We start from the raw sequence: 230,686 nt of genomic DNA, 5'->3' as shown, positions 1-230,686 counted from the left end.
ATATTCCGGCCTTGATGAAGCACATCCATAGCAAAGCTCGACTACAGACTTTGCTGGTGAACCCGATTTCGTCTTTTCACCAACGGTCGTGTACGGAAGGGATGATGGCGTTATGGCTGGTAGAAGGGATCCGTAAAGGAAACAAGTTTGCATCTTTGAATCCGCTTTGTCTGCCTAAACAAGCAGGGGTGGCTGACCGGGAGATTGTCTCTGAAGAGCAGCACAAAAGTGTGACGGCGGCTTATGAAGCTTGGTGGAAGCGTGTTTCAGGCTTGCCGAAAGAGAAGGCTTGTCTAATCGATCCTCTGAAAGATTCCGGGCTGAGCTGGTATGGATCGAACATTCCCTCTTGACTATGGATATAGCACAGGAATGACAATTGATGAGCTGATTCATGACAAATTTCTGAATTGACCTAAATCGATGCCTTCGCTCACCACTGAGCGTCGGCACTTACCGTAATCTGGCGTTTATAGACCCTTTTGGGGGTTTTACGGACGGATTCAGAAACGATGTTAGCAACGCTGTTGTTTTCCCATGTCTTGTACGCGCCGGTGTCACACGCCGATGTTGCGCCTGCAAAACTTCGAGTCGAATATCTCGTCAATCCAATTGGTTTAGGTGAGCAGAAGCCTCGACTGAGCTGGATTGTTGAGTCTCCACAGCGGGGAGCTGTTCAAAGTGCTTACCGTGTATTGGTTGCCAGTTCTCCGCAGCTTCTGAAGCAAGGGGTTGGTGATCTTTGGGACTCTGGTCGTGTGACTAGCGATCAGACCGCGCACGTGGAGTATGGGGGCAAGCCGTTGGCCACGGGGCAACGGGTCTTTTGGAAGGTCGCAACTTGGGGCTCGGGCTCCGGTGCTCCTCACGAGAGTAAGCCAGCGTTTTGGCAGATGGGTCTTTTGAGCCCTACCGATTGGAAGGCCAAGTGGATCTCCATGGCCGAAGACGGCGTGCTCCGCCCCGATACGACGGGTGCGAAATGGATTTGGTATCCCGAAGGAAATCCTGCCGTTACGGCTCCTGAGCACACGACACGTCATTTCCGTGTGCAGTTTGACGTTCAAGCTGGTGACATAGAAAGCGCGGTCCTTGGATTTGCGATTGACGACAGTCTTACCGCCAAGCTTAACGGCAAGCAGATCGCGTCGGGAAGTGGTTGGCAGACTTTCACAAATGTCGACATCAAGAGTGCTCTGAAGGCCGGCACCAATGTTTTAGAGATCGATGCGGTGAACGACACATCGCGTGCAGGCTTGTTGATCGCGGGCACGATCAAGTTTGCCGGAGGAGCCTCGCAGAACATTCAGACGACTGGGAAGTGGGAAGCCAGTATTGACGGTTCTTCCTGGAAGGCTGCTATGGAACTTGCTCCTATAGACGGCGAGCCCTACGGGAAGACGAAGTGGCCTAATCCTCCTCGCAAGGCATCGTATTTCCGACGTGACTTTCTTGTCGCAAAGCCTATCAAGCGCGTCACGGCTTATGCGAGTGCCAAGGGTCTTTATCAGATGTTCGTGGATGGGAAGCGAGTTTCAAGCTCGTTCCTGACGCCTGGCTGGACCGACTTCAACAAGCGGATTCAGTATCAGGCTTATGACCTGACGGGTGCTATTAAACAGGGAAGACACACGGTTGGAATGGTGGTCGGCGAGGGTTGGTATCGCGGAAAGATCGCCTGGATGAGTGGTGAGTGCTATGGCACCAAGATCATGGCTTTGGCTCAGATTGAGGTGGAGTATCAGGACGGCACGAAAGACACGGTGGTGACCGACTCTTCTTGGAAGGCCAGCACGGGTCCAATTTTGAGCAACGACCTCCAGTTGGGCGAGACCTACGACGCACGTTTAGAGCTTGGCAACTGGACGGATCCCAACCGGATTGAGCGAGATATTCGAGGACGGAATGTTGAAACAGCGGACATGGGCGCCGCCGAGATGGTGGCTCAACAGAGTCCGACTGTAGCGAAGCTGCAGGAGATCAAGCCGAAGGCGATGACTCACCCTACCCCTGACAGCTATGTGCTGGACCTTGGTCAGAACATGGTGGGTTGGGCTCGCCTGCGGGTATCCGGTGAGGCTGGGAAGACGGTTCGGCTTCGATTTGCAGAGATGCTCAACCCAGACGGCACGATCTATACCACGAACTTGCGCGGTGCGAAGGCGACGGACTACTACACGTTGAAGGGGCAGGGGACCGAGGTTTACGAACCGACCTTCACCTTCCACGGGTTCCGCTATGTGGAGATTGTGGGTTACCCTGGCGTGCCGAATCTTAGCTCGATCACGGGCGTGGTTGTTGGCTCAGACAATCCGAAGACCGGAACCTTTGCCTGCTCCAGTCCTTTGGTGAACCAGCTTCAGAGCAACATCTTCTGGGGTCAGCGCGGCAACTATCTGGAGGTCCCGACGGACTGCCCTCAGCGTGATGAGCGTTTGGGTTGGATGGGTGATGCGCAGATCTTTGCTCGCACCGCAACTTATAACAACGATGTGGCTGCGTTCTTGACCAAGTGGACTCAGGACGTGGTGGATGCACAGTCGGCCGACGGTGGATTCTCCGATGTTTCACCACGCATGGGCGATCCAAACGACGGAGCTCCTGCATGGGGCGACGCGGGTGTGATTGTTCCTTACACTGTGTACCGAGCGTACGGTGATCAGCGATTGCTAGAGAAGCATTACCCTGCCATGCAGAAGTGGATCTCTTACATTCATGATGCGAATCCCGATCACATTTGGGTGAACCGGACGAACAACAACTTCGGCGACTGGCTGAATGCGAACGACGACACGCCTCGTGAAGTGTTGGCTACTGCGTTTTTTGCTCATAGCACTGATTTGGTGGCGAACATTGCGGCTGTTCTTGGTAAGACTGAGGATGTTGCGAAGTACCGAGATCTTCACAACAAGATTAAGGCTGCTTTCGTGGCGAAGTTCGTGGATGCAGACGGCAAGATTCTGGGTGACTCGCAGACGGCGTATGTCGTTGCGTTGCAGTTCCACCTAATTCCCGATTCGATGCGTGAGAATGCAACGAAGCGACTGGTGGATCATATCATGATTGACCGGAAGGGTCATCTTTCGACAGGGTTCCTCGGCGTTGGGTACCTCAATCCGACGCTTACTTCCATGGGGAGGTCGGACGTTGCTTACAAGCTACTTTTGAACGACACTTATCCATCATGGGGTTACTCGATCCGTCAGGGCGCGACCACTATTTGGGAGCGTTGGGATGGCTGGACTAAAGAGAAGGGATTCCAGGATCCTGGGATGAACTCGTTCAACCACTACTCCCTCGGTTCGGTCGGCGAGTGGATGTATGCATCGGTTGCAGGCATCGATCTCGATGAAAAGGTCCCTGGATATAAGAAGATCGTGGTGAAACCGATTCCTGGTGGAGAGTTTAAGTGGGCAAAAGCAACGCTTGACTCTATGCACGGAAAGATCGAGTCTGGTTGGAAGGTGAGCGGGAAGCGATTTGAGCTGAACGTGGTTGTTCCGGCCAATACGAAGGCTATCATCTACGTGCCTGCAGCGTCGGAATCCGACGTTACGGAAGGCGAGGTTCTGGCTTCCGCAGCTGAGGGTGTTCGATTCGTACGGATGGAGAACGGTCGTGCAGTCTATGAGGTAGGCGGCGGCAAGTACCACTTCAAATCGAAGATGGCTCAGTAGGAGTTAAGGGTGAGGGCAGTTAAGACTTGCCCTCACTTGATCTTGGGTCTAGCCAATGCAGCGCGACAGTGTTAGACTGCCGCTTGAATGGTTGAGAACAAAAGCTTTCAGGATGCGACTCTGACGCTCTTGCGAGAGGCCTTTGAAGGGAAGCCGCAGGGACAGAATTTCACTTGGTTTGTCCAAGGGCGGGAAGGCATTTTTGATGCGTTAGACAACATCGATGCGGATGTTGCCTCGGTGCAGCCGGACGAGGAGTGCGCGAGTATCGGCGCTCACGCCTACCATTTGTTGTACATCATGTGCGGAGCGAATATGTGCCACGGTGGCCCCGCGCCCAAGGGCACGTGGGAGTCCACTTGGGAGAAGAACGAGTTCTCTGATGCAGAGTGGGATGGTCTCCGGCGACGCCTACACGAGGAGTACGAGATGTACCTGGAGTGGTTTGCCAAAAACACGGACTGGACTGAGGAGAACGCTTACGTCGCGGCCCTCACGCCTCTCCCACATGTTGCTTACCACCTTGGCGCCATCCGGCAGATCCTACAACTGGTTTAGCACCAATACGGCGCGCCTTCGGTCTCGAACACTAGAAGGGCGGCACCATCATGAACGTGGATGTGAACTTCTCCAAGTCCTTGGTTAGAAATGGACGTTGGGCCGTAGGGCGTTAATTCCACGTGGTCCAGGGGCCAGCGGACGCCTGTCATGGTGACTTTGCAGGCAAGGAGTGGGAGAAGGGAGACCCGTTTTTCGCTGTGAAAAGTAGTGTGAGATGGCCCCATCATGGGCTTGCCAATACCGGTTCGGAGTGCGAAATGGACGTCTGCTTCGGCTTTGAGTGAGCTGTGGACAGTGGCGATGACGTGGTCGAGGCGGTCGCCTTCTAGCCCGCACAAAGTAATCGCAGAGTGGCCCATTTGTTTGCAGAGAGCCAGCAGTTTGTCGCAGTCGGAGGTCTCCTGATCGTCGTCGGCAACGAGCAGTTCTTGGTTCTCTCTTGCTTCTTGGGAAATCGAATCGAGGTCACCAATGGTTGCGTTGGGGGTGATTCCCAGGCGGTGTAAGGTGTCCGCTCCACCGTCTGCTGCGAGGATGACATCCGCGCTTTTTGCCCACGCTAAGACCTGTTCTGGGACGTAGTCATTGCCTGCCAGAACTCCTAAAACTCTGCTCGGAAGAGCCATACACGATCAGGGTACTTGGAGCGGACCGGTTTTCGTCTGCAAACTACCAACTTACGACAGGTCTCACGAAATTTGAAAAATTTTTGAGGCTTTTTGAGGCTTTGTTTCGTTTATTTCTAATTATCCGCAATGACTGTAAAAATGACCGGGCAGGGCTCTCCCGCTGTGTATAATCGACAGCCTTAGGAAGATTTATCGACCTATGCAACCCGTCATGAGAGAGCAATTAACATTTGAGGATGATTATGATTTTCTTAGTTTACAGCGATCTTGGGATGGCGTTCTTCGTAGGTTAGGGCCTGAAGTTCCTTCTGCTTGGTTCGAGCGATTTATCCGTGTCTTGGTGCCCACTAGCTTCAAAGATGGGGTCGTTACCTTGTCTGCGCCAGGCCGATTTGTGCACGAGTGGGTTAAGGAGAGATACCTTGGCACCATTCAAACTCTTCTAAGTGACGAACTCGGCTTTGGCGTGATTGTGGAGCTCAAGATGGAGCCTCGCGAGAAGCCCATTGCTGCAGAACAGAAGCAGCAGGTCACCGTGAGCCCTGTCGTTCCGAGACTTGAATCAGAGCCATTTCGGCCCATGGACAAGTTCAGCTTTGACAGCTATGTCACCGGCCAGAGCAACCGGCTGGCTGTTGCTGGCGCAAAGGCAGTGGCTTCAGAGCCTGGCACGAAGTACAACCCGCTGTTCATTTATGGGGCGAGTGGTTTGGGAAAGACCCACTTGCTGCATGCCATTGCCCGCGAGATTCAACGCCACAGCCCGCAGTACCCGCTGGTTTACATCAGCGCTCAGCAGTTCGCCGAAGAGTTTGTGGTGGCGCTTCAGACCAACCGGATTGACCAGTTCCGGCGCGCTCAGCGTGCGCCGGGCGTTTGGTTGGTGGACGACATTCAGTTCATCGCTGGTAAAGATAAGACCCAGGAAGAGATCTTCCATACGTTCAACCACTTGCACTCTATGGGTAAGCAGATCGTGCTTACTTCGGACCGTCCTCCAAGAGATTTGTATTTGATGGACGAGCGGTTGCGGTCTCGGTTTGAGGCCGGACTCGTGGCCGACGTTCAGATGCCGGATACCGAGACGCGTTGTGCGATTTTGCTGAGCAAGGCTGCTCAGGAGCGAGTGGATTTGAAGCACGATGTGGCGATGTTCTTGGCAGAAAACGTGCCGGGGAACATTCGTATTCTGGAAGGCGCACTGACGAAGCTGGTGGTGATGGCGAGTGTGGAGAATGCGCCGCTACGCCTGGACCTAGCGACGTTGATGGTCGAGCAGTATTACCGCTCTGGCATGTTGGCCAAGCCCGGATTTGACCAGATTGTGAACGCTGTCAGTCGTCATTTTAAGATCACGTCCGACGAGATCATGGGTGCTTCGAGAAAGGCTCCTATTGTCCATGCTCGGCACATTGCTGTGTACATCACACGAGAGATCACCGGTGATTCTTGGAAGCATATCGGTGGCTTATTTGGCGACCGCGACCACACATCGATGATGCACGGCTACCAGAAGGTGAGCGAGATGATGAATGGCGATAAGGATCTGCGCGCCACCGTGAAGATGCTCATCCGAAACCTGTATCCAGAAGCGTAGAATCGTCTGATTTCCTGCCAGAATCCGAGCATGAAGCTCCAAGAGATGACTTGGCAGGAAGTCGAGGCGACATCGCGTGAGGTGGTTGTGTTGATCCCCACCGGCTCTTTGGAGCAACACGGTCCTCATCTTCCGCTTTTTACGGATAGCCTGCTTGTGGGAGCGGTGGCTAATGCTGTCGAGGCACAGATGGCGCATCAGGTGCTTTTGACCCCCACTCTATGGCTTGGTGCCAGCGGTCACCACTTGGCTTTTCCCGGAACACTTAGCAACAGTTTTGAGGCGTATATCCAGTCGATTGAGAGTGTGGTGGAGTCTTTGGTGCCTCACGGATTTCGCAAGTTCTATGTGATCAACGGTCACGGGGGCAACAACGATCCGAACGGTGTGGCCATGCGTAAGCTGAAAGCCAAGTACCTTACGTGCACCTTCGGATATGCAGGTTACAGCGTGTTTGCAGATCAGGCGATGGAAGATTCGCTGAAGGGGCCAACTAAGACGATGCGGCATGCTTGTGAGGCAGAAGCGAGTTTGATGCTGCACCTTTATCCTGAACTGGTTCGGAAGGATCTTCTTAGGAACGACGGCTTGCGAACCGAGCCACCTGTGCGCGGCGTGGTGCATCACTTTGACGAGATGACCGAGCAAGGGTCGTTTGGTGAAGCGACGTTTGCGACAGCGGAGACCGGGAAAGTGATCTTCGAGGCAGCTGTTCAGGGAGTATGCGCGGAACTAAAGGCAATATGTGAAGGATATGTCCTAGTAGGAAACCGGGCCTTGGAGTAATATCGGTAATGATGTATAGGACTCTCGCACTTGCGCCCCTCGCTGTGATCAGCATCAGCTCGGCATCCGCACAAAGTAGTCAAGTTCAGATCGCTGGTAGCGTTGGAGCGTATTTTCCATCGAGCCGAGAGATTCGCGATACATTTGGCAACACTCTTGTTTCATGGGGACTTTCCCCGGCGGACATCAAGCCAGGTGAAGTAGGCAAGCTCACTCCAAACTTCGGGTTCATTACGGGCAACAAAAACGGGAACAAGTTCTTGTTGGTACCAGTGACCATGGGTTATGAGTATCACTTTGGCGAGAATGGGAGAGGTTACGGAAAGAGTCGCGATGCTGTTTACTATGCGCGACTTGAGGCTGGAGCGTCGTATTACGACTATAGCCTGAACCTCGCTGGTGCTCACTTGGCATCCAAGCGATTTGCTCCAACAGGTGCCGCTGAGCTAGGTGTGATCTTGAACCAGAGCACCAAGTTGAGTGCTAAATATCACTTTTTCCAAAAGGTAGATGGGTTGAACTTTAACGGCCTTCAGGTTCAGCTCACCTTCAAACTGTTTGGTCTGTAATACGACATGCGTCGGGGGTAATCCTTGCGTTGTGTTGCAGATATCCCTGACGCAATCATCGTATGTCTAAAACCGTTTCCGTAGAAAAAGAAATCGAAAAAGCAGTCCTCGTTTATGTGAACGAGGACGAATCTGAAGACAGAATTGTCGAAGAGGAGTTGGAGGGTCTTTGTGAGGCCGCCAACGTCATTCCTCTTGCGGGCATTCGCCAACGTCTTGATCGCCCTTACAAGACCAACTATGTTGGCAAGGGAAAGGTTGAAGAGATCTCAGCCTTGGTCCGAGAGACTCGGGCGGACGTTGTGCTGGTGGATGCCGAACTGAGTGGCATTCAACTTCGTAACCTTGGTGAGTCTTGTCAGGTCAAGATCATCGATCGCACTCAGCTCATTCTGGACATCTTCGCTCGCCGAGCGCGTACTCGTGAGGGAATGTTGCAGGTTGAACTTGCTCAGCTCACGTACATGCTGCCGAAGCTGATGAGCGTGTATACCAAGTTCGAGCGGCAGAAGGGTGGTATCGGTATGCGCGGTCCGGGTGAGACCAAGCTAGAGACCGACAAGCGTTTGGTGCGTGACCGGATTTCGCGGCTTCAGGAAGAGATTGAGGACGTCAAGCGTGTTCGCGAGCAGCAGCGTATTGGGCGTCGACGAAACCCGTTTCCGTTCGCTTCCATCGCGGGCTACACCTCCTCGGGCAAGAGTACGCTCATGAACCGTATGTCCGGCACCGAGTTGCTGGCGGATGCGATGCCGTTTGCTACTTTAGATCCCACGACTAGGAAGATTGATCTGCCAGACGGGTACGCGATGTTTCTGACCGATACGGTTGGATTCATCCGGAACCTGCCGACTCACTTGGTTGCTGCGTTCCGTTCGACTTTGGAAGAAGTGGTTCATGCCGACTTCGTACTGCACATTGTGGATGTAAGCAATCCAGATTGGGACATCCAGCGCGACGCCGTGCTTGAGACCATGAACAACCTGAAGGCGGGCGATAAGCCGATGATCACGGTGTTCAATAAGATTGACGCGCTGGAGGATTCGACTCTGGTTCGTCGATTGGTGGCTGAGTGGCCGAACAGTGTTGCGATCTCCGCGCTTACGGGCGAAGGCATGGAAGACATGATGCGGCTGATCGTGAAGCAGGTTCAAGAACTGCTGGGATTGGTCAAGGCGATCATTCCTTATAGCGATACCCAGCTGCTGCAATCGTGCTACGACTTTGGTCGCGTTCATACGGTGGACTACCGCGAGGACGGCATCTACATCGAAGCAGAGCTCGTGGAAGAGATGCGGCTGAAGCTGGCTAAGTTCATGATCCCCTCATGAACCTGGGAGAGTGGCTGCGACACGCAGAGGCGAGGTTGGTGTCGGCTGGGATCGAGACCCCTCGGATTGAGGTGCAGATGCTGGCCTGCCATATCTTGAGGGTGGATCGCACGTGGCTGCTGACCCACCCGGAGCACGAGTTTCCTGAATTGGCGGGTGAGGGTCTACTTCAGAGGCGAGAGCGGCGCGAGCCTCTGGCCTACATTCTTGGTTGGCGAGAGTTCTTTGGGCGTCGCTTTGCCGTGAGCCAGGCAGTGTTGATCCCCCGGCAAGACACAGAGATCTTGGTGGAGGCTGCCTTGGAGCTTGATGCCCGGACCGTGCTGGATATAGGGACAGGAAGTGGCTGTATTGCATCGACCTTGAAGCTGGAGCGGCCAGCTTGGAGTGTGACAGCCGTCGACATCAGTGAAAGCGCTTTGGAACTGGCTACTCAGAATGGCAAGGACCTCGGGGCGGAAGTCGAGTGGGTTTTGTCGGACGGGTTTGAGTCGTTAGGTCAGCGGCGGTTTGATGTGGTGGTAAGCAACCCACCATATATTGGCGAGCATGAACCGCTAGAGCCTGAGGTTCGGGTTCACGAGCCTTCGTTGGCGTTGTTCTCCGGTGAGGATGGGCTAGAGTTCTACAAAAGGCTAGCCAAGGAGACCCCAGCGCATTTGGAGCCGGATGGCCAGATTCTGTTGGAAGTGGGCTACCAGCAAGCTACGGCAGTGCGAGAGTTGTTTGAGGCCCAGGGCTGGATTTGGAAGCGGACGGTGAACGACCTGTCGGGAATTGCCAGGGTTGTGCACCTGTGTTGGCCCGCTTAGTGTAGGCGGGTACCCTTAAGAGTATGCAAATCGTTGTGCCGGATCAATATAAACACCTCTACGTTCAGAACGATGAACGTCCTGTTGTAAAGATCCCAGCAGACGTTCTTAGGGCAAAAGCCAGTGAGATCGCCAAGGTCACCAAGAAGACTCAGTTGATCGTGGACGAAATGATGCGCGTGATGCGTAAGGCAAACGGCATTGGGCTTGCGGCTCCTCAGCTGGGTATCTCACAGCGGATCATTGTGATTGCCCCCGATGGACACCGACCGACGGCGATCATCAATCCGGTGATTGTAAGTTCGGAGGGCGAGTGCGTGATGGAGGAAGGTTGTCTTAGCATTCCTGGGCTCTATGGCGATGTGAAGCGGCCGGAAAAGGTTGTTGTGGATGCTCTAGATCGCAAGGGCCGCGAGATCACTTTGGAGCTTGAAGACATGCCGGCTCGTGTGATCCAGCACGAGATTGACCACTTGGACGGGATCCTTTTTATTGACAAGGTAGACCCAGCGACCTTGCATTGGATTGATCCTGAGCGCAAAGACGCTGGACTTGATTAAACCGATATGCGGCTGATCTACTTTGGCACAGGTGCCTTTGCGCTTCCCGCGTTGCGAGCTTTGGCTCCTCACGTGTGTCTTGTGGTGACCCAGCCGGACCGTCCTGCTGGTCGTGGGTTCAAGACGCATCCCTCGCCAGCAAAGCTGCTCGCGCAAGAGTTGGGGATTCCCTGTGAGACTCCTGAGAAGGCGCGGGCTGCTGAGTTTGTGGAACTGCTGGAGGGGTTGGATGCCGATGCGCTGGTGGTGGCCAGTTACGGTCAAATCCTTTCGCAGCGGGTTTTAGATTCGGCCAAGCATGGTGGGATTAACCTGCACGGTTCGATTCTGCCTCAGTACCGTGGCGCGGCGCCTATTCAGCGGGGCATCTTGGCGGGCGATACCGTTAGCGGCGTGACCCTGATGCAGATGGATAAGGGCATGGATACGGGTGATGTGATCCACATCGAAGAGCTTCCGATCTTGCCCGACGAGACATACGGAGAACTACAGGATCGTCTTGCTTTGCTTGCGGCTGAGATGGCAGTGGAGTGGATGCCGAAGATCGTGGCGGGAGATTACACTCGGACACCTCAGGATCATGAGAAGGCTACTCACTCACCCAAGGTTGAGCGAAGCGAGGCTGAGTTGAGTTGTGCGCGACCTGCGGGAGTTGAGTACAACCGGTTTCGGGCTTTTACGCCGAACCCCGGCGCCTTTATCCAGACGGAGATGGGAAGGGTGAAGTTGGTTCGGATGGGGTTGGCTGCGGATGTTTCCGGTGAGCCTGGCACCATTCTTGCTGTTAACCCGGAACTGACGGTTGCTTTCGAAGGGGGCGCTTTGCAGTTCTTGGAAGTGCAGCCGGAAGGTAAAAAGAGAATGTCGGGAAGAGACTACGCAAACGGGGCACGATTAAAACCCGGAATGCGTTTTGCCATATAAGACCATGCCAGAAAAAAACTCATCGCAACCCAAAATCGCTCAGAGAATGGCGATCCGTACCTTGGTGCTTCTGCTCGTTTTGGGTGGCATGTATCAGGGCTTTCAATATTTTCAGAGCGTGCGAAGTGACCTCGGAGGCTTGAGGAAGGCAGATTCCGAGGGCATGATCGCGGCGATCGAGTATGCAAATGATGGCTCCAAAGCGGTGATCTTAGACCCGAAGGGCGAAATCTCAACGACCAAGAGCTGGAAAGAGGGCATCGTGGACCGAGACCAGGTGTGGTCGCCAGACGGTCACTTCCTGTATTTTTGCAGCGACCGCAAGGACCACTCGTTCCACATCTTTCGGTGGAGCCCTGGTTCACCAGATGCTGAGCAGCGGTCCATTGCCAAGAGCGGACGAAGCCATCCATTTTTCGCTGCGGATCTTCCGGCGAGTGAGAATGAGTCTATGCTGTTGATTGGCGGTGGAGTTGTCCGTGGCATGAATCCGAAGGACTCCACTGCCCCTCAATATCTGCCGCCAATGGGTGCCGAAGTCGTCCAGACTCAGGGTGGAGAAGAAGGTGCGGCTGGTACAGAAGGTGCTTTTGCGGCGGCCTACGGCCAGTTGGGCAACAGCTTCAGAATCGCGAAGTGGCTGAAGCATAAGAAGTACATCGCCACCGTTATGGGACGTGACTCGGGCGAGGCGCTGATCATTCAAGACATGACCCCCAAAGAAGGCAAGCTACCGAAGCCGATGGTGGTAGTAGCTGCAGAGCATATCGACATCACGGTGAGTCCGGCAACGGGTGCCTTGGTCTATGCAGTGCAAGGCTTGAAGCAATCGGCAGAAGAGCTGAAGAGCATGCCCAAGGGCACCAAGGTTTATCGGAACTTCGTAGGCATTGTGGATCCAGAGGATCCTGCGAGCAACGGTTTCTTGCTGAAGAGCACTGGTGACGAGTCGGCCTACGGCATGCCCGCAGTGAGTCCAGATGGGACACAGGTTGCGATCACGGAGGGTGCTTTGGATGCGAGTGCCGGCCTCAAACCAGGTCAGCTGATTCTGACAAGCACCAAGCCAAACTCCCTTGAAGAGAACAAGGTTCTGAGTAAGGGCGAGGTCTTTGAGCCTTCGTGGTCACCGAAGGGGGATCAGATTGTTTTCGCCAAGCGAATCAACGGCAAGCGAGATATCTGCGTGGTCTCCAAGACAGGTGGGGATGAAAAGAACTTGACGAACGGCAAAGGCAACTACGGCTGGCCGATGTTCTCGCCTCAGCTGAAATCCGCCAAGTGAGTCGCTATTCCTGAGGCTTTTGCCTCAGGAAACCTTGGATTTTAGAATTCGTTTAGTGGGGCGGGCTATCAATGCAATTCACCTTGTTTCAGGTGTTTTGTTATGAATAAATTTCATCGAGCCTTTACTCTCATTGAGTTGTTGGTCGTTATCGCAATTATCGCAATCCTAGCGGCGATCCTTTTCCCGGTATTCGCACAGGCTAAGGCGGCCGCGAAGGCCACGGCAAGTCTTTCTAATGTTAAGCAGATCGGTCTTGCGGCAGTGATGTATGCGGGTGACGCGGATGACACGCTCGTCCTATCCCAGTCATATGCCGCCAACGCCCCAGTGGTGAGTCCAGCAGTGAGTTTTCATGGTAAGGCCTTGACGACTTGGAGAGGACTTCTCTTACCTTACATCAAGAGCACGGACCTTATGTATGACCAGTTGGCGACTCCGGCCTACAAGCGTGCTGACTATACGGCTCAGCAGAATGCCAGCATTTTTGGGCACTTCGGAATTAACCACTATTACCTGAGCCCATTTCAGTATGTGACTGGCTGGCCCACTGCCGTGAGTGGGACTGTCGCTGCGAATCCGGCAGATACCGTGTACTTCACGGAGCAGACAAGCTTTGGAACAGAATCAACAACAGTGAACGACGACACCTCGAATGGCGTGTTGTACGTGTCTATGGTGGATGCACCCATGTGCTGGGATAACGCAATCGGTGGTGGTGCCGATCAAGTAGACCCTAATCTGTACTGCTGGTCGAACTGGGGCAAGGACTCGTTCTGGTTTACACAGTTTGGGATCACGCCTCAGCACGGTGGATACACGGGTTCTGTCGCTCCTCGGCATTCGGATGCCTCTTCCACCGCGTTTCTGGACGGACATGCGAAGAAGATGAAGATGGGAGCGCTCGCCGCTGGCACGAACTGGAGTTACAGCATCGCCTCGAACGACCTTCACTTTACTCCCGACTGGAAGTCTAAGTACATTTGGGATCTTCAGTAAAGATGAGAAACGTGATTCTTGCTCTCGGGGTTGCACTGCTGGTTGGATGTGCCAACGGCGACAATGGAAAGTTGGAGGATGCTAAGACGGCTGACGCCAACTATAAGCCAAAGGAGACTGGTGGCTCCAACAAGCCCAAGCTAGACGGCAAGGTTCCAGGAAAGCAGATCTCTCCGGACCAGATCAAATAAGTAATTGGCGGGACTGCTTACGCAATCCCGCCTTTCTGCGCCCTACCCGGCCTGCTGAAGTGCTACTCGGAACTGTTCTCGGTAAAGGCGGGCGTAGAGGCCGTTTAGTTGGAGGAGTTCCTCGTGGGTGCCCTTTTCGGTGACGACTCCCTTCTCCAGCACGATGATGACGTTGGCGTTTACGATGGTGGAGAGTCGGTGGGCTACGACGAAGCTGGTTCGTCCGCGCATGAGGTTGTCTAGGGCGGCTTGGAGGAGGGCTTCGGTGGCGGAGTCTAGGGAGGAGGTGGCTTCGTCTAGGATCAAGATCTTGGGGTCCGCTAGGAGGGCTCGGGCGATGGCCATGCGCTGCTTTTCGCCGACGGAGAGCTTGATACCGTCCTCGCCAATCTTGGTGTCGTAGCCTTCGGGGAGTGCTTCAACGGCTTCGTGGATGCAGGCTGCTTTGGCGGCTTCGATGACCTCTTCATCAGACGCTCCTTCCAAGCCATACCGGATGTTCTCCCGAATGGTTGTATTGAAGAGGATGCTCTCTTGAGCAACTACGCCTACCTGCCGTCGGTAGGATAGGAGTTGTGTGTCTCGGAGGTCGATGCCGTCTACCGTGATCCTGCCGAGTGTGGGATCGTAGTTGCGGAGGAGCAGGCTGGTGATGGTGGTTTTGCCGCTGCCTGAGAATCCGACAAGTGCGACGGTTTGGCCGGGTTGCACATCGAGATCGATGCCTTTCAGGACGGGTTGACCGGCTTCGTATTCGAACCAGACCTCTTCCAGCCGAACGTGTCCTTTGATGGAAGGCATGGGGAGCGCTCCTGGCTTGTCGTCGATGTGGTTTGGCATGTCCATGGTGCGCCAGATGCGGGCCATGGCTGCTTGGGCGCGGGCAATGGGGTCTAGGACCACCAGGAACCGCACGATTGGACCGTAGACGTAGCCGACGCTGAGGGAGAGAAAGGTGACGAGTGTTCCTGCACCCATTTCTCCCTTCAGACATAGGTTGCCGCCGTACCAGAGCACCAGACCCGTGGCGATTCCGCACATGCCGTCTGCGATGGTCCAGAGTCCGCCACCGAGAGCGCCTTGGCGGATGTTGAGGCCCATGAGTTCACGCGTGGTGCTCATGAAGCTTCTGGCTTCAAACCGCTCTTGGCCGAACCCTTTTACTGTTTGGATGCCAGCAAGCTTCTCCTGCATTTGGCCATACATGGCGTCGCGCTTGCCGCGGATCTCGTCGCTGGTCTCTTCTAAAGGGCGATAGAAGCGGCGGAAGTTCCAGATGTAGAGCGGTGCAATGCAGAGACTCATCATCGCCAGAGTTGGATTGACAGTGAGCAGGACGATCAAGACGAGGATGAGCTGAACAAAGTCGCCCATCATGGTCGTGAGGTTTGCGGTGATCAGCTGGTTGACGGTTCCGGCGTCGTTGATGACATTGCTGACGAGCTTTCCGGTCTGGTTCTTCTCGAAGTAAGCCAGGGGAAGCGACTGCATGTGGTGCAGCATCTGCTCGCGCGTGGAGAGGAGGTATCGCTGTCCCAGTGTGGACATGGCGACCGACAGAGCATAGCCCAGGAAACCTTGCGCGGTGGCGAATCCTACGATGTAGGCCAGGTAAAGCACCGTGTTGATGGCCTCGCCCCGTTGGAGTCGGTTTACGATGTCTCCCAGAATCATGGGAGGGAGCAGTCCGAAGGCGCTTTGGAAGACAGTGAGTACGCAGCAGAGGATTGCTAGACCCCGGAACGGTCGCAGTTCTCGGGCCAATCGGGGGATCCATGCTTGGCGTTTTTTCTTCTGGGCTTCAGGCTCCTGGGGGGCGTCAGTTCGAACCATCGGAATGAACGTAGTGTACGGTTTTTAAGGCCTTAAAATAACCTGGTGCCAAGAAATAGTCATAATGGTCTTAACAAATTCGCAGGGATGCGAAAAGGCTATGAGAGTTCACTTTACAGCGCGGTTAGAAGAGATACGATCTGAGGTTATCAGGATGGGGTCGGACGCCAACGAGATGGTCCGAAAGGCGGTCGATGCGACCCTAAATGGCGACGTAGAACTTGCCAAACAGGTGATGGAGATGGACGACAGTGTGGATGCTTACGAGAAGAGCACGATCTCCAAGACAGTCACCACTGTTTTGCAAGAGTCACCGGTTGCGAGAGACCTACGCTTCTTGGTGAGCACCCTTGGTGTTGTGGGCGAGATTGAGAAGATTGGCGATGATGCCGTGAAACTGTCGCGCCGAGCTACCAAATTGAGCGGCCATTTCCCGACTGAGATGAAAGTGGCATTGCTGGAACTGGGCGAGTTGGCTAGGAAGGCATTCTCCGCTTCGTTGAGGCTGTATAGCGAGTACGACGCAACGTTGGCTGATGAGATCGTGAAGGCCGATAAAGAGATTGACACCGCCTACAGCCGAGCAAGAAACCGAGTGTTTGCGCTGATCCAAGAGAATCCCGCTGCTACCGAGCACTTGGTTCGGACGATTGAGTGTTTCCACGCATTGGAGCACGTCGCGGACCATGCTGTGGCGATTGCTGTGAGAATGCGATTGCACTACAGCGAGATTGACGCGCCTCTCAGCTAGGTCTACTCCTCAGTTTCGTCTTCCAGAAGCTGAGGTCTAAGCTGAATGCTTACTCGAGTGATACGACGGCGCGCCATATTTTCGACGCGCATGGTGCCCAGAGTCGTCTCGACACTGTCACCTGGCCGGGCAACGCGGTCTAGGGCGTCGACCATCATCTGAGCCAAGGTGTCGGTGTTATCCTCGGGATCGATGGGCAGGTTGAGTTTTGATACGAGCTCGTCGAATCGGACGTCTGCACGCGCGGAGATTCTTCCGCGCTGAATCTCTTCTATCTGCGGGCGTTCGCTTTCTAGTCGGTCTTCGAGTTCACCGAAAACTTCTTCCACAACGTCTTCGAGGGTGATGAGACCGCTGGTGCCGCCGTACTCGTCCATGACGATGAGAATCTGAGTTTTCTGCTCACGCATGGTTTGAACAATGCGTTCCATGGTGAGGTTCTCAGGAATGGCGACGACTGGGCGAACGATATCTTCCAGCTTGAAATCCGGCTTGGTGAGGCTTTTTACGAAGTCGTGTAGGTAAATGACACCGGCCATGTCATCAATGTCGCCTCGGCACACGGGCAAGCGGGTGTAAGGGACTTTAGAGAGCTTGGCGATGACGCCGTCTTTATCAAGAGAGATGTCGAGCCACTTGATATCGAGCCGGTGCACCATGATGTCGCGGGCGGCCAAGACATCCAGCTTGAGTGCTCGCGTGACCATCTCGGCATGGGTTTTATCGAGAACACCTTCTGCTCCGCCACTCTGGATGAGCATCAGCAGTTCTTCCTTGGGGACTACCTCGCTGGCGTTCTTGCTGAGGTCTACGCCAAAAGGTTTGAGAAACAGGGAGCCAGATTTTTGCACGAGCCAAACGAGCGGGTTGAGCACGGCCACAAACAGCCCGAGCGGACGGAACGTCAGGAGCGCGATTCGGTCGGAGGCATGCAGCGCTAGGTATTTGGGGATGAGTTCTCCAAACACAACCACCAGGAACGTGACGATCACGATGGAGGCGACCGAGAGGAGTCCATCGAATCGATGGGGAATGTATCGACCGAACGCGACCTTCAGCTGCTCGGTGATGAATGGCTCGGTGAGGGAACCTGTACCGATGCCGATCATGGTGATGGCGATCTGGACGCCTGCAACGTAGCTGGACAGGTTCTGAAGCGCCTTTAGTAACGCCTTGGCGCGGCGATTTCCTTTACGTGAAAGCCCTTCAAGGCGGCTTCGTCTGGCGCTGACCATCGAATACTCAGCCGCTACGAAAAACGCGTTTCCTAATATTAGTGCTATGGATGCCAGCAGTAGGGCAGTCTCCGCAGACATGTGCCGCTTATTGTATCAGGCCTGGACCCTAAACTGCTGGTACTTCCGCCTGCATTAACTCATCCAGCATCTCAAATGCGTAGCGCAGATGGGGGATGACGATGCTGCCGCCGATAACGAGGGCGATGTGCATGGCCTCGTGGAGCTCTTGGCGGGTGCAGCCTTCGGTGACACAGCGGTCGAGATGATAGAAGATGCAGTCGTTGCACCTGAGGACCATGGAACCGACGAGTCCCATCAGTTCCTTATTTTTGACCTCGATAGCGCCTTCTTGGTAGGCGTTGGTGTCGAGGGCGAAGAACTTATTGAACTCCTTAAAGCCAGAGTTCAATATTTTGTCGTTCATCTCCGTCCGATAGAGACGGGTTTCTGAGGCTTTCTTCCTCATTGGCTGTTGGCTCGTGGCAAACCAGGATACATCTCTCGGCTGATGGCGACGACGTCAACCTTCCACTTGTCGTCCTGCTTGATCATCGGGAGGGCAAAATTCTCTTCGTACGAAGAGCCGCTTGCTGCGTTACGCATGATTTGGAGCTTCACCGCCGCGGTTTGGCTGTCAGCAGTTGGGGCGCCCGTGATGTTCCAAGTGAACGTGTAGTACTTGCCCGCAGTTTGGGTGCTGAACTCCCACTCTTTGCGGATCTGCTCTGGCGTCTTGTTGCTGATGTAGCTTAGGCTGGTCAGCGTATCGACATCTCCTTTGGAAAGAGCGTTCATGAAGCGAGCGCCTACCGAGGCAGGGCTCTCTTTTGCAAACATGAACAGAATGCCAAGCAATACAACGCCCACGGCGGCTAGTAGTGCAACAAGGCTGATGCGGCCAGATTGTCTCATCGAAGTTCTATTTAACCTCAAGTCCATCACAGGAGCTAAAGTTCCCAAATTACGTGCCATTTTCGCCCGTTATCACACGATTCTCCGCAATTCTGGTAGTGAACTGAATGGAGTCGAAATAATCCAACAAAGGCAGGACATATTTTCGTGTTGTTTCCAGAGCGTCTCGGAGATCTCCAGTTGAGAAAGACTTGTCTTTCATGAGTCCTCTGACCCGTTCTTTGAGTTGCTCTAGCTGCACGGGCGTGTAGTAGACGTTTTCCGCGAGTTGGACGATCTCCCTCGCCTCCACCCCTAACCTGAAGATCTCTTCCAGCGCCTGCGGAGGAGCGCCCAGAACTTTTGCCATGTCGTGAGGGCCGAGGGTGTTCACGGGTTCCAGGACGAGTTCAGCCAACACGCGATCTAAGAATGCGCGTTGCCGATTCGCGAGTTTGATTTTGAATTCGGGGTCGCGCACCGTGGTTCCGTTCACAGACAGCGTTCCGCGCTGTTGCAGCAGTGCAAGGATTCGGTCCAGGTGCTTACCGCTCCATGAGAGAGCCGCTTTATGAACGACTTTCTCTCGTGCGATGGAGGTGCTGCTCGGAGATGCCTGATGTAATTCGCGCAGGGCGGCCATGAACTTCTCCGTCCCTTCATGAAGGAGGGTTTTGCTGAGCCAGAGCCCTGCGAAGCCGTGGAGTTTCTCCTCTTGGAGGAGTCCTTCGAAGGCGTCCCCCAACTCTTGGGGAGTCTTACCGAGTTGATTGCAAATCTCCTCGGTTGTCACACCCGATTCGGATGAGTTAACGATCTCTAGAATCTGCTCTTCTAGTTCGCTGTTATTCATAGAGATCGTCTCGTTGTTCAATTAGCTCACGAGTCCGTGGAATTCCTGGACACCGATGTTCCCATCAATGCAGTTCCATAGGTGGAAAACACCTGTGTTCGTGGCAGCACCAAACTCACCGTCTTTTCGCATCGCGAACACCACACATTGCATATCGAGGGCGTGGGGCTGGCGTCGAATCATGTGGCGGATGGTTTCTTCGCAAGCTTCAGTCGGAGTAAGTCCGCGTTTCATGGCTTCCACGGTTCTGAAAGAAGCACAGGCCTTCCAGAGTTCCTCACCCAGACCGGTTGCACCCGCTGCTCCAATTTCATCATCTGCATAGATTCCTGCTCCGACGATGGGAGAGTCGCCTACTCGACCTGGCACCTTCCATGAGATACCGCTGGTGGCACTCGCTGCTACGAGGTGAGGTTGATCGGACAGTTCTTCCATTCCGATCATCGTCACAGTGTCGCCGTGCATGTCCAGATCGGCTGTGGAGTGGATGTAGTCCACGTGAGAGCCTTTCTCCAACCATTCTTCGTACAGTTCGATGCTACGGGCGGTCATGGTTTGACGGGGCTTCATGCCATGGGAGATGGCGAAGCGTCTTGCTTGTTCGCCCGCGAGCATCACATGAGGTGTGTGGTCCATGACCATCCTTGCGACGCGGATAGCGGGAACAATGCCTCGGAGTGCACAAACGGCACCAGCAGACATATCACGACCGTCCATGATGGCGGCATCCAATTCAAGGTCACCATCTGCATTGGGAAGAGAACCCAATCCAATGGCTAAAAATTCGGGATCGAGTTCGCAGGCTGAAAGGCCCTCCTCAAGACAGGCTCGGAGGTCTTTTCCTTGCTCACGCGCGATCCACGCTGATTCAACGGCTGTTTTTCCTGGCTTATCCCAGGTTGCGAGGAACTTCGTCACTGCCTTAGCGTACCGGGCCAAGCCCGTTCCAGGCTTGCCAATCACTCACGCTTCTTGGGTGGTTCTCCGCCAAACAACTTGAGGTTTTCGTCTACGGAGAGCTGCTCGGTGAAGTCGGAGAGCATTTTCTCTGCGTCACCCAGAAACTGGTAACTTCCACTGATTTCGCCTTGCCAGATCTGTTCGACGACCCACTTGGGGACTGGCAAATATACGATTCTTTGCGGCGAGGGGATGGCAACCTGAAGCACGGTTGCAATTGTCTTAGAATCGGGGAAGACGTACTCGAAAATGATTTTATCAGGTTGATATTCGGTCTTACCCATTTGAGGATTTCCTTTAGTCCGGGCTTCTTTGAACTGGATTTCGTCAAATTCACCTTCACTTGGCGCGATTCCTTTCTTCAGGTCTTCATAGATAGTCAGTCGTTTTTGAGCTGCGAACTGATTGAGATTCATGTTCTGCATCGTACCGCCCTGACCATATCCCGGTTTGATTACCAGGTATTTGGCGAAGGCCGTATGGAATCTAGCAGACATACGGAATTGTTACCAGCTAGCAAAAGGCTTAGCCGGTAGGAGTTGCGGGAGACAAGGATCGTGCGTGGACGAGGATTAGGATGATCCGTCCCGAAAGGGGTCCACTACGTGCCGCTTGCGGCAATATCACGGAGGATTAAATGTCATTTAGAGTAAACACGAACGTCAATGCTATGAACGCAATGCGGAACTTGGACGCCAACAGCTCCGAGTTCAGCAAGAGCATTACGCGGCTTTCGACTGGTCTGCGAATCAACTCCGCAGCAGATGATCCTGCAGGACTCATCATCAGCGAAAAGTTCCGAGCTCAGATCTCTGGTCTCGGCCAGGCGATCACAAATAGCCAAGACGCAATCAACTATGCAAAGACCGCTGAAGGCGCTTTCGGCGAAGTCAACCAGCTTCTTACTGATGCTCGAACTCTGGCTGTTGCGAGTGCAAACTCGGCAACACTTTCCAGCGATGGAATTGCTGCTAACCAGGCTCAGCTCACCAGTATTGTTGCTTCTATCAGTCGAATTGCTTCGACAACCCAGTACGGCACCAAGAAGCTTCTTGATGGTTCATCAGGAACGACTAGTGCTGTCACTGCCGGTACAAACGTGAGTGCACTAAACATCGGCGGAACATTTGCTGGTTCCGGTGTTACAGCTAACTCGACCGTTACCATTAACTCGCTCACAGCTGCCACTCAGGCTTCGGTAACGAGTGCGAGCTTCGCATCTTTGACAACGGCTGTCAGCAATGCAGGTTCGTTCACGCTTAACGGTGTCACATTCAACGCATCGACCTCAACGACTGCAGGCGATTTGATCAACTCGATCAACCAGGCAAGCTCTCAGACAGGTGTCACCGCTAGCTTCAACGGTTCATCGATCGACCTCAAATCAAACTCCTACGGTACCAAGGGTGTTATCAACCTTGTGGATGCGAACGGTGTTATCCGAAGCGGTGGTGCTGGTTCAACCTCCAACTCCGGAACGGATGCTGTGGCGACGGTTGCCATTAACGGTGCAACTGCACTGTTCACAGGTGGTATCTCTGGAAAGGATGGTTTGAACCTTACAGACGCATCGGGCAACACGATGACTCTGACGACCGCAGGTAACGCGACAACTTCCGCCGCTGCTGCTATCGGTCAGGTCGTTGCAGGTTCCGCAACCTTCCAGATCGGTGGAAACGCTGGACAGACTGCAACGTTGGCCCTGGGCAACTTTGCTGCTACTCAGCTGGGAACGGGTGTTGCTGCTGGTATCAACCTCAGCAACCTTGACCTTACGACTACCAGCGGTGCTTCTCAAGCAATCCAGGTTATCGATAAGGCGATTGACCAGGTCACAACTGCTCGTGGAAGTATTGGTAACTTCCAGCGCAACGTTCTCGAGAGCAACGTCCGATCACTCGGCACTGCAAAAGAGAACATGACCGCGACAGAAAGCTCGATTCGAGACACCGACGTCGCCCAAGAAATGACCAAGTACTCGAAGTTGCAGATTCTGCAGCAGGCAGGTATGTCGGTCTTGGCACAGGCGAACTCAGCTCCTCAGGGAGTTTTGTCTCTCCTTCGATAAAGCTAAATACATAGTCGTCATCCTCAAAATGGCGATTCTCCACAAGGATGGGCTAGCTCCACTTACCAGGAGCTAGCCCATCCTTGCGTTTAATTTCCGTACTGATGCTAGGTTTTTGTCGTGCCTAGTAATTTACGCAGCCAGTTCGATTAGGTTCATTTGGCATATACGTAGCGTGGATAAGGATTAGGATGATCCGTCCCGAAAGGGGTCCACTACGTGCCGTCTGCGGCCATATCACGGAGGATTAAATGTCATTTAGAGTAAACACGAACGTCAATGCTATGAACGCAATGCGAAACTTGGACGCTAATAGCGCTGAGTTTAGCAAGAGCATCACACGACTTTCGACTGGTCTGCGAATCAACTCCGCAGCAGATGATCCTGCAGGACTCATCATCAGCGAAAAGTTCCGAGCTCAGATCTCTGGTCTCGGCCAGGCGATCACAAATAGCCAAGACGCAATCAACTATGCAAAGACCGCTGAAGGCGCTTTCGGCGAAGTCAACCAGCTTCTGAACGATGCTCGAACTCTGGCTGTTGCGAGTGCAAACTCGGCAACTCTTTCCAGCGATGGAATTGCTGCTAACCAGGCTCAGCTCACCAGTATCGTTTCCTCCATCAGTCGAATTGCATCGACCACCCAGTACGGCACCAAGAACCTTCTTGATGGTTCATCAGGAACGACTAGTGCTGTTACTGCTGGTACCAAGGTGAGCGCGCTGAACATCGGTGGCACGTTTGCAGGCAGTTCCGTGACCTCAAACTCCACGGTGACTATCAACTCCCTGACTGCTGCAACTCAGGCTGCAGTCACGAGTGCAAGCTTCGCTTCGTTGACAACGGCAATTACGAACGCAGGTTCGTTCACCCTTAATGGTGTTACGTTCAACGCATCGACCTCGACGACTGCAGGCGATTTGATCAACTCGATCAACCAGGCAAGCTCTCAGACAGGTGTCACCGCTAGCTTCAACGGTTCATCGATCGACCTCAAATCAAACTCCTACGGTACCAAGGGTGTTATCAACCTTGTGGATGCGAACGGTGTTATCCGAAGCGGTGGTGCTGGTTCTTCAAGCGCTGCAGGAACGGATGCTGTCGCAACTCTCGCTGTGAATGGTGCTACTGCTCTGTTCACTGGCGGTATTGCAGGTAAGGATGGATTGAACCTTACAGATGCATCCGGCAACACGTTAACGCTTACCACAACAGGTAACGCGACAACTTCCGCCGCAGCTGCTATCGGTCAGGTCGTTGCAGGTTCCGCAACCTTCCAGATTGGCGGTAACGCTGGTCAGACTGCTAGCTTGTCACTCGGAAATTATACGGCGTCTCAGCTTGGGACAGGTATCGCCTCCGGTGTAAACCTCGGAAACCTCGACATCACCACTACCAGTGGTGCAGCACAAGCGATCCAGGTTATCGATAAGGCGATTGACCAGGTCACAACTGCTCGTGGAAGTATTGGTAACTTCCAGCGCAACGTTCTTGAGAGCAACGTCCGATCACTCGGCACCGCCAGAGAGAACATGACTGCAACGGAAAGCTCGATTCGAGACACCGACGTCGCACAAGAAATGACCAAGTACTCGAAGTTGCAGATTCTGCAGCAGGCAGGTATGTCGGTTCTATCTCAGGCTAACTCGGCTCCTCAGTCGGTTCTTTCGCTACTGCGATAAGATCGCCGTTCACCTTTCAACGAGCAAGTTTCCTATTAAGGAGACTTGCTCGTTGTGGTTTGTTGGCCAAGCTTTTGCATCCAATTGAGCAACTTTCTCTTGAGCTGTGGGCCGGCAAGGAGGTTCCCAAGCATGGTGGATCGCTCTCTCGGCTCGACAAGTAAACGGATAGGTGTCCCTCCTTGTGCTCCTTCAATACTGATCCACCTTCCAAGAAGTACAGCCGTGTGAGGGTTGGCTCTGAACCGGACGATTTGAAGTGAGTTCCAAGCCACGTCCAGTGTTCTCGTCTCGCTAACGAACAGTAGCCCGGAATCAGAGAAACACAGAAACCCTACATCTTCGTGGGCGTCCAGAAGGCCTGCATACTTCGGCGTGCTGAAACCAACAAACACACGGTCTATAGGGATCGATCTGGACTTGATGAGGTTTTCCAGTTCTCTGCGCATTTGGCCATTTTGGAAATAGCCAAATAAGTTGAGAAAGAGCCAACTCAGAACAGTTCCCGTCACCATGACGTAAAGACCTGTACCGAGTAGCTCTCGCTTGGTTACCATGACGAAGAGTCCCCACGCCATGAACGGGAACCATATAACCAAGGGGATCACGTTGCCCAGCAACTTTCGTTTTGTTGTCCAGATGGTTGGTTTCACTTGCCGGATGATACACTGATGGCTAGCATGGCAAAAGGTCGAATCCGCGTGGTCCGAGCGATCCCCGGTCCGACTGGTCTCGGGCCGCTCGTCTCAAAATTCTCTCGAGACGGTGAGGGCACCGTTACCGCGTTCAACGACTCTATCCTGCCAACCTTGCGCGAGTTATCTGGCGACTTTGATGTCGATGTTGTTCCATTTGGCCAGATGGTTTGTCGATTTCTTGAGTCTTCTGGAGAGAACTATCGCATGTTGGCGACCTCGGGACATCAGCTCGCGGCCGTTGCACATGCGATGAAGTCGTTGCCAGATGACTCACCACTGGCAAAGTCGGCTAGATTCCCCGGCAGTCACCGACTGGTGATGAAGGCGATCAAAGAGCTTCACTCCTGGGGCATAGATGCAGATGAGATGGAGGTGCTGTGCGATAAGGCTTCGCCCTTGTTGGCGCGGAAACTGAAGTCTCTTGCAACCATCGACCGAGAGGTCTTAGAAACGCTGAATGCTTTGGGGCGAGAAACGCATGATGTTCACATCCGACGGTGCCTTGAGGCCCTCTGGGAGAACGACGGTAACCAGCAGCGTCTGTTTGTGTTCATTGGTTCCGAACTGCACCCGATGCGGATTCAATGGCTTAAGTGGGCAGCCGATCAAGGCATCGACATTACGGCAGTCGTGGATCGCCACGCAACGGATGGGCAGGTGTTCCGCCAGGCGGATGCTGTCTGCGACTTACTTGGTGCTAAGACAGAGTCTCGCGGCGATGGAAATCGTCTGCTGCGGAACCTGTTCACACGTACAGGACATGACGGAGCGCCGATTGACGTCTCGGTTGTGTCTGCCGCAGACCCACTTGCAGAAGTCGAGTGGGCGATTCGGGGCTGTCTAGAAGCGCCCGAGGATCGCACCGTTGGCATCTACGTGCGCGGGCTAGAAACGTATGCGCCGCTTCTGGAGTCCGTTTCCGCCCGGCTGGGTGTGCCTTTGTCCATGAGGAGAAGAGCTCCACTCATGACGAACGCGTTTGCCCGACTCACGCTGACCGTCTTGCAGTTTTGTAGCGGGCAGGATGTCCGCAAATTGGCACCACTCTTAAGGTCCAGTTACCTTGGCCTCACTTCCACGCAGCAGTCTGTTCTGGCAAGTGGCTTAAAGGAAGCACACAACACGCGGCATGCTCAGTGGCAATCGCTGTACGAGTGGTCGCTCTTGCACCAGGATGATTTTGCTTGGCTCCCGAAAGTGCTGGAGTGGCGCACAAAGGTGATGGACTCCTTTGAGGACCTCGCAGGTTGGATCGGGCGCTTAGTAGATCTGGTTCACGAGCTGCCCTGGTATGCCGCGATGGAGACATCGGGCTACGACATCAACCGCGACACACGGGCGTTTACAGTCTTACAGGCATCTCTGGCGAACGATGCTTCCATTCAGCGAGTCACCGAGCCTCGAACGATCTCCCTCAACGAATTTGTTCAACGGTGTGCCTTTACTTGGGAAGCCGCCGATGTGAGCCTGCCACCTGGCGAGGGACGTGTGGCCGTGTCTGGAGACACGAGTTTGTTGCTGGGCGTGGATACACTGTTCGTGCTTGGGATGTTGGAAGGAGTGTTCCCGCGTCGACGATCTGAAGACCCGATCTTAACAGACCGCGAGCGGGATGAGATCAGCTCACTAAGACCCGGGCATCCGGCCCTGCTGACCTCACACGATGAAGCTACCACCGAGCGCGACGAGTTCTATCGCGTTTGCGCGGCTGCCGGTCGGCGGCTCGTGTTTAGCTATCCGTTAGCCGACGACCAGCGGGACAATATCCCAGCTTTTTACTTGGAAGAGGTAAAAGCGGCAGCGGGCGATTCTGAAGTCAAGAATTGGCCGCGTTCGCTGCTTGCCCCGCCGGAAGACGAGTGTTTAGCCGTTGCAGATATGCTCTTGCGTCGGGCGCTTACCGAGCCACGAGAGCCAATCATCGGGGTCGAGCTGACTTCGGAGTCCGCGAAGACGGCCGTGCGGACCGAGCTGACCGATGGATTTGAGCCGGTGGAGATTCGTGACGCTTTGCAGTGTGCGTTCCAATACACGCTTCGGCACCGCCTCAGCCTGCCGGTGAAGCGCCGGCGTGAGAGGTGGAACCGTCTGAAGCAGCTGCCACTCAAAGCTCAGTTGGTGAATCGAAAGAACGAGGCCGACGCCGAGAATGCGCTTCAAGTTGCGTTAGAAGGTGAATTGGATGCGATGTTCTCGGAAGTACCCGAGTGGGAGTTGCAACTCCTCCGGTCCGGCGGCAGTCGGCTCATCAAAGAGTGGGTGCGACGTGAGTTTGTGGCGCGCGACACATGGCCCCGAGTAGATGGGAGTACCCGCGTGATGGTCCGGTTTGGAAGCGAAGACCTAAAGGATCAGATGCCTGGCGGATTGAAGCTGGACGGCTATGTTCCGGCGATGTCGACCGTCCAGGACTCGACGGTGATTCACCTCTACGGCAGTGTGAAAGCGCCGAAAGAGATGTCAGACGTGGACCGACTGTTCTATGGCCTTTACTTCTTGGCGGCACACAAAGCGAACCGAGACGTGGCTCTTGAGATCGATAACGGCAACGGCAAGAGGTCTTTGTTGGCGATCAGCGGTTCTGACCTTGTAAACCTCGCCCAGAAGAACGAAGAAGGGCTTCTTAAATACAAATTGAGTGAGCAAGACGAGCCGGTCTATGCGAAGAAGGAGTTCTACGAAGGTGTCAAGAAGTCGCTCCGTGATGCCATCTTGCGAATAGAGAAGAGCGACATTCGCCCCACGAGTGGCGATCACTGCGACTGGTGTGACTATGGCGAACTCTGCCGACGCTCGCGTCAGTTTGGCGAAGACGAATCTCCCTTTGGTGCGGACTTGGGGGACGAGATTGACTAAGGAACTGAAACCTTCGCTGGAGCAGTTGGCGGTCATTGAGTCCAGTTCGAATTCGGTAATCGTCACGGCTGCGGCAGGGGCGGGGAAGACTCGCGTGTTGGTCGAGCGGTATCTGCGGCACGTTATGCACGAGGGGTTGCGGCCCGATCAGATCTTGACCATTACCTTTACGAAGAAGGCCGCTGCCGAGATGAAAAAGCGCATCGTGCAAGACCTGCGCAAGAGCGACCTGCTGGAGGCTGCCCAGATTGCAGAGACCGGACCGATCCAGACGATACACTCCTTCTGCGAGAGGATGCTTCGGGAGAACTCATTAGAGTCGGGGCTAGATCCAGAGTTCGAGATCCTATCGGAGTCTGAGTCCTCGCGCATGGTCTTGGAGTGTGTTCGCGACGCCTTGGCATCACCTTTAGACAGCGAACCTCATGCGGAGGCGCTTGTTTCGTTCTTGGCTGGGCAGCGGCGCTACGGTCAGACTTCGCCTTATGCGAAGCTAGAAAAAGCGATCACCGATGTCTTGGACGGCCTACGGTCGTCGCGCTTTAAGATTCACGAGATTCAAGACTGGCATCAAGACCCGGACACTTTACTGGAACGGTGGAATCAGGTCCTACTGGAGGCAGCTCCCGAGAAAGTCCGACTGGAGTTCCTCGCCACAGACGGGGAGAGTTTCCAGGCTCGTTTGAAAACGGCTTATAAGTCGGCCACGAACAAAGTGCCGTCTTGGTTAAACGCCAGATCCGCCGATCCTGAAGCGGACGCAGAGGCAGCCCGGCACACCTGCGGACTTGTGCAGTTAGCTTGTGCGGCCTGGTGGCGGCTGGTGCGCGAGATGGACACTCGGCAAGCTCTCGACTTCACGGAGTTGGAGGCACGAGCGGTGCGACTTTTGGCGGACAGCGAAGTGACACGCCTGCGGATTCGAGATCAGTACCGGGTTGCGATGATTGACGAGGCGCAAGACCTCAATCCTATCCAAAACGAACTCCTCAGCGCGATGAACATCGAGCGCGAGTTGGTAGTGGGCGACGCCCAGCAGTCGATCTATGGCTTTCGGCAGGCCGACGTAGAGCTGTTTGAAGCCCGCAAACAGTCGGGCGCGCTCACGCTGAGTAAGAACTACCGATCGAAGCCAACGATCCTAAACTTTGTAGACGATGTGTTTTCCACGCTATGGTCGGACCGCTATGTCCCGATGGCCGCAGCCCAGCCTTCCGAGGATCCAGAAGACTACTTTAGCGATCGCTCCTATGAAGGGGTGGAACTGTGGCGTCTGGCGGCAAAGGATACGCGTGGGTTGGCGGGATACATAGGCCAGCTTCTGGAAGAAGGCGTCCAAAAATCAGACATCGCACTACTGGTTCGCGACTCGAACTATGCCGTGCAGATTCAGACTGCGCTGGACGTCCTGGGAATCGAGTCCCAAATTGTCGGCGGGTCTCAGAAGTTCTACACGCGGCTGGAAGTGCGAGATCTGTCGAATGCGCTTCGTTCAGTGGCAGATCCGCTCGACGATTTTTCGTTGCTCGCATGTCTCCATAGCCCCATGGTTGGCTTGTCGATGGACTCCGTGATTTTGCTCGCGTCGATGAAGAACGTGGCAGAGCATATCGTAGAGTTCGTTCCACCCATTGAAGAGGACAAGCCGAAGTTAGAGCGGTTCTTGGGTTGGTACGTGCCGCTTCGCAAGTTTGCCGACCGCTTATCGGCTTGGGAAGTGTTGGCGGAGATCTTTGCGAAGTCCGACTATCTACAGGCTTTGGCTCGCCGAGAAGGAAGCCAACAGAGGCTAGCGAACGTTCGAAAGCTGCTGGGGCTCGCGGCTCAGCTTCCCGAGTTGGGGCCCTTGGAATACGCAGAGCGCGTGCGTGAAATCCAGAATTTGCAGCACAAAGAGGGCGACGCCCCAGCGGGAATGGATGATGCGAATGTGGTGACTATCATGACCATCCACAAGGCGAAGGGGCTGGAGTTCCCGGTGGTGATTATTCCTCAGACCAACGAAAAACTCACTCGGAAAGCCTCAGACCTAGTCATCGACCCTCGGTTGGGACTCGCCACTACCAAGTACGGGAAGTCTCCGGGGCTCTTCTACAAATTCCTGACTGACCGAAAGAAGGAGAGGGATAGGGAGGAGGAGCTACGTGTTTTGTATGTGGCGCTGACTCGGCCACAATCCAGACTCTGCGTATGCACCTATCCTCCGTCAAACGACGACACGATCTCTAAGAGGATTAACGCGATCTTCGGAGAGTCGGCGCGGGCGGGGTTGGTGGTACGCGATATATTTAAACCTGAGCCTGCCAACTCCGGTTGGGAGCCTTAGGGTCTATAATTTACAATGCCCTTCACCGTTGCTTGTGCCCAGTTTGCACCTATGAAAGCTAAGGTCGAAAAGAACCTCGACCGCATCGCAGAAATAGTAGAGCAGGCCCTCCAAGAGGGAGCAGAAGTAGTGCTTCTGCCAGAGGCCTCGACGAGCGGATATTTCTTGGAAGGCGGTGTGCTGGAATCTTCCCTGACCACTCAGCAACTGGTGGACAAGCTCTGGAGCCGCCTCGGTGGCAAGCTTAACCGAACCATCGACGTGGCACTCGGCTTCTACCAAAACGAAGACGGCAACCTCTACAACTCCTCTGCTTATATTGAGTTCTCGGCGAGCGGCGCACGTGTTGTGGGCGTTTATCGAAAGTTCTTTCTGCCCACCTACGGTGTTTTTGACGAAGAGCGGTTCGTCAGTCGCGGGCGCGATCTGGCCGTGTTCGACACCCGCTTTGGACGCATGGCGCTGCTGATTTGCGAAGACGTTTGGCACGGAGTGATGCCAACTCTCTGCGCCGTGAACGGAGCGCAAGTGATCCTCGTCCCCGCCGCGTCGCCCGCGAGAGGCTTCTCGGGCGAGACCATCGAAAATCACGATCGTTACAAGCGCCTATTCCGGGGCGTCAGCGAAGAGCACGGTGTGTACTGCGTGAACGCCCAGCTGTGTGGTTTTGAAGGTGGCAAAGGCTTTGTTGGAGGCTCTTTGGTCATTGACCCTATGGGCAAGGTCGTGGCCGAAGCCCCCGTTGCCGATGAGTACCTTCTCATCGGCGAGGTCGATCTAGAACTGGTCAGCATCGCCCGCGCCCAGTCCCCCCTGATCTCCGACCTCCAAAATGTCTGGGAAGAGGTAAGAAGGCTTGTCGCTAAAAGTGAATTCTGAGTTGAAGTCTGTAAGGTCCTCATTGAGACTGTCTGGTCGTATTGGGTGACGAGGTAAAGGCTTTGTCTCGACGGCACATGGAGCCATGGAAATTCAATATGTTGTTCACAAGAAACTAGATCGCAGCGTTCTCAGGGATGCTTTGCTCGCGATGCCCGTCAACAGCCACGGTAGCCGTGAGGTTCAGAATTTTGAGCATCTGGATGAGAATCGGAAGCTGAGACTCGATCCACTACTTGATCTTATTGAAGAGTGGATCGAGTTCTCGTCACTCTTGCTCTTGCCTTTGGTAAGACAACCTAGCCTCCACTGGAAGTGTATAGGCTTTCACATAGAGCTTCTTTCGGATGAAGGTGAGTTTATCATGTGTTCGCGGCTGGATAAGGAAGATAATTTAACCGATGCTGGTACCTTATTTGTTTACCGGCTGAAGAACCAGAAATTTAAAGTGCTCTATAGCTCGAAAAAGTATATTGAAGATTGGGTAAATGAGGAGCGCAGAATTGCATGTACTAGCGAAGAAGAGCTTCTCCTTGACGGGACGTTAGAGCCGTTTAATATAGATGATTATGACTACTTCTATTCGAAAGCTGAGGTCGAATGACGTGAAACGGTTTGCAACCACCGTGGAAGGCCAACAGAGATTAGGAAGAAGGCGTGTAATGTCGCGACTGTAAATATGTCGATCCTGAGGATAAAGAGAAATATAGATGAATCGCCTAGTGGCAGGATAATGAGTAGATTTCAGACTCTAATATTATCTGTTGCATCTGTGGTTGTTTTGTCAGGTTGCGGTAAACACATACCGATCAGTTCCCCTTAAACTGACGATCCTTGGAATAGACACTCCGTCTTTGTAAACTAAGGAGACGATATGGCAAAGGAAAGAGATATTCACAGAAGCAGATTCTAGCTGTTTTGAAGGAGATCGATTCTGGTGTGAGCATTGCGTCTGTAGCCAGAAGCAGTGGCATCAGCGACCAGACGATTTACTCTTGGCGTGAGAAGTACGCTGGCATGACAAAGAGCGACCTCGCGGAACTGAAGGCTTTGCAGGAAGAGAACCGTCGTTTGAAGTACCTGGGGGCCGAGCTGAGTGTGGACAACGCGGCCAACAAGGAGCTTCAAAAAGAAAAATGGTAAGCCCCATGAGCAGACGCCGCGCAGTGGGGTTCTTGCTCGTTCGGGGCTTTCCTAGAACCTGTGCTTGCGTGTGAGGCCTTTGCCTGAAGAATGGCGGGTTACGTGGATTCGGAATGAACCTGGTTTATACGTCGATGGAATTGATGAGTTAGATTCTATCAGTGCTAATATCTCGAATAATTCATGAAGGAGTCCCCAAGTCAAGCTCACATTCACCTGATGGGTGAGATTGAGCATAACGCAGTGGAAACCGCGTGCTGGGTCAGTGCTAGTTTCAGTCGATCTAGTAGTTCTATTGAGTTAGTCATTTTCGCGGGTGGCGATCTGCATATTGCGTTTGACTTGAACCAAGCAAGCGACCTTTCATCATGGTTTACTTGTGGTGCCTCTGGCGCGGGAAACGAAATCGTCTCTCATACATCAAGAGATTCGCTTCAGTTTCTAGAAGACTCAAACGGCTTACTTCTGAACTGTCTAAATGCGTGGGATGACGATGAAATCACAGTTAGGGTTTCCGAATTCGAGAGAAAATTGCTCAGTAAGACATTTGCTGCGATAAGCAGATCTGCAAGCAAAGAGCGATTCCCTGCAGCTCTTTTCATACTTGAATTTGATTGGAAGCGCTTTTTTGATAGTCTTGTAGATGTCTTCCAACGTTATCGGTATGATCAGACAAACGGCAACGAATTCGTGTCCAAACTCTCTAACGCCGAACTGTATGAAATTCTTTACATAAGCGATTGGCGCAGGTCTTGGTCAAATGATTTCGGTGACTTCGATCAATTGTGCGAATTCTTAATCGTTGCGACCAAAAGACTCAAGGAAGACAGAGACCTAAATGTGCTGGCCCAGCTTATGGAAGTAACAAGCGAAGTTTTGCATTGGGAGACATCGCAAACCTTTTTGAGACCTCCGAGTCCTTCAGATCGTGATTGTCTCGCGACGTTGCAGGCGTTTATCGCTCTATGCGAGTTCTGTACGATCCAGAAAAATGTAGACGAAAATCTACTTAAATGATATAATGGCTCTAGGTTAAGTCGTTATGAAACTAGACATGGTCGGATTGGTGGTCAACGATATGGATGAGTCGTTGCGGTTTTATCGGGCGCTGGGGATTGAGATTCCGGAGCCGGATGGTGGGCCTTATCACGATGTCACCCTGGAGAGTGGTGTACGAATCTCTTGGAACAAAGTCGAAATGGTCAAAGAGATCGATCCGCATTGGGTAGAGCCGGTGGGGCAGCGCGTGAGTATGGCGTTTCTCTGCGATTCCGTCGCGGATGTCGACTCGCGTTACGCAAACGTAGTCGCAGCCGGATTCAAAGGCGAGAGAGAGCCTTGGGATGCGTTTTGGGGGCAGCGGTATGCGCAGGTAGCCGACCCTGACGGCAACATTGTCGATCTGTTCTGCCCGCTCGGTTAGAAAGTGCAAAGCCCTGCTCTCGATGTGCATAGAGACCAGGGCTTTGTGGGTGTGAGGAGTTTGCTATTTGGTGATTGAGAAGTGGTCGATTTCACGTCCAGCAGTGTCGATCTGCCTTAGTACAAACCTGTTTCCACTCAACTCCACAATGCTGACCGAGTGTTTCACGAGGTATTTGTCTGTGAACGGCAACCAGGTACCCGGCGCCGCTTCCTGCTCAGGATTGTAGAGATGCGCTCCCCCCGCGCCGTCTACGATGTAAACCACGCCCTTCGGACGAGTGTTCTTCACGCCATCGAAGCTCTTGTCGATCGGCCAGTCGTTCATGTTGAGCTGATCTTGGGGCGCTCCTCGCTTGGATCCTACTTGGATTGGGAAGGTTCTCTGGTAGTTGTGCACGTGTCCCATGAACACCACATCAACCTTGCCATCTTCGAAGACGGAGGCCAGAGGCCGCATCTGCTTGTCGCCTGCGTGCTTCTTGCTGGAGTTGAACGGAGGGTGATGGAACGCCACAAATCGCCACTTGGACTTGGCCGCCTTCTTAAGGTCATCAGCAATCCAAGCCTGAAGCTTGGGGTCGCTCCAGTTCACGTAAGGGTTGCTGTCTAGCAAAAGCCAGTGAGCGTTGCCGTAGTCAAAAGAGAAGTTGGCAAGCCGCGGATAGTTGGGACCCGCAGCCTTCAAGAAAGCCTGCTGAGCCTCATCCGGACCGGAGATTTTCGGGGTGTTCTCGGCATTCACTTCCCCAATGGGGCCGTTAAGCGGCTGGGTGTAGTACATGAAGTATGCAAGACCGTCAGGAGTTGCGCCCAGTTCCTTGCCGTCAATGTCATGGTTCCCAGGGACACCGATCGTAAGCGTGCTTCTTAGCAACGGAGCGCCGGTGGTGATGCTGGGCGTATCGAGATTGTAGTAGGGGAAGAAGTTCTTGCGATACTCCGAGATGAGGCCCTTGGAGTAGACGATGTCGCCGGTAAGAAGGAGGAAGTCAGGCTTAGCGTTATAGGTCTGGAATGCGATTGCCGCTTCTTCTTTTGTTCCCGCGCCGCAGTCGCCGAAGATCGCGAATCTTACAGATTGCTTTGCAGATTTTGGCGCAGTGGTGCTTCCGCTGAAAATGGACTTGCCGTCCTTCAGCACTTGATACTGAATTGGCTGACCCGCTTTGAGGTCCTTCAGAACGGCTGAGTAAACACGGTGTGGCTCAATCTTGCCGACGGCTACGGTTCTAAAAGACAGCGCAGCCTGCTTTGCAGTGCCGCCCTGCTTATATTCAAGCTTGTACTCGGCATCTTTGTCGGGAGATTGCCAAACGATGGCGAGAGAGTTTCGACCGTAGGCCGATTGGTCTCCGAGTTGGACCCACGGAGCTTGAACGAACTCAGAACTTTGAGCTACCGAGAATGCTGCGGAGAAGAGTGCAGCGGTTAGCCCAAGGGCACGACATAGTCTCATCACCCAACAGCTTACTGTCCCAAACGGTTTCTTCAAATTTCCTTAACAAATCTGACGACAATTGTCGTATATTGTGAATACGACAATTGTCGTCAGAAGAGAAACCATGGCACAAGCAAGCATAGGCACTCAAGAACTCAGGGTATTGGAGTTCATCACAGACCACGGCCCATGTACCGTTCGGGAAGTGGCCGACACCTTAGGAAAGGAATCGGGGGTCGTACGCACCACCATCCTCCAGGTGATGGAACGGCTCCGCAAAAAGGGGCATCTGGTCCGTGTGAAAGAGGACGGAGCGTTCCGCTATAGCGCAACCCATGAGAAAGCAACCGTGGTGCAAGGCGTCGTAAGCCAGTTCGTGAAAAATGCACTGGGTGGCTCCCTCTCGCCCTTGTTGCACTTTCTCAACGACTCGACAGACTTGACCCCAGAGGATATTGAGGAGCTCCAGAAGATCGTGGACAAACTGAAGGAGCGCCCACAGCCATGATTGAGCGACTTCAGTTTGCCAGTCTGCACGCCCTCATCGCATTTGTAGTTGCCTTCCTCCTTTGCAGACTCCTCACGAAGGCAAGTGCAAATGTCCGCTGCTGGATCTGGCGGCTTGCGATGGTGAAACCACTCATAAGTTTATGTCTGGCGGTTCCGGTTGTTGTGTCAACTCTCAAAATTCCCCTTTCGTCTGAGATGGATTCCAACGTCCGTGTCGTTGTGCCCGATCCAGCATTTCCATGGGAGCGCTTGTTCTTTTGCCTGTGGGGTGTTGGTGCGTTCACGCTCGCTGTTTATCTGGCCTGGCAGTACCTGAATGTTCGCCAACTCCTTTCCAAATGCGTTTGGAAAGACGGCTATGGAGTAACAGAGCAAGTCGCGTCGCCTGTTCTGCTGGGCGTCATTCGCCCGCAAATAGTCCTTCCAGAAACTGGCCTAGATGAGGATGGCGCACGGATGGCGCTGCTTCACGAGCTAGGCCATCTAGAGCGCCGCGACCCTATATGGAGCCTGATCGGCTTCATCACCTGCTCGTTGTTCTGGTTCCTGCCCACCAGCTGGATGGCTTTCCGTGCCATGCGCCTCGAGTCGGAGGCAGCATGCGATGCCCGTGTCCTCCGCGAAGACGGAGTCAGTCCGGCTCTCTACGCCCAGTTTCTTATTGGTATCGCCCATCGTCATCACCCGCTTGCGGTGGTACTCGGAGCATCTGAGTCCGGCAAGCGCCTTTCTTGGAGAATCACTCAAATGTCCAAAAAACCTCATCGTCTCAATCGGGTGGCAATGGCCTCTCTCGTCATGATCGGAGCCGTTTGTGCCTTGCCACTTCAGGCTATCTCACAAGTTGTCGTGGTAACTCAGGAACCTAACGACGTGACTCAGCAAGAACAACCCAAGGTGCAGGCTATTCCTCGAATGAAGGTGGTTAATCTGACCAAGATCAACAGATCTCAGACTGTGAACCAGCAGAAACAAGCCAAGCGCATTGCTGAAAAAGCCGCTTTGGAGCGCCGTTATCGTGTCGATCTCTCGTCCGTTGCCAAGCGCCAGGCAGAGCAGGCTGCACGCTCAGCAACTTATGCTCAGCGTAAGTATCGCTTGGAGCAACAAAAGCGGCTGATCGAAAAGCAGCTCTTACAGCTGGAACAAGAGCGCCTCAGCAAACAAACAAAGAGTACATCGCTCCACTACGTGACCAGATCTAGTTCCAGCGCAAACCTAGAACTCCAGGTTTCTACGCCGCTTACCGTGACGGTCTCTCCCGAACTCGTGTTCCAGCGGTTTGGGAAGCCAGAAAGGTCCACTCCACTTCTACGTTTTGGCTCCACGAAGCTATTAGTGGAAACTCGTTCGACCCACCGCATCTCCGCGCCAGTGAAGGTTGTGTCGGCTACTCTGCCGGCCGTCGAAGCTGCGCCTAGCGAGAAGATTGAGCGCAAGCAGCAGATCTTGGAGAACGCTCCCTTCTAAAACAAAAATAGGCTCCAGAGACAGTTCCCTGGAGCCTATTCAGATTTCTTCTGGTTAGATCAGCTTGCTAGCTGCAGTGGTGTCGATGGGGATACCAGGGCCCATCGTAGCGCTGACAGTCATGGATCGAAGATACTTGCCCTTCGCGCTTGCTGGCTTGGCCTTGATCAAAGCATCCAGAGCGGCCTTGAAGTTCTCGTGTAGCTGCTCTTCGGTGAAGTTGACCTTACCAATGCCGAGGTGGACAATACCGGCCTTGTCTGCACGGTACTCAACACGGGTTGCACCCTTGATTTCTTTAACAGCAGTGGCGATGTTGTTGGTAACGGTTCCGTTTCTCTTGTTCGGAGTCTTGGGTCCGAGAAGTCGACCGATCTTACCGATCTGAGGAGCCATCTCTTCAGTAGCAAGAAGAACGTCGAAGCCTCGCTCGCCGTTCTGGATAGCGGTGATCAGGTCATCGGATCCGACGAGGTCGGCTCCAGCCTTCTCAGCTTCAGCAGCGAGATCGCCCTTGGCAAGAACAGCAACTTTCTTAACCTTACCGGTGCCGTGTGGAAGGTTGGTGATACCTCGAACGTTCTGGTCACCCTTTCGAGGGTCGATTCCAAGAACGACGGCGAGATCAACGCTCTCAACAAACTTAGCAGTGGCGGTCTCTTTAACCAGCTTGAGGGCTACTTCGATGTCAACTGGGACTTCTTTGTTGACCTTAGGAGCGATGGCCTCATAGCGGGGCGAGTGCAGATTCTTCTTAATATTCTTACGCAAAGTGTTCACCTCGTGGTGCAGGCGGCCTTGTGGACCTCCCACGCGAACATTCATGATACCCGTTTGAAATCCTAAGAATCACGGTCCCAAAGCTGGCACTTGTCGCAAGAAAATAGCGTAAAACGTTGGAAATGCCTCTAAGTCCACTTTTCCTAGCCGTCTTCGCCATGCACGGACAGAGCACCGACTACGCCGACACGTGGAAAAAAGTCGATTCGGCGATTCGGGGCCGATACTACGCCCGGGTTCAACGAGAAGCCGAGATGGATCGGCTCTTAAAGAAATACGAGCCGCTTGCGAAGGCCGCGAAGACAAAAGATGAGTTTCGCGATACGGTGAAGAAGATGATCGTGGAGTTCAAGGATTCCCACTTTGACCTTCTGACGGAAGCGGATCAAGGCTACTACATGATGGATTCTCTGCTGAAGCAGAAGAATGCAGCTCAGATGCCCAACATCGGAGCCTGGTTCAAGAAAGTTTCAGACGATGGCTACACAGTACAGATGGTGCTGGAAGGCTCAAGTGCCGAGAAGGCAGGACTTCGCAAGGGAGATCTCGTGATGACCATTAACGGGAAACCATTCAGCCCGGTGGCATCACTTGCGGAATCGGTGGGAAAGAAGGCAACTCTGCACGTAAGCCGGAAAGGGCAGTCCTTAGACATGGACGTTGAAGTGTCAAAGCAAATCGCGCTGGATATGTTCCTGGATGCGTCCAAAGCCAGTGCCAAGATCATCGAAAAAGACGGTAAGAAATACGGCTACTTCCACCTGTGGACGCAGGCTTCGGAAGACTTCAAGACCGCACTCTCGAATGCGGTTTATGGCAAGTTAAGCAAGACAGACGGCTTCATCTTGGACCTGCGAGACGGCTTTGGTGGGCGGCCAGAAGGCTACGCGGACCCGTTCTTCCGACCGGAATTGAACCTGACCTGGAACTCTTCGCCAACCGTAGGCTTCACTCAACTGTTCGGATATGGTCGTCCGTTGGTCACTCTCATCAATGAGGGATCTCGAAGTGCCAAGGAGATACTCAGCTACATTTTGAAGAAGAGCAAGCGTTCCACATTGGTCGGCTCCACCACGGCTGGGCATGTGCTCGGTACTTTCCCTCAGCGGCTCACCGACTGGTGCATCATCGAAATCCCAATCGTCGATGTTCTAGCCGACGGAGTGAGAATTGAGGGACATGGTGTCGCCCCTGATGTGGCACTACCAAACGAATTCGACGCGCAGAACAAAGATCTCGTTATCGAAGCAGGCCTCAAGCAGTTGGCAAAAATTCGGCACTAGGGCTTGATGGCCGCGTAGTGAAGGCGATCGCTCTTGTAGCGGGGTGGGTTGAGGGTGTAGCTGTGGTAAACACGGATCTGCTCAAAACCTGCCACCGCTAACATTTCTCGGATCTCTTCCTCATCGTAGGCCCGCTGTTGGTGAATCTCTTCAAACTCCTCGCCGCCTCGCCAGAACTTCATGGTGACGGTGATGACCTTGCTCTCCGCGTCCCAGTCACCTGTCCACTTGTATTTGAGTTTGGCGTTGGCCTTCAGGTTCTGCTGATCAAAGAGCTGAGCGTGGAAGGCATAGGCAGTATTGAGGTCAAAGATCCAGCTTCCACCCGAAGGAAGGTGCTGGAATACTCGGTGAAAAACGTTCTGAACACTCTCGGGGTCAAGGATGTTATTGAGGCTATCGAAGAAGCTTAGAGCAGCATCGTAGGTCTCGCCCATATCGAAACTGCTGGCATCGGCAACCGCATACCGAATATCCATCTTCTTCTTGGAGGCTTTACGCTCTGCCTCCTTGATCATCGCCCCCGAGAGGTCGAGGCCGGACATGGAGAAGCCTTCCTCGGTGAGCATCTCGCACATCGTGCCAGTGCCACAACACACGTCGAGGATGCGTCTGGGGTGCACATCTTGGTGAGCCAAGAGCAGAAGGTAATAGCTCACCCACATGTGATAGGGCACCGCCTTCATTAACTCATCGTAATAAGGCGCGACCGGGCCGAAACTGCTAACTGCTGGAGTCTCCGACATTACCTAGCTGTTACGGATCTTCTCTTCCAGTGCAGAGAGCTTTTGGTCAGTCTTGAGTTGATACAGAAACAGTCCGAACCACACGAGGAGTGGTGGAATCATTGCTATGAGCCAGTTGTTCATTTTTATTCTCCAAAAAGTCTTCTAGTTGCCGAACCCGAATGCGTGATTTGTAGATGGACGCCAGGAAGATTCCGACAAGCACGCACATCTGCATGAACGTCATGCGGTAGGTCGGGTCAAAACCGCCGTTGGGTGCAAGTAGGTTGGGATGAAGGGTCTGCACCAGGGGAAGTTTAGGATAGATGAAGAGCAGGAACAGCATTGGCATCGTCATCGACATAATGAACGCTGCGCTGTTGCCGGCCCTTTTCTCGCGATCCGTAAAGGCTGTGCGGATGCCAAAGTAGGCCCCTGCCATGAGCATGACGATAAAGAACGATGTCTGCCGAGGATCCCAAGTCCAGGGAGCACCCCACTGAACCTTTGCAAAAAGCATCCCAGTAAGCAGCGTAAGGATTCCCATTAGGATGGCAAGCTCCATGGTCACCTCAGCGCGGATGTCCCAATGCCGTTCCTTCGTGCGCAGGTATTGAAATGCAAAGAAGGGAGCAAGTCCAAGCAAGAGAATGGAGCAGATGATCGCGCACGGTAAATGATAGAAAATCATGCGTGCCAGTTCGGGTACTTGGAAGCCGGTTGCGTTTGGAACCCAGTAAGTGAGTGCCATTCCAAGAGGCATACAAACTGCCAGGAATATCTTAGTGATCAGTTTCAATTTTTCCAGACCGCCGCAAAGATGTAAGGGCCGATTGCAAAGCTCACGATCCCGTAACCAAAAAGCCCAACTGCTCCGTTGTAGCCTCCGTTCGATAGACCGTCTCCCAATGCGACTCGAATAGCTGTCACGCCTAGGGCGATGATGGGAAGTAGCAAGGGAAGCGCTACGGCCCCAGCAAGTGCTGCTCGGTTTGCGGCCTGTGCCACCAGGGCACTTGACAAGGTTACCCCCGCGGAAAGTGTTGCAGCACTGCCGATCAGAGATAGACCCAGCAGCAACGGGTCCGTCACCGGCATCCGTGCCAAAAGCACGAATAAGCCCGCGAGGAAGAAGCTCGTCACCATCATTAGGCCGAAATTGTAAAGCGCTTTCCCCCAAAAGACAGCATGAGGCCGAGCCGTGAGGCGTAGGAGATCGGCTGTTCCAAGCTCTTCCTCAACGAGAAACACTCTCGGCATGGCAACAATGCTCGCAAAGAGAAGGGCGACCCAGAACTGGCCGGCTGCTACCGTGCCACTCACGGTTTTGGAGAATGTAGAAAAAGCGATCGCTACGACCACCGTGAAACTGAAAAGTGTAACCGTGAGAATGCCGCTCTTGCTGCGAATCTCGGCGTTCCACTCCTTCTTCAAGATGGCCAGAATTTCAGGAGCCCAGGGCGAGTTCATGGGTCGCAAACCTCCGTTCAGATGGATCGTTGGTGGCCAGGATCACACAACCTCTCGTCAGTTGGTCTTTGACCACAGATTCAATCAAGGAACGCCCAGATTCGTCGAGACTCGCTCCAGGCTCATCGAGCATGAGAATGAGAGGTTTGGCTTGGATCGCCATCGCCAGCTTCACTCGCGCTTTCATGCCAGTCGATAATTGATAGGCTGGGAGCTTTCGCGCATCTTGCAGCGCAATGAAATTGATCAGCTCATCTGTACGTGCTGGACATCCGCGAAGGTCGCCTGTGAGCTGTAGATGCTCCTCCACGCTTAGCTGCGGGTAGAGAGACATCTCCAAAGCAGAGAGACCAAGTGAGAGACGAATGTCGCCTTCGGGATAGGTGATCTTGCCCTCGGTGGGTTGCTGGAGGCCAGACACAGTTTTCAGTAAAGTGGACTTACCTGACCCGTTGTTTCCCAAGACCAGCAAACAATCGCCCTGGCCGAGTTCAAAGCTGAGCTGCCGAAAGATCCAGCGCGAATCGTACCGCTTGCCCAACCCCTCAACTTTTAGCACTTAACAAGTATGACTCCCTCCCACACGCGATGTATGGGAGGGGCAATTCGACCTAGGGGTTTGGCGTGAGCAAGAACGAGCGAGTGACGCCGTTCAGCGTTCCAGTGCCAATAATTCGACCTGAGTCGTCGATACCCGATGCATCGGTAAGAACCCAACCACTGACCGCTGGTTTGATCTGGGTGTTCAAATCGTACATCTTGTTTTGGTAAAGCATGAATGCAGTGGAGGCGTTCGCTCGGCTACTTACTCCAACGACAGTGCCAAGGTTATTGATTCCCTTGGGTGTAACTCCGTCATCACCCGTGAGTGGGCTGAACGTGCTGGTTGTGCCTGCGCTATACAAGAACAGCTGGCTTGATGCACCATTAAGTGTTCCTGCAACCTGTGCGTTTGCATTCACCACGAGAGCAACACCTGGCGAAGTGCCTAGATTGGTGACAACACCGTTTTGCCAAAGCGCCGGAACTCGGACGCCTGCGGCGTCTGCACTTCCTACAATCTGGTCAGCATTATTGAGCGACTGAGCAAAGGTACCGGCGATGAAGCCGTTGGTGAATGTTGTGAAGGCACCGCCCTTGTATAGGCGTCCACTAATGATGATGTCGCCACTGTCATTGATGGAAGTTGCACTAGCCCGTGTGCCTCCCGAAGGAATGGGGAGCTGGGTAACAGTGCCGTTTTGGTAAATCACCGGGACGTACTGTTGGGTGTCAGAAGTGAAAACCGAGTAGGATGCTCCGACCGCAACGCCCGTTGCATTGACGCTATAAGCAATGCTCGAAACATGCCCTGGCAACTTTCCGAGGGAGGTCAAGGTGCCGTTGTCCCATAGGGTAGCAAGGCTGTCGGATCCGTCATTGCCAGAGACACCAACGAGCTGTCGGCTCTGGTTCATCGAAATGCCGTTGCTAGTTGCTTTCCCCGGGAGCGTCCCAAGATCGGTCAGGGCAAACGTAGGGCCAGTCTGACCCGCATTTGTGCCGCTAGAAGTTCCAGCAGATGAACCAGTTGAACTGCTTCCGCCGCCGCCACCACCACCGCATCCGGATAAAACAATGGTCGCGCCAAGCGACGAAGTGAATAGCAGTGCTGTTAGAGTCCGCATGTTGCGGCGAGTGAGCATTCTCATGATCTTCCTTCTCAATAAACGAGTTCAACGATGAACGAACCAATAGTATAGCTAAAAAGTAGCATCCCAAGGAGTCGGTTCTGTCGATATTCTAATAACTAGATTTCTCTTAGTGAGTCGATTGTTAAATAAAGAACTCTAGCCTAACGTTTTAATTCGCTAGACTAGAGTGATTACTTATCGGCGCTGATAAGCTGCGCGTGCAAACGCATATTTATACCAAGTGCAATGTAGATAGATGTGTCACAGAGAGAGACTGAATATCCTGCTGCAAAGTTCTGTGATCGCTTTAGCTTTTCGATGAAAAGTACTGAAGATATCAGCAATCCTGGCTCAAGGAAGTCCATCAGGCTGGGTATTTGAGTGAGGTGTAGTTCACTGTTTTTCAGAAAGGCTTGACTTAGAGCGCACTCTAAGATCGTAGACTTCATTCAATGGTACAGGAACTCACGATTCAGATGGCATCGGATGCGGTCGGAATCAGTGTTCACACCCTGCGTTACTACGAAAGAGCAGGACTGCTCGATGGAGTTGAAAGACTCCCAAGCGGACACCGAAGGTACACGGAGAACGATCTTAACCGCGTCCACTTTCTGATCAAGATGCGAACGACAGGGATGAGCATCCAACAGCTGAAAGAGTATGTCGATGCAGTAAGGAAAGGAGATGAGACCATCCCTCTCCGCCTGGACATGATGAAAGCGCATCGCCAAATCGTGCTCGACAGAATAGCGGACTTGGAGAACTGTTTGTCCGTGATTGATATGAAGATCTCCCGCTACAACGAATCGACTGGTGAATTCCTGGCCTGCCAAGAAGGAGAAAAGAGATGAAAACAAGAACAATCGGTGGTGTGCAGGTTGGCGCACTGGGCCTGGGCTGCATGGGGATGTCCTTTGCATACGGTGCAGGCGACGACGAACAATCCATCCAGGTGCTCAATCGGGCGTTGGATTTGGGAATCAACTTCTGGGACACAGCAGACATCTACGGCCCCGAAAAGAACGAGCGACTTCTCGCCAACGTCTTGAAGACGCGCCGCGATGAGGTTTTCCTAGCGACGAAGTTCGGAATCGTATACGACCCATCAATGACTTCACACCAACATAAGGTCACCCCACAGGGAGGCCGGATCATCGATGGAACGCCCACCTATATTGCTCAGGCCGTAGAAAAAAGCCTTCAGCGATTAAATGTCGATGTAATCGATCTCTACTACCTGCACCGAGTCGATGCCGATACACCTATAGAAGAAACGGTTGGCGCGATGGCAAGGCTGATCGAGCAAGGCAAAGTGAAACACATCGGACTCTCTGAAGCGAGCGCTGCAACTCTTCGACGCGCTCACAAGGTTCATCCAATCACTGCTCTGCAATCGGAATACTCAATCTGGAGCCGCGACATAGAGCCAGAAATCTTGCCAACGGCCCGCGAACTCGGGATCACTTTGGTGCCCTACAGCCCCGTCGGACGAGGATTCCTCACAGGCGAAATCAAAAGCCCCAATGATTTTGCTGCCGATGACTTCCGGAGAATCCTGCCAAGATTCCAAGGCGATGCGTTCCAAGAAAACCTTAAAATGGTGGACGTCATACAGGATTTGGCGAGCAAGAAAGGCTGCACCGCTGCACAACTGGCTCTTGCTTGGGTGCTCGCAAAAGGTGAAGACTTGATTCCCATCCCTGGAACCAAGCGGCTTAAATATCTGGAAGAGAACGCCGCATCAGCAGACATCAACCTTTCAAGCGAAGAGGAAAATGCTCTCTCAGCATTGGCTCCCACCGGAGATCGATACGCACCCGAGATGATGAAAATGGTGAGTATCTAAGCCTCACAAACAAGCCGTGCCAGCTGCAATAGCAACTGGCACGCTTGGGAGAGTTGGAGCGAACCGAGCTCTTACTGGATGTCCCAGAGATACTTGGTAGCGAAGTCTGCGTTAGGCGTAGCGTTTCCGCCAGTCACACCCTTGTCGTCAACCGTGACGTTTGTTCCAGCAGTCAGAGCGCTGAGCTTCATCTTCTTAACGTGTCCGTCAACGAATGCTACGATCGCAGAATTCGATGCGTGTGAGGAAACTCCGCCAGTGTTAGCGCCAGCTTCTGGCTTGGTAACACCAAGACCGAATGCCGTTCGCCAGTCAACTCGGCAAGCAGCGTTAACCGTGCCACAGATTGGAGCCTCAACTTCAGCCCAGTAAGGAGTGATCAAGCCAGATTTCTCAGCGGCATCCGAAGCAGCCTCGGTGATTCCGAACTTGCTTGTCAGTAGGATCGTGTCTGCAGGTGCAGCTGGAGCTGTCTGCGAAACAGGAGTCTGGATACCAGATGAGTTGACTGGCGAGAGAGCGCTGTAGTTGTAGCCGTACTGTGGGAAAAATGCCTGTGCATCAACACCAGCTGCCTGGATGTTGTCTGGAAGGACTGTGTAAGCGATCGCGTTAGGAGTCGAAGTTCCTGTTGGATCGTCGAGGATCTTGCCGTTCTTCATGTAAGGCTGAACACTGTAAGCCCATGTTGAAACAACTGCAGTTCCGAGCTTGATGCCCTTAGCTGCGCTGAAGTTTCCAGCGATTGGCATAGTGTCATCGGAGCTATCGCCGTACATGATGATTCCAAGTGCCAACTGCTTTGCGTTGCTGATACTTGCGGAAGCCTTAGCCGCTGACTTTGCCTGAGCAAAAACAGGGAAGAGGATAGCTGCCAAGATGGCGATGATCGCAATAACGACCAAGAGTTCGATGAGTGTAAACGCTTTTTTCATTCCTATAAGACCTTAGATGTTTGCTCCCTTAAGTGAGAGTCTTAACACTTCATATGACGTGTTTAAATTGAAAAATTGCAGAAATTCGCAAGACATTTTTCAATAATTGTCACAAATCGATCTTAGGATTTCAAGTTTTTGGAAAGACGTAGCGCTTGTAAATGTTAAGAGGGGTTTGAAGGCCTGAATAGTTCGCCTTTTTCGGAAAATACCGATTTCGATCATCAAAACACATAAAAATGCCCTGATTCTGCGATCCGCATGAATCAGGGCCCGGAAAGAAGATTAGCCTTTGATCTGGCGTCGTCGTCGAATGATGCCAAGTACACCAAGGCCAAGAGCAGCCATCGATGCAGGTTCTGGAACTGGATTCATCTGAACATTGTCTACAAGAGCTCCATAGCTGTCGGAGATGCCTTCGCCTTGGAAAGACAGCTTGTGGCTGCCAGCGGTTGGAACATGAACCATGAAGCTCGCTGTCTTCATACTTGTCATCGTCGGGGATAGCGACAACATTGTGTTGTTGTCCCACAGTACGTTCAGCTTCGCGCTGAGAGGGTCGACACCGTTTCGCTTGGCGTATTCGAAGGAGATCGTGTAGTTTCCGCCGGTCAGGTTGAGGGTTTGGCTCACCTTGGCGTTGTGATTAGCATCCAGCTCCAATACATCTTTCTGGTCGTAACCAGTGACCCCGTAAACACCACCATGACCTACTTCGATCAGATCCGTTTCCGCCGTCCAACCGGGAATGCTTGAGAAGAACTGCCAGCTTCCATTTCCGAAAGCACTGTGATCTTCGAAGCTACCGTTGCTGATGAGATTGGCTTGTGCCGCGAGAGGAGCCATTGCGATTGCCGAAAAGATAAGGGTTAGGTTCTTGATTTTCATTTTCTTGCTTCCAATTCGTTGTATGAAAAGGAAAGGTGCAAGAAATTCGCCAAATCGGGAGAGGATCAAAAACCTAGGATTTGAACCAGACCAGCTACTTTAGATGATGTGCAACGCGTCGCCTACAGGAAGAGCAAAAGCGATTCCATTGGTTATCAGCGGTCTTAATGGTCCCTTTTGCATCGTTCATCACGCACGGCACGTGTGGGCAGTGCGGTAACCCGAAGGTATGCCCAATCTCATGATTCACCGTGTTTTGAAGTCGAAATCGAAAGGTCGTCTCAGTGGCTCGCTTGGCATGCATGCGAAACGTAGACACCACACAAGCTTTCCCCCCAAGCTGCCCAAGCCCCAGAACACCCCAATCTTTGATCTTGCCATTGTTGGTTGAGATGTCTTGGGCAGTGAGCCCGATGATCTTGCTGCTACTCGAAGGGACAAGAGCATCAAGGTCCACCAGGAGCTTCTCCGCTCGATACCTGTTTCTAGGTGAGTAGTAGGCAGCTTTGGGCAAGGGTCTCGCCGGAAGGATCTCAACAGATGCTCGGAACATCCGTTCAATCCCTTTTCGGGCAGTGTTCAGGCTAGACCGAGAGATGTTTCCGTAAGGTTGGAGCGCAATTTTTGTCTCTCCAGAATCGTCTCGCGTTGGAGAAAACAGAACTGCGAAGACGAGGGACAACATCGTGAAGTAAGTCTAACCCCTTCACCCAAGCGAAGGGGTTAAGATAGGTCTTACTCCGCGACTTTCAGAACGCTGAGGAAGGCTTCCTGAGGCAGTTCGATGGAGCCAATCTGCTTCATTCGCTTCTTACCTTCTTTCTGCTTCTCCAGAAGTTTGCGCTTTCGGGAGATGTCTCCGCCGTAGCACTTGGCAATAACGTTCTTTCGGAACGGCTTGACGCTATCCGCAGAAATAACCTTGGCACCAATAGCAGCCTGAATTCGAACCTCGTACTGCTGACGAGGAACAACCTTCTTCAACTGCTCCACCATCGCGCGACCTCTGTTATAGGCAAAGTCTCGGTGGACAATGAACGAGAGAGCGTCAACAGGATCGCCGTTCAGCAGAATGTCTAACTTAACCAGATCCGCAGCTTGGTAGCCAGCAATATCATAGTCAAAGCTCGCGTACCCACGCGTCTGCGACTTCAGCTTGTCAAAGAAGTCGAGCAGGATTTCACCCAAAGGCAGCGTGTAGTGCAAGATGACTCGCTGAGGGGTTGGGTACTCCGTGCGGGTGTAAGTGCCACGGCGCTCCTGACAGAGGGTCATGACGGCACCAACATACTCGTTCGGCACCATGATCGTTGCCGTAACGATCGGCTCCTCAATCAAATCCAGTTCGTTTGGCTGAGGGAACTCCGTTGGGTTAGAAATATGCTCCTGAGTCCCGTTCTTCCAGGTGACCTTATAGTCAACCGAAGGAGCCGTAAGGATCAGATCAAGCCCAAACTCCCTCTCCAATCGCTCGCGAGCGATCTCCATGTGGAGCAGTCCCAAGAATCCGCACCGGAAACCAAAGCCCAAAGCAGCAGAGGTTTCAGGCTCAAAGTCCAGCGAAGCGTCGTTCAGGCGGAGCTTGTCGATCGCGTCTCGCAAGTCTTCGTACTGATCTCCATCGCTCGGATAGAGGCCGCAGAAAACCATGCTGAGAGCCTTTCGGTAACCAGGCAGAGCATCCGGTGCAGGGTTGGCAGCGCTGGTCACCGTGTCACCCACACGGGCGTCACCAATCGACTTCATCGCGGCCGTAATGAAACCTACTTCTCCAGTGGAAAGCCCCTCATCAACCGTCAATCCAGGGCTAAAGTGGCCCGTGGAGTCGATGACGTGCTTGCCGCCTGTTGCCATCATCTGGATGGTCTCGCCCTTCTTCACAGAGCCGTCTTTGATACGGACATAAGCAACTGCGCCCTGATACGCGTCAAAGTGCGAATCGTAGATCAGAGCTCGCAAAGGCGCATCAGGATTTCCGACAGGAGGCGGAATTCGCTCGACAACGGCTTCTAGAATCTCATCAATACCAATTCCAGCTTTCGCCGAACAGGGGATTGCGTCCGAAGCATCAATGGCCACTGCGCTCTCAATCTCTTCTCGTGCCCGCTCAATATCTGCGTGAGGCAGGTCAATCTTATTGATGACCGGCACGATCTCCAGATTCTGGTTCATCGCCATATTGGCGTTGGCAATGGTCTGAGCCTCCACACCCTGGCTGGCGTCGACAACCAGGAGCGCACCCTCACAAGCAAACAACGCACGAGAGACTTCATAAGTAAAGTCCACGTGCCCTGGCGTGTCGATGAGGTTGAGCTGATAGGTCTCACCGTTGCGAGCTGTATACAGCAGGCGCACGGCAGCCATCTTGATGGTGATGCCGCGTTCACGCTCAATGTCCATCGAGTCGAGCATTTGTTCTTGCGCGGTACCACGAATGGCGCCACAACGTTCGATGAGGCGGTCGGCAAGGGTGCTCTTCCCGTGGTCAATGTGCGCGATGATGCAGAAATTGCGAATGTGCGCCTGGTCCATGGGGGTTTAACTGACCTTAGATTCTACCGTTTACCCATGGCTCTTTGTATGGTTCGGCGTAATCCTGGGAGTTTCGCCGCGTCTTGTTGGTGGCAATAAATTTTGTTTGAACGCATTTTGCGAAATCAAACACTTACTGCCTGAAGGTCAAAGACAATGAACCGAGAGACAAAACCAGGTCGGATTGAACTCAAGATGGTACAGATCCCATCGCCGTGTTCGGCAGATTGGGACGCAATGGATGATCACGGAAAGGCGCGGCACTGTGCGCAATGCGACCACCTGGTGTACGACCTGTCTCAGTTCACAAAAGCAGAAGCTGAGGAACTCATCAACACTTCTGAAAAACTTCCTTGTTTGCACTGCGCGTTCGCCCCAGATGGCACCCCTATTACCAAAGATTACAAACCACCCTTCAGAACTCGAATCGTCTGGCTCGCAGCCTCGCTCGTCGCTCTCATTGCTGGAGGGGGCAGCGCCCAAGCACAAAACTCCCCAACACATGGGACAAAGAACGTGGCGAAATCCAAAAAGGCCCCTCAAAGAGGACAGCCCACTTGCTCAACACCCACTAAGAAGCCAACGGTGAAACAAACCGTGAAGCGCACACTCGGCAAAATCCGAATAGCTCCCAAACTGCCGCAGAAGCCCACTGCTTTCGTCGGAGAGATCGCTCCGACCAAGGTACCGATGGCAACCACTGGGATCTCTGCGATCAAACCAGCTCCCAAGCCTGCCCCAAAGAAAACCAAAACAAAGGTCGTACCCAAAAAGAAATAGGGCCGCCTCGTTGAGGCGACCCTAATCTTGGGGCTTACTTGCTGCGAATAACTACTTCCGCCGTCTTCACGCCCTTCGACTTTGCTCGAAGAACGATTCTGCCGCTGGTCTTCGTACTCTGAACAATGACCTGAGCGTATCCATTAAACAAGCTGCGTGACCACTTCGGTGTTGGTGCAGGAGTAGAGAGCGAAACGCCGCCTCCAACGCCACCGCCTCCACCTGTGTTCTGGACCACGATGGCAATCACGTTCTTTCCGGGCTTGATCTGCTTGCCAATATCACCAGCAAACGGCTCATTCCACACCTTGGTCTGCCCAATCAGCTTGCCGTTCAGATAGATCCAGCCTCGGTCGTCGCACTGACCGATGTTGAGCATCATCGGCTGTCCGATCTTAGAAGCGTCCACCTGGAACGTGCCTCGGTAAACACCAATCTGTCCTGGCTTCAGATCCTGCGCTGATCCATCCACATCTGCCGCACCCCACTTGGAGTCGTCGAACTCAGGACCGGTCTCGGCAAGATTCTCCGTGGAACTCACCACAAACTTCTTCCAAGCGGAGATAGGGGTTCGTGAAGGATATGTGATGAACTGATCGGGCTCGTGGCTGCTCGGGTCACCGTTGCCCACACCGATAATGCGTCCCTCACCCTCAATCTCAAACTCAACCGGAATGTTCGCAGTCGGAACGTGGTTGCCGTTCGAGTCCAGAGTAGAGATGGCTACCATCGAAACGTCGTTGTTATCTGCTTGAATCTCACTTCTATCGGGAGAGATAGCAAGAGTTGCAGCATCGCCGGTTGTCACGATTTTCTCCGTGAGAAGGAGATCATTGCCCTTGTAGGACTTAGCAACCAACTCACCCGGTGCGTAAACAACCTTCCATTCCGCGTGCCCGTTCTTCTTAACGGTCTTAACGCCTTGACTCTTTCCGTTCAAGAACAGCTCAACTTTCTCGGCGTTCGTATGTGCCCAAACGTCAATGGTCTTGCCTTCCTTGCCGGGCCAGTTCCAGTGAGGGAATAGGTGCAGCACAGGCTTCTCTGACCACCAAGCTTGGTAGTAGAAGGCCGTGTCTTTAGGGAATCCACACGTGTCGAGCACCCCAAAGTGAGAGTTGATGCAGGGCCATTGATAAGGAGTCGGCTCACCCCGGTAGTCAAACCCGGTCCAAACAAATGCTCCGCCAAGCCATTCTCGGTCATCAAAGAAGCTCCACCAGTCTTCAGCAAGCGCGCCCCAACCTGGACGGTTCACATCATAGGCAGAAACGTAACCTCTGGCAGGGTCGTTCTCATAGATCCCACGAGTTTCCAAAGAGCTGGCTTCCTCGGTTCCAAACAAGAACTGACCAGGATGCGCCTTCCGATACTGATCAATCGAGTTCGTACCGATGTTCTTGTAGTTAAACCCTCGGAGATCCACCACCGTATTCATGCCGGTAGCATTCGATCCGTGGTTGGAGGCGTAAGTCGTGGGCCGAGTCGGATCAAGCTCCAAAACCACACGCCGCATGGTGCGTCCAACTGAAGCAGCGCGATCACTCATGCCATCTGGTTCTTCATTGCCAAGAGACCACATGAAGATGCTCGGGTGGTTTCGGTCCCGCATCACCAGCCGTCGCAACTGCCCCAAAATCTCTTCAGACGTCCCCAGAATTCGGTTCTCGTCCATCACCAGCAAGCCCAACCGGTCACAAGCATCAAGGAGCTCAGGTGTGGGTGGGTTATGCGATGCGCGGTAAGCGTTGAATCCGTACTTCTTCAACTGCTCCAGGCGGTAGCTCTGAATTCGATCCGGCAACGCACTGCCCACTCCAGCATGGTCCTGGTGGTTGCAAGCGCCTCGGATCTTGATATGCTTCCCGTTCAGGAAGAAGCCTTTATCCTTGTCAAAAAGAAGTGTCCGAACACCGTGGTTCACACTCACCTGATCCACAACGGATTTTCCTTCGGTGACTTCTACGCCAACCTTGTACATGAACGGATCTTCCAAAGACCAGAGGTGAGCCTTGGGGATGGTGATGGTCTGTACGGTGTCCTTCTTCTGCCACGGCTCTAAGTGGAAAGGGATCGCTTTGGCAGAACCAACACCAGCAATGCTCGGCTTCACGGTTCCATCAACAGGCGCGTAGGAATCGTTGACCACAGTCGACCGGATTGTCACGACTGCACTGCCGCCCTTCACTTCACTCGTGGCAAAAACGCTATTCTCCACCAAATGCGTAGGCTCAGTCTTGTTGAGCCACACGTGTCGGTAAATGCCGCCACCTTCGTAGAACCAACCCTCGGCAGCAGTCGCATCGCAACGTACAGACAGCGTGTTCTTGCCATCGTAGTTCAGCAAGTCCGTTATGTCTGCGTTAAAACCGATGTAGCCACTCTGGTTATGAGCAAGTTGGTGACCATTGAGCCAAACAATCGAGTCACGAAAAACGCCATCGAACTGAAGGCTTAGTCTGCGACCACGGTCACTGGCGGGAATGGTGAACGTCTTTCGGTACCAGCCAATAGAGGTCTCAGGAAAATCTCGTCCCACTGGCTTGTAACCATGGCTATCCAGGTTTGGAGAGTCGCTCTTCACAAACGGAAGCTCCACCACCCAGTCATGTGGGAGCTTTACCGTTCGCCACTCGCCATCATTAAAGCCGTTGCCAGCCGGACCCTCAGATTGGCCCGCCTTCGCGTTGCCAAAGCCGAGACCGTACCAATAGTCTTTGATCTGGTCAGACGAATTACCAAGGGCAAATTTCCAGTTCTCGTCGAACGAGATGTGTTCTCTCGTCGTTGGTGAAACCCCCTGATGGTTCAGGAGCGGTACCAAAAGGGCAAGCATCGGAAGCATGCCCTGGAGCATACATGAGGAGCCTCACCAAATCGAATGGATGATCGTTGTGAACTTGTTCGATCAACCACCCGATTTGCCGTGGGATCAAGAAGAAACTTCAGTCGTCATCTTCATCGGTCGGCGCAGGGAGAAGCGGCTCCGACTTCATCTGGCTCAACAGATTCGTCGTCATCCCAACCATGATGGCCCCCATCGAACCCGGTTTTCTGTCACCCATCCAAGCCACCATCGCAGAAACACACAGCTCTTTGAGATACGCAAACGAGAACCCGTCAGTAGCTGCCGCAACGTCGCCGTATTCGTCCTCACTCAGCCTCAGATCCGCTTCCCAGCACGCCGTATAAGTCATCAGGAACCGAAGTCGCTCTTCCAACTTAGGCAACTCAAAGGTGAGCTTCCGATCAAACCGGCTTGGCCGCTCCAGCAGAGCAATATCCAGCTTCTCCGGGTGGTTTGTGGTGGCAACCGTGAGAATCCCGTTGTTTGAAGCAAACCCATCCAACTCGTTCAAAAAGAACGAGAGGTTGTCTCTATCAACCAGAGAGTCCAGATCCTCCATAACCAAGATGCACGGCGCACTAGCCCGAGCTCGCGAGAACACACGCTCAATGTTCTGATGGATCGTTCCCCGATAAGACTTGAACGAGCGCACGTACAGACATGGCACGTTCAGCCTGTTAACCAGAGCCTTGATCGCATGGGTTTTCCCGTTCCCAGGTGGACCAAACAACAGCACTCCGCGCTTCCAAGCGATCCCATACTTGTCATACAACTCCTTGGAGGCAAAGAAGTCCTCGAAGTTGCGCAGCAGCTCCGCTTCAAACTCCTTGGGCAACACCAGAGACTCGAGCTTTGCCGAGGCGATCTGCTTCTTCAACTCGTCGTCCCGACGCCACATTCCGCCTTGGAAGATCAGAATCGACCCCTGGACGTCCGTGTTCCAACGGCACACCTTCGCAAAGAACTGCTCCGCCACATGCGCAAGCGGCGCAAGGATGCAATAGCGCCGGCCGCAATCGATGGGATAGCGCACGAGATAAAGTTGATGCCCCTGCCAGTGCACTTCAAGCAGCGCGACAATGGGCGTCGATTGGACCTTAGACATCCACTCAAGATCAACTTGCGCGTGAGTCGAGTCCAAAGGAATCACGTTGCAAAGCCCCGCCTTGGCGTAAGCCAGTGGGTCAAAGTCGTAATCCTCGGTCTCAACGACCGCATATTCTGAATAGTAGTAGGCCAGCTGCTGGCTAATGTAATAGCTGCGCTTGGCGTCAAGCATGCCGAGAGAGTCAGTTAAGATTTGGGTTAAAGATTTCATCAAGCGATTTGCCACGCAGGCAAGGAAGTTTCATCAACGAACAGGCGTCTCGCGGAGAAAGTGCGCGAGAGGAGCGGAGCTATATGCCTGTGGGATGGAGTCGCATGACGGACATTCATTAAGCCTGAAACAGAGGGACATCGGCTAGGTCGCTCGCAAACAATGCGCCCTTTGGACTATCGGTTTTTGCAACCTCAAGACGCGATTCACTGTATCTATCCCCTGGACGCTGTCCTTTCACAATGCTCAACACATTTGTCCTGCAAAGCCGATCAAGTTCCCGCCGGGGTGACTTATTGAGACAAAGAACGCTACTATTGCCACAGAGTTCAAAAACGGCTATCAAGTTCACTTGCAACTCAAGTGTGTTGAGAGACTGGAAACAGAACGTTCGATTGGAGAATAACGAATGCGACTGAAATTGTCGGGCAAAATTGCCGTACTGATCATCGTCTTAGGCCTCGTCATTGGCGTTGCCCGAGTGACGGGCCTGCTGTCTAAGCTGATGCCTGAGGCAAAGACCGAAGCGTCGAGTGTTCCGGTAGGCGCAACGCTCCCGGATATGAAGTCGTCCGACGGCAGCAACGCGAGCTACACGATGCCGGGAACCGAAGCCGGATGCTCCGACAAACCTGAAGTTCGCATGCTCGGTTATGCATGGAACGGCCAGATCGGCCTCCACTTTGCAAACGGCGGCGCACAGGCCACGCAGGGAAGTCTGATGTGTAAGTACGGCGTCAACCTCAAGTGGGCACGTCAGGACAACAACGATAAGCTCCAGGAAGGGCTCGTCACGTTCGCTACTGCACTGAGCCGAGGCGAAGCAAACCCAACCGAAGGCGTCCACTTCGTCACCATCATGGGCGACGGTGGTGCAGTGTTCCTCAAAGGCTTAAACGACGCTCTTAAGCGACTCGGACCTGAATACCAAGCCAAGATCGTGGGCGCCATCGGATACTCACGTGGCGAAGACAAGTTTATGGGACCCGCTTCATGGAAGCAAAGCCCAATCGCCAGCCGAGGTGGAGTGGTCGCCGGTGTTATCCGAGACGGAGACTGGAACATCGCTATGAAGTGGCTGGGCGACAATGGTCTAAAGAACAACCCAGACGAAAAGACGTACGATCCCGATGCTTTGAACTGGATCAACGCAAGCGACTACCTAGACGCTTGCCAGAAGTACATCACGGGCTACACCGAAACCCGACCGGTGGTTCGCAACGGACACAAGACGGGCGAGACTAAGACTATCAAGGTAGATGCAGTTGTCACCTGGACCCCTGGCGACGTTCAAGTAGCCAAAGAGAAGGGCGGCATCATCTCGATTGTATCCACGAAGGAATACGCATCGCAGATGCCCTGCGTAGTGATCGGTATCGACAAGTGGATGAAGAATAACCGCGGGCTTGTTGAAGGAATGCTCCACGCAATTGCCGACGGCGGAGACGCCGTTAAGTCCAGCGCAACCGCACTCCGAAAGGCCTCTGAAGTAAGCGACAAGGTCTATCAAGAGAAGAACACAGGGCCAGAGTATTGGGAGAAGTACTACAAAGGCACCACTGAAAAGGACAAGACTGGCCTGCAGGTTGATCTAGGCGGCTCCTCAGTCAACAACCTCTCCGACTCCATGCTGGCATTCGGCTTGGTCAAGGGAAGCAGCAACCTGGTCGCTGCAACCTATAAAGTCTTTGGAGACATTGTCGTTTCGCAGTATCCAAGCCTTCTTCCTAACTACCCTTCGCCAGATCAGGTGATCGACACTTCCTATATCGCCGCAGTGGTAAGGGGCTCCGCTCCGACTCCAACCCAGATCAGTACAAGCGCAACGAACTCCGGCCCTAAGAAGGAAGGTGTTCCAGTCCCTGTCAGTAAGCGAAAGTGGAACATCCCATTCGAAACAGGTCGGGCTGTATTCACAAGCGCTGCCTACAGAGACCTAGAAAAACTCCGCCGAGACCTTCTGGTCGCAAGCGGAACTACAGTCGAGATCCACGGACACACCGACAATCAGGGCGACCCGAACAAGAACATGGAACTCTCCGAAGCACGTGCCTTCGCAGTTCAAAAGTGGCTTCAAAAGCAGTTCCCCGTCAACTTCCCTGAGGGTCGTGTCCAAGTCTTTGCTCACGGTCAGACTAATCCTGTGGCTCCCAATGCAACCGCTGCTGGAAGAGCTCAGAATCGACGCGTCGAAGTCTGGATTATCTCCAAGCAGTAACCTGATCTGAGATTCACGAGGGGAACCCAGGTTCCCCTCACAAATTTAACCCATGCCAGTGCTCGACTACTTCGTTCCAAACAAGAAGATCTCGGCCAACTCAAAACGCCTGCTCATCGTCGTGCAGATTGCAGTTGCCATTCTTATATGGCTCAATTCGCCCTTTAAGATTCTTCCAAAGCCACAAGAGGTTGCAGCAGCATTTGGGCAACTATGGATGAGTGAGGGATTAGGTCCGGAGCTTGTAAGGAGCTTTGAACTCAATTTGATGGCCTTGCTCTACAGCACGATTATCTCCATCGGGCTGGCTTATCTCACAGTGATGCCGTTCTTCCGACCCATTGCAGCAGCTATCTCTAAAGGGCGATTCCTTAGCTTAGCGGGCTTCAGCATCATCTTCACATTCGCATTCGGTGGCGGGCGGCCGCTTCAAACCTCCATGCTCGTGTTTGGTATCACGGTGTTCTATCTCACCTCAATGTCGTCCGTGGTCTCCTCCATACCCAAAGCGGATCTGGACCATGCCCGAACGCTGAGAATGAGTGAGTGGCGCGTAGTTTGGGAAGTGGTTGTCCTTGGCACGGTGGATAAGGCATTTGAAGTACTTCGGCAGAACGCAGCAATCGGCTGGATGATGCTCACAATGGTGGAAGGCATCGTCCGCTCGGGTGGGGGCGTGGGTGTGATGCTCCTCAATGAGATGAAGCACTTCAAGCTAGCAGAGGTTTATGCAATCCAGCTCGCCATCCTCTTGGTCGGTCTGTTCCAAGATGGCATCATCGTCGGTATTCGCAAGCTCGTCTGCCCATACGCAGACCTCACGGTGGAGAAGAAGTAATGGATAAGTTGCCTTTCGAATACCGTGAGACGCTTCTCAAGATCGACGGGGTCAACAAGTCTTACGATGGAGTTCCGATTCTTCGCGATCTCAATGCAGAGATTAAGAACATCGTGCGTCCAGGTTGCGAACAAGGACAAATCGTTGCAATGCTGGGTCCATCCGGCATGGGTAAGACCACGCTATTCCGCATTCTCGCCGGCATGGAAGCTCCCGACTCCGGAAAAGTCAGTCTAGAGAACGGGGAGCCCGTCAAACGCGGGGAAGTAGGCGTTGTCGCCCAACACTATCCACTTTTCGCGCACCGCACCGTCATGGGCAATCTGGTAGTCGCTGGCAAACAAATCCGGCTGAGTAGCGCCGAAGCGCAGAGCAAAGGGCAAGTGTTGCTCAATCGATTCAATATCGAGGAGCATGCGAACAAGTACCCTGCGCAGCTCTCAGGTGGTCAACGTCAACGTGTGGCCATCGCCCAGCAGTTCATGTGCAGCGAGAACCTTTTGCTGATGGACGAACCATTTTCCGGTTTGGATCTTCTCGCACAAGAGCAGGTCATTGAGTTCATCAACGAGATGGCGCTGAGCAGCGAAAAGAGCACCTTCGTGATCGTCACCCACGACATCAGTGCCGCCCTAGCCGTGGCTGATACCGTGTGGGTGCTGGGGCGAGATCGCGATGAAAGCGGAAAGGTCATCCCAGGAGCACGCATTCAACACACGTACGATTTAGCCGAGCGAGGACTTGCTTGGCAGAAAGGCATCACCGAAGAGCCAGAATATCTACAGTTGCGACGGGAAATACGCGCAGTGTTCCCCACGCTATGACTCGGGTTTGGTACAGTGATTGAGCCTAGATGCCAGCGAAGAACAAGTACGTAGAGGCCTTCAAGGAGAACTTCAACACCATTCCGTTTGCAACGGCGGTGGCGGTTTCAGTTGCCTTCGGAAACCCATTGCCCCTTCTCGGAGCATTGGTCGCAGAAGCGGCGTATCTGCTGTTCCTCCCCGACTCGAAGTGGTACGACCGCAGACTCTCCGAACGGTACGACCAAGAAGTGGTGGAACGAAGAGAGAAACTGAAAGCCGAAGTTTTCCCAAGTCTCTCCAACTCAGTCCAGCTCCGTTTCAATCGACTTGAAACTGTACGAAACCAAATCAGCGCGCAGACCTTCGACGGCAAGCGTTGGTTCCGCGAGGTTTTGCGAAAGCTCGACTATCTCATGGAGAAGTTCCTGCTGTTCGCCACAAAGCAGGTTCAATTCGAAAACTACCTTCGCTCCGTGCTAGACGAGGTCGAGCAAAATACCAACTCGACACTCGAATTTCGAGACGAGCGAGGAGTCAAGAAGCGCCTTCCGCCAATTCCTGTACTCAACGATGAGGGCACTAAAAAGATCGTTGAGCGCATTCAGGAGAGCTACGGCAAAGAGATAGAAGCCATCGATCAAAACATGATGTCCGATGGCAATTTGCACAACCAAGCCGTGCTCGATAAGCGTAAAGAGATATTGATGCGACGCCAGCAGTACGTGGGGCGCATCGGAGAGATCCTGACGAACCTATCCCATCAGCTAAGCTTGATGGAGGATACGTTTGGGCTCATCAACGACGAAATCCGAGCTCGCTCACCCGAACAAGTTTTGGCCGATATTGAGGACGTTGTGTTCCAAAGCGACAATCTCGCAGAGACCCTGCAAGAAGTCGCGCCGTTTGAGCAGATGGACCTTGCCAAGGGAGCCAGCAAGCTCTACGATGCCCGATAAGAGATAAAGAAATGAGAATTAGTGACTCGTTGAAAAAGGCAGCTGGTCTGTTTGTCGAGCTACCAGAAGAAGCACAGCCAGCCGCAGAGTGGAATGTGATGGATGCTCCTGCTCCCACCCCGGCCGTACCCGTCCGAAAGACTGTCGAGCAGATCGTCCGTGACACCCCAGGGCCAAACCTCGACGAAATTCACGTGCCTTCAAACCCAACCGGTCCAGTGATCGCTCCAGACGGCACTGTAGATTACAAGGTGATCTACCAACTTGCAGGTCTTACCGAACCAACCTTCGCAGCCGAGCAGATGCTGGAACTTTTGGGTTCTCTCCCAAAGGAACTGCCCATCGAAACACGGCGGACAACAGTCAAGGTCACGCTGGAAGCCATGGCCAAGACGACCGAAGTCAGCTCCGAGTCGATCGTCGCCGACGCCTCCCGCAAGCTCGCCGCCCTAGCCGCCTACGCCACTAGCTACGTGAAGCAAGCGGACGACTACGTGGCGAAGACCGAGCAAGACATCGCCGTCCTAGAGCAGCAGATCGCTCAGCTACGGCAGCGCATCGCCGACACCAAAGAGAAGCAAACCCAAATGGTGGGAGCCTGCCAGTCCCAGTGCGATCACCTAGACGACGTCCTGGAGTTCTTCAGTCTCGATGTTCCTCCTTCAAAATATTCCGGCTCCTAGAAGCTGGAAAGCAATTCACACGTCTAGAGATAGCGGCCAGATGGAACGATAACGAGTAGCACAATCGTCTTTAATGAAGGTTGACGGGCATCTGCCGATCATCAAGAGTAAGTCATGAAGTTTCGTTTAGGTTGGTTAGGAGTTGTGTCGGCGACACTATTAGTGGGATGTGGTGGCAACACCGTCCCCAACAGCGGCTACTCGCCCACATCACCCGGGAACAGCATGGATAACTCTATGCGATCCGTAACGAACGACCCAGGCAGAAAAACTCCCGATGTCGGCGTCAACAGCCTCCTCAACGGACTCAAACCCTTCACGGAAAAGAGCTCCTGGTACCACGCCATCGATAAGTCCGGCGTGAGCTCAACCAGCCCGAAACTCATCGAGAAACTTGGCAAAGACATGACCCTCGACCTGGCATTTGGATTTAGTGGCAAGAAAGAAGACAAACCCTACGGCACCTCCTACACAGTCGTTCCAGGCGACACAGTCAGAACCATCGTGTTCGTAGACGGAGCAAAGGAGACAAAGCCCGAGGAAGTCCCGCTTCCCACCGATGCCATTCTCGACGGCAAGCGTCAAATCGTCATCGACAAAGACTCAGTAAAGTTATTCGAGGTGCGCGGTGCCAAGAAAGTTGGCGACAAAGTCACGGCAGACTTCGTCGGCACCTGGGATCTCAAATCCGATAAAACTGGAAAAGTCGCAGAGCTCCCATGGCTCGTAGGTCTCGCCCGGTACGACGATATTTCGACCGCCAAGGAGTTCAAACACGCCTTTGCAGTCACGCTCTCAAGTGTAGGAAAAGAAGGTGCCCCCACTGTTGGAGCGCGCCTCAGACTCAAGAAGTCTTACTCAGAAGAAAAACTGTCCCCCTCGGCAAAGATCTTTGTAAAAGCTCTCAAGAAGTACGGCATGTACGTTGCAGGTCCTGGCCCAGATCTTCAACTAAACGGTATTCCCGACGCGCGATGGAAGGATTCCGAATTGGCCGATCTAAAGAAAATTAAGTTAAGTGATTTCGATTTCGTAAAGTAACCCTTCTAGCCCAGTAAGGGCTATGATGACGGATGAAATTGGTGAGCACCATGAAGTGCTCGATCTGTATTTCATTGAGGAGATTTATGAAACGATTATCATTGACTGCAATTGCCTTGATTGCCGTAGTTGGAGCTGCTAACGCACAAGTAAGTTCGGTTTGGCTCAGGGTGGTAGGCCAGAAACAAGGCCAATTCAAAGGCGACAGTACCCAGAAGGGGCATGAGAACCAGATGAGTGTAGATTCCTTCGATCACACCATCATCAGCCCACGTGATGCAGCTACGGGGCTGCCAACTGGGAAGCGACAGCATAGGCCTTTCATGATCACGAAGACGGTAGCAAGCGGAGCATGGGTTCAGTTCCACCAAGCCCTCACCACCAACGAGAACTTGCCAGTAGTCTTCTTGGATATCTTCAGCACCCGAAACGACGGGCTTGCCGTGCTCGATAGAACCATCAAACTGACGAGTGCAAGCGTCGCGTCAATGGAAGACTTCTGGGTTCCCACGAGTGCAGACCGATCGATTCCCGGTCACCATGAAATGACTGTAACCCTCACGTATCAAAAAATCGAGTGGGATTGGCATCCATCTGGTCAGATGGCCGAAGATTCCTGGGCACAAAATCTAAGCCGACGAATCGGTGCAAAAATCGGTCGTCTCGCAATGCGCTGAGAATTGTTGTTCTCCCCCAGAGTCATTTGGGGGAGAACAAGGAAACTTATCGAGTTTCGAGAGTAGCAGACTCGATGATGGCAGGATTCTCAGGAAGCGGATTGTCTCGTCTGTCTCGCTTCAGAGCAACAATCTTATCCACAACATCCATTCCTTCAATCACCTGACCGTACGCCGTGTACTGGCCGTCGAGGTGCGTAGAAGTGGCAACCATCAGGAAGAACTGAGAGCCAGCAGAATTCGGATCAGAGGATCGGGCAGCGCTCAAAATGCCTCGAACGTGCTTCACATCGTTGAATTCAGCCTGAAGCCGAAAACCAGGACCACCCGTACCGTGGATCGATCGATCATCGCTCTTGGAGTTAGGGTCGCCGCCCTGGATCATGAAGCCAGGAATCACGCGGTGGAACTTGGTCCCATCATAAAAGCCTTCTGAAACAAGCTTCTTGAAGCTCTCTACGTGCTTCGGAGCATGCTCTGGGAAGAAGCTGAGGACGATATCGCCGAGATTGGTATGAAGAACGGCTACTTCCTCTGCAGTTGGATTATCCATCGTTCGATGGTACCGGACAACAAAAAAAGAAAGGTTGCCTCTCAGTCGAGAAGCAACCTTTCCGTGTAGTTTTTGTAGGTTAATCCTGAACGCGTTCGATGCGCATATCGCCCTCAATCACGAGCACAGCGTCGCCTTTATCGTCCAGATAGATCTCACCTGGCTTCTCAGTGCTGCCCTTTTCGGTTCGAGAAACCATGTTCAACTCAACATCTTTGTCGTTCACCTTCACCGTCTTCTTGCCAACATAGGTCAGTGTCACATCGGTCCATGCCATCTCCTGCATGCTAAACGACTGGTAGGTGATGGACTTGCCTGCCTCGGGTTTAATGGACCGGAACCAGAAATTGGTCTCGTCCACACGCGATGTCTTACTGGCTAGAGGGACCTCGTGTTCCTGCTTCTTATCACCATCAAGCGCAGTGATCTTGGCTCCGTCATCACTCAGCAAAGCCTTGAGCGTGACTTCCTTCTCCTCAAACTCAAGAACCGTCGTCTTGGACTTAATGACTCCGTCCTTGCCGTACTTCGATGTCTCCTTAACCGTGAACTTCTTGCCATCTTGCTTCAGCTCCAGCTTGTTCTCGTCCACAAAGCCATCGGTTTCATTGCCCGTGGTCTCCATGGTGCATGTTCCAACCTTTTCGCCTTTCTGGAAAACGTTGTACTTGAGCTCGGCAGACATCGCCGACGAAGCGACGAGGAGCAGACCAGTTAAAAGAAGGGATCGGAGACGCATAACTTAATAACGGCGCGTCTCCGAAAAATGTTCAGGAAAATAGAATTTTGTCGAGTCCAATGACCAGACCACTGAGACTTCGTACCTGACGAGCACAAAGCCGAACGCCTGGCATGAAGCTAATGCGGTCCATCGAGTCGTGGCGGATGGTAAGAGTCTCACCAGGAGCACCAAACATCACCTGTTGATGAGCCAGCAGACCCGGCAGGCGAATGCTGTGCACTGGAATGCCATTCACTTTCCCACCACGGGCACCCTCAGCCTTGATGATCTGCTGAGGACGTCGGGTCTGGTCTTGCGTCCGAGCCTCGCTGATCATATGCGCGGTCAGCATGGCCGTGCCGCTGGGAGCGTCTTCCTTCTTCTCATGATGAAGCTCAATAATCTCCGTATCTGGCATCCACTTAGCGGCCATCTCAGAGAACTTCATCATCAGTACGGCCCCGATCGCAAAGTTAGGAACGATCATCGCAGGGATGTTCAGCTCCCGGACCTCGGATCGGATTTCGCTCACGGACGTCTCAGACATACCCGTGCAGCCAATAACAGGACTGATGCCCCGCTTCAAAGCACTTGTAGCATGAGAGGCAGCGGCCGAGGGGTGTGACATGTCGATCAACACATCCACTTTCGTGCGGTCGAGCGCAGCACCCAACTTGTCCTCAATCACGAGGTCTGGAGCCAAAGGACCAGCAATGTCTCGGCAGTTCTTACCGGCACTGTTTCGGGAGATAGCAACGACGATTTCGAAACCTTCACTAGGGGTGAGCGCTCGAAGCGTCTCCGTTCCCATTCTGCCCGCCGCACCTACCACCGCGACGCGAATTTTTTCACCTTCATGCATGATCGCTTTTTTACCTTTTCTGCTCTGAGTTCGTGCGCTCCAATCGCAAACCGTCGTTGCCTTCAATCGAAATCGGCATCCCTTTGTCGTCCAGCAATGTGGTGATCTCCCGAGCGGCAACATTCATCACCACTTCGTGCCCACCCTGCTTCTTACCGACATAGCTGGACTCGGTCAGCTCCCATTGAAGCTTCTCCATGTTAAAGGAGTAGGCACGGCACACTTTGCCAACCTCCGGCTTGTCCCGAATAAACCAAAACTCAGAAAACAACGCACGGGGCGCCCCATCAGCCAAAGGGACATCCACGGTATGCGCAACGCCCTTGTTCCTCACCACAACTTTCGCACCCGAGCTGTTGAAGGTGGCAATCACCTGCTTCTCAATACGTTTCCCCTCCGGCCCGGTTTCAAACAGTTTCCGAGTCGGCTGTCCCTTCTTGTCGTAGGTCGTCTGACTGCGCACAACCAGCGCAGCCCCAGGTGACTTAATAGTCATCACCAGCTCAATGAACTTGCCACCATCCGCCGTGATGCGTTGCGTGGTGCGAGCAACCCCAAGGTCCTTGCCCGCTACGGAGATCTTATAATGCGTCTGTCCAAAAGACAAACTCGCCAGGCACACAAGCCCAAGCGCCACTCCAGTTCTCATTGCCGTTCCATTCGAATCGTTCCAGCGGTGATCAAAATCGGCAAGCCCTTATTGTCAAAATACATCTTCTGCAAATTGGCCCCACGCGACTGCTCCACGTAATGAGCCGAGAGTGTTGCGCCGTGACTCTTGATCGTCTGCTTGCCCTTATAGACAGCCTTGATCAACTCCCACTTCGCGTTCTCTGCACTGAAGTGGTAGAAGGTGGCCACAGTGCCAGGCTTAGGCTGGTTCTGAATGAACCACAGTTCGGTAGGGTCCTTGATCGAAGCACCCTTAGGAGCAGGAAGTGTCTTTTCGCGGGTGTTACTCTGCGTCTTTGCGCGAATCTTTGCCGTGCCGTCCGAGGAGATATTGGCAACGAGCGTCGCGTTCACCGACTGCTTGCCAATCACCTGAGCAATCACCATCGTGACCTTTACTTGTCGCCCTTCTGAGTCCACTTCCTGGGTGGTGGTAAAGCGACCACTTTGCCCCTTAGCGCTCAGCTGGAGATCCATCACGCTCCGTTTCCCACCGCTGGAAAGCATGTGGGTCTTATAGCTGGTAACGCCGATTTTGGAGGCACCGTTAAAGACCTCGAGAAACACCTCATCATTCAACGCCGAAGTCGTGAGGAAAGGAAGAGCGCAGAGCAAAACCATATGTGTCTTATTGTGAGTGTAATGTCAGGTCTTGAACAGTCCTTTGGTTACTAAAATCGCGCTAAGATTGATTAACAAGTAGGTTGGCCACGCTTTTACCCACCTCAAAAGCATCCTCAATATGCCCACCGAGCAGCGCATCGCTAGCAATCAGCAACTTCGATCCAGGCCGGTTCACGTGGTCAAAAGAAGCGAGGCTCTCGGGCTGGCTATACTTCCATCGCATCACATCCCAAATGGTCGGAGCGCTAAACTCCTTGCCATACAGCCTCTCCAAATAGCCGCAAACCGTCTCCACCAGCCACTCATGAGGCTGCTCATAGTAGGCATGGCTAAATGCCGGGCTCATCTGAGCGACCATCGCAGTGCAACCCTCGGGAGCCCGCCCAGGCGATTTGAGCGATTCAATGCTTAACCAAGTCAGCGGATGCCTCTGCTCAGGCTCCAAAATGGCGTGATACGGTGTAGGCGGAAGTTCAGCCTTAAACCCAAGCATGATGCTGATACACGCCCGATACCGAGCGTTCGCAATAGGCTTGCTCTCGCCAAGCGACCAAAGAAGCGTGCTCGTCTGAGGGATCGGCGGCGTGAGGATGAGAGCGTCAAACTCCTCCTCCAACATCTTGTACCGATCGCCAATCTTCTCGATGGTTTCGACCTGCGTCTCCGTACGAATGTCGAGATCGTTCGCAAGCAGCTTCGCCAAAGTATTGATCCCGTTGCGGTAAACGTAGCGCGGTGTAACCCGACTGCCCGGATTCACTCGCAATCCAGAATGGATATAGATCGGCCTCTCCACAGTCACGAGGTCCGTCGTATCGAGCTCCTCCAGAATCACCTTCTGAATCGACTTCTCGCGAGGCGCGATGCTGGTAGCCCCCGAGTCCCAAACAAAACCTTCCGCCCGCCTTGTCGCCACGCGTCCACCTGGCCCACGACTCTTCTCAAACAACACGGCCTCATGACCGCTCAGCTTAAGCTGACGGGCAGCAGACAGCCCACAAATACCCGCGCCAACGATTCCTACGCGCATGGCAGAACCTTGCCCAGGACAGCGTCGGCGCATTCCAACCCAGACTGAATAGCACCGTCGATGCTGCTATTCGTAGTGAACTCGCCCACCAGGAAAAGCCCTGGCGTGTCTGTGACGTGACTTGAAAGTTGATTCATAAAACCGACCGGCTGTGCCATCTGTGCATAGCCAATTTCGTACATCTTGATAAACCGAAACGCGTCAGAAGGAAACTTAGGGAACCACGCGTGGAGCTCCTTTTGCACAGCAGGAATCAGTTGATCCTCACTCATCGGATGACTCCCCAGAACCGTCGCTGAAATGAGGTGCTTCCCCGGAGGAGCGTATGTTGCCGCCGCATTGGAAAGCGGTGCCACCTCATTGACCAACCCACCTTGCTCACCGTTCAAAACCAGATAAGGCCCTTCAACAACCGGCTCTGGAGTCTCAAAGTACAGACACGTGCTCGACTTAAACCCCTCAATAACGGAAACCCCAGTCAACCTCGCCGCTTCAGGTGCCTCGGTAGCCACAACCACACTCTGAGCCTCAATCCGTTCGCCAGACTCCAACTCCACCGCATCGCGGAGAATGGCCTTCACGTGAGAATCAACCCGAATACAATTCACTGGGATCCCCTCCGCGAGTTGCTTGGGAATACACTCTATTCCCTCACTCGGAACACAAGCCTGCCCTCGCGAAAGCTCATGAAACACAAAACAGAGCTGTCGAAGAGATACTTGAAGCGACCGATCCAAAAAGATCCCGCCAAAAAACGGTCGGGCAAATCGATCAATAAAGCGACTACTAAAACCGCGACCAAGCAGATACTGCTCAGCCGTCCCATCGGGCATCAAAGCAATCTGAGACCGACTCCATTTCGCCGCCTCAGAAGCCCAAAGTTTCAGGAGAACCTTGTCCTTCAGGCCAAACAGCTTGCTGGTCAGAGTCTCCCAAAGGCGGTCCTGATCAATCACGTGCAGCTTGCCGCCCTGAAAAACATACGACCCTGCCGCAAACTTACAAAGCTTCAAACCCTCAAGATCAAGCTCCTGGGCACCATGCGGGTACGTCTCAAAATACACCTGAAACCCGCGATCGAGATGGAAGCCATCCACCACATCGGTCTTCAGACGACCACCCACCCGGTCACTCCCTTCCAGTAACAAGATCGGGATACCCTGTCGATACAGTGCGCGCGCACATGCAAGTCCAGCTAACCCGGCTCCAATGATAACGACTGGCTTCGACATGGACTGCAGTTGTTGTACCCCTTCCGTTATCTACGCGTTCTAACTCAGGACTGCACTTTGTCCCCATAAGAGCCGCCATATGCGATACCATTCAATGGGATGGGAGAACAACGTTTTTACAGCGATGACGAAGCAGATCAGATCCTCAGAGTCGCTGCAAAGCAGGCACCAAGCGGCACGGGCTTCACCAGGGACCGCCTCGTCTCCATGGCTGCCGAGCTAGGTATCTCCGAAGAAGATGTCGAACGCGCTGAACTGCAAGTTGCCGAAGAGAACCAGCTCCAAGAAGACCGCAAACAGTACGCCGCAAAGCGCAAACGAGATCTCCTAAGCGAAGTCACCTCCTGGGGCTCAACATCCATCCTCTTACTGGGAATTAACATCCTCACAAGCCGATCCGGCGGCTGGTGGTGTCAATGGCCCATCGGCATCTGGGGCATCTTCGTCCTTAAAGACGTCTTCGAACGCGTCATGATCTCCCCCACAACGTACGAAGCAAACTTCCAACGCTGGCGAGAAAAGAAGCGCAAGAAAGAAGAGGAGAAGGCGCACGGAGGTCAATCAGCCCAAGAGCTGTTCGACAAGATCGAGGAAGAGAGCCAGGGCGACAAGAACGACGCGGTCAAGCTCTTCATGAAGTACACCGGAGCAGACCGAGCCGCCGCAAAAGAAGCGGTCGAGAACTACGAGCGCCGATGGCCAGGCACCTTCGACCACTAAATCCGGTTAGGAAACCAGCCATACAGCGCGTCCGGCAACTTCTCTTCATTCCCAGATCCATCCGTCTGTTCAATCAAGCTGAGTCCGCGCGATTCATAAAACCGTCGTGCTTCCAAATTCTGCTGAAAAACCCAAAGCCGAAAACCAGCAGGCCTATTCGTTTTGGCAACTTCTAAAAGAGCAGTCCCCACGCCCTTCCGATGGTGCTCAGGAGCAACATAAAGGTGATCCAGCTTGTCCCCTAGCAACCCAGCAAACCCAACGATTGCGTCGCCAACCTCCGCAACATAAACCTCAAGATCCGTCACAACGTGATTCTTAATCCACGCGATGGTCTCCTCATCCGTATGGAGAGCCGGAAGGTACGGCATCGACTTCTTCCGAGCATCGAGAAATATCGTAGCGATCCGATCTGCGTCCTCAGGCGTAGCTCTTCTGGTTTGGCAACTCTGCATGAAGAGGATATTTTAACCGCTTAAAGATGCCTAAATCGTACCAAAAGTAGCTAAAAGAGACTGGTAAATTTGCTGACTTCTCAGTGTCGGTAAACTATACGTATGTCTTCTAAAGAGCTATCCCTGCGCGTACCCGCATCGTGCCGTCCCGGCGACGAGCACAAAACCCAGCGGGCGTTTAGTGAAAGCGTCGAAGAATACGTAGAAGGCATCTTCCGACTCCAGAAGGAAGTAGACAAAGTCTCCACGGGCGAGATCGCAACCTACATGTGCGTCAGCGCCGGTTCGGCCACCACCATGGTGAAAAAACTCGCCGAAATGGGCCTTGTTCTCCATGAGCCGTACCAAGGAATCCGACTCACCGAGTTCGGCGAGAAAGTCGCAAAACAGCTCACCCGAGCTCACCGAATCCTAGAAAGGCTGCTTGTCGATGTCCTAGAACTCCCTTGGGACGATGTCCACGAACTCGCCTGCAAGCTAGAACACTACATCTCCGAAGATGTCATCGACAAGATCGATGTCAAACTCGGCCACCCCAAAACCTGCCCACACGGCAACCCCGTAGATGCAGACACTCCCGATCCAAGCATCCGTCTTCAAGACGCCGTCCCTGGCAAACTGGTAGTAGCCCGCATCAGCGATGAGCGCATCGAATTCTTACGACACCTAGAAGCCATCGGCCTCAAGCCAGGCGTGGAGTTCGAAGCAGTAGGAAGCACTCCCATCGACTCCCTCATCCACTTGCGAGTCAACGGTAATCCAGTCACTGTAGGCCGAGAAGTAGCCCGACATCTCTGGGTTCTGCCTGTATAGCAACCAAACAAGCGTGTAGGTGATAAGATGGCGGAGTGATCCATCTGATGCTCCTACCGCTTGCTCTCGCACTGACCACCGTCGGCACGCGTGCAGCCAAAGAGACCGACTTCTTCATCGGTACCTACACTTCAGCAAATGGAAGCCAGGGTATCTACCACGCCAAGCTGAATACCGAAACCGGCGCTCTATCTGAACCTCAACTTTCTGCGAAGGCGGACAACCCAAGCTTCGTGGCTCTCAGCCCCAACCGGAAGTTCCTGTACGCAGTGCAAGAGGGGCGCGAGGGAATGCTCAATGCATACTCAGTCGGCAAAGACTTGCAACTCACTTTCCTCAACGCACAACCCTCAAACGGTGCAGACCCATGTCACCTCGCCGTGGATCTAGAAGGGAAGAACCTCCTCGCCGCGAACTACTCAGGGGGAAGCGTAGTCTCTTGCCCAATCCAATCAGATGGCTCGCTCGGCATCTCCACATCGCTCTATCAAAACTCAGGCACCGGACCCAACAAAAGCCGTCAGGAAGGACCCCACCTCCACTCGATTTATCCCATCGTCGGCACCAAATTCGTGCTAGCCTGCGACCTCGGAACCGACGAGCTGCTCGCATTCGACTTAAACTCCGCCCAAGGCATCTTGACGATCGACAAAGTCAGAACTCACAAGCTCAAAGGAGGCGCCGGCCCAAGGCATATCGCTTTCCACCCAAATGGACGCTTCGCATACGTAAACAACGAAATGGGCAACGCAGTGACCGCCTTGAGCCTGGACAAAGCGACAGGAGCACTCACAGAGCTTCAAACCATCAGCACACTCCCCGACACATTCAAAGGAGAAAACACCACCGCCGAGATCATGTGTCACCCCTCCGGCAAGTGGCTCTACGTTTCGAATCGAGGGGACGAAAGCATCGCGGTCTACTCCATCCACTCCGACGGGAAACTTAGCCTCGTGGAGATCAAGAAACTGCCCGTCCATCAGCCACGAGGAATGGACCTCGATCCCAGCGGTCGCTGGATCGTCGTCGGAGGGCAAGCCAGCAACGATATTGTTTCTCTCGCTGTCGATGGAACATCCGGCGCACTGCGAGATACAAACTACAAAGTGAAGCTCGACAAACCAGTCTGCATCCTGTTTACCAAACCATGATCGGAATCAACATAACGACAGAAGTAGGTGTTAGAATTTCGCCTTATGGTTGAGTACCGAGGAATAAATGAAGGCGAGTGGCCCCAGTGCCTCGAACTGTGGACCACCGTGTTTGGTGTGGAAGCTTGGCTGTTCCAAAGTCTTCACGACTCAACCACAAACCGAAAACCCAAACACACGCGTGTCGCCGTCCAAGACGGTCGAGTGGTCGCAACTGTGGACATCTTCATGCGGCACCTGCGTGGACTCGATGGCAAGCCCCTCCTCGTCGGAGGAATAGGAAGCGTAGCCACCGCCGAAGACGCACGCAAGAAAGGACACTCGGGTCGCCTGCTGGAGCAAGCAATCGCAGTGATGGAGACCGAGGGATGCGACTGGTCATTCCTCTTCACCGGTGTCAATGCCCACTACGAAAACTACGGCTGGCACACAATCAACCTCCCCGAACGGATCGCCCATGTGGTTCCCGGTGAGGCCCGCCAGTTCCCCGCCTGGGAAGTCTCCCCCTACCAGCCTGGAAAAGACCACGGCCTATTTCCCGAGATGGCGAAGGTGTACGACGCCTTCAACCAAACTAGACCCCTAACACACGTCCGCACCGAGTCCTGCTGGAACATCGCCACTGCCGTTCGAATGGATCGCCCAGACAAAAAGAGCTGGGTGGTACGCCCTGCTAATGGTGGGCAAATCACCGCATACGCCGTCACACAAATCTTCCCAGATCGAATTGCCGTGAAAGAGGCATGCTGCCTACCAGGATCAGAAGAAGCGCTCGAAGCCGTACTAGAGCGCATCCGCATGGAAGCCATCAGCCGAGGAATTGTCGATCTCAACCTTCAACTCCCCAACGATCCGACCGTAAACAAAGCCCTCAAAGTCCTTGCCGAAGGCCTGGATTCCGTGAACACCTACTACGGTATGGCCCGCCCAATTGGCGAAAAAATGAGCTTAGAACAGGTGCAAGCACTGTTCGATGCACCGGGTTCTCAGCACTGGGAACTCGATGCCTTCTGAGTTTCGGGCACTTTCGGCGGTAGACTTCGGTTGATTTGTCCGTGCCGCACCTAAGCGTGGTCGTACCCGCATACAACGAAGAAGAGCGATTACCGCGAACGCTTGCTCGCCTGCATGAGTATTACTCGGCGCAGGACTACCCCTTTGATGTCACCGTCGTCAGCGACGGAAGCAAAGATCGAACGGGAGACATCGTCCGCGAATTCGCAAAAGAGCACCCTGCCTTCAAGCTCAAAGAGTATCAGCCCAACCGAGGCAAGGGATACGCCGTGCGCGTAGCCATGCTCGAAGCGCCAGGAGAGCTCGTACTCTTCTGCGATGCCGATCTAGCCACCCCTCAGGAAGAAACCGAGAAGCTCCTCAAACATGTCCTGGATGGAGCCGATGTGGCCATCGGAAGCCGCCCCCTCACCGATAGCAGGCTGGAAATCCGCCAGCCGCTCTACCGTGAGATGCTTGGCAGAGCCTTCAACAAAGCTGTCCAGATACTAGCCATCCGTGGAATCGACGACACCCAGTGCGGCTTCAAGATGTTCAAGCGAGACGCCTGCCAAGAAGTGTTCAAGCGGTGTACCCTCGACGGATTCTCCTTCGATTTCGAAGCGCTCATGATCGCACGCGATCTCGGCTACCGCATCGATGAAGTCCCCATCCGCTGGTCTCACCAAGAAGGATCCAAGGTCGTTTTGCTCCGAGATGGCCCCCGCATGTTGCGAGACCTTGTCAAGTTAAGGCTTCGAGGCAAGCGATCACGACTTCTCGTGCGTGAGCAGTGACCCGAGTTCGGTAGACTCCCTCCGCGTGAATCCCGACGAGTACACCAAAATGTTCTCGCTAGAAGACCGCTACTGGTGGTTCGTCGGTAGGCGGTTTGTAGCTCTGCGCCTGCTGCGTAAGTTCGTAGGCAAAGACCACCCCCGCATCCTCGATCTCGGATGTGGCACAGGCGTCATTGCACTGGAAATGCAGGAGTTCGGCGAGGTCGTCGGCCTAGACTTCAGCGAACTCGCCCTCAACTATTGCCAAAAACGCGGCATCCACTGGCTCCTACGCGGTGATGGCTCCAAACTCCCGCTCGCAGGTAACTCCGTAGACGCACTCATCGGCCTCGATATCTTTGAACACATCTCCGACGACGAAGCTGCCTTCCGAGAAGCACTCCGAGTAATCCGCCCCGGAGGCGTAGTCGTCCTCAGCGTCCCTGCATTCATGAGCCTGTGGGGACCCCACGACGTAGCCCTCCACCACTTCCGCCGCTATCGCCGCCAAGAAGTGATCGACAAACTAGAGAAGGCCGGATTTGAAATCGTCCGCTGTAGCTACTCCGTGTTCTTCCTCTTCCCATTCGTCGTCCTCTCAAGACTCCTAGAGAAAGGCAGAACCGGCCCAGCCAAGGCATCCCTTCCCACGTTCCCTGTCTGGATAAACAGTCTCCTGACAAGCCTCCAAAAGCTGGAAGGCAAGCTGATACAACAACTAGATCTCCCATGGGGAAGCAGCGTGGTTGCCGTTGCGCGCAAACCAGTAGGACCCAACAAGCCCGATGAGTCGTAGAAGGAATTGAAATGAGTTTTCGAGTCGGCTGCGTATCGTACGTAAACGCCATCCCCTTAGTGGCAATGTTCGAGGAGATGGGCAAAGCAAGCCCAGTCAGCGTGGTTTACGACGTCCCTTCCAGACTTCCAGCCCTACTCGATTCAGGCGACGTCCAAGCCATTCTCGTCTCCAGCGTAGACGCCCTAAGAGTCCCCAACAGAAAGATGGTCTCCGGTGTCTGCATCGGAACACGAAGCAGAGTCAAAAGCGTTCGCCTATTCTCCAGCGTCCCCTTCAATGAGATTCGATCACTCGCATTAGATCGAAGCTCCATGACTAGCAACCGACTCGCCCAAATCCTCCTCCGCGAGCGACACACAACCGACTTCGTGACCACCGAGATGGCCCCAGACCTAAAGACGATGCTGGAGAAGTGCGATGCATGCGTCCTCATCGGAGACATCGGCATGATGTCCGACGGCACTGGCCTCTACGTCATGGATCTCGGACAGGAGTGGCTAGAACTCACCGGCAAACCCTTTGTATGGGCAGCATGGATCGGAGGCGAGCACGTCAACCCAGAACTCGCCTGGTGGCTCAACCAAGCGGCCTCATGCGCGGGTCTCCAACAAGAAGGCGAGAAAGACTTTATCCGCCGCAACCGAGAAACCATGGTGGCAAGGGCCATGAAACAAGCTCACTGGCCCGAAGAGACAGTCCGAGATTACTTCGAAAACGTCATGGCCTACCACATGGACGAATCGATGCTGGAAGGTCTTCACGAGTACCAAACACGCCTCCTCAAAGACGGCTTCTCAGACGCCACCCACTTCCCCGAAATCGTACAACCATGCGAGTCATACGAACTCAGCGATCTGATCGAAATCAGGATCTAAAGTTGGCCGAGGCACCCTCCCCGGCCAATGAACTCTCAAGAGAGTAGGAATGGCGAGTTTGCCGCAGCTATCTCTGATTCAACCTTCTTGATCGCAGCAAGATAGCTGGCGACCTCATGGTTGCAAGCAGCCTTACAGAACCAGTCATCCAGCGTGTTCTGTGTCCACTTATTGCAAGTCGTCGACTCCAGCGTGATGAACCCGCCGTTGGAATTGGTCTGCTGATACACCGACTCGTAATACACCTCGGAAGCTGCAATCGACGCTGCATAGGTCGCCAATGCCTCCTGAAGAGTCACTCCTTCAAGCGTCGCGATCTCAGCGGCGTTAGGACCAGGCGAATACCAATACGACATGCCATACATCGATCCAAACACCGGACAGGTCGGCACAATGTCAACGTCCAAAACATATCGCCAAGATCGCCCTGCAAACAGTCGGTCATACTCCTTCGCAAAGTAGGTGTTCCCAGCAGCGGGCGCGGCAAAGGTGTACACACTCATCGCAGGGAGACTCTTCCCAGCCTGCTCCATCTCATAAACAAGCCACGGCGCAGCAACAGTCGCAAGGTTCCCACCCAAGCTATGCCCAACCACATGCAGCGTCTTATCAGATTCGGCAACTTGCGTCAAAACATACTGGAGCAGATCCATGGACCAACTCGGAGTGGTGCAAACCAACTGCTGCAAGTTGTTCAAGCCATCTGCCGCCCCCTGAGCAATCATCGCATTCGAATCGCTTCCATAGGTCCAGTCGACCTGCTCGAAAACGTTGAGGTCCTGCTGGAACCAGTTGTAAAAGGCGTCCCAACTGAAGTCAAACTCCGACCCACGGATAGCGAGCGCATAGACCGATTCATCCAGGATGTTCCGGGCCACATAGGCATAGTTTCCGTCATAGTCCTGATTCGCAATCCAGACCAAATTCCAACCCAATTTATGCAAGGTTGTCTGGATCTCTTTACTATCAGGAAGATAGGTGGCCTTACTTAAAAGCAGGGCCATAGTTCCGTTCATATGAGTCCTCCGGAGGTGGTTGCCACCTACCGAACTGTAACACAAATAGTATTTAAAGTTATATAAATATTTCGTAAAGTAATGACCCAAAGTGAAGGCAGTCAACCATGAAAGAGCTTAATAAGCCGTTAACATCAGGCAAGCACACTGGCCTCGTGTTACCCTGGCGAAAACTGGTTCTCGGTCTGTGTATCTTTCCTGTAGTAGGAGCGGCATGGTACGCCCGACCAATGCTGTGGCCCAACCAACCCTTGCCAGGTGGCGGACTGTTCCTCCCCAAAGGCGACCGCATCCATCCAGCCGGTGATGCCATCGATCTACCCGGAGATATGCCCGTCCAGATCCAGCCGAGCGCCGATCAAACCAAGCTCTACGTGGTCACAGGCGGATTCCACGACCACGGTCTCCAGATCATCGATCTGAACTCAAAGCATGTCACCACGGTCGGCATGCCCAAAGCCTCGCAAGGCCTAGTGATCGCCGGAAACCGCGCCTTCATATCGTCGGCAGATCAGGGCGTATCCGTGATCGACCTCACGACCGCCTCCAAGCCAACCCAATTCTCCGAGTTTCCCAAAGGCTCATGGGTAACAGGCATGGTTCAACTCCCATCAGGAGACCTACTCGTTGCCGATATCAACCGAAACGAGCTAGTCACCCTAGACAGCAACGGAAAACGCACCAAGACCCTGTCCCTCCCAGGACGTCCTTTCGCCCTCGCCCTAAGCCCAAACAAGAAAGAAGTGGCAGTTGGACTCTGGGGAGCAGGAACGGTTAGCTTCCTCGACTCAAGCTCTGGCAATGTTCTTCGCACCGTCAAGGTGGGAACGCACCCGAACTCCCTAAGCTACGCCCCCGATGGAACGCTGTTCGTCACCAACGGTTCAACCGACTCCCTATCTGCCATCCAAAACGGCAAAGTAGTGGGCACCGCATTCCTCCAAGTGAGCGGAAAACAACTCAGCGCCACACCCACCTCCTGCGCCATCACTGCAGACGGAAAGACTCTGTTCGTCGCCGATTCAGACGCCAACAACGTCGCCGTTCTCGACGTCAGCAAGCCCCAGCGCATGGTCATCAAAGGCTTCGTCCCAACCGGCTGGTACCCAACCACAGTAGCCTGCACCCCAAATGGCCGAACACTCTACATTGGCAACGGAAAGGGCCTCAAGTCAAGATCGAACAAAGGCGTCCACGCAACCGCAGCCCCCGTAGTGAGCGACGACGGCAAGTTCAAGTACGACTACATTTGCGATACGCTCGCCGGCAGCATTAGCGTCGTCGACCTATCAACGGACGCCCAACTGAAGAACTACACCGCCACAGTCCGCGAGAATGCAGGACGCCCCGGCCTGGAACACATCGATCCGGCACAGAAGAAAGAAGCAGAGCAAGCCTGGAAACAGATCAAGCACGTCGTCTACGTCATCCGCGAAAACCGAACCTACGACCAAGTGATGAGCGATCTGCCCGGAGCCAACGGAGACACCTCGCTCCTGATGTATGGCGAGCAGATCACACCCAACGGCCACGCAATCGCCAAGCACTGGGTCACACTAGATAACCTCTACTGCGATGGAGAAGTCAGCGAAGACGGACACCACTGGTGCGATGGCTCCTACGTCACCGATTTCACGCAAAGAAAATATCCCGTGAGCTACAGCGATCGCGGCGACATGAAAGACGACGACTTCAACATGTCAGTCAGCCCCGCAGGCTACCTATGGGACAACTGCGAGAAGCACGGCAAGAGCTATCTAAGCTACGGCGAAGGCGGCGAATTCAAGTCCACCCCCAACTCCCCACCCGTCTATCGCGGAGTCGAGAGCCTAAAAGGCCACTCAAGCATCGAATGGGGAATCCACAAAGGGCGAGATTACGAGAAGATCAATGTCTTCATCGATGACCTAAAGAAAGGCGAGAAAACAGGCAAGTGGCCAAACTTCATGGTGATGTCCCTAGGCGAAGACCACACCGCCGGACTCTCAGCAGGCAACTTCACTCCATACGCAGCAGTCGCCTCGAACGACCTAGCGCTCGGCAAAATGGTTGAGGCCATCTCCAAATCCAAGTTCTGGAAAGAAACAGCGATCTTCGTGATCGAAGACGACGCTCAAGACGGAGCAGATCACGTCGATAGCCACCGCACCGTCGGCCTACTCATCTCCCCCTACGTCCGCCAACAAGTCATCGACAGCACCATGTACTGCACCGGCTCCATGGTGGCAACCATGGAAAAGATCCTCAAACTGCCCCCAATGGTCGCCCACGACCGCGACGCCACACCCATGTGGAACTGCTTCACCTCCAAGCCAGACCTCACACCCTACATCGCAAGACCCGCCCAAGTCGACCTGCAAGGAAGGAACCCCAAAGGCACCGTTCTAGCCAAGCTCAGCGAGAAACTCGACCTCTCCAGCTACGACAAATCCCAACCCGGACTCCTCTTCAGCATCCTCTGGCAAGACGCCCACCCAGGTAAACCCGTGCCGAAGCTGGTCAATCGTCTAAAATAAGGAATGGCCAAACCAAGCAATCATGTAACACCCGAAAAAAGCTTGGTGCGATGGAAAAAACAGTGGGGCACCCCCATCCGATTGTCGGACGACGAGGCCGCACAGGCCTTCGAAGAGTTTCAAGACGCTTTTGTGCCCAGCCACATGCACAAGAAGTTCCTTCAGAACTTCGGCCTGCCCAAAGCATCGTTCGGGAACCGGTTTTTCGTGGACGAAGTCGTGTTCCGAGACTGGGACACTCGCATCGAAGGCCTTCTACCAGAACCCGTTGACGCCGTCGACGCCATCGTGATCTACGGCTCAGTCGATTCTATTGAAGCTCACCGTTTCCGCGGCCTCCCCCGACGATCCCTCAAAGACGTCATTATCGACGACTGGAACCCAGCCTGCGCCATCGTCCGGGCCGCCCACGCCGTCATCTACATCTTCGTCGAACTTCGAATGAAAGGCGTCGTCGTGCGCACCGTCGTGGACGAGGACGAACATTCTTGAAACCTCCAAGCCTCCATCCGCGTACCCAATAAGCACCCACATGAGGGAATACTAAAGCACATGCACTTTTTCTTGCCTGCCCTAGCTTTAGCCCTCTCTTCGGGCAGCGGTCACGGCGTTTCCCACAAACATCAAGCAAAGCCTCCGCTCATCAATACAGCCACAGAGCAGAAAAACGACCCCTATTGGCAGATGGCGCTCAAAGAGGTCTATAAATCACCAGCCGAACTCGCAGCCCAGGAAGAGCGCTACAAGCGTCGAGGCTTCACCCCAGACACGCTCCGCCACGGCGACCGAACCAAGAATCAAATCCTGCTGACCTTCGATGACGGCCCTCACCCCGACTACACGCCCAAGCTCCTCAAGATCCTAAAGGATCAACACGTGAAAGCCACCTTTTTCGTGGTCGGCAAGATGGCCGAGCAGTATCCAAACCTCATCAGAGCCATCCGCGATGGCGGGCACACCATCGGCAACCACACCTTCAGCCACGTCACCCTCACCAAGATCAGGCCACGCGACGCATGGATCGAATATCGTGCCAACAACGACCTAATCGAAAGCATCTCCGGAGTCCGAATGCGATACTGCCGCCCACCCGGAGGCGACTACAACAGGGAAGTCCTGAGAGCATCCAGCCAGGTTGGACTGACAACTGTTCTATGGACAGACGACCCAGGAGACTACGAAAATCCAGGCGATGCCATTCTCCTAAATAAAACTTTGCGTAAGATAGGACCTGGCGGAATCGTCCTGCTCCACGACGGATCCCAAAACACCTTAGACATCCTTCCGGCAATCATCAAAGCGGTTCGAAAGAAGAACTTTGAGTTTGTCACGCCAGACCAAATGCTGAATATCCGACCCTAGCCCACAGAGAGCAAAGAATATGGAAAACCGCACTCCTCCTCCACCGCCCGCCTATGGTCAGCAGTACCAGCCTGCACCCAAGAAGTCCAACGTCGGCCTCATCATTGGCATCGTGGTGGCAGTGGTTTCCCTCTGTTGTGTCCTTCCCGCGATCGTCCTAGTCGGCGGATCCTTCTGGGCTTGGAATCAGGTCTCTCCAATGGCCGGGTGCGCAATGGGACTCAGCGAAGCACAAACAGCCATGAAGCAGTACGAGAAGGAACATGGCAAGTTCCCACCAGCAGAGACATGGCAGGACGACATCAAAGAAACGTTCCGCAAAGTAACCCAGAGCGAAAATAGTAAAGAAGCCCGTTCCATTTTTGAAAGCTTCCCAGTAGACGGTGAATGGACCTGTAGCAAGAAACCTCCGACGGGAATCGCATACAACTCCGAACTAGCAGGCAAGAAACTAGCCGACCTCAAAGACCCCAACATGGTCATGTTCTTCGAAGTCGAGAAAACCGGACGAAACCTCCACGAGGTCTGGCACAAACGCTCAGACAAGTCGGCCCCCTCAATTTTCGGAGAAAAGCGCGGTTGGATAGAACTCAGAGTCAATGAAGACAGCGGGTTCGATATCGACAAAGCGCACAAAACTGGCGACGACGCAGACAAACCCACCAAAGACGCAAAGCCAGCCAAGAATCAGAGAAAGAACAGCGACGAAGACTGAAGGCACTTAGGACCCATCCCCAAGGGGAGCAGGAGAGGACCGTGATATGATCGGCACAGTACCGATATGGATCATCTGAAATTCCTGCTCTCCATCTGCGTCGCCTCACATCTGAGCATCGCCTCGGCGCAGTCGCAGAACCGCACGACCCTCGCGGAGTATCTCGCCTCAACGCACCTCCCCGGGCAGGTTCTGGCGTTGGATGCAGAAGACGTATCCATAAAGGGCAAGCCCAAAAGCCTAGCGGATTTCAAGCGGAAACTCGTCACCGTAGGCACCCTTTCAGCAGTAGTCCCAACCAACATGGTTGTCATAGACGACACCTTCAAACAACCCGCCAATATGTACGACGGGCTACCCATGAACGTGAAGGTGCTCTATCTCCTTTCAACCCTGTCAGGCTCCCAATGGAACAAAGTCACCGGAGCCGGAATCGGCCTCTCAGATCTGAATGTGGACCAAAAAGCCGTCTTCAACTCGATACTGCCGAATCCGTTCAAGTGGACCCAGCTAACTCTAAATGACCAAGGAGACACAGCAACCAACACCGAAAACACGACACTCTCCGACGAGGACCGCCAAGGCGTCAAACTCCGTGTCGAAAAAGAAATCCACTTTGATGTTTCCGATCAAAGTGGTCGCGGCAGATCCACCTTTCACCCCTGGCCGCATTCCGGCGGGCCATACGAGACACTTTACATGCGGAATGATGACGCGGATTACAACCGCTCCGACACCTTCGGAGTGCAGGTCAAACAGTCCGTCCCCAACAAGCTTAAGCCAAGCCAACTCACCTACAGCGAGGCAATATGGAACACAACCGTCCCCATAAAGAGCTCCCAAACTGTAAAGGAACTTCTTCAAAAGATCAGCACCGCAACTGGAGCAGAAATCCACGCCGATCTTCGCGTGGCCGACCTCAAAGTGAGTTGCTCCGGACAATCTGCCCGCGCCGGTGACCTCCTCCAATCACTCGCAATGGCCGTCACCGGCACCTATCGCAAGGTGGGCACCGCATACGTCCTCTGCTCAGACCTCATCGGATTAGGAACCAGAAAGCTCCTTCACGGCATCTGGGGAGAAGAAATCCAACAGGAAATCTGGAGAAAACGCTCGGAACTTCTAGCATCACTCGCTGCCACAGGCAAGATGTCCCAGGTCAAGTTCAGTGCAAACAACCCATTGGCACCGACAAGTGCTCTTCAATCCGTACTTAAAGCCAACGATTCAAACTCCAAAGACGTCAAGACACCGTTCACCCAACTCACCCCGGCCATGCAGACCTTCGTCAACAGCCAGCTCAAGATGTACCGACTGCAGAAATTCGATGGAAACAATGTTGTCTTAGGCTCCGACTATCGATTTGGCTTTACCCTCCCATCTGGCCAACGTCTCAATTGTGAGAGCCAGGGCATAAGTTCTCCCAGGGAGCTTCAAAGTCTTCCGAAGCCGCCAGTAGACTCTTCGGTTCCAAAAGGTACCCCCGTCGTCTTAACCGAGGTCTCAAAACAAAACTCCATCTTTATCGCAGCTTCGGAGGTATCGCAACTGACAACCCTCATCCCAGCGCTCACGAAGAAAGGAATTGCCAACATCGCGGTCCAAACTCGAAGCCTTAGCGTCCTTTCCAAGGCCGTAGAACTAGGACAACAGGCTGGGATCAACGTAAGTCTCGTCATCCATCCATGGGCTTCTCAAAACCCTTCAAGTTCTGACATAGACAGAACACTTTTAGGCGACCGGGCCGAGCAACTTCGAACCAGAATTGCCAAATCCACGACCTGGAAAACCTCGACCAAGCAAATACCAGGCGAAGCAGAGGACCTCATAGAGGAGTCAATCACCCCAAGCGATCCACATCTGCAAAGTCACATAAACGCCATCGCCGAGCTGGCCGCTGTCCCGGGCATTTCAAGCATCTACGTTCTGAATTGCGTCCCCAAAGGATACGAAGGAAGTCGCGATAGATCGGTCCCAAATTCCAGGAGCTTTGCCCAAGCGCAGCTTTTCGGCTATTCCGTCTCTCAGCGCCTCGCCTTCCTGCGGGAGAAGGGCATCGATCCGATCGACATTGCCTGGGAGATGGTGAATGGCTACGTAGACCTTCGCCAGCCATTTTTCTTGGACGACGCAATGCGAGGTGGCAGCTCCATCTACGATGGCACCGACCAGCCCAAACCAGCAATGAGAACCATCCTCCAAGATTGGGACACATTCCTCTCTAACAAAAACCGAGCAGAAGTAACATCTTTACTCAACCGGCTCTCTGCAAGAGTTTCAACCATCTATGTCGAGCCCGCATCAAAGACCGTGAACGCTGGTGCAATGCGCTCACTAGAACTCTTCCCATGGAAGCCCGGACAAAATATTCCAACCTCCGGCGAAGGCTTCTTTAGCGGACCAAACGGTCCGGCCAACGGATCTATAGCCCACTTAGCCATCGAATATAAGAACCGAACCCTCGACTTCAACACTCGAAACATGCTCAAGTATTTTCTGGCAAACAAACAGTTCCCCTTTGCCTTGGACCTCACCACCATTCCAACTGATGAGATCCAGAAGCTAATCGACGAACTGTTTACGACGAAGTAGCGGTTACAAACCTTCTTCAGAGATCAGCCACGCAAGCAAAGCCATCGAGATAGCCCCAAACTCAAGCTCCCGCGCATTCACATTGGCAATCACGTCGTTCCGAGAGTGGTGATAGTCAAAGTACCGCTGATTTTCAGGCTCCAGAGCAAACAACGTCGTACCAAGCGGTGCGAGCGGCGCAATGTCAGCATCCCCACCACCCTCGGTGAACCGCTCAATCCCAAACGGTCGGAACAACGGCTCCCAAGCCTTCACTGTCTCCAACTTGGCTTTCGAAACGCCAAACCCACGAGGCATAAACCCACCCGAGTCCGATTCAATCGCCGCATAGTGCTTCTGACTCGACTTAGCCGCCATCGCCCCATACGCCTTGGCCCCCCGAGTGCCGTTCTCCTCATTCATAAACGCCACCACTCGAATCGTCCGCTTAGGCCGCAATCCCAACTTCTTCAAAAGCCGAACCGCTTCCAACGACTGAGTAATCCCAGCCCCATCATCATGCGCGCCACGCCCCAGATCCCAACTATCCAGGTGGCCACCCATCACAATAATCTCGTTGGGCAACTCACTCCCAACAATCTCACCCGCCACGCTCGCAGAAGGAACATCCGGAAGGTTCTTGCAACTCAAGATCAATCGAAGTCTAACCCGACCCTTCCGCAAAGCCTGAGTAAGCCGATCCGCACTCTGAATCCCGAGCGCCGCTCCCGGGATCTTCTTGCCAGGCGAGTACACCAGCGCACCCGTATGAGGAGCGTCGTCCTTCGCCAATGTCATTGACCGAACCACCACGGCCACCGCTCCGTACTTAGCAGCCATCGATGGCCCCGCCACTCGCTGGTCTACCGCTCCACCATATGCGCTAAATGTTTTCGTCAAGGTTGCATCAAAAGGACGATTGTAGAAAACAATCTTCCCCTTACACTTAGCACCTAGTGACGCTACTTCTTGAAGCGACTTCACTTCAATCACTTCGGCTTCTAAACCCTTCTTAGGCGTCCCAACACTGCCACCTAAAGCACAAACGGCAAGAGGTTTGCTTTGGCCAATAATGATCGCCTTCTCGGTCTTGCCACGCACCCAATGCGGAACCATGCAAGGCACAAGATGCACATTCTGCAAACCCATGGCCTTCATCTGTTTTGTGGTCCAAACCACAGCTTTGGCTGCCTCTGGCGACCCGCTCACCCGACCACCAACATTCGTGGTCAGGTCATTCAACATTCGGTACGCCCCCAACTCGGTCAAACCAGCAATTCGAACTCGTTTGAACTCAGGACGCTCCGGCTCCTGCCGGAGAATAGGTTGGCTAGAGGACTTGGTCAGGACAATGGCAATCAGGGCGGAAACCATACGCAAGATTATAGATGTATCGATGAAAATAAGCTAGCTCACCTAAAACAGTGCCAAGAAGCCACTAAGTTGATAAATCAGTGCCTTCATTAATTCAATAGCGGTAACATCCGGCTGTATGGTAGCTAGTCGCAGAGCAATAGCTCGTAACGTTTTCAAAAAAGCTGTGCCATTTGGCCTTTTGGCCTTGTGTGTGACGGCTGGAGCAGCCCAGCAAAACCCTGTAGAGTTCATCGATCCCCTGATCGGAACAGACGGGCACGGTCACGCATTCCCAGGTTCATCAGTTCCATTCGGAATGGTCCAACTGAGCCCGGATACACGGATTGACACCTGGGACGGATGTTCAGGATATCACTACACGGATTCCTCGATCTTAGGCTTTAGCCACACCCACCTTTCGGGTACTGGCTGCGGCGGACTAGGCGACATCCTCGTGATGCCGAGCGTCAAGCAAGACGTTCTCAAGAGTGGCTACACCTCCGCCTTCTCGCACTCCAAAGAAGTTGCTAAGGCTGGCTACTATAAAGTCTTCCTCGACACCCCCGGCGTCACGGCAGAACTCACCTCAACCTCACGCACGGGATTCCATCGCTACACGTTCCCAGCGAGCAAAACGTCCAGCATCGTGCTCGATCTATCCCACGGCGTACAAAACGATGTCATCGACACGCAGCTAAAGGTAGAAAACAAAACCACACTCTCCGGCTTCCGCAAATCCAGCGGATGGGGCGGCGAACGGTTCGTCTATTACGTGCTTCAGTTCTCCAAGCCATTTAAGAGCGCATGGGTAGAGCCAACGAGTGGAACCGTCCATGGATCATTAACAGAAGGATCGGAAACTGGCGAATTGAGCGGCAAGCTTAAGTCAGCATTCCACTTCGAGACCAAAGCAGGCGAGCAGATCCTCGTCAAAGTCGGCATCTCCGCTACAAGCGTCGAAGGTGCCCGCAAGAACCTGAAAGCAGAAAACCCAGGCTGGAATTTCGACAACGTCCGAAAGGCCGCAGAAAAGCAGTGGTCCAAGTGTGTCGATGCCATCAAGGTCGACAGCTCAGACGTCAAGCTCAAACGCACGTTCTACACCAACCTGTATCTCTCCTACATCGCACCGAACCTCTTCAGCGATGTAGACGGATCCTACATGGGGCTCGACCACAAGGTCCACCCGAAAGCCGGTTTCCAGAACTACAGCACCTTCTCACTCTGGGACACCTACCGCGCACTTCACCCACTGATGACAGTACTGAACCCAGGCGAAGTCTCAAACATGGTGCAGTCGCTCATCACAGAGCACAAAGAATCGGGCTACCACAGCACACCCATCTGGCCGCTCTGGGGCAACGAAACCTGGTGCATGATTGGCTACCACTCAGTACCTGTCATCGTAGACGCCTACTTCAAAGGTTTCAAGGGATTCGATCCAGAAGAGGCCTATCAAGCCATCCGCGACACGGCCATGCAAGACCGCGACGGACTCGATACCTACAAGAAGCTAGGCTATGTAGCATCCCGAGCCGGATTCCAAGCGACTTCTAAAACCATCGAATTCGCCTACGACGACTGGTGCATCGCAAGAATGGCAGAAGCCCTCGGACACAAAGAAGACGCCGAACTCTTCTACAAGCGATCCACCAACTACCGAAACCACTTCGACCGTTCCACCCAATTCTTCCGTGGCCGCAAAGCCAACGGAGCCTGGAGAGGGTCGTTCGACACCCGCGGCCTAGTCGGCGACGAATACACCGAAGCAGATGCCTGGCAGTACATGTTTGGCGTGCAGCAAGATGTCCCAGGTCTCATCAGTCTCTACGGCGGAGACGAGGGCTTCATCAAGCGAATGGACCAGATGTTCGAGGAAGACTCGACCATCCACACGAACATCCCCGACATCACCGGCCTCATCGGTCAGTACTCGCAGGGCGATGAGCAGTGCCATCACGTGGCCTACCTTTACAACTATGCAGGCGCACCCTGGAAGTCGCAACGACGGATCCGACAGTCCATGGATCTCTTCTTCAACGACACCCCAGCCGGTCAGTGCGGAAACATCGACTGCGGACAGATGGCAGCATGGTACGTCTTCAGCTCCATGGGCTTCTATCCCGTGAACCCAGCAAGCGGCATCTACATCATCGGTAGCCCACGCTTCGACAAAGCCGTGTTGGATCTCGATAAGTCGAAGTACGGCGGACGCAAGTTCACAGTTATTGCCGAGAACAACAGCCGAACCAACATCTACATCCAGTCGGCAACCTTCAACGGCAAGCCATACGACAAGAGCTGGATCTCACACAAGCAGCTCACCGAAGGCGGCACGCTCAAGTTCGTAATGGGCCCACAGCCAAACAAGGCATGGGGAGCATCTCTCGAAAGCCGACCGCCAACGACCATGCCAGCGGGCTACCAATACAGCCCACTTCCAGAACCAGCTGAAGACAAGCCTGTAGTCCTCACGCTCCCAATCCGAATCGTCTGCGGCTCGGACGAACCAGTCGGCGACTTCATCCCAGACCCCAACATGATGGAAGGCTCAACCAGCCGAGGCAACATGAAGGTCGATACCAGCGCGCCAAACTCAGGACCTGAAGAGATCTACAAGAGCGAGCGCTACGCACAGGACTTCAGCTACAAGTTCTCCGTGCCAAAGGGCAAAGGCTACACCGTCCGACTGCACTTCGCGGAGGTTTTCGACGACAGCCCAGATATGCGAATCGAAGATGTCTTCCTCAACGGCAAGATCATCCTCAAAGACTTCGATATCTTCAAGGCCGCCGGAGGCTCCAAGAAGGCCGTCGTACGCGAGTACAAAGACGTCCAACCAGACGCCAACGGCATGATCATCATTCGAATCAAAGCAACCCCAGGTAGCCCAGACCAGAATGCCAAGATCAGCGGAATCGAAATCCTAGACTAACACCCACCAAATGCCCTCCCGAGTTCGATACTCAGGAGGGCTTTTGTCGTTTAGCTGTTCGCTAATTCCCGAAAACATGGGCGCGGAGCCGAAAGCGGTAAACTAGTGGACGGCCCCGAAGTTCCTTCGCTGCCAACCCATACGAGTATGCTAAGAGCTGGCAATGTAGGACTCCCGAACGTCGGAAAGTCGACCCTTTTCAACGCGGTGGTGGCAAATGCGAAAGCACAGGCCGCCAATTTCCCTTTCTGTACGATTGAGCCCAACGTCGGCATCGTCGCTGTACCCGACGAGCGCCTCGACGAACTCGCCAAGATAAGCGGCTCGCTCGACACAATCCCAGCGCGACTGGAGTTCGTAGATATCGCCGGTCTCGTAAAAGGCGCCAGCAAAGGCGAAGGCCTAGGCAACCAATTCCTAGCCAACATCCGCGAAGTAGACGCAATCGTCCACGTGGTCCGCTGCTTCGAGAACGACGACATCATCCACGTAGCCGGCTCCGTCAACCCCGAGAGAGACATCGAGATCATCAACATCGAACTCGCCCTCTCAGACATGGCCATGGCCGAGCGTCGCCTAGACCGAGCGCGCAAAGATCTCCGCACCAAGAAAGAAGCCCAGATTGAAATCGACGCCCTAGAGAAAATCCTCCCCGCTCTAGAAGAAGGTCTGGCAGCCCGTACCGTCAAGCTAACCGAAGACGAAGCATTCTCCATCAAATCGCTTGGTCTGCTGACTCTAAAACCAGTCATCTACGCCGCCAATGTAAACGAGTCGGACCTCGCCACAGGCAACGCACACGTAGAGAAAGTCAAGGCAATCGCAGCCAAAGAAAACGCCGAAGTGGTGGTCATCTCAGCACAGGTCGAAAGCGAACTGGTCGAGCTCTCAGAAGAAGACCGAGCAGAATTCCTCGACTCCCTCGGAGTCAAAGACGGCGGTCTGAAATCCCTCATCCGAGCCACCTACCACCTCCTCGGACTCCAAACCTACTTCACCACCGGCCCCAAAGAAACCCGAGCCTGGACCATCATCAAAGGCATGACCGCCCCTCAAGCCGCAGGAGTGATCCATAGCGACTTCGAGCGAGGCTTCATCCGCGCAGAAACCGTCTCCTACGAAGACCTCATCGCCGCAGGCTCCATGAAAGTAGCCAAAGAACGAGGCCAAGTCCGCAGTGAAGGCAAAGAGTACGTCGTCGCCGAAGGCGACACCATGAACTTCCTGTTCAACGTCTAAATCTTCCGTCAGGCTGTTTACGAAAACAGCCTGACAACGGCCAACGGCAACAATCCCGCCACCGCCACGCCATAGGCCACATCTGCCCAAACAATAGTCCAGCAACTGCCGACGTAAATGGCTCCGACAATCGGGATGCAGAATATCTTGAGAGCCAACGAGGCACCCGGTGCACTTACATACTTCCAAATTGCGCGAGCTTGCCCAGAGTCAGGCCACGCCTGAGTAGCAATGGAAACGCCCAGCCACATCAGAACGTAGTCGAGCAGGTCGCCAGTTCCGAATTTAAAGAGAGGAATTGCGGCAGTTGCGCCAACAAAAGCACCGAGAAGCGTATTGAAAAGGAAAGGGGCGAGGACCGCCACAACAAGCTTCCAGCGCTGCTCCACCATTCCATAAGCCACATAGCCACGCGGGTTATGAGGGGCAGAGAAGTGGAAATACTCAATTTCGTAAACCGGAATCCGCAACCACTTACACACGATTGCAACCACAAACTGACGGACGATGACACCTGGAAAAGTTAGCCAGACAATGACAAATCTTGGGATCAACGTCTCACACCCTCAACTAAGGGTTTGAGCAACTCTCTCAACTCCTCTGTCTGCCGCCTACTCAAATCAGTGGGCAACCCCCGGGCAGCCGCCTCAGCCTCATCGAACTGGTTGTCTTGGACATAAGCCCGAATCAAATCCATGCGGGCATCCACCGATCCAGGATACTGAGCCACCACAGATTTCAGATTCGCCAATGCCGATTGTGGGTTCCTATCAGCAATGCTCTGCAAAGCCCGATCGTACTGAATCGTTGCCCGAACAGCAGCTGGCATCCGAAGCGCGGCCAAAGAAACAAGTAATAGCAGAGCAACGAAAAAGGCTTTCATCAACGGCGGTAACGGGAAAACCGCTACTTCCACCTTGGGGTCCTTCGACCGTACGTTTAACTGAGAGTCAAATTTCATGAGTACAGACGCCCCAAAACCGGTCCAAAGAATACCGTGGCCGAAGATGGACCAGATTCCTTTGTAAAGGACCTAACAAAACCGCAGTCCGTGGCATTTAAATTGTTAAACCTAATTGGATCACCGCCACTCATGAGGATCATGCCCCAACTAGCCACCACGCAGATGCAGTTGAGCTAGAACAAACCGATAACCGCAACTAAGTGGCAAATACTTGCGAGGTCCGTTTGTCATCCATAGCATTGCTAGCCAAACAATTACTAAATAGGGGCTTGTTTACCGGTTAACTAGTTGTTAACATTTCCTTAACCGTCATCTTAACAACTGAGCGGCTTAAACCTTTCAGTATTAAACAGTCGCGGAATCAAATCCATGAAACAACGAATCAACGCTTTTACCCTTATCGAACTTCTGGTGGTGATTGCCATCATCGCCATCCTCGCAGCAATCCTTTTCCCTGTATTTGCACAAGCCAAAGCTGCCGCCAAAAAGACAGCCGCACTATCCAACTGCAAACAGATGACCGTTGCAGGCATGATGTATCAAGGCGACAACGACGATACGATCTTCTTCCAGATCAATGGTCACGGCGATTCCACGGAGTACTGGAACTTGATGCTTCCATACATCAAGAACCGCGATATCGCTTACGACCCAGCAAGATCAACCACGGGCTGCGATAAAACATACGACAAATCCGGTCGCTGCCTCGGTTACGCACCAAACTTCGGCATCTACTCCTACCGAAACGGAAACGGAATCTTCCACCTCGAAGAATCATCCCCAACCGGCGGCTCTCTCTGGAGAGGTCGATCGGGTAGCGACTTCAGCGCACCAGCCGACACCATCTTCCTAGGTGCAACCAACGACACCAACATGTACACCCTGTCGTTCTACTTCCAGACAGGCGACGGCAAGACCCCATCCGCTATCCGACACGGCGGCCAATACCCAATGGCATTCATCGATGGCCACGCAAAGACCATCAAGATGGAAGCCTATTCGTTCCAGGCAGACGGCGACGCGTTCGACATCATGCCATCCAATGTCAACGACATCAAGAAGTACTGCTACAACGTCGATGCCATCCAGGAGCGCAACGGCGGCTACGGTAACGGCGTAGCATGCGGCACAGTTGCTGAGATGATCGTCAAAGACCGAGTCAAGCTCTAAGCTAAATTCTCATGGACTGCCCAGATCGCAATTCCGGGCAGTCCAAACACTGTATATTAAACTTGCTCATATTCTTGCCGATTTTAGGCCTTGAGCGGTTAAAGGTACACTAAGCTGAAAGGCGATAGGTCGGCGCGCACGCCCTCTTGTGCGCCATTCTCCAGAGAACTAATGCCTAAGCCTCCCAAGAAACCTTTTGCCGGATCGTCCACACCTAAAAAACGTGGAGGAACCACGCCTCCGAAACTCCAGAAGAATGCTGGATCAGCACCTTTTCCTAGCAAGCAGAAAGGACCTGCTCCCATTCCCAAGTCCGGCGGTAAACCTACCAAACGGCATAAGAGCTACGACGAGCCGAGAACACCCAAACCTGCTCTGCCAGAACCCGAAGTCGAAGTCTTCGAGTTGCCAGCCTTCTCGGAGCTTGAACTAGCAGAACCCATCACACGAGCCATCACGGAACTCGGATTCGAAACCCCAACCCCAATCCAAGCCCGTGCCATCCCAGTCCTACTCTCCGGCAAGGACATGATCGGCCAAGCACAGACGGGTACAGGTAAGACTGCCGCCTTCGCACTCCCGCTCATCCAAAAGATGGACGCCTCCGTGAACGAGACCCAAGCGCTCGTTCTGGCACCAACCCGCGAACTAGCGGTCCAGGTAGCCGCAGGAATCCACGACCTCTCCAAATACACCGGTCTCCGAGTAGTCCCCGTCTACGGTGGACAGCCCATCGACCGACAGTTCCGTGCCCTCCGACAAGGCGCGCATATCGTCGTTGGAACCCCAGGCCGTGTACTCGACCACCTTCGCCGAGGCTCGCTCACCCTAGCCAACGTCAAGTTCTGCGCCCTCGATGAAGCAGACGAGATGCTGGCCCTAGGTTTTGCCGAGGATATGGACGCCATCCTCGCGCAGCTCCCCGAAGAAAGACAGCTCGCCTTCTTCTCGGCGACCATGCCAAGCCGAATCCTGGCACTCACCAAGAAGTTCCTCAACAACCCAGAGCACGTCAAAATCGAGAGCAAGCGACGAACGCTGGAAACCACCAACCAGACCTACTACGAAGTCCCCCCCGGACCCGGCAAGAAGCAGGAAGCCCTGGCGCGAGTGTTGGACATGGAGACCCCTGGACCAACCATCATCTTCTGCCGAACCCGACAGGAGACCCACGACCTCAGCGAAGTCCTCAGCCTCCGCGGCTATAACGCCGAAGCGCTTCACGGCGACATGAACCAGCCAGAGCGCGACCGCGTTCTCCGCCGATTCAAGGAAGGTCTCGCAGACCTCCTCATCGCAACAGACGTTGCAGCACGCGGTCTCGACATCGACACCGTCACCCACGTCATCAACTATGACATCCCGTGGGACGTCGAGCAGTACATCCACCGAATCGGTCGAACAGGCCGAGCTGGTCGAACAGGCGACGCCATCACACTCGTCACAGGCCGCGAACGACATCAGCTCAAGAACATCGAGCGAATGATCGGCGCAACCATCAAGCCATCCAGAATCCCAACCGCCGCCGACATCTCCGCACGCCGCAGAGACATCTTCAAAGAGACCCTCATTGAGACTCTCCGAAAAGGTGAGTTCGACACGCACCTCGCAACGGTTGAAGAGCTCTCCGAAGAATTCGACACCGCCGAAGTAGCCGCCGCCGCGCTGCAAATGCTCTGGCACGCACAGCACAACAGCCCAGCCGTAGCCGAGGAAATGGCAGCCGACTTCGAGCAGCCAGAACTCGGTATGAGCCGAATCTTCATCGGCCTAGGCCGACAAGACAACCTTCGACCAGGAGACCTAGTCGGAGCAATCACCAACGAAGCAGGCCTCAACGGCAAGCAAATCGGCGTGATCGACATTCTCGATCGAACCGCATTCGTCGAAGTCCCAACCGCCGAAGCTGAGAACGTAGTCGGAGCACTCCGAAACACCAAACTCCGCGGCAGAAAGGTCAAGATCCAAATCGCACGAGCGGGTGAGCGCTAGGTAGGAAACCCATGGTGAAAGGCTTCGCCGGTATCGGGCTGGTCATGATCGCAGTAGCGTCATGGCAACAGCAGGATGCCGGCGACGCCGAGACCCAGCAGCTCACCGCAAAGACCACCGACCCCATCGCCAAACTCCAGCAACAGATCGACAGCGGTGCGGTCAAACTCAAATTCGAGCAGCCAAACGGCTACCTCCGTTCAGTTCTCCAGCAGCTCCACATCTCCTCCGCGTCCCAAATGTTGGTCTTCTCCAAGACCAGTCTCCAGTCATCCCACATCTCCCCCACCGCACCCCGCGCACTCTACTTCGATGACAACTGCTACGTCGGCTGGGTAAACGGCGGCCAATACTTGGAGATCGCCAGCTTCGACCCCATCCACGGCCCCATCTTCTACACACTCGCCAACGAGCCGCAAAAGAAGCCCACCTTCAAGCGCAGAAACGACGAGTGCCTCCAGTGCCACTCCACCGCGCAAACCAAACGTGTCCCCGGCCTAGTCATGCGCTCGGTCTACACAAGCGCCGATGGCTACCCCAGATTCGGTGACGGCTCCTACCTCACCACCAGCAAGAGCCCCATCAAAGAGCGCTGGGGAGGCTGGTACGTCACGGGCAAACACGGCTCTCAGCGCCATATGGGAAACGTGACGGCGACCGGCGAAGAAGGGCAGTCCACCCTAGACACAGAACGGGGCGCAAACGTGACAGATCTTCGACCCTATTTGGATGTCTCACAATATCTCACCCCTCATTCAGATATCGTGGCCCTACTGGTCGCGGAACATCAGGCGAACCTCCAAAACCTCATCACCAAAACGAGCTATCTTTGTCGAAACGCACTGCGAGACGAACTCCTCTATAAGGAGCAAGAACCCAAGGGGCAACACTCGGCCAGCACTAACTCCCGTATAGAACACGCCAGCGAGCCTTTGATCGAGGCGCTACTCTGCAGTGGCGAGACAAAGTTCTCCGAACCCATCAAAGGAACAAGTCGATTCGCAGAGCAGTACATGTCTGCCGGACCCAAAGACAAGTTAGGGCGCAGTTTGCGTCAGTTAGACCTCAAAACCCGCCTCTTAAAGTACCCGTGTAGCCCCACCATCTACTCACCAGCTTTTGACGCGCTGCCAAGTGAGGCGCGGTTGTACATATACAAGCGGATCCGGCAAATCCTGGCAATCGACAACCAAGAACACAAATTCTCAGCACTAACCCCAGAGGATAAACAATCAATAGTCCAAATCCTTTCAGAAACAAAGCCCGAATTTAGTCACTAAGCCGAATCATAGGCCTGCTTGAGCCAACCCAATAACTCGTCGTCTACATCGCTAAGAGCACCAATTTTAACCCGATGGGAGAGCATGGCATTGAAGCTACCAGAGGGCTCCAGTCGTCCCACCGGTTCCACGCCCTTTAAGTTGATGCCTACATCAATTCGAGACGTAGTAGATGGCTGGACAATAGCAAACTGCTTAGACCTACGAATACTCAAATAACCTTTCTTAGGCGCCACATCAACATCGTGCCCGAGGCTATTAATCTTCGCCATGATGGCGTCGTGGATAGGTCTAAGCCCAGCTTTCGCGCCGGAATACAACGCATCAGATGGATCCTCATCTTCGGCAGAAATAGCCTTGCCAATGGCCGTAAACCTTAGCGCAATCTGGTTCGCGTAACCATGGGAAACCGCGTGATCTCCCTTAAGAAACTTCATGATCTCGCCATGTTTTGTAAAGCCGGTCGGGCGGATGAGATCAAACCACTCCTCAAGCGAGCGCCCAGTTTTCTCAGATAAGTTGGCGATCATGTCAGCGAGAGCGTCTTCGGGACGTTTAGCCATAATAATCCTTCAATCAGAACAGGGTCTGAGCCTGAGCATACGCCCTGCGGACATCATCAACTGTTCGTATATCTTTGCATTCTAGGCTGATTCGCCCGTCATAACCATACTCTTTCAGCTTGGAAAGGAAATGAACCACCTCAGGATCCGCCAAATTCGGTGCCTTCCGTTCCCTGTTCGAGAGATGCACATGAGCAGGCAACGGGTTCATCATCGCCCGCCAGAAAGACTCCTCACCCAAAACCGAAGGATGCTCGCGGAGCACATGGTACAGATCGAACGTATAGTCCAAATCCTTCTCCCCAAGCGCCAACCGAAGTTCAACAGCATCCGTCCCAAGGTTCGTCTCAATACTGTTCAACTGCTCAGCCGCAATCACAATGTCATAAGGCGATGCGATCTTCTGAATGGCCCCCATCAGATCAATAAAGGCCTCAAAGCAATCGTCAGGATCGTATTCGTCGGGCACATGCCGAGCCTGTCCACTGCCAACCACCATCACCTTCACGCCAAGCTGAGTCGCCCGCTCAATCCGAGACACCGCGTACCCCAAGATCACCGCAGGCTCCATCTGATACAACTGGAAGTCCCCTGGGAAGAAAAGGTTGGTCGCCTCAACGTGCGGAATATAATCCGCACCCAAAGAGACGGCAGGTAGCTCCACAAAGTCAAAACCCGCCGCAATCGCAGCAGGTGCAAGAGATTCAGAGCAACAGAGGCCTAACCGCATGCTTCTAGCTTACTGAGGTCAGGCCACACAAAACTCAACTACGAACCTGAATCAAGAACCATCGGGATCGAAGTCTGCAAAAACGATGGCAGCATCGCCTTTCCTTCCGCAGGTGGGTGAATCGTCAAGGTCTTGCCATCAGAACCAAGCTCACCTGTCATCTGTGGTTTAGGTGCCTTACCTGTCACGGCAGCTATGTCCTTGCCCATCATGTTAGTCGTGGTGATCTCAATCTTCCCGTCCTTGAACGTATAGGTCCCCTGACTCATCGATCCCTTAAACGTGTTGTCATCCTTAAACTCGTAGGTAAAAGTGCTAGCAAACCCGGTAATGAAGCCTTTAGGCTCATCGTTCTCGTGTGCCTTCACAAAAGCCGGGTCGACTTTCCATTTACCAACAACAGTTGCCTTATGGCAGCCACAAACAACAAAAAGACTTAGAGCAAGAAGCGGAGCGAACGGACGCATGCGCAAGTTATACACGACGTTGTGGACAACTTAAAGAAAAATAGGTCTTTATACAGATGAACTGGAGTAACGTCTCACCCCAGTTTCAACCTTCACTTACCTGAAAACGTAACCCGCACAGGACTCGCCAGCTTAGGATCAGCCCGCAACTCCAACCCCTGGCAGTAAGTCTCAAGACTACTCTTCAACTCAACGGGCGCCTGTGCTTTGCCATTAATCTCAACCTGCAAAGGCTTGCTCAAGTCCACCAAATGGGTATCCAGCCAAAGAGAAATATCCGCCTGACCCTCAGCCTTGATCGTTACCGAATTCCCCTTGATCACAGCCTCAATCCGCCCCTTATCAACGGGCTTAGAAGCCTCCAACCAGAAGAAGTTGTGCAACCGATCATCCGACTGCACCCACACTAAGTGCTTCGGAGCCGTATCCCGTGTGAAAGTGAGCATCTCAGCCAGCTTGTCGTGATCCGGCACAAAGTGGCCCACCCCAGTCTTAAACTCCAATCCACCGGGGTACCCGCCGCCATACTGCTTCTTCCAACCCTCAACAGAAGCGGCAAACTCCTTGTTCAACTTCGCACGACCATAAGCCGTATCCTGCTCACCCACCATATACGTAAACCGAGTGTTCAGCAAATTCTCACCACAGGTCTCACCAGGTGTCAAAGCCGAAGCCGAGGCATGCACCGCCGCAAACCGGTAAGGAATCTTAGGCCCAATCACATAAGCCCCATACCCGCCATGAGAAGCCCCAAGTGTGTAAACCTTATCCGGGTTCACATCCTTGAAAACCACAAACTGCTTGATCAACTGCTCCATCAAAGGACTCATCGCCTTGTCATAGAAGCCGTTCCACTCATCGTTAGGAGCGCGCAAAGCAAGGTAGATGTATCCACCGACCTCAGGATGCTCATTGTAGTAGTGGAACATCCCGTCCCACTGCTGATCATTCACATCCTTCGGCACGCCACCACCACCGTGCATGGCAACAACCAGACCCCAGCCACCCTTCGGCTTAGTCCCAACATATCGCCACAGATACGGACTAGTCCTGTCCGAAGTAGAAACCGTCTTCGCCTCCAACTGCTTCTTCAAAGGATCATTGGCCAAAGAAGCCTTATACGTATCCCACGCAACCGCCCGAGCATTTTCATCAACCGGAAGAACAGCAAGCAGCTTCTGAGCAGCACTCCTCTTAGACAAATCTGAACTAAACCGATCCGACAAAAGCGACGACAAATGACCCGCATCCAAAGAAGTCGGAGCGTCAAGATTCATCCGAACAACTGTGTCCTTCTCAATCGTCGCCCACTGAGTAGAGCTAATCCCCTTGTACCGAGCCACCACAAGGAACGAGCGCCCCGGATTCACCTCGCTGTTCAAATGGAAGTTAACATCACACTGCGCACCAAAGCTAAGCCCCCCAATCTTCTGCTCACCCGAGCCAGCCTCCAACGCAGTCACCTCAGCCTCCACACGCGTCCCCTTCTGCACCACTTCCACCATCAAACGCGGAAGACCAGAGGGTTTTGCGCCGGTGTATCGATCCGTCACGTTCTCAGCATGGATCTTCGCCCCCGGATCCCAGATCAAAGGGAAGAACTCATTCGTGTCTTTGTAAGTCACCGCATAGATGGCATTCTCAGGCACGTTCTTGATGGCCTTAGAAGCATCCCCAACAAACCAACCGTGGTCTAACCCCTTCTCATCCGGTTCAGCCGCACCAGCAAAGTGCCATCCCTGATCCCAAACTTCAACCCAGGTGTGATTCCCACCCCGACCAGGCCAAGAGTTGATACCCGCCACCCGCGCCGGGATCCCAACCGCACGGCAAGCCTCCACCAACATAATCGACAGCCCGGTGCAAGTAGCCATCCCCTGCGCAATCGTCTCCCGAGAACACTGATCCGTCCTCAAACGACGCGTATTGTAAGTGACCTTGTAGTCCTTGAAAATAGTCTTGTTGATGAGCTGAGCAGCCTCGCCAGGACTCTTAGTCCCCTTCACCAACCCCATGTACTTCTCAAAGAACACCGACCGCATCGGGTCCCGAGGCTCAGTCACATTCGCATGAGGCAAAACCGAATCGAGAAAGATATCCTTCGGGATGGTCTTGCCCCAACTCACCTGCTTCTCAGCCTTCAGCGCCAACTCGATGTTCTTCCGAAGCACCTCAGGAGCAAGCGCCTTCAGGTCACTTACCGGCAGATAACGGACAAGGTAACTCGCACTTTCTTGCTCGGCTTTGGGAATGCTAAAAAGGAACTTCTCCCAAACTTGTCTCCTCTCAGGAGCGCGCGCAAGTGACGCATCAACCGTAGCATCCCACCACTTCGGACCCGCAGCATTGGGCGAAGACAATAGGGAACCTGCAAAGAGTACAAGGAGAGCGTTCATCGGTCTCCCTATTATAAAGGGTTAATGGGTTGGAGTGGCCCCGGCTTCCAGCGATTTCGTTACCTCAGTGAACTCAAAAGGAAGAGGGAAGGTGGAGTACCAACTCACATCGGGCAAAGGAGGAAGATTCTCCCCAAAGTGCTCCCGAAGCAGAGTCCTAAAAGAGTTCACCGGAGTAATGCTCTTGTAAAGTTTGCTCTCCACATCTTTCGGAACCAGATAAGCGTTGAGGTTAGAAAAACACTCTTTGAGATCTGTCTTGGCAAGCGAGTTCTGGTTCAGCCCCACCTTCGATCCATGATCTCCCTGCACAATAATGATGGGCCTCGGACCGGGCTGAGCCAGCAACTTGTCCAAAGTCTTCAAAACCATCCCATTCAGCGCCTCCACCTGCGTGGTGTAACCGCGAATGTAGTCCGCCTTCGTCCCCACATGCTCCATGTAGTCGCTTCCATCCCAAAAACCAAACGGCCCCTTGGGACGCCCAACCTGATTCGCAGCCCCAAGGACAAATGGAGGATGCGGCGCCAAAATATGAGCGATCACAAACCGGGGTTTCAACCCATGTCCCGTCAATGACTCAAGGTTCTTGAAAGCATCGTTCAGCCCATTTCGACGCTGAACATACATCGTGTCAATCGCTTCATCAACCCCTCCAACAGGCGTCTCCTGAAGCAACGCCGTCTCCATCAACGTAGTCCCAGCATGAGCCTGAATCACCTTAGAAGCCTTGCTAAAATGGATCGGCGGAAACCCAGTAGTAATCGCTACTGACTGATAACCCCACTTCTGCAACCGAGCCGTAATTGCGTTCTCATCAATGAGAGAGTCCAGTGGCGACCGATCATTACTGTCCTTGTTCACATTAGGACAAAGCCGCTGAACAAAGTCTAAATTCAGAGAGGAAGCAAGCGAGATCTCAGTCTGACAGTAGTTAGAGTGGCTATCATCCGCCACATAAAACCCTCGCTCCCGCAAACCACTGATGAACGGCTCGTTCGAGTAGTTCATCACCCGCTTCAACTGATCCTGCCGACCGTAACCATCCAGAATGATGTAAAAGATGTCAGGACGCTCAGGATTTCTCGACGACTTCACACCCGTCTCGGGGCGTTCCGGCGGCGTGAACTGCGATTCCCTCGAACGACCGTAAGCAATCTGAACGAGCGCAATACAAACAGAAAAGCCCGCCAACATGTTGAACAAGCGTGTCCCACGAAACTTCCACGTGAGCAGACCAGCAACCGGCACGGCAAGGAGCGCCCAAGCCACGAATGGATGAGCCACCAATTGATCGATGTGAATCGCCGAAGAGATCTTGGAGTACGCAAAAAAGGTGGCCACAAGAATAGAAGCCGCAATCGCACCCCGCTCCACACTCCGCAGCACAAGAGACAGAACTGCCCATGTGACCAAAGCCGCCGCCACTGCAACGGCCAACGGTCGCCAAAGTTCCCCCAATGGGATCAGAGCCAAGTTTGCAGAATACAAACTGAGCACGGGAAAAGCTGCAACAAAGGGCGGATGAAAAGGAATAGCCTTGCGACCACCCTCCTCATTCTTCACCGAACTCTCCTCTCGATCCGCCGGGTATCAAATCCCAACCCGACTCGTGTAATTGAAAACGTCAAATAGAGATCTGCCTAATACATACACACTGCGAGGTCCACTCGAGAACCTCACGAAATCAGCGAGCGGTTTAGCGTCGATGAGCAATGTGCTGGACGTAAGACTTCAAACTTCTCCAGCGGGTGGACAAATAGTAGGCACCGGTAAGGAGTCCACCGACTGCGGCTTGGAACAACATGCTGGCCGATCCACCGTCAAGATAAGACAAGGTGTGAAAGGCATGGTTGAGATCGTTGGGGAACTGCATGATAGGCGTAGAGACGCACCCCTCCTTCGAGTGTTCACTCTTCATGCAACTTTCATGCACATCTAACGGGCCACAAAAAAGAAAGGCTCAGGACATTGTCCTGAGCCTTTCAAGTCGCTTAGCTAGTTCTTACCAGCGTCCGCCGCCGCCGCCGCGACCGCCGGAGCCGCCACGACCGCCGCCGCCGCCGCTAGATCGGCCACCGCCGCCGCCATAGCCGCCACCGCCGCCATAACCGCCGCCGCCACCGGAGCGACCACCGCCGCCGCCGGATCGCTCTTCGCGAGGACGTGCTTCGTTAACTGTGAGTGTTCGACCGTCGAGAGATGAACCGTTCTTGTCAGCAATTGCTGCCTCGAGCTGGTCTGCATTCACGTCGACGAATGCGAATCCGCGGCCTTCGATGATGCGAACGTTAGTTGCACCGTAAGCTGCGAATACCTGCGTCAAAGTTGCCTCTGAGCTGGAATATGGGATGTTACCTACGTAAAGAGTCTTATTAGCCATAACTGGCCTCCTTGGAGCGGGTTCGGACCCGCTGAGTTTTGCACGTGCTTGCTGTCTTCGATCTCTATACAAAACTCGCGAAGGCGGAATTCTGGCTGAGAAGGATCCATTCAAGATCGCAACAAGAGCAGTCTACCACTGAAAGTCACAAAACTGTAAAAAAACTCTGCTGAGAGACAACTTTTAGGGGTTTCGATAGAGTATCACGCTCAACTTTATAGGCAAGAATTCTCACTCCGTAACGTAATAATTCTTGCACTTACAAAGCATTCTAGGCAGAATGGGCGGGTGAATCGAAGAGACTTTATCAAAGCAGCAGCGCATGCCAGTGTCGGCCTCAGCCTCGCTCCCAAGTGGCCCTTGAGGGAGGCTTTGAAATCAGATCTCACACAGAGAAAGGATCACGTGACAACGACAAAGAAGTATTGGATCTGGACAGGAATCGACAAGGAAGCGTCGAATTCCAAACTCAAAGAAAAGTACACCAAACTCAGGCAGCACGGCCTAACCGGTGTCTACATAAGTGGCGGCCTATACGACCGCGAGTTCGACCACATCAAGAACGCCGGACTCGAAGTCCACACCTGGATGTGGACAACCAACCGAGGCGACGAATGGATCCGCAAAAACCACCCAGACTGGTACATGGTCAGCCGAAGCGGAAAATCCTGCTTCGATCAGCCCCCATACGTCGACTACTACCGCTGGATCTCCCCCGTCATCCCCGGCGTTCAGAATTACCTCAAAGATAAAGTCGCAGAACTCGCCGCCCATCCAGCCGTTACCGGTGTCCACCTGGACTACGTCCGCTACCCCGACGTCATTCTCCCCAGAGCGCTCTGGGAGAAATATCACCTAGACCAAACCGAAGAGCTGCCAGATTACGACTTCTGCTACAGCGATCACACCTGCAAAGCCTTCGAAAAAGTTTCGGGTCGCGACCCGCGCAAAATCGAAAACCCTGCCAGCGATCAAGAGTGGCTCCACTTCCGCTACGACTCCATCACGAACCTAGTCAAGCAACTCACCAAGGTCGCCCATGACCACCACAAGAAGATCACCGCCGCCGTCTTCCCAACTCCCCGAATGGCCCGCAAAATCTGCCGCCAAGACTGGGACAAGTGGCCCCTAGACGCAGCCTGCCCCATGATCTACAACAGCTTCTACAACGAATCCGTAGAGTGGATCGGCGACTGCGTCCTAGAGAACATCCACGCAGTCAAATTCCCCATCTACGCAGGGGTCTACATGCCCGCCCTAGAAAAACTCACGGACTTCGAAGCCGCCATCCACCAAGTCCACAAACGGGGAGGCGCTGGAATCTCCATGTTCGGGGGCATCAGCGACGACCACTGGAAAGTCTTCGAGAAAGCCATCTCCTAAGTCGAAGTACCCGCTGGTGAATTAAGAATGTCTTAATTCACCAGTGAAACGGCCAGCACTGTGATATACAGAGTCTGCTATGAGTATTTCTGCGTTAATTCAAGCCTTCAGGGCGATTGTTTTGGAGGCCTTCACCGACCGTAACAATGCGGCAAAATGGGGAGGGTGGATCGATGTCCACGGCTCAGCAGACGAGCCAGCCCAGATTCAACTGAACGGCAAGTTCACCGCTGTCTCAGTTGAGATGTCTGGACTCAAATTCGAGTTCACTGCAGGTGAAGAGAAGATTGTCCTCGAAGCAAGACCGAACCTGCACAACCTCGACGTCTATCTCAACGGAGTCCTCGACCCAGAAGCCCGCGTCGTCGTAGCTCCCAAGAGCACACTCGCTCACCCACTGAGAGTCGGCATCGACTTCCGTCCCGTCACTTTCGACGGTCACGAGTCCCGATTCAACCTGCGCTACACAGGTTAAACCTTACGGCGCCTATCTATACTAAAGATGAGATGGGCGCCCAAACCACCGGAGTCGTCATAGCCGTCAGTCGCTGCGCTGATCACATTTTCAGTAAAAACATCCAGCCAAGCATCACACTCCTCCAAGGCCTCGGCGTTGAAGGAGATGCCCACTGCGGCTCAACCGTCCAGCACAGATCCCGAGTCACACAAAACCCCCATCAACCCAATCTTCGACAAGTCCATCTCATCCAATCCGAACTGTTCGAAGAAGTCGCAAAGAGCGGATTCCAAGTCACGCCAGGCCAACTCGGAGAGAACATCACCACACGCGGAATAGACCTCCTCGCCCTGCCCAAAGCCACCAAGCTCCGAATCGGCTCAACTGTCATCGTAGAACTCACCGGCCTAAGAAACCCCTGCTCCCAAATCGACAACTTCCAAACCGGACTTCTTAGCGCAGTGTTGGACAAAGACGAGCAAGGCAACCTCATCCGAAAAGCCGGAGTCATGGGAATCGTCCTCCAAGGTGGGGAAGTAAAGCCCGACGACTCCATAGAAGTCGAACTCCCGCCATCACCCCACGAACCTCTAGAGCGCGTCTAACTTGATCCGGTTCGCAGTGGATGTCAAAGACTCAGTCCTGAGATGTCCAATAAAGCTATCCGGAGGAAGCTCCGCCGAGTCCAACTGGATCCCTGGGCAAACCTCTTCAATAGGCTTGCGCCATCGTAACACGTCCTGCTGCAAGGTATTCCGCTCAAATACTTCACCCGGCTTCAACTCCCAAGACTCATCAAGCCGAGGGTCGGCAAAGTAAATAAAATCTGTCCCTACCCACTGATCCAACCGATAGTTCTCAATCCAGCTAGCCCAAGGATGCCCACCCTTCAACTCAAACACAACCCGAGTGAAAGGTGTGAACAACCAAAATGCCACCGAAGCCGCTTGCACCGCATCATCCACATGACAGTGCCAATGCTCGGTCGACACAATCAACTCATCCTCAATCCGCTCAATCGAAACCTCAAACCCACGATCATCCAGCGGCTTCACGCTGAACCGAGAAGGAGTCTCATCATAAGCGACGGGCACCTCTTCCTGCACAGACACCCAATACTTGAAGATGTAAATCGCGTTCTCAAACGGATCCCTTTCATAAACAGTCGTCTCTGTGTCCATTCCCCTCAAATTATGACGCCCCACTAAGGACCGAACCCGGTATATCCTGAACACCATGACTCTCGCGCTCGCAGCACTCGTACTCGGCTACCAAACCCAAGCCCCAACCCAAGCTCAAATCCAGGCCATCTACGAGAAGTGGGACAAAGCCGTAGTCGCCCACGACCTCAAAACCATGAAGTCCGTTCTGGCCAGCAACTTCAAAGCCGCCCAATCCGCCAACCAGAAACCCCTCAACCGAGACGAATTCCTCAAACAAATCTCCGACAGCTGGAAGTCCGGCGCCCCAAGAGAAGTGTCCTTCACCACAGTCATCAAAAAGCTCGAAAAGAAAGCAGACAAGCTGAGAGTCACCGTCCTAGAAACCATCACCTACGGCAGAGAAGACGACCGAGGCCGAAAAGTCTCCTTCTCATCCATCGACACCTGGCAGAAACTAGAAGGCAGATGGCAAGTAATCGCCACCGAGCCACTTCCCGCTAAGAAGAAATAACAACCTCTGCAACTACTTGGCATCAAAAAGAAGAAGCGATAACATCAAGGCTTAAGCTAACATAACGAAACCATCAGGGAGTCGAAACGTATCGACCTATGGGTAATCTTCGCAAAGTTCTGGTTGGAGGCGCTATCGTCATGACAGTTTTCGCTTGTACTACACTGATGTTGTTCAATGCTGGGCCCGCTGTGGAGCTCACCGTCGACACCACTCAACAAAAGCCCATCTCGCCCTACATCTATGGAGTCAACTATCCCGATTGGGATCACCTAGGCAAAGGCTATCCCCTCGCACGCCAAGGTGGAAACCGACTCTCCGCCTACAACTGGGAAACCAACGCCAGTAATGCAGGCAGCGACTACCACCATCAAAACGATGGCTACCTAGGCGAATCCAACGAGGCCGGATGGACCGCAAGAACATTCATGGAGGCAGCACAAGCCCACGACGCAGCAGTCCTCCTAACCGTCCCCACCACCGGTTACGTATCCGCCGACAAAAACGGCGACGGTGACGTCAACAAAACGCCGGACTACATCAACGTCCGCTTCCACAAGTCCTATCCCAAGAAAGGAAGCAAGTTCGTCTACCCACCCAACACCAAAGACAAAGCGGTCTACCAAGACGAGTTCGTCTCTTGGATCACCAAGATCAAAAACAAGAAAACCCCCGTCTGGTTCAGCCTAGACAACGAACCCGATCTCTGGGGCTCCACCCACGCTCGCATCTGGCCCGTCCCACCTACCTACAGCCAGATCGTCGAAAACAACACCGATTACGCCGCAGCCATCAAAGCCGTCGACCCAAAAACCCTGATCTTCGGCCCAGCCAGCTACGGCTGGAACGGATACCGCACCTTCCAAAACGCCCCCGATGGTAACGGAAGAGACTTCCTAGAGTTCTACCTAGCCTCCATGAAGGAAGCAGAAAAGAAGGCAGGCAAACGACTGCTGGACGTCCTCGATCTCCACTGGTATCCCGAAGCAAAAGGAGAAGGCGTCCGAATCTGCGAGGGCACCGACAAACCAGGAACCCCCGCCGCCCGCATCCAAGCTCCTCGCTCCCTCTGGGACCCCACCTACGTGGAAGACAGCTGGATCTCGGATTCGATGAACAAGAAACCCATCGAACTAGTCCCCCGAACCCTACGAGAAATCAACAAGAACTATCCAGGAACAAAACTCGCCTTCACCGAATACAACTACGGCGGAGGAGCCGTCATCAGCGGAGCCATCGCACAGGCAGACGTCCTCGGCATCTTCGGTCGCTACGGCGTCTTCGCAGCATGCAACTGGGGCATCTCCCCCAAAGACACCGCACAGATCGCCGGCCTCGCATCCTTCCTCGACTACGATGGAAAGCGATCAAAATTTGCAGACCTCGGCCTAGAAGTCAAAGGCGAAACCCCCGCTTCAAACTCCCTCTACGCCGCCCTCGATTCCAAGGACAAAGGCAGGCTCACCCTCGTCTATATCAACAAGACAGCCGCCAATAGCCACGTCGTCACACGACTCAAAGGCTTCAAAGGCACCGCCATTAAGGCCTACACCATCTCATCAAAAGGCTTCACCAAGCCAACCCCACTCGACGCGAAAGTCTCCAACGAGAACGTCAACTTCGAAGCCCCCGCACTCAGCGTAACCACCATCGAAGTCCGCAAATAACCAAATCCACTCTGCCTCCCAACCCACTGGGAGGCACACCCTCAATCAAAACAATCCCTAACATTCATTTCAACAAAATGACAATTTAACTAGGGCATACCACCCGCATCCGGTTAGAATGGAGGCGAGGCGTATCTCATGGCTTTGTACAAGATTAATGTAAATGGATCGGAGAAATCGGTAGAGGCTGTCCCAGACATGCCACTCCTGTGGGTACTGCGAGACATTCTCGAACTCACCGGCTCCAAATACGGTTGCGGTGTTGGCTCCTGCGGCGCATGCTCCGTTCTAGTCGACGGAAAAGAGAAGAAGAGTTGCCTGCTCTCCATCTCCGATGTAGCATCAAAGAAGATCGTCACCATCGAAGGCCTGTCCTCCGATCACAACCATCCACTCCAAAAAGCCTGGATCGAACACGACGTTCCCCAATGCGGCTACTGCCAGTCAGGCCAAATCATGGCGGCCGCAGCACTTCTCAAGCAAAAGCCCAACCCAACCGATGCAGACATCGACGAAGCCCTCAGCTCCCATGTCTGTCGTTGCGGAACATACCAGCGCATTAGAGAAGCCGTCCACGCAGCGGCCAAGGGAGCGAAATGAAGAACATCGACGAACTCAGCAGACGTGGTTTCCTTAAAGTCGTAGGCGGCGTCACTGCCGGTTTCGCCCTAGGCTGTTTCCCAGCATCCGCCACAAACGCCCTCACCAAAGCGAACGCGAGCAAAGCAGGCTCCGCCGCCGCATTTGCCCCCAACTCCTTCGTAACCATCCAACCCGACGGCAAAGTCAGCGTCACTATCACCCGCTCCGACATGGGACAAGGTGTGCGCACCTCCTTCGCCATGATCGTCGCCGAAGAAATGGATGCCGACTGGACCAAGATCAACGTCGTCCAAGCAGGCGCAAGCGCTGAAGGCGAGAGCGGACACGGCACCGGCGGTAGTTCTAGCATCCGAGGCATGTACAACGAACTGCGAAAAGTAGGAGCAGGCGCCCGCTCCATGCTCATCGCAGCTGCAGCCAAAACCTGGGGAGTAGACCCCTCCACCTGCCACACCGAAAATGGCAAAGTCGTCCACACCAGCGGCAAGTCCCTCACCTACGGCGAACTCACCGAAACCGCCAAAACAATGCCCGTCCCACAGGGCGAACTCAAACTCAAAGAAAGAGCAGAGTTCAAACTCATCGGCAAAGCCACCACCCGCGTCGACAATAAAGAAGTCGTAGCAGGCACCGCCGTCTACGGCATGGACGTCAAAGTCCCCGGCCTCACCAAAGCCGTCATCGCCCGCCGACCAACCATCGGAGCCACCGTCGAATCTTTCGATGACTCCGCCGCCCGAAAGGTCCCCGGTGTAATCGATGTCGTCCAAGTCTCAAACGGAGTCGCCGTCGTGGCCACCAACACCTGGGCGGCCATGCAAGGCCGCGAAGCGCTCAAAGTCAAGTGGACCACAGCCAACGCCGACCTAGACACTCCCAAGCTACGCGCAGCACTCCATGCAGCCATCGGCCAGCATAAGACCATGCCGACCGGCGCCAAGGTCATCGAAGCAGTCTATGATCTGCCTTACTTGGCTCACGCAACCATGGAGCCGATGAACGCCACCGCCCACGTAAAGGACGGCGAATGCACCATCTGGGCACCCACCCAATCCCCCGATGGCGCGCGTGGCGAGATCGCAGGCTTCCTCAAGATCCCACAAGAGAAAGTGACCGTCCACCTGACGCTCCTAGGAGGCGGATTCGGACGCCGAGGCTCCAACGACTACGTCCGAGAAGCAGTCGAAATCTCCAGCAAAATCAACAAGCCGGTTCAAGTCATCTGGTCCCGAGATGACGACATGCGTAACGACCACTACCGCCCAATGAGCACCCACGCGTTCAAAGGCGCAGTAGACGCATCCGGCAAGCCAGTAGGCTGGAGCCACCAAGCACTGAACGCACCCGGACGAAGCAAACTCGGCAACTTCGGCGAAGCAGGCATCCCCTACGAAATCGAAGGCGCAGGCATGGCACATGGCGGAGTCAAATCCCCAGTCCCAATAGGCGCATGGCGCTCAGTCGAGCACTCACAACTCGTTGTAGTCAACGAGTGCTTCATCGATGAACTGGCCCACGCAGCAGGCAAAGACCCGTACAAATTCCGACTCGAAAACATCGAGAACGACCGGCTCAAGAAAGTGCTGCAACTCGCAGCAGAGAAGTCCGGTTGGGGAACCCCGCTGGCGAAAGGTCACGGAAGAGGCATCGCCTGCTTCGAAGGCTACGGCTCATTCGCAGCCCACGTCATCGAACTCAGCGTAGTCAACGGCAAGATCAAACTCCACCGAGCCGTCTGCGTCGTCGATTGCGGCATCGCCATCAACCCCAAAGGCGTCGAAGCACAAATGCAAGGTGCCTGCGTAGACGGCCTCTCCACCGCACTCAAAGCAGAAATAACGCTCGACAAAGGTCAAGTCGCCCAAACCAGCTACTTCGACTACGAGTGGATCCACATCGACGAAATGCCAAAACAGGAAGTCTATGTGCTACAAAGCGGCGGCGGCCCCGGCGGCATGGGTGAAGTCGGTTACCCCTCAGTCATGCCAGCCGTAGCAAACGCAATCTTCTCCGCCACAGGAAAGCGCGTCCGCAAGTTCCCCATCCGCATGAACGAGGTCGTCTAGTTCGTGCGGGATGTACTCCCAACACTCCAGCAGTGGGAAAAAGACGGTCGTCGTTTCGCGACGGCGACCGTAACGCACACTTGGGGCTCCTCCCCAAGACCCATCGGCGCAGTCATGGGCATTAGGGAAGATGGCGTCGTTTGCGGCTCCGTCAGCGGCGGCTGCGTCGAATCAGCTGTCATCGAAGAGTCCCTGGCTGCCCTCAAAGACGGCCAGCCCAAAGAACTGGTCTTCGGCGCAATGGACGAATCCAAATACTGGGAGATCGGCCTCTCATGCGGAGGCAAAATCCAGGTCTGGGTCACCCCAGAACCCTACAACACCCCTCTCTGGAGCCAAGTCGTCCGCCAAATCGACACCGACAAACCCGTCGTGACCATCACCCGATACCAAGACAACACCCAAACCTTCTGGGACCCCGCAACCCCCGCGCCGTCAGAAGCCATCCACAACATCTACAAAAGCCGCCGAAGCGCAGAACTAGAAATCGAAGGCCAACGCCACTTCGTCCACGTCCTCCCATCTCGCGAAAGACTCATTATCGTCGGCTCGGTCCACATCGCCGTACCTCTGGTCCGTTTCGCCAAAGAACTAGGCTTCGAAACCGTCGTCATCGATCCCCGAGCGCAGTTCTCAACCGATGAACGCTTCCCAACCCAGCCCGACAAAATGATCACCGAGTGGCCCCAAACGGCCCTCTCCGGTTTCGATCTCACGGAAGAAACCTACGCAGTCGTCCTCACCCACGACCCCAAAATCGACGACCCCGCCCTAGCCATCTTCCTTAAAAGCCCCGTAGCCTACATAGGTGCACTCGGAAGCCGGACAACCCAGGCAAAGCGCCGAGAAGACCTAGCCGCACTCGGATACTCGGAACAAGAGATCCAAAGAATTCACGGCCCCATCGGCCTAGCCATCGGTGCCCGCTCCCCCGAAGAAATAGCCCTCAGCATCATGGCCGAGATCGTGCAGGTCCGAAATGCGCACCGTTAGTGCCATGGTCATGGCCGCCGGAATGTCCACCAGAATGGGCGGCCCCAATAAGCTCCTGCTCCCCTGGCGCAACTCCACCATCATCGGAACAACCGTCGCGACTCTACTCTCCTGCATCGAAGACGTCCTCGTCATAACCGGACGCGATGCCGAGCAAATCGCAGCCGCAACCACCCCCGCCCGCACAGTCTTCAACGAGCATTACCAACAAGGTCTAGGCAGCTCCATCGCGACCGGCGTCAAGGCCTGCCTCCAATCCGACGGCTTCCTCATCGTCCTAGGAGACATGCCACAACTGTCCCCGACCGTCCTTCAAACACTCGTCGAGACCTTCCAACGAGCCCCCCAAGACGCAATCATCGCCCCCATCTACGCAAACGAGCCAAACAGAACAGGACACCCCGTTCTATTTGGCTCGTCCTATCGAGAAGCTCTCGCACAACTAGAAGGTGACGAGGGAGCACGCTCCATCATTCAACAGAACCGACACAATCTCATCACGGTCCAAGTGGAGAACAGCCTCCCCGACATCGATTCTCCAGCCGACCTCAGCGCTGCTTCGAGTGACGCTTAAAGAACTCAATCGTCAAGTTGAAAGCTTCCGCCGGATACTCGTGTCCGCCCGGATGAATATAAGTCCCCAACTCCGTGCCATTGATCCCCGGCTCATACTTGGCATACCCATTGGTGGTCGCCTTAGACGAGTCTGTATGAAGAGCGTGCTCCAGCATCTTAATCGAGAACTTCTGGCCAACAAACTTCACAATCGGATCTTTCTCGCCAGCGACCACGAAGGCCGAAGTGGGTAAGTAATTTCTCGCACCTAACCCGGCAGGACTAGCCGCAGGTCCATACGCAGCGAACACATTGGGCCGAGCCTCCCAAAGAACATAAGTGAACCGCCCTCCGTTCGAGTGCCCCATCGTATAGATCCGGCGGTTGTCAACCTTGTACTCCTTCCGAATCTGAGCCAGCATCGCATCAAAGAACTTAATGTCGCGTCCGCCCTCGTCCTTCACATTCTGCTGCCAGCCATTCTTAGTCCCCTGAGGATCAGTCTTTCCCTTAGTAGGAATCCCCTCGGGATATACAGCAATAGCCTCCGGCCAAAGCGATCGCATGTCAAACTTCCGCGCGGAATACCGCATGTTCCCACCGTGCCCGTGGAAAGCAAAAACAACCGGTGCACCCTCTCTCGGAACAGCCCCAGGTCCAACAACAATCGTGACCTTCCTCTCGATTCCATCAATCATAAAGGTCTCAACATGCGAACTCCCTGTCTGAGCCAGCAGCATCGATAAAGCAAGCGTAAGTGGCATGGCGGAATAGACGTGACTCCTTTTCCAAAGTTCATTAACCTAAAGCATCCCGGCAAAGCTCACGGCACCCACGCTGTCATACTCTAACTACTAACTGCAAAGAGGCAACATGGCAGAACGCCCGTTTGAACCCACCATCCACACCGATTTCAAGTCCAAACTGGACTACGCCAGCTACCTGAAACTCGACCAAATCCTCTCGGCCCAGACGCCTCTTTCAAACCCCGAGCATCACGACGAAACGCTGTTCATCATCCAACACCAGACGTCCGAACTCTGGATGAAACTCAGCATCCACGAACTCAAAGCAGCCCTCAAACACGTCCAAAACGACGAGCTCGAACCCTGCTTCAAAATCCTCGCTCGAGTTAAACAGATCCAAAGAATCCTCTTCGAACAGTGGGCCGTCCTCGAAACGCTCACCCCAAGCGAGTACGCCCAGTTCCGCGGAGTCTTCGGCCAATCCAGCGGATTCCAGTCCTACCAATACCGAATGATCGAGTTCCTCTACGGCAACAAAGACGCCAACACACTGAGAGTCCTCGAACACAACGAACCCATCCACGCGGAACTCACGGAGATGCTCCACAAACCCAGCCTCTACGATGAATTCCTCATTCACCTAGCAAGGCAAGGCTTCGACCTCCCCGCCGAAGTCACCGACCGAGACTGGTCCCTCCCCTATGTCTCCCACCCCGCCGTCATCGCCGCCTTCAAAAAGATTTACGACAATCACAAAGAGTATTGGGCCGCATACGAGATGTGCGAGAAGCTCACAGACGTAGAACAGATGTTCGCCCTTTGGAGATTCCGACACATGAAGACGGTAGAGCGCATCATCGGTCACAAGCGAGGCTCAGGCGGAAGCTCCGGAGTCTCGTTCCTCAAGCAAGCAGTCGAGACCCTCATGTTCCCAGAACTCTGGCAAGTCCGAACGGAGATAGGAGCATGATCGAAGGGCCCCTGACGGAAGAGTTCATTCGTCAGCAGATATGGCCCCTGTTCTCCCGAACACTCCGGCGAAACGATATCTACCTGGCAAACCACTCCCTCGGAAGACCACTCGACCGCATGGAGGCCGATATCCTCATGGCGCTCGATCACTGGTACTCCGGCCTCGACGTAGCCTGGGGACCCTGGATCGAAGCCATCGCCCTCTACCGCTCCCTGGTAGCCCGCCTCGTAGGCCTCTCCCAACCAGACGCCGTAGTCCCCAAAACCTCCGCAGGACAAGGCCTCAGAGCCGTACTCAACGCGCTTCCCAAAGACGGTTCACCAAGACCTGTCCAAGTAGTCGCAACAAGAGGCGAATTCGATAGCGTCGACTTCATCCTCAAAACCTACGCCGACAAAGGAAGAGCACAGATCACCTGGGTAGAACCCTCCTCCCAAGAAGGCCCCGTACCGATCTACCTCTCATCCGACATAGCCGCTGCGATCCAACCCGGAACGGACCTAGTCGTCTTCCCCCAAGTCTTCTTCACCACAGGCCAAATCCTCCAAGAGATCGGGACGATCATAAAAAGAGCACACGAAGTCGGCGCCTACGTCCTCGTAGACTCCTACCACGCCGCAGGTGTCATCCCCCTCCAAATGGAATCCATGAACATCGACTTCATGGTCGGAGGAAGCTACAAATACGCAAGAGGTGGCCCAGGAGCATGCTGGCTTGCCATCCATCCCAACCTGCTGAAAGAGAAAAGCCTGAGAACGCTCGACACAGGCTGGTTCGCCAAGAAAAACACCTTCGGCTACGAGAGACCAGAACACCCCGAACTTGCCGAAGGGGGCGACGCATGGCTTGAATCAACACCGCCAGTGCTTACAGTCTATCAAGCCCTAGCCGGACTCGAACTCATCTCAGAAATAGGGGTGGATCGCCTGCGAGCCTTCAGTCTCCAGCAGCAAGCCAAACTACGTGCCCTCGGAGCGGAACACAACGTCCCCTTCTTCCAACCCCAAGATCCAACCCATTTCGGAGCCTTCACCCTCCTGCCACACCCCGAAGCCGCAGCCCTCAGCAAATCCATCATCATGCACGGAGTCACCGTAGACGCAAGAGGCGGCTTTGTAAGGTTCGGACCCGACATCCTCAACTCCGACGCCGAACTCAAATCAGCCGTAGAAATCGTCGCCCGAGTCCTCAATACATAACAAAAAAGCGGCTTCCCCGTAAGAGGAAGCCGCTTCCGCATTCCTATCTAGAAACGCATCTGGAACGACATGTAGCCCCAAGTCTGCTTGTCAGCATGACCCGCATTGACCTTGTTAATGAAGTTGCCAGGATTGAACACACTCAAACCACCAGCAATGCTGTAGTTCTTGTTAATCTTGTGATTCACTTCAAAGTCAAGTTCGGAACCAATGTCCTTTCCACTCCTGCCAGTTGCATCTTGGAAGGTGCCACTAGCCTTCTTGTTGATGAAGCCGTTGCCTGCATACCAAGCATCACTCGCATCGCGAAGACCAAAAGAGTGCCAGTGAATGGTCGCATCGGTCTGCTTGGAGAACTTGTGGTCCACCCGCAAGGTCAACTCATTCATGTTTCGCCAACCCTGCATGTCCATGTTGCCGTAGAACTTGTGGTTCGATGGATACAGGTTGTCAAAGGTGTAAGTCTTCTTCGAATTTCCACCGCCGCTGGCCGAGTCTAGCAAGATAGAAACCTTCGTCTTCGATCCAACCTTTCTACAAGCACCAAGGTGAAGCGCCCATGCTTCTATATCCTTAGTAGCGACCTTACCGCGCTGCGCTGCTCCTTCGAAGTCGAAATCAAATCCCTTCCAAGAAAGCTTGGTCAAATGCGACAGAGTCGAGATGCGGGTATCGGCAGTCGTTCCCTTGTCGTACTTGTAGATGTAGCTTGTCTGACCGAATTTGGAAGTGTAACCAGCAGCCAACAGGCGTGCATTCGCGGGTTCGGGTGATGCAACAGCAATCTTGAAGTCGACTAGATCCCACTTAGAAGATTGATAGCGAATCGCATCAAACACTCGGCCAACGTTGTTCCAGTCAGCAGAACCAATCAATCGGTCGTTGCCAAAGCTAATGCGCTGTCGGCCAACGGTAATAACATCCTTGTTGTTCGAGGTGTATTTAACATAGCCTAGATAAAGGTCGCTTGCGTCGTCGCCGTAGTTCGCCTTCATCGTGATAACGCTGTCCTGAGCGTACTGATACAGGAACGAGCCAGACCAGTTCTTGCCGTAACTCACGTCCGTTCCGAGACGAAGACGGTTGAACACATCCGTCTTGTTATCTCGGTTACTCTTGTTGAAGTCCCTTTCAAGCCGTCGCTCATATCGGATTCGATAATCTACGATGGGCGTGAATTTCAACGCCTCTGTTAAGTCTGGTACCGGTATATAAAACATCTAAGCTCCACTTGCTGTCTCAAATCTTTGTAGCTGATATGAGTTTTTGGGAATAGATCGCATCTGCCCCGTATACATATGGGTGTCTCGTAATAAAAAACTCATTAGATTTTTTATAAACTAGCCGGTATTGCACGTTTAGTCGTCAATTTCGCTAACCTCTTACGTGCCTTCTAGCTCAGTTACTTGCGTCACCTACCCACGAGAACAAGCTCAATTCAGGGCCACAATTGAACCCAAATCGATCGGATCCGTCCAAATCCGGCCATACTGAACACGCAAATCGAATTGAGACGTAGAACATTTCGAGGAGCGTGTATGATGTTGTCGGAAACACCATGGCAGGTCCGTGAATACTCATGACGAAGACTGGCCAAACCCTACGACAACCATTAGTTGACCAACACGGACGCGTCCATACCTACCTGCGAATCTCCGTCACCGACCGCTGTAATTTCCGTTGCGTCTACTGCATGCCCGAGGAAGGAATCGACTGGAGTCCAAACGACTCACTCCTCTCCTTCGAAGAAATGCACCGTCTCGCCAACCTCTTCGCCTCTATGGGTGTCACCAAAATCCGGCTCACCGGCGGCGAACCAACCGTACGCCCAGGACTCGAAAATCTCATAGCAAGCCTGTCCAGCATCGATGGCATCAACACCATCCTCATGACCACGAACGGCTACCGGCTCTCAGATATGGCCGACACCTACAAAAAATCTGGCCTCAACGGTGTCAACATCAGCCTAGACTCCCTCAATCCGGAGAAATTCTTCGAGATCACCCGAAGAGACTCACTCTCCAATGTCCTCGCCGGAATCAATGCAGCAATAGAAGCGGGCATCGAAAGCGTCAAAGTAAACGTCGTCGCCATGGCTGGAGTCAATCAAGATGAAATCCTCGACTTCGTCGAGTTCGTAAAAGACAAACCCATCAATGTCCGCTTCATCGAAGTCATGCCCTTCGAAGACAACGGCTGGCAAGTATCCAAGGTCTATCCCTACCAACAGATGCTCGAAGACATCAACTCACGCTACACCCTAGAGCGCATCGACACCGAACCAAACGCCGTAGGCAAAGACTACAGAATCCAAGGGTTCCAAGGCACCGTCGGATTCGTCACCTCCATGACAGAAAGCTTCTGTAGCTCCTGTAACCGAGTCAGACTTACCGCCGACGGCTGCTTCAAACCCTGCCTCCACTCCGACCTAGAAACAAACCTCCGAGACCCCATACGAGAAGGAGCAACCGACGACGAACTCGAAGCGCTCATCCGCTCCACCCTCGCCCAAAAACAGTTTGAGCACGCCCCCATGGCCCATCTCGCTCGCCTCAAAAACAGGAGCATGATCCTCATCGGAGGCTAACCACATGCTTACCTACCAAGAAGCAATCGCCCTAGTTCGAGTCCACGCCAAACCACTCGGAACCGAAAAAATCCCCGTCCAAGAATCGATGGGCCGTGTCCTAGCAGAGCCAATCCTAGCCACCCAAAACCTCCCCCCCTTCGACAACTCCGCAGTCGATGGCTATGGCATCCACCAACAGGACCTCAACATACAAGGCCCCCTGCAATTGGTCGCCACCATAGCAGCAGGTACCGACCCCACCCACATCACCATCCAACCCGGCCAGTGCGTAAGAATCTTCACCGGAGCCCCAGTCCCCCCATCCGTCTCCGCCGTAGTGATGCAAGAGGACGTAGACCTGCAAGACTCCCAAATCTACTTCAAAGCCACCCAAGACCAGGGAACCCACATCCGCAAAGCCGGAGCAGAAGCCACTACCGGCTCAACACTAGTCCCCGCCGACTCCCAAATAAACCCCGCAATCGTAGCGCTCGCCTCCAGCACAGGACTCGCTGAACTCACCGCCTACCGACTCCCCCGAGTAGGCATCCTCTCAACCGGATCCGAACTCGCCCTCCCAGGAGAACCTCTCCAACCAGGCCAGATCTACGAAGCCAACACCAACGCCCTCATGGCAGCCCTCATCGGCCTGGGTATCTACCAAATAGAAACCCTTCGAGCCTCAGATACCCTGGAAGAAACCCGCCAGATGCTCGCCAAACTACTCAGCTCCTGCGACCTAGTCCTCACAACCGGAGGCGTATCAGTAGGTGATTACGACGTAGTCAAACAGTGCCTCCAAGAGCTCGATGTCGAAACCATCTTCTGGCGCGTCGCCATCAAGCCAGGCAAACCCATCTACTTCGGCCACCGACCCGGCGGCCCCTACGTTTTCGGTCTCCCCGGCAACCCACTCAGCTGCCTCACCACCTTCCAGCTCTTCGTCAAACCCTTCCTCCTGGAAACACAAGGAGTCGAAACACTCCCAGAAGAGCTGGAATGCCGCCTGGCAGAACCGCTCCAAAGAGCACCCGGCAGGGAAGAGTTCATCCCCTGCAAAACACTCTTCCGCGACGGCGACCACTGGGCCTACCCCGACCTCCCAAACAGCTCCCAAATACTAGGAGGTCTCGCCCAAGCAGACAGTTTCCTGGTGGTCCCACCCGAACTCAGCGAATTAAAAGGTGACCAGCGCGTCAAAGTGGTTAAGATAAGTTGGGGCAGGTCGCTTCAATGACAATCCAAGTTCAGTACTACGCCATATTCCGAGAGCAACGAGGAGTCTCCTCCGAAGCAATCTCCACAACAGCTCAAACCGCCTCCGAGCTGTACTCGCACCTCAGCGCCCAACACGGTTTCACCCTAGAACCAGAGCTCGTCAAACTCTCCCTCAACCGCCGCTTCCAACCCATGACCTCCATCCTCAACGAAGGCGACGAAGTGGTCTTCATCCCACCCGTAGCCGGAGGTTAGCCATGTTCAAGATCAGCTCGGAACCCATCGCGGCGCCAGAAATGAACCTCCATAATGCAGGAGGCTTCGTCACCTTCGAAGGCAAAGTCCGTAACCACAACGAAGGCCGCCAAGTCGAGCGACTCGAATACGAAGCCTTCGAACCCCTAGCCGTCTCAGAAGGAGAGGCCCTCCTACAAGAAGCAAAGCGCCTCTTCGGAGTCCTAGAAATCCAGTGCATCCACCGAGTTGGACTGCTAGAACTAGGCGAAACCGCCGTCTGGATAGGAGTCGCCGCCGCCCACCGAAAAGAAGCCTTCGAAGCCTGCGAATACGTCATCGACGAACTCAAAAAACGGGTCCCCATCTGGAAAAAGGAGCACTACCAACAAGGCGACTCCGGCTGGATCAACAACCAACCCCAGCAAACCCCCGCCAGCCTAGCCGATTCCCTCTACAGCCGCCAAAAGCAACTCAAAGAAGTAGGCGAAGCCGGACAAACCAAACTCAAAGAAGCCAAGGTACTCGTCATCGGAGCAGGCGGTCTAGGCTGTCCCGTCCTCACCTACCTCGCAGCAGCAGGGGTAGGAACGCTCGGAATCTGCGATTTCGACGTCGTCAATGCCACCAATCTCCACCGCCAGCCACTCTTCGACGTTAAAGATGTCGGCTATCCAAAAGTCGAAATAGCATCCCGCGCCATCCAAACCAAGAACCCCCTCGTCGAAGTCCGCGAACACCCCCTACGCCTAACCCCCGGGAGCGCCGCCGAACTCTTCCCACAGTACGACCTCATCATCGACTGCACCGACAATTTCCGCACCAAGTTCCTTATCAACGACGCAGCCGTCCAAGCCAAAACACCCCTCATCCAATCCAGCATCTACCAGTTCGAGGGCCAAATCTACACGGTCGATCCCAACAGCAATGGTGGCTGCCTCCGCTGCATCTGGCCCGAAGCTCCCTACGAAGGATGCGTAGGCACCTGTGCCGAAGTAGGCGTGCTCGGAGTGGTCCCTGGCGTCTTCGGCATGCTCCAAGCCAACGAAGCACTCAAGTGGATCCTAGGATTAGAAAGCCCCCTCAGCTCCGAAATGCTGATCCTCGATCTCAAAACCTACAGCCTCTCCCAAATCGCACGCGCCGCCGATCCCAACTGCCCAACCTGCGGCGCAGGCACAAAAAGCGAAACCTCCTACGACTTCCGATACGGCCAAGACGAACCCTCCACCTACGTTCTCATCGATATCCGTGAGCCAGACGAAGACAGAACTCGAATACCACAAGGCTTCGCCGAAGTCCGCCACATCCCCATGGCCCAGATCCCCGATCAACTCACCGAACTAGGACAAGACACACCTTATGTATTAATGTGCGCCCGGGGAGCGCGCAGCGAAAGAACGGTCAAGAACCTCCGAGACAAAGGATTCCACAACTTCAAATCCTTCGAAGCAGGTGCAGACGGAATCGCCACTCCATGAAATCGCTGCAAATCTGCCTCCTATTGGCGTTCACACTTCTAGGCTGCACCAAGCCGCAATCGCTAGAACCGATCCCATCTGGCCCCGGCTTTGCCAGCCAAGAAAAGCTACAGGAGCACTTCCAAAAGCACGGATCGGAGTTCGGACCAGTCACAATTACGGTGTATCTAGCCATGGCTCAACAACTTCGCGACGCCAAACCCAGCTCAGATGTCTTAAGAGCCACCCGACAAGACGGCGTGACCTCGAAGTTTCAACGATCCACCGGAGCCTTCGTCGCCTTCAACCCAAACCGCACCATCCGCACATTCTTCAAACCCAACGACGGCGAGCGCTACTTCCGGAGACAACTCTCCAGATAATGAATATCCCCCCACAAGACCGAGTCCGCGCATACCTGCAAGCCCAAGGCTTCGCAGATCACCTGGTTGGCAATGGCCTAGAAGGCATCATCGCCAACTGGGAACAAACCTCCCGACAGGTCGCTGAAGGCTACATGCTCGGCCTAGACGACTATCTCAACGACGTCGACACCCGCCAGCTCATCGAAGAACTCCTCCACCGATTCCCAGAAGCCTTCCACCACCTCATCCTCCAACGCCTCCTAGCAGCAGACGAGCGCGTCAAAGGCAACGTAAAAATGAGCCACTGCCTATGGGGAGAAGAGATCGCAAGAGACAACGGCTGGAACTCCGAGCGCAACTGGTGGTACTACGGCCACCCCAAAGGCTCCCCAATGGTCTAGGTAAGCCTTATTAGGCGACACTTAACCGCTTTTGGTTCGACTCAAAACCGCACCTTAACGATTCCTTAATCTTTTAACAATCCCTGCTTAACGATCCAGCCTTACACTGGATATGTTATGCGCAAGGCTTTTACTTTAATCGAATTACTTGTTGTCATTGCGATCATTGCAATTCTCGCTGCCATCCTCTTCCCCGTGTTTGCACAGGCTAAGGTAGCTGCTAAGAAAACCCAAGATCTCAGCAATCTAAAACAGCTTGGAACAGCTTCGATGATCTACTCATCGGACTCCGATGACCAGTTCCCTCCGCAAGCAGGCCGAGACTGCAACATCTCAGCCGATGCACCAAACGGTCGCTGGAACTTTAACTCACGCGTCTTCTTCCCAGCCGACTGGAGCAAAGCGCATAACTCACAAGGATGCACCAGCCGAGTAAGAGGCGCATGGGGCCTACCTAATAACCTCGTGATGCCCTATGTCAAGAGCTTCGACATGTTCGCAACACCAGGTGCGCCTGAAGTCACAAGCACCAGCTTCGATTACAGCGCAGCGAACCTTGCTAGAACACCTGGAAGGACCGCCTACCAGATGAATGGGCTCATCAGCGAAATGTCAAACGCGGCAGTGGCGTCACCCGCAACAACCCCCGCATGGTGGCCTGGCTTCGGTAAAGCCAACTACGTCGGCTACACCTACACAAACCCATTCCTCATCTGCGCAGACCCGAACGCAGCCTGCGTCTTCAACGGCGGCGGAGCACAGTTCGGCAGCGCCTCTGCCTGTGGCCGACAAGACCAGCACACACCAGACGGAATCGCAAACGGAACCCAATCAAAAATGGGCAACATCTCCTACGGAACGGTCTGGGCATTCGGCAAAACACAGAACTGGGTCTATTCAGATGGTCACGCTAAGTCACGACCAACAGGAACAGGCGACTGGAAGACAGATCCATTCGTAACCAGCCCAAGCTACCTAGCCACCGGCGTTCCCGATCAGTCACTCACCTACGTAGACTCACAGTGCCACGTACCACTCTTCCGACCAGACTACTCGCCTAACTAAGACTATGAAGAAACTCCTACTCTTAGCCCTCCCAGTAGCAGCCCTAGTCTGCGGCTGCGATGGGTCAGAAAAGATGACCGAAAAACCAGCCCCCGCCAAACAAGAAGTTGTCATGATCCCAACAGACAACTTCAAGAAGGGAAGCGGAGCCGACACCAAGGTCGATATCAAACCCGAAGCAACAACTTCGTCAGCACCATCAGGCGACCAAAAACAACCGGGCGACCGATAAACCCCAACATCAAGGGAGTCTGGATACCCTCCAGACTCCCTTATGTTTCAGATCTCTAAAATCAAAAGCTCCGCCTAAATCCACAATCCACCCAAAGGCCGTATTGTTAAGATTATCGAGATCCCTCCACACCTCTTAGACGCTCCACTTCGTACCTGTAGAGTCTCTTCGCTACCATGACCGGCGCGTAACAAGGTGTCCCCTTCTTAACAATGCCATTTCTGTTTGGCAACCCCAAAGCCGCCGAGCAAGTATCTTCAGACGGATCCGAGTGGCATCCACAAATCCGAAAGCGCAGGAACAAACAATGAAGAGAACAGCCATCCTGTTCGCCACCGCCCTACTGGGCCTCTCAGGCATCCTCGCAGGCTGCAATAACAGCACATCCTCAGAAGCCCCAACGGCAGCCAACAACACCCTCTCCGTTCTCGCCAGCAGCGAACTCAAAGACCTCGAACCCGACCTAAAGCGAATGGCCGCCGAAGTCGGCACAAATCTCGTTTTCAACTACAAAGGCTCAGTCGACATCATGAACGAGCTCGACAAGAAAACATCCCAGTTCGATGTCGTCTGGCCCAGCTCCTCCATCTGGCTCTCACTCGGAGACAAATCCAACCGACTCCGAGACAAAACCCCCATCTTCTCCAGTCCCGTGGTTTTTGCTGTAAAAGCCAGCGTCGCCAAACGACTTGCCTGGGAAGGAAAGCAGATCTCCATCGCCCAAATCCTAACCGCCGCCAAACAAAACAACCTCCGCTGGGCCATGACCTCGGCCACACAAAGCAACTCCGGCGCCATGGCCTATCTCGGCTACCTCGCATCCCTATCCGGCAAAACCTCCGCGCTCACCTCAGCCGACCTAAACAACGCGAAGCTCACCACCCAAATGCGCGAACTGCTCAGAACTATCGACCGTTCAGCAGCCTCGACAGGATTCCAAACCGACCGCTACCTCGAAGACCCATCTACCATCGACGCAATGGTCACCTACGAGAGCGAAGTGATCCGAGCGAACCAAGACCCAAGAGGAAGCAGCGACCCACTCTACGCCTTCTACCCACAAGGTGGAACAGCCATCGCCGACTACCCCATCGCCTCCATGAACCCATCCAAAAGCGACCTGTTCGCAAAGCTCAAAGAGAGGCTCCTCAAAGAAGACGCACAATCCGTTTTCCTCTCCCGCGGCAGGCGAAAGGCAGATCTCGGAATCACTATCGCCAACGCAGATCAAGCCGTGTTCAACCCAGCCTGGGGCATCGATACCAAAAAGATCATCACCCCAATCACCATGCCCAGCGCTGCAACACTGCAAGAGGCGCTCGCACTCTATCAAAGCGCTCTCAGGAAGCCATCCCTCACCGTGTACGTCCTAGACTACAGCGGCAGCATGGGAAGCAACGGAGGAGAAAAGCAGCTCAAAACCGCAATGCGCATGCTTCTAGACCCAGCACAATCCAAACGCTACTTCCTCCAACCAACAAAAGAAGACATCACCATCGTGATCCCCTTCTCATCCGGTAACCCAGAGGTCTGGCAAGTCAGAGGAAACGATCCAACACAGCTAGCCGAACTTCTCAACAAGATCGAATCCCGTAACCCAGACGGAGAAACCATGCTCCACCAAGCACTTGGTAAAGCCTTGCGACATGTCCGGTTGTATCCATCAAACGGCACGTACTTCAAATCCATCATCCTCATGTCCGATGGCCAACCAACCGACCAAATGTCAGACCTAGAACAATCCATCGGCGGACACCCGCTAGGAAGTGACATCCCCATCTTCACAATAGGTTTCGGAGACGCAGACGCCAACTTCATGAAAGGACTCTCAGACAAGACCCACGCAAAGGCATTCGACGGTGCCAAAGACCTCCAGACCGCTTTCCGAGATGCAAAAGGCTACAACTAAGGAGAGTTCATGCTAATAAAAGTTGCAGGGGCAGCCCTAGTCCTGGCTGTCTCACTCTTTCTCATGCCTTGGTGGCTAGCCGTAATTCTCGGCTTCGCCACCTACATCGGTCTCGACCAGCTGATGCCAGCACAGCAACCAGAAGACGACACGGCAGTCGTTAACGAACTCCTCACCCAGCTACGTTCAGAAGCCTCTAAACTCAAACACAAAGAGCTCCAACGTCTGTTCCTAGAAATAGCTCAAGAACGAAAAATCCAACCCGAACTCGGAACCGCCCCACTGTTCGGACTAAAAGACACCCTCACGCAAGTGATCTCCGTGCTGCAGTCCTACAAACGCTACGACCAAGCCTACGGCGAAACCGAATCAGACGACACCATCGACTCGGTCAAAGGCTACTTAGCCAAAGTCCTCGACCGACTCCAAAGACAAGACCTCGAAGATCAGCAAAAAATGCGCGAAAACCTTTCCGCCGAAGTAAAGGCCCACATCACCGTCCTACACGAGCTTGAACAGACCCTAGGAAGCCTCGGCTAAACAACATCATGAAGAAGAACAACACATCCGGATTCGCCATTCTCATCGTCGTCATGGGGATCATCCTAACGGCGTTCTTCCTAATGCGAAAGGGCTCTCCAGAAGGGAATAGCGCCACAACCAACCCAGGCTCCCTCGCAACGGTCAAAGGCCTAGTCAGCTCAGAAAAGAACGCCTTCACCAAAGACCCAGACGTCATCCGCATCCTGCGCGACCGGTACCACCTAGAACTCTCCGCCACCACCCTAGGCTCCGTAGACCTCGTAAGAGCAGGGAAGGAAGGTTACGACTTCCTCTGGCCAGCCTCCGATGTCAACGTCCACTCCTTCGAGGCAGCGTACGGCAAGAACGTCACCTCCTCGCCCATCTTCAATAGCCCAGTAGTCATCTACAGCTGGGACCGCGTGGCCGACGCCCTCAAGTCGAAAGGCATGGTCACCCGAGACGCCAAAGGTGTCTACTGGATCTCCGATCTTCCCAAACTGGTTGATCTCGTCAAAAAAGACGCCCAGTGGCAAAGCCTCGGCCTAGACCTCTACGGCACAGTCAGAATCGTCCCCACCGACCCAAGCCGATCCAACAGCGGACTCATGGCAGCAGCCCTCTTCGGCTCCATGATGAACAAAGGCAAAGTTCTCACAGACCAATCTCTGCAACAACTCTGGCCAGACATCCGAGCCTTCTACGACAAACTAGGCTTCCTAGAAGAGTCCAGCAGAACCCTCTTCACCAACTACCTAGGCCAAGGAGTTGGCAAATATCCAATGGTCGTAGGCTACGAAAACCAACTCGTTGAATACGCCGCAGAAAATCCGACCGTGATGAAGGACAAAGCCAACGGACTGCGCGTCCTCTATCCCAAACCAACCGTCTGGGCCAACCACCCCGTCATCGCCCTCAAAGAAAACGGCAGGCGCCTCCTAGAAGCCCTGCAAGATCCAGAAATCCAAAAGATCGCCTGGGAAAAACACGGCTTCCGATCCGGCGTCTCAGGAGTCCAAAACCGAACAGACGTCGTCTCATCCGTAACCATCCCCAAAGAAATCACCTCCGCCATGCAAAGCCCCTCAGGCTCCGTCATGCAAAAGCTGTCTGGAATGAACAAACAATAAACTGCCGACCGCCCTCTCCTGCATCACTGTGGAGAGGGCTGGACGAGCAGGCGAATCACTTAACCGGCAAATTCCCAGTAGCCCGCTCAAAGGCAACCCGTAGTGTCGCGACATCAGCTTCCGCATTGGTCACTGCAGTCTCGGCCGTCAGCAGGGAAGCCTGCGAGTTGATAATGTCCAAGAAAGTCCCCAACCCAGAGGTATACCGACCCTCGGAGATGCGAACCGACTCCTGCGCATTGCTCACGTTAGAACGTGCCGCAGAAAGCCGCTCCTCCGCGCCACGAAGCTGTAGGTAAACCCGCGAAACTTCGCTTCGCACAGCCAATTCCGTCACGCGAACATCAGCCTCGGAAGATTTCCTCAGCGCCTCTGCCTCTTGCACTCTTCCCGACCGGAGACCACCGTCGATAATCGGGAACGATAGCACCAAGCCAGCATTCACGGATCCACCACCGGCAGGAAAACCCGGATCATGATTCGCGGCGTTGAGGCTGAGGGACAACGAAGGAGCATTGGTGGTCTTCGCCGCCTTAGCACCGTACTTCGCAGCCAACAGAGCGGCCTTAACCCGCAACACCTCAGGACGCTTCGAAAGCGCCTCACTCACGTGCTTAGACACATCGGAATCTAAAGCCACCTCAGGAGCACCTGTGTTCTCAATCACGATCGGCGTCTGAGGATCAAACCCAATGGTCTGAGCTAGCGACACGCGAGCCGTATCCGCATTCGCACGAGCCTGAATCAACGACTGCACCGCCTCTCCGTTCGCCGTCTGCGCCGTCACCACATCCGAGGCCAAACCAATGCCTTCACTAAACCGCGACTGAGCGAGCGCCAACTGGTTCTTACGGTTCAGCACGTTCCGCTCGTTCACTGCCACCAACCGATCCGCCTGGGCCACCAGATAGAACGCCGTCAGAGTTTGCAGCGCCAAGTCGGCCCGTGCCCGCGCCAGATCCTTAGCAGCAACCTCTTCAAGAGCCTTCGACTGACTCACTAAGTCCTTCGAGTGACCCGCGTCGAAGATCAACTGTCGAACAGATGCCGAAGCACCAAACCCATTAATCACATCCGGCTGAGCCCGGTTCGGATCGTTCCCCGTAAACCGTGACGTGTCGTACTTGCCCCCAACTGTTAGCTGAGGATAAAGAACAGACCGAACCTGCTGGGTTCGTCCCTTGGCAGCAATCACTGCCTGCTGAACCTCCTCAAGAGTCGGCTGGTTCTGAATGGCCAACCTCACCGCAAGCTCCGGGGTAAGTGTTCCTTTCGAGGCGGTAGGTGTCAGCTGAGGCCGCACAGGAACCGGAACCTCCACAACCTTGGGAGGTGGAGCCTTCTGTTGCTCTTGAGCCATCGCACCAACTGTCAACGATGCGGCAAGAAAAATCGCAACGGTTCGCTTCATTTCTTTGGTGCCTCAGTTGCAGTCGCCTCAACTTTGACCGTCTCACCCTCAAAGAACGAATCCGGCGGGTTGGTCACAAGCTTCTCATCACCCTTCAAACCAGAAACAATCTCCACTTCGGTTCCAAAGTCTCGACCAATCACCACGTTCTGCAAGTGGAGCTTTGAATCTGGCCCCACAATCGCAACTCGCGAACCGGAAGCGTCGATCATCAAAGTGTTTGCTAGAACCCGCAAAGTCTTCACCGATGCCGCTTGGAACTTAAGCTCGGCATACATCCCTGGCAAAAGCAGATTGCCCTTGTTCACTACACGGACCTCAGTCAGCAACGTTCGCGAGCTCGCATCCAGCGCACCAGCGTTCTGATAGACAACGCCCTCAAAGATTTTGCCCGGAAGTTCCTTAATCGTGATCTGAGCCTTCGTTCCAGGCCTCACGGCCTTGAAATAAGTCTGAGGCACGCTGACCTGGATGCGCAAAGTGTCAACTCTCGCGATCCCAAACAAGCCACCTTTACTGGTGCCCGAGTTGTTATCCCCACTCGGAACACCCGCACTAATCAACGATCCAACATCCGCATTTCGCGAAGTGATCACACCATCAAAAGGAGCAATAATCTTGGAGAACGACTGCAACACCGCATACCGCTGAGCGTTCGCTCGACTCGATTGAACCTGAGCCTTAGAAGCCGTCACATTGGCCATACTCGCACCAACATTCGCCCGAGCAGCAGACACAGTCGCCTTCGTCGAGCTCAAAGTCGCAAGCGCCGAGTTGATATTCGCCGAACTCGCGCTCACGTCAGATTCCGCTGACCGAACCAAAGCCTTCGCGGACTCAACATCCTGAAGCGCGGAGTCAATATCCGCCTGAGCCGCACGCACCGAAGACTGGGCAGACTGCACCGCTGCCGTGCTCGTCTTAAGAGCCGCCTGAGTCTGGTCGTAATCCTGCTGAGCAACAAAGCCCTGCTGCAACAAATGCGCATACCGCTTAGCTGTCACAGCAGCCAAATCACGCTGAGTCTTAGCCTGATCCAAGTTCGACTTCTGAGCCTCAAGAGCCTGCCGCTTCTGAGCAACCCGAGCCTGAGCACCCGCAACCGCAGCCTTAGCCTGACTCAACTTCGACTCCGCCCCCGACTTAAAAGCCCGAGCCTGAGCAACCGCCGCAGATGCCTTAGCCACATCCGCCTGAGTCTGAGCAACACCTGCCTTCTGTCGCTCAACATCAGCTTGGGATTGACCTACTGAAGCCGACGCTTTTGCTTGGTCGGCTTCGGCTTGGATGTACTGTTGATCGACATCTGGAGACTGGATTTCGGCGAGGACTTGTCCTGCCTTAACGCGGGTTCCGATATCGACATATCGCTTCGACAAATAACCCGTAGTACGCGCACCTAAAGTGGTTTCTTCTATGGCTCGGACACTTGCAGGGAGTACGAGGTCTTCTGATACTGCTAGGTGTGGCGTAACAACTACGACGGATGGGTTTTCCACTGCTATGTCGTGGCTTTCGGATTCTAGTTTTTGGGACTGACGAATTCTTGGCATGACGCCGGCCGCCACAATAGCGGCCAATGCGACGGTACCGAGAAGAGCAACACCTCGTCGTCGTGGTTTCCCGACATGACTAGGGGATGATTTCTTTTGATTTGTATCCATGCTTGATTTCCTAATTGCTGGCTATGCACTTGTTTGACCGAGTCATGCGTGAACGATTGCGTCTCGTGGGTCATCGAGTAGATGAGAATCCTCATCTGCAACGGGGTCGTGCTGCTTGTGGATGCGTTTCCTTAATACGCTATAAACGACGGGGACGAAGAATAGTGTCGTGAAGGTGGCTATGGCCAAACCTCCAATGACGGCTCGTCCTAGGGGTGCGTTTTGTTCGCCACCTTCGCCTAATCCTAAGGCCATGGGGAGCATGCCTATGATCATGGCTAGCGCGGTCATGAGGACGGGGCGTAGGCGGGTAGTTCCCGCGGCAAGCGCAGCTTCTGTTGCGTTGTCGCCTTCTTTCCGTCGGTCGTTGGCAAAGGTCACCACCAAGATACTGTTTGCCGTCGCCACACCGATGCACATGATGGTTCCCATCAAGGATGGAACGCTAAAGGTGGTTTGCGTTGCAAATAGCATCCATAGGATGCCGCTGAGTGCACCCGGTAGTGCTGAGATGATGATCAGGGGATCGACCCAGCTCTGGAAGTTGACTACCATCAACATATAGACCAACATCACCGCAAACGCTATTCCAATACCTAGTCCTACAAAGGACGAGTTCATGCTTTGGACTTGGCCTCTAACGACGACCTGCGTGCCCTTGGGCATTGCTTTGGAGTATTTGGCGATGACTTTCTCGATGTCGCTAGAGACGCCACCCAGATCACGTCCTTGTACGTTGGCATAGATGTCGAATACCGGCTGTACGTTGTAGTGATTGATGACCTGGACGGTGCGCCCGCGTTTAACGGTCGCCATATTGCTCAGCTGCTGAGGGTCTCGCCCCGGTGTTACGATAGGAGTGCTGGTAAGAGCGCTCACGTTGTCTAGCTTGTACTGTGGTGTCTGGACCGCGACAAGGTAGCTCACGCCGTTCTTTGGATCGAGCCAGTAGTTGGGCGAACCTTGACCACTCGAGCTCAGCGAGATGAGCAGGTTGTTGGCAACGTCACGTTGAGTCAGTCCGAGCTCGCTGGCACGTGTTCGGTCTACGTTCACGTTGAGTGCGGGGGCATCGAGCACTTGGTGAATGTGAACATCCACGGCGCCCTTCACATTCCGAACGTCATCCGCGATCTTCTTCGCCAGATCGTAATTGCCCTTGTCTCGGCCAACCACTTGGATGTCGATCGGAGCTGGCAGTCCGAAGTTGAGGATCTGACTGACGATGTCTGCGGGCTGGAAGAAGAACACCAGATCTGGGAACTTCTGACGCAGGGTTTTGCGAAGCTTCTCGACGTACTCTGGAGTCGGGCCGTGGCCTTCTTTGAGTGAGACCAGGATTTCACCGTCGGACTGACCGATCGTGGCCGAGTCGCTAAAGGCGAGGTTCACACCACCGACAGGTAGGCCGACGTTATCCAGCATCAGGCCTAGATCCTTCGTCGGGATAGTCTGTTTGATGACGCTTTGAACCTGACCGAAGATCTTTTCGGTCTCTTCAACGCGTGTGCCGGCTGGTGCTCGAACGTGAAGTCGGAACTGACCGGCGTCCACCGTCGGGAAGAAGTCTCGACCGAGGAAAGGAATGAGTGTCGCGGAGACTCCGAAGAGTGCCACGAACATCAATGCTGTCCGTCCCTTTCGCTGTAGCGCCAATCTCAGAATCTCTGAATAGGAGTCTCGGAACTTGTCGAACTTGGCGTTGAACTTCTGGTGGAAGTTCCAGATCGGGTCCTTCGTGACGACGTGTTCGCCGTGCTCCTTGTACAGATGCAGCTCCTTGCGAAGCATCATCTTGACCATCACAGGCACCAGGGTTCGTGAGAACAGGTAGGAAGCAAGCATCGCGAAGACCACGGCAAGCGCTAGTGGCGTGAACAGATACTTGGCGGGACCCGTCAAGAACACAACCGAGACGAATACGATACAGATGGAGAGGGTTGCAACCAGGGTTGGCGTCGCAATCTGTGACGCACCATCCAAGATTCCCTTCGTCAGGGACTTGCCCTGGCTCAAGTTTCGGTGAATATTCTCAATCTCAACGGTTGCGTCGTCGACGAGGATTCCTACCGCCAGTGCCAGTCCACCCAAGGTCATCACGTTCATGGTTTGCCCCAGGAATCCGAGGCAGATGATGGAGGTGAGGATCGAAAGCGGAATGGAGACAGCAACGATCAGCGTGCTTCTCCAGCTACCCAAGAAGAGCAGGATCATGGCGGCAGTTAGACATGCTGCGATGACGGCCTCTCTGACCACTCCTTCCACCGAAGATCGAACGAACAGAGACTGATCGAACAGCGGCTGAACCTCCATGGTGGGAGGGATGAGCGTCTTGATGCGCGGGAGGGCCTCCTTAACCTTCTCGACAACGCTCAGCGTCGAAGCATCTCCACTTTTGAGCACGGAGAGCAGCGCGCCACGCTTGCCGTTTTGGCTGACGATGTTGGTCTGGACGGCGAAGCCATCGTGCACGTGGGCAACGTCTCGGATGTAGACCATCGCGCCGTTGACTACCTTGATAGGAAGGTTGTTGAGCTCTTCAACCGCGTTGGTGCTGCTGTTGAGAAGCACGTTGTACTCGCGCTCACCCATCTTGGCGGTACCTGCCGGGAGGATCAGGTTTTGGGCGCTGACGGCGTTGTTGACATCGACGGGAGACAAGCCCTTTGAGTTCAACGCAGGGATGTCCAGGTCCACCATGATCTGGCGTGGTTTGCCTCCGTAAGGGAGGGGAACTGAGGCGCCTTGAACCGTGGACAACTGGGTTCGGACGAAGTTCGTTCCGGCGTCGTAAAGCTGGGATTCCGACAGGTTCTTACCGCCCAAACCGAGTTGGAGGATGGGGACACTTGAAGCGCTGTAGCGGATAATGAGCGGGGGTGTTACACCGGGGGGCATGACCCTTAGGAGGGTCTGGTTAATCGAAGTAAGCTGAGCGACTCCCGCTTCTACCTTGGCACCAGGTTGGAAATAGAACTTGATGACGGTGATACCTGGCATCGACTGAGATTCGATATGCTCGATATCTGCAACGGTGGTAGTGGCTGCTCGCTCACTGATGGTGCAGATTCGCTTTTCCATCTCGTTAGGGGAGATACCTGGGTAGGACCAGATAACACTAACGACGGGGATATCGATTACGGGGAAGATGTCAGTGGGTGTCTTCAGGATCGTTACTACACCTAAAATCAGGGTGAGTAACGCCATTACGATAAACGTATAAGGGCGTTTTAATGCCAGTCTGACGATCCACATTTAGTTTCGCATTTTCCTTTCGGGACTGGTCGTGGAACCGTCGTTGGTTCATTATTTCGAGTCTGCGATTAGGGGTTTTGGAATGAAATGGAATAATCATTCCAGAATCCAGATCGCAAGTTACAAGATTTATTGTGTTGGTAGGGCGATTGCTGCCATGGCCGTCTTTGCCACATCTTGGAGTGTTTTGGGGTCTTTTGTGGCTTTTGCAACGACACGCAACCCTTTTACTACCGTTACAAGGAACCTGGCAAGAGCTAGAAGGTCTTGTCCTGCTGCTATCTCGTCTGCGGCTTCGGCTTCTTGGAGAGCTATTTCGTATAAAGCAACTGCTCTTTGAAAGTTCCGATCGGATCTTTCACGACAATGTGAATCGGACAGGGCTCTTTCTACGGTGCTATTCACCATGAGACACCCGGGATCGTTTGACTTAATGCCTTCGTCTACTACAACAGCGAAGTGACTCTTAATGTTTTCGATCCGCGATCCTGGTCGGGATAATCGGTTTTTGAGGTTGGTGTACCAAAACTCATCATAACGATCAAGAGCTCGGAGAAAGAGGCTTTCCTTATCGCTGAAGGTGTCGTAGATGCTGCTTCGGCTAACGCCCATGGCATCCACAAGGTCTTGCATGGAAGTTGCCTCGAATCCTTTGCAGATAAAGACTTCTATCGCCTTATCTAGGACGTCATCAATATCGAACTCTCGCGGTCTTGCCACTGAATGAACATGCTACCTTGGGTTTTGGAACGCTCGTTCGTGAATGAGGGAATCTTATACAATTCTTGCGGAAAGACTGTAAAAATAGTACTAAAATTTGGTTTTTTTTAGGCAAAAACAGGGCGTTTTTGAGAGTTTTTCTGTGAAAATGGCCCGCTTTTTTTGGAGATCCGACACGATTCCTCAAGAAATTTTCAGAGCAAGGCTAGACATTGTCAACCGCTAAGAGATATAGTTCTGATAGTTGATCAAATTAATATTCTAATCAACGAAATGGGGCCGGGGTATGGTCGCGACAACTGTACCCCCAGTAAGTCTTTTCACCACGAAGGACGCCGCCGTTGGGGGCAAGGCGGCAGTTCTTCTTTCGGCACTGAATGGTTTGTTTAGGAAACGCCAGCCATGAGTCGCATGACCGGTTCTTCGCCTGGGTTGGCGGGGAGTTCACCCACGAGTTGTCCCTCTCGCATGACGAGCAGGCGGGTGGACAGTGCAAGCAGTTCTGGGAGGTCGCTGGAGACCACGACGACGGCTTTGCCTTCGGCTGCGAGTCCACGAATGAGCGAGTGGATCTCGGCCTTGGCTCCTACGTCGACACCCCGCGTGGGTTCGTCTACGAGGAGGATATCGGAGTCGGCTGCGAGCCACTTGGCGATGACCAGTTTCTGTTGGTTGCCGCCGCTGAGTCCTAGCGTGCCGGAGTCTAAGCCTGGGGCTTTCACACGCATGCGGTCAAAGAACTTCTTCGCTACGGACCTCTCGTCTGGCTTGTTCACGTAGCCGAGTTTCGAGAGTTCGTCCAGGATGGGGAGGGACACGTTCTCGCGGGCGTTCATGGAGAGGACTAGGCCGTGGTGTTTGCGGTCTTCGGGGACGAGGCCCATGCCTTGCCTCATGGACTGAATTGGGCCCGCGAGGTGGAACGGTTTGCCGTGGACGGTGACTTCACCAGTCGCCATGGGATCGAGTCCGAAGAGGGCTTCGACCACTTCTGTTCTGCCTGCGCCGACCAGGCCTGCAAGGCCCACAATCTCGCCTTTCTTGACCGAGAAGGAGACGTTAGAGAACTTGTTGGGGCTGCTGAGGTTCTTGACGTTGAGCAGTTCTTCGCCTATTTCGTGCTGTGAGGTGTCGGCGACGTCGAACAGGACTTCTCGGCCGATCATCATCTTCACGAGTTGGTCTCGGGTGATTTCGGCGGTTTGTACGGTATCGACTTTTTGGCCGTCTCGCAAGACGGTGATGGTGTCGCAGACGGCGAACACTTCATCAAGGCGGTGGGAGACGTACAGACAGGCTACGTTGCGTGATTTGAGGTCTTGGATCAGTTCGAGCAGCTTGTCGGTTTCGGCTTTGGAGAGCGAGCTGGTTGGCTCGTCGAAAATCAGAATTCGTGCGCCTCGCCCGATGCCGCCGGCGATCTGGACGAGTTGTTGTTTGGAGATGGAGAGGCTTCCTAGGCGCGTGTTGGGGTCGATGTTGGCGCCTACCGTGGCGAGGTACTCCTCGGCCCGTCGGTTCATCTCTTTGAAGTCGACGAAGAGGCCTTTACGTGGGATATCTCCCAGCGATAGGTTTTCGGCGACGGTCATGTTCTCTGCGAAGAGCAGTTCTTGGTGGACCATGGCGATGCCTACGTGGCTGGCATCTTGTGGACCCTGGAAATGGACGACTTTGCCATCGACTTCCACTTCACCCGCGTCGGGCACGTAGAGTCCTGCTAGGACTTTGCCCAGGGTGGACTTGCCCGCGCCATTTTCCCCCATGAGGGCATGGCAGGATCCGGACTCGAAGGAGACGCTCACATTGTTGAGCGCGACGACGCCGGGAAAACGCTTGGTTAGGTTGCGGGCGGAGAGGATTGGCATTCGGGGTATCGGTTGGGACGAAGAAGGCAGCCCACTGTGTGAGCTGCCTTCGAGCTAACTATTTGAGGAACTTAGGATCGACGTCTGTGAAGCCCCAGCTCTGGAGTGTCTTTGCCCACTCTTTGAGGTTGTCTTTGGTGACTTTCACAAGTTCCATCTTGTTGATGGCTTGTACGTCTTTGCCGAGTACGACCTTGTCCACGATGAAGCCAACTGACTTGTAGCCCCAGTCGTAAACAGGTTGTGCGAGGAGCACAGGTGCCACGCCTTTATCGACGTAAGCAAGCTCAGCAGGAAGTGCGTCTACGGAGACGATCTTGACCTTGTTTGGATCCAGCGACAGGAGCGCTGTGTTGAACAGAGGCCATCCTCCGATCATTGCCCAGGCGTTGATTTCTGGGTGAGCGTTCATGTCCTTGGTTACTTCCGCGGAAGCGTCCTGTGGGTTCTCGATGTGGTGGTAGGTATCGACAATCTTGACGTTCTTGTAGTTCTTCGCCTCTTCGATAACCGCTTTGGAACGGCGCTGAAGGTTTGGAGCGTTTTGGTTGCCTGCGAGGATCGCTACGTTGAGCTGACCGGAGCCACCGACGGCTGCCAGTTCCTTCATGACCTGCTTGCCCACTGCTTCGTCGTCTGCGCCGTAGAATGCGAATCGCTTGGACTCAGGTGCGTCGCTGTCGAAGGTCATGACGGCTACGCCCTTGGAGACGGCATCGTTGATGGCTGTGTTGACCTTGGAAGCATCGGAGCAGGAGAGCAGAATGGCATCGGCTCCTCCGTTGGTTGCTGCGGCGATCTTCTGAGCTTGAAGCTGAGCGTCTTCCGTTGCAGGTGTCTGGTTGTCGATGATGATCTTGATGTTGTTGTCTTTTCCGTACTTCTCGGCGGCGGCTTTTGCACCGACGGCGGCGGAAATGAACACTGGGTTATCGTTCGACTTTGCGATCAGCGTGATCTTCAGTTCTTTCTTGTTGAACTTGGCGGCGGTTTTGCCACCGGTAGGTGACGTGCCTTCGGACTTAGCACCGTCGCCACCTGATCCACAGCCCACCAAGCAGATTGCACCTAGGGCGAGTGCCCCGATTCCTTTAATAAAAGTCTTCATTGTCTTGTCCTCCTGTCTTAACTTCACTGTTCGTGATAAAACCTGGTCGTTTCGTTTAAGCTCTTGCTGCGCGTTGTTCTGCAGCTCTTGCATTCCAGCGGTCGAACACCACAGCCATCACGATTGCGACGCCGATGATGATCAGTTCGTAATTCTGGTCTAGATTCAGTGTACGCATTGCTTGACGAATCATGACGATAAGCAGTGCGCCGAGCACGGCACCGATGGCACTTCCGCGTCCGCCGGTGAGGCTTGCGCCGCCTACGACTGCGGATGCGATGACGTACAGCTCATATCCTGTCGCGTCGTTGGAGCCTGCTGAGCCGTAGAAGCTGCTGCCGATGAAGGCTGCGAGGCCGGCGGTGAGGCCCGAGAGTACGTACACGCCGATGAGGATTCGTCCAATTCTGAGACCCGCGTATCGGGATGCCTCGACGTTGCCTCCTACGGCGAAGATCCTTCTGCCCCAGGTTGTTTGGTTGAGGTAGATGGCTCCCAGGATTGCGACCGCGATCATCATGACCGTGGGGACCGGGAAGAGGTCTGATCGCAGGCCGAGGTTTGCCTTGGCGAAGTCGGTGAGTTTGGGTGGTACGGAGATGCTGAGTGCCTTGGTGGTAACGAAGGCGATTCCCCGGTAGACCCACATGGTTCCCAGTGTGATGATGAACGGGTGCACACCGAGGCGGGAGACCATGACACCGTTGAGCCAGCCTGCGGCTGTTCCGACGGCGCAGCTGAGGAGGAGTGCCACGAAGGTTGGGACTTCGGGGTGGGCGCGCATGAAGAGCGCCATTCCTACACCGCTGAGCGCGTAGATGGATCCTACCGACAGGTCGATTCCGCCCGAGATGATGACCATGGTGATTCCCACGGCCATGATGGCGAAGAAGCTGGTGTCGGTGAAGAGTTGGACGAGTGTGGATGCGTTGAGAAAGCCGTTGACCTCGTGACCGGTCATTCGGTCTGGGTGGTGGCCGCCGAAGATCGTTAATACGGCTCCGAGAAGCAGAATAATAACGATTAGCCCCGATTGCTGCAGATTCAGCGCTGATCCGAGCCTCTTATTCATGGGGAGGATATTACTAGCTGGGGAGGTCCATAAGGGCTGCTTGGACCGGATTTTCTTAGTGATTGATGAATTCTCCCATGTGAGAGACTTGCGGTGAAGCGCGTAACTGGCAGTTTTGATGGGAGGGTGGTGAATAAGGAAGGGACGGTTTCGTTCCCGCCCAAGTGCTGCATTTGCAGCACCCCACCCCTGGTTTAAAGCCGCGCTTTCGTAGGTTGCTTACGGGGGTTTGTTCGGACTGGGAGATGCACACGGCACACCTGAGCTTTAGAACTGCGGCCTGCAAGAATTAACTGACAAACCGAAACCTTGAAACCACGGCTATAGCTGCGTCTTGTCAACATTTCCACTTTCTCCAAGAAGAAACAATGGGTGTCCACGACTTACGACGCAATGTCGAGGTCGGGTTTTAGGAGGGTTCGGTCGAGGAACGAAACTGTCCTTTCCTCACTCTCTGAAGATCCGATTGGCGCGCTCCATGCGAGCAAAGAACACCGCCCCTGTACCGAATTCGCCGCAACCCCAATGGGTTGCCAGGAGCCTCCGACTCTCAACGAGAACCAACCCCTTCAAGAGGTCTGAAAAACCGTCAAGCCGGCTGCGTAAGCTCTGGGAAAACAACCCCAAACAAATGAGATCTGAAGGCACGACAGAATGTCCATCCTCTAAACTCCCTAGCCCCTATGGGGCGCAAAGGATGTTAAGACCGGGGCAGAGCGCTGCAAATGCCGCACCCTGCCGCTAACAAAACTAGGGATAGCTCGCGCTCGTCACTTGAGAGGCACTCACTGAGATCGGCATGGACGGATATTGCACCGATGCAAAGTTGTCCAAGAAGATCGACCCTAAGTTTGCATACATGAAAGTCTGCGTCGCCTGGGTGTTCTGAATCTGGATCCAGTAACCGTCGCGGTTACCAGCGGCACTATTGTAGAAGGTCGGCCCCGCAGTCTGAATGGAATTTGATCGCATCTCGTTCGCAAGCATCAGAACTCCAAACCCGGCCCATGAACTCACGCCCTGCGCATTCGTGAGCATCCGCACATTAGCGACATTGAAGCAAATAGCTGCAGGCATCCCGGTTGTAACAGTAGTCTTGCACGTGTTGTTACTCACCATCGTGCCCCATGCAATCTGACATCGGGAAGGAGACCATCCAGCTACGTTGACGAACTTCGTATTCGCCCGCACCTGCAACCAACCTGTATCGATCTGGGTATTCCCGTCGATCACACAATCAATCGCGCCGTCATACAAGTCAATCCCGACTCGACCGTTGGAAACAGTATTTCCAAGAATGTACTGCTGATACGAAGGAAAGGAGTTGATGGAATATAGCGAAGTAGAGTCCGGAACAACAGTCCAAGGCCTATCGACTGTGAGCGTAGTCGCAGTTCTGCCTGTAATGGTTCTCCACTGCCCCATACCTCTCCCGTCAACAATAGCGACGATCGATCTCGGAATAACGTTGCCGGCCGCATCTGGACAGCCGTAGGCTTGGCAGGTCCACGGAGCCGAGGCAGAACTCCAGTTCTTGGTTGAGTCCGTGATCGAGGTATCAGTGGCCCCGGTGAGCTGTCCTGAATCCTCGTAGTCCGAGTAAAAGGGATTCTTGGTCGTTGGTGCAGTTCCCGCTGCACACTGGGACAGCAGTAGCTCATTGTGTGCGTCACTTAAGTCTGGATAGGTGCCCGTTGTGGTAACCGTGTTACCTTCAAACATTAACTGCCTAGCATAGCTAATATCAACGTCGCCGGAATCACCATACTTGGACTGCGTGACATCACGGCTAAAATAGCATCCACGAACAACCACGTTGTCTGAATAGTTGAACCGATCGCGGCTAAAATTGTGCCTAAACGAGCTATTTAAAACATGCAGATTACGGACATTCGTCGCATTCAGCGCAGAGCTTCCTCCACCGCTGAGGGTTGAAACGCTACATCCTGAAATAAGAATGTTCTCTCCGGGAGTAATCGAAAGCCCGTTTCCTGCGCTAAAGCCAAATTCCACATTTTTGAACACAACATTTTTAATCGTTGCGTTACTGTAAATCTTGAACATCAACACCGGATATGCAGGGTCAGCGGTGCTGTCATTACGAATAGTAAGATCAGAAAAGCCAAAATACTTCTGGCTATTTGCAACAACTAAGACATTACTGTACGGAGTCGGAAGATTCGATGGGGTGTACTGAGTTCCACATTTGAGGATAGTTACACCCAGCCCTGCGCCCTTGATGATCACCTTGGATAGGAGCTCAATAGCGTTACCATCACCAATGTTATAGGTGCCAGCGGGGATGTACACAATGCCGCCGTTCGGCTGAGCGGCAACGAAGGCGATGGCCTTTCGCAGTCGCGCGGCATCTGCCGGAGTGCCATCCCCAGTCATGCGATCTGCAAGGTTTGTCGGAGCAGTGGTCACGTCGTAAACAAACCCCGTGTTGATGGGAGAAAAGTAGGGTGCCCAAATCCCACCCACACCGAGGGGATCAGAGGTGCTGGCTGAGTAGACCACCGGTGGACAAGCAACTTCGAGCCCCTGTCCGGCCCCATTATTCACGTAGGGTGTGTACGTAGTCCCGTCTTTCAGACCTGTCGGAACCACAACGTCTAACCTAAGCGGCGTTGAAGCTGTAACCGTCCCGAATAGTGAGTTCCCATTCGCATCCACAAATCGGACCTTAGGCGCCGCAGTAGTGCCAGCCAACGTCATGTTCCGACCATACACGTGAATCGTAGCTCCAGCCTGGGCAACCTTTGCATCACACATTATAGGTCGAGCTTTGTTCACAAAGATGGAGTTGCTATTCGTCGTCCCATCCACCGCGCAGACCCGATACATTCCAGGCTTCATATACGACGGAAGCTGGGCCTGGATCAGCTGGCTTGGTCGTGCTCCAACACCCACTGGATTGATGTTGTTGAGTATCACGGAGCCGGAGGATTCCCCGCCAAATTCATTCAAATAAACGGCTTTAATCTTTGTGGTAGGGAGAAAGTCACTTCCAACTATATTGATAGTGGTGCCCGGAACAGCGGTTTCGCTACCCCAAAGGATGGTGGAAGCTGAGCTCAGACCCGCAAGAAGCGCGGTCGCGAGAAAACAAGCATGTATTCTTAATCTCTTCATTTCCTGTCACTTTCAGAATTCACGTTACTTAAGTGCACTTTTCCCGCATAGCAGGAATACAAAACAACAGCACGCTAAATTTAATCCATATACAAGCATGGATTTCACCATGTCTTTGCAGTCAATTAATCCGCAATAGTGGGAGGAATGTACGCAAGGGTGCGTTCAACATACTAACAAGTCGTATGTGTCTGGGCGCGTTCTACTTATCGGTCAATGACAAAAAGTCATAACCCAGAGATCAAGCGCAGTTCATTAACTGCGCACAAAGAAGCAGTTAATGTGAAGCTCTTCTTGGCACAACGCTGAGCACGCCAAAAGCCGCAGCACAAGACATCAAAAAGTTGCGACACACGCAGCATTTTGTAAACCCCTCTCAAAAAGAAAATACAAGGCAAAAAACAACATCTGCTCAGGCACCCCCAGTGGTATTGCCTTCCTAGATATGTGGCGTCATATTGCCACACTTTCTGCAAAAGTGTGTTAAAAAAACCAATATTGCTCCTAGTATGTTTTCATGCGCATTCATCGCGCAATTTGGTATTTCCGGAGGGTAAAAAAGTGCAAACATCCCTTTTTGTGCCTACCGCCACACGTGGACCGCTCAGCAAGTGACTTGCATCACCCATGTTGCGGAGAACTGCATTGCAAGTTCCGAATCGTGTCTTGTGAGGCATAGCGCCCTCCCGTTCTGTGTCACACTTACAATCCCGAAGAAGCTTCTTTCCGGGTTGTCACATGCCGCTTTTCTCACCTCCCAGTCCATCCCGGAGCAGGCAATAAATGGCCTACGGGTTGTTTGGTGAGAACGACTTAGTCGTACCAGGTGAGATTCCACAGATCGTTCTGCGGGACTACCAAGCGAAGGCAAAATCCGCTGTTTTAGCCGCCAAAGATCGTGGACTTAACAGGGTCATGGTCGTGATGGCCACGGGCTGTGGCAAGACCACGGTCTTCGCCTCCCTTGTCGATGAGTTCGAGCGGTCTTACGCAGCCCCCGCGCTTGTAGTGGCCCACCGCCAAGAGCTTCTGCAACAGGCTGCAAAGCGTATCTCTCTTACCGCCCCTCGGCTCCAAGTGGGAATAGAAGGAGGCGACCAGATGGCTCCCTTCGAATCCAACGTGGTCGTTGCGGGAGTTCAAACAATCGGTCGTCCGGAAACCAAGCGGCTGAACTGGTTCCACCCAGGACTCATGATCATGGACGAAGGGCACCATGCGCCTGCCGACACCTGGCAGAACGTGATGCGACGCTTCGGCTCCTATGAGGGCACCTGTTTCACCCTCGCGGTGACCGCCACCGATCACCGGATGGACAACAAGCCACTTCACGGCGAAGTGGGTGCCATCTTTGAAGACGTCGTGTTCCGCTTCGGTCTTCGCGATGCCGTACGTGAAGGTTGGCTGGTAGACCTGCGGGGATATCGAGTCGCCACCGAGATCGACTTAAGCCACGTCAAGACAGTCGGTGGAGACTACAACCAAGGTCAGCTTGCACGAGCAGTGAACACGGAAGCTCGCAACCACGTCGCCCTCAAACACTGGGGGGACGTGGCCAAAGACTGTAGGACCATCATCTTCTGCGTCGACATTCAGCACGCCAAAGACGTGGCCGAGCTATTCCGAAATAACGGCGTCAGCGCCGAGCACGTCGATGGCACCATGAAGTCCGAAATGCGCGAAGGCGTGATGAGCCGCTTCCGCGATGGACGCACCCAAGTGCTCGTAAACGTCGACGTCGCGACCGAAGGAGTGGACCTCCCCGAAACCGACTGCGTCCTCATGCTTCGGCCCACCCAGTCTTGGGCACTGTACGCACAGATGGCCGGACGCGGAGTCCGAACACTCCCCGGTGTAACCGACGGCATCCCCACTCCGGAAGAACGAAGGCGGGCGATTCTCAACAGCGCCAAACCAAACTGCATCGTCATCGACGTCGTCGATGCGAGCAAAGAGTTCGGACTCAACGAACCACCCGAGAAAGAAGAAGAGGAAAAACCCAAGCCCAAGTCCGCACCGGCAAGCCTCGCGGGACTCGTTGGCCTCCCCCCCGATTTCGACCTCGAAGGAAACAGCCTCTTCACGGCAGCAGAACGTGTCGAAGAGCTCGAGCCGACGCGTCGGGCAGCGATGTTCAAGAGGCAAACAAACTGGGACGACCTTACGACTGTCCTGAGTGAAGTTGACCTCATCAAGGAACTCAGCATCCCCGAAGAGATCGTCAGCGTCAGCCGCCTCGCCTGGATGAAGGTGGGCGATGGCAAGTACTACCTTCCGTGCGGCGACAGCTCCATGGAGAAAGGCCGCTCCGCTGCCCTCAGCTGCGACGAGCTGGGAAGATTCCACATCGAACTAAGCAGCTCCATGGTGGCCCCCATGAAAGTCCCACTCGGGGATTCGCTTGAAAAGGCTTTCGATGAAGCCGATCGGATGATTCGACTCACCTGGTCGGATGCCGCCCCCATCGTGAAAGCAGATGCCCGCTGGCGCGAAAAAGCACCTAGCGACCGCCAACTGGAGATCCTTCGCGGCATGGGCGTGGCCGAAACCGATATCGCCCTCCTAGAAACCATGGCCCAAGCCCGCGCACTCATCGAGCGACGACGCATGGGCTTGCGCCGAACTCAGCGATAAGCGCACAGATAACAAATTATCCTTTCATCTTCGCGGCGCTTTTCGATAGGATGGTGTCTTGTACATCTCTCGGAGCCTCCAAGAGATTCCGATTTTGTATGCAGAAAACCTCGCTTAAATCGCCAATTAGCCGTAATATAGACCCTCAAGTCAGGCACGCAGCGCGACTGAGCTAGATAAATGAAGATGATCTCAGCGGAGAGTTACGATTGATCAAGTTGGGCACGGTCTCGACCATCCTCGGAGTCAGTGCGCTCGCCTTCACGCTTTGGATGAGCGAAAGCGTTGTCCAGAGACAAGATCGAAAAGACCGAACGGTCGTTGTGTATTGGGAAAAATGGACGGGATTTGAAGACGACGCCATGCGCGCCATAGTTGCCGACTTCAACCAATCTCAAGACAAGATTTTCGTCAAGTACCTCAGCATCTCAGGGATCATGACCAAAACCCTGTTGGCGACCTCTGGGGGAAATCCACCCGATATTGCCGGACTGGCCAACGAGCCGATGACAGAGTACGCCAACGCAAACGCGCTGACGGACCTCACCGATCTGGCCGCCGAGAGCGGCATCCGCGAATCCCAGTACATCCCCGGTTATTGGGACATGATCACCCACCGCGGACGACTCATTGGAATGCCCAGCACTCCCGTGGACTCAGCGATGCACGTGAACCGTGCCCTCATGCCGGCGGAATATAAAGAACCTGAGAACTTCCCGAAGACGATCGAAGAGCTAGACAAGCTCGCCGACAAGGTGACGATTCGAAAGGATGGGCGCATCATCCTCTCCGGATTCCTTCAGGCCGAACCGGGCTGGTGGAACTGGGGCTGGGGGAACGTGTTTGGTGGCAAGCTGTTCGATGGCGAGAAGCTCACCGTCAACAGTCCCGAGAACGTTCGCGCTTTCGAGTGGGTGGCGTCGTACTCCAAGAAATACGGCGCCACAGCGGTTCACAATTTCACCAGTGGCCTCGGCACCTTCGCCTCTCCGCAAAACGCATTCTTGTCCGGCAAAGTCTCATGTGAGCTACAGGGCGTCTGGATGAGCAACTTCATCCAGAAGTACAGCCCTTCGCTCGACTGGTACGCAGTGCCGTTCCCCATTCCGCAGGACCGCCCTGATCTCAAAGACTCCACATTCCTTGGCCTGGACACGCTCGTGATCCCCAAGGGTTCTAAGCATGTCAAGGAGGCCTGGGAGTTCATCCGCTATGTCCAGCAGCAGAAGGTGATGGAGAAGCTCTGCTCCCTTCATGGGAAGAACTCGCCACTGGTTGCAGTCAGCGACGAGTTTTTCAGCAAGCACCGCAACAAGTACATCCGGCTATTCGATCGGCTGGCTCGCTCTCCCAATGGAACCACAGCTCCCAAAATCGGCATCTGGAATCAACTACAGGCTGAGATGAACAACGCATTTGAAGTGATCAACCTCGGCCAAAAAACTCCGCAAGAGGCCCTGAACAACGTACAGACCAGGATGTCAGCAGCTTACGAACGATACAAGCAACAAGAGGCGATCGGCGAGTGAAGCGGAACATCAACGTTGCTTACCTTTTCGTCGCTCCATGGGCACTCGGCTTTGCCATCTTCATGGGCTATCCATTGCTGGCTTCACTCTACTTCAGCTTCACCAGCTACAACGTTTTGAAGTCGCCGCGTTGGGTGGGACTGGCGAACTACACTGAGCTTGCCCAAGACGAGGTCTTTCACGTCACCCTCAAGAACACGCTCATCTTCGTGTGTTCAACGGTACCCCTCAGCACCATCGTCGCCATCGGCATGGCCCTGCTGCTGAACACCAAGGTGCGTGGCATGGCGATCTACCGGACCCTCTTCTATGTGCCCTGCCTGGTACCCAACGTGGCTCTCGGCGTGCTGTGGCTGTGGGTGTTTAACGGCGAATACGGCCTGTTGAACGAAGCGATCCGCAAGATCGGAGTGGCTCCACCAAACTGGCTCGGCGATCCCTTCTGGGCGAAAGTCACCCTCGTGATCATCGCGATGTGGGGCGCAGGCAACGCCATGGTGATCTACCTCGCTGGTCTACAAGACGTACCCGTCTCGCTTTACGAGGCTGCGGAGTTAGACGGCGCAAAGAGCTGGATGAAGCTTAAAGCCGTCACCCTGCCCATGATCTCACCCGTCATTCTGTTCAACGTGATCATGGGCATCATCGGCGCGCTGCAGGTCTTTGCGCTGCCATATGTCATGTTTCCTGCAGGAGCGCCTGCTCGGTCCACATACTTCTTCACCAGCTACCTCTTCGACAACGCCTTCCAGTACCAGCGCATGGGCTACGCAAGCGCCATGGGCTGGATCATGTTCTTTATCACACTTGCACTGACCTTGGTCTCCATCAAGTTGTCCAACAAGCACGTGCACTACGACAGGAGTTAAACATGAAACAACAAAAGCTCCTCAAACTGACCGTTACCCACGTGCTTCTCATCCTGATCTCGCTGGCATGTGTCGCGCCGTTGCTCTGGATGCTGTCCACCTCTCTCAAGACAGTTCCGGAGACGATGGTGAGCCCGCCAAAGTACATCCCCGCAAGTCCGCAGTGGCGCAACTTCCCCGATGCAGTGACTTACGGGCGAGAGAAGCTAGGATTCATTCCGTTCTTGGTTTACGGCCGCAATACCCTCATCATCACGCTGCTGACGGTGGCTGGGGCCGTGTTCTCCAACGCACTCGTGGCCTACGCCTTTGCCCGCCTGAAATGGAAAGGTCGCGACCTGTTCTTCGGCATCACGCTGGCCACTATGATGGTGCCGTTTCCAGTCTTGATGGTCCCCACCTTCTCAATGTTCAAATACTTGGGGTGGATCGGCACTTTTCGGCCGCTTTGGGCTCCCGCTTGGTTTGGGTCGGCCTTCTTTATCTTCCTGCTCAGACAGTTCTTTTTGACCATTCCCATGGAGCTGTCAGAAGCCGCTAAGATCGACGGCTGCTCAGAGTTTCGGATCTTCCTCAACATCATCATGCCGATGGCCAAGCCTGCGCTCTCGGTGGTCGCACTGTTCACATTCATGGGGACCTGGAACGACTTCCTAGGGCCTCTGATCTATCTGGTAGATCAGAACACCTTTACGCTCGCGCTGGGTCTTGAGGCTTACAAGAGCCAGGCAGGCGGGACTTCCTGGAACCTCCTGATGGCTGCTTCTCTGATTGTGATCTTGCCTGTCGTAGTGGTCTTTTTCTGCGCTCAGAAGCTGTTCATTCAGGGAATTGCGACAAGCGGCATGAAGTGAGTATTTGAACCCGTATACATACCAGACACTGACCTGCGCTTTCACGTTTATGCTGGAACCTGTGATTTGATGGATCCTCTTAGGGTCTGATCGAGAGTCATTGATCATAGGAGATCCCTTTTAGAATGCATTCAAATAAGCTCTTAACCGCAGTTGCGCTCAGCGCTGCGACTCTTCTTTTTGCAGCTCCAGCCCGAGCTAATATCGATATCATCCCCGAGTTCTCGACCGGCATCAACTCCGACCCAAACTCGGCGCAAATTAAGGCAACGATCAATCAGGCGATCGCTGTTTATGAATCAAAGATCACCAACAACATCACCGTACACCTTCGGTTCCAGAAGGGTGGCGGCCTTGGTTCCAGCTCTACCCAATTCAGAACGGTGAGCTACACGGCTTTCCGCGCAGCGCTTGCAAACAACGCCTTCAGCCCCAACGATGCCATTGCACTGGCTCATCTTCCTCTTCAAGCGACAAACCCCGTTAATGGAAGCCAGAATGTACTGCTCTCAACCGCAAATGCTCGCGCTCTTGGACTGACCACCTTCGCAGGAACAGACAGCACGATCAGTCTAAACACGTCGATCATGAATCTCCAGCATGGAGTGGTAACCGACCCGAGCCACTACGATCTCTTGTCGGTGGTCTCTCACGAGATCGACGAAGGGCTAGGCACCATCTCCGGTCTCGAATTCTCGGGTCCTTGGGCAGTCGACATGTTCCGATACGACGGAAACGGAAACCGCAGCTACACGACGGACACTTCGCAGCACGCCTATTTCTCGCTGGACGGTAAGACAAATGTCGTCGAATATAACCAGTATCAACGCACGGACGGAGACTGGGGCGACTGGGCACCCGGTGCAAACCCTCAGGTTCAGGATTGGATTGGTACAGCAGGCAGCCACCCAGACTTAGGGGTCGCTGAGTGGACCGCTCTCGACGCAGTAGGTTACAACTTCGCCCCACAGGCGGTCCCAGAGCCTGCCACCATGGCAGCGCTTGGTTTTGGTGCCCTGGCTATTCTTCGCCGACGCAAGAAGAACGCATAAAACCCTGGCAGGGAATCCGAGAAAAGAGACTGCCCCTCCGATCATAAGATCAGAGGGGCAGCTTGCTGTTAGATTACTGACTTTGGCCGACTTTGTAGAGGGTTGCTCCGTGGCCGGCTACCGTTGCAGAGAAACCACCGGTCTTGAGACCGAGGTCTTTGCGTTGCCAGAGGTCTCGGACGGGTTGGTCGCCTTTGAGACCTAGTTCGGACCATTTGACTGAGATCTTCGCCTTGACTCGCGATCGGTTGAAGAAGGCGACTGCGGTGGTGCCATCTGCAAGGGGGCGGGTCCAGACTTCGAGTTCGCCTTTTTGGGAGATCCTTGTGGCGGCTTTTCCGAGAGCATCTTGGTCGACCTCGATCACGTCGTGGTTCATGAGAACTCGCTTAGTGAAGTCATCGACCTGGGTCATGTCGCAACCGATCAGCAGCGGTGCAGCAAGCATCGACCAGAGGGTGATGTGGGTGATCTGCTCGTTTCCAGAGAGTCTGGTTGGGCGTGGGCTTCCGCTCCAGCCAAGCTTGCCTACGACGAGCATGTCTGGGTCGTTCCAGTGGCCTGGAGCTGCACCGATGGCACGGTCGGAGTGGATGAAACCGATTCCGCTCATGCTGTCCCAGGTGTCGGTGATGTCACCGGTGGTTCGGTAGGCGTTGCCGCCGATCTTCCCGCCCCAGTTCCAGACATCGCCCATGCCGTATTGGCAGAGTGAGTAAACGATATCTCTTGGTGCCTGGTCGAGTGCGTCTCGCATCACGATGTAGGGCTTTTGGAGTTCGTAGAGGTTCTCGCCGCGGCTGATTTCTCCGTAGGAGCACCAGTCGTACTTGAGGTAGTCGATGCCCCATTTGGCGTAGGACATGACGTCTTGAAGCTCGTGCTTGTAGGAGCCTTCGTAGCCTGCGCAGGTCTTGGGGCCAGGTGAGGAGTAGATACCGAGTTTGAGACCCTTGGAGTGGACATAGGTTGCGAGAGCGGCCATGTCGCCGAACTTCTCGTTGGTCATGAGTTCGCCGTTGGCGTCCCTTGATCCTTCCCATGCGTCGTCGATGTTGACGTAGGAGTAACCGTAGTTCGCAAATCCGCTCTGCTCGAAGGAGTCGGCGGAGGCTCGGACTTTATCTGCGGTGACGGTCGTGCCCCAGACGTTCCATGAGTTCCAGCCCATGGGCGGTGTGAGGGAGAGCTTGCGGCGTCCGCAGACGAGCTTGAGTTCTCGTGTGTCGGTGCCGGTTGAGCCTTTCACCGTGAGGGTGACTCGGCTGGTTCCTGGATTCAGAACCTTTCCGGTGATGACGTTACCGTTGAGCGAGAGACCCTCAGGGAGGCCCTCCGCTTTGTAAGTGAGCTTGCCTTTACCGGTGGCTGGAATTCGGTAGATGAATGGGCTACCTGGCTGGCAGCCGTAAACTCTTGGGCCGTGAATTTGGACTTTGTTGAGGTCCAGCGGCGCGATCGGCATGGTCGGCTCTGGCGGGATCACGAAGGATTGAACCGACTTTTTGGCGTCGATCACTTCGAACTTGGCGTCTGCCCAGTCGGCGTGGTCGTAGTCGATGCCGTCTCCGCCGTCTTTGACCACGAGTCGGATATCTTTCGCTCCCTTCAGATCTAGATCGATGCTCTTTGCATCATCGCCAGACTTCATGACTCCAGTGTCAACTTTCAGGGCGCCATCCACGAAGACTAGGAACTGAACGCTGCCCCGGCCCTTGGTGTCGTCGTCTACGCCGACGCGTGCGGTGAATCGGGTGGCGTTCTTGTTGAGCTTCACCATCATTTCGCTGTTGGCATGACTGCCAACACCGCGCTCGAACTTGGTGCCATGGATGGAAAGAGGATTGCCTTCGATGGATTTGGACTTCCCAGGGGAGTTCCAACCTACTTCCATTGCACGAAGGTCTAGGTTATCTAGATATACAGTTGTCCCGGACTGACCGGCCAACAGGAGGAGAGAGCATAGCATCATTGGTAGTTCCTTAACTTACTCAGTAATTTTCGCAAAGCATAGCCCGGACGGGCGCATCGACGCATTATTAATGTCTAAAATTGGACGTTCATGGAAACATCGCGTGTAATCAACATCCTGGTCTGGGATGAGAACCCTGCCCACGCTCCTAAAGAGCTTTATCCTGATGGCCTTCGAGGGGCTATTGCGGAAGGTCTTCAGAAGCTGGATGCGTCGGGTCAATTCAAAGTGACAACCGCTCACCTCGACGAGGCGGAGCAGGGCGTTCCTCAATCCTTGCTGGATTCCACCGATGTACTCCTCTGGTGGGGCCACGCGCGGCACGGCGAGGTGGAAGACTCTCTTGCTGAGCGTGTGAAAGAGCGTGTTCAAAAGGGCGGTATGGGCTTCATCTGTTTGCACAGCGGTCACTATTCTAAGACTTTCAAGCAGGTTTTGGGAGCGACTGGACATCTTAAAGGTGGCTGGCGCGAGGCAGACGACAGTGAGACGATCCGCGTTTGCGCTCCGTGGCATCCTATCGCTGAGGGTGTTTCTGACTTTGTGCTGGAAGCAGAAGAGATGTACGGTTCTCCATTCGACGTTCCTCCTTGCGAAACACTCGTATTCCAATCTCTGTTCTCAGTAGGAAACGAAACCTTCCCCAGCGGCATCTGCTGGACAGTCGGAGACGGCATTGACCCCGCCTTCACATCGGGTCCTGGAAAAGGCGTGAATCAGGGTGAAGGCAAGGGCCGTGTGTTCTACTTCCGCCCCGGCCACGAGACTTATCCCACTTACTTTAACGACCACGTACGCAAGGTCATCTACAACGCCACCCGCTGGGCTGGTCGCCTAGTCTAATCCTCTCTCTGGTCCGATCTCCCAAGCCGATCTCAAAGGCTCAAGATGGGAGATCGGGCCAAGTACATCGCTCCCAGTTGTCTAGGCACACCCGTCTTAGGTGCCAAACAGAGTTATTTGCAACCTAAGGTCTTCCGTCACAGTTTGAGTATTGCTAAGCTCTGGGCTAGCGCTTGATTGCGGCGGAGAAACTATGGCGGTTCCTACATTAAAACCCACGAACGTTCAAGACGAGACGTTTGCGAATGTCACCTATCACATCCAGGGCGAACTGGTACCTGTTTTGGCTCTTGAGGTCGGGGCTAATCCGGTCTATTTTGAGCACCACATTTTGCTTTGGAAAGACCCTGGCCTGAACATTGGGGTGAAGCCTTTGCGGGGGGCTTTTAAGCGGGCGATTGCCGGGATGCCTTTGGTGATGGTTGAGACCGAAGGGGTCGGGCGTGTTGGGTTTAGCCGTGATGGGGCCGGGCATGTTTTTGGCATCCACTTGGGGGCAGGGGAGTCGATTGATGTTCGCGAGCATCAGTGGCTGGCTGCGACCGCGACTCTGGACTATTCATTCTCTCGGGTGAAGGGGTTTGCCAATGTGATGTTCTCCGGGACGGGGCTCTTTGTGGACACATTTACCTGCACGGGGCACGAGGGGATCTTGTGGATTCACGGGTATGGGAACGTGTTTGAGATCACGCTTCAGGCTGGCGAGCAGATCGATATTGAGCCAGGCGGATGGATTTATAAGGATCGGACCGTGCAGATGGACACCACCATTCAGCGGCTGGGGACCAGTCTTTTTGCGAGTGCCGGGCAGTTAGTTTTCAACCGGTTCACGGGGCCGGGACGGATCGGGATGCAGTCGATGTACGTTCACTACACCACTACGGAGTAACCATGAGTTTTAACTTTAATCAGCAAGAGATTGTGGCGAACTATCCCCACCAGCCTTTGAAGGGGCAGGCGGCGCTTGTGACGGGTGCCAATTCCGGGATCGGCGAGAGCGTGGCGCGGTACTTGGCCGCTGCAGGTGCGAAGACGGTGGTGAACTACGTTTCTAAGCCAGAGGTTGCGCAGGCCATTGTCGATGACATTCGGTCGGCTGGGGGCGAGGCGATTGCGATCCAGGCAGATGTGAGCAAGGAAGACGAGGTCCAGGCGATGTTTCAGCAGATGTTTGCTGAGTTTGGGACCATCGATATCTTGATCAACAATGCTGGGCTTCAGAAGGATGCTGCTTTCCATGAGATGACGCTTGACCAGTGGAACTTTGTGTTGGGCGTGAACCTGACGGGGCAGTTTTTGTGCGCTCGGGAGGCGATTCGGGAGTTTTTACGGCGTGGGATTAAGCCGGAGATTTCTCGTGCCACGGGCAAGATTGTTTGCATGAGTAGCGTCCACGAGGTGATTCCTTGGGGAGGGCATGCGAACTATGCGGCCTCTAAGGGCGGCATTTTGATGTTGATGAAGACCTTGGCGCAGGAGTACGGTCCGCAGCACATTCGGGTCAACAGCATTGGGCCGGGGGCAATTAAGACCCCCATCAACCGGTCTGCTTGGGAGACTCCCGAGGCTGAGGCAGAGCTTTTGAACCTGATTCCTTATCGACGGGTGGGGGAGACTCCTGATATTGGTCGGGCGGCGGTTTGGCTGGCTTCGGACGAGTCGGACTATGTGAATGGCATCACGTTGTTTGTGGATGGTGCGATGACCTGCTATCCTGGCTTCGCCACGGGTGGATAGTGTTAAATTTACGTACTTATTTATAATGTTTCAAGAGTTTCTGTGATTTAATAAAAGTACCCAATATTTGGTTACTTAGTTTTGAATCACAGGAGCTTCAAATGAAACGTGTTATAGCCGGATTTTGTTTTGCGTTGGCATCAGCCAGTGCCATGTGTCAGTTTGTGTCGCAGCCTTGGACACCCAAACTTCCTTCGTGGGAGTCTCGAGTGAAGGCTTGTGCCACTCCTACCAACGTGTCGTTCATTGCGTTGGATGAGTTTAAGTGGCCAACCACGGCTGCCATGACGAAGGTGAACTGGTGGGGATCTGTATCTGCTACTGCCCAGTTGAATCGGCGGTATCACATTGCGTTTTACAAGCCCGACCCTGCTGCGTGTCGGCCTCTTTTGACTGCCGTGGTTTATCAGGCTTGTGTGATTCCGCAGGCCGAGTTGGTCGGCGTCGACTGTATGGGGAAGAACGTTTACAAGTTCTTCTCCAATTTACCGACAGCGTTTAGCCCGGTACCTGGGCAGCAGTATTGGATCCAGATCTCTGAGGACGACTCGGCAAGCATTGTGCCTGGGAAGCCCGATTTCTGGTGGTCTTCTCACCAGCCGATCGTGAACTGCCCTGCATTGCAGATCTCTGTCACGGGCGGAATTCTTCAGCCTTTGGTCGATACTTGCAGCGGCAACAAGAATGATCTAGCTTTCGAATTGGGCTAGATACTGCTTTTTCCTTCCCAATCCTCACCCGCAGGCCGGCCGGAGCAATCCGGACCGGCTTTTATTTATGTTTTTCACGTGAAAATTAATCATATAATGGGGACGTAGATGTAACGAGCCCACTTCTCGCTCTCACACGTGTGTCAGCACGCGAGCTCGCCACTTAGGGGAACACCCGCAATGGGTGTTGGGAGTTATTCAATGACACAAAACGATGTCGCACTTGCGGCAAAGGCCATGATCGAAAAGGACCCTTCGGTTCAGACGATCCGCGTTGCGATTGACAGCCCTGTCGATTGCACCAACTCAATTAAGGCGTTCCGGAAGCTTGGCTGCAAGGTCAAAGTGGAAAAGGATGGCGCTCTTCTCATCATCACCAAGCCTTCGGCTTCCTAGTGTGCGTCGTTTTGCCTCTGTCTTGGCGGTAGAGGCAAAACGAGTGAGTAAAAACTTGCGGGATGCAAAGTTCTTCCTAACATTTCGCAGAATGTGAATTTGCTAAACAACTTGAGCCGGTAAGCTCCCATGCCATGGCAGAGCAAGTGCGTTGGGGCATTTTGGCTACGGGCAGTATCGCCCGCCAATTTGCAGGCGGTTTGAAGGTTTCCAAGACGGGTGTGTTGCAAGCGGTTGGATCGCGCACCATTGAGAGTGCGACCAAGTTCACCGAGCAGTTTGGCGGCACCCCTTACGACAGCTATCAGGCAGTCCTTGATGACCCCAATGTGGATGCGGTGTACATTGCGACGCCTCACCACATGCACATGGAGTGGACCATCAAGTGCGCGCAGGCTGGCAAGGCCATTCTTTGCGAAAAGCCGTTTACTTTGAACGCGTTGGAGGCAGAGAAGGCGATCGCGGCGGTTAAAGAAGCAAACGTGTTCTTCATGGAAGCGTTCATGTACCGTTGCAGCCCCCAGATCATCAAGTTGCGCGAGATCCTCGCCAGCGGCGTGATAGGGAAGCCCCGGGCGATTCTTGCTGAGTTCAGCTTTGGAGCGGGCACCAACTGGGAGAACTTCCGCACCGATGCTGCCGTAGGCGCAGGTGGATTGATGGACGTAGGTTCTTACTGCGTTTCGTTCTGCCGCATGGTGGCTGGCGAAGAGCCGACTCGGTGCGAGTATGTAGCCAACCTGGAACTCGGTTACGACGCCTACGGCTCTGGCTGTCTCCAGTTTGCCAACGGCATCACAGCCCACATCGCGAGTGGTATCCATCTGTCGATGCGAAACGATGCCATTGTGTATGGAGAGAAGGGACGCATTCACCTTCAGGACCCTTGGAAGAGCTATCCCGGAACGAAGATGACGGTTTCGGTAAGCGGCCAGGAGGATCAGGTCTACGAACTGGGTGTCACCAACGACGAACTCTATGCCCACGAGGCCGATGCGGTGGCGGAGTATCTCGAAGCCAAAGAGTGCCCCCACATGTCCATCGCCGACACACTCGGTAACATGCGCGCCATTGATGCTCTTCGAAAGAGCTGCGGTCTAACATTTGCTCAGGAGCTCAAAGCCTAACATGATTTACGGCACCATTCCCCATCTCGACAAGAAGATCTCTCGACTGGTTATGGGAGTCATCCCCTTGCCCACAAACGACCAAGTGAAGTCGTTTGAGCTACTGGATGCTTACCGCGCCGCGGGTGGCAACATCGTTGATAACAGCTACCACTACGGTCCTGGTTTCTCAGCGATCATGAAGGCCTACTACGAGAAGAATGGCCAGGACGCTTTCATTCGCTTTGATAAAGGTAACCACCACCACTACGGCTCAGAGCGACCTATGCGGCTTACCAAGGAGGACATGGATCTGGAGATTCGTGCGAACCTGGAGCGGCAGGGCGTGGAGTACAGCGACATCTACATGATGCACCGCGACGACGAGGCGATCCCTGTGGGCGATGTGGTTCAGTGGCTGAATGAGCACAAGGACGCGGGGCGCATCAAGACGTTTGGCGGCAGCAACTGGTCTCACCAGCGAATCGAAGCGGCAAACGAATATGCGGCCAAGAACGGTCTGCAAGGCTTCAGCGCCAGCAGCCCTAACCTCTCTCTGGCGACCGTCAACGAGGCGATGTGGACAGGCTGCGTGAGCTTGGACCGCGAGGCTCGGGACTGGTACGAGAAGAACCAGTTCCCCATCCTCTCTTGGTCTTCTGGCGGCGGCGGATTCTTTGTCGGCTACGAGTCGGATGACATCAAGCGCGTTTACTACAACGAGACGAACTTTGCCCGTAAGGCTCGCCTAGAGAAGATGGCCGAAGAGAAGGGTGTGACGCCCTCCCAACTCGCTTTGGCTTGGTCACTTAATCAGCCATTCCCTGTGTTCGGTTTGATCGGTCCTCGAACTGTTGAGCAGATTCAGGACAACGTGGGTGCTGCCGACATCGTTCTTACTCAGCAAGAGCTCGACTTCCTGGAGAACGGCAACTAAATTAGGCTGCAAGGCTGTCCTGCTGGCAAAACTCTTGCAGGACAGCTCTTAGGACCGCTCTCTGGATGGGTTTGGTAACGTAGCTGTCCATTCCCGCGTTGATGCAGCGCTCGCGATCTCCTTCCATAGCGTTTGCAGTGGCGGCGATGATCGGGACCGTGTTTCCGCCTTTCATTTTCCGTATCTCGGCGGTTGCCTGGTAGCCGTCCATCTCGGGCATCTGAACGTCCATTAGGATGGCGTCGAACCTCTCTTGGCGGTACTTGCGGATGGCGTCTGGGCCATCGACCGCCAGTTCCACCTCGCAACCAATCGACTCCAGCATTCGCTTAGCCACCTTGCGGTTAATCTCGTTGTCGTCTGTAACCAAGACTTTGAGATTGAGCGCTTCGGTTGGGTTTTCTGCCGTCTTGGGTGCATCGTCGTGGTGACCCAGGATGTGCCCAATATGGGAGACCAGCGTAGCGAGACGGATCGGTTTGACGATCTGGTGGTGTGCGTTGAGGTTCTTCTTTTCATCAGACGACACCGCACGCCCGAGTTTGGTGGCGAGCACGATCTTTGACTTATTGAGTCCCACCAAGCCAATGAGGTCACCCAGATCTGAACCTGGCAACTGCTCGGCAAGTGTGTCGTCGATCAAGATCACTTGTGGCGTCTCCTTTTGTTTCATGAGGAGATCAAACGCCTCATCGCTCTGCTCAACCACTTGGACGGTCGCCCCGGCGTAGGTGAGATACTTTTCGATGACTTCACTTTGGATGGAGCAGCTTTCCAGAACCAGCACGCGGGTGTTGGCCAAAGCTCCATGGATTGGAAGATCGGAGTGGGCTGGGGGTGCCGCTTGGGTTTTGAGTGTCACGGAGAATTCTGTACCGCGTCCCGGAGCGCTGCTCACCAAGATCTGGCCCCCCATCATTTGAGCGAGATGCTTGCAAATGGTAAGTCCTAACCCCGTTCCGCCAAATCGCCGCGTGGTGGATCCATCTGCCTGCGTGAAAGACTCAAAAATAGCTTCCTGTCGATCTCGGGCGATCCCAACGCCGGTGTCGTAGATCCGCAAGTCGAGCTGATCATCCCGGTGGTGAGCGGAGATCACGACACGCCCGTGATCAGTAAACTTAATTGCGTTGCCGACCAGGTTAGAGGCGATCTGACGAATTCGGACAGCATCTCCCACCAGGTAGCTGTGCTGGGTGGGATCCATATCGAGGATCAGTTCCAGACCCTTCACATGTGCCGTGCTGGCGTGAAGCACCACAACATCTTCCAACACAGCCCGAAGATCGTAAGGGTGATCTTCAATGGTCATTTTCTGTGCCTCGATCTTGGAGAGATCGAGGATGTCGTTGATGAGTTTGAGGAGCACATCGGCGCTCGACATCAGAGTCTTCACGTAGTCGTACTGATACGGCGTGAGTTGCGTTTCGCTTAGTAGCTCGGCCATGCCGACGATTCCGTTCATGGGAGTACGGATCTCGTGGCTCATGTTCGCCAGGAACTCCGACTTTGCCCTGGAGGCCTCGATAGCGGCATCGTGCGCCGCCTTCAGCGTGTCCTCGGCCTGCTGGCGCACCGTGCAGTCCACAAAGTTCATGACGGCACCTTTCAGCTCGGCACCTACATACATCGGGTTGATGGAGACGTCAGCGGTAAAGATTCGGTCGACTGCGTGGATCGTGACCCGGCTAGTAAAGAACGGCTGCCCGGCTTGCACAATGTCTCGAATCACTTGGAGACGTTGCGTATTGCAATGATCCAGATCGTTGAGGGAACCTACAAAGTCGGCTTTGGTTCCGATGAAATCGAGCACCGTTCCACCCAGTAGACGGGCTGCTTCCGCATTGAGATAAACCACGTCTCCCGATAGATCAAGTTCGCAGACTCCTTCAGAGAGCGATTCCAGAATCGCCTCAAGCCGGTCTCGTTGCACCACGAGCTTCTGCTGAAGTTGTGTCATCTCCCGCGTAGACACATCAAGTGCCGTTTGGAGTTGGTCACGCTCTTCCGTGGAGTTGTCGACACTCGCGCTGAGCATAGACAAAACTTTCGTCCACTGCTCGGGGGATGAGGGCATAGTCGACTCGTCGAGACCGCACTTTTTCAGAATCCGGAGGATATGCGCGTTCATTTACGCAGCCTCCGAATAGACCACCAGGGTCATGGTTTGATTCCACAGATCGCAGTTTTCTTCTGAACCTGGAGCTAGTTCCCCGTACGAATAGAACCCAACAACTGGACAGTTGCTGCCAAGTTTTGTGGACACGGCTTCGAGTTCCTCCTCAGTACGGTCTCTCAATACCTCTCGGCGCGCAATACAGGAAACGGCAACTCCCAATTGCGGAGTTTTTCCTGCCAAAGCTCTGGCAGCGTTCGCCCCAACTTCACCAGATGCATTGATGATGAGCTGGAGATTGGCATACATGAGATGCGCAACATTTCCTTGAGGTACATCCCCTCCAAAGGTGAGCGACTGTTCGTCTTCGTCGACCTTAAGGGCCAGTCGTAAAAGATAATGCTCGTCACTTTCGTGCCGACGAATGGCCAGAGGAAAGAACATGCCGCTTCCGGGAAGGTCTTTCGCCTTTTCACCCAAATACTCCTTATAGAGTTGAAGAGCAGGGATTCCGTCGATCTCGTAAACAACATTGCCCTGAGACCGCGTGATCGTCCTCTCCATGCCAAATGGGTTCCAACCAGCTTTGCAGTAGGAGGACACGGCGAGGTGATCCCCTGAGAGTCCAACCGCGGTGATGAGACCGCTGGCACGTAGCTCGTCGGCGATAACGACAGTTCGCTGGAATTTTGCGTCGTCCCCCGCTAGACCCCCTGTCACGACAACATCGCTCGGCAGCACGTCTCGGAAGGCTCTTGCCACTTCACTGCCGTTGACCAGCAGTCCGTCTGAGAACACCACCACGCTTCGGAGTTTGGGATCTGCAAGCTCCAAAGCGATCTTCTTTGCCGCCTCGTAACTCTCTTCTGCAGAGCTGAATTTCGCCGAGGCATGTTTGACGCGGGTGGAGTTGAACTGGACAAGCGTCACAATGAGTCGGTCGTCGTGGATCTCCAGCTCGTGGATCTCACCCGCTCCGGTACAACCTATCTTGATGGTATTCGGGTAGGCCGCCTTGAGGTCTTCAAAGGGCTGATCTGAGTCAATCAGCGCTGGGGCGCAGAAAAGAAGAAGGAACGAGTTCTCGGATTCTACTTTTGGAAAGGCGTCTACAGACCACCCTCTCTCCTTATCAAACCAAAAAGTTGAAACCCACATCGTGCGTCGTTCCTAATTGCCCCTTCCATCTAATGATTGGTTGAAACATGCTCGGTACTAGGGTCATGAGTTCGACTATAATTGGTGCAATTTCCCCACGCTAGGATAAATATCAGGGAACCGATTTTTGGGGCAGGCAGAGTACACTTCGGACACCGTTTATGAAGCAGATTCGCGACAACATCTGGCAGGTCACCTACTCTGATCTCGGAAAGCCCGAGTTCAAAGGTGTGGTTGAGGTTTCGGACCTAGGCAAAGTGATGCTGGATGATGCAGACCTGAACTACATCACCGAATATCTGCGCAAGGGCTTTGAGCCGACCTTTTTCGTAAGCCACTCGCCCGCCCTACGTGGTGAGTTTGTGGTTGTATCACGACAAAGAGTTTAAGAATCGGCAAAAGCCGCAACCTTTTCTTCGCCAAGACATATAATGAGGGCGCTCATGCTCAACCTAGAAGTCTTCAAAAAGAACTACTTGGTATCTGGTCTGTCTGATGAGCAGATTGATCGAATTGCCGCTCTTGCCACCCCAAAGAAACTGTCTGCCGGAGAAACCCTCATCCAGTACGGTCACACTGGCGGAGAGTTTTTCGTTGTCCTTGCAGGTCGCGTGAATGTCCTCACCAACGACGGCGACAAACTGGCCGAAGTCGGCCCCGGTCAGGTTTTGGGTGAGATCGAGCTATTCGACGCCCGTCCCCGCTCCGCTCACGCCGTTTGCGTTGGCTTGGTAGACGTAGCCGTCATTCCGACAAAGGAGCTGCGAGCTCTCTTGAGTGCGGACAAAGCTTTGGGCTTCACTGTGCTCTGCAACCTGGCCCGCGTTTTGACAATGCGGCTGCGTAACACCAACGAGAAGTTGGATGCGTTGTACGACCAAGTTCAGGGTCCCTGGCACCACGCTCTGTAGCCTTTCGTTCTGTCGGGACTTCGCTTCAGTGTGCCAAGGCGAAATGCTCTTTCAGGTTGCCAAGACAGAGACTGGTCTTCTAATTCGCACGGTGTTGCGTGGGCGTTTGGGCTATTCGGGGTCCAATATGCCCACCCTCGGGCGAAGACAGTCTCTACAATAGGCATCAGTAAATCCTCGGGTTTTCCAGTTGCTCCCTCCGTTTGGTACGCAAGTTGTTCGGTCAAGGATAGCGCTTCCTATGGAGCGACTACTTGGATAAAACAACCCATGAGAGCATCTTTTGCCCTAGCCTTCACTGCTATCAACGTTTCTTCTTTTGCCACCAATCTCACAGGCAAGTTGAATGCCGACGACCGGTTCCAGGCCTATCTGAGCACCAATGACTCGACTCTTGGCGTCCTGATCGGCGACGACACCAGCAACTCAGACCTCTTTCGCTGGCGAACGACCGACACCATCACGGGAACATTAGCAGCGGGGCAGGATTACTACCTACACATCAAGGTAAGCGACAAGTTCCGCGTCATTGCCGGTCTCCTAGGCAGCTTCACCCTCGACTCAACCAACCACAAGTTCGTGAACGGCACCCAAAAATTACTGACGAACGTAAACGACTGGAAGGTCAGTCAGACTGGATTTGGACTCAACTACGAGACGCCGATCTCATACGGCAAGAACGGCGTCCAGCCTTGGGACTATCGGTCGGGCAACGACGCGAACGCGCAGTGGATCTGGACAAGCTCAGCTGGACTGCAATCATCGCGCTATTTCTCTACCAAGATTTCTGCGGTCCATCCAGTGCCCGAGCCAGCCTCCATCGCCGCCCTTGGTGCCGGAGTCCTTGGTCTGCTTCGCCGACGACGCCAGAAGGCATAATCCCAGAGCCCGGTTCCTCTCGGAAAATCAATCCGTTGACCTTAAATCCGGACTGGCATAAGTAAGTTCGGCGTTCTACTTACCTGTGTTTATGCAGAAAAGTAGAACGCCCAGAATCAAGCTCTCTTGTTCAACTAAAGGTTTTCGCCGTTAGCTTTGATCACGCCCGTGTACCAGTGAGCGCTGTCCTTCGGAATCCGCTCCTGGGTGGCGTAGTCCACATAGACGAGGCCGAAGCGGTGTTTGTAGCCTTCGTGCCACTCGAAGTTGTCCATGAATGACCACTGGAAGTAGCCAGAAATCTCCGACCCGTCCTCTGAGGCTTTTCGAAGGGCCAGGAGGTGGCGGTTGAGGAAGTCGATTCTTTGGGGGTCGTGGATTTTGCCGTCTAGGGCGACCCAGTCGGAGAGTCCCACGCCGTTCTCCGTGACGATGATCGGTTTCTGATAGCGCTCGTAGAGGAATCGAGGACCCCAATAGAGACACTCGGGAGTTACGGGCCAGTGATAGATGGTTCGACCGATACCTGATGGGTGGTTGAGGTAGACGGGGTCGCCGTTTTCGTCCGCTTTCACCGTTCGGCCGTTGTAGATATTGGCTCCATAGAAGTCGATCGGGGTGCTGATCGTTTCCATATCGCCTGCTTTCGGCTTGGGTGCGTCCTCACCAAAGAGGGCGAGTGCATCTTCTGGGTAGTGCCCCAGGTACACAGGGTCTGACCACCAGGAGTTGCTCCAGACGCCTTTCTCTGTCGTGCGGAACATGGCTCTTCGTGCGGCTTCGATGTCGGCTGCTGAATCGGAGTTGGGGATGGCGACCACACCTACGGGTGCCCATCCTACCTTTGCGGGTTTCTTGGAGCGTGCTCGGATCACTTGCACAGCTTTTCCGTGAGCGAGAAGCGCGTGGTGGCCCGCAAGCAGGACCTGCTGGAAGTTCAGCCTGTCACCTGGGGCGTGGAGTGCGCTTTGGAGTCCTAGGCCAATGAAGCATTGCGGCTCGTTGAGGGTCATCCAGTTGGTGACTCGGTCCCCGAGGCGATCGACCATGAGGGTTGCGTAGTCTGCAAACCAGTCGGCGCTGTCTCGGTTGAGCCAGCCGCCACGCTGGTACAGCTCAAGCGGCATGTCCCAGTGGAAAAGCGTGACGTGCGGTTCGATGCCTTTCGCGAGCATCTCGTCAATCAGTTTGTCGTAGAAGCTAAGCCCTTCTTCGAGAACCCTTCCCGTGCCCTCTGGCATTACGCGTGGCCATGAGAGTGACATGCGGTAGTTCGGGTAACCAAGGTCGGACATCAGCTGGACGTCTTGCTTGTAGCGATTGTAGTGGTCGCAAGCTACGTCGCCGTTCTCGTTATCAAAAACGGCGCCTGGTCGTCGGCAGAACATGTCCCACACCGACTCACCGCCTCCTACGCATCTTGGGGCGCCTTCGATCTGGTAGCTGGCCGTGGCTACTCCCCAAATGAAATCATCAGCGAAACTCATCCATCAAAGTATGCCCTAGGCTTCCTCGAAACGTTACGACACTCTACAATTACGGGACTGGAGAACGCATTGACCAATCTAGAACTGGCACAAAAACTGAAGGACCTTCGCGACTTCCTGATCATCGCGGGCTACGAAGAGTCGCACGCAACGCGCTACACCCAGATTGCCCGTGCAATCGAGAAGCTCCCGGAGTCTGTGGAGGAGATGCGCAGTGAGGGACGCCTTACCGAGCTTCCGCAGGTAGGCAAACTGATCAAGCAGTACATCGAAGAGATTCTAGAGACGGGCAAAAGCTCCAAGCAGACCGAGTGGGAGCAGTTCGCGCCCTACTCGGTGGTTGAGATGTGTCGGGTTCCAGGTTTGGGTGCCAAGACAGCGAAGAGGCTCTTCGAGGAGTTTGGGATCACCTCGCTTTCGGGTCTTCACACCGCTGTTTCTGAAGGGAAACTAGCGGGTGCGAAAGGGATCGGTCCTAAGATGATCGAGTCTATTCAAGCAACTTCGCTCTAGAGTTTGGAGAGGTCTGGACGTTTCTTGTGGTGGCCCAAAGCATCTTGCGCGAGTTTGCCTGCGGCCACCAATACGTCCTCTTGGTACAGTCTTCCCACAATCGATCTGGCCGCGCCATTTGCCAGCGGGATCACCATCTGCGGGTGACCCGTGAGGTTCGTGTGGAACAGGGTGTAGCCATCCGCATCGCACACGAAAAGATCGAAATCGCCAAACTCCTCTTCAAACCGCTTCATGAGTAGGGTGCGAGCGCGCTGCATCTGGAGGTACTCCACCCCCGGAACATGGAAGTTGGTCCGGAAGATGTTCGGCCAGAGCGAGTTTTTGAGTTGATGAATCTTCGGACCACGCGTGAACTCATCGAACGCCGAAGCGGATTCGACTTCAAGTATCGACAGCACGATCTCGGGCACAGGCTTGAATGAAATGGGTTTGATCTGTGCGCCTAGTTTCCGGAAGACCTCCAGCACGGGATCGGTATCCATTCCCAGAGGCTTGGCACCCGGCTCTGTCAGCCAGCCAATCTTGAGTTTGGAGACATCCAGTTTGGGCGGCCACTTGAAGTTGCGATCCACCGCACTCGGATCGCTCTTATCGGAGCCAGAGATGGCAGCGAGCACAAGGGCACAGTCCTCAGCCTCCCGACAGATGGGCCCGGGCTTATCCATGGTGTAGCTCAGGGCCATTCCACCGTAACGGCTCACACGACCATAAGTGGGGCGGAGACCCGTGACTCTGCACCGAATGCTCGGCGAAACAATCGAGCCAAGCGTCTCGGTGCCAATGGAAAAGTTAACCAGGCCAGCCGACGTGGCAGAAGCCGACCCGGCGCTGGAGCCGCTCGAGCCCTCTTTCGGGTTCCAGGGGTTCTTGGTTTTGCCACGGAACCAATGGTCGTCCATTGCCAATGCGCCCATGCTGAGTTTGGCGAGGAGCACCGCACCGGCGGCTTCTAGCTTCTTCACAACGGTGGCATCGAAGTCCAGAACCTGATGCTCATAAGGCTCCGCACCCCACGTGGTCGGGATGCCTTTGGTGGCGAACAAGTCCTTGATGCCGTACGGGACACCATGGAGAGGGCCGCGATACTTCCCTTGCGCAATCTCTTCGTCTGCCCTAGCGGCCTGCTGGCGTGCGAGATCCTCTGTGAGGGTGATGACGCACAGCAGTTTCTCGCCGTACTTCTTGAGTCTCGCGAGATAGATTTCCGTAATTTCCAGACTCGTGATCTGCCGTGTCTTGAGCAGATGCCCGAGGTCTTTCACCGAGAGATAAGCCAGATCCTCTTCTGAAAGCCCCTCCCTCTTGACCTTGCTTTTGGTGGGTCTTGCTGAAACGCGGGAGCCAGGAATAGTGCCCCCACCTAGCGGCGTGAAGATTGTCGAGGGCTCCGTCGTGAAGTCGATGGGCTGCTTCTGGAGTTCGATGTACCCCTTTTGCAAGTTCCTGACATCGTTAAGGATAGCTTTTCGCTCAGCCTCAGAAAATTCGAAGCCGCAGACCCGTTCCATGGCTTTGAGGTCGTCGAGGCCGATCTCTTTAGGAGCGACCTCCGTCTCCGGGACGGTTGTGGGCAAAGCCGCAGAAGCGGCGGCAACTAGAAGAGAAGTAACAAATTGCTTTCGCGAAATGTCGGGCACAGAAACAAGCTTACAACACCCCTCGTAAAAACACGAGACTCGCGATACACTGGGCACAGCTTTCGTTTGAACACGGTGAGACAGCGTATAACGCTGCGCGACCGGTTGGAATGGAAGTCACATGCTTTGATCAGATACAGATGCGCCACTCCGATAAGCCAAGCGAAACTAACCGACTATTGAAACGGAATGATTGTCTGCTTGAGCGAGGATGAAAGAAGAGTTGGAAGTTCGTTTACAGGTGTTAGCTCTCAAGAGAATATGGATAAAGTGCCTTGAAGAAGACGTTTAAAAGGATTCAGACCACTCGATTGCAACAAGAAGTCTTGTGTAATTTTGCTAGTACAACCCTCACCTTTAAGGTAGATTCGACCTATAAAACAATCTGGCATGGCCGATAAGGCGATTGAGGACTCTATGGAAACTGTGCAAATTACTGATCTTCGTTGCGAATATGTACAGTGTCCGATAGGTATCGATATTGTGCAGCCTCGTTTGAGCTGGCAGTTGACAGGTACTCGCCAAGGGCTTGCCCAAACAGCCTATCGCATACGCGTCGGTACCGAACCTGGCAAGAACGATGTCTGGGATTCCGGAAAGGTTAAAACCCCGCAGAGTATCCATGTGGTCTACGCCGGACATGCCCTCAAAAGCCGACAACGCGTTCACTGGAATGTAACCGTCTGGGACGAAGCCGACACCGCCATAGAAAGCGAGTCCAGCTGGTGGGAGATGGGCATCCTCAACCCCGCAGAATGGACCTCCTCCTGGATTGAAAGCGCAGTAAGCGGCGGCCCATGGACCTCGGTGCCTGCAACCTACTTCCGACGTCAGATCTACTCCGAAAAGCCAATGATCCGAGCAAGACTCTACGTCTGCGCGCTCGGCGTTTACAACTGCTACATCAACGGCAAACGTGTTGGAGATCACGAACTAGCGCCGGGTTGGACGGACTACAACAAGCGCATTCGCTATCAGACATACGATGTCACCGAGGACATGACCAAGGGCCACAACATCTTCGCCTTCGTGGTAGGTGACGGCTGGTATTGCGGACATGTAGAGTGGCGCGGCCGGCAGCTCTATGGGGATCGCCCCAGACTACGAGCTCAACTCATGATCGAGTTCGTCGACGGCACAAGTTTGACCCTGGGCTCCGACGATGCCTGGCGCACCTCCACAGGCAGCATCCTGCAAACCGACCTCCTCATGGGTCAGAGCCAAGATGAAAGATTAGAGCCCAAAGGCTGGATGAACGTCGCATCCTTCGAAGACTCAGACTGGCCACCCGCCATCGTGTTGGACGAGCTTGAAGTGCCGATGGTAGGACAAAACACACCTCCTATCCGCGTTCAGGAAGAGATCCGCCCGGTCTCCTTAACCACCAAGCACCAGTGGCCCCACCGTCGCTCCATCTACGACATGGGCCAGAACATGGTAGGCCGAATCCGTCTCAACCTGAAGGCCAAGCCCGGCGAGACATACATCATTCGCTACGCCGAGATCCTAGACGCGAACGGCAACCTCTACGTCGATAACCTCCGAAGCGCCAAACAAACCGACTATTTCACAGCCAAGGGCGATCCCAACGGAGAAGTTTTCGAGCCGCTCTACACCTTCCACGGTTTCCGCTATGTGGAGATCGTTTGCCCAGGCGACGAACCCACCATCGACGACGTCACCGGCATCGTTCTCCATAGCTCATGGCGCAAAACTTCAGAGTTTGAATGTAGCGATCCGTTGTTGAATCAACTCCATAGCAACATTCTTTGGGGCTGGAAAGGCAACTCCTTGGACGTCCCCACAGACTGCCCTCAACGCGACGAGCGCCTGGGCTGGACCGGCGACGCTCAAGTATTCGTCGGAACTGCTTCCTACATTGCCGATGTCGCTGCCTTCTTTGCGAAGTACCAGCAAGACATGACCGATGCCCAGGATGCCAGTGGCGCAATCCCGCCCACCGCACCCGACACAGGAGCAACCAAACAACCCGACGGTGGCCCAGCGTGGAGCGACGCCTATGTGCTCTGCGCATGGGAGATCTACCGCCACTTCGGCGACACCGAGATCCTCCGAAACCACTACGAAGGCATGAAGCGCTGGCTAGCCCAACAGCTTGAGACGAGCAAAGACTTCGCCCGAAGCTACGCCGGATACGAAGGATTCATGGGCTTCGGTGATTGGCTCAGCATCGGCGACGACACGCCTCACGAAATCATTGGCACCGCATTCTTCGCCCACAGCACGGCAACACTCGGAAAGATTGCGAAAGTGCTTGGCGAAAACGAGGATGCGAAGGCTTTCCAAAAGCAGCGAGACAAGATCGCCGCCGCATTTCGAAAACGATTTGTCACCGAGGACGGACGGGTATATCCAGGTTCTCAAACCGCGCACGTTCTCGCTCTCAAGTTCGATCTCTTGCTTCCAAATCAGCGCGAGGTAGCAGTTCAGATGTTGGTAGATAACATCGTCAAGAAGGGTTACCACCTGAGCACAGGATTTGTCGGCTCACCCCACATCAATCCAGTGCTAACAGATGGTGGACGACTTGATGTTGCCTACAAACTGTTGCATCAAAAGACCTGGCCCAGTTGGCTCTACAGCGTCACGCAAGGCGCCACCACCATCTGGGAGCGATGGGACGGCTGGACCCAGGAGAAAGGGTTCCAAGACGCCGGAATGAACTCCTTTAACCACTACGCCTACGGTGCCATCGGCGAGTGGATCTACAGCACCGTGCTTGGCATCCAACTAGACGACAACGTGCCCGCATTCAAGAAGTCGGTCTTGGCACCTCGTCCCGGTGGCGAGCTCACCTATGCCAAAGGCTCGGTAAACACTCCTTACGGCCCACTTTCCAGTTCATGGAAGCTGGAGGCCGGAAAGTTCCTCTGGGAAGTTCAAGTCCCACCGAACACAACCACGATGATCGTGCTGCCTCATGAGGTGATCGATGCCAAGATCGAAGGCGAAGCCTTCGAACGCCAAATCGAAGTCCCAGCAGGCATCTACAAAATCGAAGCTGTCTGGAAATAGAGAAGGTCAGCAGTACGCAAGCTAGTCAGGCCCAATTGGCTTTCAATCACCCATTTCGCCCACGGCATCTTTACAATAAGACATGCCAAACCCGCTCGTCTTCTTCGAAATCGGTTGTAAAGACCCCGGCCCAACCACCGAATTCTATGCCTCCATGTTCGACTGGAAAATAACTCCAACTCCCATGGGTGCCCATATCGACCCAGCCGAAGGAATCCCCGGCCAAATCACCTCCCTCGGCCACGAACCCCACCAATACACCATGTTCTACGTCCAAGTAGACGACGTCCAAGAGGCCATCGACAAAGCGATCTCCCTAGGAGCCCACCCCATAGTAGGCCCCATCCCCATCCCAACCGGAACCTTCGCCTGGATCTCCGACCCAGGCGGCAACACCATAGGCCTCTGGAAACCCAATCCCTAGAGTCCGACTACCCACCAACCCTCCACAATCTCTCCCACTGGCTTGGTGTCCTATGGGCAGGATCGTGTTATGCCGGCTAGATGCTCCCGTGAGATTGCCGAGCAAACGGCACTCACGATGTATGGAGGCTCGTAACGGTTTCACTCTGGGGGGAGAGTGGGTTTTTGAAGTTAGTCTTCTTCGATGTAGTTTTCTCGGAGTTTGTTGACTTCCATTTGCATGTCTACCAGTTTCTTGTAGATGCCGTTTTCCTTGGCTAGGAGTTCGGCGTGGGTGCCTATTTCGGCTATTTTGCCTTCGTCGATGACGACCAGGCGGTCTGCGTTTCTGAGCGTTGAGAGGCGGTGGGCTATGGCGAAGACGGTTCGGTTTTCTACCAGTCGCTCTAGGGCTTCTTGGATCATTCGCTCGGTTTCGGTGTCTACGCTGGCTGTGGCTTCGTCTAGGACTAGGACTTTCGGGTTGTGGAGGATGGCTCTGGCGATGGCGATGCGCTGTCTTTCTCCTCCTGAGAGTCTTTGTCCGCGTTCGCCTACGTAGGTGTCGTAGCCGTCGGGGAAGTTGACGATGAAGTGGTGGGCGTTGGCTGCTTGTGCGGCTTCCATCACGTCTTCTAGGTTCGCGTCGGGGCGGCCGTAGGAGATGTTGTCGCGGATGGTGCCAGGGAAGAGGTAGCTCTCTTGTAGCACGACCCCAACTTGTCTTCTGAAGTCGTCCAGTTTGACCTTGCGAAGGTCTACTCCGTCTAGCTCGATAGTTCCTTGTGTTGGGTCGTAGAACCTGAGCAGGAGGTTGATCATGGTGGACTTGCCCGCGCCGCTGTGTCCTACTAGGCCTATCATTTCGCCTGCTTTGACGTCTAGATCGATGCCGTGCATGACTTCGCGAGCCTTCTCATATCCGAAGTGGACGTCTGTGAATTTGACGGCTCCTTGGATGTTGGGCATTGCGACGGCGTCTTCCGCATCGACGATGTCCTCGGGGGTGTCGATGACTTCGAAGACTCGCTCGGCTGCGGTGAGCGCTCTGGTGGACCAGTCTATGATGCGTTGGAGCATCATGAGGGGCTGTTGGAGCATTCCCACGTAGGCGATGAATGCGATGAGTTCGCCCAGGCTCATTTGGCCTGAGAGGACTCCGTTTCCGCCGAACCACCAGACGACGAATCCGCTGATGCTCATGGTGAACATTACGGCGGGGAAGAAGCTGGACCAGGCGGCTTCTGCGACGTAGCCGGAGTGGGCTAGATCGCCGATGCGTCGGTTGAAGCGGGCTACTTCGCGGTCTTCGCCGTGGAAGGCTTTGACAACTTTGGTTCCTTGGAGGATGCCGTTGAGGGCACCGCTCATGCGGGACCATTGGTGCCAGACTCGGCTCCAGACCCGGTGCATCTTTTTGCGGAAGAGGTTGACCGCTAAGAAGACGAACGGGATGGGCATCAGCGCATAGATTGCGATGTGCCAGTTCATGAGGAGCAGGGCGATGGGGATGCCGATGAGCAGGGCAACCTGGTTGAGAACGACTGGGATTCCATCGACTAGGACGTCGTAGAGAGCGCCGGTGTCGTTGGTCATTCGCGACATGAGGGAGCCTACGTTTCGTTTGTCGTAGAAGCTCATGCTGAGGGCCTGCATCTTCTCGAAGAGGCTGTGGCGGATGTCTACGGTGATCCTCATGCCGAGGAATGCGACGTTTCTTCCTCGTGCGATTTGGATCGCCATGATGAGCAGGCGCGAGCCTACCAGTGCGAGCATGAGCCATACGAACAGATCCACCTTGCGTTGGGTGAGGACTGTGTCGGTGAGGATCTTGGTGAGGTAGGGCGGCAGCAGTTCGAAGACGGTGCTGGTGAGGGTGAGGACTGTGCCCCAGAGCAGTCTCCCTTTGACGGGCGCTGCGTAGCCGAAGAGTCTCTTGAGGGTTTGGCCACGGTTAACACAACCTTCACAAACTTCGGAGTTTTCGGGGAGTGGTCGACCGCATTTGGGGCAGAGGCGGATTTTGTCATCGAAGTCTGGGACTTCTTTTCCTTCGATGATTGCTTTGAGTCGTTTTTCGGCGCCTGCTATTTGGAGGGCTCTTTTGCTGGTGGCTCGAAGGAGCTCTACTGTGGAACCTTTGTGCTCTACGAGGAGTGCGGTGGCATCGACGAGGTCTTCAATGCGTGGGTTTTTGAGGTCTTCTAGGGCGTAGGTGGCGATGAGTTGTTCGCCAGTGGGGGTGTTTTCAAATCTTTGGGCGGTTCCATCTTCGACGACGAGACGTGACGAACCGAGACGGTTGTCATGTCGAAGGTCTCCTTCGGTGATGAACCCTGCTGTTTTGGTTTCTTGTTCAGGCAATGTCGTCGGCATGGTTAAGGCAGTCTCGTTCTACGAGACTTGGAAGCAAATCGCTCTTGTGATCACACAAGGACAGCATGAGTCGTTGCGAAAGCATGAGTCATTGCGCGTATGCTTCGCACATGAGTTCTAGTGCTCGGTTTCATCGGCTTATGGCCGCAGACGGTAAGTGTTTCGACGTTGCCATCGACCACGGTCTGTTTAACGAGCGGAGCTTTCTATCGGGAATTCAGAATATCAAGAAGGCGATCGAGACAATAGTTCATGCCGGTCCCGATGCGATCCAGTTGCCACCTGGCACGGCTCCAATTCTACAGGATATTGAGGGAAAGGGGAAGCCCTCGCTGGTACTTAGGACCGATATCGCCAATGTGTATGGCTCTCCTTTGCCACGGAAGCTGTTCAGTCGGGTGATTGAGAATGCGGTGGAGCAGGCGGTGCGGTTGGATGCTGCTTCGGTTGTGGTGAATCTGCTTTTGTTGCCGGATCAGCCGGAGCTTCATGAGGATTGTGTTGCGAACATTTGTCGTTTGAAGCCGGTGTGTGAGCAGGCCGGAATGCCGCTGATGATTGAGCCGTTGGTGATGCAGTCGAACTCGGCATCCGGTGGGTACATGGTGGATGGGGATCTGGATAAGATTTTGCCCCTCGTGCGTCAGGCGGCGGAGTTGGGGGCGGACATTATCAAGGCGGATCCTTGCGATGACATTTCTCGGTACCACGAGGTGATTGAGATCGCCTGTGGGGTGCCGGTTTTGGTTCGCGGGGGAGGGAAGGCTTCTGATGGGGAGATTTTGGAGCGGACTTATCGGTTGATGCAGCAGGGGGCGAAGGGGATTGTTTATGGTCGGAACGTGATTCAGCATGAGAATCCGGCTGGGATGACTCGGGCGCTAATGGCGATTGTTCATGACGACGCGACACCTGAGGATGCGGCGAAGCACCTATGAAACCTCCCGTTCGATTTGGGATTATTGGTTGCGGACTGATGGGGCGGGAGTTTGCCAGTGCTGCGGCGCGTTGGTGTCACCTTGGTGGGGATATTCCTCGGCCTGAGATTGTGGCGGTTTGCGATCCTTCGGATGCTGCTCGGGGATGGTTTGAGACTCATTTTGAGCCTGGGCAGTCATGTAGTGACTATCGGGAGTTGCTCGCGAATCGTGATGTGGATGCGGTGTATTGCGCGGTGCCTCATAACCTTCATGAAGAGCTGTACGTGGCGATTATCCAGGCGGGCAAGCACCTGCTTGCTGAGAAGCCGTTTGGGATCGATTTGGATGCTGCCGAGCGGATTATGGCGGTGGTGAATGCTCATCCTGAGGTGTTGGTTCGGTGTTCCAGCGAGTTTCCGTTCTTCCCGGGTTTGCAGCGCATAGCGAAGATGATTGAGGGGCAGGAGTTTGGGACGATTATTGAGGTGCAGGCGGGGTTCTTGCATAGCTCTGACCTTGATCCGACCAAGCCGATCAATTGGAAGCGAAAGGTGGCGACTTGTGGGGAGTATGGGTGCATGGGGGACTTGGGGATGCATGTGTTGCATGTTCCTCTGCGGTATGGCTGGGTGCCTCAGAATGTTCGCGCTTTGCTGAGCAAGGTGGTTGAGCAGCGGCCTGATGGGAAAGGCGGGATGTCGGATTGCGAGACTTGGGACAATGCGATTTTGGCTTGCCAGACTTCGGGTGGGTTCCCGATGGTGCTTGAGACGAAGCGGATCTCGCCGGGTGACACCAACTCTTGGTACATCCGGATTTTGGGGACTCGGAACAGTGCGGAGTTCAGCACGAAGCGGCCGAAGACGTTGCGGACCATGCCTTATTCGCCGGGGGATCGGCAGGCTTGGTTGGAGGAGGACTTGGGCTATGCCTCGGTGTATCCGACGATCACCGGTGGGATTTTTGAGTTTGGGTTTGGGGATGCGATTTTGCAGATGTGGGCTGCGTTTGTGGACGAGCTATCGGGTGGGACCCCTGCTTTTGGTTGCGTGAAGCCGGAGGAGGCTTTGGCGTCACATCGGGTGTTTACTGCGGCGTTGCGGTCCCATCGCAATCAGTCTGTCGAAGTGGTTTAGTTGATGCCAGAAGCGCTCGTTGCCGGTCATATTTGTCTTGATATCATCCCAACTTTGGCTGAGGGGATGACGTTTGAACCTGGGAAGCTGGTGGAGGCTGGGCCTGCTCGCATTAGTACGGGTGGTGCGGTTTCCAATACGGGGAGGGTGTTGAACCAGTTAGGGGTTGAGGCCTCGTTGGTTGGAAAGATTGGGGATGACATCTTTGGTCGGAATATCCAGGAGTTGCTTGGGCCGCTGGGAAGTCAGATGGTGGTGGCTGAGGGCGAAGAGACGAGCTACACGCTGGTGATTAACCTTAAGGGGCACGACCGGATGTTTTTGCATAACCCGGGTTGTAACAACACGTTCACGGCGGATGACGTGACGGATAAGGCGATGGGTTCTGTGCGGTTGATGCACTTTGGGTATCCGCCTTTGATGCGCCGGTTCTATGAGGATGGTGGGGAGCAGCTCCTGAGTCTGTTTTCTCGGGCGAAGCGACATGGGTTGACGACTTCGTTGGATTTGAGTTTGCCGGATCCTGACTCAGCGAGTGGGAAGGTGGATTGGGTGGCTTTGCTGAAGAAGGTTTTGCCTTTTGTGGACGTGTTTGTTCCGAGTTTGGATGAGCTTCAGTTTATGGTGGGGGCTGGGGATGTGCATCTGAAGGCGCTGGATTGGGGGGCTAAGATTGTGGCGATCAAGCATGGGAGTCATGGTCTGAGTGTGAGGTCGGGTTCTCGGTTGGAAGATATGGGACGTGGGGTTACGAATGTGGCGGATTGGGAAGGGGTGCAACTGCATCAGCCTTGCTTTGCTGTGGACGTGGCGGGGACGACTGGGGCAGGGGATGCGACGATTGCGGGGTTCCTGATGGGACTTCTGAAGGGGATGAGTCCTGCCGAGACATGTGAGGCTGCGACGGCGGTTGGAGCGTGTTGTTGTGAGCAGGTGGATGCAACAAGTGGAGTGCCTTCCTGGATTGAGGTGAAAAACCGACTATCATGTGGATGGGTACTTAATGAAGCGTAGCGAGATCAACGACTTAGTAAGCAATGCCAGTGCGTGTTTCACACTCAACGGCTGGCGCCTTCCGCGGAAGCCCAAGTGGGATGTGACGGATTTTGGGTTGGGGGATTGGCGTAAGTACGGGCTTGTGTTGATTAACTTGTGCAGCGAGCCAGAGTACTGCGAGAAGCTGATGTATGCCCGTAAGGGGATGGTGACTCCTTGTCACATGCACAAGCGGAAGAAAGAGGACATCATTTGCCGCACGGGGATGCTTGGTATTCGGGTTTGGAAGGATTCGCCGGACTCTACTGAAACCTTTGGTGTGAAGTACGACGGCGAGGTGGTGCAGGTGCGTTCAGGTGATCTGATTGAACTGCACGCTGGGACTCGGCTGACGGTTGAGCCTGGGGTGTATCACGAGTTCTTTGCGCTTTCTGAGGAGTGCATTATGGGTGAGGTCAGCACTGCGAATGATGACCTTCACGACAACTTTTTTGTGGACCCCAATGTGGGGCGGTTTCCTGAGATTGAAGAGGACGAACCGCCGGTTGTTCACCTACTGAGCGACCAGTAGAACTACTTGAGGAATCGGTTGAGGGTGAGTTTGATCTCCTCGATCCTTTCGGCTGGGGAGCTGATTTTGCAGTCGGCGTGGTCGCCTTCTGCTTGTCCGTACACACACTCTTCGAGGTGGGTGGAGAGCATGAGCACTCCAAATTGGTCCAGAGCTGCTCTGAGGGCTGCTACCTGGGTGAGGATGTCGACACAATAACGCTCCTCTTCGACCATGCGTTGGATACCGTTTACTTGGCCGGAGATTCGAGCAAGGCGTCGCTTAGCATCTTGAGTCACTGCTTCGCGCATATCTATTAAGGATACGGCACGCGGCCCCTCGGTAGTTTGATAGGCAGGAAAAACTCGCCGTTATTGGGGTGCTAGTGGCTTTTCTTGACGATTGGTTGGAGGATTGAGAGGAACTTTTTGGGATCTTTGAAGCCGAGGAAGCTGCCTTTGAGATGTCCTTGGGAGTCGATGACTGCGACGGTGGGGAGGGCCAGGACGTGGTGTTGGTCGGCGATGGCTTGGTTGTTGCCTACTTCCACGTTGAGCTTGAGGGGGATCACGTTTTTCATGAACGCTCGGACGTTCTTGTCGGTGTAGGTCTGCTTGTCGAGCTTGACGCAGCCGGTACACCACTTTGCGTAGAAATCGACAACCAGCAGCTTCTTGGTTCGTTTGGCTTCGGCGAGGGCGGACTTGTAGTCGGTTCGCCAGTGGATGGTTTGGGCGTTCGCTGTGAGCGCGAGAAGAGCCAAGAGCAGCGTGCTGAAAACTGGTTTTGATTTCATTCAGAGGCCTTTGTGTAAGGGTACCGCGAATCTTGAGTAGGGTTTGGGGCGGTAACATCCAGTAGATGCAAGAGAAGACATTCCGACTTCACGACACGTTAACGAACCAAGTTAAGCCCTTGGTGACTCAGGAGCCGAAACATCTTGGCTTCTATTCGTGTGGTCCGACTGTTTACTCTTACGCCCACATCGGTAATTTTCGAAGCTTTCTTACTGCGGATCTGATTGTGCGGACTGCCAAGGCGATTGGTTGGACGGTCACTTGGGTGAGCAACATCACGGACGTTGGGCATTTGACTCAGGATGACGTGGCGGATGCTGAGGGTGAGGACAAGATGGAGCGGGCTCTTCGAAGTAAGGAGGGCGAGCAGTTCCACAACGTTTGGGAGCTTTCGGAGTACTACACGGACGCTTTTAAGCAGGACTGGGCGCGTCTGAATTTGACGGAGCCGGATGTTCGTCCCAAGGCGACTCAGCACGTGCGGGAGCAGATTCAGATGGCGGAGAAGTTGATTGAGCTTGGGAAGGCTTATGAGACTCCGACGGGTGTTTATTTCAGCGTGGAGAGCTTTGCGGATTACGGAAAGCTGAGCGGAAATACTCGTGACCGACTGCTGGAGTCTGTGCGCGACGTTGTTCAGGACGACAATAAGCGGCAGCAGGCCGATTTTGCGCTTTGGAAGAAAGACGACAAGCACTTGATGCAGTGGTACTCGCCATTTGGTTGGGGATTTCCGGGCTGGCACATTGAGTGCTCGGCGATGGCCCGCGTTTATTTGGGCGATACTTTGGACTTGCACAGTGGCGGTGAGGACAACATTTTTCCTCACCACGAGTGCGAGATTGCGCAGAGCGAGTCGTTTACTGGCAAGCCGTTTAGCAACCACTGGGTTCACACGCGGTTCCTGCAGGTGAACGGTCAGAAGATGGCCAAGAGTGCCGGGAATTTTTATACGGTTCGGATGCTCGTGGAGCGCGGGATTGATCCTTTAGCGATTCGGTATGCGCTGATGTCTGGCGCTTACGGGAAGCCTTACAACTTTACGGATCAGTCGCTGAACGATGCGAGCGGCAACATTGAGCGATTGCGGCGGGCAGATACGCTGGTGGATGGAGTGCTTGAGAGCGGTCCAGAGGGCGCGGATGTGTTTGGCGATGTGCTTGTCAAATTGTATGACGATGCGCTTGAGGCGATGACCGATGACTTGAACACTTCAGTGGCTTTGGCGAAGGCGTTAGAGGGGGCTAAGACGATTCAGCGAGAGGCTGAGGGAATGACAAAGGCTTCTGCTGCTCAGGGTAAGGCGTTTTTGGACAACATCAACCGTCTGTTGGGAATTGTTCGGAATGAGTATGCCGCCCATGGGTTGGATCTTGGTCCCAAGAAGCCAGAAGTAGATGAGGCGATGATCCAGGCGAAGGTGGAAGAGCGGATTGCTGCCAAGAAGGCCAAGGACTTCGCGAAGGCAGATGCGATCCGGAAGGAGCTCGATGAGATGGGGATTGAGCTGCGAGATACGCCGGAGGGAACGACCTGGCACATTAGCGCCAGGATTTAAGATTAGGGTTTTAAGGCAGGGCGTTTAGAACGCTCTGCCTTCGTAATCTCGGACTAGTCCGACGATTTTTCCGATGACCCGGGAGTCTTCCTCGTCGATATCGATCGGTTGGTAGGCGGGGTTGGAGGGCATGAGTTTCACGCCTTCTTTGGTGAAGTTGATGCGTTTGACCGTGGCTTCATCTCCGATGAGGACCGCTACGAGTTCGTTTTGAGTGGCTGTGTTTTGAGGGCGCACTACGACGAGGTCTCGTGGCAGGATTCCTTCACCGATCATGGAGTCTCCCTTGACGCGTAGTAGGAATGCGTTATCCATTCCGCGAGTCATCTCGCTGGGGATTGGGATGAGCGTTTCTACATGTTCCTGTGCAAGGATGGGCGCGCCTGCTGCGATGGAGCCAAGGAGGGGAAGCATGGCCACGTTGGAGGTCTGCTGGTAGGAAGGGTGTACCACCTTGATCGATCGTGGGGTGTTGGAGCGTGAGATGTAGCCTTTGCGCTCTAGTGCGTCCAGGTGAACGGTGACGCCACGAAGGGAGCCGATACTGAAATCACGGCCTATTTCACGAATAGAGGGTGGATAGCCTTCCTTTTGAACATAGTCCAAAATGTATTGCAAAATCAGTTCTTGCCGCTTTGTGAGCCCTTTGGCCATAGTTCTTCCTTGAGAAGTCAGTTCAAACTTGAACCAACTTGTAGACGCAGTATACGCTCTTTTTGTCTACCTGTCAAGTTCGCTTTAAGTAGGTCCATGCTGGATGTGGGAACTACGTGCCATACTTAGGCGCTTTAAGTCCTAGGTGCAAACCCCGTGTCAATCAGCGCATTCCAAGAAAAATTTCTGAACAAGGGTTGTGGTACAGCCCTGATTCTCTTCTTCGCCGTGATCTTTCTGGCCTTCGGTTCCCAGTGCAATACCAACCGCAATGCACAATTGGCAGCCGAGCGAGGTCAGTCGGTAGCGATTGCCACCCTTGGCAACACTCCTATCTCTTTGGCTGCCGTTGATGGTGCCGCTGAGCAGCAGATGAGCATGTACATGCAGCAGATGGCTAGCATGGGCACCCCTCCGGGGCCGCTTCCTGCTGAACAACAGGCACAGATTTTGGCCGGTGCTTTATCGCAGGGCGTCAGTGGTGCGGCGGTGATTGAGCTGGCACGTGCAGGCGGCGCTCAGATTGATGAGAAGTCTGTCCGACAGATGTTTGAGAAGATGCTTCCTGATCTCAAGGACATGCTCATCAAGCAGGGCAAGCTTAAAGCGAACTCAACGCAAAAGGAGTTCGACACTGCGTTTCTTGCCGTTAGTGGTGGAAAGAGTTTTGAGGACGTTGTTAAGAGCCGCATTGCGGAGCTGAACGATCCTAAGACGCACGAACAATCGCTTGCACAGTTGTCCGCCACGTTCCTGAGCGACCAGATCAAGTCAAAGATTCAGATTAGTGATGCGGAGATCAAGGCTGACTACGACACCTATGTTCTGAAGGTCATCTTGGTGGCTGGAACCAAGCCTGGTAGCAAGGAGTCGGTTGAGGCTCGTGCTGCGAAGGTAGAGGCTGACTTGAAGGCAGGTAAGAGCTTTGAGTCTTTGATGGATAGCTCTTCGGATCAGCCGATCTTTGACAAGAAGAAGAAGCGTAGCGAGCAGACGCAGGATATTCCGAATGCCGTGTTCACCACGAATGCGGACTATAAGACGCTTCAGGGTCAGAAGGTTGGATTTGTTTCGGGTCAGGTGAAGTCGGGACCCGACATCTACTTCTACAAGCTAGATAGCATCAAGTCTTCTTTGCCGAAGGATTTTGAGAAGGTAAAGGACCAGAAGCGAAAGGAAATCTTGGCCCAGCGGGCGCAGACTGAGATGTTGAAGAAGATCTCGGACTTCACGGCAACTGCCAAGATCGACTGGCAAATTAAGGGGTACGAGCCACTTTATTTGGTTTCCCAGGCGAGAAATCCTGAGCGAGCGAAGGACAAGGATGCTCTCTTGCAGAAAGCCTATGACTTGGCAAAGGGGCTAGCGTCTAAGGGTGATGCGGCTGATTTGCGGCCTGCAACGTTTGGATTGCTGCTTGCGAGCCAAGCCATTTATGGAGGGGCTCCTCTCGACCAGAGAGCGAAGCTTGAGGACCAGAGAATTGAGGCGCTGAGTTTGGTGGTGAAGACTATCGATGACTTCAGTCTGCGTATGGAACTGGTTGATCTGTATGCCAAGAAGAAAGATGCGACCAATGCCATCAGTTCCTTGGTGGCGGCTGCAAAGGCGAACAACAGCTACGATCCGAACGGTCAGCGTCGGTTCTACGATATCACTTCGAAGGGACAGAACCTTGTCCAGCAGAAGCTGATCACCATGGACCAGTTGAAGCCTGTTGACGAAGAGCAGACCAAGTGGCGCAATGCCAAGCTAGAGGCAGACAAGGCCGCTGCGGCAGCTAAGCTTCAAGAAGAGAAGACTCGCAAGGAGAACGAAGCGGCTATTCAGAAGCAGAAGGAAGAGGCTGCCAAGAACGCTCCTAAGACGGGAACGACTCCTGGCGCCGTCGCTCCTGGTGCACCGGGCAAGACGCCTGATGGTAAGACAGGATCGGCTGGTAAGTTCACGGGTGGACAGTAATGTCCAACGACGAGGGTAAGGGGTCTCTCACCCTCGTCGCTACTCCCATTGGGAATCTATCGGATATGTCTCCGAGGTCTGCCGAAGCTCTTGCGTCCGCAGACCTTTGGCTTGTTGAGGACAGCCGAATTAGCGGGAAGCTTGCTTCTCATTTGGGGCTTAAGAAGCCGATGCGGGTTCTGAATGACCACACGGCTCCTTATCAGATTGAAAAGTATGTGTCTGAGATTGCCGCAGGTGCGAATGCCGTGGTCTTGACTGATGGTGGGATGCCTGTGATCAGCGATCCGGGGACGATCATTACGGATCTCTGCTATGACAAGGGCATCGAGGTGGACGTCGTGCCTGGCCCGAGTGCTGTGACCAATGCGTTGGCTCTGAGCGGCTTTTTTGGTCAGCGGTTTGTGTTTCTTGGGTTTCTGGGCCGTAAGCCTGGTGCGATACGTGAAGAGCTTCAGCCATTTGCGGAATCGCCGTTGACTCTCGTATTATTTGAATCACTTCATCGGGTGGATCAGCTTCTTGAAGTAGCGTTTGAGGCGCTTGGAGACAGGCGATATGCCATGTGTCGTGAAATGACGAAGGCACATCAGCAGGTTTTTCGTGAAAGGTTGCCGAAGATACCTACAGAGGAAGAAGTTCCGAGGAAGGGCGAATTGACATTAGTTATTGAAGGGAGGCGCCGAAATCGGTAGCCTAGATAGGTCCGTGGTACAATGCGTGCGCGATACCAAGGAAGGACTCCACTAGCAATGGGTAAGGATATGCGATTTAGTAGAGCTTTATGGGTTGGGATTTTGTTGATCCTTTCCTACACGATAGGTTTGGGGCAAGTTGCCCAGAGATCACCTTACAAGTTGCAGATCGATGATGTTCTGCGTATCCAGGTTTACAACCAGCCACAGCTTACGGGAGACGCTCCCATCGGTCAGGACGGTGCAATTAGTGCTCCGTTTCTTGGTCGTGTGAAAGCTGAGGGGCGGACGATTGACGACATGATCGTTGATCTCACGAAGCAGTACAAGGACAAGTTCCATCTGCGCGATCCGATTGTGTCGGTCACGATTTTGGCTTTCCGTCGCATGAAGGTGACGATTGGCGGTGCCGTTCAGCGGCCTAGCAGCGTCGAGATTCGTGCTGGCGATACTGTGTTAAGTCTATTTAACCAAGGCGGCGGTGCGAGTCAGGACAATGCTGATTTGCGACGATCCTACCTTCGAAGAGGCGGCACTCGGGAAATTATTCCGATCGACATTTACGCCATGACGGTGTATGGAGATATCTCGCAGAACTATGAACTCCACGATGGCGATGAGTTAATTGTTCCTGATCAGCGTGGCAACCGGATCAACGTTCTGGGAATGATTCAGCGACCTGGACCCTATCCTTATCGCGAGCCTATGTACCTTGCTGATGCTGTGGCATTGGCTGGTGGCGAAGTGCGGAGTCGTACTCGGTTTAGCAAGACTAAGATCTTCCGACCTAAGCAGGGTCAACCAAATGAGTATTTGGTTCTTGATGTGGACTTTGTGAAGTTCATGGACAAGCGCGATTTGACTCAGAACGTATTGCTCTTTCCTGGGGATACGATCTACATTCCTGAGACGAATACTCCTGACTTCCAGCAGTTGGGTGGATTGTTCAACTCGGCGATCTTGATCAATAACTTGGGATCGATCTTCGGTTTGCGCCTGTTCGGTCGAAATTAAAGATTCTTCTTTAGGAGGGCCCGATCACTTTTTGGAGTGGTCGGGCTTTTTGTTATTTGACCTCGAAGGTGCTATGAATTTCTGCTGACTCTCTGAGGGTGGCGATGACTGTGCAGTACTTGTCGTGGCTAAGGCTTACAGCTCTTTCGACTGCTACCGGGTCTAGGTTGGCTCCTTGGAGCATGTGTTTGATCACCACAGATCGAACGGGTCTTGGCCATTCGCCTTCGGGGCCACGCGTCCAGTCCACCTTGATTTGGTAGGAAGAGACCTCTTGTTTCTTCTTGGTGAGGATGGAGATGACGTCCATGGCGCTACAGGCTGCGATGGAGGAGATGAGGGCTTCTACAGGGGTTGGGCCGAGGTTTTGTCCGCCGGCATCCGGCGTTGCGTCCATTACGAAGCGGTTTTGGCTGGGAGGGTTGGATTCGAAGGCCATGCCGCCTTTCCAATCGACAGTAAGCATTGTCGATAAGGCTACCTTCCCAGCCGGATGGATACGTTTTGTTAGACGGTTGTCGGGAGTTCGTTGCTGAACGCGTCTGGTGACAGTGCAGCGGGGCGCTCGACGCTTGTGGTGAGGAGTTGATACTTTCCTTCGGTCGAGGCTTTCTCGAACGACATCATGGTTTCTAGGACGTGGAGGGCTAGGTCGCCGCTGGCTCGGTTGGGACGGTTCTCAGCGATGGCGTAGGAGATGTCGAGGACGCCAATTCCACGTGAGTTCTCGTTGAAGCCGTGCTTCATTTCTAGGTGCACGAACTCGTTGCTTCCTGCCCGCTTGATGAGGACTCCGCTTTCTGGTGTGTTACCGGCTCCTCCAAAGTTGTTTGGATCGGGGACTTTCATGGTTCCCTTGCTTCCGTAAACGGTGATGGGGTGGTGTGAGTATTCGCCGTAGACGTCGAAGCTTGTGGTGAGTTCTCCGATTGCGCCGGATTCGAACTCCATGACACCTGCGATGTGGGTTGGGGTTTCGACTTCGATGGTGTAGCCGCCTTCTTTGTACTTCTCAAACTGCGGTTGGTTGTAGAAGCCGGTGTTGGTGGCTGGGATTGGTCGTTTGGGGAAACTGATTCGGGTGAAGCCACAGGTGCGCTTGATGCCTCCGAGGAGGTGGATCATGGCGGTGAGATAGTAGGGGCCCATATCGAGCATGGGGCCTGCTCCTGGCTTGTAGAAGAACTCGGGGTTGGGGTGCCAGGCCTCGGTTCCTCGGGAAAGCATGAAACCTTCGACACCCACGATGTCTCCGATTTCGCCTGCGTCGATTGCGGCTCTTGCTGTTTGGAGTCCTGCGCCTAGGAAGGTGTCAGGCGCGCAGCCGACTCTCAGGTTCTTGGCCTTTGCCTCTTGGATGAGTGTTTTGGCTAGCTCTAGATCGGTAGCGAGAGGTTTCTCGTTATAGACGTGTTTGCCTGCGCGGACAGCTTTCAGTGCAAGTTCGCCATGGACTGCTGGGATGGTGAGGTTGAGGACGAGATCGACGTCTGAGTGGTTCAGTAGGTCGTCTACGCTGAGTGCGTGGGCGATATTGAATTCTGTTGCGGATTTCTGAGCTCTGCTCTGATCGAGGTCGGCGAGGGCGACGACTTCGGTTGACCGATATTTCCCGAGATTTTCCAAATAGATCCGACTAATATTGCCAATACCAACAATTCCAATCCGCAACGGCTTCATGTTTCTAGGTTACCGCTATGGTTTGAAAAGTGGAAGCGGGTCGGCGTTTGGATTCGCCTAAACAGAAATCTGGCAAGGATGCTGGGTTGGGGTGATGGGCACTATGTTGTTGGGTTCAAATTTGCCATTCCAATTTGTGAAAATTCTCGCAAACGGGCTTACTAACACGTGCAAGTTAATCGTTCAACGAAAACTGCAAAACTCTTCCTTGCATTCCATTGTTAAATTTGGTAACGTAAATACAGACGTGGAACAGAGGTGTCTGTCTCGCGGTCTGATTTATTAATTGGTTCGAAATTGCCTATATTGGTGTCATCGATTTGTTGACGCAATCTTGCTTTTGTTAAAACTGCGACATCGCTTAATGTCGGCAATTTTTCGGCCAAGTTTCGCCGTAGCCACTCTCATACCCAGGAGGTATTGTCTTGAAACGTGCTTTTACACTCATTGAACTACTCGTAGTTATCGCCATTATCGCGATCCTTGCTGCAATCCTTTTCCCTGTTTTTGCCCAAGCTAAAGCTGCCGCTAAGAAAACCAGTGACCTCAGCAACGTGAAGCAGATCAGCACTGCCGCCATCATTTACATGGGCGACACTGACGACAACTTCCCGCTCTATGTCGCTTCTTGGTGCGCAACTTCACGAATCACCAACCCGCTTGATCCAAACGACACACCAGGTGGTTCATCTGGTCCAGGTCGCCGCGCTATGTGGCAGGGTGTGATCTATCCTTACATGAAGAGCTGGGATATGTACTTTGCTCCGGGCGATACGAAGCCAACGAACCTGGTTGCTCGGTATCACAACATCAGCTATGGTTACAACTATGGCTACCTGAGCAAGCTCGAAGTAACTGCTGACCCAAGCGGATGCGGTCAGACTCAGTGGTTCAGCTCCAAGTCTTCCAGCGCTGTTGAAGCTCCTTCCAATATCGTCATGTTCGCTGACGGCGGCGGTACGGCGTTCAAGGAGTCTGCAAGCACTCTCGGTAGCATGATCAACCCACCTGACGCTTGGCCAAGCAGCGAGTACTTCTACGGACCTTCACAGGTTGGTTGGGGTAAGGACTGCCAGGGCTATTACGCTGGCACTCTTTGGGGAGACACCGACGGTTTCGCTCCTAAGTGGAGTGGCGGCGCCAACCTGTCGCACACTGACTCCAGCGCGAAGTTCTACAAGACTTCGGCTGCTGCAATCGGTACGAACTATAACCCTGCTGTCTCGTGCACCAACACGAAGGTTATTGATAAGACCACATATAAGTGGGACCCACGCGGTACTGGAGCTCCAACCGAGTAATGAGCAGAATGCTTAAAACCAATATTGCGCTCGCATTGCTCATTGTTATCGCGGCTTGTGTTACAGGTTGTGCTGACAAGAATCCTGATCCAGGAACACCCAAGTCTGCTGCTCCGGCAGGTGGTGGTGGAGCAGGAACTCCCAATGCAGGTGCAAAGGGTGGCGTAGCTCCTCCTGGAGTCTAAGCTCCTAACTAAGGACGCCGCTGGTGAAAACCAGCGGCGTTTTTTTATGGATCGAATTAGACGAAACCGCTTCGATCTTCGTACGTATGCTTTCTATGTGTGACTGGTATATAGTCTCTATAGAATGTTAAGAAGTGCTCAAGGCACTTTTCAGTGGATCGTGTTTTGCCAGCGAGGTGTCCATATGGATTTTTGGACACTAGGTCGTTTTTTGCGGTAAACATGACTGAATCTCAAGCTTACACGTATAAATTCTTGAAGGTTCGAATCTTTTCTCGGCACCCTCTTCTTTTCAATTGTTAAATTCGGTAAGGTTATTTCATCTATGTAGCGGCTGTTCGCTCCGGAGATAACAATCTAGGAAGGCGGGGCAATTTCAACTGTGTTGTTGAATCCTTGTTCTCTGGCATAACAATTGCTATGCTATTGACGTCTGACTAAATTGAGCACTTCTACATTTATTGTTTTTGCCAGCCTTGAAAAATTATCTATAACTTGGAGGTTCCGCTATGAAGCGAGCTTTTACACTCATTGAGCTACTCGTCGTCATCGCCATTATCGCAATTTTGGCTGCTATTCTATTCCCTGTTTTTGCACAGGCTAAAGATGCTGCAAAGAAGACCGCAAGTCTTTCGAACCTAAAGCAGATCACTTTATCTTCGCAAATGTACTCGGGCGACAGCGACGACACTGTCCCTCTTGCACTTCACTACAACGGTTGGGCTAACTGGGCTTGGAACACTGACGTTTATCGGAAGAACTGGGGCATCATGTACAGCCCTGCTGGCGGACCTCACGCTACTTCTGGTTGGATGGTCATTTTCACCAATCCGTCCTATAACTGGGCTGCAAACTGGCAGCACTTCGTTCAGTACGGTTATAACGCCAGCTACATGAACAAGACTGCTGGAGACTGTTCTGACATCGGACTCAACAACAATCCGTTTGGCCCTCCAATCTCTGCAACATCTGCTGCTTCACCTGCAGAAACCATCATGTTCACTGAGTCCGGTCAGGATGCTCCTGAAGACAACGTAGGAACCTGGTTGGTTTACGGCCCTGGTGGATGGCAAGCCGACGACGTCTGCACTTACAACGACTGGGGTAAGTCCACGAGCGTTTGGTATGGTATTCAGCCAGCTCACACCGATGTAACTCAGGCAGGTCTTGTTCGACAGCGACACGCTGGCGGTGCAGGAACCTCGTTCATGGACGGTCATGCTAAGAATATCAAGCTCGGTGCGCTTGCTAACGGTACGACTTGGAAGCTCGGTCAGTCTGAAGGTCAGGCTGTGATCGTCGATCGAAGCAAGTATCTGTGGGATCTCCAGTAATGAAGTTCGCGACACTTGCCTTGATTAGCGTTTTGGGTCTTTCGGTGGTTGCCGGTTGCGGAGATAAAGAAGCTGATAAGAAGCTTGACACTGAGTCTCCGACAGCTAACGTGTCCACTGAGAATGCTCCGAAGGTGAAGAAGAACATTCCAAAGCCTCCCGGATCTTTGGGTGCACCAGGCGGTGCAGCTGCTCCAAATACAAATAGTGGTCCAGTTGCCAATCCAGGCGCAGGAAACTAAAGTTTCTTGAACTGATCACAAAAAGCGACCAACCCTTTGGGTTGGTCGCTTTTTTGTTGCGTTTTATTGTGTGCGAATAGAACTCAACAGGAAATTTGCCGATGTAGGCAACTCGGGAACATTGTCAGAAGTGGTCAAATTGAATGTCCCCGAAGCATTCGATCCCATTGCCGTAAATGTGGTAGTGACGGTTAGCAACTCACTTGAGATGTGATGCGCTAAAAGTGAGGGCGAGGCCGTAGGCTACTACACATCGATTACGCTTCACGTCTTGGGCTGAGTACTTCGTTCGCGGTCTATGACCGAACGCTGTAGTTTTCACGCTAGTGGATCATTTGCCTAAGCTATTGCGAGGGAAGGTAATCCGACTCCTAGACAGAAGGAAAACAGGCCGTGAGAAACGATGTTTGGACCGCCCGGATTATTGCCTGAGGGAATCTGAGCCAGTTAGGTCGTAAGCCGTGATGCTGTAGGGCCTGAAAGTTGGTTGCGTTTCAGTACGTAAAGATCATCGTGGAGCGCGAGTTGATGCAAAAAAAAACTCTGAAAAACATTACATATCAATAAAAAGTACGTTAATGTAATTGCTAGAGAAGAGAGCATCAGATGGATGTACTAAAAGGTGTCGGTGGTGAGTGGGAAAGAAGTCCTGTTGGGGTTGAACGTGCCTCGTTTTCTACTATGTTCCTTAGGGTTTTTTCAGCCAGTGCGATTTTGTTGGCCTGTCTTGCCTCCGTGTGGTCTATAGCTCTTGTTGCGAAGTCGAAGTGGGAGTTGTCTCGGACGAAGACTCAGTACATGGTGGTTTCTTCCCGGCCGAAAGTTCAGGACGTCGCCTTTATCCTTGGCAGTACGGATCGCGATGACTTGTTGTACAAACGAAGTGAGGATCCATTTGGAGCAACTGTTGTTCGTAACATTGGGAGTAGGTCTGCGACTAGTCCATTTCGCGTATTCGAATTTTCCGGTTATCAGGCCAAACGAGAATTGGATCCCTCTGAAGGGATGAGGGCCTTTGTTCACCGAGTTGATTTGCACAACGACTCCAAAGTCTTTCCTTACTTTGCGGTTGCAGTTGTGTTTGGATTGGCTCTAGGTTTGCTGTGGAGTTTGCCGGCCAGATGGTTTGGTCCCGGCTTGCTTGCTTTGGCAGGTGTTTCGCTGGTTAAGGTGTTGACCGCCTGTCCAACTTGTCCTAAGCAGCAAATATTGGGGTTTGACTCGGCGGTTCTAGGAATTTTCTTCTTCTGTGGGCTTCTTGTTATGACGCTTGTCTCTAATAAATGGGTAGGAGTATGGCGTGAGTGCTTAGCGGCGGCGCTTGGGCTGGTCATCGTGTGGCAGGTCTTCGCCTGGTGGCAAACCAAGTTGACTTGCCTTCCATGCCAGGTGGTCGCTTTTCTCTGTGCGGTGCTAGCAGTATCTGCTTATCAGAAGGCACACGGGTTAAAAGCTGCAATTCCAATGGCGAGTAGAACCTCATGGCAGCCATGGTTATGCTCGGTTCTGATTCCGATGGTGCTGTTTTATAACCAAGTGGCGCGAGAACCTAGGAAGGGTGCTGAGCCTCTCACTCTGACTGCGTTTAGTCAACCACGGGAGTTGAGCGTCAAGAATATCAGTGAGCTTGGACTTCCTCTCACGCATTCTCCTGCCGTGTATTACGTCGGCCAATTGGGTTGTGCCTCATGTGAGGAAGCTCTCAAAGCAATCGATGCCGCTGGGATTTCCCATCTGTCGTTTGCCTATATTGGTAGCACAAAGCCCGATGAAAAACGAAATTGGCTCCACATACCCAAGAAAGAGCTGATCACCGCCACACCGTCACTTCTCTACGTTAACAAGGATGGAGTGATCGTTAAATACAGCAAGGGACTACTCATTCAACCTAAGCAACTAGCTGTATTTGCAGAGAACATCAATCAGTTTGTATCGGCCGCTCCTGTGGAGCATCGAGGTAAATAAAATGATCACTCAATTACTTAAACTATCGCCAAAAGTCGGCGCCATTGCGCTGATTGCATTAACGACGAGTTTGTCTGCTGTATTTGCTCAATGTGCTGGGCACACTGGTGACGCCAATAACACCATCTACTTCTGCGAAGGTTCCAACTGCGGAGGTTGGGGCTCTAATTGGGGCACGACCATGCAGGCGACTTGTCATACCTACTGCTGTCCAGGTGATGGAGATAAGGGCCAGCACACTTTCGACAACTGTGGTACTCATGTTGCCGCAACTGGCGGCCAAGCAGGGTGCTGTGCTCTGGATACACATCCAACTCCTTGGAACACCATCGCAACAGCCTGCGCAACCACTGCTACTACTGACTAAGTAATATTTAGGATGTGCCTATGAAATAGGCGCATCCTACTATGGTTTTCTAGAAGGTGACTCATGCAAAGACATAGTTTGTACCTACAGCTTCGAGTTTTAGTGCTGGTCTTAGCGGCTCTAATATCGATGAGTCTGCAAGGGTTTGGGTTTGAACTCTTGAAAGTGTTTCAGGGAACGGGTTCGGCGGACGCTGTTCTTGGGGCTGTTGGGTCGTTCTGGGGGAGTCATCGCTATTGGCAGCCTCCGCAATTTGAGGCGATTGGCTGGGTTTCCTGGTTCGGATTTATTGCTGTGTCTATGGCGAGTGCTCTCATCGTAGCGTCTTCGTTTAAACGTGTGTGGTTATGGGCTGCCTTCGGGGCAGGGCTTTTGTTTGCGACTTTGTTCAATATGGTGATCAATAAGGGTGTGCCTAGCATCAATTCCACCTTTGTCACTATGTACGGATTGATGGCTGCTGGGTGCGTTGCGCTTGGGGCCTTGCTGGGGTGGATCTGCGTTGAAAAGATTGATCCTCTTGTTGTGAATGCCGACGATGAGGGCAGGAAGACGAAGACTCGGTTGGCGAAGAGCTATCGGGGTGGATTCACGCTTATTGAACTGCTGACGGTGATCGCCATCATCGCGGTTCTTGCTGCGATTCTGTTCACGGTGCTGGGTAGCAGCAAACACAAGGCTCGTGAGACGGAGGATATAAACAAGCTTCGGCAGTGTTATGCGGCGATCAACTTATATGAGGGCGACTTTGATACGAACAGTCCTCAGTCGCTTGCATATCTTTTGCCGACGTATGCTAGCAAAGAGGTTCTGTGGTCCAGCATGGATTCGCGGAATGGAATGCAGCGATCGAAATGGCCAGCGAATGTTTGGGTTAATCTTCCCGGTGTTGACAGAGAATCCGACCTCAAGCTGTACGGCCCTAACATGATCAGTTTCGCCTACTTGAAACCTTTTGAAGCGCGATTCCAGACTGGTGTTACCTTTACCGAGCTTAGGAACAATCCGCAAGTAGGACTGCTAGCCGATTTTGCGGTGGGGGCTTGTGCTGGTCCGTGCAATTTCCAAACTTCTTTAGGCGCCCCACCCGATCACCCGGCTATCAACAACAAAGGACTGCTTACCATGAGAACCGACGGCTCTGTTGTCACGCGCAAAGGGCGTGAGGATAATGCCGGTAGCTTTTCTTATGAGCAGATGTTCTTGTTTGCTCCGCTCTTATGAGGCTGTTAGGGCTTGAACGCTTTGGTCTAGTAGTTCAATAAACAGATCGATCTCTTCCGCGGTGACGCTGAGGTTTGGTCTGGTTCGGATGGAGCGTTTGCCTGCTCCTAGGAGTAGGAGGCCGAACTGGTCTCGGGCAATTTGGATGAGTTTGGATTTGTTCTCTGGGGTGTCTAGGGAGACGCCTTGGTAGAGGCCTAGTCCTCGGACGTTCCAGAGTAGCGGGGCGTGTTTTTTGACTAGGCCGTGTAGGCCTTCGGCTAGTCGTTGGCCGTTACCGGCAGCTTGCTCGATGAGGCCTTCTTGGTACACGATTTCCATTTCTCGGACTACGCGGACCATGTCGGAGAGGGTGCCGCCCCAGGTGGAGTCTAGGACACCGACGTCGTCGAGGGATTCCAGCATGTAGACCACACCGTTGCCGAACTTCTTGCCGCCTGCGACTGCTTGGGGTGGGTAGGGGAGTTCGAAGTGGTCCATGCCCCACATCTTGCCTGTTGCACCTAGGCTGGTTTGGACTTCATCGAAGGCTAGGTAGACGCCGTACTCGTTTGCCAATCGGCTGAGGCCTTGGAAGAACTCTGGGAGGGCGACTCGGTGTCCACCTGCGCCTTGGATGGGCTCGATGATGATGCCGACGATTTCATCGGACATGAGTCTTAGGGCGCTCTCGACTTGTTCCAGTGCTCGCAGGGCGTTTCTTAGGTTCTCTTCCCGGCTTGAGGAGCTCTCGTAAGCGGGGAAAGGGAGTTTGATGTTGCCACTGTTGGTGAGGCCATGGAAGTCTTTGGTGGCTACGGCGTCGACTGTTTGAGTGACCCCCAGTGCGAAGACGGTCCGGCCGTGGAATGCGTGGTCGAAGTAGAGGAATCTGCGGTTGCCGCCGGTGAGTCCCTTCTGGATTTGCTTCTGATTGAACTTGGCAATCAGGTACTTCATCATGTTCTCGACTGCCTCGGCGCCGGAGTTCACGACGTAGACTTCGAGGTTGTCGTTCTTCATGATCTCCGGGGCCATTCCGTAGAGCATGCGGTAGTAGTCGAGGCACTCTTTTGTGAGGAAGTCTGGGTTCGCAACCTTGTTGTTGGCTGCGAGGGTGAGGCGTTTGACGTAGTCTGGTTCGTAGAGGCCGGGGTGGTTGTGGCCAATGAGTTTGGAGCCGTAGTAGCCTGCCCAGTCGAACAGCCGCTGGCCGTCTACTGTCTCGATCCACATGCCTTGGCACTTCTCTAGGTCGAGCACGAACGGATAGGGAGTGGCGATGACATATTTGCCAAGCTCATCCAGCATCTTCGCGCTGATAGGACCGGGGAATTGGGATGGGTTGGGCGTGGAAATGGGCATGCTGACTCCGGGGAACCTTACTATTGTGACAGATCGGTTGCTGGCTGCCCTAGCCTGTACCGGGATCAGGTCAGGCTAGGGTGGAGGAGTACAGATTAGTTGAGGTCGAACAGTTCGTCGGTGGTGAAGTCGCCGTCTTTGTCGATATCGCCTAGGTTGATCGGGTTGAAGTCCTTGGAGTCGTAGCCGTATCCGAACTTGCCGGATCTGAGCGTGGGTTTGATGGCTTTCACGTGGGAGTCGCACCAGAGGACGGCTCCATATCCGCTGTGTCGGCCATGGAAGCTTGGGTAGTCGGAGGAGGGGGGCTCCAGGTAGGTGCTTCCTTCCAGGGTGGGTGTGCTGTAGTCCCAGTTGTTGATTCGGGCGCAGGACCCGAAAGCTACGGTTTCAGCGACGTTTGCGATGGCTCCGTAGTTGACTCCGCTTGGCACTTCTTTGTAGCTCGGTGCGGGGTAGGTGGAGGGCGACAGGTAGTTGTAGTTGTATCCGTAGCCTGTGAATCCGATGGCTCCGCGGAGTTTGCTGTTAAAGGAGGGGTCTACTTGGATGCCTTTGCTGTGGGTGTAAGGGTAGAGGAGTCCTTGGTCTTCTCGGAGGGTGGTTCCGTCGTAGGATCCCCAGAAGTAGTAGATGATTTTGCCATCGGGTCCGAGGGTTCGGATCCTCATCATGGTGTCGTCGTAGTCGCCGTTGTACATCATCCAGGCGAGGCCGATCTGTTTGAGGTTGCTGATACTTTGTGTTTTCTTGGCCGCTTCTTTGGCCTGGGCAAACACGGGGAAGAGGATGGCGGCGAGGATTGCAATGATGGCGATGACGACGAGGAGTTCGATGAGCGTGAAGGCTCGAAGAGTTCTAATGTGGTTGGTTGTTCTCAATTGACCTAAAATCCCTTGCGCGAGAGCGCGGTCGGGTGAGGTCACGCACGAACAGACATGCCACAGACACCTATTGCTCGTAGGTGACGCTCACAGACAGCACGCGTGGTGGGCATTCGGACTGGTCTATCTCTTCTTGCGAAGGCTAGCATTACCGTTGCGGCACAGCGCCGGACTCTCACCGGACTTCCCCCGTTGGACGCCTCGCCACGACAGCGAGACCCACACGTTGAGGACATTATGTCACGTTCAGTCTTTTAGGGCGGCAAGGGTGGCTTGCATCAGTGCTTCGGACATCTTGTCGAGTCCCTTTTCTGTTGAGATGAAGGCTTCATCTTTGGGGTTGGTGAGGACGACCATCTCGACTAAGACGATGGGGACTTTTGAGAATACGGAGCCGGTGAGGGCGCCTTGTTTGGCTCCTACTGCGGTCTTTCGATCTGATTTGAGGCCGTTGTCTTGGAGCGCTCCTTTCAGCTGTTTGGCGAGTGTGTTATGGAACCTGATCGCAATAGGAGTTGTGGCTTTTAAGATTGCGGGAGATGGGCCGGTGACGCCTGCGGATTTGCCTTGTTTGTCGGGGTAGTAGGTGGCGAAGCCGGTTAGTTCTGAGGCGTCGCAATGGAGGCGGACCATGAGATCGGCTTTTGCTTTGTTGGCGACTTCGGCTCGGGCTCGGTTTTTGACGTACTGTTTCTCGGTTTTCTTGGTGAGGACCACGTGGATGCCGTGGGATTCCAGCTTCTTTTTGAGGCGGATGGCGACTTCCCATGCGACGTGGATTTCGGTGAGTTTCTTGCCCGTGGTGCCGCTGCCGACTTCGGATGGGTGGCCTGGGTCGATGCAGACAACCTTTTGCGCGAGGCAGTGGGAGACTGCTAGGAGAGCGCATAGGATTGCTAGGGGGAGTCGCATATACCGGAATCTTAGCGGATACGGCGTCCTGGTTTCTCAGGACTTTGCTGTACGGGGCTGATTAGGTACGATGCTTATAGGTTTTGCGCGTAGATGATAGTTGACGTGCAATCCAAACTCACGAGGCACCTAACTTGATCCACAGCGAAAAAGACATCATTCAACAGATTGAGGACGACCGTCCAAAGATCCCGGTTGGACTTCTCAGCCGAGAAGAGAAGGATCGTCTGATTGAACGTGGGATGTTGGGCTTGTACCGCTGGTACGTTGCCCGAAGCCAGACCACTCGAAACTGGAATCCAGACCGTGACTTTGACTGGCGAGCCTTCCGTAAGGACCACTCTCCCGAGGTCAATCGGATTCTCGAGGGTTTCTTTGCGGTGGAGCAGTTTGTGCCTGACTACGTCAGCTCGCTTCTTCAGGTGATCCGCAAAGACTATGGTCGTTCGCACTTCCATATTCGATGGGGAAGTGAGGAAGAGAAGCACGCGGAGCTTTGGTACAACAGCGTTCTGTTTAGCGAGAATCGATCTCCAGAGTGGCTGTACAAGTACATGGGCGATCTGCGAGGCCAGCAGTGGTCACTGCCATGGGAAGATCCCATGCACATGATTTTCTACACCGTGTTCCAGGAGCGCGCGACTCAGGTGAACTATCTGAACATGGCGGCGATTGCCCGTGGACAGAGTACGAACCCAACCTTTGCAAACGATGCGGACCCTGTTCTTGCCCGTGCGGCCCAGGTGATTGCGGTGGACGAGGCGGCTCACTACAACTTCTTCTTAGAGGGCGCTCGGCTGTATCTTTACTACTATCCGGCTAAGGCGCTTGAGGCGATGTACGACGTTATCACTCACTTTGCGATGCCGGCGAACAGCTTGATTCCGGAGTACGACAAGTTTGCGGAGATTGTTCATAAGGCCGGTATCTACGGTCCACGTGAGCACTCGCGAGACGTGGTTCAGCACGCTTTGAGCAACTTGGGCGTTGCTGGGCGAAAGGCTTTGGAAGCGGGTATCAAGCGATCTCGGTTGGTGCCGGACGAGCATGGCAACATGCGGGAGACGGCGATCTTTGACGGTATCGACTTCCCAAGCGTTTCGACGGCTGTCAAGCGAATTTTTGGTCGAATCAAGCAGCATGAGGACGAGATCGGGTTCACGGACATCGACCCGACGATCTTCAAGCCGAACTACGCTGAGTAAGCGCTCTTCCCTAATTTGCGAAGGAGGGCGTCGAGGGTTTTTAGCTCTTCGGAGTTGAGGGCCGAGGCGGTTTCGGAGATGCGTTCTACGTGAGCGGGCCATATCTCTTGAAAGAGGGTATGGCCCTTTTCTGTTAGTGATACGTGCACGATTCGCCGGTCCTGTTCGGAGCGGTCTCGTTTTACGAGGTTGTGGCGCTCCATGGTGTCGATGACGCTGCACATGCTGTTTTGCGAGCACAGGTTTTTATCTGCGATGGTGGTGAGTGGGAGTGGGCCGCTGTGATGGATCACTTCGAGGACTCCGAACTGGATAGCCGTGATTCCGTATTCTCGAAGTGACGCGTGGACTCGGCGGTTGACACTTGCGTGGGCTCGGTTGAGCTTGATGAACACATCTAAGGCGAGGCGCTCGGACTCGGGGCCGGAGTGACGAGTAGGCATATGGAAAATTATACGCTATGGAACTAATCCATATGGATATAATGTTTCTATTACTATGAACGTCCTCGGCCTCCATCACGTAACAGCAGTCAGTTCTCGTATTGCAGACAACCTTGCCTTTTATACGGGACCTCTTGGCTTGCGGCTTGTCAAGAAGAGCATCAATCAGGATGATGTGTCTGCTTACCACTTGTTCTATGCGGATGCAGTGGGTTCACCTGGAACGGATTTGACCTTCTTTGACTGGCCCACTATTGGTGACAACCGGCCGGGCGGCGGAACGGTTGGGTTGACTTCGCTTCGCGTGGCTGGCTCGACTCTTCCAGAGTGGGAGGCGCGGCTGAAGGAAGTGGGCATGCCTGTGGAGCTAGATACGGATGCAGCGGGGCGTGCTCGGTTGTTGTTTGCTGATCCTGAAGGGCAGCGGTTGGCTTTGGTGGACGACACGGGGCTTCCTGGGGAGACGGTTGCTTGGGACAAGACTTTGCCTGCTTCCTTAGCGACTCGGGGCTTGTTGAGTGTGAACATCGACTCCATTCATCCGGATGCTACGCAGCGTGTTCTGAGGGATGTGCTTGGGTTTAGCGAGGCTGGAAATGGTCGGTTTGAGGTTCGGAGCGAGGATGCGTTTGGCGAAGTTGTGGTCGCGGATGCGAGTTCGGACTATATTGGAAGGGTAGGTGCGGGCGGCGTGCATCACGTGGCGTTTCGGGTGCGAGACGACCAGGAGCTGCGAGACTTTGAGGCCAAGATTGAGGCTGCTGGGTTGCGGACTTCTGGGTATGTGGACCGATACTACTTCCATAGCTTGTACTTCCGAGAGCCAGGTGGGGTGTTGTTTGAGCTGGCGACGGATGGTCCGGGCATGGCGAGTGATGAGCCGATGGAGCACCTCGGCGAGAAGTTGTCGGTTCCTCCGTTCATGGAGGCAAGACGGGCTTCGATTGAAGCTCAATTGAAGCCACTTCCGCTTCCTGCTTATTTGGAGAACTGATGAAAAGACGACAGGCTGGCTTTGTTTTTGCCCCGACCGCTGCGGATGAAGCGCCGGGGGTGACCATTAGGCGTGCTATTGGCGGCGAAAGGATGGCGATTCTCGATCCGTTCATGCTGCTGGACCATCCGACGGTCGATGTGGGGTCGGATGTGGTGGGGTTTCCTCGGCATCCCCATCGGGGGATTGAGACGCTTAGCTATGTGTTGGTGGGCGAGGTCGGTCATAAGGACTCGCTTGGGAACGAGGGCACTGTTGGGGCCGGTGGAGCGCAGTGGATGACCGCTGGGAACGGCATTTTCCATGAGGAGATGCTGATTCCTGGGCCGGAGGGTGCTGAGTTTTTGCAGCTTTGGTTTAGCTTGCCTAGAGATCAGAAGCGGAAGCCAGCGGCTTATTACGGTGCTTCGCCTGATGATGTGCCTGAGGTGTCGATCGGATCGGCTCAGGTGCGTGTGGTGGCGGGGACGTTTGAGGGTAAGGCTGGACCTTTTCAGGGGATTGCGGTTCAGCCTACGATACTGGACGTGACTCTTGGGGCGGACAGCTCGTTCGAGTTTCCGACGACTCTTGGGGAGGCTGGGTTTATCTACGTCACTCGAGGTTCGGTGACGGTTGAAGGCAAGGCTGCTCGTGCGCCTGAGTTGATGGTGCTCACGGACGGTCAGTTGTTACAGGTTTCCTCTGGGGCGGAAGGAGCTCGATTCCTGTTTGTATCGGCGAAGCCGCTTGGGGAACCGATTTTGCAATATCGGTCTGTGGTGATGAATACCGTTGAGGACATCCAGGAGTCGGTGGCGATGATCGAGTCTGGAACGTTTGCTAACGGTTGAGGCATGTGAGCCTCCGGTTGTTGCCGGAGGCTCTTTCTTGTGCTAAACGCGCAAGAAGACTTTTTGTTTGTAGAGGAATTTGAGCAGTAACCATTTGATCACGATGGCTCCCATGATGATGAGGATCGCTTTGGAGTCGATTAGGTGCTTGATGATTCCGTTTAGGAAGAAGTTTGCGGTTCCTCCAAAGTCGACGATGTCATTGAGCATGTAGATCAGGATCGGATTGACGCCGATGACCACGAAGGGGAAAGCCCATCGGGTCCAGCCTTTCACGTCGATGATCCCGTGGAAGAGCGCTAGTAGTAGCATGCTTACGCCGCCGGTGAGGAGGGTGTAGCTTGCTGTCCAGAGGATCTTGATGATGGGGATCACCGGCATGATGGCGAGTGCGAGGGCTATACATGCGGTGCCAGCGATGGCTAGTCCTGCCAGGCGGCGTCCATCGGGTTGAACCTTTTTGAGCCAGTACCCGGTTGCGACGCCCATGAGTGCGGTGGTGACTGCCGGTAGGTTGGAGAGGAGACCCTCGGGGTCGCCGTAGTCGAACAGCATCTGGTGCTTCATCAGCACGAGACGGTCGATGTAGTTAGCGAAGTTGCCTTCGGGGGTGTAGGTGCCGGGGTGGAAGCCTGGGACTGGGGCGAACGCCAGGAGTGCGGAGTAGAAGACTAAGATGCCCGCGCCGATGGCGATTTGGGTTCGAGGTTTGGTGTACAGGAAGATGAGCGCTGCGCCTAGGTATCCGAGCGCTTGTCGTTGAAGGACACCGAAGATGCGTAGGTGGTCCCAACCGTCTAGGTTGAAGAGGCCGTTGTAGACCCATCCGAGGAGGAATAGAATGAGCGCGCGCTTTAGGACCTTTACGACGAGCGTTTTTCTGGGGGTCCCTTCTTCTAGGTGTCTGCCCAACGAGAACGGCAGTGTGACGCCGATGATGAACAGGAAGAGGGGGAAGATGACGTCGTAAAACCGAAAACCTTCCCAGGGTAGGTGGGAGGAGACCTGCGCACAGAGCTCCTCGACGACTGGGTTTGGATATTTTTTGGAGATAGCACTAAAGAGGGCATCGCCGCCGACTATCCAGAACATATCGAAGCCTCTCAGGGCGTCTAGGGATAGGAGACGCTGGGAGGTATTAGCTTTTGCATGCATGCGGGTCTGGTGTTACCCTTTATTTATGCGTGAAAGCTAAGGATAAAAGTTATTGAGTGAAGATTTAGAGGTTTTCTTAAGGGGTAGCTCTTTTCGGTTGCCGGGGTGTTGATTTGGTTGTCGTAATAAGGAAGGGACAGTTTCGTTCCCGCCCAAGTGCTGCATTCGCAGCACCCCACCCCTGTTCTAAAGCTGCGCTTTCCCAGGCCTGCGCTTCGCTCCGACCTGGGCTTTAATGGGTCGCCCCTTCAGGGCTTTCGGACGTGGTTTGTAGAGTTGGTGATTGGATTGGTGGGTTGTCTTAGTGAGGAAGGGACAGTGATGGTCCCCGCCCTGGTGCTGCATCCGCCGCACCCCACCCCTTTATTTTGGGATGCGGTCCTAGCCCTGCGCTTCGCTTCGAGATAGGCTTTTGTGAGGTCGCCCCTTCAGGGCTTTCGGACGTCGCTTTGGGTCAGTCGGCTGGGTTGGTTTGGTGTGGTGCTTGAAAGGATTTTCCCCCTCATCCCAACCCTTCTCCCCCAAATTCCGGAGAATTCGGGGGAGAAGGGCTTTCGGAGGGTTCGCTCACATTGGTTCAGTTTGCTAACGTCGGTGGGTTGTCGTACTGAGGAAGGGACTGGTTCGTTTCTTCACTGGTGCTGCTGCGCATGTTTTCGGATATGACCCACTTGACCGCGATGCTAAACAAGGTGGAATTGGGGTCAGCCTCACTTTAAGCTGTATGTGAAAATTGAAGGTCCGGCCTAGGGCAGGTCTGCTCAACTTCATGTATCGATCGGAGAAGTAAGCCTCTGTGAGTACTGAAAGTCTTGTTATGAGGTTGATTCCTATAATCCTGGTTACTAGTCAACTTCAAACCACGACCCGCTCCGAGAGTCTCCTCAGCTTAATCGACGAGGTTCCCTCCATCGGTCAGATATACGTGCTGACTCGCTTTAATCCGGCAAAGGGTAAAGCGGTTGTTACGAAGGGGAATCAGGCGATTGCTTGCTTTTAGTGATTGGCAGCAAAGACTCGTATCAACTTGGCAAGGTCTTATCTTGACGGCTATCTGGTGCTCCAAATACGAGTCAAATCGCACAGCGATACTTGTCGGGTCTAGATGAATGCCCGTCCCCACGCGAAGGCTGCGCTTTTTGGTTCAAATGAAAAACAAAAAAGCCCTCCCCAGCTCGAAAGCCGGGGAGGGCCATCCCAATCCTACTGGATCTGTGCGAAAACGTCTTTGAGAGACTGGGCCGACTTCAACAGACCCTCGCGCTCTTCGTCATTTACCGAAGGAGCCAAAACCTCGACCACGCCGTGGCGACCCACCTTGGTAGGCAGCGAAAGCGAAATGTCCGAGATGCCAAGCACGCCCGTCTGAACCGAACTCACCGGCAGAACGGCTTCCGTGTTCAGCGCGATTGCCTCAACCACTTCCTTGATCGAAACGCCAACTGCGCGACCCGCGCCACCCTTCAACCGGATGACTTCCGCACCCGACTTTCGAGTGAACTCGAATACGCCCTTGATCGATTCCTCGCTGTAACCGGCAATGGACGACATTGGAACGCCACCCACGGTTGCAGAAGAAAGAATCGGAACCATCGAGTCGCCGTGCTCGCCCAAAATGAGAGCCTTCACGTCGGTTGCGTTCACGTTGTAGTGATCTGCAAGCAGCGATCGGAATCGGCAAGTGTCAAGCACCGTACCCAAACCGAGCACCTGAGAAACAGGGACGATCCCCGACTGAGCAGCCAAGTGAGTCAAGATGTCCACAGGGTTGGAAACGACCAAAATCGTTGCGCCCTCGTTCAGCTTCACGCCCTTGATGCTGTCCAAAATGCCTTTGAACAGGCTCACGTTGCGGTTGACAAGCTCCAAGCGAGTCTCATCCGGTTTGCGGCGAAGGCCGGCCGTAATGACCACACAGTCGGAACCATTCACAATCGAGTACTCGTTCGAAGACGTGAACTTCTGGTTCGACGTGAGCGATGCGCCGTGGCGCAGGTCCAAAGCCTCTCCTGCAGCCATGTCTGGGTTCATATCGACGAGCGCGATTTCGCGAACAACGCCGCCGAACTGTAAAGCGTACGCTGCGTCGGAACCGACGCGACCACCACCACCAATTATGCTGACCTTCATCTCATTTCGATTATGGCAGACCCTCGTAACATTCGGCTGAGACTAAAACCGTTTGAAGCTGTCAGAAACCATCCAACCGCAGAGCGACCCAATATAAACCAGGTTCCCACCCCAGATCAACACCTGCATCGGCGAAATCCCGGCCGTCGAGAGTGTCGCCGCCAAAGCCATGACCACCGTCGAACCACCCACACCCATCAATAACCGTGTCGTCGTGTAGTTAAAGCCCTTCTGAACCAGCCCGATCAACCCGTAAATGGCACATGCCGCAGGGAAACTCACAATAGCGATCACCCCAAGCGCAACCGTAGGGCCGACACGACCACTGGTCATTGCCTCCAAGCGGTCCAGCAAATTCCCAACCGAAAGGCAAGCCCCCGTAGTCACCCCAGACAGGAACAGCATCACGATGAGTCCCACGGTCCAAGTTGAAACGGGCCCAACCGGCCTCATCGCGGACTTCTCAGGCGAGACCATCACGTAAATCGCCTCGATTACCACCATCACCACCAAAGCAATGATCGCAAACGAGCCTCGATCCTCCGCCTGAAGCGTCACCGAATGTTTCGCACCGGTCTCCGTCATCTTGCTCCGTTGAAGCAGATCCTCGTACCGACGCAAATACAAAGCGTTCCGAGGGTCCATCTGAAGCGCATACGAGTACATCTTCGCCGCATCCGCCACCTTGCCCCGAGACCGCGCCAGATCGCCCAACACCGCATAAGGAACCGGCTGCTTGGGATCGATCTCTAATATCTTCTGGGCAAGCTTCTCCGCATCTGCAAACTGCCCCCGAGAGAACATGGCCGAAACCCGAGCGACATCCGCCGCAACCGAAACCCGAGGTTCCGCCTTCGGCTTAGGAGGTGGGGGAGCAGGAGCGGCCTGCTGCGCCTTCCGCTTCTGTGCAGCCTGCTGTTCCGCCACACGCCGCGCCCGATCTGCTAGGTAATCGTCGTAACTTCGCCGAGCGCTCGCATCCGAAAGCACCTCGTACGCCTCTGTTATCTGAATGAACTTCCCAGCCGAAGCAGGATCACTCGATCGATCCGGATGATGCTTCAAAACCAGCTTTCTGTAGGCGGTCTTGATCTGATCCGCAGACGCACTCCGCCCTACTCCCAGGGTGTCGTAATGCGTCTTAGGGGCTGCCATAAGGGTCGTTATTGATTGATCATCTTGTTCATATCGCTGCCATAGCCCACATAGAACGTGATCACGATATATCCAATGTAGATCGCCACGCCAAGGCCAACCACCACACCCACGGCATAGGCCAACTGAGTCTGACGAACGGCCGCTTCGCTAATGTAAAAGTCCGACATCCGGTTCAACATCTGGTCCAAACTGCCAGTCGTCTCACCCGTGTGAATCATGTCCAACACAATCGGAGAGAACGCCCCCGTCTCCGTCAGCGTCTCGCCAATCGGCGCGCCGCTCTCCAGCTTCTTCACCGCCGGATACATCTTTGCGCGCAGGTACTCATTGCCACACGCGTCTGCCGATAACATAAACGCCTTCGACATCGGAACACCACTCTTGTACAAAGCTCCAAAAGCACGCCCAAACCGCGCCATTGCCAACTGCTTCATGGTGGTTCCCAAATAAGGAATCACGCTGATTACCAAATCCCAGTTGTACTTAATCCGAGGGTTCGCCAACCCAACGCGCAGAAACAGGAAGATGCCAATGATCAGTGGCCCAAGCCAATACCAAGTCGAGATGGTTGTCAAAGGAGAACTCAACCCCTTCGCGCCAGGCTTCACTGAATCGATAATCGCATTCGCGCCCATGATGATCAACATGGAAGCGATGATCTGCAGCTTCGGATAGAACGTGATCCGCCGATACAGGTTCCGAAGCTCCATCTCCTGGTCAATGTAGTCGGCAACCGTGTGAAGCGCATGGTCCATAAACCCGCCCTCTTCACCCGCACGCAGCAGCGACATCATCACCGGCGTAAACACTTCCGGATACCGCTGAAGCCCCGCAGAAACTGGCCGACCAGCCTCTACGTGCCGGGCAACCTCGTGCAAAATCTTCCTCAGCTTCGGCTCCCGCGCCTGCCCAGCCAGCGTATTAAACGCCTGGACCATAGGCACACCCGCCTGCAGCATCGTGCCCGACTGCCGGAAGAAGAACGAAAGCGCAGTGAGACTGACCTTGCCCACCAACGGACCAAACACGGAAGTCGCAAGGTAAGACCGCTGCTCCGTCTCGCGCTTATCCCGCTCCAACTGCTTCTCATCCATCGGAGAAGGCACGTCGTAGGGGTTGGCAGTCGGCGAAGGCCGATTCACTTCACCCGCAGACCTCTCCTGAGGCCGAGCCTGAGATACGAAGGAACTAGGTATAGGGTCGTTCCCACCCGTCGCAATCCCGATCTGAGTCACACGCATGCCCTTCGCGGCAAGCTCACTGGCCACCCCGTCGAGGGATGTTCCAAACACAATTCCGCGCTCAGTTGTGCCGTCTGTGCGCTCCGCTTGATATTCGTAGGTTGGCATCGTGTGTCTATTTCCTAACGTCGATCCTCGTCAAAATGACAGCATCGGGTTCATTATCGGCTTAAGGTTCTGTTCCGTTCAATACTTTAGCGGGCAACTGCTGATACATAACATAACAGAAGATGGCAATGCTGATCCCGGCCGTCACAAAACAGCCAAGCGCCCCCCAGCATCCACTCCGTGCCTTGGCCTGGTTCTGCGCAGACTGAAACTCGCCCTGACTCAATCGCGCCAGCTGATCCAACGCCCCCGGGAGATCCCCTGTGAACTCCGCCGTCGCAACCACAGGCGCATAAGCATCCGGGAACAGCTTCGTCCGAAACAAGATGTCCGACATCTTTTCCTGACCCGACAAAGCCGCCCCAATGCTCACCAACTGATCCCGAATCTCAAGGTTTGGCACCGACTCCGCAGCCACCTGCCAAGCACGCGCAGGCGCAATCCCCACATGCGAAACTCGGGACATCGTCCAAGAGAAACGGGCCAGACTCTCATGCTTGGTCCGCTTGCCAAAAACAGGCGCTCGCGAACTCACCACATGCCGCGACCGCTTCCCAATCCGAGAGCCGAAATACCGACGGATGAGCCAAACAATTAACCAAACCAACAGCGTCAGCGGACCTAAGGGCCACAAAAGCTCCTTTGCCAAAGCAGCGCCCATCTCGTGCACCATCTCGGAAGCTGTCATCTGCCCGCCATGAGCCCCCACGCCACCCTTCGCATCCACACTGTCCCAAGTGCGAAGCGTGGTCCGCATCAGAATCCAAGTTCCGGGAATCGTCAGCAACGTGTTGACAATCACAAACCCCACCCAGAAGAACCACCGTTTGAAGTGATGAGAACTCTCTGCCTGGCGAGAGATCTCCTCAAACGCCTCAGGCAAAAAGCCGCCCAGCTCCGCCGCCCGCAAAACCCCAACGACATGCTCGGGGTACAGGTCCGGATATCGGGCAAACACATCACTGATTGGTTTCCCGTGAACCGCAGCATCCCCAGCTTCCTTCAACGACTCCGTAAAATGCGACTTCGACCGCCGGCTGATCTCATCCAAAGCCTGTGCAGGATTGATCCCCGCCTTCAACGAAGCCGCAAGCTGAGCAAAGATGAAGAGCCGATCCTTGTCAGATCCATAAACAGTCCGTACAACATCAGCCGGAAGGGGAACACTCTGAACGGTGCGTGTTGAAGGGGTGAAGTCGCCCAATTCCACAACGCTCGCAACCCGAAACCCGCGCTGTTCCAGCAACAGCTTCGCCTCTTGGGCGCTGCCAGCCTGAATCGTGCCTCGCAAACTCTTGGCAGCCGCATCCACGGCGTTGTACTGAAAGAACGGCATTTCGTAGCCTCAAGACGTTTGATTGCGGGATATTGGTTTGAGCCCAAACCAGCCCAGAGCATTTTTCTGTCAAGAACTAGGCCCGACGCCCTACAACCTACGGTTCCAGCCCGTCCAGCACTTTTGCGGGCAACTCGTGATACCAGGCGTACCACAGCATCCCCAGCATAATTGCCGAAGTCATAAAGCACCCCAGGGCACCCCAACAACCGCTCCGAGCCTTAGCATAGTTCTGGGCAGACTGAAACTCCCCATTGCTCATGCGCGAAAGCTGATCCAGCGCGCCCGGCAAGTCGCCCGTGTACTCAGCCGTCGCTACAACAGGTGCATACTCATCCGGAAAGATCTGCGAACGGAAAACGATGTCCGACATCTTTTCCTGACCACTTAAAGCCGACCCAATGTGGACCAGCCGATCACGCATCTCCAGGTTTTGAACCGACTCCGCTGCCGCTTGCCATGCCCGAGCCGGAGGGACTCCAATTTTGGAAACCCGAGACATCGTCCACGCAAAACGGGCTAGGTTCTCATGCCTCGCACGCGGACCAAAAACCGGCAGCTTCAACCCCAACCGGTGCCGCGTCCGCCGAGCAATCCGCGATCCGAAGTACCGCCGGATCAACCACACAATAAACCAAAACAGAAGCGTCAGAGGCCCCCAAGGCCAAATCAACTGCTTCACAAGGGCGCTTGTCAGTTCAGCAAGCCCTTCAGAAGGAGACATCAATTGCCCGTTAGCGTTTGTGCCCCCCTTCTTATCAATGTTCTCCCACCCACCTAACATCATGCGGGTCGTAATCCACATGCCCGGAATCGACAGAAGCGCATTGATCGCCACGAACCAAACCCAGAAAAACCAGCGCTTAAACGCATGAGCCGATTCCGCGTGGCGCGAAATCTCATCGAACCCTTCAGGTAAGAAACCACCTAGCTCAGCAGCACGAACAACGCCCACCACGTGCTCCGGATACAAGTCGGGATACCGAGCGAAAACGGTGCTCACTGGCCGACCCTCCACTGCAGCGTCACCAGCCTCTTTCAAGGTCTTCGTGTAATAAGGTTTAGACCGCTGACCAATCTCCGAAAACGCCTGTGCCGGATTGATACCGGCACGCAACGCAGCCGCCAACTGCGAGAAGATGAACATCCGCTCCTTGTCAGACCCCATCACCGTATGGATCACATCGGGTGCCGGAGCGACAGAGGGAGCGCTCACTTGAGGAACGGGTGCAGAAGCAGGTCGAGAAACAGGCATCGACCCCACAGGAGCTTTGCGAGGTGCCACGGGCTGCTGTGGAGCTGGTGGTGAAACGATCCCACCGCTGTTCAGCTCAGTAATGCTCTCAACACGCAGATTGTGCTGACGGAGTTGCGCCATGGCCTCTTGGGCGCTGTTGGACTGGATCGTGCCGCGCACGACCTTCCCCGTAGCATCACTTGCGTTGTACTGATAGAACCGCATCCTCAAGCCTCAGGACGTGTGATACCTGGTCATTGGCTTTCGCAAGGAGTTCACAAAGGGTTCCAAGGCCCGGAATACCCAGATCCGGTGCTAATTCAGCAAGAGGTTCCAGCACAAAACGCCTCTCCACCAGCCGAGGATGAGGCACCGTCAAAATCTCTTCTCCCTCAAACCGAAACCGGTAGATCAGCGAACCATACGTGATCAGGTCCAAATCGATCTCCCGAGGCCCATACCGCTCCCGAGGCATCCGACCCAACACACGCTCCGTGCGCTTCAAGAGATTGAGTAGGGGCAAAGGCCCAAGATCTGTCTGAGCAACCAAAGCCGCATTCACAAACGCATCCTGATCCTGCACGTACATCGGGGCCGTGCGATACAGAGAGCTTACAGACTCAATCTGCATGCAACATTCCAGCATGCCCAAGGCCCGACGCACCATCGTTTCTGCATCGCCCACATTGGACCCCAATGCGATCGCAACCCGAACCACACCCCTATGGTAGCCGTTTCCCCCCACCGAATGCCGACGCCCCCAGCCAAAGGACCACCCTCGGCGTATTGCAAAGGGATTTCTATTTTAGTCGTTGCAAAAAACTCTCTTAAAAGGCTTGTAACCAAGGATTCAATTGCACGTTCCATCAGTGTGAAAATTGCAACCTTAGTTGGTTTATTGTTTTTAGGATCGATTGCAAACGCTGATGACGCCTCCATCTCGTATGGCGGCTCTCCTAAGATGCTTCGTGGACACCCCAGTGTCCGCATGGTAAGCGAAAAGATCGTCATCCGAGTGACCCCTCAAACAACGTTCTTCGACTGCACCTTCGAGTTCAAAAACGAAGGCAAAGCATGCAAGGTGCGAATGGGCTTCCCCGACCGAGGAGAAGGCGCAGAGGCTACCGAGCACGACATCGCAAAGTACGAAGCCCAGGAGAAACACAAGTCTCCTCCAGTCTTCGAAACACTCAAGAATTTCCGAACCTTTGTGGATGGGAAATCAGTGCCCTCCAAACTGGTTCGCGATGGAAGCGGGCCGAGTTCGTGGCACGCCAAAGAAGTGAGCTTCAAGGCAAACCAGACTCGCATCATCCACGACACCTACGAGATCCGGGGCAGCGGCGGGCTCACAAATGGGTCGCGCTCAATCAACGAGTGCCACTACATCATGAGCACCGGCGCCTCCTGGAAGGGTTCCATTGGCAAGGCGGTCGTGACCGTCCACTTTACCGACGATGCCCTCGGTGGGAAGCTCAGCCCCATCACAGTAAAGAGCCTCAAAGTGAAGAGTCCGTACAGCTACAAGGGCTGGTCCAGGCTCCCGAAAGGAACCGTCGCCTACCGCGGCTTTTCTAAGCCGACTGTAACCGGTGGAGCGCTGGTGTTTAAAGCAACCAATCTCAACCCGAAGGACAAAGACGACATCCGCCTCTACTTCGCGGACTATAAGCCGCAGGGCAAATAGTAGTAGTGTCAACTATGAAGTTAACATTGCTGGCTGCCTCGTTGCTGGTCAGCGCCCTTGCTCATGCCGACGACGCAGCCATCTCCTTCGGCGGCTCCCCCAAGATGCTCAAAGGCCATCCGACAATTCGGATGGCCCGCGAAAAGATCGTGATTCGGATTCTTCCAAGAACGATGAAGTTCGACTGCACCTTCGTTTTCAAGAACGAAGGTGCAGCTTGCAAGGTAAAGATGGGCTTTCCAGATCGCGGCTCGGACGCATTTGCGGAAGACTATGACATTGAGTCTGCGAAGGCCACAGACTCACATGAACCGTATCCACCCTTTCAGGAATTGAAACAATTCCACGCGTATGTCGACGGCAAAGCCTGTCGAACCTCACTCCTCAAAGATGGAGACCATGCCCGGTCGTGGCACGCGAAAGTGGTCTCTTTTGGTAAGAACCAGACTCGTGTCGTTAGAGATACCTACGAAATCCCTTTCAGTTCCGGCTCCGTTCCGGGCTCCAACAGCTACATTCGCGAGTGCCACTACATCCTCAGCACGGGAGCCTCTTGGAAGGGCCCAATCGGACTCATTGACTTAGAGGTTATATTTGATCGAAGATGCGTTCCTGCCCCTGTACGTCCTCTACCTGTCCGTCAACTAAAAGTAAAGAATGCCTGGGAATATGAACACTGGAAGCAGCTGTCGAAGAGCACTGTCGTCTATTCGGCCCTGACCGATCCGACGGCAAAAGGAAAAACTCTGCGGTTTGTCAAGAAGAATGTCAAGCCGGTGGACGCGGATGATATTCGACTCCACTTCGAAGAGATGACTTATGAAAAGCTTGAAAATACGATGGGAAAAGACTGAGGCTGAAACTTTTGGCTCATTCTCTGAATATCTAAAGCAGTTGTGTTTTGTCTACTGGTAGAATGCCGGAAATGATCACGGTTGCCCTCTTTACGTTGCTCGGTGGCACAGCCCCAGCCCAGGTCGAAGACACCAAAGCGTTTTATGGCGGCGCGCCCAAACTGGTTGTTGGTCGTGGCGTAAAGATGGCAAGTGAGAAGATTCTCATCCATTTGCACCCGAAGACGGCAACATACGATTGCACGTTCGTTCTCAAGAACCAGGGCGGGCCTTGCAAGATCACCGTTGGCTTCCCCGACCAACTTGAGGGCCCGCTAGAAAAAGCCAATCTTGGGACCTCTAGCGGTTTGTCAAAATTCCAGGCTTACCTTGATGGTAAATCGGTTCAAACAACCCTTCGTCCCGATACCACAGAGGATCACCCCGCGCAGTCGTGGCACACCTTAGAAATCTCATTCAAAAAGGGCCAAACACGAGTCATCCGCGAAACCTTCAGCGAGTACAGCATTTGGATGACAGGTGACGAAGGCGCAGCAAGAGGTAGTAAATTCATCCTCGACACCGGAGCTTCCTGGAAGGCGCCCATTGGGCTGATTCAAGCCGAGGTGATTGTAGATTCTCAGTTGGCGAAGAAGCCGCTACACGTCTATTCTGCCAAGAACCTGGGTGCCAAGACCCTAAAGACTTGGCACAAGCTTCCCAAGCAAGCGATTGTGTACACCGCCTTTGCACCCGCCCAGGTGAAAGGAAACACCCTTAAGTTCAGCAAGAAGAACGTGAAGCCCAAGACCTCGGACAACATCGAAATCTTTTTCGACCACGCGTCCCGGACGGAGTTGCAGAAAGACAGCAACGGAAGATAGGCAGATTCCGGCAGGCCCGGTAGAATGGCGGGGATGAGATTCTCGCTTGCACTTGCATTACTTTTGGGTGGACTGACTGGTGCTAACGCCGACGACGCTGCGATCTCTTATGGCGGCACGCCAACGATGCTGAAGGGCCACAAAAGCATCCGCATGGTGCGAGAGAAGATCGTCATCCGAATCCTCCCCAAGACAATGCTCTTCGACTGCACCTTCGTTTTCAAGAACGAAGGCGCAGCCTGCAATGTAAGAATGGGCTTCCCCGATCGCGGTGAGGGCGCTTTTGAAACCGGTTTTTCCGAAGAGGACGATAAAGGCAGTCGGAAAGTGAAAGGACCCTTTCAAAGCCTCAAGAACTTCAGGGCCTTCGTGGATGGGAAGTCGGCGAAGATCACAGCCCTAAAGGATGGCGATAGTGCGAGATCTTGGTATGCAAAGGATGTCTCCTTCGCCAAGAATCAAACGCGAGTCGTACACGACACCTACGAAGTCCCCGAGAGCTCTGGCGCAACCGCCGACGGAGGCTATATCCGTGAGTGCCACTACATCCTCAGCACTGGCGCTTCTTGGAAAGGCACCATTGGGCTAATCGACGTCGAGGTCATCATCGACAACAAGGCCGTCCCCAAACCTCTCAAACCAACCTCCCTCAAACAAATCAGCGCCCCCAACGCGTGGGAGTACAAGAATTGGAAGAACCTCCCGGCCAATACCGTGGTCTACTCCGCCCTCACCAGCCCAAAGCTAACAGGAAACAAACTACGATTCGTCAAGAAGAACGTAAAGCCGGTAGATGCAGACGACATCCGCCTCTACTTCGGCCACAAATCCTGGGAGACATTGCAGAAGGGCGGCTAAAGCCGAGTTCTGTGATCGAGGTTGCCCGCGCTGGATATGTTTTGGTAGTTTCTCTTTTTAAAGGAAGGGACAGTTTCGTTCCCGCCCTGGTGCTGCATTCGCCGCACCCCGCCCCTGTTTTAAAGCTTCGCTTTCCCAGGCCTGCGCTGTCCTCCGAGCTGGGCTTTTATGAGGTCGCCCCTTCAGAGCAGTCGGCTGGTTTGGTGTTGGATTCAGCTTGCAAGGCTTGCCCCCTCATCCCAACCTTGTATGTTCATGTTGTGCCTCTAGATGTGGGAATCTTTGAGGTGAGTCAGGGCGGTAAGCCTCCGTTGTCCTTTTCTGCATTGTCAGACGAGAGGAGACCGCTTCCGCCCTTCTTAGAACGCCGATGAGGAATGCCGCGGCTTAGACAAGTCCGCCGATGCTCTGCAAGGTCTCGTGGGAAGGGTTGCTACCCGCTCTGACTCAAAGGAGCAGAGCATGTTAAGTCTTGGAATTGATGCATGGAAACCCTACTACACAAACCAACGTGCCAAGGGACTCTCCAGCACCGAAAGCTACGTCATCCTCGCCAGAAAGCTGCTGCGTGTTGCATGGAGCGTTTACAAGCAAAAGGGTCCGTTCATACAAAAGAACGGACCCAATATTGACAACCCAACATAGAATCTCCCCTGATTTCGGAAAATCATGGGGAGAAGGGCTCGGAAGTTAGTTGGCGGTTAGGCGGACGGAGCGGAGGTTCATGAGGCCTCCTCCTTTTAGCTTGATGGCTCTTACGATGCACTTGCTTTTGCCTGCGGTGACGATGGCTACGTTGCCGAGGTCGACTGTTTTGAAGGACTCCCAGCCGCCGGTGGCGGGGACGGTGCCTCTTACCGTTTGGGTGCCGATTTGGACTTCGTAGTCGCTGCCGGCGTCTTCGTTGGTGCAGGCTATTTCTAGTTGCAGTTTGTACTCACCGGGGGTGGGTAGTTCGAATTCCCAGGAGGCGTTGTCTTCGGCTCGGGTCCAGAAGCCGATGCAGTTTTTGTTGGCTTCGAACTTGGCGGCGGAGCCGGTGATGGTTGCATCGGATGCGGTGAGATTGAGCACTCCGTTGGCGTCGGGTCTTGGCAGGATCGGCGCGATGTCTGGGGTGCCGGTGATGGGGAGGACGATGACGGTGGCCAGCTTGTCGGGCAGGTAGGTTGGGACGTCGAGGTAGACGCCGTCCTGCTTCTGCTCCGCGCTTAGTTTGCTAGATGGGTTGATGAGATAGTAGGCCTCGCCCAGTTTGTTCTTCAAGCCGGGGAGCCAGATTCGGCCACCTTTGAAGACGTGCAGGTAGAGCTTGCCGGGCTTTTGCGTGACTCGGCCCCATGGGAGGACTTTGGGGAATGGGCTGGCGTGGGAGGAGTAGATGGCTTCGCCGTTTGCTTCGGTCCACTGGCCGACGACCGAGAGCCGCTCGACGCTGGGTTGGGGGATCTCGCCGAGGGCTGTTGGGCCGACGTTGAGGAGGTAGTTGCCACCTTTGCTGGCGCAGTCGATGAGGTTTCGGACGATGGTTTCGGACGACTTCCAGTTGTGGTCGTTCTTACCGAAGCCCCAGGTGTCGTTCATGGTCATGCACGATTCCCAGTCGGTGGTGAGACCGTTGGCGGGGATCTCCTGTTCTGGGGTGCCGTAGTCGCCTGCGAAGCCTTCGCCGTTATTGAGACCGGCCATGCCGTCTCGACCGGTGTCGACGCGGTTGTTGATGATGATGTTGGGTTGGAGCTTGCGAACGAAGGTGTCGAGGTCCTTGCCGCGCTCGTGGGTCCAGGTTCCCTCCCACTCGCCGTCGAACCACACGAGGCCGATGGGGCCGTAGCCGGTGAGGAGCTCTTTCAGTTGAGCTTTCATGAAGGCGACGTACTTATCGAAGTTGGCTTTGCTGGCGTCACGTGTGTCCCAAGACCGGCGTGGAAGGTAGTCGGGGTGGTGCCAGTCCATGATGGAGTGGTAGAAGCAGAGCTTGACTCCCTGTTCTTTACATGCCTGTGCCAGTTCTTTGAGGATGTCTCGCTTGAACGGTGTGTAGGCGACGTTCCAGTCGTTCTGTTTGGATGGCCAAAGTCCGAAGCCTTCGTGGTGCTTGCTGGTGATGACGATGTACTTCATGCCCGCATCTTTGGCGATCTTGACCCACTGTTTGGCGTCGAACTTCACGGGGTTGAACTTGGCTTTGAGCGGCTCGTAATCTTCTGGCTTGATCTGTGCTCCGGTCTGGATCCATTCGGCTGCTCCGCCAATGGGCTTGCCGTTCCACTCGCCTGCGGCGACAGAGTACAGCCCCCAGTGGATGAACATTCCGAAGCGGGCCTCTCGCCACCAGGCCATGCGCTTGTCGCGTGCTTCTTTTGATTCGACGACAACGGAGGCTTTGGGCGATGCGTAGACGCTGACGGCTGCCAGGACGGGGCACGCTCGGGAGTCGGTGATGTGGATTCTGAGAGCCTTTGCATCGGTGATGGGCACTTGGAGGAGTCGCTTGTGGCCGATGGTGGTTCCTTTGGCGATTTCTTTCCAGCCGTTATCGGTTTCTGCATCTACGGTGAAGGCGGCGACTCGCTGTCCGAGTTCGATCTTCTCTTGGAGCAAGATTCGGTCGAACCGCTTGGTTTTCCCTAGATCGATCGTAAGGGTGGCTTGTTTGACCCCTTCTGGAGCGGCCCATATGGCGCTCTTTTTGCCACTGGTGAGGCTGTTGGCGTCGAGACCATTGAAGGTGGCATCGGCAGTTACCTTGGCGCCTTTGGCGAGGTCTTTCTTGAAGGTTTCCTCGCGGAGTTTCTTGAAGCCCATGAGCGCGGCGACGTCGTGCTCGTTGATGAGACCTCGGCGGTCGGGCGGGACGTTGAGCAGGAAGGAGCCGTTTTGACCGACGTTCTGGTTGTACAGGTCCATCAGCTGTTGAGGAGTCTTTACTTGGCCGTCTTGCTCTTTATGATAGAACCAGCCTGGACGGATGGAAACATCGCACTCGGCGGCCACCCAGTGGGTTCCGTCTCGTTGGCCTTGGGTGAGCTCTTGGTAGTAGGGGGTGCCGGGGACGTAGCGGTCTCGGTTGATGGTGGACCAGCAGGTCGGATCGGAGACGCCGCTCTCGTTGCCTACCCAGCGAATGTCTGGACCGGCGTCGCTAAACATCACTGCGTTGGGTTGGAGCTCGCGGACGGTTTTGTGGAAGAGGGGCCAGTCGTACACTTGCTTCTTGCCGTTGGGGCCTTCGCCGTTGGCTCCGTCGAACCAGACTTCAAAGATTGGGCCGTAGTTGCCGAGGACCTCTTTGAGCATGTTAGCAAAGGTCTGGTTGTACTCTGGGGTTCCGTATTTGGGGTGGTTCCTATCCCATGGGGAGAGGTAGATGCCTAGCTTGAGTCCTTCTGCTTTCAGGGCGTCCGAGAGTTCGCGGATGATGTCGCCTTTGCCGTTCTTGTAGCTGCTCTGTGCGATGGTGTGGGTGGAGTATTTGCTGGGCCAGAGGCAGAAGCCGTCGTGGTGTTTGGCAGTGAGGATGAGGCCCTTCATGCCTGCCTGCTTGGCCACTCGCGCCCACTGTCGGCAGTCTAGGCTGGTTGGGTTAAAGATCTTTGGGTCTTCGCTGCCGTGTCCCCATTCGAGGTCTGTGAAGGTATTGGGGCCGAAGTGGATGAAGCCGTAGTACTCCATGTTCTGCCAGGCGACTTGTCGCGCATGGGGAACAGGTTGTAGGGGAGTAGGTGCATTCGATTGCATGGGATGGCTCGATTGAAGAAGTGTTGCGAGGATAAGGCTACTAACCAGCGACATATGACATTCACCAAAACAAAGACTTGCTAGACTTTGAGAGCATATTTACACGTTTAGTCCGCGAAAAGAACATCCTCTGGACCTCTTTCATGAAAATTCTATCACCAGCGATACTCATTAGCATTGACGGGATGCGTCCCGACGCGATTTCCGAAGTCCGCACTCCTACGTTACACCGTTTTATGCAGAACGGTTCTTCTACTTTGAAGGCGCAGTGCGTCATGCCTTCTTCGACGCTAACTTGTCATACATCGATGCTGCGGGGAGTGGATACGCCTCGGCATGGGATCACTTCCAATACGTTCCACCCGCTGGTTCGTCCTGTGCCGAGTCTGTTCGATGTGGCGACTGCGGCGGGGTTGCGGTGTGGGGCGTTCTTTAACTGGGGGCAGCTGCGGGATTTGTACGATCCCGAGTCGGTAGTGGTGAGTTACTACGAGAAGACGGCGACCATTGATGGTGGTGACCAGGGAGTGACTTCCGCTTTCGAGAGCTACGTGGCGCGCGAGCACTTGGACTTTTCCTTTGTGTATTTGGGGCGGACTGACGAGGTGGGGCATGTACACGGTTGGATGAGCCCTGAGTACCTCCATGCTGTGGCTGAGGCGGATGCTTGTGTGGAGCGGGTGTTGCAGGCGATGCTGCGGAAAGGTTTGGATCCGCACATTCTCGTCCAGAGCGATCACGGTGGGCATGAGCGGACGCATGGAACGGACATGCCGGAGGATATGACGATCCCTTGGATCCTTCGCGGGCCACGGGTGGCTGCCGGTCGCGTGATTGAGCGGGATGTGAAGATCTACGACACGCCTGCGATGCTGGCTAAATTGTTGGGGCTGGAACTACCTCGGGAGTGGGATGGCCGGGTTGTGGATGAGGCCCTAGTGGGTCCCCTCCTTTAGGGAGGGGACATTGGTGTCTATTTGGCGGCAGGGATGATGTCTAGCTCGGCGATGGATGCGTAGGGCATCTTGTGGGCTTCGGACTTCATGACGAACTTGAAGTATCGTGCCTCTACAGGCTGGGCTAGGCGTGCTCTGCAGGGAGTGGAGACGGCAGGGAAGGAGCCGGTGATGACCGGTTTGCCCCAGTCTTTGCCGTCTTGGCTCACGTAGAACTCGTAATCCTGGACCATGCCGTTGACGCCGCCGTCTTGGCGCGTGAGATAACGGAAGCCGCGAATCAGTTTCGTTTCGCCGAGGTCGATTTGGAACTCGTGGGGGTACTTGGCTTCTTTGCCGGAATATCGGCTGTGCCAGTAGGTTCGGGTGTCGCCGTCGATCGCGTTGAGGGCGGGGCCTTCTTCGGTCTCCTCACTGCTTGCGTAGCGCAGTTTCCAGTTGCGTTTGGCGATCTTGCCGTCGACTACGGCGTTGTAGACCTCTTCGGCAAGGAGGGACGCACCTTCTTTGTTGAGGAGCCAAGAGTCTGCGAACATCTTCCGTTCACCTTTGAAGAGCGAGAAGGAGTCGATTATCTGCAACGACTCTTCACGAGCGGTCTGTTTTAAGAGAGGAACAATGCACTCTTCAACCAATCGAATCGGAGCGATGTCGGAGTCTGCACTATCCCAAACGGGCGAGGGTAAGCAAAGAAGAATCTTTGGCTTTGAGGGTAACTGTCGCAACTCGGCAACGATTTTCTTGACTCCTGAGACATAGGAGTCTGCCGAGTCGTCCCAGGATCGAGGATCTGAGTCCATCGGACCGACTTCAAGGACCACTACTTGAGGGAGAAATCGTTTCGCAGCCTTAAATTCTGGTGTCGATATTAAGGCGTTCCTTCTGCTGGTTTGAACGACGGTTGCCCGGTGCTCAAAGCTTCGGAAGTCGTAGGCGCTCCCAAGCATTTTCCGTAGCTGGGATGGATAGTTGCCTTGTTCTGCAACCTCTACACGTGGGTCGAATACTAAGCGTGGGGTGATGCAAGCGACACGAATCGCTTCCGTCTTGATAGCTAGGAGTGCGAGCAGGGTGATCATTTCGGTTGAGCCTCCAAGACTACGACTTCGAAGGGCTTCAGTTCAATCACTTTGGACTTTCCAATGGTGAGGTCGAAAGCTGCCTTGCCTGCATCCGCTTTGCGCGAGTGCTTGACGGTGTAGGTGCCGCTGACAGAGCTGGGGAGCTCGAAAACCTGCACGAGGTCAATGGAGTAGGCCTGTGTTTTGTCGCTTGGGTTGCGGAGGACGATGGTGCCTCGCTTACCGTTCCAGGCCGCGTGGCCGTAGACTTCTAGCAGGCTTGGGTCGCCGCCGATCCAGTGGGAGTCTTCGAGGACGGAGGCGTTGGCTCGTGCCCACTTGGCTGCTTCCGCCAGGTCGTCCCAGTTGCTCGTGTTGAGGAGCTTGGGCGAGATGTACATCTCTTGCAGCTGGGTTCCGGTGCCGAAATAGGACCAGACTTCTGAGCCGAAGTCGTTGTCTGGGTCGGTGTTCAGGTGATCTGCATGCTGCGCGTAGATGAGGCCGTGTAGCATCAGCGAGTTGACAGGGAAGAGGGGGCCGCTTTGGACGATGCCGTGATAGGTGTCGGCGTCGCGGTAGGTCATCCACTGCTGTCGTTTGCTGCCGACTCCGGCGAAACCGTGATCGTAGCCGCCGCGCCAGATGGAATCGGCGTAGCGCGTCCAGAAAGGCGAGGGCCAGGTGCCGGTGGTGAGATTGATGAACAGGCTGGGCTTGACGATTCGGAGATCCTTGATCAGCTGGATGGCTGCCTCGAAGTCGCTGCCGAATTCGCTGCCTGGGTACTGCTTGTCGGGACTGCCGGTTCCGTCGAACTTGAACTGGTTGATGCCGTACTTCTCGACGAGGTCGAGGCAGACTTCATGGAATCGCTTGTAATATTTTGGACCCGAGAGTGCGTAGCCGTTCTCGTCTGTTTCGTAGCCAAGCTTCTTGGCGGTAGCGACTCGCTGTGTGTGGGGATCGCCGTATCCGCCCCATGGGGAGAGCCAGATTCCTGGGTCGGCACCGATCTTCTCGGCGGCCTCTTTGAGGGGGGAGAACCCTTTGGGGAACCCAGAGTGGAACTCCCAAGCCGTGGCGGTGTCGTCCCAGCCGTCATCGAACAGGAAGGAGTCCATCTTGACGTCTCGCTTGTGAACGAGTTCGTCGGCGTAGGCGTTGATAACTCCCACGCACTCGGTGTCCTTGAATTTGGTGAAGTATCCGAGGTCGTACCAGGAGTTGTAGTGGAGGAACGGCTTGTAGGGGCGTGCGCGCTCTCGCTCCACATATCGCTGGAAGCCTCGTCTCATCTGACCCTTTGGCGAGACGCCGATGACTGACGAGTAGGACGTGGTGATGCCGGGTTGGAGGGCGATGGATCGGGTGATATTGCAGGTGAATTGGCTGCCCTTCACCGTGCTGTTTGCCATCGGATGTTCGAGGCCAAAGAACCACTGACCGGCTACTACCGGCGAGCCTTTTACGGTGCCGCTGACTTCGGGGGTTGTTGCTGTGGCGTCGACCAGAACGATGTCCGCCACATCAACCGCTTGCTTAGTAGGCGTGAGGGCGAACTCTTGGCGGAGGTAGTTGGAGCCGTTGCGAAGGATGCCCTTCCAAGCCACTTCGAGTCCAGACTCTGGGTCGATCAGTTTGAGCTGGAGCTGCTTTCCTTCGATGCCCTCTGCGAAGCATGGGGAGGCTTTCTGCACAGGGACGGCGCCGAGGGTTGGCTCGGTGACGACCTTCATTTGGTCGGCTGTGAGCACGCGTCCGGATTTGAGAACGATGCGGAAAGGGGTGGCGGTGGAGACCAACTCCTTCTTGGATGCCCATGAACTGTTGATCTTCGTGAGCTTGAACGGGGAGAAGGACCAGGTGAATCCGATCGAGCCGTTGCTGAGGGAGGCGGTTTTTGTATTCAGCAATCCGGCAGCTTTGCCAGGCTCGGGGAAGGACCAAGTTGCTTGTCCGGCATGTGTCGGCGAAGCTAAGAGAAGGATGCAAGGCCAGAAAATCGATTTCTTGAGCATAAGAAGGGTGTCCAAAATCGATTTTACTTAAACGCGTTAATTAAAGCTAGACGTATGCGATTTCAGGCACAATTCAAGTGTGCCAAACGACACTCTGGTTTTCCCGATCCGCAGTGACAAGCTGTCGATGAACGTCTTGACGAAGTCTCATCTGTTCCACACCAAGACAGATTTTCAGACGATCGACATCATTGACACGGAAGTGTTCGGAAAACTGCTCCTTCTCGACGGTCATATCCAGCTTACGGAGATGGACGAGCGTGCTTACCACGAGTCGCTGGTGCAGATTCCGCTGATGGCGGTGAAGGAACCGAAGTCGGCGCTGGTGGTTGGCGGTGGTGATGGTGGCGTGATTCGCGAGCTTTGCCGACACAAGACCATTGAGCATATCGACATGGTGGAGATTGACAACGGAGTGGTGCTTGCTTCCAAGGAGCATCTGCCTTCTTTGAGTGCGGGTGCTTTTGATGACCCACGGGTTCACCTTCACATTGAAGATGCGTTTCCGTTTGTGAAGGCTGCCACGCGCAAGTACGATCTCATCGTGGTCGATTCGACCGACACCTACGAGGACGAAGAGGGCGCGCTGAGCGAGATGCTGTTTACGGCCGAGTTTTACACCGACTGTTTGAACGCGCTTTCGGACGATGGGATTGTGGTTACTCAGGCCGATAACCTGGTGTTCTGCCCTTATTCACTGGAGAGCATCATGAAGCTGTTTGGTCAGGTGTTCCCGGTGACCGGGTCGTACCAGGCGATTATCCCTTCGTTCGGTGGATTCTCTGGGTTCGCCTGGGGAAGCAAGAAGACGCAGGTGCAGGCTGTTTTCGATCCGAAGGTCGATTTGGCCTATGTGAACGAGGCGACTTACGCCTTCGCGTTCAAGCCTCTTCGGTTTGCTTGAGACGTAGAAGCCACGGGCTTCTACGTCTCACTTATGTCAGGGATGTCCGGGCTTGTTGAGTTCTGCTATGGCAGCATCCCAGAGTGCTTTCAGTCTGTTGGCATCGTAGGCCGACTTGAAGCTCTCGCTGAACTTAATTTGGTGGATGTGGTGCTTTCTGAGGCACGATAGAGGCTTTACCTCGTCGACCCCATCCATACCCGGGATGGTGAGTGTGTAGGCGTGGATTCGTGAGTCGTAGATGAGACTCGTTTTGGATGTAGACCGGAGCGTGAAGCTCACCGTATGCACTTCGATGCCTGTAACTGTCGCTCGGGCAACCCAAGTCTGCTTTTTCCAACCTGCGCATAGTCTGAGTGATCGCATACCTACCCATGTGTCTGCCTCTAGGCCAGTGTGAGGAGTGTTAAAGCTGCTCCCAATGGCTCTCGTAAAGGCTTGATTGAAGCGATCTGCATTGTATGAATTCGTGTTGTCGTTAATTGCGGAAGCTGCCGTACACAGTGTGGCTGCAAACAAGAGCGACATGGAGCGAAGTTGTTGCATAGTGTGCCTGTTTTTCCGCAAAAGAACAGTTGGTTCCTAGGGTGAATTAGCAGGTTAGGTCTTCCGTTGGCGCACGGGTTGATGCGCCAACAGCGAGTGGAGTTCGTACTTATAACAAGCGATGTCTATTGATCTACCCGTAGCAATTGGTCACGTTCGCTTGAAGGTCACCTGCCCAGTGTCAGGGGTGTCCGGGCTTGTTGAGTTCTGCGATGGCGGCATCCCAAAGTCCTTTGACCGAGTTGGCATCGGAGACCGACTTGAAGTTCTCGCTGAACTTAATCCGGCTTGTGTGGCGCCTTCCGATTTGGGTCAGAGGTGTTACAGTATCGACCCCATCCATACCGGGGATGGTGAGCGTGTAGGCGTGGAGTCGTGAGTCGTAGACTAGATTCGTTTTGGATGCAGGACTTAGAGTGAATTTCACATTGTGAACTTCGATGTGCGTCTGAATCGCTCGGGCAAACCAACTCTGGTTGTTCTGACCTAGGGGGGCCTGTAGTGGTCGCTTACCTCTCCACACGTCTACCTCTAGGCCAGTGTGAGGAGTGTAAATGCTGCTCCCAATGGCTCTCGCAAAGGCTTGATTGAAGCGATCTGCATTGTACGAATTTGTATTGTCGTTCGTCGCTGAGGCAGCTACGCATAAGGTCGCAGCGAACAAGATTGACATGGAGCGCAGAGGTTGCATTGTGTGCCTGTAGTTCCGCAAAGAAACATTTGGTTCCTAAGGTGAATTAGCAGGTTACGCGCTAGGTTGGCGCATGGGTTGATGCGCCAACGCTGAACAGGACTCGTAACGGTAACCATTGATGTCGATTGATCCCGGCTTCCTGATCAGTCACGTTTACTTGAACGTCGCCGAGATAGCATCAAGGGTGTCCGGGCTTGTTGAGCTCTGCGATGGCGGCATCCCATCGTGCTTTCACTGCGTTGGCATAATCGCCTGAGCTAAAGGTCTCACTGAAGGTGATCGGACGAGTGAACTTTCCTCGGAAGGGAGCTAAACGCCTGATGTTATCGACCCCAACCATTCCTTGGATGGTCAGTGTGTAACTGTTGCTTGCTCGGTCGAAATCGAGTTTCGTTTTGCAGGCAGCCGTAAGCGTGTAACTCACCGTGTGCTCTTCGACGTGCGGGATAGTCACTCGGCCGAACCACGATTAATTAGTTGGTGGAGCGAATGGCAGTAGCCGTCGATTTCCTTCTAAGGTTTTTGCCTCCAGACCCGTGTGGGGAGCGTTAAATGTCATCATTGCGGCTATCCCCAAGGCTTCACGGAAGCGACCTGCGTTATACGTGTTTTTATTGTCGGTGGTTGCTGACGCAAGTGTGCAGAGAGTTGCGGCGAACAAAAGTGACATGGAGCGCAGTCGTTGCATTGTGTGCCTGTATTTCCGCAAAGGAACAGTTGGTTCCTAGGGTGAATTAGCAGGTGTGGGCTGATGCGCCAACAGTGAAGGGAGCTCGAACGTATAACAACTGATGTCTCTCGATCCACGTGTTCGAATCGGTCATGTCCATTTGAAGGTTGCCGACCTTGATCGAGCCCTCGGGTTTTACTGTGGGGTTCTCGGTTTTGAGTTAATGCAGAAGTTTGGGTCGTCTGCCGCCTTTATCAGCGCCGGTGGCTATCACCACCATATCGGCTTGAACACGTGGGAGAGCAAGGGAGGCACTCCTCCGCCTCCGGGCACCACAGGACTCTATCATTTGGCGATTCTTTATCCTGACCGACAGACTTTGGGAGACGCATTGAAGAGGCTGGTGGAAGCTGGGATCAAGTTAGATGGCGCTTCTGACCACGGTGTGAGCGAAGCACTGTATCTGACCGACCCCGATCGGAACGGTGTGGAGCTTTATCGCGACCGTCCAGAGAGTGAGTGGCCTCGGCTGGAGAATGGCGATTTAGCAATGGTTACTCGGCCTTTGGACCTTCATGCTTTGCTGGCGGAAGCTCATTAGACGACGAGAGAGGGCTTGTTTGTGAGGGCTAGCTTGAGGGCAGTGGAGCGTTCCAGTTGCTGTCCCTCGTCCCACGCCTTTTGGAAGGCCTCTTCCCCAAGGCTTTTCCGCAACGAGTCGGTCAGCGATTCGACGAATCTTAGCTCACTCGCGACAACCGTGAATCCCGTGTCACGTCGGTTCTTGTCCGACGAAGAAATCAGGTGAACGGCTAATTGTGGCCTGCCTTGGAAGGCATGGATCTGCGCCAGGCTGTGGAGCGCTACGTTTACCCCGCCGTGATCTCCGAGCTTCGTCCACGCTTGAAGTGCGTACGTCGCTCTTTGCCAGGCCGTGTCGAGTTCTCGCTTTTGGAAGGCTACACGGCCCAAGGAGAGGTTTTGGTCGGCGATTTGGTGTGGATCGCCGGTGATGGTCCATAACTCTAGGGCACCTTCAAATCCAGTTTGCGCTGTCTCGAGATCGCCCTCTTCGAATGCGATTCTCGCGGGTAGCTCAAGGGCAGCGGCATATCTTCCGCTGTCTCTCAGCCCTAAGGCTCTTTTACGTGCATCATCGGCTAAGGGCTTTGCTTCTTCCATGCGCTGAAGTTCATAAAGGACCCAGGCGTATTTCAGCTCGACGGCGTTGAACACGTAGGGGTCATCAAACTCGGTAGCGAGTTCAAAAGCGGTACGAATTGCTTCGAAAGACTCGGCGAGTTTGCACTGGTAGAACAGCACGTAGGCCCGGGTGTTGTAGATGAAAGTGTTGAGGCCTGGATTTGCTGGGCTGCTCAGGGAGAGCGCCTCGTCTAGGAGACGAATGGCGTCTTCAAACCTGCTTTGGCGCATGGCAACCAAGGCTTGTCGGACAAGGGCATGACCTTGTCTGATGGGGTCATGGAGTTCTTGGAAAATCGAGGCAGCCTCCTCGGCAAGAGCGAGCGCGTCGGCTAGCTCGGAGACTGCATATTTGAGGTTGGCATACCCGACAATGCATTCAACCTTCAGAAGTTGATCGTAGTCTGCGGGGATCTTTGGATGAAGCAGATCGAAGTAGTCGCATCCTTCTCGGAACTGCCCGCGCTGCATCCAATAGCGCCAAAGTCTGCCCCCGATTTTAATAGCCAGATCGAGGTCGTTATCGACGACCCACTTGAGGGCGAACCTTAGGTTGTCGATCTCGTGATCAACCAGCTTTAAGTGCTCGACCACACTGCGCTCTCCCTCACGCGGTACGCATCGGTTGATGAGAGTGAGCAGAACAGAACTATGGTCGTGATACGCCTTATGGAGTTCATCGGCATCCATCTGGGTCGCGACATAGTCGCGCACCGTCTCAAGCATTCGAAAGCGGACGGTGTCTTGCGAGTCTTCGATGTTGACGAGGGAGTAGTCGTTGAGGAGCTCCAGCATTTGGAGCGCATCGAGATTGCCGCTGATCTGTGCAGCCTGATCTAAGTTCCACCCACCTCTAAAGGCCCAAAGCTGCTTCATGAACTGTTGCGCACTGTCTGGAAGCTGTCTAAAGCTCCAGTCGATTGCTACCTGGAGGGTGCGATGGCGTTCTGGAAGGTCGGAGAGGCCCGAGCGAATGATCGACAGTCGATCCGTCAACTGATCGAGTAGCTGCTTCGGCGTCATGAGCCGCATACGGGCTGCCGCAACTCGGATTGCGAGCGGAATTCCTTCCATGCGCTCCACGATGGCGATCACGCTTTCACGATTCTCGTCCGTGAGTTCAAAAGTCGACTTAACCGACTGGGCCTGATCGACAAAGAGTTGAACTGCCGGGCTTTGTTCGGACGATTCGACCGGCAACGGTTCAAGGTGGACAAGATGCTCTCCCGTAATCTTGAGTGGGATGCGAGACGTGATCAGAAGCGACAGTTGCGGCTTGTGGTGGAGAAGGGCTCTGACGAGTTCAGCGAGTTCGGGCAGTAGCTGCTCCAGGTTGTCGAGGACGATCAGACAACTCTTGTCGGGCATGACACGAGTCAGGTATTCGAACGCGTCGACGTTGGGCGGGACTTGGAGTCCTACGGACAACAGGAGGGTCTCAGCGAACCGTTTGGAGTCTTGTACATCCGCAAGGTTGAGGAATCTCGGCCCGTCTGCGAAGGCACCATCCAGCTTGAGTGCAACCTCCATGGCGAGGCGCGTTTTTCCGATACCACCCATGCCCAAGATCGTGACGAGTCGGCTTTTTTTGCCATCGTTGCCACGAAGCTGATTGACGACGTTCTCAAGCTCTGTTTCACGACCGAAGAACCGATCGATCGGCATCGGCAATCGAGGTTTCGCGAGTTCTATCAGATGGCTTGTTTGAGTTTTTGATGAGACAAACGCTCCACTTTTGAGCTGTTCCATCAACTCGACCGCTGATTCCGAGGGGCTTTTGTTGAGGCCCTCTCGAAGCACACGGCGCATCTGTTGAAACTGAGCCAGCGCGTCCACAACCTCGCCCATGTTGCCAAGAGCTTGCATGGCGAGCATATAGCCTGCTTCAGAAAATGGATCTTGCTCTACGGCCGACCGTGCGAACTCGAGCGCTTTCTCAAATTCCTCGGCGTCGCGGTGGATTTCGCCGAGGGCGATGGCCAGCTTGACGCGGTGACGTACGATTCGGCTCCGTTCCACCTCAACCCAATCGTCGTCCCAGCCCTTCAAGAGGTCGGTGTCCGATATTCTCAGACCCCGCTCTCCGAACTCAATTTGTTCGCTTGCCAGTAACGAACTGGAAACTTTTTTGCAGCACTCATAGAAGTCACCGAGGTCTGTCGTCACGACGGACTGATTCATCCGAACGTGTTCTAGATCGGCTTCGATGAGGGTGCTGGCCAAACCGAGTGAGCGACGAAGTCGGCTCAGCTCTTGGCGTAGCCTCACGCGTGTGGCGTCGTAATAGTCATCGGGCCACAGTAGGTCAGCAAGACTTTCTCGCGATGCCACACCGTTCTTTGAGATGGCGAGCCTAGCCAAGATCTGCGCAGATCGCTTGGTTTCAAACCGGTCGTAGATGACCCCGTTTGTGCCCTGAACGGCAAGTGATCCGAATAGCTGTATTTTCCAGGACTGCATGGGCTACCGCTGTGATGAAGTCGTTGGAGGCATGCTCACAAACTACCCCGGTTTGTGCTGTTCCGGGAGTGCTTCACTACTAAGCAGGTATTGTGACCAACTCTTAAATTTTAATCTAGCCTAGCTTTTTGGGTGTGCGCTGGCTCGTTTGCCTGAAAGATGAGATGTTGGAGCAACAGTTCCCATGCACGCTCTTCGTGGACGTGCAGCGGTTCTTCTGCGGCCGTAGTGAAAGCGGTCACGAGTAGTTCGAGAATCTCCGTCTTGGAGACCCCGGGAAAACTGCTGGGGACCAACAGGTTCAGCAGGCCGCGGACGTGCATTTTGAACTCTTCATAACGAGGTGTGCTTTGGACGACCATCGCCAGCCGCATCATGATTTCGTCGCCGAGATTGATCAGATCTTTTGAATAGACGGTTCTTAGCACGGGATAGCGATCGAAAACGAAGAGGAAGAAGTGGTCGGCGGCGATGTCCGACCTGGGGACCACGGCCATGAAGGATTGCTGAAGTGCGCGCACTTCGCTCGCCGTAATTGAGTTGGGCCGGGTCGTTCTGTCCATAAGTCACACAGACACTCACTGAGAGTCGTGTTTTGATTCTCCACAACCAACGTGACAGTGCCCGTGACGACGCGTGACAAAACAGCCTGCCTCCCAAAAATGCGAAGGCAGGTCCGATTTACACTAGTGAATATCGACCGGAATGCTTCCGTTTCGAAGAGATTCGGTCGCTGCGTACCCGGCAGCAACGCTCATGCGAGCGGCGATTGGTGTGCAGTCGGTCTCTTCGCCGGTCTCCAGATAGTTGATGAACTCCGCCAGCGTGAGCTCATCGGAGCCGCCGTGGCCGCCTTCTGCCTCTGGCTCTCGGTGTTCTAGGTCGCCTTGTTCGGCGTATCCGTATCGCGACTCGTTCCAGAGCCGCACGACAGACTTTCCGGGTGCGTCGCCAAAGTTCTCAATGCGACCGCGCGTTCCAATAACCGTATAGTTGCGCCAGGCATCGGGGGTGAAGTGGCACTGCTGGTAAGAGGCGAGCACTCCGTTGTCGAGCTCCATCAGCATCATGCTCACGTCTTCCACATCGGTAATGGGATAGACCTGGGTGATGGATTCAGGAGGCCAAGTCTTTTTGAACTCAACTGGGATTCGCTCTCCGGGCTGCTGTCGGTCGGTGATGTCGCCATACACCATGAGCTTGCCCATAGCGGTCACGCGCTTGGAGTAGCCGCCGCATAGCCAGTGGAGGATGTCGATGTCGTGAGAGCCTTTCTGAAGCAGGAGTCCTTTGGACTTCGAGCGGTCTGCGTGCCAGTCCTTGAAGTAGGCCTCGCCGCCGTAGCTTACGAAGTGGCGGCACCAAGCGGTCTTCACTTCGCCGATGAGTCCTTCTTGGATCCACTCGCGCATTTTGCGGATGACGCCGAAGTGGCGCATGTTGTGGCCAACGTAGAGCTTCGTTCCGGTTCTCTGGGCGGCTTCCAGCACTCGATCGCATCCTTCGATCGTGATCGCCATGGGCTTTTCCAGATAGATGGGAACGCCTGCTTCGAGGCAAGCGATGGCCTGCTCTTCGTGAAGAAAGTCGGGCGAGAGCACGAAGATGGCATCGAGCTTCTGGTCGAACAGTTCGCAGTAGTCGGAGGTCACAAAGACGTCCTCGCCTGCAAATTCTTTGAATGCTGCTTTCGCAGCATCTGAGGGATCTGCGAGGGCAACGAGATGTCTTCCTTTATCGGGGTTATGTGCCGTCTTTGCTAACGAACTTCTGAGACCCCAGCCAATTACACCAAAACGCATTTTCAAACAGCTCCTAAAATCGAATCCATCGCACGAGATGTATTCGCAATCCGCGTCATGGGGTGGTGAGCGTAGTACGGGATCATTTCGGCGACGACTGGACCGTCATAGTCGATCACTCGAATAGCAGCCATCACTTCGGGCCAATTTACATCGCCCTCTAGCAAATCCACGAAACCATCTAAAACACCCACACTTCGGCGGAAATCTTTAAAATGAATACCCACTACGCGGCTCTCAAGGGTGCGCAACCAATCCTCTGCGTATCCATACGGCAGGATGTTCGCAACATCCACGTAGGCGCCCACGTATGGACTGGCAAACTGGTCGATGAACTGGGCCATTTCCAGCGGGCTTAGGAGGAACTTGTTCCAGACGTTCTCAATGCCCATGCGGACCCGAGACTGTTCGGCGGTTTCAAGCGCCTGTTTCACTCCTTCGGTCGCATGCTTGTAGACGTGGGCATAGGGGATGCGGGGTCTGTCGGGCATGAAGAACACTTCCACCGCACCAGGAATCGTCAAGAGAGTTCTGGCCCCGAGCCAGCCAGTGATCTTGAGCATCTTCTTGAGATCGGATAGGGCTTGAACCCGGTTGGCCTCTTCGATGTCCCCGAGGGCACGTTGCCAATAGAGGCCGCTCGCGACGCTGGGGATGGCGATCCCGAGATCGTTCGCTTTCTGGCGGATGGCTTCACATTGAGTCTGGGTGACGTCTAGGCCGAAGGCGCCAGACTCGCCGATACACAGCTCTACCGCTTGGAAGCCGAACTCTTTGGCGCGCTCAAGGCATTCAATGACGTCGTAGGCGCCTTCTAAACCACCGGGGAACGACCAGTAGTTAATCGACTTCAAAATCATGTCTTTAAATTGTGAACACGGACTCTAAAACGTGGCTATATTCGAGAGTCCGTGTGATCGGATTTGGGGTTGGGTCAGCCTTTGACTGCGCCTGCTACCATTGTCTGCTGAATCTTGTCACGGAAGATCCAATACACGATTAATACCGGCAACATGACAATAACGAGGCCAGCAAAAAGCGCACCCCAGTCGCTTTGGTAGTGCTCCACGGCGGTCATCTTGGCGATGCCAAGGGGCAGGGTGTGGTTCTTTTCATCGGGCAAGAGAACGAGCGCCAAACCGTACTCGTTCCAGAGACCGATGGCGTTGAAGATGCCGACCACCAGCAGACCTGGGCGGACCAACGGGAACATGACTTTCCAGAACGTCTTGTGCTGGTTGCATCCGTCAATCTCGGCTGCCTCGGCAAGCTCGCCCGGCAGTGTCTGGAAGAAGCCAGTCAGAACGAAGATCGTGAACGAGAGTGAGTAGGCGACGTAAACGAGGATCAGACCTGTTTTGGTGTCGACCAGTCCGTTGGGTCCTGTTCCTGGCAGTGAGATGCTCTTGAGTAGGAAGAAGAGCGGGATGATGATGAGGAAGTTGGGGAACATCATGCCACCCAGGAATCCGCCGAACATCAGCTTAGAACCCTTGAAAGGGAAGCGAGCGAAGATGTAAGCAGCCATCGCGCCGACGGGCAGCAGAATCACGAGCGTTCCGAGCGTGATGACAATGCTATTGAAGAAGAACCGACTGATGCCGGCTTCATTCCAAGCCCGCACATAGTTATCGAACTGCGGAGACGCGGGAAGCCCCCATGGAGTGGAAACGATCTCACGTCCCGTTTTAAGGGATGCGATGAGTACCCAAACCAAGGGTAGCAGTACGCTGATGATGAACAGGATGACGGCGGAACTGATCAGGCCCTTTCCAAAGGCTTTCAAGTTGATCGTAGGTCGTCTCATCGTTTGGCCTCCTGTGGGTCGCGTCGAAGGACGAAGAGCACGAGAACGCTAAGTGTCATAGAGGCGATAAAGCTTGCGACTGCAATGGCCGCTCCGTAGCCAAAGTGGCTACTTCCGAAAGACTGGGTGTAGAGGTAGGAAAGCGTGACTTCCGTGTGATGGTCGGGGTCGCCGCCGTTGGTCATCATGTAGATGAGCGTGAAGACGTTCATCACGTTGATGACGATGTAGGTTCCGGCAACGCGTTTGACCGACCAGAGCATCGGCCAAGTTACTTTCCAAAAACGGTGGAGACCTGCTGAACCATCTAGCTCAGCCGCTTCACGCACTTCCGATGGGATGCCTTGGATTCCAGCAGCAAACAGCAGCACATAGAAGCCGAGGACGTTCCAAATAAAGGTCACGGCCACGCAGGGAAGCGCTGTTTTTGCATCGCCCAACCATGGATGGATCCAACCGTTCAGGTTCAGAGCCTTCAGGCCGCTGGTGAGGAGGCCGTGTACTGGATCGTAGAGGAAGCCCCAGAGTGCAGCCACGACAACGAGTGAGACCACTTGGGGGAACAGCACGACGCCCCGCACGACTTTGGCCATTTTGCCATCGCCTTGCATGGTGTGGGCGACCATCACGCCTACCGTGATCACCACGAATCCGCAGACAACGAGCAACCAAATGTTGTTGCCAAGTGCCTGGAGGAAGGTGTTATCGTGTGCGAGGTTGCTGAAGTTCTCAAGTCCTAGGAAGGTCTTTTTCCCAGAAGCGCCTTTCCATCGGTAAAGGGATAGATAGAACGACTGGATCAGCGGTACTACCACGAATACCGTGTAGAGAATCACGGCAGGTGCTAGGAACGATACTATAAAGAGACCGTCCCCTTTCTTTCGGCGTGCCATCGAGGCTATTTCGCACCTCGAATAACGTACCAGGTAAAGCTGTGAGCGGGGAGTTCGACGGTCAATAGCAGTTTGTGATCTGCGGTCAGTTTCATCAGTTTCGGCTTTTTGTCTTCCTGGGAAACAAGGCAATTGGAAGACAGGCCAGTATAGTACACGGAAAAACGGATGTCTTGCTTAATCGGTTTATCCGTTGGGTTGTAAAAAGCCGCTAATCCCTTGTCTTTCAACTGAGGGTTTACGTGGAGCACGCCGTCTAGGTTTCTTCCGTCTGCTCTACGGATGTGGATGACGTCCGACTCTAGGATTGCGCGGTATTTCTTGAACCAGCTCACCCACTTGATGACCATGGCTTTGGTTTCTGGGGAATCGTAAAGGCGTGGTCCACGATAGCAAGCCTGTGCGCCGTAGCTTAAGTTATTGAAGAGGTGCTGTTCGTAGTCGGCGAGGTGTTCGTGCAAGGGCTCGATGGTTGCCGCCGGGCCGCCGCCTTGATACTCCACGAGGGGCACGAACATCCAGCCCATGCTGGGCGACTTCTGCCAGGTGCCGTCAAAGAGGTTCTGGCGAGCATGGATGTGCTGCTGGTCGCGTGGGAGGGACCAGTTGGTCTCACGATAGCCCATGCCGGTCTTGTTGGAACCTGCGAGGAAGTAGGAGTCGGGCACGTTCAAGAAGACACCCTGCTGTCTGCACCAGCGATAGAACTCAGCGATCTTGGCATACTGCTTCCACTGGGAGTCCTCTAGGCCGCGGTGGCCGGGGTGGGACGTCGAGGCGCAGAAGTCACCAGGGTAGCTGCCGTCGTGCTCCAGCAGGTTGAAGCCCGTGGCTTCGATGAAGTGCTGGATGTGTTTGAAATACTGTTCGCCCCATTTGCTGCACAGGCATGGCGAGTCACCAAAGATCGCTCCGCCGGTTTTGCCCGTCTTGGGATTGATGACGTCGTTCTCGTCGTTGATCCTTCTGCTGGCGAGCAGGGAGTATCCGCCCAGCATCAGCCCCTTTTTGTTCGCGTACTCTCGGTACTCGCGGAACCGTTTGATGTTCGCCTCGGAGTCGTCTTCCATATCGAGACCGCTGCCGAAGCTGAAGATGATCATCTCAAAACCACACTCGGCAGCCTGATCAATGGCTGGGTACGCGACTTTGGGGTCGGTCGAGGTGAGGTGGAGCATCAACGGGTTCTCAAGAACCCAGGGGGACATGGCGCGGTAAAGCTGGCGAACTCCTAAGCCGATCCGTTCACGCTCGGTGGAGTCGTGCGACATCTCGAAAACGTGGAAGCTCTCGAAGTTCTTTCCTGGCTCTAGGTCGGTGGATGGGCCAATCGGGGGTTTAACTTCCAGCACGCACGGGGTCTTTTTGTCGTAGTTGACTTGAGTCCCGTACTCAGGGTCAGTCTCCCAATTCACTGTTCGGTTGGAGTTGTTGACACCCATTCCGCCGAAGGAGTAGTTGGTGACCACGGTGAGGTTGGGCAAGACCCAAGTTGGGGACGCGTCCACATTCGATTCACCTTCTACCATCCCAAGGATTTCACAGGAGAAGTTTTCGATGCGGATGGACTTGGAAGACTTGTTCTCGACGGTGAGCCATTTTGAAATGAGTGGCAGTCCGTCGTACAGCTCGTAGTGAACACCCACTCGGATGCCTTGTAGCTCGGTGCTTGGGGCTTTGAACCAGAGAGTGAGCGAGACGCCTTTGGGTGGCCAAGGGGTTTTTGGCGATAGCTTCCAGCGCTTCCATGGAATTCGCTCAGCGGCTAATCCGTGCTCATAGCCGTCGAACTGGAAGGCGTTGGGATCGCTCGTCAGATGCTCCAGCCAGTCACGGCGGAGGAAGGCGAGGTTGGGCTGGCCCTTTAAGCCGCCAACGTTCCACTGCTTCCCGTCGATATTGAGGGATGCTTCGGGTTTGACTGCTCTAAGGAGGGCTTCGCCAGTGACGAGGTTGTCAAAGCCGACTGTGGCCGCGTTGGGGCTGATTCGGAAGGTGCGTGAGACGAGGCCATTTGCAAGAACAATTTCAGACGAGGACTCGCCCTTGAATACTCCTGCTTTGGTGCGAGTTCGTCCGAGAAGCCAGTCGGCATTCTCGGACTTTCCGTCCCACTCTGGCAGCGGACCGGCGATTGCATTGGTGATAACAGACATGCTCATAGCGGCGATCAGTGCCAGGTGGGTGTTCATGGGTTACAACTTGTGCTTCGTAACGTTAGCGTCTTTGCGTGTCTTTTCGGCTGCTGCCTCAAGGCGGTCAGCGAATGCTTCAGGAGTCAGATCACCGCTCATGAGAGAAGTGAGTGAGTTCTGAACCTCTTTATCCAGCTCTGGATACCACTGTCGGAACTGAACTGCCCACACGTGCTTGCTGTCCTTGAAGATCTTGGCTGGTGCCTTCAAAGGCTCTGGCAAGGTCACTTGGTCCGATCCCTTGATCGCCATGAGAGTTCCTTTCTTCTCGACAAACTCCTTCGCCTTTTCGAGGGAGGTCATGTACTTGAACAGTGCCACGCCGCCTGCGATGTTCTTTGCCTTGCTTGGGATCATCCATGGCTCGATGCTGATATGGACGCTGCTAGGGTCACCCTTGCCGCCGGTCACCACAGGCGTCAGCATGAACTGGAAAGAGGCATCCTTCGGCATCGTTTTCTGCATTTCTGTAGGGAGCCACGTGCCGCAGGGGATCATGGCAACCTTGCCGTCGAGAAACTCTTGCTGAGAGATGGTGTGCGTGAGAGCAGCCGCGCCATCCTGGAAGTAGCCTTTGTCTTTCAGCTCCTTCAGCATCTTGGCCGCTTGCAGAACTGCAGGTGACTTCCAAGCGCCTGGAACGAGGTTCTCGGCGTCCTTGATTGCGTCGGCTCCTCCAATGCTCTGAACCCAAGGAAGGAACATTCCCCACTCCATGTACTCTGGGTACTTGCCCTGGTATGTGATGGGTGCAAGGCCCTTGGCTTTGATCTTCGCGCAGAGTGCGAGCAGCTCTTCGTAGGTTTTAGGAGCGGTCCAACCGTTCTGGGCGAACAGCTTGGGGTTGTAGTACCAGCCGAGGACGTTGAAGTAGTAAGGCAGCATGTACTGCTTGCCTTCCATCTGCCCAAGCGCGAGGAGCGATGGCTCGAAGGTGTCTTTCCAGGTGCCGGACCCCGAGTAAGGCTTGCCTTCTAGGATCTTATCAAGCTGAACGAGCTGATCTTCCTCGGCGTTGACCCAAGGGTGGAGGCCCCAGCCTGGGAAGGTGAGGTCAGGAACATCTCCCGAAACAAAACGAGGCTGAAGCTCTTTCCAAACTTCTGGGCTACCTGAGACCTTCACCTTGGTGCCGGGATTCTTTGCCTCGAAATCCTTCGCAAACTTCTCGTAGAGGTCGATATTGAAACCGCCCTGAAAGGCGACGAGTTCGATATTGCCTTTGACCGGCCCGGTGGCGATCTCCGGTGCGGCAGACTCCGACTTACTGCCGGAACCACAGCCGGCAATTGCTACCGACAGTACGAGGGCAGCGAAAGAAAGTTTGTTATTCATGGGATTATTACTGTGTCCTTGCTCTCAAGAAACCAGTCAAGTTTATCGTATTACTCTCCAAACGGTAGAAAATAATCTTAACATTCACAGACCAGCGGCTATTGAACCGGACAGGCTGCAAGGAACGCAATTTAACCGCTTATATTACAGAAATCAATGGCAAAATAAGAAGGTGCACCTCCCCAGTCGAATTGAGCTTTTGGGCGGACTATGCGTGGTCCAAACTCACCGCAGAATAGAGCGCTTCCAAACTCAAAAAACTGGCGCACTCCTGGGCTACTTAGCTCTCAATGTGGACAAGCCCCAGCCGCGTGAATTTCTGGCTGAGCTTCTGTGGCCTGAGGGCGATCCCACGGCTATTCGCAATCGACTGAACCAAGCGGTCTCATCTCTCCGGCGGCAGCTGCATCCGCCCGAGATGGCTGGGAGCACCATTCTCATTGCCGATCATCACACGGTTTGTCTGAACACCGCGGAGGTCTCGATAGACTGGGTCGAGTTTCGAAACCTGGTTCGCAAGGCGTCCCATGCCCCGGAACTGGAAGAGATTGATTTGTTGTCGCAAGCAGTGAACCTCTATCAGGGCCACCTGATGAGCGGCTACTACGAGGACTGGCTGCAGAACTACCGCCTGGAGGCGCAAGACCAGTACGCAACCGCACTGAGCCGATTAGTGGAGCTACTCCGAGGGCAGGGCGACTTTGATCGCTGCATCGAAATGGCTCGACGAATGACTCAACTGGACCCTCTGGACGAGGTTTCGCAGCTAGAGCTCATTGAGCTGTATCTCGATGCGAACCGCCCCAAGAGCGCGATGCGACAGATCGAGCAGTTCGAGTTAGAACTCAGGACGTCCGGCTTCACCGTTCCGGATGAGTTGCGGTCTCTGCGAGAGAGAGCGGCGGAAGAGTCGAGAGCTCCACGCATCCGCGAGGTAAGCGAACACCCCCGCGCCGCTGCAGCTCCGGCAACCCCCATGCGACGTTCTACCGACAAGAACGAACCGGCGCTGCCGAGACCCTTCACGCGGTTCTTGGGAAGAGAGGCTGAACTCAGTCTCATCGTGGACAAGATCAAGACGGGGACACGGCTGGTGACCTTGTTGGGGACTGCCGGTTGTGGGAAAACGCGGCTTGCCATCGAGGCGGGTTGGCAATTGGGGGAGTCGTTCCAAGGGCGAGTGTTCTTTGTCTCTTTAGCGCCGCCGGTCGATCCTTCTGATGTTTCCTCGGCGATCATTCGTGGGATCAAGCCCTCAACTCAGTCGCATGACCACTCCGTGCAGGACATCATTGCGGAGCTGCGATCGCTGGGCCCAACGCTGCTGATCCTCGACAACCTCGAGCAGTCGGTCGATGCCACGGCCTCGACTTTACAAGACTTATTTCAGGCAACGCCTGATCTGTTCTGCATCGCGACTTCGGCGCATCCTTTGGAGCTGGCCGCTGAACAGCTCGTCGTCCTAACGCCGCTTCCTCTACCTTCCCCAGAAACAACGGAACGGCTTTTGGAGCTTGCCGAGAATCCGGCGGTGGCGCTCTTTGTGAACCGTGCACAGAGCGTGCGGCCAGATTTCCAACTCACCGAGCGTACGGCGCCCAGCATCGTTTCTCTATGTCGCCGTCTGGAAGGGATTCCACTTGCGATTGAGCTGGCGGCTGGCTGGGTACGAATCTTGACGCCCAACCAGATGTTGGAGCAGATGAAAGAACGGTTCGACCTGTTGGAGAGCCGACGACGCGACATTCCAGAGCGGCATCGGTCGATGCGCGCGGCGATTGAGGCCAGCTACATGCTGCTTGGAGACAAGCTCAAAGCAGCCTTTGTGAAGTGCTCCGTATTTGAGGGAGGCTGGAGTGTGGCGGCGGCGATGAAAGTTGTAGGGGATGCGGATACTGCTTTGGCGCTTCAGCAGTTAGTAGACCGATCCATGCTCGTCATCGAGCATCACGAGAACGAATCTCGGTTTGGGATGTTGGATACAGTCAGGGCCTTTGCGTTGGCTCAGCTTTCTCCTGATCTGTCTGCAGAATGCCGCTGGCAGCATGCGGACTACTTCTTGTCGTTCCTGGAATCGCTAGAAGACACGCGCGACTCGGGCGCCAAGGCGATTGATGCGGACTACGCCAACATCCTGGCTGCCCTTGCCTGGTTCGAAGAGAACAAAAGCGTGGATCAGGTCTTGAGAATGGCCGCTATCCTCTCCGAGTACTGGATGTATCGCGGCAGGATCGAAGAAGGTCGCGCCGCCCTGCTACGCATCACGAGAGAAGCCTCGGGTGCAGGTTCTTCGCTCAATTGGGCCAAAGCAACGGCGGCACTGGGGCACCTCCATTGGGTTTATGGAGAGTACGAAGCTGGGAAGGAGCTACTGGAAGCAGCGGTGCCAACATTTGAAGAGCACCAAGACCACGCCAGTATCATCAACACGAAGTTTGGTCTTCACTTAGAAGCACACCGCCTTGCCGACTACGAAGTGGAGGAGAAGATCCTCAACGAGATCCTGCAAGCCGCTGTCGAGTCCGGCTCCAATCTGGCGCTCACAAAAGCGCATCTCGCCCTTGGCAACCTGTATGTGGAGCAGCTTCGGTGGGACGAAGCGAGGGAGTTTTATCACCGGGCGCTGATGCTCGCGAGGGAAACGGGTGACCCAGATCGGATCGCGACAGCTCTGAACAATCTGGCTAATCTTGCCCTCCACGCAGGGGAGCATCATGCTGCTCGGCAGTGGATCATCGAGTCGCTTGAGCATGCAAAACCGACCGGATACCGTGGGGGCATTGTGATTGCTCTGGTGAATTACACCCGGGTTTGTATCGCCGATGGCGACCTCGACGAGGCGCTCAATCAAATTCTAGAAGCCATTACATTAAAGGCGGAGGAAGGGTATGTGGAGTGGCGCGTCTTCCTGCAAGCGTCCTATCTATGCATCAAGTTGGAACTGTTCAAAGAGGCCGCTCAGCTGATGGGGTTTGTGGAGTCTCTGCAACTTAAGAGTGGTGACAACCTGATTGGCGTCGAGTTGAAGGAGTATCAATCACAACGAGCAGTGCTTTGCGAAAAGATCCCAGCAGCCCTGTTCCACCAGCATTGGCAGATTGGAAGGAGCATGACCTACTCGGAGTCACTCAGGCTGATGCAGGGGATTCATGAAACTCGGGTTACTAGATCGTGTAAATAACCAGAATCTTTCTTGAAAAAAGGGTGCATCTTTTCCGGAAATCGGAGCAAAATCGATTCGTGATTTCAACGGTGGTATCTCTTATCGCACTCTCGCAGACGAAGGCAAACATCGACATTATTCCCAAGCCGCTCAAAACGGTGGTCTTGGAAGGGAAGTTTGTTTTGAAGGCCGACACCTCCATCGTGGCGAGCAAAGAGACCGCTGCCCTGGCCCGACAGTTGCAAAACGATCTGAATCCTTCGACAGGCTATGACCTGCCGATTCGCGGTCGGGCTGGCGACAACACGATCGAACTGAGGATCGATCGCAAGCTGAAGGATCTTGGCGAGGAGGGCTATCAGCTGGAAGTTTCACCGAAGCAGGTTGTGATTCGCGCTCCTCATGCCGCAGGTGTGTTCTACGGCATCCAGTCATTGCGACAGCTTTTCCCGGCACAGAGCCTGCGCAAAGCGAAGGTCGAGGGGCAAGAATGGTCGGCTCCCTGTGTGAAGATTGAAGACAAGCCCCGCTTTGGCTGGCGCGGCAATATGGTGGATACTGGCCGGTTCTTCATGCCCAAGAGTTGGATTTTGAAGCACATCGACAGCCTGGCGCTCCACAAGATGAACGTGCTCCACCTGCACCTCACGGAAGACCAGGGATGGCGCATCGAGATCAAGCGGTATCCGAAGCTCACTTCCGTGGGCGGGTATCGAAAAGAGACCATGGCGGGCCACTACAACGAGGGCCGCTACGATGGCAAACCCCACGGCGGTTTCTACACACAGGACGACATCCGAGAGATCGTGGCGTACGCCAAGGCCCGCTTCGTAAACGTAGTGCCCGAGATCGAGATGCCGGGTCATGCACAGGCCGCCATCGCCGCCTATCCTGAGCTTGGGAATACAGGTAAGCAGCTGGATGTCAGCACTCATTGGGGCGTTCACGAGGACGTGTTCAATGTGGACGACTCCACCATTAAGTTCCTTCAGAACGTGCTGGACGAAGTGATCGAACTGTTCCCCAGCAAGTTCATCCATATCGGCGGGGACGAGTGTCCCAAGCGCCAGTGGAAGGAAAGCGAGAAGGTCCAAGCCAAGATGAAATCGCTCGGCTTGAAGGACGAGCACGAGATGCAAAGCTGGTTCATCAAGCAGATGGATAGCTACCTGGCATCCAAAGGTCGTCGGCTCATCGGTTGGGACGAAATCCTGGAGGGCGGGTTGGCACCGGGTGCGGCCGTGATGTCGTGGCGAGGTGAGGCTGGCGGCATCGCTGCGGCCAAGGCAGGCCACGAAGTCGTGATGGCTCCTACCACTTACACCTACTTGGACTTCTACCAGGCGCGACCTACCAATCTGGAACCGACCGCAATTGGCGGCTATCTTCCGCTTGAAGCCGTTTACAACTACAACCCAATCCCCAAGGA

The 230,686-nt window shown here is 54.2% G+C and carries 208 protein-coding genes, 1 pseudogene and 1 riboswitch (2 of these 210 only partly in view); of the genes and pseudogenes, 121 read left to right on the top strand and 88 right to left on the bottom strand.

Translation table 11 applies throughout. From position 1 onward, the window contains the following. The 3 genes from ACZ51B_RS08525 to ACZ51B_RS08515 form a co-directional block, all read left to right on the top strand. Positions 1-353 carry the 3' portion of a DUF4943 family protein gene (locus tag ACZ51B_RS08525; RefSeq protein ID WP_464296816.1) on the top strand. It extends 199 nt beyond the left edge of the window, so 353 of the gene's 552 nt are visible here — the last part of the coding sequence; its start codon lies beyond the left edge, outside the window; the stop codon is at positions 351-353. 159 nt (positions 354-512) lie between these two features. Further along, positions 513-3,677 carry a family 78 glycoside hydrolase catalytic domain gene (locus ACZ51B_RS08520; RefSeq protein ID WP_464296815.1) on the top strand — a complete coding sequence of 1,055 codons (3,165 nt, stop codon included), beginning with the start codon at positions 513-515 and terminating at the stop codon, positions 3,675-3,677. 87 nt (positions 3,678-3,764) lie between these two features. Further along, positions 3,765-4,235 carry a hypothetical protein gene (locus tag ACZ51B_RS08515; protein WP_464296814.1) on the top strand — a complete coding sequence of 157 codons (471 nt, stop codon included), beginning with the start codon at positions 3,765-3,767 and terminating at the stop codon, positions 4,233-4,235. On the opposite strand, the gene ACZ51B_RS08510 is transcribed toward ACZ51B_RS08515, so the two are convergent. Further along, positions 4,232-4,864, bottom strand: a complete 633-nt coding sequence (locus tag ACZ51B_RS08510; protein WP_464296813.1) for a thiamine diphosphokinase — start codon at positions 4,862-4,864, stop codon at positions 4,232-4,234. The two genes, ACZ51B_RS08515 and ACZ51B_RS08510, sit on opposite strands and share 4 nt — an antisense overlap. A gap of 214 nt (positions 4,865-5,078) precedes the next feature. On the opposite strand from ACZ51B_RS08510, the gene dnaA reads away from it, so the two are divergent. The 10 genes from dnaA to ACZ51B_RS08460 all read left to right on the top strand — a co-directional run bounded on the left by dnaA (position 5,079) and on the right by ACZ51B_RS08460 (position 13,921). Further along, entirely contained in the window at positions 5,079-6,464 is a 1,386-nt protein-coding gene (gene dnaA, locus ACZ51B_RS08505; protein ID WP_464296812.1) for a chromosomal replication initiator protein DnaA, read from the top strand. Between the two features lie 30 nt (positions 6,465-6,494). After that, positions 6,495-7,250: a creatininase family protein gene (locus tag ACZ51B_RS08500; RefSeq protein ID WP_464296811.1), complete on the top strand. Its 756-nt coding sequence runs from the start codon at positions 6,495-6,497 to the stop codon at positions 7,248-7,250. An 8-nt stretch (positions 7,251-7,258) separates the two neighbouring features. After that, positions 7,259-7,819 (top strand): hypothetical protein, encoded by a 561-nt coding sequence (locus ACZ51B_RS08495; protein WP_464296810.1) that lies wholly within the window; start codon positions 7,259-7,261, stop codon positions 7,817-7,819. A gap of 62 nt (positions 7,820-7,881) precedes the next feature. Further along, the gene (gene hflX / locus ACZ51B_RS08490) at positions 7,882-9,150 is read left to right on the top strand and encodes a GTPase HflX (protein ID WP_464296809.1); all 1,269 of its coding nucleotides are present in this window, start codon (positions 7,882-7,884) and stop codon (positions 9,148-9,150) included. Beyond that, positions 9,147-9,962 carry a peptide chain release factor N(5)-glutamine methyltransferase gene (gene prmC, locus ACZ51B_RS08485; protein WP_464296808.1) on the top strand — a complete coding sequence of 272 codons (816 nt, stop codon included), beginning with the start codon at positions 9,147-9,149 and terminating at the stop codon, positions 9,960-9,962. Before hflX ends, prmC begins: the two co-directional genes overlap by 4 nt. 23 nt (positions 9,963-9,985) lie before the next feature. Further along, positions 9,986-10,522 (top strand): peptide deformylase, encoded by a 537-nt coding sequence (gene def / locus ACZ51B_RS08480; protein ID WP_464296807.1) that lies wholly within the window; start codon positions 9,986-9,988, stop codon positions 10,520-10,522. 6 nt (positions 10,523-10,528) lie between these two features. Further along, a complete protein-coding gene (fmt, locus tag ACZ51B_RS08475; protein ID WP_464296806.1) occupies positions 10,529-11,446 on the top strand; it encodes a methionyl-tRNA formyltransferase in 918 nt (305 codons plus the stop codon). Between the two features lie 4 nt (positions 11,447-11,450). Next, entirely contained in the window at positions 11,451-12,731 is a 1,281-nt protein-coding gene (locus tag ACZ51B_RS08470; protein WP_464296805.1) for a TolB family protein, read from the top strand. 102 nt (positions 12,732-12,833) lie between these two features. Next, the gene (locus ACZ51B_RS08465; RefSeq protein ID WP_464296804.1) at positions 12,834-13,730 is read left to right on the top strand and encodes a prepilin-type N-terminal cleavage/methylation domain-containing protein; all 897 of its coding nucleotides are present in this window, start codon (positions 12,834-12,836) and stop codon (positions 13,728-13,730) included. Between the two features lie 2 nt (positions 13,731-13,732). Next, positions 13,733-13,921 carry a hypothetical protein gene (locus ACZ51B_RS08460; protein WP_464296803.1) on the top strand — a complete coding sequence of 63 codons (189 nt, stop codon included), beginning with the start codon at positions 13,733-13,735 and terminating at the stop codon, positions 13,919-13,921. A 42-nt stretch (positions 13,922-13,963) separates the two neighbouring features. Here ACZ51B_RS08460 and ACZ51B_RS08455 read toward each other — a convergent pair whose 3' ends face one another. Further along, on the bottom strand, positions 13,964-15,754 hold the full coding sequence (locus ACZ51B_RS08455; RefSeq protein ID WP_464296802.1) for an ABC transporter ATP-binding protein: 1,791 nt from the start codon (positions 15,752-15,754) through the stop codon (positions 13,964-13,966). Positions 15,755-15,854: 100 nt separating this feature from the next. Between ACZ51B_RS08455 and phoU the strand changes: the two genes are divergently transcribed. After that, on the top strand, positions 15,855-16,505 hold the full coding sequence (gene phoU / locus ACZ51B_RS08450; RefSeq protein ID WP_464296801.1) for a phosphate signaling complex protein PhoU: 651 nt from the start codon (positions 15,855-15,857) through the stop codon (positions 16,503-16,505). A gap of 2 nt (positions 16,506-16,507) precedes the next feature. Here phoU and ACZ51B_RS08445 read toward each other — a convergent pair whose 3' ends face one another. The 6 genes from ACZ51B_RS08445 to ACZ51B_RS08420 are packed head-to-tail and all read right to left on the bottom strand — an operon-like array spanning position 16,508 to position 20,944. Then, positions 16,508-17,821 carry a hemolysin family protein gene (locus ACZ51B_RS08445; protein WP_464296800.1) on the bottom strand — a complete coding sequence of 438 codons (1,314 nt, stop codon included), beginning with the start codon at positions 17,819-17,821 and terminating at the stop codon, positions 16,508-16,510. Between the two features lie 28 nt (positions 17,822-17,849). Continuing rightward, on the bottom strand, positions 17,850-18,209 hold the full coding sequence (locus ACZ51B_RS08440; protein WP_464296799.1) for a carboxymuconolactone decarboxylase family protein: 360 nt from the start codon (positions 18,207-18,209) through the stop codon (positions 17,850-17,852). Beyond that, entirely contained in the window at positions 18,206-18,655 is a 450-nt protein-coding gene (locus ACZ51B_RS08435; RefSeq protein ID WP_464296798.1) for a nuclear transport factor 2 family protein, read from the bottom strand. The genes ACZ51B_RS08440 and ACZ51B_RS08435 overlap by 4 nt, the downstream gene beginning before the upstream one ends. A gap of 49 nt (positions 18,656-18,704) precedes the next feature. Beyond that, positions 18,705-19,487 carry a SelB domain-containing protein gene (locus ACZ51B_RS08430; protein ID WP_464296797.1) on the bottom strand — a complete coding sequence of 261 codons (783 nt, stop codon included), beginning with the start codon at positions 19,485-19,487 and terminating at the stop codon, positions 18,705-18,707. Positions 19,488-19,508: 21 nt separating this feature from the next. Then, the gene (locus tag ACZ51B_RS08425; RefSeq protein ID WP_464296796.1) at positions 19,509-20,405 is read right to left on the bottom strand and encodes a N(4)-(beta-N-acetylglucosaminyl)-L-asparaginase; all 897 of its coding nucleotides are present in this window, start codon (positions 20,403-20,405) and stop codon (positions 19,509-19,511) included. A gap of 41 nt (positions 20,406-20,446) precedes the next feature. Further along, positions 20,447-20,944 carry a hypothetical protein gene (locus ACZ51B_RS08420; RefSeq protein ID WP_464296795.1) on the bottom strand — a complete coding sequence of 166 codons (498 nt, stop codon included), beginning with the start codon at positions 20,942-20,944 and terminating at the stop codon, positions 20,447-20,449. Positions 20,945-21,084: 140 nt separating this feature from the next. Between ACZ51B_RS08420 and ACZ51B_RS08415 the strand changes: the two genes are divergently transcribed. Then, the gene (locus ACZ51B_RS08415) at positions 21,085-22,515 is read left to right on the top strand and encodes a flagellin N-terminal helical domain-containing protein (RefSeq protein WP_464296794.1); all 1,431 of its coding nucleotides are present in this window, start codon (positions 21,085-21,087) and stop codon (positions 22,513-22,515) included. Between the two features lie 251 nt (positions 22,516-22,766). Continuing rightward, entirely contained in the window at positions 22,767-24,197 is a 1,431-nt protein-coding gene (locus ACZ51B_RS08410) for a flagellin N-terminal helical domain-containing protein (RefSeq protein ID WP_464296793.1), read from the top strand. Positions 24,198-24,232: 35 nt separating this feature from the next. Here the strand turns inward: ACZ51B_RS08410 and ACZ51B_RS08405 are convergent, their stop codons facing one another. Further along, complete coding sequence (locus tag ACZ51B_RS08405; protein ID WP_464296792.1) at positions 24,233-24,850, bottom strand: hypothetical protein; 618 nt, start codon at positions 24,848-24,850, stop codon at positions 24,233-24,235. A 27-nt stretch (positions 24,851-24,877) separates the two neighbouring features. Here ACZ51B_RS08405 and ACZ51B_RS08400 point away from each other — a divergent pair, with 27 nt between their 5' ends. From ACZ51B_RS08400 to ACZ51B_RS08370, 7 genes and pseudogenes are all read left to right on the top strand, one after another. Further along, the gene (locus tag ACZ51B_RS08400; RefSeq protein WP_464296791.1) at positions 24,878-27,751 is read left to right on the top strand and encodes a PD-(D/E)XK nuclease family protein; all 2,874 of its coding nucleotides are present in this window, start codon (positions 24,878-24,880) and stop codon (positions 27,749-27,751) included. Continuing rightward, positions 27,669-30,077, top strand: a complete 2,409-nt coding sequence (locus ACZ51B_RS08395; protein ID WP_464296790.1) for a UvrD-helicase domain-containing protein — start codon at positions 27,669-27,671, stop codon at positions 30,075-30,077. Before ACZ51B_RS08400 ends, ACZ51B_RS08395 begins: the two co-directional genes overlap by 83 nt. Before the next feature lie 15 nt (positions 30,078-30,092). Then, positions 30,093-30,956, top strand: a complete 864-nt coding sequence (locus tag ACZ51B_RS08390) for a nitrilase-related carbon-nitrogen hydrolase (protein ID WP_464296789.1) — start codon at positions 30,093-30,095, stop codon at positions 30,954-30,956. An 85-nt stretch (positions 30,957-31,041) separates the two neighbouring features. After that, a complete protein-coding gene (locus ACZ51B_RS08385) occupies positions 31,042-31,560 on the top strand; it encodes a hypothetical protein (protein ID WP_464296788.1) in 519 nt (172 codons plus the stop codon). A 290-nt stretch (positions 31,561-31,850) separates the two neighbouring features. Then, positions 31,851-32,099, top strand: a pseudogene (locus ACZ51B_RS08380) (transposase); the annotation flags it as partial. 183 nt (positions 32,100-32,282) lie between these two features. After that, complete coding sequence (locus ACZ51B_RS08375; protein ID WP_464296787.1) at positions 32,283-33,116, top strand: hypothetical protein; 834 nt, start codon at positions 32,283-32,285, stop codon at positions 33,114-33,116. Between the two features lie 25 nt (positions 33,117-33,141). After that, a complete protein-coding gene (locus ACZ51B_RS08370) occupies positions 33,142-33,522 on the top strand; it encodes a VOC family protein (protein WP_464296786.1) in 381 nt (126 codons plus the stop codon). Between the two features lie 63 nt (positions 33,523-33,585). Here ACZ51B_RS08370 and ACZ51B_RS08365 read toward each other — a convergent pair whose 3' ends face one another. Further along, positions 33,586-34,980, bottom strand: a complete 1,395-nt coding sequence (locus ACZ51B_RS08365) for a metallophosphoesterase family protein (RefSeq protein WP_464296785.1) — start codon at positions 34,978-34,980, stop codon at positions 33,586-33,588. A gap of 106 nt (positions 34,981-35,086) precedes the next feature. On the opposite strand from ACZ51B_RS08365, the gene ACZ51B_RS08360 reads away from it, so the two are divergent. Both ACZ51B_RS08360 and ACZ51B_RS08355 read left to right on the top strand, forming a co-directional pair. Beyond that, positions 35,087-35,470 carry a BlaI/MecI/CopY family transcriptional regulator gene (locus ACZ51B_RS08360; protein ID WP_464296784.1) on the top strand — a complete coding sequence of 128 codons (384 nt, stop codon included), beginning with the start codon at positions 35,087-35,089 and terminating at the stop codon, positions 35,468-35,470. Then, the gene (locus ACZ51B_RS08355) at positions 35,467-36,942 is read left to right on the top strand and encodes a M56 family metallopeptidase (protein WP_464296783.1); all 1,476 of its coding nucleotides are present in this window, start codon (positions 35,467-35,469) and stop codon (positions 36,940-36,942) included. Before ACZ51B_RS08360 ends, ACZ51B_RS08355 begins: the two co-directional genes overlap by 4 nt. Positions 36,943-36,996: 54 nt before the next feature. On the opposite strand, the gene rplA is transcribed toward ACZ51B_RS08355, so the two are convergent. Next, positions 36,997-37,713 carry a 50S ribosomal protein L1 gene (gene rplA / locus ACZ51B_RS08350; protein ID WP_464296782.1) on the bottom strand — a complete coding sequence of 239 codons (717 nt, stop codon included), beginning with the start codon at positions 37,711-37,713 and terminating at the stop codon, positions 36,997-36,999. A gap of 131 nt (positions 37,714-37,844) precedes the next feature. On the opposite strand from rplA, the gene ACZ51B_RS08345 reads away from it, so the two are divergent. Beyond that, complete coding sequence (locus ACZ51B_RS08345) at positions 37,845-39,005, top strand: S41 family peptidase (RefSeq protein WP_464296781.1); 1,161 nt, start codon at positions 37,845-37,847, stop codon at positions 39,003-39,005. On the opposite strand, the gene ACZ51B_RS08340 is transcribed toward ACZ51B_RS08345, so the two are convergent. From ACZ51B_RS08340 to ACZ51B_RS08320, 5 genes are read right to left on the bottom strand one after another with little or no spacing between them, the layout of a single operon-like run. Beyond that, on the bottom strand, positions 39,002-39,751 hold the full coding sequence (locus ACZ51B_RS08340) for a class I SAM-dependent DNA methyltransferase (RefSeq protein WP_464296780.1): 750 nt from the start codon (positions 39,749-39,751) through the stop codon (positions 39,002-39,004). The genes ACZ51B_RS08345 and ACZ51B_RS08340 overlap by 4 nt on opposite strands. A gap of 46 nt (positions 39,752-39,797) precedes the next feature. Then, complete coding sequence (ccsA, locus tag ACZ51B_RS08335) at positions 39,798-40,529, bottom strand: cytochrome c biogenesis protein CcsA (RefSeq protein WP_464296779.1); 732 nt, start codon at positions 40,527-40,529, stop codon at positions 39,798-39,800. Continuing rightward, positions 40,526-41,200 (bottom strand): heme exporter protein CcmB, encoded by a 675-nt coding sequence (locus ACZ51B_RS08330; protein WP_464296778.1) that lies wholly within the window; start codon positions 41,198-41,200, stop codon positions 40,526-40,528. The genes ccsA and ACZ51B_RS08330 overlap by 4 nt, the downstream gene beginning before the upstream one ends. Then, entirely contained in the window at positions 41,178-41,759 is a 582-nt protein-coding gene (locus ACZ51B_RS08325; RefSeq protein WP_464296777.1) for an ABC transporter ATP-binding protein, read from the bottom strand. Before ACZ51B_RS08325 ends, ACZ51B_RS08330 begins: the two co-directional genes overlap by 23 nt. Before the next feature lie 52 nt (positions 41,760-41,811). Further along, positions 41,812-42,891: a hypothetical protein gene (locus tag ACZ51B_RS08320; RefSeq protein ID WP_464296776.1), complete on the bottom strand. Its 1,080-nt coding sequence runs from the start codon at positions 42,889-42,891 to the stop codon at positions 41,812-41,814. Between the two features lie 434 nt (positions 42,892-43,325). Here ACZ51B_RS08320 and ACZ51B_RS08315 point away from each other — a divergent pair, with 434 nt between their 5' ends. Both ACZ51B_RS08315 and ACZ51B_RS08310 read left to right on the top strand, forming a co-directional pair. Beyond that, positions 43,326-43,724 (top strand): MerR family transcriptional regulator, encoded by a 399-nt coding sequence (locus ACZ51B_RS08315; RefSeq protein ID WP_464296775.1) that lies wholly within the window; start codon positions 43,326-43,328, stop codon positions 43,722-43,724. Further along, on the top strand, positions 43,721-44,719 hold the full coding sequence (locus ACZ51B_RS08310; RefSeq protein ID WP_464296774.1) for an aldo/keto reductase: 999 nt from the start codon (positions 43,721-43,723) through the stop codon (positions 44,717-44,719). Before ACZ51B_RS08315 ends, ACZ51B_RS08310 begins: the two co-directional genes overlap by 4 nt. A 71-nt stretch (positions 44,720-44,790) precedes the next feature. On the opposite strand, the gene ACZ51B_RS08305 is transcribed toward ACZ51B_RS08310, so the two are convergent. The 4 genes from ACZ51B_RS08305 to lepA all read right to left on the bottom strand — a co-directional run bounded on the left by ACZ51B_RS08305 (position 44,791) and on the right by lepA (position 49,074). Then, the gene (locus ACZ51B_RS08305) at positions 44,791-45,654 is read right to left on the bottom strand and encodes a prepilin-type N-terminal cleavage/methylation domain-containing protein (protein ID WP_464296773.1); all 864 of its coding nucleotides are present in this window, start codon (positions 45,652-45,654) and stop codon (positions 44,791-44,793) included. Positions 45,655-45,939: 285 nt separating this feature from the next. Beyond that, entirely contained in the window at positions 45,940-46,542 is a 603-nt protein-coding gene (locus ACZ51B_RS08300; protein WP_464296772.1) for a PEP-CTERM sorting domain-containing protein, read from the bottom strand. Positions 46,543-46,636: 94 nt separating this feature from the next. Next, positions 46,637-47,227, bottom strand: coding sequence for a zinc-dependent metalloprotease family protein (locus ACZ51B_RS08295; protein ID WP_464296771.1), 591 nt, complete (start codon positions 47,225-47,227; stop codon positions 46,637-46,639). Between the two features lie 50 nt (positions 47,228-47,277). Continuing rightward, positions 47,278-49,074 (bottom strand): translation elongation factor 4, encoded by a 1,797-nt coding sequence (gene lepA / locus ACZ51B_RS08290; protein ID WP_464296770.1) that lies wholly within the window; start codon positions 49,072-49,074, stop codon positions 47,278-47,280. Positions 49,075-49,230: 156 nt separating this feature from the next. Here lepA and ACZ51B_RS08285 point away from each other — a divergent pair, with 156 nt between their 5' ends. Next, positions 49,231-49,854 carry a hypothetical protein gene (locus tag ACZ51B_RS08285; RefSeq protein ID WP_464296769.1) on the top strand — a complete coding sequence of 208 codons (624 nt, stop codon included), beginning with the start codon at positions 49,231-49,233 and terminating at the stop codon, positions 49,852-49,854. A gap of 34 nt (positions 49,855-49,888) precedes the next feature. On the opposite strand, the gene galA is transcribed toward ACZ51B_RS08285, so the two are convergent. Together galA and ACZ51B_RS08275 are read right to left on the bottom strand one after the other, a co-directional pair. Continuing rightward, positions 49,889-52,711: a beta-galactosidase GalA gene (galA, locus tag ACZ51B_RS08280; RefSeq protein WP_464296768.1), complete on the bottom strand. Its 2,823-nt coding sequence runs from the start codon at positions 52,709-52,711 to the stop codon at positions 49,889-49,891. Between the two features lie 88 nt (positions 52,712-52,799). Beyond that, positions 52,800-54,020 (bottom strand): AAA family ATPase, encoded by a 1,221-nt coding sequence (locus ACZ51B_RS08275; RefSeq protein ID WP_464296767.1) that lies wholly within the window; start codon positions 54,018-54,020, stop codon positions 52,800-52,802. 409 nt (positions 54,021-54,429) lie between these two features. Here ACZ51B_RS08275 and ACZ51B_RS08270 point away from each other — a divergent pair, with 409 nt between their 5' ends. The 7 genes from ACZ51B_RS08270 (at position 54,430) to tssD (ending at position 61,239) form a co-directional block, all read left to right on the top strand. Next, entirely contained in the window at positions 54,430-56,238 is a 1,809-nt protein-coding gene (locus ACZ51B_RS08270) for an OmpA family protein (protein WP_464296766.1), read from the top strand. Between the two features lie 52 nt (positions 56,239-56,290). Further along, the gene (locus ACZ51B_RS08265) at positions 56,291-57,076 is read left to right on the top strand and encodes an ABC transporter permease (protein ID WP_464296765.1); all 786 of its coding nucleotides are present in this window, start codon (positions 56,291-56,293) and stop codon (positions 57,074-57,076) included. Continuing rightward, on the top strand, positions 57,076-57,900 hold the full coding sequence (locus ACZ51B_RS08260) for an ABC transporter ATP-binding protein (protein ID WP_464296764.1): 825 nt from the start codon (positions 57,076-57,078) through the stop codon (positions 57,898-57,900). Before ACZ51B_RS08265 ends, ACZ51B_RS08260 begins: the two co-directional genes overlap by 1 nt. 29 nt (positions 57,901-57,929) lie before the next feature. Further along, a complete protein-coding gene (locus tag ACZ51B_RS08255; protein WP_464296763.1) occupies positions 57,930-58,838 on the top strand; it encodes a hypothetical protein in 909 nt (302 codons plus the stop codon). A gap of 11 nt (positions 58,839-58,849) precedes the next feature. Further along, on the top strand, positions 58,850-59,521 hold the full coding sequence (locus tag ACZ51B_RS08250) for a hypothetical protein (protein WP_464296762.1): 672 nt from the start codon (positions 58,850-58,852) through the stop codon (positions 59,519-59,521). Between the two features lie 114 nt (positions 59,522-59,635). Continuing rightward, a complete protein-coding gene (locus tag ACZ51B_RS08245; RefSeq protein WP_464296761.1) occupies positions 59,636-60,562 on the top strand; it encodes a hypothetical protein in 927 nt (308 codons plus the stop codon). Between the two features lie 86 nt (positions 60,563-60,648). After that, positions 60,649-61,239 (top strand): type VI secretion system tube protein TssD, encoded by a 591-nt coding sequence (gene tssD, locus ACZ51B_RS08240; RefSeq protein ID WP_464296760.1) that lies wholly within the window; start codon positions 60,649-60,651, stop codon positions 61,237-61,239. Positions 61,240-61,285: 46 nt separating this feature from the next. Here the strand turns inward: tssD and ACZ51B_RS08235 are convergent, their stop codons facing one another. From ACZ51B_RS08235 to ACZ51B_RS08205, 7 genes are all read right to left on the bottom strand, one after another. Next, entirely contained in the window at positions 61,286-61,792 is a 507-nt protein-coding gene (locus ACZ51B_RS08235) for a peptidylprolyl isomerase (protein WP_464296759.1), read from the bottom strand. Between the two features lie 79 nt (positions 61,793-61,871). After that, on the bottom strand, positions 61,872-62,531 hold the full coding sequence (locus ACZ51B_RS08230) for a hypothetical protein (protein ID WP_464296758.1): 660 nt from the start codon (positions 62,529-62,531) through the stop codon (positions 61,872-61,874). Between the two features lie 31 nt (positions 62,532-62,562). Beyond that, a complete protein-coding gene (gene dapB / locus ACZ51B_RS08225) occupies positions 62,563-63,375 on the bottom strand; it encodes a 4-hydroxy-tetrahydrodipicolinate reductase (protein WP_464296757.1) in 813 nt (270 codons plus the stop codon). Positions 63,376-63,385: 10 nt separating this feature from the next. After that, positions 63,386-64,024: a hypothetical protein gene (locus ACZ51B_RS08220; RefSeq protein WP_464296756.1), complete on the bottom strand. Its 639-nt coding sequence runs from the start codon at positions 64,022-64,024 to the stop codon at positions 63,386-63,388. Continuing rightward, entirely contained in the window at positions 64,021-64,668 is a 648-nt protein-coding gene (locus ACZ51B_RS08215; RefSeq protein WP_464296755.1) for a hypothetical protein, read from the bottom strand. Before ACZ51B_RS08215 ends, ACZ51B_RS08220 begins: the two co-directional genes overlap by 4 nt. Positions 64,669-64,729: 61 nt before the next feature. Continuing rightward, positions 64,730-65,701 carry an NAD(P)/FAD-dependent oxidoreductase gene (locus tag ACZ51B_RS08210; RefSeq protein WP_464296754.1) on the bottom strand — a complete coding sequence of 324 codons (972 nt, stop codon included), beginning with the start codon at positions 65,699-65,701 and terminating at the stop codon, positions 64,730-64,732. Continuing rightward, on the bottom strand, positions 65,692-66,933 hold the full coding sequence (locus ACZ51B_RS08205; protein ID WP_464296753.1) for an NAD(P)/FAD-dependent oxidoreductase: 1,242 nt from the start codon (positions 66,931-66,933) through the stop codon (positions 65,692-65,694). The genes ACZ51B_RS08210 and ACZ51B_RS08205 overlap by 10 nt, the downstream gene beginning before the upstream one ends. 99 nt (positions 66,934-67,032) lie before the next feature. Between ACZ51B_RS08205 and ACZ51B_RS08200 the strand changes: the two genes are divergently transcribed. Continuing rightward, the gene (locus tag ACZ51B_RS08200) at positions 67,033-67,653 is read left to right on the top strand and encodes a 2TM domain-containing protein (RefSeq protein WP_464296752.1); all 621 of its coding nucleotides are present in this window, start codon (positions 67,033-67,035) and stop codon (positions 67,651-67,653) included. On the opposite strand, the gene ACZ51B_RS08195 is transcribed toward ACZ51B_RS08200, so the two are convergent. Continuing rightward, positions 67,650-68,108, bottom strand: a complete 459-nt coding sequence (locus tag ACZ51B_RS08195) for an N-acetyltransferase family protein (protein ID WP_464296751.1) — start codon at positions 68,106-68,108, stop codon at positions 67,650-67,652. The two genes, ACZ51B_RS08200 and ACZ51B_RS08195, sit on opposite strands and share 4 nt — an antisense overlap. Before the next feature lie 102 nt (positions 68,109-68,210). Here ACZ51B_RS08195 and ACZ51B_RS08190 point away from each other — a divergent pair, with 102 nt between their 5' ends. Genes ACZ51B_RS08190 through ACZ51B_RS08165 form a run of 6 tightly spaced genes read left to right on the top strand, consistent with a single transcriptional unit; the run spans position 68,211 to position 73,518 of the window. Next, positions 68,211-68,921, top strand: a complete 711-nt coding sequence (locus ACZ51B_RS08190; protein WP_464296750.1) for a metal-dependent transcriptional regulator — start codon at positions 68,211-68,213, stop codon at positions 68,919-68,921. A gap of 47 nt (positions 68,922-68,968) precedes the next feature. Continuing rightward, the gene (locus ACZ51B_RS08185) at positions 68,969-70,072 is read left to right on the top strand and encodes a lactonase family protein (protein ID WP_464296749.1); all 1,104 of its coding nucleotides are present in this window, start codon (positions 68,969-68,971) and stop codon (positions 70,070-70,072) included. 45 nt (positions 70,073-70,117) lie between these two features. Further along, a complete protein-coding gene (locus ACZ51B_RS08180; protein WP_464296748.1) occupies positions 70,118-71,086 on the top strand; it encodes a GNAT family N-acetyltransferase in 969 nt (322 codons plus the stop codon). A gap of 41 nt (positions 71,087-71,127) precedes the next feature. Beyond that, positions 71,128-71,862, top strand: coding sequence for a dolichyl-phosphate beta-glucosyltransferase (locus tag ACZ51B_RS08175; protein WP_464297178.1), 735 nt, complete (start codon positions 71,128-71,130; stop codon positions 71,860-71,862). A 25-nt stretch (positions 71,863-71,887) separates the two neighbouring features. Further along, positions 71,888-72,640 carry a class I SAM-dependent methyltransferase gene (locus ACZ51B_RS08170; protein ID WP_464296747.1) on the top strand — a complete coding sequence of 251 codons (753 nt, stop codon included), beginning with the start codon at positions 71,888-71,890 and terminating at the stop codon, positions 72,638-72,640. Positions 72,641-72,651: 11 nt separating this feature from the next. Next, positions 72,652-73,518, top strand: a complete 867-nt coding sequence (locus tag ACZ51B_RS08165) for a menaquinone biosynthetic enzyme MqnA/MqnD family protein (protein ID WP_464296746.1) — start codon at positions 72,652-72,654, stop codon at positions 73,516-73,518. 35 nt (positions 73,519-73,553) lie between these two features. On the opposite strand, the gene ACZ51B_RS08160 is transcribed toward ACZ51B_RS08165, so the two are convergent. Continuing rightward, positions 73,554-74,522, bottom strand: a complete 969-nt coding sequence (locus ACZ51B_RS08160) for a lipase family protein (RefSeq protein ID WP_464296745.1) — start codon at positions 74,520-74,522, stop codon at positions 73,554-73,556. A gap of 242 nt (positions 74,523-74,764) precedes the next feature. On the opposite strand from ACZ51B_RS08160, the gene ACZ51B_RS08155 reads away from it, so the two are divergent. The 5 genes from ACZ51B_RS08155 to ACZ51B_RS08135 all read left to right on the top strand — a co-directional run bounded on the left by ACZ51B_RS08155 (position 74,765) and on the right by ACZ51B_RS08135 (position 81,719). Further along, positions 74,765-77,050, top strand: a complete 2,286-nt coding sequence (locus ACZ51B_RS08155) for a bifunctional YncE family protein/alkaline phosphatase family protein (protein ID WP_464296744.1) — start codon at positions 74,765-74,767, stop codon at positions 77,048-77,050. A gap of 42 nt (positions 77,051-77,092) precedes the next feature. Beyond that, positions 77,093-77,542: a hypothetical protein gene (locus ACZ51B_RS08150; RefSeq protein WP_464296743.1), complete on the top strand. Its 450-nt coding sequence runs from the start codon at positions 77,093-77,095 to the stop codon at positions 77,540-77,542. A 60-nt stretch (positions 77,543-77,602) separates the two neighbouring features. Next, complete coding sequence (locus ACZ51B_RS08145) at positions 77,603-78,412, top strand: polysaccharide deacetylase family protein (protein WP_464296742.1); 810 nt, start codon at positions 77,603-77,605, stop codon at positions 78,410-78,412. Positions 78,413-78,431: 19 nt separating this feature from the next. Continuing rightward, positions 78,432-79,127, top strand: a complete 696-nt coding sequence (locus ACZ51B_RS08140) for a hypothetical protein (protein WP_464296741.1) — start codon at positions 78,432-78,434, stop codon at positions 79,125-79,127. 66 nt (positions 79,128-79,193) lie between these two features. Continuing rightward, complete coding sequence (locus ACZ51B_RS08135) at positions 79,194-81,719, top strand: hypothetical protein (protein WP_464296740.1); 2,526 nt, start codon at positions 79,194-79,196, stop codon at positions 81,717-81,719. Positions 81,720-81,722: 3 nt separating this feature from the next. Here the strand turns inward: ACZ51B_RS08135 and ACZ51B_RS08130 are convergent, their stop codons facing one another. Continuing rightward, positions 81,723-83,072, bottom strand: a complete 1,350-nt coding sequence (locus ACZ51B_RS08130) for a M20/M25/M40 family metallo-hydrolase (RefSeq protein WP_464296739.1) — start codon at positions 83,070-83,072, stop codon at positions 81,723-81,725. A 166-nt stretch (positions 83,073-83,238) separates the two neighbouring features. Between ACZ51B_RS08130 and ACZ51B_RS08125 the strand changes: the two genes are divergently transcribed. After that, positions 83,239-85,989 carry a GH92 family glycosyl hydrolase gene (locus ACZ51B_RS08125; RefSeq protein ID WP_464296738.1) on the top strand — a complete coding sequence of 917 codons (2,751 nt, stop codon included), beginning with the start codon at positions 83,239-83,241 and terminating at the stop codon, positions 85,987-85,989. A gap of 147 nt (positions 85,990-86,136) precedes the next feature. Further along, entirely contained in the window at positions 86,137-87,228 is a 1,092-nt protein-coding gene (ychF, locus tag ACZ51B_RS08120) for a redox-regulated ATPase YchF (protein ID WP_464297177.1), read from the top strand. A gap of 17 nt (positions 87,229-87,245) precedes the next feature. Here ychF and ACZ51B_RS08115 read toward each other — a convergent pair whose 3' ends face one another. Together ACZ51B_RS08115 and ACZ51B_RS08110 are read right to left on the bottom strand one after the other, a co-directional pair. Next, positions 87,246-87,782: a DUF3267 domain-containing protein gene (locus ACZ51B_RS08115; protein ID WP_464296737.1), complete on the bottom strand. Its 537-nt coding sequence runs from the start codon at positions 87,780-87,782 to the stop codon at positions 87,246-87,248. Next, complete coding sequence (locus tag ACZ51B_RS08110) at positions 87,779-88,111, bottom strand: tetratricopeptide repeat protein (protein ID WP_464296736.1); 333 nt, start codon at positions 88,109-88,111, stop codon at positions 87,779-87,781. The genes ACZ51B_RS08115 and ACZ51B_RS08110 overlap by 4 nt, the downstream gene beginning before the upstream one ends. A gap of 450 nt (positions 88,112-88,561) precedes the next feature. Here ACZ51B_RS08110 and ACZ51B_RS08105 point away from each other — a divergent pair, with 450 nt between their 5' ends. The 3 genes from ACZ51B_RS08105 to ACZ51B_RS08095 all read left to right on the top strand — a co-directional run bounded on the left by ACZ51B_RS08105 (position 88,562) and on the right by ACZ51B_RS08095 (position 92,634). Continuing rightward, complete coding sequence (locus tag ACZ51B_RS08105) at positions 88,562-89,362, top strand: prepilin-type N-terminal cleavage/methylation domain-containing protein (protein WP_464296735.1); 801 nt, start codon at positions 88,562-88,564, stop codon at positions 89,360-89,362. A 171-nt stretch (positions 89,363-89,533) separates the two neighbouring features. Next, a complete protein-coding gene (locus ACZ51B_RS08100; protein ID WP_464296734.1) occupies positions 89,534-91,354 on the top strand; it encodes a DEAD/DEAH box helicase in 1,821 nt (606 codons plus the stop codon). An 11-nt stretch (positions 91,355-91,365) separates the two neighbouring features. Beyond that, positions 91,366-92,634, top strand: coding sequence for a hypothetical protein (locus tag ACZ51B_RS08095; protein ID WP_464296733.1), 1,269 nt, complete (start codon positions 91,366-91,368; stop codon positions 92,632-92,634). Here the strand turns inward: ACZ51B_RS08095 and ACZ51B_RS08090 are convergent. The 7 genes from ACZ51B_RS08090 to ACZ51B_RS08060 all read right to left on the bottom strand — a co-directional run bounded on the left by ACZ51B_RS08090 (position 92,631) and on the right by ACZ51B_RS08060 (position 99,173). Beyond that, positions 92,631-93,197 carry a DUF5655 domain-containing protein gene (locus ACZ51B_RS08090; RefSeq protein ID WP_464296732.1) on the bottom strand — a complete coding sequence of 189 codons (567 nt, stop codon included), beginning with the start codon at positions 93,195-93,197 and terminating at the stop codon, positions 92,631-92,633. The genes ACZ51B_RS08095 and ACZ51B_RS08090 overlap by 4 nt on opposite strands. A 13-nt stretch (positions 93,198-93,210) precedes the next feature. Then, entirely contained in the window at positions 93,211-93,927 is a 717-nt protein-coding gene (locus ACZ51B_RS08085; RefSeq protein ID WP_464296731.1) for a sugar phosphate isomerase/epimerase family protein, read from the bottom strand. 38 nt (positions 93,928-93,965) lie between these two features. Continuing rightward, positions 93,966-94,394: a hypothetical protein gene (locus ACZ51B_RS08080; protein WP_464296730.1), complete on the bottom strand. Its 429-nt coding sequence runs from the start codon at positions 94,392-94,394 to the stop codon at positions 93,966-93,968. Positions 94,395-94,486: 92 nt separating this feature from the next. Then, positions 94,487-96,790: a transglutaminase domain-containing protein gene (locus ACZ51B_RS08075; protein WP_464296729.1), complete on the bottom strand. Its 2,304-nt coding sequence runs from the start codon at positions 96,788-96,790 to the stop codon at positions 94,487-94,489. Between the two features lie 21 nt (positions 96,791-96,811). After that, the gene (locus tag ACZ51B_RS08070) at positions 96,812-98,356 is read right to left on the bottom strand and encodes a hypothetical protein (protein WP_464296728.1); all 1,545 of its coding nucleotides are present in this window, start codon (positions 98,354-98,356) and stop codon (positions 96,812-96,814) included. Positions 98,357-98,489: 133 nt separating this feature from the next. Beyond that, the gene (locus ACZ51B_RS08065; RefSeq protein WP_464296727.1) at positions 98,490-98,711 is read right to left on the bottom strand and encodes a hypothetical protein; all 222 of its coding nucleotides are present in this window, start codon (positions 98,709-98,711) and stop codon (positions 98,490-98,492) included. Positions 98,712-98,795: 84 nt separating this feature from the next. Further along, positions 98,796-99,173, bottom strand: coding sequence for an RNA recognition motif domain-containing protein (locus ACZ51B_RS08060; protein WP_464296726.1), 378 nt, complete (start codon positions 99,171-99,173; stop codon positions 98,796-98,798). A 288-nt stretch (positions 99,174-99,461) separates the two neighbouring features. Here ACZ51B_RS08060 and ACZ51B_RS08055 point away from each other — a divergent pair, with 288 nt between their 5' ends. The 3 genes from ACZ51B_RS08055 to ACZ51B_RS08045 all read left to right on the top strand — a co-directional run bounded on the left by ACZ51B_RS08055 (position 99,462) and on the right by ACZ51B_RS08045 (position 101,618). Then, positions 99,462-100,556: a family 10 glycosylhydrolase gene (locus ACZ51B_RS08055; protein ID WP_464296725.1), complete on the top strand. Its 1,095-nt coding sequence runs from the start codon at positions 99,462-99,464 to the stop codon at positions 100,554-100,556. Positions 100,557-100,635: 79 nt separating this feature from the next. Next, on the top strand, positions 100,636-101,031 hold the full coding sequence (locus tag ACZ51B_RS08050; RefSeq protein ID WP_464296724.1) for a hypothetical protein: 396 nt from the start codon (positions 100,636-100,638) through the stop codon (positions 101,029-101,031). A 32-nt stretch (positions 101,032-101,063) separates the two neighbouring features. Beyond that, positions 101,064-101,618, top strand: a complete 555-nt coding sequence (locus ACZ51B_RS08045; RefSeq protein WP_464296723.1) for an MOSC domain-containing protein — start codon at positions 101,064-101,066, stop codon at positions 101,616-101,618. Here the strand turns inward: ACZ51B_RS08045 and ACZ51B_RS08040 are convergent. Continuing rightward, on the bottom strand, positions 101,604-102,194 hold the full coding sequence (locus ACZ51B_RS08040) for a hypothetical protein (protein ID WP_464296722.1): 591 nt from the start codon (positions 102,192-102,194) through the stop codon (positions 101,604-101,606). The genes ACZ51B_RS08045 and ACZ51B_RS08040 overlap by 15 nt on opposite strands. A 55-nt stretch (positions 102,195-102,249) precedes the next feature. Between ACZ51B_RS08040 and ACZ51B_RS08035 the strand changes: the two genes are divergently transcribed. The 6 genes from ACZ51B_RS08035 (at position 102,250) to ACZ51B_RS08010 (ending at position 108,590) form a co-directional block, all read left to right on the top strand. After that, complete coding sequence (locus ACZ51B_RS08035) at positions 102,250-102,687, top strand: nuclear transport factor 2 family protein (protein WP_464296721.1); 438 nt, start codon at positions 102,250-102,252, stop codon at positions 102,685-102,687. Positions 102,688-102,785: 98 nt separating this feature from the next. Continuing rightward, entirely contained in the window at positions 102,786-104,354 is a 1,569-nt protein-coding gene (locus tag ACZ51B_RS08030; RefSeq protein ID WP_464296720.1) for a glycoside hydrolase family 44 protein, read from the top strand. A gap of 138 nt (positions 104,355-104,492) precedes the next feature. Next, entirely contained in the window at positions 104,493-104,954 is a 462-nt protein-coding gene (locus tag ACZ51B_RS08025) for a (2Fe-2S)-binding protein (protein WP_464296719.1), read from the top strand. Further along, complete coding sequence (locus ACZ51B_RS08020; RefSeq protein WP_464296718.1) at positions 104,951-107,023, top strand: xanthine dehydrogenase family protein molybdopterin-binding subunit; 2,073 nt, start codon at positions 104,951-104,953, stop codon at positions 107,021-107,023. The genes ACZ51B_RS08025 and ACZ51B_RS08020 overlap by 4 nt, the downstream gene beginning before the upstream one ends. 3 nt (positions 107,024-107,026) lie before the next feature. Beyond that, a complete protein-coding gene (locus ACZ51B_RS08015) occupies positions 107,027-108,016 on the top strand; it encodes an XdhC family protein (protein ID WP_464296717.1) in 990 nt (329 codons plus the stop codon). Beyond that, entirely contained in the window at positions 108,003-108,590 is a 588-nt protein-coding gene (locus ACZ51B_RS08010; protein WP_464296716.1) for a nucleotidyltransferase family protein, read from the top strand. The genes ACZ51B_RS08015 and ACZ51B_RS08010 overlap by 14 nt, the downstream gene beginning before the upstream one ends. Here the strand turns inward: ACZ51B_RS08010 and ACZ51B_RS08005 are convergent. Then, the gene (locus tag ACZ51B_RS08005) at positions 108,565-109,335 is read right to left on the bottom strand and encodes a CE1 family esterase (protein ID WP_464296715.1); all 771 of its coding nucleotides are present in this window, start codon (positions 109,333-109,335) and stop codon (positions 108,565-108,567) included. The two genes, ACZ51B_RS08010 and ACZ51B_RS08005, sit on opposite strands and share 26 nt — an antisense overlap. Before the next feature lie 109 nt (positions 109,336-109,444). On the opposite strand from ACZ51B_RS08005, the gene ACZ51B_RS08000 reads away from it, so the two are divergent. Both ACZ51B_RS08000 and ACZ51B_RS07995 read left to right on the top strand, forming a co-directional pair. Then, on the top strand, positions 109,445-110,287 hold the full coding sequence (locus tag ACZ51B_RS08000; RefSeq protein WP_464296714.1) for a tryptophan 2,3-dioxygenase: 843 nt from the start codon (positions 109,445-109,447) through the stop codon (positions 110,285-110,287). Continuing rightward, positions 110,284-111,489: an aminotransferase class V-fold PLP-dependent enzyme gene (locus tag ACZ51B_RS07995; protein ID WP_464296713.1), complete on the top strand. Its 1,206-nt coding sequence runs from the start codon at positions 110,284-110,286 to the stop codon at positions 111,487-111,489. Before ACZ51B_RS08000 ends, ACZ51B_RS07995 begins: the two co-directional genes overlap by 4 nt. Before the next feature lie 47 nt (positions 111,490-111,536). Here the strand turns inward: ACZ51B_RS07995 and ACZ51B_RS07990 are convergent, their stop codons facing one another. Continuing rightward, entirely contained in the window at positions 111,537-112,709 is a 1,173-nt protein-coding gene (locus ACZ51B_RS07990) for an alginate export family protein (protein ID WP_464296712.1), read from the bottom strand. A gap of 359 nt (positions 112,710-113,068) precedes the next feature. On the opposite strand from ACZ51B_RS07990, the gene moaA reads away from it, so the two are divergent. The 11 genes from moaA to ACZ51B_RS07935 all read left to right on the top strand — a co-directional run bounded on the left by moaA (position 113,069) and on the right by ACZ51B_RS07935 (position 122,594). Beyond that, positions 113,069-114,076, top strand: a complete 1,008-nt coding sequence (gene moaA / locus ACZ51B_RS07985; RefSeq protein WP_464296711.1) for a GTP 3',8-cyclase MoaA — start codon at positions 113,069-113,071, stop codon at positions 114,074-114,076. A 4-nt stretch (positions 114,077-114,080) separates the two neighbouring features. Then, positions 114,081-115,295, top strand: coding sequence for a molybdopterin molybdotransferase MoeA (locus ACZ51B_RS07980; protein ID WP_464296710.1), 1,215 nt, complete (start codon positions 114,081-114,083; stop codon positions 115,293-115,295). After that, positions 115,292-115,531, top strand: coding sequence for a MoaD/ThiS family protein (locus tag ACZ51B_RS07975; protein WP_464296709.1), 240 nt, complete (start codon positions 115,292-115,294; stop codon positions 115,529-115,531). Before ACZ51B_RS07980 ends, ACZ51B_RS07975 begins: the two co-directional genes overlap by 4 nt. Before the next feature lie 2 nt (positions 115,532-115,533). Then, positions 115,534-116,991, top strand: a complete 1,458-nt coding sequence (locus ACZ51B_RS07970) for a ThiF family adenylyltransferase (protein ID WP_464296708.1) — start codon at positions 115,534-115,536, stop codon at positions 116,989-116,991. After that, positions 116,988-117,353 carry a hypothetical protein gene (locus ACZ51B_RS07965; protein WP_464296707.1) on the top strand — a complete coding sequence of 122 codons (366 nt, stop codon included), beginning with the start codon at positions 116,988-116,990 and terminating at the stop codon, positions 117,351-117,353. Before ACZ51B_RS07970 ends, ACZ51B_RS07965 begins: the two co-directional genes overlap by 4 nt. Further along, positions 117,353-117,736 (top strand): hypothetical protein, encoded by a 384-nt coding sequence (locus ACZ51B_RS07960; RefSeq protein ID WP_464296706.1) that lies wholly within the window; start codon positions 117,353-117,355, stop codon positions 117,734-117,736. The genes ACZ51B_RS07965 and ACZ51B_RS07960 overlap by 1 nt, the downstream gene beginning before the upstream one ends. Before the next feature lie 117 nt (positions 117,737-117,853). After that, the gene (locus tag ACZ51B_RS07955; RefSeq protein ID WP_464296705.1) at positions 117,854-118,801 is read left to right on the top strand and encodes a prepilin-type N-terminal cleavage/methylation domain-containing protein; all 948 of its coding nucleotides are present in this window, start codon (positions 117,854-117,856) and stop codon (positions 118,799-118,801) included. Between the two features lie 4 nt (positions 118,802-118,805). Next, positions 118,806-119,033 carry a hypothetical protein gene (locus tag ACZ51B_RS07950; RefSeq protein ID WP_464296704.1) on the top strand — a complete coding sequence of 76 codons (228 nt, stop codon included), beginning with the start codon at positions 118,806-118,808 and terminating at the stop codon, positions 119,031-119,033. Positions 119,034-119,340: 307 nt separating this feature from the next. Beyond that, positions 119,341-120,942 (top strand): vWA domain-containing protein, encoded by a 1,602-nt coding sequence (locus tag ACZ51B_RS07945; protein ID WP_464296703.1) that lies wholly within the window; start codon positions 119,341-119,343, stop codon positions 120,940-120,942. Positions 120,943-120,951: 9 nt separating this feature from the next. Further along, entirely contained in the window at positions 120,952-121,482 is a 531-nt protein-coding gene (locus ACZ51B_RS07940; protein WP_464296702.1) for a hypothetical protein, read from the top strand. An 8-nt stretch (positions 121,483-121,490) separates the two neighbouring features. Further along, complete coding sequence (locus ACZ51B_RS07935) at positions 121,491-122,594, top strand: hypothetical protein (protein ID WP_464296701.1); 1,104 nt, start codon at positions 121,491-121,493, stop codon at positions 122,592-122,594. Positions 122,595-122,649: 55 nt separating this feature from the next. Here the strand turns inward: ACZ51B_RS07935 and ACZ51B_RS07930 are convergent, their stop codons facing one another. The 8 genes from ACZ51B_RS07930 to ACZ51B_RS07895 form a co-directional block, all read right to left on the bottom strand. Then, positions 122,650-124,005, bottom strand: a complete 1,356-nt coding sequence (locus tag ACZ51B_RS07930; protein ID WP_464296700.1) for a TolC family protein — start codon at positions 124,003-124,005, stop codon at positions 122,650-122,652. Then, complete coding sequence (locus ACZ51B_RS07925) at positions 124,002-125,669, bottom strand: efflux RND transporter periplasmic adaptor subunit (RefSeq protein ID WP_464296699.1); 1,668 nt, start codon at positions 125,667-125,669, stop codon at positions 124,002-124,004. Before ACZ51B_RS07925 ends, ACZ51B_RS07930 begins: the two co-directional genes overlap by 4 nt. A gap of 42 nt (positions 125,670-125,711) precedes the next feature. Beyond that, positions 125,712-128,924 carry an efflux RND transporter permease subunit gene (locus ACZ51B_RS07920; protein ID WP_464296698.1) on the bottom strand — a complete coding sequence of 1,071 codons (3,213 nt, stop codon included), beginning with the start codon at positions 128,922-128,924 and terminating at the stop codon, positions 125,712-125,714. 129 nt (positions 128,925-129,053) lie between these two features. After that, on the bottom strand, positions 129,054-129,644 hold the full coding sequence (locus tag ACZ51B_RS07915; RefSeq protein ID WP_464296697.1) for a TetR/AcrR family transcriptional regulator: 591 nt from the start codon (positions 129,642-129,644) through the stop codon (positions 129,054-129,056). 386 nt (positions 129,645-130,030) lie between these two features. Beyond that, positions 130,031-131,512 carry a sugar ABC transporter ATP-binding protein gene (locus tag ACZ51B_RS07910; RefSeq protein ID WP_464296696.1) on the bottom strand — a complete coding sequence of 494 codons (1,482 nt, stop codon included), beginning with the start codon at positions 131,510-131,512 and terminating at the stop codon, positions 130,031-130,033. A gap of 58 nt (positions 131,513-131,570) precedes the next feature. Beyond that, on the bottom strand, positions 131,571-132,620 hold the full coding sequence (locus tag ACZ51B_RS07905; protein WP_464296695.1) for a substrate-binding domain-containing protein: 1,050 nt from the start codon (positions 132,618-132,620) through the stop codon (positions 131,571-131,573). Positions 132,621-132,675: 55 nt separating this feature from the next. After that, positions 132,676-133,692 (bottom strand): ABC transporter permease, encoded by a 1,017-nt coding sequence (locus ACZ51B_RS07900; protein ID WP_464296694.1) that lies wholly within the window; start codon positions 133,690-133,692, stop codon positions 132,676-132,678. A 750-nt stretch (positions 133,693-134,442) separates the two neighbouring features. Further along, positions 134,443-136,629 (bottom strand): right-handed parallel beta-helix repeat-containing protein, encoded by a 2,187-nt coding sequence (locus ACZ51B_RS07895; protein ID WP_464296693.1) that lies wholly within the window; start codon positions 136,627-136,629, stop codon positions 134,443-134,445. A gap of 981 nt (positions 136,630-137,610) precedes the next feature. Here ACZ51B_RS07895 and ACZ51B_RS07890 point away from each other — a divergent pair. From ACZ51B_RS07890 to ACZ51B_RS07870, 5 genes are all read left to right on the top strand, one after another. Continuing rightward, on the top strand, positions 137,611-139,461 hold the full coding sequence (locus ACZ51B_RS07890; protein WP_464296692.1) for a DEAD/DEAH box helicase: 1,851 nt from the start codon (positions 137,611-137,613) through the stop codon (positions 139,459-139,461). Between the two features lie 209 nt (positions 139,462-139,670). Next, positions 139,671-140,990 carry an extracellular solute-binding protein gene (locus ACZ51B_RS07885; protein ID WP_464296691.1) on the top strand — a complete coding sequence of 440 codons (1,320 nt, stop codon included), beginning with the start codon at positions 139,671-139,673 and terminating at the stop codon, positions 140,988-140,990. After that, complete coding sequence (locus ACZ51B_RS07880) at positions 140,987-141,859, top strand: carbohydrate ABC transporter permease (protein WP_464296690.1); 873 nt, start codon at positions 140,987-140,989, stop codon at positions 141,857-141,859. Before ACZ51B_RS07885 ends, ACZ51B_RS07880 begins: the two co-directional genes overlap by 4 nt. 2 nt (positions 141,860-141,861) lie before the next feature. After that, complete coding sequence (locus tag ACZ51B_RS07875; RefSeq protein ID WP_464296689.1) at positions 141,862-142,713, top strand: carbohydrate ABC transporter permease; 852 nt, start codon at positions 141,862-141,864, stop codon at positions 142,711-142,713. Positions 142,714-142,838: 125 nt separating this feature from the next. Beyond that, positions 142,839-143,765 carry an NF038122 family metalloprotease gene (locus ACZ51B_RS07870; RefSeq protein ID WP_464296688.1) on the top strand — a complete coding sequence of 309 codons (927 nt, stop codon included), beginning with the start codon at positions 142,839-142,841 and terminating at the stop codon, positions 143,763-143,765. Positions 143,766-143,838: 73 nt separating this feature from the next. On the opposite strand, the gene ACZ51B_RS07865 is transcribed toward ACZ51B_RS07870, so the two are convergent. Beyond that, the gene (locus tag ACZ51B_RS07865; RefSeq protein ID WP_464296687.1) at positions 143,839-145,737 is read right to left on the bottom strand and encodes an NPCBM/NEW2 domain-containing protein; all 1,899 of its coding nucleotides are present in this window, start codon (positions 145,735-145,737) and stop codon (positions 143,839-143,841) included. A gap of 90 nt (positions 145,738-145,827) precedes the next feature. Between ACZ51B_RS07865 and ACZ51B_RS07860 the strand changes: the two genes are divergently transcribed. From ACZ51B_RS07860 to ACZ51B_RS07830, 7 genes are all read left to right on the top strand, one after another. Next, positions 145,828-146,580, top strand: coding sequence for a ThuA domain-containing protein (locus tag ACZ51B_RS07860; RefSeq protein ID WP_464296686.1), 753 nt, complete (start codon positions 145,828-145,830; stop codon positions 146,578-146,580). 193 nt (positions 146,581-146,773) lie between these two features. Further along, positions 146,774-147,469: an AIM24 family protein gene (locus ACZ51B_RS07855; RefSeq protein WP_464296685.1), complete on the top strand. Its 696-nt coding sequence runs from the start codon at positions 146,774-146,776 to the stop codon at positions 147,467-147,469. A gap of 2 nt (positions 147,470-147,471) precedes the next feature. Further along, a complete protein-coding gene (locus ACZ51B_RS07850) occupies positions 147,472-148,317 on the top strand; it encodes an SDR family oxidoreductase (RefSeq protein ID WP_464296684.1) in 846 nt (281 codons plus the stop codon). Between the two features lie 101 nt (positions 148,318-148,418). After that, a complete protein-coding gene (locus ACZ51B_RS07845) occupies positions 148,419-149,027 on the top strand; it encodes a DUF7901 domain-containing protein (protein WP_464296683.1) in 609 nt (202 codons plus the stop codon). Between the two features lie 201 nt (positions 149,028-149,228). Then, positions 149,229-149,423 (top strand): hypothetical protein, encoded by a 195-nt coding sequence (locus ACZ51B_RS07840; protein ID WP_464296682.1) that lies wholly within the window; start codon positions 149,229-149,231, stop codon positions 149,421-149,423. 134 nt (positions 149,424-149,557) lie between these two features. Continuing rightward, a complete protein-coding gene (locus tag ACZ51B_RS07835) occupies positions 149,558-150,550 on the top strand; it encodes a Gfo/Idh/MocA family protein (RefSeq protein WP_464296681.1) in 993 nt (330 codons plus the stop codon). 1 nt (position 150,551) lies between these two features. Next, complete coding sequence (locus ACZ51B_RS07830; protein ID WP_464296680.1) at positions 150,552-151,466, top strand: aldo/keto reductase; 915 nt, start codon at positions 150,552-150,554, stop codon at positions 151,464-151,466. Position 151,467: 1 nt separating this feature from the next. Here ACZ51B_RS07830 and ACZ51B_RS07825 read toward each other — a convergent pair whose 3' ends face one another. Continuing rightward, entirely contained in the window at positions 151,468-153,597 is a 2,130-nt protein-coding gene (locus tag ACZ51B_RS07825; protein WP_464296679.1) for a response regulator, read from the bottom strand. Continuing rightward, on the bottom strand, positions 153,598-154,740 hold the full coding sequence (locus tag ACZ51B_RS07820; RefSeq protein ID WP_464296678.1) for an FIST signal transduction protein: 1,143 nt from the start codon (positions 154,738-154,740) through the stop codon (positions 153,598-153,600). It lies immediately after the preceding gene. A 161-nt stretch (positions 154,741-154,901) separates the two neighbouring features. Here ACZ51B_RS07820 and ACZ51B_RS07815 point away from each other — a divergent pair, with 161 nt between their 5' ends. The 3 genes from ACZ51B_RS07815 (at position 154,902) to ACZ51B_RS07805 (ending at position 156,530) form a co-directional block, all read left to right on the top strand. Continuing rightward, complete coding sequence (locus ACZ51B_RS07815; protein ID WP_464296677.1) at positions 154,902-155,129, top strand: hypothetical protein; 228 nt, start codon at positions 154,902-154,904, stop codon at positions 155,127-155,129. Between the two features lie 54 nt (positions 155,130-155,183). Then, the gene (locus ACZ51B_RS07810) at positions 155,184-155,651 is read left to right on the top strand and encodes a Crp/Fnr family transcriptional regulator (protein ID WP_464296676.1); all 468 of its coding nucleotides are present in this window, start codon (positions 155,184-155,186) and stop codon (positions 155,649-155,651) included. Between the two features lie 270 nt (positions 155,652-155,921). Further along, entirely contained in the window at positions 155,922-156,530 is a 609-nt protein-coding gene (locus tag ACZ51B_RS07805; RefSeq protein WP_464296675.1) for a PEP-CTERM sorting domain-containing protein, read from the top strand. A 134-nt stretch (positions 156,531-156,664) separates the two neighbouring features. Here the strand turns inward: ACZ51B_RS07805 and ACZ51B_RS07800 are convergent, their stop codons facing one another. Next, positions 156,665-158,017, bottom strand: coding sequence for a GH1 family beta-glucosidase (locus tag ACZ51B_RS07800; protein ID WP_464296674.1), 1,353 nt, complete (start codon positions 158,015-158,017; stop codon positions 156,665-156,667). Between the two features lie 69 nt (positions 158,018-158,086). Here ACZ51B_RS07800 and ACZ51B_RS07795 point away from each other — a divergent pair, with 69 nt between their 5' ends. Then, a complete protein-coding gene (locus ACZ51B_RS07795) occupies positions 158,087-158,530 on the top strand; it encodes a helix-hairpin-helix domain-containing protein (protein ID WP_464296673.1) in 444 nt (147 codons plus the stop codon). On the opposite strand, the gene ACZ51B_RS07790 is transcribed toward ACZ51B_RS07795, so the two are convergent. Then, positions 158,527-160,170, bottom strand: coding sequence for an amidase (locus ACZ51B_RS07790; protein ID WP_464296672.1), 1,644 nt, complete (start codon positions 160,168-160,170; stop codon positions 158,527-158,529). The genes ACZ51B_RS07795 and ACZ51B_RS07790 overlap by 4 nt on opposite strands. Positions 160,171-160,587: 417 nt before the next feature. Here ACZ51B_RS07790 and ACZ51B_RS07785 point away from each other — a divergent pair, with 417 nt between their 5' ends. Together ACZ51B_RS07785 and ACZ51B_RS07780 are read left to right on the top strand one after the other, a co-directional pair. Further along, positions 160,588-163,206 carry a family 78 glycoside hydrolase catalytic domain gene (locus ACZ51B_RS07785; RefSeq protein ID WP_464296671.1) on the top strand — a complete coding sequence of 873 codons (2,619 nt, stop codon included), beginning with the start codon at positions 160,588-160,590 and terminating at the stop codon, positions 163,204-163,206. 82 nt (positions 163,207-163,288) lie between these two features. Then, complete coding sequence (locus tag ACZ51B_RS07780) at positions 163,289-163,630, top strand: VOC family protein (protein WP_464296670.1); 342 nt, start codon at positions 163,289-163,291, stop codon at positions 163,628-163,630. 170 nt (positions 163,631-163,800) lie between these two features. Here the strand turns inward: ACZ51B_RS07780 and ACZ51B_RS07775 are convergent, their stop codons facing one another. Further along, on the bottom strand, positions 163,801-165,984 hold the full coding sequence (locus ACZ51B_RS07775) for an ABC transporter ATP-binding protein (RefSeq protein ID WP_464296669.1): 2,184 nt from the start codon (positions 165,982-165,984) through the stop codon (positions 163,801-163,803). A gap of 110 nt (positions 165,985-166,094) precedes the next feature. On the opposite strand from ACZ51B_RS07775, the gene ACZ51B_RS07770 reads away from it, so the two are divergent. Genes ACZ51B_RS07770 through ACZ51B_RS07755 form a run of 4 tightly spaced genes read left to right on the top strand, consistent with a single transcriptional unit; the run spans position 166,095 to position 169,607 of the window. Then, on the top strand, positions 166,095-166,922 hold the full coding sequence (locus ACZ51B_RS07770; protein ID WP_464296668.1) for a class I fructose-bisphosphate aldolase: 828 nt from the start codon (positions 166,095-166,097) through the stop codon (positions 166,920-166,922). Continuing rightward, entirely contained in the window at positions 166,919-168,040 is a 1,122-nt protein-coding gene (locus tag ACZ51B_RS07765; RefSeq protein ID WP_464296667.1) for a Gfo/Idh/MocA family protein, read from the top strand. The genes ACZ51B_RS07770 and ACZ51B_RS07765 overlap by 4 nt, the downstream gene beginning before the upstream one ends. Before the next feature lie 3 nt (positions 168,041-168,043). After that, positions 168,044-169,054, top strand: a complete 1,011-nt coding sequence (locus ACZ51B_RS07760; RefSeq protein WP_464296666.1) for a carbohydrate kinase family protein — start codon at positions 168,044-168,046, stop codon at positions 169,052-169,054. Then, positions 169,044-169,607, top strand: coding sequence for a D-lyxose/D-mannose family sugar isomerase (locus ACZ51B_RS07755; RefSeq protein ID WP_464296665.1), 564 nt, complete (start codon positions 169,044-169,046; stop codon positions 169,605-169,607). The genes ACZ51B_RS07760 and ACZ51B_RS07755 overlap by 11 nt, the downstream gene beginning before the upstream one ends. A 2-nt stretch (positions 169,608-169,609) precedes the next feature. On the opposite strand, the gene ACZ51B_RS07750 is transcribed toward ACZ51B_RS07755, so the two are convergent. Both ACZ51B_RS07750 and ACZ51B_RS07745 read right to left on the bottom strand, forming a co-directional pair. Beyond that, positions 169,610-169,897 (bottom strand): metal-sensitive transcriptional regulator, encoded by a 288-nt coding sequence (locus tag ACZ51B_RS07750; protein ID WP_464296664.1) that lies wholly within the window; start codon positions 169,895-169,897, stop codon positions 169,610-169,612. A 71-nt stretch (positions 169,898-169,968) separates the two neighbouring features. Further along, positions 169,969-170,382 (bottom strand): thioredoxin family protein, encoded by a 414-nt coding sequence (locus tag ACZ51B_RS07745; RefSeq protein ID WP_464296663.1) that lies wholly within the window; start codon positions 170,380-170,382, stop codon positions 169,969-169,971. 65 nt (positions 170,383-170,447) lie between these two features. Between ACZ51B_RS07745 and cysS the strand changes: the two genes are divergently transcribed. After that, positions 170,448-171,941 (top strand): cysteine--tRNA ligase, encoded by a 1,494-nt coding sequence (gene cysS / locus ACZ51B_RS07740; protein WP_464296662.1) that lies wholly within the window; start codon positions 170,448-170,450, stop codon positions 171,939-171,941. A gap of 24 nt (positions 171,942-171,965) precedes the next feature. Here cysS and lexA read toward each other — a convergent pair whose 3' ends face one another. After that, positions 171,966-172,595, bottom strand: coding sequence for a transcriptional repressor LexA (lexA, locus tag ACZ51B_RS07735; RefSeq protein WP_464296661.1), 630 nt, complete (start codon positions 172,593-172,595; stop codon positions 171,966-171,968). Positions 172,596-172,751: 156 nt separating this feature from the next. On the opposite strand from lexA, the gene ACZ51B_RS07730 reads away from it, so the two are divergent. The 3 genes from ACZ51B_RS07730 to ACZ51B_RS07720 all read left to right on the top strand — a co-directional run bounded on the left by ACZ51B_RS07730 (position 172,752) and on the right by ACZ51B_RS07720 (position 176,266). Next, complete coding sequence (locus ACZ51B_RS07730) at positions 172,752-174,557, top strand: hypothetical protein (protein WP_464296660.1); 1,806 nt, start codon at positions 172,752-172,754, stop codon at positions 174,555-174,557. Then, entirely contained in the window at positions 174,557-175,252 is a 696-nt protein-coding gene (rsmI, locus tag ACZ51B_RS07725) for a 16S rRNA (cytidine(1402)-2'-O)-methyltransferase (protein WP_464296659.1), read from the top strand. The genes ACZ51B_RS07730 and rsmI overlap by 1 nt, the downstream gene beginning before the upstream one ends. Before the next feature lie 69 nt (positions 175,253-175,321). After that, entirely contained in the window at positions 175,322-176,266 is a 945-nt protein-coding gene (locus ACZ51B_RS07720; RefSeq protein ID WP_464296658.1) for a polysaccharide biosynthesis/export family protein, read from the top strand. Between the two features lie 52 nt (positions 176,267-176,318). Here the strand turns inward: ACZ51B_RS07720 and ACZ51B_RS07715 are convergent, their stop codons facing one another. After that, on the bottom strand, positions 176,319-176,732 hold the full coding sequence (locus ACZ51B_RS07715) for an OsmC family protein (protein WP_464296657.1): 414 nt from the start codon (positions 176,730-176,732) through the stop codon (positions 176,319-176,321). A 41-nt stretch (positions 176,733-176,773) separates the two neighbouring features. Continuing rightward, positions 176,774-177,946: a Gfo/Idh/MocA family protein gene (locus tag ACZ51B_RS07710; protein ID WP_464296656.1), complete on the bottom strand. Its 1,173-nt coding sequence runs from the start codon at positions 177,944-177,946 to the stop codon at positions 176,774-176,776. A gap of 425 nt (positions 177,947-178,371) precedes the next feature. Here ACZ51B_RS07710 and ACZ51B_RS07705 point away from each other — a divergent pair, with 425 nt between their 5' ends. From ACZ51B_RS07705 to ACZ51B_RS07675, 7 genes are all read left to right on the top strand, one after another. Then, positions 178,372-179,247 (top strand): prepilin-type N-terminal cleavage/methylation domain-containing protein, encoded by an 876-nt coding sequence (locus ACZ51B_RS07705; protein WP_464296655.1) that lies wholly within the window; start codon positions 178,372-178,374, stop codon positions 179,245-179,247. An 8-nt stretch (positions 179,248-179,255) separates the two neighbouring features. Next, positions 179,256-179,432 carry a hypothetical protein gene (locus tag ACZ51B_RS07700; protein ID WP_464296654.1) on the top strand — a complete coding sequence of 59 codons (177 nt, stop codon included), beginning with the start codon at positions 179,256-179,258 and terminating at the stop codon, positions 179,430-179,432. Between the two features lie 509 nt (positions 179,433-179,941). Next, the gene (locus ACZ51B_RS07695) at positions 179,942-180,766 is read left to right on the top strand and encodes a prepilin-type N-terminal cleavage/methylation domain-containing protein (RefSeq protein WP_464296653.1); all 825 of its coding nucleotides are present in this window, start codon (positions 179,942-179,944) and stop codon (positions 180,764-180,766) included. Further along, positions 180,766-181,008, top strand: a complete 243-nt coding sequence (locus tag ACZ51B_RS07690; protein ID WP_464296652.1) for a hypothetical protein — start codon at positions 180,766-180,768, stop codon at positions 181,006-181,008. Before ACZ51B_RS07695 ends, ACZ51B_RS07690 begins: the two co-directional genes overlap by 1 nt. A 681-nt stretch (positions 181,009-181,689) precedes the next feature. Then, positions 181,690-182,973, top strand: coding sequence for a hypothetical protein (locus ACZ51B_RS07685; RefSeq protein ID WP_464296651.1), 1,284 nt, complete (start codon positions 181,690-181,692; stop codon positions 182,971-182,973). Position 182,974: 1 nt separating this feature from the next. Next, positions 182,975-183,340, top strand: coding sequence for a hypothetical protein (locus tag ACZ51B_RS07680; RefSeq protein WP_464296650.1), 366 nt, complete (start codon positions 182,975-182,977; stop codon positions 183,338-183,340). Positions 183,341-183,403: 63 nt separating this feature from the next. Continuing rightward, a complete protein-coding gene (locus ACZ51B_RS07675; RefSeq protein WP_464296649.1) occupies positions 183,404-184,564 on the top strand; it encodes a prepilin-type N-terminal cleavage/methylation domain-containing protein in 1,161 nt (386 codons plus the stop codon). Here ACZ51B_RS07675 and ACZ51B_RS07670 read toward each other — a convergent pair. From ACZ51B_RS07670 to ACZ51B_RS07660, 3 genes are all read right to left on the bottom strand, one after another. Further along, entirely contained in the window at positions 184,559-185,908 is a 1,350-nt protein-coding gene (locus ACZ51B_RS07670; protein WP_464296648.1) for an aminotransferase class III-fold pyridoxal phosphate-dependent enzyme, read from the bottom strand. The two genes, ACZ51B_RS07675 and ACZ51B_RS07670, sit on opposite strands and share 6 nt — an antisense overlap. 95 nt (positions 185,909-186,003) lie before the next feature. Then, the gene (locus ACZ51B_RS07665; protein ID WP_464296647.1) at positions 186,004-186,789 is read right to left on the bottom strand and encodes a DUF1559 family PulG-like putative transporter; all 786 of its coding nucleotides are present in this window, start codon (positions 186,787-186,789) and stop codon (positions 186,004-186,006) included. Positions 186,790-186,879: 90 nt separating this feature from the next. After that, a riboswitch (cobalamin riboswitch) is annotated at positions 186,880-187,031 on the bottom strand. Positions 187,032-187,038: 7 nt separating this feature from the next. Continuing rightward, the gene (locus ACZ51B_RS07660) at positions 187,039-187,704 is read right to left on the bottom strand and encodes an N-acetylmuramoyl-L-alanine amidase family protein (protein ID WP_464296646.1); all 666 of its coding nucleotides are present in this window, start codon (positions 187,702-187,704) and stop codon (positions 187,039-187,041) included. Between the two features lie 134 nt (positions 187,705-187,838). Between ACZ51B_RS07660 and ACZ51B_RS07655 the strand changes: the two genes are divergently transcribed. Further along, entirely contained in the window at positions 187,839-188,909 is a 1,071-nt protein-coding gene (locus ACZ51B_RS07655) for an acyl-ACP desaturase (RefSeq protein ID WP_464296645.1), read from the top strand. On the opposite strand, the gene ACZ51B_RS07650 is transcribed toward ACZ51B_RS07655, so the two are convergent. Continuing rightward, positions 188,897-189,352, bottom strand: a complete 456-nt coding sequence (locus tag ACZ51B_RS07650) for a MarR family winged helix-turn-helix transcriptional regulator (RefSeq protein WP_464296644.1) — start codon at positions 189,350-189,352, stop codon at positions 188,897-188,899. The genes ACZ51B_RS07655 and ACZ51B_RS07650 overlap by 13 nt on opposite strands. 55 nt (positions 189,353-189,407) lie before the next feature. Between ACZ51B_RS07650 and ACZ51B_RS07645 the strand changes: the two genes are divergently transcribed. Together ACZ51B_RS07645 and ACZ51B_RS07640 are read left to right on the top strand one after the other, a co-directional pair. Then, entirely contained in the window at positions 189,408-190,346 is a 939-nt protein-coding gene (locus tag ACZ51B_RS07645) for a ring-cleaving dioxygenase (protein WP_464296643.1), read from the top strand. Next, the gene (locus ACZ51B_RS07640; RefSeq protein WP_464296642.1) at positions 190,346-191,179 is read left to right on the top strand and encodes a pirin family protein; all 834 of its coding nucleotides are present in this window, start codon (positions 190,346-190,348) and stop codon (positions 191,177-191,179) included. The genes ACZ51B_RS07645 and ACZ51B_RS07640 overlap by 1 nt, the downstream gene beginning before the upstream one ends. Positions 191,180-191,221: 42 nt before the next feature. Here the strand turns inward: ACZ51B_RS07640 and ACZ51B_RS07635 are convergent, their stop codons facing one another. From ACZ51B_RS07635 to folK, 7 genes are all read right to left on the bottom strand, one after another. Then, positions 191,222-192,334, bottom strand: a complete 1,113-nt coding sequence (locus ACZ51B_RS07635) for an acyltransferase family protein (RefSeq protein ID WP_464296641.1) — start codon at positions 192,332-192,334, stop codon at positions 191,222-191,224. Between the two features lie 1,203 nt (positions 192,335-193,537). After that, positions 193,538-194,464: a malate dehydrogenase gene (locus tag ACZ51B_RS07630; protein WP_464296640.1), complete on the bottom strand. Its 927-nt coding sequence runs from the start codon at positions 194,462-194,464 to the stop codon at positions 193,538-193,540. 42 nt (positions 194,465-194,506) lie between these two features. Continuing rightward, a complete protein-coding gene (locus ACZ51B_RS07625) occupies positions 194,507-195,619 on the bottom strand; it encodes a J domain-containing protein (protein WP_464296639.1) in 1,113 nt (370 codons plus the stop codon). A gap of 8 nt (positions 195,620-195,627) precedes the next feature. After that, positions 195,628-196,971: a type II secretion system F family protein gene (locus tag ACZ51B_RS07620; protein WP_464296638.1), complete on the bottom strand. Its 1,344-nt coding sequence runs from the start codon at positions 196,969-196,971 to the stop codon at positions 195,628-195,630. A gap of 61 nt (positions 196,972-197,032) precedes the next feature. Then, on the bottom strand, positions 197,033-198,307 hold the full coding sequence (locus tag ACZ51B_RS07615) for a type II secretion system F family protein (protein WP_464296637.1): 1,275 nt from the start codon (positions 198,305-198,307) through the stop codon (positions 197,033-197,035). A 97-nt stretch (positions 198,308-198,404) separates the two neighbouring features. Then, positions 198,405-199,769 (bottom strand): type II secretion system F family protein, encoded by a 1,365-nt coding sequence (locus ACZ51B_RS07610; RefSeq protein WP_464296636.1) that lies wholly within the window; start codon positions 199,767-199,769, stop codon positions 198,405-198,407. Beyond that, positions 199,741-200,262 carry a 2-amino-4-hydroxy-6-hydroxymethyldihydropteridine diphosphokinase gene (folK, locus tag ACZ51B_RS07605; RefSeq protein ID WP_464296635.1) on the bottom strand — a complete coding sequence of 174 codons (522 nt, stop codon included), beginning with the start codon at positions 200,260-200,262 and terminating at the stop codon, positions 199,741-199,743. Before folK ends, ACZ51B_RS07610 begins: the two co-directional genes overlap by 29 nt. Positions 200,263-200,442: 180 nt before the next feature. Here folK and ACZ51B_RS07600 point away from each other — a divergent pair, with 180 nt between their 5' ends. The 5 genes from ACZ51B_RS07600 to ACZ51B_RS07580 all read left to right on the top strand — a co-directional run bounded on the left by ACZ51B_RS07600 (position 200,443) and on the right by ACZ51B_RS07580 (position 204,451). After that, entirely contained in the window at positions 200,443-201,231 is a 789-nt protein-coding gene (locus tag ACZ51B_RS07600; RefSeq protein WP_464296634.1) for a hypothetical protein, read from the top strand. 14 nt (positions 201,232-201,245) lie between these two features. Beyond that, complete coding sequence (locus ACZ51B_RS07595) at positions 201,246-202,085, top strand: hypothetical protein (RefSeq protein ID WP_464296633.1); 840 nt, start codon at positions 201,246-201,248, stop codon at positions 202,083-202,085. A 71-nt stretch (positions 202,086-202,156) separates the two neighbouring features. After that, positions 202,157-202,948 (top strand): hypothetical protein, encoded by a 792-nt coding sequence (locus tag ACZ51B_RS07590; RefSeq protein ID WP_464296632.1) that lies wholly within the window; start codon positions 202,157-202,159, stop codon positions 202,946-202,948. 33 nt (positions 202,949-202,981) lie between these two features. After that, on the top strand, positions 202,982-203,806 hold the full coding sequence (locus ACZ51B_RS07585) for a hypothetical protein (RefSeq protein WP_464296631.1): 825 nt from the start codon (positions 202,982-202,984) through the stop codon (positions 203,804-203,806). A 462-nt stretch (positions 203,807-204,268) separates the two neighbouring features. Continuing rightward, positions 204,269-204,451, top strand: coding sequence for a hypothetical protein (locus tag ACZ51B_RS07580; RefSeq protein ID WP_464296075.1), 183 nt, complete (start codon positions 204,269-204,271; stop codon positions 204,449-204,451). 45 nt (positions 204,452-204,496) lie between these two features. Here the strand turns inward: ACZ51B_RS07580 and ACZ51B_RS07575 are convergent, their stop codons facing one another. Then, positions 204,497-207,601, bottom strand: coding sequence for an alpha-L-fucosidase (locus ACZ51B_RS07575; protein ID WP_464296630.1), 3,105 nt, complete (start codon positions 207,599-207,601; stop codon positions 204,497-204,499). Between the two features lie 89 nt (positions 207,602-207,690). On the opposite strand from ACZ51B_RS07575, the gene ACZ51B_RS07570 reads away from it, so the two are divergent. Then, positions 207,691-208,503 (top strand): alkaline phosphatase family protein, encoded by an 813-nt coding sequence (locus ACZ51B_RS07570; protein ID WP_464296629.1) that lies wholly within the window; start codon positions 207,691-207,693, stop codon positions 208,501-208,503. A gap of 17 nt (positions 208,504-208,520) precedes the next feature. On the opposite strand, the gene ACZ51B_RS07565 is transcribed toward ACZ51B_RS07570, so the two are convergent. After that, positions 208,521-209,582 carry a discoidin domain-containing protein gene (locus ACZ51B_RS07565; protein ID WP_464296628.1) on the bottom strand — a complete coding sequence of 354 codons (1,062 nt, stop codon included), beginning with the start codon at positions 209,580-209,582 and terminating at the stop codon, positions 208,521-208,523. Then, entirely contained in the window at positions 209,579-211,600 is a 2,022-nt protein-coding gene (locus ACZ51B_RS07560) for an alpha-amylase family protein (RefSeq protein ID WP_464296627.1), read from the bottom strand. The genes ACZ51B_RS07565 and ACZ51B_RS07560 overlap by 4 nt, the downstream gene beginning before the upstream one ends. 64 nt (positions 211,601-211,664) lie before the next feature. Here ACZ51B_RS07560 and speE point away from each other — a divergent pair, with 64 nt between their 5' ends. Then, the gene (gene speE, locus ACZ51B_RS07555; protein WP_464296626.1) at positions 211,665-212,489 is read left to right on the top strand and encodes a polyamine aminopropyltransferase; all 825 of its coding nucleotides are present in this window, start codon (positions 211,665-211,667) and stop codon (positions 212,487-212,489) included. Positions 212,490-212,525: 36 nt separating this feature from the next. On the opposite strand, the gene ACZ51B_RS07550 is transcribed toward speE, so the two are convergent. The 3 genes from ACZ51B_RS07550 to ACZ51B_RS07540 all read right to left on the bottom strand — a co-directional run bounded on the left by ACZ51B_RS07550 (position 212,526) and on the right by ACZ51B_RS07540 (position 214,183). Next, on the bottom strand, positions 212,526-213,035 hold the full coding sequence (locus ACZ51B_RS07550) for a hypothetical protein (RefSeq protein WP_464296625.1): 510 nt from the start codon (positions 213,033-213,035) through the stop codon (positions 212,526-212,528). A gap of 181 nt (positions 213,036-213,216) precedes the next feature. Further along, on the bottom strand, positions 213,217-213,708 hold the full coding sequence (locus ACZ51B_RS07545; RefSeq protein ID WP_464296624.1) for a hypothetical protein: 492 nt from the start codon (positions 213,706-213,708) through the stop codon (positions 213,217-213,219). Positions 213,709-213,907: 199 nt separating this feature from the next. Then, positions 213,908-214,183 (bottom strand): hypothetical protein, encoded by a 276-nt coding sequence (locus ACZ51B_RS07540; RefSeq protein ID WP_464296623.1) that lies wholly within the window; start codon positions 214,181-214,183, stop codon positions 213,908-213,910. A gap of 337 nt (positions 214,184-214,520) precedes the next feature. Between ACZ51B_RS07540 and ACZ51B_RS07535 the strand changes: the two genes are divergently transcribed. Beyond that, on the top strand, positions 214,521-215,000 hold the full coding sequence (locus ACZ51B_RS07535) for a VOC family protein (RefSeq protein ID WP_464296622.1): 480 nt from the start codon (positions 214,521-214,523) through the stop codon (positions 214,998-215,000). Here the strand turns inward: ACZ51B_RS07535 and ACZ51B_RS07530 are convergent. The 8 genes from ACZ51B_RS07530 to ACZ51B_RS07495 form a co-directional block, all read right to left on the bottom strand. Continuing rightward, a complete protein-coding gene (locus tag ACZ51B_RS07530; RefSeq protein ID WP_464296621.1) occupies positions 214,997-218,062 on the bottom strand; it encodes an AfsR/SARP family transcriptional regulator in 3,066 nt (1,021 codons plus the stop codon). The two genes, ACZ51B_RS07535 and ACZ51B_RS07530, sit on opposite strands and share 4 nt — an antisense overlap. A 110-nt stretch (positions 218,063-218,172) precedes the next feature. Beyond that, entirely contained in the window at positions 218,173-218,625 is a 453-nt protein-coding gene (locus ACZ51B_RS07525; RefSeq protein WP_464296620.1) for a globin family protein, read from the bottom strand. Between the two features lie 123 nt (positions 218,626-218,748). Further along, the gene (locus tag ACZ51B_RS07520; RefSeq protein ID WP_464296619.1) at positions 218,749-219,864 is read right to left on the bottom strand and encodes a Gfo/Idh/MocA family protein; all 1,116 of its coding nucleotides are present in this window, start codon (positions 219,862-219,864) and stop codon (positions 218,749-218,751) included. A 2-nt stretch (positions 219,865-219,866) separates the two neighbouring features. After that, positions 219,867-220,724, bottom strand: a complete 858-nt coding sequence (locus ACZ51B_RS07515) for a sugar phosphate isomerase/epimerase family protein (protein WP_464296618.1) — start codon at positions 220,722-220,724, stop codon at positions 219,867-219,869. Between the two features lie 74 nt (positions 220,725-220,798). Next, the gene (locus tag ACZ51B_RS07510) at positions 220,799-221,671 is read right to left on the bottom strand and encodes a carbohydrate ABC transporter permease (RefSeq protein ID WP_464296617.1); all 873 of its coding nucleotides are present in this window, start codon (positions 221,669-221,671) and stop codon (positions 220,799-220,801) included. Further along, positions 221,668-222,564 (bottom strand): carbohydrate ABC transporter permease, encoded by an 897-nt coding sequence (locus ACZ51B_RS07505; protein ID WP_464296616.1) that lies wholly within the window; start codon positions 222,562-222,564, stop codon positions 221,668-221,670. Before ACZ51B_RS07505 ends, ACZ51B_RS07510 begins: the two co-directional genes overlap by 4 nt. Before the next feature lie 5 nt (positions 222,565-222,569). Further along, on the bottom strand, positions 222,570-224,756 hold the full coding sequence (locus ACZ51B_RS07500) for an alpha-galactosidase (RefSeq protein ID WP_464296615.1): 2,187 nt from the start codon (positions 224,754-224,756) through the stop codon (positions 222,570-222,572). A gap of 3 nt (positions 224,757-224,759) precedes the next feature. Continuing rightward, positions 224,760-226,094 carry an ABC transporter substrate-binding protein gene (locus tag ACZ51B_RS07495; protein ID WP_464296614.1) on the bottom strand — a complete coding sequence of 445 codons (1,335 nt, stop codon included), beginning with the start codon at positions 226,092-226,094 and terminating at the stop codon, positions 224,760-224,762. Positions 226,095-226,266: 172 nt separating this feature from the next. Here ACZ51B_RS07495 and ACZ51B_RS07490 point away from each other — a divergent pair, with 172 nt between their 5' ends. Next, the gene (locus ACZ51B_RS07490; RefSeq protein ID WP_464296613.1) at positions 226,267-229,275 is read left to right on the top strand and encodes an AfsR/SARP family transcriptional regulator; all 3,009 of its coding nucleotides are present in this window, start codon (positions 226,267-226,269) and stop codon (positions 229,273-229,275) included. Between the two features lie 71 nt (positions 229,276-229,346). After that, a protein-coding gene (locus ACZ51B_RS07485; RefSeq protein ID WP_464296612.1) for a beta-N-acetylhexosaminidase crosses the window boundary here: on the top strand, positions 229,347-230,686 show its 5' portion. Its footprint extends 586 nt past the window's final position; the window shows 1,340 of its 1,926 coding nt (coding positions 1-1,340); it begins with the start codon at positions 229,347-229,349; the stop codon falls past the right edge of the window.

The sequence above is a fragment of the Fimbriimonas sp. LA-C6 genome (assembly GCF_055398105.1).
The sequence above is the reverse complement of the archived record's forward strand: the minus strand, read 5'-3'. Positions and strand labels throughout refer to the sequence as shown.

Bases quoted from the DNA above. Each gene is read 5' to 3' on its own strand.
- ACZ51B_RS08075 (WP_464296729.1), bottom strand. From the start codon at position 96,790: ATGAACGCTCTCCTTGTACTCTTTGCAGGTTCCCTATTGTCTTCGCCC.
- ACZ51B_RS07565 (WP_464296628.1), bottom strand. From the start codon at position 209,582: ATGATCACCCTGCTCGCACTCCTAGCTATCAAGACGGAAGCGATTCGT.
- ACZ51B_RS08130 (WP_464296739.1), bottom strand. From the start codon at position 83,072: ATGGTTTCCGCCCTGATTGCCATTGTCCTGACCAAGTCCTCTAGCCAA.
- ACZ51B_RS08105 (WP_464296735.1), top strand. From the start codon at position 88,562: ATGAAACAACGAATCAACGCTTTTACCCTTATCGAACTTCTGGTGGTG.
- fmt (WP_464296806.1), top strand. From the start codon at position 10,529: ATGCGGCTGATCTACTTTGGCACAGGTGCCTTTGCGCTTCCCGCGTTG.
- ACZ51B_RS08305 (WP_464296773.1), bottom strand. From the start codon at position 45,654: ATGAAAAAAGCGTTTACACTCATCGAACTCTTGGTCGTTATTGCGATC.
- ACZ51B_RS08315 (WP_464296775.1), top strand. From the start codon at position 43,326: ATGGTACAGGAACTCACGATTCAGATGGCATCGGATGCGGTCGGAATC.
- ACZ51B_RS07910 (WP_464296696.1), bottom strand. From the start codon at position 131,512: ATGCCAATCCTCTCCGCCCGCAACCTAACCAAGCGTTTTCCCGGCGTC.
- ACZ51B_RS07515 (WP_464296618.1), bottom strand. From the start codon at position 220,724: ATGATTTTGAAGTCGATTAACTACTGGTCGTTCCCCGGTGGTTTAGAA.
- ACZ51B_RS08090 (WP_464296732.1), bottom strand. From the start codon at position 93,197: ATGGCTAAACGTCCCGAAGACGCTCTCGCTGACATGATCGCCAACTTA.
- ACZ51B_RS07610 (WP_464296636.1), bottom strand. From the start codon at position 199,769: ATGCGGTTCTATCAGTACAACGCAAGTGATGCTACGGGGAAGGTCGTG.
- ACZ51B_RS08050 (WP_464296724.1), top strand. From the start codon at position 100,636: ATGAGTATTTCTGCGTTAATTCAAGCCTTCAGGGCGATTGTTTTGGAG.
- ACZ51B_RS08420 (WP_464296795.1), bottom strand. From the start codon at position 20,944: ATGTCTGCTAGATTCCATACGGCCTTCGCCAAATACCTGGTAATCAAA.
- ACZ51B_RS08220 (WP_464296756.1), bottom strand. From the start codon at position 64,024: ATGAGAACTGGAGTGGCGCTTGGGCTTGTGTGCCTGGCGAGTTTGTCT.
- ACZ51B_RS07630 (WP_464296640.1), bottom strand. From the start codon at position 194,464: ATGAAGGTCAGCATAATTGGTGGTGGTGGTCGCGTCGGTTCCGACGCA.
- ACZ51B_RS07650 (WP_464296644.1), bottom strand. From the start codon at position 189,352: ATGCCTACTCGTCACTCCGGCCCCGAGTCCGAGCGCCTCGCCTTAGAT.
- ACZ51B_RS07680 (WP_464296650.1), top strand. From the start codon at position 182,975: ATGATCACTCAATTACTTAAACTATCGCCAAAAGTCGGCGCCATTGCG.
- tssD (WP_464296760.1), top strand. From the start codon at position 60,649: ATGAAACGATTATCATTGACTGCAATTGCCTTGATTGCCGTAGTTGGA.
- ACZ51B_RS07590 (WP_464296632.1), top strand. From the start codon at position 202,157: ATGATCACGGTTGCCCTCTTTACGTTGCTCGGTGGCACAGCCCCAGCC.
- ACZ51B_RS08035 (WP_464296721.1), top strand. From the start codon at position 102,250: ATGACTCTCGCGCTCGCAGCACTCGTACTCGGCTACCAAACCCAAGCC.
- ACZ51B_RS07950 (WP_464296704.1), top strand. From the start codon at position 118,806: ATGAAGAAACTCCTACTCTTAGCCCTCCCAGTAGCAGCCCTAGTCTGC.
- ACZ51B_RS08165 (WP_464296746.1), top strand. From the start codon at position 72,652: ATGAGTTTTCGAGTCGGCTGCGTATCGTACGTAAACGCCATCCCCTTA.
- ACZ51B_RS07920 (WP_464296698.1), bottom strand. From the start codon at position 128,924: ATGTGGATCGTCAGACTGGCATTAAAACGCCCTTATACGTTTATCGTA.
- ACZ51B_RS08365 (WP_464296785.1), bottom strand. From the start codon at position 34,980: ATGAGACTATGTCGTGCCCTTGGGCTAACCGCTGCACTCTTCTCCGCA.
- ACZ51B_RS08330 (WP_464296778.1), bottom strand. From the start codon at position 41,200: ATGAACTCGCCCTGGGCTCCTGAAATTCTGGCCATCTTGAAGAAGGAG.
- ACZ51B_RS08195 (WP_464296751.1), bottom strand. From the start codon at position 68,108: ATGCAGAGTTGCCAAACCAGAAGAGCTACGCCTGAGGACGCAGATCGG.
- ACZ51B_RS07800 (WP_464296674.1), bottom strand. From the start codon at position 158,017: ATGAGTTTCGCTGATGATTTCATTTGGGGAGTAGCCACGGCCAGCTAC.
- ACZ51B_RS08265 (WP_464296765.1), top strand. From the start codon at position 56,291: ATGCCAGTGCTCGACTACTTCGTTCCAAACAAGAAGATCTCGGCCAAC.
- ACZ51B_RS07550 (WP_464296625.1), bottom strand. From the start codon at position 213,035: ATGCAACAACTTCGCTCCATGTCGCTCTTGTTTGCAGCCACACTGTGT.
- ACZ51B_RS07585 (WP_464296631.1), top strand. From the start codon at position 202,982: ATGAGATTCTCGCTTGCACTTGCATTACTTTTGGGTGGACTGACTGGT.
- ACZ51B_RS08295 (WP_464296771.1), bottom strand. From the start codon at position 47,227: ATGTTGTCCCTCGTCTTCGCAGTTCTGTTTTCTCCAACGCGAGACGAT.
- ACZ51B_RS07695 (WP_464296653.1), top strand. From the start codon at position 179,942: ATGAAGCGAGCTTTTACACTCATTGAGCTACTCGTCGTCATCGCCATT.
- ACZ51B_RS07745 (WP_464296663.1), bottom strand. From the start codon at position 170,382: ATGAAATCAAAACCAGTTTTCAGCACGCTGCTCTTGGCTCTTCTCGCG.
- ACZ51B_RS08245 (WP_464296761.1), top strand. From the start codon at position 59,636: ATGAAGTTTCGTTTAGGTTGGTTAGGAGTTGTGTCGGCGACACTATTA.
- ACZ51B_RS07865 (WP_464296687.1), bottom strand. From the start codon at position 145,737: ATGATGCTATGCTCTCTCCTCCTGTTGGCCGGTCAGTCCGGGACAACT.
- lexA (WP_464296661.1), bottom strand. From the start codon at position 172,595: ATGGCCAAAGGGCTCACAAAGCGGCAAGAACTGATTTTGCAATACATT.
- ACZ51B_RS07905 (WP_464296695.1), bottom strand. From the start codon at position 132,620: ATGAAGACTTTTATTAAAGGAATCGGGGCACTCGCCCTAGGTGCAATC.
- ACZ51B_RS07775 (WP_464296669.1), bottom strand. From the start codon at position 165,984: ATGCCGACGACATTGCCTGAACAAGAAACCAAAACAGCAGGGTTCATC.
- ACZ51B_RS08235 (WP_464296759.1), bottom strand. From the start codon at position 61,792: ATGGATAATCCAACTGCAGAGGAAGTAGCCGTTCTTCATACCAATCTC.
- ACZ51B_RS07625 (WP_464296639.1), bottom strand. From the start codon at position 195,619: ATGGCAGCCCCTAAGACGCATTACGACACCCTGGGAGTAGGGCGGAGT.
- ACZ51B_RS07545 (WP_464296624.1), bottom strand. From the start codon at position 213,708: ATGTCAATCTTGTTCGCTGCGACCTTATGCGTAGCTGCCTCAGCGACG.
- ACZ51B_RS08210 (WP_464296754.1), bottom strand. From the start codon at position 65,701: ATGCGCGTAGGAATCGTTGGCGCGGGTATTTGTGGGCTGTCTGCTGCC.
- ACZ51B_RS08080 (WP_464296730.1), bottom strand. From the start codon at position 94,394: ATGCGTCCGTTCGCTCCGCTTCTTGCTCTAAGTCTTTTTGTTGTTTGT.
- ACZ51B_RS07935 (WP_464296701.1), top strand. From the start codon at position 121,491: ATGAAGAAGAACAACACATCCGGATTCGCCATTCTCATCGTCGTCATG.
- ACZ51B_RS08255 (WP_464296763.1), top strand. From the start codon at position 57,930: ATGCCAGCGAAGAACAAGTACGTAGAGGCCTTCAAGGAGAACTTCAAC.
- ACZ51B_RS07720 (WP_464296658.1), top strand. From the start codon at position 175,322: ATGCGATTTAGTAGAGCTTTATGGGTTGGGATTTTGTTGATCCTTTCC.
- ACZ51B_RS08355 (WP_464296783.1), top strand. From the start codon at position 35,467: ATGATTGAGCGACTTCAGTTTGCCAGTCTGCACGCCCTCATCGCATTT.
- ACZ51B_RS08500 (WP_464296811.1), top strand. From the start codon at position 6,495: ATGAAGCTCCAAGAGATGACTTGGCAGGAAGTCGAGGCGACATCGCGT.
- ACZ51B_RS07640 (WP_464296642.1), top strand. From the start codon at position 190,346: ATGAAAAGACGACAGGCTGGCTTTGTTTTTGCCCCGACCGCTGCGGAT.
- ACZ51B_RS08385 (WP_464296788.1), top strand. From the start codon at position 31,042: ATGGAAATTCAATATGTTGTTCACAAGAAACTAGATCGCAGCGTTCTC.
- ACZ51B_RS07870 (WP_464296688.1), top strand. From the start codon at position 142,839: ATGCATTCAAATAAGCTCTTAACCGCAGTTGCGCTCAGCGCTGCGACT.
- moaA (WP_464296711.1), top strand. From the start codon at position 113,069: ATGACGAAGACTGGCCAAACCCTACGACAACCATTAGTTGACCAACAC.
- ACZ51B_RS08260 (WP_464296764.1), top strand. From the start codon at position 57,076: ATGGATAAGTTGCCTTTCGAATACCGTGAGACGCTTCTCAAGATCGAC.
- ACZ51B_RS08340 (WP_464296780.1), bottom strand. From the start codon at position 39,751: ATGTCGGAGACTCCAGCAGTTAGCAGTTTCGGCCCGGTCGCGCCTTAT.
- ACZ51B_RS08110 (WP_464296736.1), bottom strand. From the start codon at position 88,111: ATGAAAGCCTTTTTCGTTGCTCTGCTATTACTTGTTTCTTTGGCCGCG.
- ACZ51B_RS07615 (WP_464296637.1), bottom strand. From the start codon at position 198,307: ATGCCGTTCTTTCAGTACAACGCCGTGGATGCGGCTGCCAAGAGTTTG.
- ACZ51B_RS08040 (WP_464296722.1), bottom strand. From the start codon at position 102,194: ATGGACACAGAGACGACTGTTTATGAAAGGGATCCGTTTGAGAACGCG.
- ACZ51B_RS07815 (WP_464296677.1), top strand. From the start codon at position 154,902: ATGAAGCAGATTCGCGACAACATCTGGCAGGTCACCTACTCTGATCTC.
- ACZ51B_RS08300 (WP_464296772.1), bottom strand. From the start codon at position 46,542: ATGAAAATCAAGAACCTAACCCTTATCTTTTCGGCAATCGCAATGGCT.
- ACZ51B_RS07580 (WP_464296075.1), top strand. From the start codon at position 204,269: ATGTTAAGTCTTGGAATTGATGCATGGAAACCCTACTACACAAACCAA.
- ACZ51B_RS07860 (WP_464296686.1), top strand. From the start codon at position 145,828: ATGGAAACATCGCGTGTAATCAACATCCTGGTCTGGGATGAGAACCCT.
- ACZ51B_RS07965 (WP_464296707.1), top strand. From the start codon at position 116,988: ATGAAATCGCTGCAAATCTGCCTCCTATTGGCGTTCACACTTCTAGGC.
- ACZ51B_RS08415 (WP_464296794.1), top strand. From the start codon at position 21,085: ATGTCATTTAGAGTAAACACGAACGTCAATGCTATGAACGCAATGCGG.
- ACZ51B_RS08370 (WP_464296786.1), top strand. From the start codon at position 33,142: ATGAAACTAGACATGGTCGGATTGGTGGTCAACGATATGGATGAGTCG.
- ACZ51B_RS07940 (WP_464296702.1), top strand. From the start codon at position 120,952: ATGCTAATAAAAGTTGCAGGGGCAGCCCTAGTCCTGGCTGTCTCACTC.
- ACZ51B_RS07510 (WP_464296617.1), bottom strand. From the start codon at position 221,671: ATGAGACGACCTACGATCAACTTGAAAGCCTTTGGAAAGGGCCTGATC.
- ACZ51B_RS07530 (WP_464296621.1), bottom strand. From the start codon at position 218,062: ATGCAGTCCTGGAAAATACAGCTATTCGGATCACTTGCCGTTCAGGGC.
- ACZ51B_RS08180 (WP_464296748.1), top strand. From the start codon at position 70,118: ATGGTTGAGTACCGAGGAATAAATGAAGGCGAGTGGCCCCAGTGCCTC.
- ACZ51B_RS08435 (WP_464296798.1), bottom strand. From the start codon at position 18,655: ATGAGACAATCTGGCCGCATCAGCCTTGTTGCACTACTAGCCGCCGTG.
- ACZ51B_RS08310 (WP_464296774.1), top strand. From the start codon at position 43,721: ATGAAAACAAGAACAATCGGTGGTGTGCAGGTTGGCGCACTGGGCCTG.
- ACZ51B_RS07840 (WP_464296682.1), top strand. From the start codon at position 149,229: ATGACACAAAACGATGTCGCACTTGCGGCAAAGGCCATGATCGAAAAG.
- ACZ51B_RS07830 (WP_464296680.1), top strand. From the start codon at position 150,552: ATGATTTACGGCACCATTCCCCATCTCGACAAGAAGATCTCTCGACTG.
- prmC (WP_464296808.1), top strand. From the start codon at position 9,147: ATGAACCTGGGAGAGTGGCTGCGACACGCAGAGGCGAGGTTGGTGTCG.
- galA (WP_464296768.1), bottom strand. From the start codon at position 52,711: ATGCTCCAGGGCATGCTTCCGATGCTTGCCCTTTTGGTACCGCTCCTG.
- dapB (WP_464296757.1), bottom strand. From the start codon at position 63,375: ATGCATGAAGGTGAAAAAATTCGCGTCGCGGTGGTAGGTGCGGCGGGC.
- ACZ51B_RS07520 (WP_464296619.1), bottom strand. From the start codon at position 219,864: ATGCGTTTTGGTGTAATTGGCTGGGGTCTCAGAAGTTCGTTAGCAAAG.
- ACZ51B_RS07835 (WP_464296681.1), top strand. From the start codon at position 149,558: ATGGCAGAGCAAGTGCGTTGGGGCATTTTGGCTACGGGCAGTATCGCC.
- ACZ51B_RS08360 (WP_464296784.1), top strand. From the start codon at position 35,087: ATGGCACAAGCAAGCATAGGCACTCAAGAACTCAGGGTATTGGAGTTC.
- ACZ51B_RS07710 (WP_464296656.1), bottom strand. From the start codon at position 177,946: ATGAAGCCGTTGCGGATTGGAATTGTTGGTATTGGCAATATTAGTCGG.
- ACZ51B_RS08285 (WP_464296769.1), top strand. From the start codon at position 49,231: ATGAACCGAGAGACAAAACCAGGTCGGATTGAACTCAAGATGGTACAG.
- ACZ51B_RS08390 (WP_464296789.1), top strand. From the start codon at position 30,093: ATGCCCTTCACCGTTGCTTGTGCCCAGTTTGCACCTATGAAAGCTAAG.
- ACZ51B_RS07700 (WP_464296654.1), top strand. From the start codon at position 179,256: ATGCTTAAAACCAATATTGCGCTCGCATTGCTCATTGTTATCGCGGCT.
- ACZ51B_RS07810 (WP_464296676.1), top strand. From the start codon at position 155,184: ATGCTCAACCTAGAAGTCTTCAAAAAGAACTACTTGGTATCTGGTCTG.
- ACZ51B_RS07850 (WP_464296684.1), top strand. From the start codon at position 147,472: ATGAGTTTTAACTTTAATCAGCAAGAGATTGTGGCGAACTATCCCCAC.
- ACZ51B_RS07570 (WP_464296629.1), top strand. From the start codon at position 207,691: ATGAAAATTCTATCACCAGCGATACTCATTAGCATTGACGGGATGCGT.
- ACZ51B_RS07765 (WP_464296667.1), top strand. From the start codon at position 166,919: ATGAAACCTCCCGTTCGATTTGGGATTATTGGTTGCGGACTGATGGGG.
- ACZ51B_RS08205 (WP_464296753.1), bottom strand. From the start codon at position 66,933: ATGTCGAAGCCAGTCGTTATCATTGGAGCCGGGTTAGCTGGACTTGCA.
- ACZ51B_RS07760 (WP_464296666.1), top strand. From the start codon at position 168,044: ATGCCAGAAGCGCTCGTTGCCGGTCATATTTGTCTTGATATCATCCCA.
- ACZ51B_RS08020 (WP_464296718.1), top strand. From the start codon at position 104,951: ATGAAGAACATCGACGAACTCAGCAGACGTGGTTTCCTTAAAGTCGTA.
- ACZ51B_RS08375 (WP_464296787.1), top strand. From the start codon at position 32,283: ATGAAGGAGTCCCCAAGTCAAGCTCACATTCACCTGATGGGTGAGATT.
- ACZ51B_RS07995 (WP_464296713.1), top strand. From the start codon at position 110,284: ATGATCGAAGGGCCCCTGACGGAAGAGTTCATTCGTCAGCAGATATGG.
- ACZ51B_RS08025 (WP_464296719.1), top strand. From the start codon at position 104,493: ATGGCTTTGTACAAGATTAATGTAAATGGATCGGAGAAATCGGTAGAG.
- ACZ51B_RS08520 (WP_464296815.1), top strand. From the start codon at position 513: ATGTTAGCAACGCTGTTGTTTTCCCATGTCTTGTACGCGCCGGTGTCA.
- ACZ51B_RS07970 (WP_464296708.1), top strand. From the start codon at position 115,534: ATGTTCAAGATCAGCTCGGAACCCATCGCGGCGCCAGAAATGAACCTC.
- ACZ51B_RS08215 (WP_464296755.1), bottom strand. From the start codon at position 64,668: ATGGTTTTGCTCTGCGCTCTTCCTTTCCTCACGACTTCGGCGTTGAAT.
- ACZ51B_RS08065 (WP_464296727.1), bottom strand. From the start codon at position 98,711: ATGAAGAGTGAACACTCGAAGGAGGGGTGCGTCTCTACGCCTATCATG.
- ACZ51B_RS07875 (WP_464296689.1), top strand. From the start codon at position 141,862: ATGAAACAACAAAAGCTCCTCAAACTGACCGTTACCCACGTGCTTCTC.
- ACZ51B_RS08445 (WP_464296800.1), bottom strand. From the start codon at position 17,821: ATGTCTGCGGAGACTGCCCTACTGCTGGCATCCATAGCACTAATATTA.
- ACZ51B_RS07925 (WP_464296699.1), bottom strand. From the start codon at position 125,669: ATGGATACAAATCAAAAGAAATCATCCCCTAGTCATGTCGGGAAACCA.
- ACZ51B_RS07495 (WP_464296614.1), bottom strand. From the start codon at position 226,094: ATGAATAACAAACTTTCTTTCGCTGCCCTCGTACTGTCGGTAGCAATT.
- ACZ51B_RS07785 (WP_464296671.1), top strand. From the start codon at position 160,588: ATGGAAACTGTGCAAATTACTGATCTTCGTTGCGAATATGTACAGTGT.
- ACZ51B_RS07750 (WP_464296664.1), bottom strand. From the start codon at position 169,897: ATGCGCGAAGCAGTGACTCAAGATGCTAAGCGACGCCTTGCTCGAATC.
- ACZ51B_RS08395 (WP_464296790.1), top strand. From the start codon at position 27,669: ATGGCGAACTCTGCCGACGCTCGCGTCAGTTTGGCGAAGACGAATCTC.
- ACZ51B_RS07675 (WP_464296649.1), top strand. From the start codon at position 183,404: ATGCAAAGACATAGTTTGTACCTACAGCTTCGAGTTTTAGTGCTGGTC.
- ACZ51B_RS07975 (WP_464296709.1), top strand. From the start codon at position 115,292: ATGACAATCCAAGTTCAGTACTACGCCATATTCCGAGAGCAACGAGGA.
- ACZ51B_RS08410 (WP_464296793.1), top strand. From the start codon at position 22,767: ATGTCATTTAGAGTAAACACGAACGTCAATGCTATGAACGCAATGCGA.
- ACZ51B_RS08465 (WP_464296804.1), top strand. From the start codon at position 12,834: ATGAATAAATTTCATCGAGCCTTTACTCTCATTGAGTTGTTGGTCGTT.
- ACZ51B_RS08230 (WP_464296758.1), bottom strand. From the start codon at position 62,531: ATGCGTCTCCGATCCCTTCTTTTAACTGGTCTGCTCCTCGTCGCTTCG.
- ACZ51B_RS07715 (WP_464296657.1), bottom strand. From the start codon at position 176,732: ATGCTTACTGTCGATTGGAAAGGCGGCATGGCCTTCGAATCCAACCCT.
- ACZ51B_RS07505 (WP_464296616.1), bottom strand. From the start codon at position 222,564: ATGGCACGCCGAAAGAAAGGGGACGGTCTCTTTATAGTATCGTTCCTA.
- dnaA (WP_464296812.1), top strand. From the start codon at position 5,079: ATGAGAGAGCAATTAACATTTGAGGATGATTATGATTTTCTTAGTTTA.
- ACZ51B_RS07755 (WP_464296665.1), top strand. From the start codon at position 169,044: ATGAAGCGTAGCGAGATCAACGACTTAGTAAGCAATGCCAGTGCGTGT.
- ACZ51B_RS07635 (WP_464296641.1), bottom strand. From the start codon at position 192,334: ATGCATGCAAAAGCTAATACCTCCCAGCGTCTCCTATCCCTAGACGCC.
- ACZ51B_RS08000 (WP_464296714.1), top strand. From the start codon at position 109,445: ATGGCAGAACGCCCGTTTGAACCCACCATCCACACCGATTTCAAGTCC.
- ACZ51B_RS08200 (WP_464296752.1), top strand. From the start codon at position 67,033: ATGGGAGAACAACGTTTTTACAGCGATGACGAAGCAGATCAGATCCTC.
- ACZ51B_RS07890 (WP_464296692.1), top strand. From the start codon at position 137,611: ATGGCCTACGGGTTGTTTGGTGAGAACGACTTAGTCGTACCAGGTGAG.
- ACZ51B_RS08060 (WP_464296726.1), bottom strand. From the start codon at position 99,173: ATGGCTAATAAGACTCTTTACGTAGGTAACATCCCATATTCCAGCTCA.
- ACZ51B_RS07855 (WP_464296685.1), top strand. From the start codon at position 146,774: ATGGCGGTTCCTACATTAAAACCCACGAACGTTCAAGACGAGACGTTT.
- ACZ51B_RS07660 (WP_464296646.1), bottom strand. From the start codon at position 187,704: ATGCGACTCCCCCTAGCAATCCTATGCGCTCTCCTAGCAGTCTCCCAC.
- ACZ51B_RS07670 (WP_464296648.1), bottom strand. From the start codon at position 185,908: ATGCCCATTTCCACGCCCAACCCATCCCAATTCCCCGGTCCTATCAGC.
- ACZ51B_RS08145 (WP_464296742.1), top strand. From the start codon at position 77,603: ATGCACTTTTTCTTGCCTGCCCTAGCTTTAGCCCTCTCTTCGGGCAGC.
- ACZ51B_RS07620 (WP_464296638.1), bottom strand. From the start codon at position 196,971: ATGCCAACCTACGAATATCAAGCGGAGCGCACAGACGGCACAACTGAG.
- rsmI (WP_464296659.1), top strand. From the start codon at position 174,557: ATGTCCAACGACGAGGGTAAGGGGTCTCTCACCCTCGTCGCTACTCCC.
- ACZ51B_RS07575 (WP_464296630.1), bottom strand. From the start codon at position 207,601: ATGTCGCTGGTTAGTAGCCTTATCCTCGCAACACTTCTTCAATCGAGC.
- ACZ51B_RS07780 (WP_464296670.1), top strand. From the start codon at position 163,289: ATGCCAAACCCGCTCGTCTTCTTCGAAATCGGTTGTAAAGACCCCGGC.
- ACZ51B_RS07990 (WP_464296712.1), bottom strand. From the start codon at position 112,709: ATGTTTTATATACCGGTACCAGACTTAACAGAGGCGTTGAAATTCACG.
- hflX (WP_464296809.1), top strand. From the start codon at position 7,882: ATGTCTAAAACCGTTTCCGTAGAAAAAGAAATCGAAAAAGCAGTCCTC.
- ACZ51B_RS08100 (WP_464296734.1), top strand. From the start codon at position 89,534: ATGCCTAAGCCTCCCAAGAAACCTTTTGCCGGATCGTCCACACCTAAA.
- ACZ51B_RS08470 (WP_464296805.1), top strand. From the start codon at position 11,451: ATGCCAGAAAAAAACTCATCGCAACCCAAAATCGCTCAGAGAATGGCG.
- ACZ51B_RS07500 (WP_464296615.1), bottom strand. From the start codon at position 224,756: ATGAACACCCACCTGGCACTGATCGCCGCTATGAGCATGTCTGTTATC.
- ACZ51B_RS07770 (WP_464296668.1), top strand. From the start codon at position 166,095: ATGAGTTCTAGTGCTCGGTTTCATCGGCTTATGGCCGCAGACGGTAAG.
- ACZ51B_RS07825 (WP_464296679.1), bottom strand. From the start codon at position 153,597: ATGAACGCGCATATCCTCCGGATTCTGAAAAAGTGCGGTCTCGACGAG.
- ACZ51B_RS08250 (WP_464296762.1), top strand. From the start codon at position 58,850: ATGAGAATTAGTGACTCGTTGAAAAAGGCAGCTGGTCTGTTTGTCGAG.
- ACZ51B_RS08275 (WP_464296767.1), bottom strand. From the start codon at position 54,020: ATGAAATCTTTAACCCAAATCTTAACTGACTCTCTCGGCATGCTTGAC.
- ACZ51B_RS08440 (WP_464296799.1), bottom strand. From the start codon at position 18,209: ATGAGGAAGAAAGCCTCAGAAACCCGTCTCTATCGGACGGAGATGAAC.
- ACZ51B_RS08400 (WP_464296791.1), top strand. From the start codon at position 24,878: ATGGCAAAAGGTCGAATCCGCGTGGTCCGAGCGATCCCCGGTCCGACT.
- def (WP_464296807.1), top strand. From the start codon at position 9,986: ATGCAAATCGTTGTGCCGGATCAATATAAACACCTCTACGTTCAGAAC.
- ACZ51B_RS08030 (WP_464296720.1), top strand. From the start codon at position 102,786: ATGGGTAATCTTCGCAAAGTTCTGGTTGGAGGCGCTATCGTCATGACA.
- ACZ51B_RS08140 (WP_464296741.1), top strand. From the start codon at position 78,432: ATGGAAAACCGCACTCCTCCTCCACCGCCCGCCTATGGTCAGCAGTAC.
- ACZ51B_RS07960 (WP_464296706.1), top strand. From the start codon at position 117,353: ATGAATATCCCCCCACAAGACCGAGTCCGCGCATACCTGCAAGCCCAA.
- phoU (WP_464296801.1), top strand. From the start codon at position 15,855: ATGAGAGTTCACTTTACAGCGCGGTTAGAAGAGATACGATCTGAGGTT.
- ACZ51B_RS07945 (WP_464296703.1), top strand. From the start codon at position 119,341: ATGAAGAGAACAGCCATCCTGTTCGCCACCGCCCTACTGGGCCTCTCA.
- ACZ51B_RS07845 (WP_464296683.1), top strand. From the start codon at position 148,419: ATGAAACGTGTTATAGCCGGATTTTGTTTTGCGTTGGCATCAGCCAGT.
- ACZ51B_RS07525 (WP_464296620.1), bottom strand. From the start codon at position 218,625: ATGGACAGAACGACCCGGCCCAACTCAATTACGGCGAGCGAAGTGCGC.
- ACZ51B_RS07900 (WP_464296694.1), bottom strand. From the start codon at position 133,692: ATGAATAAGAGGCTCGGATCAGCGCTGAATCTGCAGCAATCGGGGCTA.
- ACZ51B_RS07595 (WP_464296633.1), top strand. From the start codon at position 201,246: ATGAAGTTAACATTGCTGGCTGCCTCGTTGCTGGTCAGCGCCCTTGCT.
- ACZ51B_RS08495 (WP_464296810.1), top strand. From the start codon at position 7,259: ATGATGTATAGGACTCTCGCACTTGCGCCCCTCGCTGTGATCAGCATC.
- ACZ51B_RS08345 (WP_464296781.1), top strand. From the start codon at position 37,845: ATGCCTCTAAGTCCACTTTTCCTAGCCGTCTTCGCCATGCACGGACAG.
- ACZ51B_RS08135 (WP_464296740.1), top strand. From the start codon at position 79,194: ATGGATCATCTGAAATTCCTGCTCTCCATCTGCGTCGCCTCACATCTG.
- ACZ51B_RS08430 (WP_464296797.1), bottom strand. From the start codon at position 19,487: ATGAATAACAGCGAACTAGAAGAGCAGATTCTAGAGATCGTTAACTCA.
- ACZ51B_RS08160 (WP_464296745.1), bottom strand. From the start codon at position 74,522: ATGGCCCTGCTTTTAAGTAAGGCCACCTATCTTCCTGATAGTAAAGAG.
- ACZ51B_RS08185 (WP_464296749.1), top strand. From the start codon at position 68,969: ATGCTCCTACCGCTTGCTCTCGCACTGACCACCGTCGGCACGCGTGCA.
- ACZ51B_RS08045 (WP_464296723.1), top strand. From the start codon at position 101,064: ATGGGCGCCCAAACCACCGGAGTCGTCATAGCCGTCAGTCGCTGCGCT.
- ACZ51B_RS08190 (WP_464296750.1), top strand. From the start codon at position 68,211: ATGTCTTCTAAAGAGCTATCCCTGCGCGTACCCGCATCGTGCCGTCCC.
- ychF (WP_464297177.1), top strand. From the start codon at position 86,137: ATGCTAAGAGCTGGCAATGTAGGACTCCCGAACGTCGGAAAGTCGACC.
- ACZ51B_RS08155 (WP_464296744.1), top strand. From the start codon at position 74,765: ATGCTGTGGCCCAACCAACCCTTGCCAGGTGGCGGACTGTTCCTCCCC.
- ACZ51B_RS07820 (WP_464296678.1), bottom strand. From the start codon at position 154,740: ATGTGGGTTTCAACTTTTTGGTTTGATAAGGAGAGAGGGTGGTCTGTA.
- ACZ51B_RS07955 (WP_464296705.1), top strand. From the start codon at position 117,854: ATGCGCAAGGCTTTTACTTTAATCGAATTACTTGTTGTCATTGCGATC.
- ACZ51B_RS07645 (WP_464296643.1), top strand. From the start codon at position 189,408: ATGAACGTCCTCGGCCTCCATCACGTAACAGCAGTCAGTTCTCGTATT.
- ACZ51B_RS07685 (WP_464296651.1), top strand. From the start codon at position 181,690: ATGTTCCTTAGGGTTTTTTCAGCCAGTGCGATTTTGTTGGCCTGTCTT.
- ACZ51B_RS08515 (WP_464296814.1), top strand. From the start codon at position 3,765: ATGGTTGAGAACAAAAGCTTTCAGGATGCGACTCTGACGCTCTTGCGA.
- ACZ51B_RS08455 (WP_464296802.1), bottom strand. From the start codon at position 15,754: ATGGTTCGAACTGACGCCCCCCAGGAGCCTGAAGCCCAGAAGAAAAAA.
- ACZ51B_RS07805 (WP_464296675.1), top strand. From the start codon at position 155,922: ATGAGAGCATCTTTTGCCCTAGCCTTCACTGCTATCAACGTTTCTTCT.
- ACZ51B_RS08510 (WP_464296813.1), bottom strand. From the start codon at position 4,864: ATGGCTCTTCCGAGCAGAGTTTTAGGAGTTCTGGCAGGCAATGACTAC.
- ACZ51B_RS07535 (WP_464296622.1), top strand. From the start codon at position 214,521: ATGTCTCTCGATCCACGTGTTCGAATCGGTCATGTCCATTTGAAGGTT.
- ACZ51B_RS08320 (WP_464296776.1), bottom strand. From the start codon at position 42,891: ATGAGAATGCTCACTCGCCGCAACATGCGGACTCTAACAGCACTGCTA.
- ACZ51B_RS07980 (WP_464296710.1), top strand. From the start codon at position 114,081: ATGCTTACCTACCAAGAAGCAATCGCCCTAGTTCGAGTCCACGCCAAA.
- cysS (WP_464296662.1), top strand. From the start codon at position 170,448: ATGCAAGAGAAGACATTCCGACTTCACGACACGTTAACGAACCAAGTT.
- ACZ51B_RS08010 (WP_464296716.1), top strand. From the start codon at position 108,003: ATGCGCACCGTTAGTGCCATGGTCATGGCCGCCGGAATGTCCACCAGA.
- ACZ51B_RS08085 (WP_464296731.1), bottom strand. From the start codon at position 93,927: ATGCGGTTAGGCCTCTGTTGCTCTGAATCTCTTGCACCTGCTGCGATT.
- ACZ51B_RS08460 (WP_464296803.1), top strand. From the start codon at position 13,733: ATGAGAAACGTGATTCTTGCTCTCGGGGTTGCACTGCTGGTTGGATGT.
- ACZ51B_RS08095 (WP_464296733.1), top strand. From the start codon at position 91,366: ATGGTGAAAGGCTTCGCCGGTATCGGGCTGGTCATGATCGCAGTAGCG.
- ACZ51B_RS07930 (WP_464296700.1), bottom strand. From the start codon at position 124,005: ATGAAGCGAACCGTTGCGATTTTTCTTGCCGCATCGTTGACAGTTGGT.
- ACZ51B_RS08005 (WP_464296715.1), bottom strand. From the start codon at position 109,335: ATGCCACTTACGCTTGCTTTATCGATGCTGCTGGCTCAGACAGGGAGT.
- lepA (WP_464296770.1), bottom strand. From the start codon at position 49,074: ATGGACCAGGCGCACATTCGCAATTTCTGCATCATCGCGCACATTGAC.
- ACZ51B_RS07690 (WP_464296652.1), top strand. From the start codon at position 180,766: ATGAAGTTCGCGACACTTGCCTTGATTAGCGTTTTGGGTCTTTCGGTG.
- ACZ51B_RS08270 (WP_464296766.1), top strand. From the start codon at position 54,430: ATGCGACTGAAATTGTCGGGCAAAATTGCCGTACTGATCATCGTCTTA.